218 protein-coding genes and 1 tRNA gene (1 of these 219 only partly in view) are annotated in these 225,393 nt (G+C 67.1%); 96 read left to right on the top strand and 123 right to left on the bottom strand.

Annotation, left to right across the window (positions count from 1 at the left end):
• On the top strand, window positions 1-1,238 hold the 3' portion of the coding sequence (locus ACH0BU_RS07390) for a NupC/NupG family nucleoside CNT transporter (protein ID WP_046408452.1). It extends 97 nt beyond the left edge of the window; only the last 1,238 of its 1,335 coding nucleotides appear in the window; its start codon lies beyond the left edge, outside the window; it ends in the stop codon at window positions 1,236-1,238.
• Window positions 1,239-1,278: 40 nt separating this feature from the next.
• Here the strand turns inward: ACH0BU_RS07390 and ACH0BU_RS07385 are convergent, their stop codons facing one another.
• Window positions 1,279-2,130 (bottom strand): LysR family transcriptional regulator, encoded by an 852-nt coding sequence (locus ACH0BU_RS07385; protein ID WP_296221573.1) that lies wholly within the window; start codon window positions 2,128-2,130, stop codon window positions 1,279-1,281.
• Between the two features lie 135 nt (window positions 2,131-2,265).
• Between ACH0BU_RS07385 and ACH0BU_RS07380 the strand changes: the two genes are divergently transcribed.
• Complete coding sequence (locus ACH0BU_RS07380) at window positions 2,266-2,709, top strand: putative quinol monooxygenase (RefSeq protein ID WP_296221571.1); 444 nt, start codon at window positions 2,266-2,268, stop codon at window positions 2,707-2,709.
• 61 nt (window positions 2,710-2,770) lie between these two features.
• Window positions 2,771-3,106: a TfoX/Sxy family protein gene (locus ACH0BU_RS07375; RefSeq protein ID WP_145120482.1), complete on the top strand. Its 336-nt coding sequence runs from the start codon at window positions 2,771-2,773 to the stop codon at window positions 3,104-3,106.
• A 137-nt stretch (window positions 3,107-3,243) separates the two neighbouring features.
• Here the strand turns inward: ACH0BU_RS07375 and ACH0BU_RS07370 are convergent, their stop codons facing one another.
• The gene (locus tag ACH0BU_RS07370; RefSeq protein WP_296221568.1) at window positions 3,244-4,026 is read right to left on the bottom strand and encodes an SDR family oxidoreductase; all 783 of its coding nucleotides are present in this window, start codon (window positions 4,024-4,026) and stop codon (window positions 3,244-3,246) included.
• Between the two features lie 53 nt (window positions 4,027-4,079).
• On the opposite strand from ACH0BU_RS07370, the gene ACH0BU_RS07365 reads away from it, so the two are divergent.
• Both ACH0BU_RS07365 and ACH0BU_RS07360 read left to right on the top strand, forming a co-directional pair.
• Window positions 4,080-4,865: an ATP-binding cassette domain-containing protein gene (locus tag ACH0BU_RS07365; RefSeq protein WP_500263888.1), complete on the top strand. Its 786-nt coding sequence runs from the start codon at window positions 4,080-4,082 to the stop codon at window positions 4,863-4,865.
• Window positions 4,862-6,394 carry an ABC transporter permease/substrate-binding protein gene (locus ACH0BU_RS07360; RefSeq protein ID WP_500263887.1) on the top strand — a complete coding sequence of 511 codons (1,533 nt, stop codon included), beginning with the start codon at window positions 4,862-4,864 and terminating at the stop codon, window positions 6,392-6,394. The genes ACH0BU_RS07365 and ACH0BU_RS07360 overlap by 4 nt, the downstream gene beginning before the upstream one ends.
• On the opposite strand, the gene ACH0BU_RS07355 is transcribed toward ACH0BU_RS07360, so the two are convergent.
• Entirely contained in the window at window positions 6,391-7,392 is a 1,002-nt protein-coding gene (locus tag ACH0BU_RS07355; RefSeq protein WP_296221562.1) for an NAD(P)H-quinone oxidoreductase, read from the bottom strand. The two genes, ACH0BU_RS07360 and ACH0BU_RS07355, sit on opposite strands and share 4 nt — an antisense overlap.
• Window positions 7,393-7,463: 71 nt before the next feature.
• On the opposite strand from ACH0BU_RS07355, the gene ACH0BU_RS07350 reads away from it, so the two are divergent.
• A complete protein-coding gene (locus ACH0BU_RS07350; RefSeq protein ID WP_046408360.1) occupies window positions 7,464-7,661 on the top strand; it encodes a DUF1192 domain-containing protein in 198 nt (65 codons plus the stop codon).
• A gap of 131 nt (window positions 7,662-7,792) precedes the next feature.
• Window positions 7,793-10,111 (top strand): ATP-dependent Clp protease ATP-binding subunit ClpA, encoded by a 2,319-nt coding sequence (gene clpA / locus ACH0BU_RS07345; RefSeq protein WP_314470792.1) that lies wholly within the window; start codon window positions 7,793-7,795, stop codon window positions 10,109-10,111.
• A 91-nt stretch (window positions 10,112-10,202) separates the two neighbouring features.
• On the opposite strand, the gene ACH0BU_RS07340 is transcribed toward clpA, so the two are convergent.
• Complete coding sequence (locus ACH0BU_RS07340) at window positions 10,203-10,436, bottom strand: hypothetical protein (protein WP_241212575.1); 234 nt, start codon at window positions 10,434-10,436, stop codon at window positions 10,203-10,205.
• A gap of 110 nt (window positions 10,437-10,546) precedes the next feature.
• Here ACH0BU_RS07340 and ACH0BU_RS07335 point away from each other — a divergent pair, with 110 nt between their 5' ends.
• The 3 genes from ACH0BU_RS07335 to ACH0BU_RS07325 all read left to right on the top strand — a co-directional run bounded on the left by ACH0BU_RS07335 (window position 10,547) and on the right by ACH0BU_RS07325 (window position 14,545).
• Window positions 10,547-11,791, top strand: coding sequence for a hypothetical protein (locus ACH0BU_RS07335; RefSeq protein WP_500263886.1), 1,245 nt, complete (start codon window positions 10,547-10,549; stop codon window positions 11,789-11,791).
• A complete protein-coding gene (locus tag ACH0BU_RS07330) occupies window positions 11,706-12,599 on the top strand; it encodes an alpha/beta hydrolase family protein (RefSeq protein WP_296222291.1) in 894 nt (297 codons plus the stop codon). Before ACH0BU_RS07335 ends, ACH0BU_RS07330 begins: the two co-directional genes overlap by 86 nt.
• 122 nt (window positions 12,600-12,721) lie before the next feature.
• Complete coding sequence (locus ACH0BU_RS07325) at window positions 12,722-14,545, top strand: ABCB family ABC transporter ATP-binding protein/permease (RefSeq protein WP_296222290.1); 1,824 nt, start codon at window positions 12,722-12,724, stop codon at window positions 14,543-14,545.
• 32 nt (window positions 14,546-14,577) lie between these two features.
• Here ACH0BU_RS07325 and ACH0BU_RS07320 read toward each other — a convergent pair whose 3' ends face one another.
• Window positions 14,578-14,850 (bottom strand): GNAT family N-acetyltransferase, encoded by a 273-nt coding sequence (locus ACH0BU_RS07320; RefSeq protein WP_046408459.1) that lies wholly within the window; start codon window positions 14,848-14,850, stop codon window positions 14,578-14,580.
• Between the two features lie 100 nt (window positions 14,851-14,950).
• On the opposite strand from ACH0BU_RS07320, the gene recQ reads away from it, so the two are divergent.
• From recQ to ACH0BU_RS07305, 3 genes are all read left to right on the top strand, one after another.
• Window positions 14,951-16,714 (top strand): DNA helicase RecQ, encoded by a 1,764-nt coding sequence (gene recQ, locus ACH0BU_RS07315; RefSeq protein ID WP_314470798.1) that lies wholly within the window; start codon window positions 14,951-14,953, stop codon window positions 16,712-16,714.
• 73 nt (window positions 16,715-16,787) lie between these two features.
• Complete coding sequence (locus tag ACH0BU_RS07310; protein ID WP_046408368.1) at window positions 16,788-17,222, top strand: protein tyrosine phosphatase family protein; 435 nt, start codon at window positions 16,788-16,790, stop codon at window positions 17,220-17,222.
• A gap of 8 nt (window positions 17,223-17,230) precedes the next feature.
• Window positions 17,231-17,614 (top strand): hypothetical protein, encoded by a 384-nt coding sequence (locus ACH0BU_RS07305; protein WP_296220793.1) that lies wholly within the window; start codon window positions 17,231-17,233, stop codon window positions 17,612-17,614.
• Between the two features lie 25 nt (window positions 17,615-17,639).
• Here the strand turns inward: ACH0BU_RS07305 and ACH0BU_RS07300 are convergent, their stop codons facing one another.
• Complete coding sequence (locus ACH0BU_RS07300; RefSeq protein ID WP_314470804.1) at window positions 17,640-18,860, bottom strand: membrane dipeptidase; 1,221 nt, start codon at window positions 18,858-18,860, stop codon at window positions 17,640-17,642.
• A 359-nt stretch (window positions 18,861-19,219) separates the two neighbouring features.
• On the opposite strand from ACH0BU_RS07300, the gene ACH0BU_RS07295 reads away from it, so the two are divergent.
• On the top strand, window positions 19,220-19,426 hold the full coding sequence (locus ACH0BU_RS07295; protein WP_125945220.1) for a hypothetical protein: 207 nt from the start codon (window positions 19,220-19,222) through the stop codon (window positions 19,424-19,426).
• Window positions 19,427-19,468: 42 nt separating this feature from the next.
• Here the strand turns inward: ACH0BU_RS07295 and ACH0BU_RS07290 are convergent, their stop codons facing one another.
• Genes ACH0BU_RS07290 through ACH0BU_RS07275 form a run of 4 tightly spaced genes read right to left on the bottom strand, consistent with a single transcriptional unit; the run spans window position 19,469 to window position 23,622 of the window.
• Complete coding sequence (locus ACH0BU_RS07290) at window positions 19,469-20,569, bottom strand: FAD-dependent oxidoreductase (RefSeq protein WP_241212574.1); 1,101 nt, start codon at window positions 20,567-20,569, stop codon at window positions 19,469-19,471.
• The gene (locus ACH0BU_RS07285; protein WP_296220788.1) at window positions 20,566-20,967 is read right to left on the bottom strand and encodes an acyl-CoA thioesterase; all 402 of its coding nucleotides are present in this window, start codon (window positions 20,965-20,967) and stop codon (window positions 20,566-20,568) included. Before ACH0BU_RS07285 ends, ACH0BU_RS07290 begins: the two co-directional genes overlap by 4 nt.
• Window positions 20,964-21,524 carry a DedA family protein gene (locus tag ACH0BU_RS07280; RefSeq protein ID WP_296220786.1) on the bottom strand — a complete coding sequence of 187 codons (561 nt, stop codon included), beginning with the start codon at window positions 21,522-21,524 and terminating at the stop codon, window positions 20,964-20,966. The genes ACH0BU_RS07285 and ACH0BU_RS07280 overlap by 4 nt, the downstream gene beginning before the upstream one ends.
• Window positions 21,525-21,552: 28 nt before the next feature.
• Window positions 21,553-23,622, bottom strand: coding sequence for a S9 family peptidase (locus ACH0BU_RS07275; RefSeq protein ID WP_500263885.1), 2,070 nt, complete (start codon window positions 23,620-23,622; stop codon window positions 21,553-21,555).
• Window positions 23,623-23,886: 264 nt separating this feature from the next.
• On the opposite strand from ACH0BU_RS07275, the gene ACH0BU_RS07270 reads away from it, so the two are divergent.
• On the top strand, window positions 23,887-24,825 hold the full coding sequence (locus ACH0BU_RS07270; protein ID WP_145120497.1) for a DUF808 domain-containing protein: 939 nt from the start codon (window positions 23,887-23,889) through the stop codon (window positions 24,823-24,825).
• Window positions 24,826-24,853: 28 nt separating this feature from the next.
• Here ACH0BU_RS07270 and ACH0BU_RS07265 read toward each other — a convergent pair whose 3' ends face one another.
• Window positions 24,854-25,771, bottom strand: coding sequence for an ABC transporter ATP-binding protein (locus tag ACH0BU_RS07265; RefSeq protein WP_125945215.1), 918 nt, complete (start codon window positions 25,769-25,771; stop codon window positions 24,854-24,856).
• 82 nt (window positions 25,772-25,853) lie between these two features.
• Here ACH0BU_RS07265 and ACH0BU_RS07260 point away from each other — a divergent pair, with 82 nt between their 5' ends.
• Window positions 25,854-26,084, top strand: a complete 231-nt coding sequence (locus ACH0BU_RS07260) for a zinc-finger domain-containing protein (RefSeq protein WP_046408381.1) — start codon at window positions 25,854-25,856, stop codon at window positions 26,082-26,084.
• A gap of 554 nt (window positions 26,085-26,638) precedes the next feature.
• A complete protein-coding gene (tldD, locus tag ACH0BU_RS07255) occupies window positions 26,639-28,063 on the top strand; it encodes a metalloprotease TldD (protein ID WP_500263884.1) in 1,425 nt (474 codons plus the stop codon).
• 55 nt (window positions 28,064-28,118) lie between these two features.
• Here tldD and ACH0BU_RS07250 read toward each other — a convergent pair whose 3' ends face one another.
• A complete protein-coding gene (locus ACH0BU_RS07250) occupies window positions 28,119-28,445 on the bottom strand; it encodes a pilus assembly protein PilZ (RefSeq protein ID WP_046408383.1) in 327 nt (108 codons plus the stop codon).
• Window positions 28,446-28,468: 23 nt separating this feature from the next.
• Window positions 28,469-28,990, bottom strand: coding sequence for a sterol desaturase family protein (locus tag ACH0BU_RS07245; protein ID WP_296220778.1), 522 nt, complete (start codon window positions 28,988-28,990; stop codon window positions 28,469-28,471).
• 51 nt (window positions 28,991-29,041) lie between these two features.
• On the opposite strand from ACH0BU_RS07245, the gene ACH0BU_RS07240 reads away from it, so the two are divergent.
• The 3 genes from ACH0BU_RS07240 to ACH0BU_RS07230 all read left to right on the top strand — a co-directional run bounded on the left by ACH0BU_RS07240 (window position 29,042) and on the right by ACH0BU_RS07230 (window position 32,022).
• Window positions 29,042-30,631 carry a lysine--tRNA ligase gene (locus ACH0BU_RS07240; protein WP_314470813.1) on the top strand — a complete coding sequence of 530 codons (1,590 nt, stop codon included), beginning with the start codon at window positions 29,042-29,044 and terminating at the stop codon, window positions 30,629-30,631.
• A 75-nt stretch (window positions 30,632-30,706) separates the two neighbouring features.
• Window positions 30,707-31,297 carry an SOS response-associated peptidase family protein gene (locus ACH0BU_RS07235; RefSeq protein ID WP_314470815.1) on the top strand — a complete coding sequence of 197 codons (591 nt, stop codon included), beginning with the start codon at window positions 30,707-30,709 and terminating at the stop codon, window positions 31,295-31,297.
• Between the two features lie 452 nt (window positions 31,298-31,749).
• Window positions 31,750-32,022, top strand: coding sequence for a hypothetical protein (locus tag ACH0BU_RS07230; protein ID WP_145120502.1), 273 nt, complete (start codon window positions 31,750-31,752; stop codon window positions 32,020-32,022).
• An 80-nt stretch (window positions 32,023-32,102) separates the two neighbouring features.
• Here ACH0BU_RS07230 and ACH0BU_RS07225 read toward each other — a convergent pair whose 3' ends face one another.
• Complete coding sequence (locus ACH0BU_RS07225) at window positions 32,103-33,722, bottom strand: cisplatin damage response ATP-dependent DNA ligase (protein WP_314470818.1); 1,620 nt, start codon at window positions 33,720-33,722, stop codon at window positions 32,103-32,105.
• Window positions 33,723-33,798: 76 nt separating this feature from the next.
• Between ACH0BU_RS07225 and ACH0BU_RS07220 the strand changes: the two genes are divergently transcribed.
• The 3 genes from ACH0BU_RS07220 to map are packed head-to-tail and all read left to right on the top strand — an operon-like array spanning window position 33,799 to window position 35,698.
• Window positions 33,799-34,638: a metallophosphoesterase gene (locus tag ACH0BU_RS07220; RefSeq protein WP_296220657.1), complete on the top strand. Its 840-nt coding sequence runs from the start codon at window positions 33,799-33,801 to the stop codon at window positions 34,636-34,638.
• A 52-nt stretch (window positions 34,639-34,690) separates the two neighbouring features.
• Window positions 34,691-34,897: a ParD-like family protein gene (locus ACH0BU_RS07215; RefSeq protein ID WP_125945209.1), complete on the top strand. Its 207-nt coding sequence runs from the start codon at window positions 34,691-34,693 to the stop codon at window positions 34,895-34,897.
• A gap of 24 nt (window positions 34,898-34,921) precedes the next feature.
• Window positions 34,922-35,698, top strand: a complete 777-nt coding sequence (gene map, locus ACH0BU_RS07210) for a type I methionyl aminopeptidase (protein ID WP_296220665.1) — start codon at window positions 34,922-34,924, stop codon at window positions 35,696-35,698.
• Window positions 35,699-35,760: 62 nt separating this feature from the next.
• On the opposite strand, the gene ACH0BU_RS07205 is transcribed toward map, so the two are convergent.
• From ACH0BU_RS07205 to ACH0BU_RS07195, 3 genes are all read right to left on the bottom strand, one after another.
• Window positions 35,761-35,946 (bottom strand): DUF1328 family protein, encoded by a 186-nt coding sequence (locus ACH0BU_RS07205; RefSeq protein ID WP_046408396.1) that lies wholly within the window; start codon window positions 35,944-35,946, stop codon window positions 35,761-35,763.
• Window positions 35,947-35,952: 6 nt separating this feature from the next.
• Window positions 35,953-36,456, bottom strand: a complete 504-nt coding sequence (locus ACH0BU_RS07200) for a Dps family protein (protein ID WP_046408467.1) — start codon at window positions 36,454-36,456, stop codon at window positions 35,953-35,955.
• A 93-nt stretch (window positions 36,457-36,549) separates the two neighbouring features.
• On the bottom strand, window positions 36,550-37,104 hold the full coding sequence (locus tag ACH0BU_RS07195; protein WP_296220653.1) for a TMEM165/GDT1 family protein: 555 nt from the start codon (window positions 37,102-37,104) through the stop codon (window positions 36,550-36,552).
• A gap of 241 nt (window positions 37,105-37,345) precedes the next feature.
• On the opposite strand from ACH0BU_RS07195, the gene rpmG reads away from it, so the two are divergent.
• The gene (rpmG, locus tag ACH0BU_RS07190) at window positions 37,346-37,513 is read left to right on the top strand and encodes a 50S ribosomal protein L33 (RefSeq protein ID WP_007407030.1); all 168 of its coding nucleotides are present in this window, start codon (window positions 37,346-37,348) and stop codon (window positions 37,511-37,513) included.
• 147 nt (window positions 37,514-37,660) lie between these two features.
• Here rpmG and ACH0BU_RS07185 read toward each other — a convergent pair whose 3' ends face one another.
• The 6 genes from ACH0BU_RS07185 to ACH0BU_RS07160 form a co-directional block, all read right to left on the bottom strand.
• Complete coding sequence (locus tag ACH0BU_RS07185) at window positions 37,661-38,368, bottom strand: head GIN domain-containing protein (RefSeq protein WP_296220650.1); 708 nt, start codon at window positions 38,366-38,368, stop codon at window positions 37,661-37,663.
• 39 nt (window positions 38,369-38,407) lie between these two features.
• Window positions 38,408-39,136 carry a head GIN domain-containing protein gene (locus ACH0BU_RS07180; RefSeq protein ID WP_296220647.1) on the bottom strand — a complete coding sequence of 243 codons (729 nt, stop codon included), beginning with the start codon at window positions 39,134-39,136 and terminating at the stop codon, window positions 38,408-38,410.
• Between the two features lie 240 nt (window positions 39,137-39,376).
• Window positions 39,377-39,910 carry a CarD family transcriptional regulator gene (locus ACH0BU_RS07175; protein ID WP_046408403.1) on the bottom strand — a complete coding sequence of 178 codons (534 nt, stop codon included), beginning with the start codon at window positions 39,908-39,910 and terminating at the stop codon, window positions 39,377-39,379.
• Between the two features lie 307 nt (window positions 39,911-40,217).
• Window positions 40,218-40,559, bottom strand: coding sequence for a ferredoxin FdxA (gene fdxA / locus ACH0BU_RS07170; protein ID WP_125945205.1), 342 nt, complete (start codon window positions 40,557-40,559; stop codon window positions 40,218-40,220).
• Window positions 40,560-40,625: 66 nt separating this feature from the next.
• Window positions 40,626-40,913: an RNA-binding S4 domain-containing protein gene (locus ACH0BU_RS07165; protein ID WP_046408406.1), complete on the bottom strand. Its 288-nt coding sequence runs from the start codon at window positions 40,911-40,913 to the stop codon at window positions 40,626-40,628.
• A gap of 22 nt (window positions 40,914-40,935) precedes the next feature.
• A complete protein-coding gene (locus ACH0BU_RS07160; RefSeq protein WP_500263897.1) occupies window positions 40,936-43,398 on the bottom strand; it encodes a helicase-related protein in 2,463 nt (820 codons plus the stop codon).
• Between the two features lie 270 nt (window positions 43,399-43,668).
• Between ACH0BU_RS07160 and ACH0BU_RS07155 the strand changes: the two genes are divergently transcribed.
• The 4 genes from ACH0BU_RS07155 to groL all read left to right on the top strand — a co-directional run bounded on the left by ACH0BU_RS07155 (window position 43,669) and on the right by groL (window position 48,660).
• Window positions 43,669-45,066: a M23 family metallopeptidase gene (locus ACH0BU_RS07155; protein WP_500263883.1), complete on the top strand. Its 1,398-nt coding sequence runs from the start codon at window positions 43,669-43,671 to the stop codon at window positions 45,064-45,066.
• A gap of 73 nt (window positions 45,067-45,139) precedes the next feature.
• Entirely contained in the window at window positions 45,140-46,546 is a 1,407-nt protein-coding gene (locus ACH0BU_RS07150; RefSeq protein ID WP_296220643.1) for an MATE family efflux transporter, read from the top strand.
• Between the two features lie 132 nt (window positions 46,547-46,678).
• Window positions 46,679-46,966: a co-chaperone GroES gene (gene groES, locus ACH0BU_RS07145; RefSeq protein WP_046408410.1), complete on the top strand. Its 288-nt coding sequence runs from the start codon at window positions 46,679-46,681 to the stop codon at window positions 46,964-46,966.
• 56 nt (window positions 46,967-47,022) lie between these two features.
• Window positions 47,023-48,660: a chaperonin GroEL gene (groL, locus tag ACH0BU_RS07140; protein ID WP_046408412.1), complete on the top strand. Its 1,638-nt coding sequence runs from the start codon at window positions 47,023-47,025 to the stop codon at window positions 48,658-48,660.
• 147 nt (window positions 48,661-48,807) lie between these two features.
• Here the strand turns inward: groL and ACH0BU_RS07135 are convergent, their stop codons facing one another.
• Window positions 48,808-49,695, bottom strand: a complete 888-nt coding sequence (locus ACH0BU_RS07135; RefSeq protein WP_500263882.1) for a DMT family transporter — start codon at window positions 49,693-49,695, stop codon at window positions 48,808-48,810.
• A 138-nt stretch (window positions 49,696-49,833) separates the two neighbouring features.
• On the opposite strand from ACH0BU_RS07135, the gene ACH0BU_RS07130 reads away from it, so the two are divergent.
• Window positions 49,834-51,618: an ABC-F family ATP-binding cassette domain-containing protein gene (locus ACH0BU_RS07130; protein WP_296219374.1), complete on the top strand. Its 1,785-nt coding sequence runs from the start codon at window positions 49,834-49,836 to the stop codon at window positions 51,616-51,618.
• Here ACH0BU_RS07130 and ACH0BU_RS07125 read toward each other — a convergent pair.
• The 4 genes from ACH0BU_RS07125 to ACH0BU_RS07110 form a co-directional block, all read right to left on the bottom strand.
• Complete coding sequence (locus ACH0BU_RS07125; protein WP_296219371.1) at window positions 51,615-52,421, bottom strand: ATP-binding protein; 807 nt, start codon at window positions 52,419-52,421, stop codon at window positions 51,615-51,617. The genes ACH0BU_RS07130 and ACH0BU_RS07125 overlap by 4 nt on opposite strands.
• Before the next feature lie 47 nt (window positions 52,422-52,468).
• Window positions 52,469-54,580: a tetratricopeptide repeat protein gene (locus ACH0BU_RS07120; RefSeq protein WP_296219368.1), complete on the bottom strand. Its 2,112-nt coding sequence runs from the start codon at window positions 54,578-54,580 to the stop codon at window positions 52,469-52,471.
• Window positions 54,573-55,901 (bottom strand): sigma-54 interaction domain-containing protein, encoded by a 1,329-nt coding sequence (locus tag ACH0BU_RS07115; RefSeq protein WP_231621883.1) that lies wholly within the window; start codon window positions 55,899-55,901, stop codon window positions 54,573-54,575. Before ACH0BU_RS07115 ends, ACH0BU_RS07120 begins: the two co-directional genes overlap by 8 nt.
• A gap of 74 nt (window positions 55,902-55,975) precedes the next feature.
• A complete protein-coding gene (locus ACH0BU_RS07110) occupies window positions 55,976-57,364 on the bottom strand; it encodes a TIGR03013 family XrtA/PEP-CTERM system glycosyltransferase (protein WP_125945196.1) in 1,389 nt (462 codons plus the stop codon).
• Between the two features lie 196 nt (window positions 57,365-57,560).
• On the opposite strand from ACH0BU_RS07110, the gene ACH0BU_RS07105 reads away from it, so the two are divergent.
• Window positions 57,561-58,607: a mannose-1-phosphate guanylyltransferase/mannose-6-phosphate isomerase gene (locus ACH0BU_RS07105; RefSeq protein WP_296219365.1), complete on the top strand. Its 1,047-nt coding sequence runs from the start codon at window positions 57,561-57,563 to the stop codon at window positions 58,605-58,607.
• A 70-nt stretch (window positions 58,608-58,677) separates the two neighbouring features.
• Here ACH0BU_RS07105 and ACH0BU_RS07100 read toward each other — a convergent pair whose 3' ends face one another.
• From ACH0BU_RS07100 to queF, 6 genes are all read right to left on the bottom strand, one after another.
• Window positions 58,678-59,034 carry a GntR family transcriptional regulator gene (locus ACH0BU_RS07100; protein ID WP_046408419.1) on the bottom strand — a complete coding sequence of 119 codons (357 nt, stop codon included), beginning with the start codon at window positions 59,032-59,034 and terminating at the stop codon, window positions 58,678-58,680.
• A 103-nt stretch (window positions 59,035-59,137) separates the two neighbouring features.
• A complete protein-coding gene (locus ACH0BU_RS07095; protein WP_046408421.1) occupies window positions 59,138-60,424 on the bottom strand; it encodes a homoserine dehydrogenase in 1,287 nt (428 codons plus the stop codon).
• 105 nt (window positions 60,425-60,529) lie between these two features.
• On the bottom strand, window positions 60,530-60,817 hold the full coding sequence (locus ACH0BU_RS07090) for a PspC domain-containing protein (RefSeq protein ID WP_296219362.1): 288 nt from the start codon (window positions 60,815-60,817) through the stop codon (window positions 60,530-60,532).
• Window positions 60,818-61,005: 188 nt separating this feature from the next.
• The gene (locus tag ACH0BU_RS07085; protein ID WP_046408423.1) at window positions 61,006-62,289 is read right to left on the bottom strand and encodes a glycoside hydrolase family 130 protein; all 1,284 of its coding nucleotides are present in this window, start codon (window positions 62,287-62,289) and stop codon (window positions 61,006-61,008) included.
• 55 nt (window positions 62,290-62,344) lie between these two features.
• Window positions 62,345-64,612, bottom strand: coding sequence for a glycosyltransferase family 4 protein (locus ACH0BU_RS07080; protein ID WP_296219358.1), 2,268 nt, complete (start codon window positions 64,610-64,612; stop codon window positions 62,345-62,347).
• Window positions 64,613-64,736: 124 nt separating this feature from the next.
• A complete protein-coding gene (gene queF / locus ACH0BU_RS07075; protein WP_046408426.1) occupies window positions 64,737-65,180 on the bottom strand; it encodes a preQ(1) synthase in 444 nt (147 codons plus the stop codon).
• 105 nt (window positions 65,181-65,285) lie between these two features.
• On the opposite strand from queF, the gene ACH0BU_RS07070 reads away from it, so the two are divergent.
• Window positions 65,286-66,122: a sulfurtransferase gene (locus tag ACH0BU_RS07070; RefSeq protein ID WP_125945192.1), complete on the top strand. Its 837-nt coding sequence runs from the start codon at window positions 65,286-65,288 to the stop codon at window positions 66,120-66,122.
• Entirely contained in the window at window positions 66,080-67,342 is a 1,263-nt protein-coding gene (gene metC, locus ACH0BU_RS07065; RefSeq protein ID WP_296219353.1) for a cystathionine beta-lyase, read from the top strand. Before ACH0BU_RS07070 ends, metC begins: the two co-directional genes overlap by 43 nt.
• A gap of 21 nt (window positions 67,343-67,363) precedes the next feature.
• Here metC and ACH0BU_RS07060 read toward each other — a convergent pair whose 3' ends face one another.
• From ACH0BU_RS07060 to ACH0BU_RS07030, 7 genes are all read right to left on the bottom strand, one after another.
• Window positions 67,364-67,771, bottom strand: coding sequence for a DUF3035 domain-containing protein (locus tag ACH0BU_RS07060; RefSeq protein ID WP_046408429.1), 408 nt, complete (start codon window positions 67,769-67,771; stop codon window positions 67,364-67,366).
• The gene (lspA, locus tag ACH0BU_RS07055; protein ID WP_046408431.1) at window positions 67,764-68,291 is read right to left on the bottom strand and encodes a signal peptidase II; all 528 of its coding nucleotides are present in this window, start codon (window positions 68,289-68,291) and stop codon (window positions 67,764-67,766) included. The genes ACH0BU_RS07060 and lspA overlap by 8 nt, the downstream gene beginning before the upstream one ends.
• Window positions 68,288-71,140, bottom strand: a complete 2,853-nt coding sequence (ileS, locus tag ACH0BU_RS07050) for an isoleucine--tRNA ligase (RefSeq protein ID WP_500263881.1) — start codon at window positions 71,138-71,140, stop codon at window positions 68,288-68,290. The genes lspA and ileS overlap by 4 nt, the downstream gene beginning before the upstream one ends.
• A gap of 32 nt (window positions 71,141-71,172) precedes the next feature.
• Entirely contained in the window at window positions 71,173-72,114 is a 942-nt protein-coding gene (locus ACH0BU_RS07045) for a bifunctional riboflavin kinase/FAD synthetase (RefSeq protein WP_296221700.1), read from the bottom strand.
• A gap of 26 nt (window positions 72,115-72,140) precedes the next feature.
• Window positions 72,141-72,632 carry a dihydrofolate reductase gene (locus tag ACH0BU_RS07040; protein ID WP_245995209.1) on the bottom strand — a complete coding sequence of 164 codons (492 nt, stop codon included), beginning with the start codon at window positions 72,630-72,632 and terminating at the stop codon, window positions 72,141-72,143.
• Window positions 72,622-72,744 carry a hypothetical protein gene (locus ACH0BU_RS07035; RefSeq protein ID WP_269430562.1) on the bottom strand — a complete coding sequence of 41 codons (123 nt, stop codon included), beginning with the start codon at window positions 72,742-72,744 and terminating at the stop codon, window positions 72,622-72,624. The genes ACH0BU_RS07040 and ACH0BU_RS07035 overlap by 11 nt, the downstream gene beginning before the upstream one ends.
• A gap of 66 nt (window positions 72,745-72,810) precedes the next feature.
• Entirely contained in the window at window positions 72,811-73,605 is a 795-nt protein-coding gene (locus ACH0BU_RS07030; RefSeq protein WP_125945187.1) for a thymidylate synthase, read from the bottom strand.
• Between ACH0BU_RS07030 and ACH0BU_RS07025 the strand changes: the two genes are divergently transcribed.
• Window positions 73,597-74,091 (top strand): JAB domain-containing protein, encoded by a 495-nt coding sequence (locus ACH0BU_RS07025; RefSeq protein WP_125945186.1) that lies wholly within the window; start codon window positions 73,597-73,599, stop codon window positions 74,089-74,091. The genes ACH0BU_RS07030 and ACH0BU_RS07025 overlap by 9 nt on opposite strands.
• Here ACH0BU_RS07025 and ACH0BU_RS07020 read toward each other — a convergent pair.
• The 4 genes from ACH0BU_RS07020 to ACH0BU_RS07005 form a co-directional block, all read right to left on the bottom strand.
• Window positions 74,014-74,790: a class I SAM-dependent methyltransferase gene (locus tag ACH0BU_RS07020; protein WP_296221709.1), complete on the bottom strand. Its 777-nt coding sequence runs from the start codon at window positions 74,788-74,790 to the stop codon at window positions 74,014-74,016. The genes ACH0BU_RS07025 and ACH0BU_RS07020 overlap by 78 nt on opposite strands.
• Before the next feature lie 47 nt (window positions 74,791-74,837).
• Entirely contained in the window at window positions 74,838-75,965 is a 1,128-nt protein-coding gene (prfB, locus tag ACH0BU_RS07015) for a peptide chain release factor 2 (protein WP_046408439.1), read from the bottom strand.
• Between the two features lie 116 nt (window positions 75,966-76,081).
• Window positions 76,082-78,592, bottom strand: a complete 2,511-nt coding sequence (locus ACH0BU_RS07010) for a penicillin-binding protein 1A (RefSeq protein ID WP_500263880.1) — start codon at window positions 78,590-78,592, stop codon at window positions 76,082-76,084.
• Between the two features lie 86 nt (window positions 78,593-78,678).
• The gene (locus ACH0BU_RS07005) at window positions 78,679-79,923 is read right to left on the bottom strand and encodes an N-acetylmuramoyl-L-alanine amidase (RefSeq protein WP_046408443.1); all 1,245 of its coding nucleotides are present in this window, start codon (window positions 79,921-79,923) and stop codon (window positions 78,679-78,681) included.
• A gap of 456 nt (window positions 79,924-80,379) precedes the next feature.
• Between ACH0BU_RS07005 and ACH0BU_RS07000 the strand changes: the two genes are divergently transcribed.
• From ACH0BU_RS07000 to ACH0BU_RS06990, 3 genes are all read left to right on the top strand, one after another.
• Complete coding sequence (locus ACH0BU_RS07000) at window positions 80,380-83,127, top strand: Rne/Rng family ribonuclease (protein ID WP_500263879.1); 2,748 nt, start codon at window positions 80,380-80,382, stop codon at window positions 83,125-83,127.
• A gap of 184 nt (window positions 83,128-83,311) precedes the next feature.
• Entirely contained in the window at window positions 83,312-84,622 is a 1,311-nt protein-coding gene (locus ACH0BU_RS06995) for a M48 family metalloprotease (protein WP_046408445.1), read from the top strand.
• Window positions 84,619-85,341 carry a DsbA family protein gene (locus ACH0BU_RS06990; protein WP_296220772.1) on the top strand — a complete coding sequence of 241 codons (723 nt, stop codon included), beginning with the start codon at window positions 84,619-84,621 and terminating at the stop codon, window positions 85,339-85,341. The genes ACH0BU_RS06995 and ACH0BU_RS06990 overlap by 4 nt, the downstream gene beginning before the upstream one ends.
• A 10-nt stretch (window positions 85,342-85,351) precedes the next feature.
• Here the strand turns inward: ACH0BU_RS06990 and ACH0BU_RS06985 are convergent, their stop codons facing one another.
• The 3 genes from ACH0BU_RS06985 to ACH0BU_RS06975 all read right to left on the bottom strand — a co-directional run bounded on the left by ACH0BU_RS06985 (window position 85,352) and on the right by ACH0BU_RS06975 (window position 88,967).
• Window positions 85,352-86,032, bottom strand: a complete 681-nt coding sequence (locus ACH0BU_RS06985; protein ID WP_046408448.1) for an HPP family protein — start codon at window positions 86,030-86,032, stop codon at window positions 85,352-85,354.
• A gap of 5 nt (window positions 86,033-86,037) precedes the next feature.
• Window positions 86,038-87,858 (bottom strand): DUF885 domain-containing protein, encoded by a 1,821-nt coding sequence (locus ACH0BU_RS06980; RefSeq protein ID WP_500263878.1) that lies wholly within the window; start codon window positions 87,856-87,858, stop codon window positions 86,038-86,040.
• A gap of 281 nt (window positions 87,859-88,139) precedes the next feature.
• Window positions 88,140-88,967 carry a cold-shock protein gene (locus ACH0BU_RS06975; RefSeq protein WP_296220769.1) on the bottom strand — a complete coding sequence of 276 codons (828 nt, stop codon included), beginning with the start codon at window positions 88,965-88,967 and terminating at the stop codon, window positions 88,140-88,142.
• Window positions 88,968-89,249: 282 nt separating this feature from the next.
• Between ACH0BU_RS06975 and ACH0BU_RS06970 the strand changes: the two genes are divergently transcribed.
• The 5 genes from ACH0BU_RS06970 to rpoN all read left to right on the top strand — a co-directional run bounded on the left by ACH0BU_RS06970 (window position 89,250) and on the right by rpoN (window position 93,711).
• Window positions 89,250-89,870 (top strand): ribonuclease D, encoded by a 621-nt coding sequence (locus ACH0BU_RS06970; RefSeq protein ID WP_125945180.1) that lies wholly within the window; start codon window positions 89,250-89,252, stop codon window positions 89,868-89,870.
• A 143-nt stretch (window positions 89,871-90,013) separates the two neighbouring features.
• Window positions 90,014-90,652 (top strand): LPS export ABC transporter periplasmic protein LptC, encoded by a 639-nt coding sequence (gene lptC / locus ACH0BU_RS06965; RefSeq protein ID WP_046409156.1) that lies wholly within the window; start codon window positions 90,014-90,016, stop codon window positions 90,650-90,652.
• A 5-nt stretch (window positions 90,653-90,657) separates the two neighbouring features.
• A complete protein-coding gene (locus ACH0BU_RS06960; protein WP_046409127.1) occupies window positions 90,658-91,197 on the top strand; it encodes an LptA/OstA family protein in 540 nt (179 codons plus the stop codon).
• Between the two features lie 144 nt (window positions 91,198-91,341).
• Entirely contained in the window at window positions 91,342-92,118 is a 777-nt protein-coding gene (gene lptB / locus ACH0BU_RS06955; protein WP_046409126.1) for an LPS export ABC transporter ATP-binding protein, read from the top strand.
• Window positions 92,119-92,217: 99 nt separating this feature from the next.
• On the top strand, window positions 92,218-93,711 hold the full coding sequence (gene rpoN / locus ACH0BU_RS06950; protein ID WP_314470868.1) for an RNA polymerase factor sigma-54: 1,494 nt from the start codon (window positions 92,218-92,220) through the stop codon (window positions 93,709-93,711).
• Between the two features lie 25 nt (window positions 93,712-93,736).
• Here the strand turns inward: rpoN and ACH0BU_RS06945 are convergent, their stop codons facing one another.
• From ACH0BU_RS06945 to ACH0BU_RS06920, 6 genes are all read right to left on the bottom strand, one after another.
• On the bottom strand, window positions 93,737-95,551 hold the full coding sequence (locus ACH0BU_RS06945) for an acyclic terpene utilization AtuA family protein (RefSeq protein WP_314470870.1): 1,815 nt from the start codon (window positions 95,549-95,551) through the stop codon (window positions 93,737-93,739).
• 94 nt (window positions 95,552-95,645) lie between these two features.
• The gene (locus tag ACH0BU_RS06940) at window positions 95,646-96,935 is read right to left on the bottom strand and encodes an adenylosuccinate synthase (RefSeq protein ID WP_500263877.1); all 1,290 of its coding nucleotides are present in this window, start codon (window positions 96,933-96,935) and stop codon (window positions 95,646-95,648) included.
• Window positions 96,936-97,045: 110 nt separating this feature from the next.
• Complete coding sequence (locus ACH0BU_RS06935; protein WP_296221819.1) at window positions 97,046-98,143, bottom strand: ATP phosphoribosyltransferase regulatory subunit; 1,098 nt, start codon at window positions 98,141-98,143, stop codon at window positions 97,046-97,048.
• A gap of 63 nt (window positions 98,144-98,206) precedes the next feature.
• Entirely contained in the window at window positions 98,207-98,458 is a 252-nt protein-coding gene (locus ACH0BU_RS06930; RefSeq protein ID WP_125945175.1) for a hypothetical protein, read from the bottom strand.
• Window positions 98,459-98,500: 42 nt separating this feature from the next.
• Window positions 98,501-100,078, bottom strand: a complete 1,578-nt coding sequence (gene serA / locus ACH0BU_RS06925) for a phosphoglycerate dehydrogenase (RefSeq protein ID WP_125945174.1) — start codon at window positions 100,076-100,078, stop codon at window positions 98,501-98,503.
• Between the two features lie 124 nt (window positions 100,079-100,202).
• Window positions 100,203-101,354 (bottom strand): phosphoserine transaminase, encoded by a 1,152-nt coding sequence (locus ACH0BU_RS06920; RefSeq protein ID WP_125945173.1) that lies wholly within the window; start codon window positions 101,352-101,354, stop codon window positions 100,203-100,205.
• 225 nt (window positions 101,355-101,579) lie between these two features.
• Between ACH0BU_RS06920 and ACH0BU_RS06915 the strand changes: the two genes are divergently transcribed.
• Both ACH0BU_RS06915 and ACH0BU_RS06910 read left to right on the top strand, forming a co-directional pair.
• Window positions 101,580-102,227, top strand: a complete 648-nt coding sequence (locus tag ACH0BU_RS06915) for an extensin family protein (protein WP_231621922.1) — start codon at window positions 101,580-101,582, stop codon at window positions 102,225-102,227.
• An 11-nt stretch (window positions 102,228-102,238) separates the two neighbouring features.
• Window positions 102,239-103,120 (top strand): LOG family protein, encoded by an 882-nt coding sequence (locus ACH0BU_RS06910; RefSeq protein WP_046409118.1) that lies wholly within the window; start codon window positions 102,239-102,241, stop codon window positions 103,118-103,120.
• A 17-nt stretch (window positions 103,121-103,137) separates the two neighbouring features.
• Here ACH0BU_RS06910 and ACH0BU_RS06905 read toward each other — a convergent pair whose 3' ends face one another.
• Both ACH0BU_RS06905 and ACH0BU_RS06900 read right to left on the bottom strand, forming a co-directional pair.
• Window positions 103,138-103,422 carry a J domain-containing protein gene (locus ACH0BU_RS06905; protein ID WP_136450481.1) on the bottom strand — a complete coding sequence of 95 codons (285 nt, stop codon included), beginning with the start codon at window positions 103,420-103,422 and terminating at the stop codon, window positions 103,138-103,140.
• The gene (locus ACH0BU_RS06900; RefSeq protein ID WP_301091766.1) at window positions 103,422-104,204 is read right to left on the bottom strand and encodes a division plane positioning ATPase MipZ; all 783 of its coding nucleotides are present in this window, start codon (window positions 104,202-104,204) and stop codon (window positions 103,422-103,424) included. Before ACH0BU_RS06900 ends, ACH0BU_RS06905 begins: the two co-directional genes overlap by 1 nt.
• Window positions 104,205-104,284: 80 nt before the next feature.
• Between ACH0BU_RS06900 and panC the strand changes: the two genes are divergently transcribed.
• Window positions 104,285-105,127, top strand: a complete 843-nt coding sequence (gene panC, locus ACH0BU_RS06895; RefSeq protein ID WP_314470881.1) for a pantoate--beta-alanine ligase — start codon at window positions 104,285-104,287, stop codon at window positions 105,125-105,127.
• Window positions 105,128-105,199: 72 nt separating this feature from the next.
• Window positions 105,200-105,496 carry a sel1 repeat family protein gene (locus ACH0BU_RS06890; RefSeq protein ID WP_125945171.1) on the top strand — a complete coding sequence of 99 codons (297 nt, stop codon included), beginning with the start codon at window positions 105,200-105,202 and terminating at the stop codon, window positions 105,494-105,496.
• Window positions 105,497-105,544: 48 nt separating this feature from the next.
• Here the strand turns inward: ACH0BU_RS06890 and ACH0BU_RS06885 are convergent, their stop codons facing one another.
• Window positions 105,545-105,829 (bottom strand): hypothetical protein, encoded by a 285-nt coding sequence (locus ACH0BU_RS06885; RefSeq protein ID WP_136450479.1) that lies wholly within the window; start codon window positions 105,827-105,829, stop codon window positions 105,545-105,547.
• Window positions 105,829-106,818 carry a glycerophosphodiester phosphodiesterase family protein gene (locus ACH0BU_RS06880; RefSeq protein WP_314470884.1) on the bottom strand — a complete coding sequence of 330 codons (990 nt, stop codon included), beginning with the start codon at window positions 106,816-106,818 and terminating at the stop codon, window positions 105,829-105,831. Before ACH0BU_RS06880 ends, ACH0BU_RS06885 begins: the two co-directional genes overlap by 1 nt.
• A gap of 90 nt (window positions 106,819-106,908) precedes the next feature.
• On the opposite strand from ACH0BU_RS06880, the gene ACH0BU_RS06875 reads away from it, so the two are divergent.
• Genes ACH0BU_RS06875 through ACH0BU_RS06855 form a run of 5 tightly spaced genes read left to right on the top strand, consistent with a single transcriptional unit; the run spans window position 106,909 to window position 112,067 of the window.
• A complete protein-coding gene (locus ACH0BU_RS06875; protein WP_296222566.1) occupies window positions 106,909-107,412 on the top strand; it encodes a 2Fe-2S iron-sulfur cluster-binding protein in 504 nt (167 codons plus the stop codon).
• The gene (locus ACH0BU_RS06870) at window positions 107,409-108,383 is read left to right on the top strand and encodes an FAD binding domain-containing protein (RefSeq protein ID WP_296222557.1); all 975 of its coding nucleotides are present in this window, start codon (window positions 107,409-107,411) and stop codon (window positions 108,381-108,383) included. The genes ACH0BU_RS06875 and ACH0BU_RS06870 overlap by 4 nt, the downstream gene beginning before the upstream one ends.
• Window positions 108,380-110,584, top strand: coding sequence for a molybdopterin cofactor-binding domain-containing protein (locus ACH0BU_RS06865; protein WP_314470886.1), 2,205 nt, complete (start codon window positions 108,380-108,382; stop codon window positions 110,582-110,584). The genes ACH0BU_RS06870 and ACH0BU_RS06865 overlap by 4 nt, the downstream gene beginning before the upstream one ends.
• A 3-nt stretch (window positions 110,585-110,587) precedes the next feature.
• The gene (locus ACH0BU_RS06860; RefSeq protein ID WP_314470887.1) at window positions 110,588-111,511 is read left to right on the top strand and encodes an XdhC family protein; all 924 of its coding nucleotides are present in this window, start codon (window positions 110,588-110,590) and stop codon (window positions 111,509-111,511) included.
• A complete protein-coding gene (locus ACH0BU_RS06855; protein ID WP_296218039.1) occupies window positions 111,498-112,067 on the top strand; it encodes a nucleotidyltransferase family protein in 570 nt (189 codons plus the stop codon). The genes ACH0BU_RS06860 and ACH0BU_RS06855 overlap by 14 nt, the downstream gene beginning before the upstream one ends.
• 120 nt (window positions 112,068-112,187) lie before the next feature.
• Here ACH0BU_RS06855 and grxD read toward each other — a convergent pair whose 3' ends face one another.
• The 6 genes from grxD to ACH0BU_RS06825 all read right to left on the bottom strand — a co-directional run bounded on the left by grxD (window position 112,188) and on the right by ACH0BU_RS06825 (window position 117,131).
• Complete coding sequence (gene grxD / locus ACH0BU_RS06850) at window positions 112,188-112,514, bottom strand: Grx4 family monothiol glutaredoxin (protein ID WP_046409110.1); 327 nt, start codon at window positions 112,512-112,514, stop codon at window positions 112,188-112,190.
• A 30-nt stretch (window positions 112,515-112,544) separates the two neighbouring features.
• Window positions 112,545-112,778, bottom strand: coding sequence for a BolA family protein (locus tag ACH0BU_RS06845; RefSeq protein WP_046409109.1), 234 nt, complete (start codon window positions 112,776-112,778; stop codon window positions 112,545-112,547).
• A 1-nt stretch (window position 112,779) separates the two neighbouring features.
• Entirely contained in the window at window positions 112,780-113,103 is a 324-nt protein-coding gene (locus ACH0BU_RS06840; protein WP_046409108.1) for a DUF1476 domain-containing protein, read from the bottom strand.
• A 70-nt stretch (window positions 113,104-113,173) separates the two neighbouring features.
• Window positions 113,174-115,354, bottom strand: coding sequence for a sodium-translocating pyrophosphatase (locus ACH0BU_RS06835; RefSeq protein WP_296218043.1), 2,181 nt, complete (start codon window positions 115,352-115,354; stop codon window positions 113,174-113,176).
• A 213-nt stretch (window positions 115,355-115,567) separates the two neighbouring features.
• Window positions 115,568-116,458 carry a thiamine-phosphate kinase gene (gene thiL, locus ACH0BU_RS06830; RefSeq protein WP_296218046.1) on the bottom strand — a complete coding sequence of 297 codons (891 nt, stop codon included), beginning with the start codon at window positions 116,456-116,458 and terminating at the stop codon, window positions 115,568-115,570.
• A 37-nt stretch (window positions 116,459-116,495) separates the two neighbouring features.
• Window positions 116,496-117,131, bottom strand: coding sequence for an MBL fold metallo-hydrolase (locus ACH0BU_RS06825; RefSeq protein ID WP_301091880.1), 636 nt, complete (start codon window positions 117,129-117,131; stop codon window positions 116,496-116,498).
• Between the two features lie 176 nt (window positions 117,132-117,307).
• Here ACH0BU_RS06825 and pabB point away from each other — a divergent pair, with 176 nt between their 5' ends.
• The 7 genes from pabB to ACH0BU_RS06790 all read left to right on the top strand — a co-directional run bounded on the left by pabB (window position 117,308) and on the right by ACH0BU_RS06790 (window position 124,704).
• On the top strand, window positions 117,308-119,080 hold the full coding sequence (gene pabB, locus ACH0BU_RS06820) for an aminodeoxychorismate synthase component I (protein ID WP_296218049.1): 1,773 nt from the start codon (window positions 117,308-117,310) through the stop codon (window positions 119,078-119,080).
• Window positions 119,081-119,107: 27 nt separating this feature from the next.
• Window positions 119,108-120,307, top strand: coding sequence for a pyridoxal phosphate-dependent aminotransferase (locus ACH0BU_RS06815; RefSeq protein ID WP_046409105.1), 1,200 nt, complete (start codon window positions 119,108-119,110; stop codon window positions 120,305-120,307).
• Window positions 120,308-120,529: 222 nt separating this feature from the next.
• On the top strand, window positions 120,530-120,664 hold the full coding sequence (locus tag ACH0BU_RS06810; RefSeq protein ID WP_269430566.1) for a hypothetical protein: 135 nt from the start codon (window positions 120,530-120,532) through the stop codon (window positions 120,662-120,664).
• Window positions 120,665-120,789: 125 nt separating this feature from the next.
• The gene (locus tag ACH0BU_RS06805; RefSeq protein WP_136450468.1) at window positions 120,790-121,653 is read left to right on the top strand and encodes a UDP-2,3-diacylglucosamine diphosphatase; all 864 of its coding nucleotides are present in this window, start codon (window positions 120,790-120,792) and stop codon (window positions 121,651-121,653) included.
• A gap of 9 nt (window positions 121,654-121,662) precedes the next feature.
• Window positions 121,663-122,679: a glycosyltransferase family 4 protein gene (locus ACH0BU_RS06800; RefSeq protein ID WP_296218060.1), complete on the top strand. Its 1,017-nt coding sequence runs from the start codon at window positions 121,663-121,665 to the stop codon at window positions 122,677-122,679.
• A 107-nt stretch (window positions 122,680-122,786) separates the two neighbouring features.
• Window positions 122,787-123,464, top strand: coding sequence for a DUF1013 domain-containing protein (locus ACH0BU_RS06795; protein WP_046409102.1), 678 nt, complete (start codon window positions 122,787-122,789; stop codon window positions 123,462-123,464).
• A 151-nt stretch (window positions 123,465-123,615) separates the two neighbouring features.
• Entirely contained in the window at window positions 123,616-124,704 is a 1,089-nt protein-coding gene (locus tag ACH0BU_RS06790) for an MBL fold metallo-hydrolase (RefSeq protein WP_125945158.1), read from the top strand.
• Between the two features lie 10 nt (window positions 124,705-124,714).
• Here ACH0BU_RS06790 and ACH0BU_RS06785 read toward each other — a convergent pair whose 3' ends face one another.
• The 5 genes from ACH0BU_RS06785 to ACH0BU_RS06765 all read right to left on the bottom strand — a co-directional run bounded on the left by ACH0BU_RS06785 (window position 124,715) and on the right by ACH0BU_RS06765 (window position 130,761).
• Window positions 124,715-125,182: a YaiI/YqxD family protein gene (locus tag ACH0BU_RS06785; protein WP_136450466.1), complete on the bottom strand. Its 468-nt coding sequence runs from the start codon at window positions 125,180-125,182 to the stop codon at window positions 124,715-124,717.
• A 43-nt stretch (window positions 125,183-125,225) separates the two neighbouring features.
• A complete protein-coding gene (gene purH / locus ACH0BU_RS06780) occupies window positions 125,226-126,797 on the bottom strand; it encodes a bifunctional phosphoribosylaminoimidazolecarboxamide formyltransferase/IMP cyclohydrolase (protein WP_296218068.1) in 1,572 nt (523 codons plus the stop codon).
• A 158-nt stretch (window positions 126,798-126,955) separates the two neighbouring features.
• Window positions 126,956-128,695, bottom strand: a complete 1,740-nt coding sequence (locus tag ACH0BU_RS06775; RefSeq protein WP_314470901.1) for a heparinase II/III family protein — start codon at window positions 128,693-128,695, stop codon at window positions 126,956-126,958.
• Window positions 128,692-129,354, bottom strand: a complete 663-nt coding sequence (gene rpe, locus ACH0BU_RS06770) for a ribulose-phosphate 3-epimerase (RefSeq protein ID WP_125945154.1) — start codon at window positions 129,352-129,354, stop codon at window positions 128,692-128,694. Before rpe ends, ACH0BU_RS06775 begins: the two co-directional genes overlap by 4 nt.
• 111 nt (window positions 129,355-129,465) lie before the next feature.
• Entirely contained in the window at window positions 129,466-130,761 is a 1,296-nt protein-coding gene (locus ACH0BU_RS06765; RefSeq protein WP_296218073.1) for an RsmB/NOP family class I SAM-dependent RNA methyltransferase, read from the bottom strand.
• Between the two features lie 41 nt (window positions 130,762-130,802).
• On the opposite strand from ACH0BU_RS06765, the gene ACH0BU_RS06760 reads away from it, so the two are divergent.
• Window positions 130,803-130,964, top strand: a complete 162-nt coding sequence (locus ACH0BU_RS06760; protein ID WP_125945152.1) for a DUF1674 domain-containing protein — start codon at window positions 130,803-130,805, stop codon at window positions 130,962-130,964.
• Window positions 130,965-131,048: 84 nt separating this feature from the next.
• Entirely contained in the window at window positions 131,049-132,905 is a 1,857-nt protein-coding gene (locus ACH0BU_RS06755) for an AsmA family protein (protein WP_296218076.1), read from the top strand.
• A 15-nt stretch (window positions 132,906-132,920) separates the two neighbouring features.
• Here ACH0BU_RS06755 and ACH0BU_RS06750 read toward each other — a convergent pair whose 3' ends face one another.
• Together ACH0BU_RS06750 and tsaD are read right to left on the bottom strand one after the other, a co-directional pair.
• On the bottom strand, window positions 132,921-133,892 hold the full coding sequence (locus ACH0BU_RS06750) for an NAD(P)H-dependent glycerol-3-phosphate dehydrogenase (protein ID WP_296218099.1): 972 nt from the start codon (window positions 133,890-133,892) through the stop codon (window positions 132,921-132,923).
• 8 nt (window positions 133,893-133,900) lie between these two features.
• Complete coding sequence (tsaD, locus tag ACH0BU_RS06745) at window positions 133,901-134,926, bottom strand: tRNA (adenosine(37)-N6)-threonylcarbamoyltransferase complex transferase subunit TsaD (protein WP_296218077.1); 1,026 nt, start codon at window positions 134,924-134,926, stop codon at window positions 133,901-133,903.
• 89 nt (window positions 134,927-135,015) lie between these two features.
• Between tsaD and hemC the strand changes: the two genes are divergently transcribed.
• The 4 genes from hemC (at window position 135,016) to ACH0BU_RS06725 (ending at window position 139,074) form a co-directional block, all read left to right on the top strand.
• Entirely contained in the window at window positions 135,016-135,921 is a 906-nt protein-coding gene (gene hemC, locus ACH0BU_RS06740) for a hydroxymethylbilane synthase (protein ID WP_296218078.1), read from the top strand.
• The gene (locus tag ACH0BU_RS06735) at window positions 135,918-136,589 is read left to right on the top strand and encodes a uroporphyrinogen-III synthase (protein WP_125945148.1); all 672 of its coding nucleotides are present in this window, start codon (window positions 135,918-135,920) and stop codon (window positions 136,587-136,589) included. Before hemC ends, ACH0BU_RS06735 begins: the two co-directional genes overlap by 4 nt.
• A 25-nt stretch (window positions 136,590-136,614) precedes the next feature.
• Window positions 136,615-137,556: a hypothetical protein gene (locus tag ACH0BU_RS06730; protein WP_296218080.1), complete on the top strand. Its 942-nt coding sequence runs from the start codon at window positions 136,615-136,617 to the stop codon at window positions 137,554-137,556.
• A gap of 126 nt (window positions 137,557-137,682) precedes the next feature.
• Window positions 137,683-139,074, top strand: a complete 1,392-nt coding sequence (locus ACH0BU_RS06725; RefSeq protein ID WP_500263876.1) for a M20/M25/M40 family metallo-hydrolase — start codon at window positions 137,683-137,685, stop codon at window positions 139,072-139,074.
• Window positions 139,075-139,122: 48 nt separating this feature from the next.
• Here ACH0BU_RS06725 and ACH0BU_RS06720 read toward each other — a convergent pair whose 3' ends face one another.
• The 7 genes from ACH0BU_RS06720 to ACH0BU_RS06690 all read right to left on the bottom strand — a co-directional run bounded on the left by ACH0BU_RS06720 (window position 139,123) and on the right by ACH0BU_RS06690 (window position 148,533).
• The gene (locus tag ACH0BU_RS06720; RefSeq protein ID WP_046409091.1) at window positions 139,123-139,704 is read right to left on the bottom strand and encodes an ABC-type transport auxiliary lipoprotein family protein; all 582 of its coding nucleotides are present in this window, start codon (window positions 139,702-139,704) and stop codon (window positions 139,123-139,125) included.
• A gap of 8 nt (window positions 139,705-139,712) precedes the next feature.
• Window positions 139,713-140,675, bottom strand: coding sequence for an MlaD family protein (locus tag ACH0BU_RS06715; RefSeq protein WP_125945145.1), 963 nt, complete (start codon window positions 140,673-140,675; stop codon window positions 139,713-139,715).
• Window positions 140,675-141,511 (bottom strand): ABC transporter ATP-binding protein, encoded by an 837-nt coding sequence (locus ACH0BU_RS06710; RefSeq protein WP_046409089.1) that lies wholly within the window; start codon window positions 141,509-141,511, stop codon window positions 140,675-140,677. The genes ACH0BU_RS06715 and ACH0BU_RS06710 overlap by 1 nt, the downstream gene beginning before the upstream one ends.
• Window positions 141,511-142,608 carry an ABC transporter permease gene (locus ACH0BU_RS06705; RefSeq protein ID WP_125945144.1) on the bottom strand — a complete coding sequence of 366 codons (1,098 nt, stop codon included), beginning with the start codon at window positions 142,606-142,608 and terminating at the stop codon, window positions 141,511-141,513. Before ACH0BU_RS06705 ends, ACH0BU_RS06710 begins: the two co-directional genes overlap by 1 nt.
• A gap of 140 nt (window positions 142,609-142,748) precedes the next feature.
• Complete coding sequence (locus ACH0BU_RS06700) at window positions 142,749-143,981, bottom strand: DUF445 domain-containing protein (protein WP_245995203.1); 1,233 nt, start codon at window positions 143,979-143,981, stop codon at window positions 142,749-142,751.
• A 102-nt stretch (window positions 143,982-144,083) separates the two neighbouring features.
• Window positions 144,084-147,350, bottom strand: a complete 3,267-nt coding sequence (locus ACH0BU_RS06695; protein ID WP_046409087.1) for an efflux RND transporter permease subunit — start codon at window positions 147,348-147,350, stop codon at window positions 144,084-144,086.
• 4 nt (window positions 147,351-147,354) lie between these two features.
• On the bottom strand, window positions 147,355-148,533 hold the full coding sequence (locus ACH0BU_RS06690; protein WP_136450457.1) for an efflux RND transporter periplasmic adaptor subunit: 1,179 nt from the start codon (window positions 148,531-148,533) through the stop codon (window positions 147,355-147,357).
• A 211-nt stretch (window positions 148,534-148,744) separates the two neighbouring features.
• On the opposite strand from ACH0BU_RS06690, the gene ACH0BU_RS06685 reads away from it, so the two are divergent.
• Window positions 148,745-149,461 carry an SIMPL domain-containing protein gene (locus ACH0BU_RS06685; protein WP_046409085.1) on the top strand — a complete coding sequence of 239 codons (717 nt, stop codon included), beginning with the start codon at window positions 148,745-148,747 and terminating at the stop codon, window positions 149,459-149,461.
• A 126-nt stretch (window positions 149,462-149,587) separates the two neighbouring features.
• Here the strand turns inward: ACH0BU_RS06685 and ACH0BU_RS06680 are convergent, their stop codons facing one another.
• From ACH0BU_RS06680 to ACH0BU_RS06670, 3 genes are all read right to left on the bottom strand, one after another.
• Window positions 149,588-149,845 carry a GlsB/YeaQ/YmgE family stress response membrane protein gene (locus tag ACH0BU_RS06680; RefSeq protein ID WP_046409084.1) on the bottom strand — a complete coding sequence of 86 codons (258 nt, stop codon included), beginning with the start codon at window positions 149,843-149,845 and terminating at the stop codon, window positions 149,588-149,590.
• Between the two features lie 89 nt (window positions 149,846-149,934).
• Complete coding sequence (sciP, locus tag ACH0BU_RS06675) at window positions 149,935-150,234, bottom strand: CtrA inhibitor SciP (RefSeq protein WP_046409083.1); 300 nt, start codon at window positions 150,232-150,234, stop codon at window positions 149,935-149,937.
• Between the two features lie 108 nt (window positions 150,235-150,342).
• Window positions 150,343-150,570 (bottom strand): hypothetical protein, encoded by a 228-nt coding sequence (locus ACH0BU_RS06670; protein WP_046409082.1) that lies wholly within the window; start codon window positions 150,568-150,570, stop codon window positions 150,343-150,345.
• A 109-nt stretch (window positions 150,571-150,679) separates the two neighbouring features.
• Here ACH0BU_RS06670 and mnmA point away from each other — a divergent pair, with 109 nt between their 5' ends.
• Window positions 150,680-151,804, top strand: a complete 1,125-nt coding sequence (gene mnmA / locus ACH0BU_RS06665) for a tRNA 2-thiouridine(34) synthase MnmA (protein ID WP_500263875.1) — start codon at window positions 150,680-150,682, stop codon at window positions 151,802-151,804.
• Between the two features lie 29 nt (window positions 151,805-151,833).
• Here mnmA and ACH0BU_RS06660 read toward each other — a convergent pair whose 3' ends face one another.
• From ACH0BU_RS06660 to pdxH, 3 genes are all read right to left on the bottom strand, one after another.
• Window positions 151,834-152,631 carry a PhzF family phenazine biosynthesis protein gene (locus ACH0BU_RS06660; RefSeq protein WP_125945140.1) on the bottom strand — a complete coding sequence of 266 codons (798 nt, stop codon included), beginning with the start codon at window positions 152,629-152,631 and terminating at the stop codon, window positions 151,834-151,836.
• A gap of 67 nt (window positions 152,632-152,698) precedes the next feature.
• On the bottom strand, window positions 152,699-153,646 hold the full coding sequence (locus ACH0BU_RS06655; RefSeq protein WP_046409079.1) for a cation diffusion facilitator family transporter: 948 nt from the start codon (window positions 153,644-153,646) through the stop codon (window positions 152,699-152,701).
• The gene (pdxH, locus tag ACH0BU_RS06650) at window positions 153,643-154,221 is read right to left on the bottom strand and encodes a pyridoxamine 5'-phosphate oxidase (protein WP_125945138.1); all 579 of its coding nucleotides are present in this window, start codon (window positions 154,219-154,221) and stop codon (window positions 153,643-153,645) included. The genes ACH0BU_RS06655 and pdxH overlap by 4 nt, the downstream gene beginning before the upstream one ends.
• Before the next feature lie 87 nt (window positions 154,222-154,308).
• Between pdxH and ku the strand changes: the two genes are divergently transcribed.
• From ku to ACH0BU_RS06625, 5 genes are all read left to right on the top strand, one after another.
• Window positions 154,309-155,220 (top strand): non-homologous end joining protein Ku, encoded by a 912-nt coding sequence (gene ku / locus ACH0BU_RS06645; RefSeq protein ID WP_136450453.1) that lies wholly within the window; start codon window positions 154,309-154,311, stop codon window positions 155,218-155,220.
• Between the two features lie 33 nt (window positions 155,221-155,253).
• Complete coding sequence (ligD, locus tag ACH0BU_RS06640) at window positions 155,254-157,737, top strand: DNA ligase D (protein ID WP_500263874.1); 2,484 nt, start codon at window positions 155,254-155,256, stop codon at window positions 157,735-157,737.
• 115 nt (window positions 157,738-157,852) lie between these two features.
• Window positions 157,853-160,339 (top strand): circularly permuted type 2 ATP-grasp protein, encoded by a 2,487-nt coding sequence (locus ACH0BU_RS06635; protein ID WP_500263896.1) that lies wholly within the window; start codon window positions 157,853-157,855, stop codon window positions 160,337-160,339.
• Window positions 160,336-161,226, top strand: a complete 891-nt coding sequence (locus ACH0BU_RS06630; protein ID WP_296218091.1) for a transglutaminase family protein — start codon at window positions 160,336-160,338, stop codon at window positions 161,224-161,226. Before ACH0BU_RS06635 ends, ACH0BU_RS06630 begins: the two co-directional genes overlap by 4 nt.
• 84 nt (window positions 161,227-161,310) lie before the next feature.
• A complete protein-coding gene (locus ACH0BU_RS06625; protein ID WP_145120826.1) occupies window positions 161,311-162,504 on the top strand; it encodes a multidrug effflux MFS transporter in 1,194 nt (397 codons plus the stop codon).
• 14 nt (window positions 162,505-162,518) lie between these two features.
• Here ACH0BU_RS06625 and ACH0BU_RS06620 read toward each other — a convergent pair whose 3' ends face one another.
• The 3 genes from ACH0BU_RS06620 to ACH0BU_RS06610 all read right to left on the bottom strand — a co-directional run bounded on the left by ACH0BU_RS06620 (window position 162,519) and on the right by ACH0BU_RS06610 (window position 164,599).
• The gene (locus ACH0BU_RS06620) at window positions 162,519-162,821 is read right to left on the bottom strand and encodes a hypothetical protein (RefSeq protein WP_136450451.1); all 303 of its coding nucleotides are present in this window, start codon (window positions 162,819-162,821) and stop codon (window positions 162,519-162,521) included.
• A 121-nt stretch (window positions 162,822-162,942) separates the two neighbouring features.
• A complete protein-coding gene (locus tag ACH0BU_RS06615; protein ID WP_296218092.1) occupies window positions 162,943-163,590 on the bottom strand; it encodes a peptidylprolyl isomerase in 648 nt (215 codons plus the stop codon).
• 475 nt (window positions 163,591-164,065) lie between these two features.
• Window positions 164,066-164,599: a hypothetical protein gene (locus ACH0BU_RS06610; protein ID WP_296218094.1), complete on the bottom strand. Its 534-nt coding sequence runs from the start codon at window positions 164,597-164,599 to the stop codon at window positions 164,066-164,068.
• A 98-nt stretch (window positions 164,600-164,697) separates the two neighbouring features.
• Here ACH0BU_RS06610 and ACH0BU_RS06605 point away from each other — a divergent pair, with 98 nt between their 5' ends.
• Entirely contained in the window at window positions 164,698-165,072 is a 375-nt protein-coding gene (locus ACH0BU_RS06605) for a PRC-barrel domain-containing protein (protein WP_125945133.1), read from the top strand.
• A gap of 27 nt (window positions 165,073-165,099) precedes the next feature.
• Here the strand turns inward: ACH0BU_RS06605 and uvrB are convergent, their stop codons facing one another.
• Window positions 165,100-167,292 (bottom strand): excinuclease ABC subunit UvrB, encoded by a 2,193-nt coding sequence (uvrB, locus tag ACH0BU_RS06600; RefSeq protein ID WP_314472401.1) that lies wholly within the window; start codon window positions 167,290-167,292, stop codon window positions 165,100-165,102.
• Between the two features lie 353 nt (window positions 167,293-167,645).
• Between uvrB and ACH0BU_RS06595 the strand changes: the two genes are divergently transcribed.
• From ACH0BU_RS06595 to ACH0BU_RS06585, 3 genes are read left to right on the top strand one after another with little or no spacing between them, the layout of a single operon-like run.
• Window positions 167,646-168,467, top strand: coding sequence for a ferredoxin--NADP reductase (locus ACH0BU_RS06595; protein WP_296221404.1), 822 nt, complete (start codon window positions 167,646-167,648; stop codon window positions 168,465-168,467).
• A gap of 57 nt (window positions 168,468-168,524) precedes the next feature.
• A complete protein-coding gene (locus tag ACH0BU_RS06590) occupies window positions 168,525-169,868 on the top strand; it encodes an amidohydrolase (RefSeq protein WP_296221405.1) in 1,344 nt (447 codons plus the stop codon).
• A complete protein-coding gene (locus ACH0BU_RS06585; protein WP_125945130.1) occupies window positions 169,865-170,173 on the top strand; it encodes a hypothetical protein in 309 nt (102 codons plus the stop codon). Before ACH0BU_RS06590 ends, ACH0BU_RS06585 begins: the two co-directional genes overlap by 4 nt.
• 50 nt (window positions 170,174-170,223) lie before the next feature.
• Here the strand turns inward: ACH0BU_RS06585 and ACH0BU_RS06580 are convergent, their stop codons facing one another.
• Window positions 170,224-171,216 (bottom strand): adenosine kinase, encoded by a 993-nt coding sequence (locus tag ACH0BU_RS06580; RefSeq protein WP_125945129.1) that lies wholly within the window; start codon window positions 171,214-171,216, stop codon window positions 170,224-170,226.
• A gap of 97 nt (window positions 171,217-171,313) precedes the next feature.
• On the opposite strand from ACH0BU_RS06580, the gene ACH0BU_RS06575 reads away from it, so the two are divergent.
• The 5 genes from ACH0BU_RS06575 (at window position 171,314) to ACH0BU_RS06555 (ending at window position 176,335) form a co-directional block, all read left to right on the top strand.
• Complete coding sequence (locus tag ACH0BU_RS06575; protein WP_296221406.1) at window positions 171,314-171,982, top strand: EI24 domain-containing protein; 669 nt, start codon at window positions 171,314-171,316, stop codon at window positions 171,980-171,982.
• Window positions 171,979-172,347, top strand: coding sequence for a hypothetical protein (locus ACH0BU_RS06570; RefSeq protein WP_046409064.1), 369 nt, complete (start codon window positions 171,979-171,981; stop codon window positions 172,345-172,347). The genes ACH0BU_RS06575 and ACH0BU_RS06570 overlap by 4 nt, the downstream gene beginning before the upstream one ends.
• Window positions 172,348-172,866: 519 nt before the next feature.
• Window positions 172,867-173,796, top strand: a complete 930-nt coding sequence (locus tag ACH0BU_RS06565; protein WP_296221407.1) for an ABC transporter ATP-binding protein — start codon at window positions 172,867-172,869, stop codon at window positions 173,794-173,796.
• Window positions 173,793-175,058, top strand: coding sequence for an ABC transporter permease (locus ACH0BU_RS06560; RefSeq protein WP_296221408.1), 1,266 nt, complete (start codon window positions 173,793-173,795; stop codon window positions 175,056-175,058). Before ACH0BU_RS06565 ends, ACH0BU_RS06560 begins: the two co-directional genes overlap by 4 nt.
• 35 nt (window positions 175,059-175,093) lie before the next feature.
• The gene (locus ACH0BU_RS06555) at window positions 175,094-176,335 is read left to right on the top strand and encodes a cytochrome P450 (RefSeq protein WP_125945124.1); all 1,242 of its coding nucleotides are present in this window, start codon (window positions 175,094-175,096) and stop codon (window positions 176,333-176,335) included.
• A gap of 296 nt (window positions 176,336-176,631) precedes the next feature.
• On the opposite strand, the gene ftsH is transcribed toward ACH0BU_RS06555, so the two are convergent.
• From ftsH to ACH0BU_RS06495, 12 genes are all read right to left on the bottom strand, one after another.
• Window positions 176,632-178,596, bottom strand: a complete 1,965-nt coding sequence (ftsH, locus tag ACH0BU_RS06550) for an ATP-dependent zinc metalloprotease FtsH (protein WP_046409061.1) — start codon at window positions 178,594-178,596, stop codon at window positions 176,632-176,634.
• Between the two features lie 75 nt (window positions 178,597-178,671).
• Complete coding sequence (gene tilS / locus ACH0BU_RS06545; protein ID WP_125945123.1) at window positions 178,672-179,655, bottom strand: tRNA lysidine(34) synthetase TilS; 984 nt, start codon at window positions 179,653-179,655, stop codon at window positions 178,672-178,674.
• A 4-nt stretch (window positions 179,656-179,659) separates the two neighbouring features.
• Window positions 179,660-180,610, bottom strand: coding sequence for a tetratricopeptide repeat protein (locus ACH0BU_RS06540; RefSeq protein ID WP_296221215.1), 951 nt, complete (start codon window positions 180,608-180,610; stop codon window positions 179,660-179,662).
• Window positions 180,611-180,686: 76 nt separating this feature from the next.
• The gene (locus tag ACH0BU_RS06535; RefSeq protein WP_136450442.1) at window positions 180,687-181,607 is read right to left on the bottom strand and encodes a helix-turn-helix domain-containing protein; all 921 of its coding nucleotides are present in this window, start codon (window positions 181,605-181,607) and stop codon (window positions 180,687-180,689) included.
• A 127-nt stretch (window positions 181,608-181,734) separates the two neighbouring features.
• A complete protein-coding gene (gene ptsP / locus ACH0BU_RS06530; RefSeq protein ID WP_082102930.1) occupies window positions 181,735-184,005 on the bottom strand; it encodes a phosphoenolpyruvate--protein phosphotransferase in 2,271 nt (756 codons plus the stop codon).
• Window positions 184,006-184,074: 69 nt separating this feature from the next.
• Complete coding sequence (locus tag ACH0BU_RS06525) at window positions 184,075-184,383, bottom strand: hypothetical protein (protein WP_145120614.1); 309 nt, start codon at window positions 184,381-184,383, stop codon at window positions 184,075-184,077.
• Window positions 184,384-184,438: 55 nt separating this feature from the next.
• Window positions 184,439-185,461 carry a Holliday junction branch migration DNA helicase RuvB gene (ruvB, locus tag ACH0BU_RS06520; RefSeq protein WP_125945119.1) on the bottom strand — a complete coding sequence of 341 codons (1,023 nt, stop codon included), beginning with the start codon at window positions 185,459-185,461 and terminating at the stop codon, window positions 184,439-184,441.
• Window positions 185,458-186,198 (bottom strand): ParA family protein, encoded by a 741-nt coding sequence (locus tag ACH0BU_RS06515; RefSeq protein ID WP_296221210.1) that lies wholly within the window; start codon window positions 186,196-186,198, stop codon window positions 185,458-185,460. Before ACH0BU_RS06515 ends, ruvB begins: the two co-directional genes overlap by 4 nt.
• Complete coding sequence (ruvA, locus tag ACH0BU_RS06510; RefSeq protein ID WP_046409054.1) at window positions 186,195-186,791, bottom strand: Holliday junction branch migration protein RuvA; 597 nt, start codon at window positions 186,789-186,791, stop codon at window positions 186,195-186,197. Before ruvA ends, ACH0BU_RS06515 begins: the two co-directional genes overlap by 4 nt.
• Window positions 186,792-186,872: 81 nt before the next feature.
• On the bottom strand, window positions 186,873-187,379 hold the full coding sequence (gene ruvC, locus ACH0BU_RS06505; protein WP_125945116.1) for a crossover junction endodeoxyribonuclease RuvC: 507 nt from the start codon (window positions 187,377-187,379) through the stop codon (window positions 186,873-186,875).
• 10 nt (window positions 187,380-187,389) lie between these two features.
• Entirely contained in the window at window positions 187,390-188,133 is a 744-nt protein-coding gene (locus tag ACH0BU_RS06500; protein WP_046409052.1) for a YebC/PmpR family DNA-binding transcriptional regulator, read from the bottom strand.
• Window positions 188,134-188,180: 47 nt separating this feature from the next.
• Complete coding sequence (locus ACH0BU_RS06495) at window positions 188,181-188,717, bottom strand: DUF1003 domain-containing protein (RefSeq protein WP_500263873.1); 537 nt, start codon at window positions 188,715-188,717, stop codon at window positions 188,181-188,183.
• Between the two features lie 108 nt (window positions 188,718-188,825).
• Here ACH0BU_RS06495 and ACH0BU_RS06490 point away from each other — a divergent pair, with 108 nt between their 5' ends.
• The gene (locus ACH0BU_RS06490; protein WP_296222204.1) at window positions 188,826-190,283 is read left to right on the top strand and encodes an AAA family ATPase; all 1,458 of its coding nucleotides are present in this window, start codon (window positions 188,826-188,828) and stop codon (window positions 190,281-190,283) included.
• A gap of 18 nt (window positions 190,284-190,301) precedes the next feature.
• Here ACH0BU_RS06490 and ACH0BU_RS06485 read toward each other — a convergent pair whose 3' ends face one another.
• The 4 genes from ACH0BU_RS06485 to ACH0BU_RS06470 form a co-directional block, all read right to left on the bottom strand.
• On the bottom strand, window positions 190,302-190,724 hold the full coding sequence (locus ACH0BU_RS06485) for a hypothetical protein (RefSeq protein ID WP_296222202.1): 423 nt from the start codon (window positions 190,722-190,724) through the stop codon (window positions 190,302-190,304).
• Window positions 190,725-190,771: 47 nt separating this feature from the next.
• The gene (locus ACH0BU_RS06480; RefSeq protein ID WP_125945112.1) at window positions 190,772-191,038 is read right to left on the bottom strand and encodes a DUF2312 domain-containing protein; all 267 of its coding nucleotides are present in this window, start codon (window positions 191,036-191,038) and stop codon (window positions 190,772-190,774) included.
• 139 nt (window positions 191,039-191,177) lie between these two features.
• Window positions 191,178-192,506 carry a metal-dependent hydrolase family protein gene (locus ACH0BU_RS06475; protein WP_296222200.1) on the bottom strand — a complete coding sequence of 443 codons (1,329 nt, stop codon included), beginning with the start codon at window positions 192,504-192,506 and terminating at the stop codon, window positions 191,178-191,180.
• A gap of 122 nt (window positions 192,507-192,628) precedes the next feature.
• Window positions 192,629-192,919, bottom strand: coding sequence for a DUF1244 domain-containing protein (locus ACH0BU_RS06470; protein ID WP_145120625.1), 291 nt, complete (start codon window positions 192,917-192,919; stop codon window positions 192,629-192,631).
• Window positions 192,920-192,991: 72 nt separating this feature from the next.
• Between ACH0BU_RS06470 and pyk the strand changes: the two genes are divergently transcribed.
• Window positions 192,992-194,446, top strand: coding sequence for a pyruvate kinase (pyk, locus tag ACH0BU_RS06465; RefSeq protein WP_296222198.1), 1,455 nt, complete (start codon window positions 192,992-192,994; stop codon window positions 194,444-194,446).
• A 57-nt stretch (window positions 194,447-194,503) separates the two neighbouring features.
• Here pyk and ACH0BU_RS06460 read toward each other — a convergent pair whose 3' ends face one another.
• Window positions 194,504-195,115, bottom strand: coding sequence for an HAD family hydrolase (locus tag ACH0BU_RS06460; protein ID WP_314472420.1), 612 nt, complete (start codon window positions 195,113-195,115; stop codon window positions 194,504-194,506).
• A gap of 5 nt (window positions 195,116-195,120) precedes the next feature.
• Entirely contained in the window at window positions 195,121-195,246 is a 126-nt protein-coding gene (gene ykgO / locus ACH0BU_RS06455) for a type B 50S ribosomal protein L36 (protein ID WP_003046794.1), read from the bottom strand.
• Between the two features lie 132 nt (window positions 195,247-195,378).
• Between ykgO and ACH0BU_RS06450 the strand changes: the two genes are divergently transcribed.
• The 4 genes from ACH0BU_RS06450 (at window position 195,379) to ACH0BU_RS06435 (ending at window position 198,580) form a co-directional block, all read left to right on the top strand.
• Window positions 195,379-195,978, top strand: coding sequence for a DUF4136 domain-containing protein (locus ACH0BU_RS06450; protein ID WP_296220583.1), 600 nt, complete (start codon window positions 195,379-195,381; stop codon window positions 195,976-195,978).
• Window positions 195,975-197,084 (top strand): M14 family metallopeptidase, encoded by a 1,110-nt coding sequence (locus ACH0BU_RS06445; RefSeq protein ID WP_500263872.1) that lies wholly within the window; start codon window positions 195,975-195,977, stop codon window positions 197,082-197,084. The genes ACH0BU_RS06450 and ACH0BU_RS06445 overlap by 4 nt, the downstream gene beginning before the upstream one ends.
• Complete coding sequence (locus tag ACH0BU_RS06440; RefSeq protein WP_296220582.1) at window positions 197,081-197,539, top strand: GNAT family N-acetyltransferase; 459 nt, start codon at window positions 197,081-197,083, stop codon at window positions 197,537-197,539. Before ACH0BU_RS06445 ends, ACH0BU_RS06440 begins: the two co-directional genes overlap by 4 nt.
• A 141-nt stretch (window positions 197,540-197,680) precedes the next feature.
• A complete protein-coding gene (locus ACH0BU_RS06435; RefSeq protein ID WP_500263871.1) occupies window positions 197,681-198,580 on the top strand; it encodes a MipA/OmpV family protein in 900 nt (299 codons plus the stop codon).
• Between the two features lie 54 nt (window positions 198,581-198,634).
• Here ACH0BU_RS06435 and ACH0BU_RS06430 read toward each other — a convergent pair whose 3' ends face one another.
• Complete coding sequence (locus ACH0BU_RS06430) at window positions 198,635-199,408, bottom strand: TspO-related membrane protein (protein ID WP_296220580.1); 774 nt, start codon at window positions 199,406-199,408, stop codon at window positions 198,635-198,637.
• A gap of 131 nt (window positions 199,409-199,539) precedes the next feature.
• Here ACH0BU_RS06430 and ACH0BU_RS06425 point away from each other — a divergent pair, with 131 nt between their 5' ends.
• The 3 genes from ACH0BU_RS06425 (at window position 199,540) to ACH0BU_RS06415 (ending at window position 201,939) form a co-directional block, all read left to right on the top strand.
• Complete coding sequence (locus tag ACH0BU_RS06425; RefSeq protein ID WP_314472419.1) at window positions 199,540-200,433, top strand: dienelactone hydrolase family protein; 894 nt, start codon at window positions 199,540-199,542, stop codon at window positions 200,431-200,433.
• Window positions 200,434-200,463: 30 nt separating this feature from the next.
• Entirely contained in the window at window positions 200,464-201,069 is a 606-nt protein-coding gene (locus tag ACH0BU_RS06420; protein ID WP_500263870.1) for a glutathione S-transferase family protein, read from the top strand.
• 63 nt (window positions 201,070-201,132) lie between these two features.
• Complete coding sequence (locus tag ACH0BU_RS06415; protein WP_296220577.1) at window positions 201,133-201,939, top strand: energy transducer TonB; 807 nt, start codon at window positions 201,133-201,135, stop codon at window positions 201,937-201,939.
• A 36-nt stretch (window positions 201,940-201,975) separates the two neighbouring features.
• Here the strand turns inward: ACH0BU_RS06415 and ACH0BU_RS06410 are convergent, their stop codons facing one another.
• From ACH0BU_RS06410 to ACH0BU_RS06400, 3 genes are all read right to left on the bottom strand, one after another.
• A complete protein-coding gene (locus ACH0BU_RS06410; protein ID WP_296220576.1) occupies window positions 201,976-202,410 on the bottom strand; it encodes an NUDIX domain-containing protein in 435 nt (144 codons plus the stop codon).
• A gap of 39 nt (window positions 202,411-202,449) precedes the next feature.
• Entirely contained in the window at window positions 202,450-203,847 is a 1,398-nt protein-coding gene (locus ACH0BU_RS06405) for a DEAD/DEAH box helicase (protein WP_296220575.1), read from the bottom strand.
• A 103-nt stretch (window positions 203,848-203,950) separates the two neighbouring features.
• On the bottom strand, window positions 203,951-204,400 hold the full coding sequence (locus ACH0BU_RS06400) for a hypothetical protein (protein ID WP_231621916.1): 450 nt from the start codon (window positions 204,398-204,400) through the stop codon (window positions 203,951-203,953).
• 41 nt (window positions 204,401-204,441) lie between these two features.
• On the opposite strand from ACH0BU_RS06400, the gene ACH0BU_RS06395 reads away from it, so the two are divergent.
• Window positions 204,442-205,914, top strand: coding sequence for an FAD-binding oxidoreductase (locus tag ACH0BU_RS06395; RefSeq protein ID WP_432430973.1), 1,473 nt, complete (start codon window positions 204,442-204,444; stop codon window positions 205,912-205,914).
• Between the two features lie 54 nt (window positions 205,915-205,968).
• Window positions 205,969-206,733, top strand: a complete 765-nt coding sequence (locus ACH0BU_RS06390; protein ID WP_046409035.1) for a SapC family protein — start codon at window positions 205,969-205,971, stop codon at window positions 206,731-206,733.
• A 252-nt stretch (window positions 206,734-206,985) separates the two neighbouring features.
• Here ACH0BU_RS06390 and ACH0BU_RS06385 read toward each other — a convergent pair whose 3' ends face one another.
• Complete coding sequence (locus tag ACH0BU_RS06385) at window positions 206,986-207,819, bottom strand: N-formylglutamate amidohydrolase (protein ID WP_046409034.1); 834 nt, start codon at window positions 207,817-207,819, stop codon at window positions 206,986-206,988.
• 121 nt (window positions 207,820-207,940) lie between these two features.
• Between ACH0BU_RS06385 and cpdR the strand changes: the two genes are divergently transcribed.
• The 4 genes from cpdR (at window position 207,941) to ACH0BU_RS06365 (ending at window position 211,044) form a co-directional block, all read left to right on the top strand.
• Window positions 207,941-208,318 (top strand): cell cycle two-component system response regulator CpdR, encoded by a 378-nt coding sequence (gene cpdR, locus ACH0BU_RS06380; RefSeq protein ID WP_125945097.1) that lies wholly within the window; start codon window positions 207,941-207,943, stop codon window positions 208,316-208,318.
• A 49-nt stretch (window positions 208,319-208,367) separates the two neighbouring features.
• A tRNA-Val gene (locus ACH0BU_RS06375) sits at window positions 208,368-208,442 on the top strand.
• A 280-nt stretch (window positions 208,443-208,722) separates the two neighbouring features.
• On the top strand, window positions 208,723-210,387 hold the full coding sequence (locus ACH0BU_RS06370; RefSeq protein WP_496002125.1) for a catalase: 1,665 nt from the start codon (window positions 208,723-208,725) through the stop codon (window positions 210,385-210,387).
• Window positions 210,388-210,441: 54 nt separating this feature from the next.
• Entirely contained in the window at window positions 210,442-211,044 is a 603-nt protein-coding gene (locus tag ACH0BU_RS06365; RefSeq protein WP_296222638.1) for an ankyrin repeat domain-containing protein, read from the top strand.
• A gap of 26 nt (window positions 211,045-211,070) precedes the next feature.
• Here ACH0BU_RS06365 and ACH0BU_RS06360 read toward each other — a convergent pair whose 3' ends face one another.
• The 4 genes from ACH0BU_RS06360 to sucC form a co-directional block, all read right to left on the bottom strand.
• Window positions 211,071-211,640 carry a septal ring lytic transglycosylase RlpA family protein gene (locus tag ACH0BU_RS06360; RefSeq protein WP_432430972.1) on the bottom strand — a complete coding sequence of 190 codons (570 nt, stop codon included), beginning with the start codon at window positions 211,638-211,640 and terminating at the stop codon, window positions 211,071-211,073.
• A gap of 227 nt (window positions 211,641-211,867) precedes the next feature.
• Window positions 211,868-212,797 (bottom strand): electron transfer flavoprotein subunit alpha/FixB family protein, encoded by a 930-nt coding sequence (locus ACH0BU_RS06355; RefSeq protein WP_046409030.1) that lies wholly within the window; start codon window positions 212,795-212,797, stop codon window positions 211,868-211,870.
• A gap of 76 nt (window positions 212,798-212,873) precedes the next feature.
• Window positions 212,874-213,623, bottom strand: a complete 750-nt coding sequence (locus ACH0BU_RS06350) for an electron transfer flavoprotein subunit beta/FixA family protein (RefSeq protein ID WP_125946175.1) — start codon at window positions 213,621-213,623, stop codon at window positions 212,874-212,876.
• Window positions 213,624-213,739: 116 nt separating this feature from the next.
• The gene (sucC, locus tag ACH0BU_RS06345; RefSeq protein WP_500263869.1) at window positions 213,740-214,939 is read right to left on the bottom strand and encodes an ADP-forming succinate--CoA ligase subunit beta; all 1,200 of its coding nucleotides are present in this window, start codon (window positions 214,937-214,939) and stop codon (window positions 213,740-213,742) included.
• A 255-nt stretch (window positions 214,940-215,194) separates the two neighbouring features.
• On the opposite strand from sucC, the gene ACH0BU_RS06340 reads away from it, so the two are divergent.
• Window positions 215,195-217,900, top strand: a complete 2,706-nt coding sequence (locus tag ACH0BU_RS06340) for an ATP-dependent DNA helicase (RefSeq protein ID WP_296218813.1) — start codon at window positions 215,195-215,197, stop codon at window positions 217,898-217,900.
• Between the two features lie 12 nt (window positions 217,901-217,912).
• Window positions 217,913-218,452, top strand: a complete 540-nt coding sequence (locus tag ACH0BU_RS06335) for a SixA phosphatase family protein (protein WP_296218814.1) — start codon at window positions 217,913-217,915, stop codon at window positions 218,450-218,452.
• A gap of 34 nt (window positions 218,453-218,486) precedes the next feature.
• Here ACH0BU_RS06335 and ACH0BU_RS06330 read toward each other — a convergent pair whose 3' ends face one another.
• From ACH0BU_RS06330 to ACH0BU_RS06300, 7 genes are all read right to left on the bottom strand, one after another.
• Window positions 218,487-220,148, bottom strand: a complete 1,662-nt coding sequence (locus tag ACH0BU_RS06330; protein WP_145120648.1) for an ATP-binding protein — start codon at window positions 220,146-220,148, stop codon at window positions 218,487-218,489.
• 92 nt (window positions 220,149-220,240) lie between these two features.
• Window positions 220,241-220,999: a TIGR02186 family protein gene (locus ACH0BU_RS06325; RefSeq protein ID WP_046409023.1), complete on the bottom strand. Its 759-nt coding sequence runs from the start codon at window positions 220,997-220,999 to the stop codon at window positions 220,241-220,243.
• Window positions 220,996-221,910, bottom strand: coding sequence for a sulfite exporter TauE/SafE family protein (locus tag ACH0BU_RS06320; RefSeq protein ID WP_046409022.1), 915 nt, complete (start codon window positions 221,908-221,910; stop codon window positions 220,996-220,998). The genes ACH0BU_RS06325 and ACH0BU_RS06320 overlap by 4 nt, the downstream gene beginning before the upstream one ends.
• Before the next feature lie 46 nt (window positions 221,911-221,956).
• Window positions 221,957-223,138: a hypothetical protein gene (locus tag ACH0BU_RS06315; RefSeq protein WP_314471908.1), complete on the bottom strand. Its 1,182-nt coding sequence runs from the start codon at window positions 223,136-223,138 to the stop codon at window positions 221,957-221,959.
• Entirely contained in the window at window positions 223,135-223,929 is a 795-nt protein-coding gene (locus ACH0BU_RS06310) for a glycosyltransferase family 2 protein (protein ID WP_500263868.1), read from the bottom strand. Before ACH0BU_RS06310 ends, ACH0BU_RS06315 begins: the two co-directional genes overlap by 4 nt.
• Window positions 223,930-223,942: 13 nt before the next feature.
• Window positions 223,943-224,941: a tyrosine-type recombinase/integrase gene (locus ACH0BU_RS06305; RefSeq protein WP_500263867.1), complete on the bottom strand. Its 999-nt coding sequence runs from the start codon at window positions 224,939-224,941 to the stop codon at window positions 223,943-223,945.
• 67 nt (window positions 224,942-225,008) lie between these two features.
• A complete protein-coding gene (locus ACH0BU_RS06300) occupies window positions 225,009-225,221 on the bottom strand; it encodes a hypothetical protein (RefSeq protein ID WP_500263866.1) in 213 nt (70 codons plus the stop codon).
• Window positions 225,222-225,393 lie beyond the last annotated feature (172 nt).

The following is a 225,393-nucleotide window of genomic DNA, read 5'->3' as shown; positions in this document are numbered from 1 at the left end:
TGCTCAGCGCCTTTGCGCTTCAGGTCGGCATCGCAGTGATGGTGCTCTACGTCGACTGGGGCAAGCGCGTGCTCGCCACCATGTCGGCGGGCGTCTCGAACCTGCTGGGCTATGCCAAGGCGGGCGTCGACTTCCTGTTCGGCCCGCTCGCCTCGCCTGAGATCGGCGGCAACAGCTTCGCGATCGCCGCGCTGCCGGTGATCATCTTCTTCGCCAGCCTCGTTTCGATCCTTTATTATCTCGGCATCATGCAGTTCGTCGTCCGCTGGCTGGGCGGCGCGCTGGAAAAGGTGATCGGCGTCTCCAAGGTGGAAAGCCTGTGCGCGGCGGCCAACGTCTTCGTCGGCCAGTCCGAATCGCCGCTCGTCATCCGCCCCTACCTCGCCGGCCTCACCCCGCCGCAGCTTTTCACCGTGATGACCAGCGGCATGGCCGGCGTCGCGGGCACGATCCTCGCCGCCTATGCCTCGATGGGCATCCGCATCGACTATCTCCTCGCCGCCAGCTTCATGGCCGCGCCGGCCGGCATCCTGATGGCCAAGATCATCATGCCGGACCGCACCGTGCCGCCGGAGGGCGAACTGCCGCTCGGCGACCTGCCCGACGCTGACCGCGAGATCCAGGTCTCCGAGGCACGGCTCGCCGGCGCCAACATCGCCGCGCTCCCGAACGAGCTCGCGCCCGGCGAACCCATGCCGCAGGCGACGCATGACGAGGAGGCACCCGCCAACATCATCATGGCCGCCGCACAGGGCGCACAGACCGGCGTGCGCCTCGCCGTCGCGGTCGGCGCGATGGTGCTGGCGTTCGTCGCGCTGGTTGCGCTCGCCAACGGCATCCTCGGGGGCATCGGCGGCCTGTTCGGCTATCCCGATCTCAGCTTCCAGCAGATCCTCGGCTATGCCTTTGCGCCGGTGATGTTCCTCATCAACGTGCCATGGGACGAGGCACTGCGCGCGGGCGGCATGTTCGGCCAGAAGATCGTGCTGAACGAGTTCGTCGCGTACATCGACCTCGGCCGCCAGGCCGGTGAGCTGTCCGAGCGCACCGTGGCGATCGTCACCTTTGCCTTGTGCGGCTTCGCCAATTTCTCCTCGATCGCGATCCAGATGGCGGTGACCGGCAACCTCGCGCCCAACCAGCGGCCGATGATCGCCAAGCTCGGCATCCGCGCGCTCCTCGCCGGCAGCCTCGCCAACCTCCTCTCCGCCGCCCTCGCCGGCCTGCTAATCGGCTGATCAACGGCGGGGCCGGCCGCCCCGCCCCCAAGCCCCCCGCTCAGCCGTGCGCCTGGCGCCACAGCCAGTCGCGCAAGAGGCACCCCGCGCGGGTCGACGGCCTAAGCGGCTCCAGCAGGAAGAAACTGCGCGCCGATCGCAGCCGGTGCGTGGCCAATCCCGTCAGCCGGCCATCGTTCAGCAGACCCGATACCAACGGCTCGATCCCGATCGCGACGCCGGCACCGCTGACGGCATGCTCGTACAGCAGCAGCGGATCGATCCCTCGGATGCGCGCCGCCGACCTGTCCAAACCAACGCCGCCGAGCCACTCCTGCCAGAATTCCGGCCGGTGATCCGGCCCCAGCAGCACATGGCGCAGAATATCCGCGGGTTGCCTGATCGCGAACGAATGACCCGCGCTCCACACCGGCAAGAGATGGATCGGCAGCAACGGCGCCATCGCCATCTCGGCGTCGGGCGCGAGGCGGATCGCCAGGTCGTACTCACCCCCGTCGAGCCGCTCGAATGTAATCGAGGTGCGAACATCGACATGGATGTCGGGATTGCGCGCGGTGAAATCGGGCAGGCGCGGCAACAGCCATCGTGTGGCCAGCGACGGGATCGTCGTGACCCGCACGATCGCCGGATCCTGCCGCACCTCGGCGGCGGCGACCTCAAGCCGCTCGAGGATGGCGACCGCATGCACCAGGTAGCGTTCGCCAGCATCCGTCAGCACGACACCGCGGGGAAGACGCTCGAACAGGCGGACGCCCAACGCCTTCTCCAGCGCAGCGAGGCGCCGCGACAGCGCCGGCACCGACATCGCCACTCGGGTACTGGCCGCCGCAAGGCTGCCCAGTCGCGCCGCGGCGACGAACGCCTGAAGGGTGCGGGGCGCAGGCAGGTGCATCGCCGACCAAGGTAGCAGCGGCGCAGCCTTGCAAAAAGTGAAAGGTACCGCGCACCTTCGCAATGGTGGCAGACCCGTTCACCGCATAGCTTCAACGGCGACGGACCCGGTCCGGCCACTGTCGGAAGATCGCGCATGACAAGCCCAACGCCACCCTCAGCCCGCCCGGAGGATCCGGCCACCGTTCCCGGTCCCATTCCCCACCACCATCCCATCGCGGACGCCCCGCATCGCGGCGTCATCCTGACCGGCGAGAACGGCGCGGACGGGCACAAGGCCTTCTACATTCACATCGAGGCAAGGCCCGGCAAGGAAGACGCGGTCGTCGATATGCTCCGCGACATCTACGGCTGCGTCCTCGGCGAACCGGGGACCGACCCGTGGTTCGCGGTGCGCTATTCGCCGCAGGTGTTCGGCATCTTCGAGGCATTCCCCACCATCGCGGCCCGCGACGCGCATGTCGCGGGTGGCGGCGGCGACATCTTCCGCGACAATGCCCGCATGAACGACCTCCTCACCCGCCCGGCGCACGTCTATCGCCTCGACGTGCTCCTCAACAAAAGCACCATTGGCGAGTAGAAGCCCGCTGTCAGCGCCCGCGCCCTGTTCCCCGCGATATGGGTCTGTTACGCTGGCTCCGATGGCCACGCAGCACCGCACGATTGAACATCTGCTCGAACAGGCTGCCGGTGCGGGGACGGTCTCGGCCAGGCCGATGTTCGGCGAATACGGCCTCTACCTCGATGGCAAGATGATCGGCACGGTCTGCGACGATCAGCTCTACCTGAAGCCCACCGCATCCGGTCGCCGCCATGCCGCGCCGGTGTCGGAAGCGCCGCCCTATCCGGGCGCCAAGCCGAACTTGCTGATCGAAGCCGATCGATGGGATGACGCCGAATGGCTCGGCGAATTGCTGCGCCTGACCGCCGCTGAACTGCCAACCCCCAAGCCGCGCAAACCGAAGAGGGCGAGCTGAGCGCCCGCCGCCGAGCTACCGCCGGTTTCGTGCCCCGCTGGTCACCCAGCGGACAGCAGCAAGCGCCAGCACGTATCGCAACGCATCGTCCGCCGGTCTGAACGCACGGCGCCCGCTTGCCGCACCCCGTCAGCCCGTCAAAGCGCCCGCCCGCCCCGCATCCGCTTGCGCAGCGATCCCGGCATCCACCGCGACGCGAACGACAGTCGCCGCGCGGTCTTGCCGACCAGCGTGTGGACGCGCCCGCCATGCACCGCTTCCCACGCGGCCTCGGCGACCGTTTCCACCGGCGTGAACTCCAGCCCCGCCTCGACCACCGTCTCGCGCACGCTGCGGTTCGATCCGCCGACCCCGGCCTGCAGCAGCGGCGTGTCGATGAAGCCCGGCATCAGGCTGCGCACGCGAATGTCGTCCGCCGCCCATTCGCCGTCCAGCGCCTCGGTCAGCCCGCGCACCGCGAACTTGGTCGCCGAATAGACCGCCGCCCCCGGCGTGCCATAGATGCCCGCGGCCGACGCGGTGTTGAGCAGGCACGATCCCGGCGTCGCCGCCAGAAACGGATAGGCCATGCGCGCGCCATACAGCACGCCCTTCAGGTTGACGTCGACCGCCCGATCGATCTCCTCCAGTCCCGCCGCGCCGAACGGCCCGCCCACCGCGACCCCGGCATTGTTGAACAGCACGTCCAGCCGCCCGCCACTCAGCTGCGCGAACTCGGCCAGCACTTCCTCCCAATCCTCTGGCGATCGCACGTCCATGACGTGACAGCTGGTGCTCTCCGCCGGCAGCAGCGCCGCCGTCTCCTTCAGCCCCGCGCTGTCGCGATCGGCCAGCCCGACGCGCCATCCCCGATCGGCGAACAATTGCGCCACCGCCCGGCCGATGCCGGAACCCCCGCCGGTGATCAGGATCGCCTTCATCTCTCACCCCTCATGTTTGACGCCGGTGGCGGCATCCCGCATCCTCCCGGCCGATGTCCCTGGACTTATCCGGCCCGGCGGTGGCTTTCCACCGCATCGCGAAACACTACGCCGGGGGGAGCGCAGCGGTCGACGAGGTGACGCTCACCATCGCCGGCGGCAGCTTCGTCGCACTGGTCGGCAGCTCGGGATCGGGCAAATCGACCTTGCTGAAGATGATCAACCGGCTGGTTGAGCCGACCGCCGGCCATGTCACGCTGGGCGACCATGATGTCCGCGATCAGGCCTCGCACCGCCTGCGCCGCGCGATCGGCTATGTGTTCCAGAACGTCGGCCTCTTCCCGCACCTAACCGTGGCGGAGAATATCGCCCTGCCGCTGCGCATCGCCGGCCAGGGTGCGGCGCGCGAGCAGCGCGAGGCGCGCGTGGGCGAGATGCTCGACCTCGTCGATCTGCCGAGCGCGCTCGGCAGCCGGCTGCCCGACGCGCTCTCCGGCGGGCAGCGCCAGCGCGTCGGCGTCGCCCGCGCGCTCGTCACCGGGCCGCAGCTGCTGCTGCTCGACGAACCGTTCGGCGCGCTCGATCCGATCACCCGCAGCGCGCTGGGCGACGCGGTGCAGGCGCTGCACCGCCGGCTCGGCCTCACCACCATCATGGTCACGCATGACATGGCGGAGGCGCTGCTCCTCGCCGATCGAGTCCTGGTGATGGATCACGGCCGGATCATCGCCGACGAAACACCCGCCGCGCTTCTCGCCGGCGGCGGCGGTGAACAGGCGCAGGCGCTGGTCGCCGTCCCCCGCGATCAGGCGCTTCGCCTCGCGGGCCTCGCGCGATGAGCGACGCCTGGGCGCGCGTCCCCGATCTCGCCGCGCAGCACTTCCTGCTCGCGATGACGGCGCTCGCCGCCGGCATCCTCATCGCGGTGCCGCTCGGCTTCTGGTCCGCGCGCCGGCCCACTGCGGCGCGGATCGCGCTGGGTGCCGCCAGCCTCGTCCAGACGATCCCCAGCCTCGCGCTGCTCGCGCTTTTCTATCCCATACTCCTGTGGATCGGCGGCCTGCCCGCGCTCGGCTTCCTCCCCTCGGTTCTGGCGCTCACACTCTACGCCATCCTCCCGATCCTGCGGAACGTCGTCACCGGGCTCCAGGGCCTCGACCCGGCAGTGATCGAGGCTGCGGACGGCATCGGCATGACCGGCTGGCAGAAACGCCGGCTGGTGGAGGCACCGCTGGTCCTGCCGATGGTGATGGCGGGGGTGCGTACCGCCGCGGTGTGGACGATCGGCGCGGCGACCCTTTCCACCACGGTCGGTCAGCCGAGCCTCGGCGACCTCATCTTCGCCGGGCTTCAGACGCAATCCTGGCCGCTGGTGCTGGCGGGGTGCATCGCCTCCGCCGCGCTGGCGCTCGCCACCGACGCGCTGCTCGGCCTGTCCGAATGGGGCATCGCGCATCGCCGCCGCTGGCTGGCGGCCCTGTCGCTCGGGCTGATCGTCGCCGCGACTATCGCCGCCGCCGCGCCTTTGTGGCGCAGCGATCAGGATCGGGTGGTCGTCGGCGCGAAGAACTTCTCCGAACAATTCATCCTCGCCCGGCTGATCGGCGATCGGCTGCGCGACGCGGGCTATGCCGTCGACTATCGCGACGGGCTCGGCTCTGCGGTCGCCTTCGGCGCGCTCAAGAGCGGCGCGATCGACGTCTATGTCGATTATGCCGGCACGATCTGGACCGGTGAGATGAAGCGCAGCGACACCCCGTCGCGCGATCAGCAGGTGCGCGCGATCGGCGACTGGGCACGCCGGCAGCATCAGGTGACGTTGCTCGGCCCGCTCGGCTTCGAAAACGCCTATGCCTTTGCGATGAAGCGGGAGGATGCGGCGCGGCGCGGCATCGCCGACCTGAACGATCTGGCGCGCCAGTCGCCCCGGCTACGGCTCGGCGCCGACCTCGAATTCCTCGACCGCGCCGAATGGGCCGCGATCCGCCGCGCCTATCCGATGCGCTTCGCCGCCGCGACGCCCTACAGCCCGACCTTCATGTATCGCGCGCTGGCCAGCGGCCGGGCGGATGTGATCAGCGCCTTTTCCTCCGACGGCCGGATCGCCGCCGACGATCTGGTCGTGCTGCCCGATCCGCGCGGTGCGATTCCGGGCTATGACGCGATTCTGTTGGTCTCACCGCGCCGCGCCGGCGACGCGCGCTTTGCCGATGCGCTGCGCCCGCTGATCGGCGCGATCACCCCGGCGATGATGCGCGCCGCCAATCACCAGGTCGATCGCGACACGGACAAATCGACCCCCGAAATCGCTGCTGGCCGGCTCGCCGCGCAAATCGGCCGATCTTCTCCGAAGGGCGGCCGGGACTAGCCCATCGTCAGGACGATCTTGCCCACATGATCGCCGGCTTCCATCCGGCGATGCGCGTCCGCCGCCTGTTCCAGCGGGAACGCCTTGTCCATCACCGGCTTCAGCCGCCCCGCCTCGACATGCGGCCAGACGTTGCGCGCCAGCTCGTCCGCGACCATCGCCTTGAACGCATTGTCGCGCGCCCGCAGCGTGGATCCGGTCAGCGTCAGCCGCTTCATCATCACCTCGAAAATTGGGATCGTCGCCTTCGCGCCGCCCTGCACCGCGATCGAGACATGCCGCCCGTCCGGCGCCAAGCACTTGAGATTGCGGGCAACATAGTCGCCGCCCACCATGTCGAGCACCGCGGCACAGCCTGCGCCGCCGGTGATCTCCTTCACCCGCTCGACGAAATCCTCGGTCCTGTAATTGATCGCATGATCCGCCCCCAACGCCTTGGCCGCCGCGACCTTCTCGTCCGATCCGGCGGTGACGATGATGGTGATGCCAAAGATGTTGCACAGCGAAATCGCCATCGTCCCGATGCCGCTCGTGCCCCCATGCACCAGCACCGTATCCCCCTCGGAGGCATAGGCCCGCTCGAACAAATTGGTCCACACGGTGAACAGCGTTTCCGGCATCGCCGCCGCTTCTTCCATCGACAGCAGCTCGGGCACCGGCAGGCACTGGCCGGCGGGCGCCGTCACATAATCGGCATAGCCGCCCCCGGCGACCAGCGCGCAGACCGGCTGCCCGACCATCAGCTGGTGAACCCCCTCGCCCAGCGCGACGACCGTGCCCGACACCTCCAGCCCGAAGATGCTGGGTGCGCCCGGCGGCGGCGGATAGGCGCCCTTGCGCTGCATGACGTCGGGGCGGTTCACCCCGGCCGCGGCGACGCGGATCAGCACTTCGCCCGGCTGCACGGCGGGGACCGGACGCTCCACGATCTGCAGCACCTCTGGCCCACCGGGCGCTTCGGGATCGATCGCCCGCATTGTCGCCGGAATGATGTACATTCGCGTCCCCCCTCATTCGGACTATGCGCGCCTTATTGACTTCGCACCCGCAGCGGTCAACGATGGGGGCTATGGATCTGGATGATATCCTCGGGTCCCGGCCCGACGATCCGCTGACCGCCCTGGTGCGCGAGGATCTCGATCGCCTCTCGGTTGCCGAGCTGGAGGCGCGAATCACGGCGCTGGAGGGCGAAATCGCCCGCAGCCGGCGCAAGATCGAGCTGGCGTCGAACACGCGCGCCTCTGCGGACGCCTTGTTCAAGCGATGACCGGGCGGGCACCCGCCCGGCGCCACGCCACCTGCCGGTCCCTGGCTGCGCTTCTTGATGACGGCCGCCGCAATCACGACATGGTGAGAAAGGGCCAGGCGCCTGCCTGCTGCCCGGTTGGAGTATCCTGAATGCCATCCTTTGCCAGCGCTCTCGAGACCACGCTGCACAAGGCACTCGAGGCCGCGTCGTCCCGGCGCCATGAATATGCCACGCTCGAACACCTGCTGTTCGCGCTCGTCGATGACGAGCATGCCAGCCAGGTGATGGCCGCGTGCGGCGTCGACCTTGGCGAACTCAAGACTACCGTCGCGCATTATCTCGATACCGAGCTTGGCGCGCTGAAGGTCGACCAGCAGACCGATCCCTCTCCCACCAGCGGTTTCCAGCGCGTCGTCCAGCGCGCGATCCTGCACGTCCAGTCCTCCGGTCGCGATGAAGTAACCGGCGCGAACGTGCTGGTCGCCTTGTTCTCCGAACGCGAAAGCTATGCCGTTTATTTCCTGCAACAGCAGGACATGAGCCGCCTCGATGCCGTCAGCTACATCAGCCACGGCGTCGGCAAGGGCGTGTCCGCGCCGGAAGCCGCGACGCCCAAGGGAGCCGAGGACAAGGAAGAGAAGAAGCCAGCCGAGAAGGCCGGCAAGGGTGAAAGCGCGCTCAAGCAGTTCACCGTCGACCTCAATGAAAAGGCGCGTAACGGCAAGGTCGATCCGCTGATCGGTCGCGGCCCGGAGGTCGATCGCACGGTGCAGATCCTGTGCCGCCGGTCGAAGAACAACCCGCTCTATGTGGGCGATCCGGGCGTTGGCAAGACGGCCATTGCGGAAGGCCTCGCGCGCAAGATTGTCGAGGGCGACGTGCCCGACGTGCTGAAGCCCGCCGTCATCTATTCGCTCGACATGGGCGCGCTGCTCGCCGGCACGCGCTATCGCGGCGATTTCGAGGAACGGCTGAAGCAGGTCGTCAATGAGCTCGAGAAGATGCCGCATGCGGTGCTCTTCATCGACGAGATCCACACCGTGATCGGTGCCGGCGCGACCAGCGGCGGCGCGATGGATGCGTCGAACCTGCTGAAGCCGGCGCTGTCGGGCGGCACGATCCGCTGCATCGGCTCCACGACGTACAAGGAGTTCCGCAACCACTTCGAAAAGGATCGCGCGCTGCTGCGCCGGTTCCAGAAGATCGACGTGAACGAGCCGACGATCGAGGATACGATCAAGATCCTCGCCGGCCTGCGCTCGGCGTTCGAGAGCCATCATGACGTCAAATACACGCCCGACGCGATCAAGTCGGCCGTGGAACTGTCGGCGCGTTACATCAACGACCGCAAGCTGCCCGACAAGGCGATCGACGTGATCGACGAAGTCGGGGCGATGCAGATGCTGGTGGCGCCGTCGAAGCGCAAGAAGACGATCACGCCCAAGGAGATCGAGCAGGTCATCGCGACCATGGCCCGCATCCCGCCGAAGAGCGTGTCGACCGACGACAAGAAGGTGCTTGAAACGCTCGAGACGGACCTGAAGCGCGTCGTGTTCGGCCAGAACAAGGCGATCGAGAACCTCGCCTCGGCGATCAAGCTGTCACGCGCTGGCCTGCGCGATCCGGAAAAGCCGATCGGCAATTATCTCTTCACCGGCCCCACCGGCGTCGGCAAGACCGAGGTTGCCAAGCAGCTTGCGACGATCATGGGCATCCCGCTGCAGCGGTTCGACATGTCCGAATATATGGAGCGCCATTCGGTCAGCCGGCTGATCGGTGCCCCTCCGGGCTATGTCGGGTTCGACCAGGGCGGCCTGCTGACCGACGCGGTCGATCAGAACCCACATTGCGTGCTGCTGCTCGACGAGATCGAGAAGGCGCATCCGGACCTGTTCAACATCCTGCTTCAGGTGATGGACAACGGCCGCCTGACCGACCAGCACGGCAAGACGGTCGATTTCCGCAACGTCATCCTGATCATGACGACCAATGCGGGCGCGTCCGACATGGCACGCGAGACGCTGGGCTTCGGCAATCTTTCCCGCGAGGGTGAGGACGAGCAGGCCGTGCAGCGGCTGTTCACGCCGGAATTCCGCAACCGCCTCGATGCCATCGTGCCGTTCAGCTACCTGCCGACCGAAGTGGTCGCGCGCGTGGTGGACAAGTTCATCCTTCAGCTGGAACTCCAGCTGGCGGACCGTGACGTCCACATCAAGCTCGACGACGAGGCGCGCCAGTGGCTCACCACCAAGGGCTATGACAAGCTCTATGGCGCGCGCCCGATGGGCCGCCTGATCCAGGAGAAGATCAAGCAGCCGCTGGCCGAGGAGCTGCTGTTCGGCAAGCTCGTCCATGGCGGCGAGGTCGTGGTGAAGCTGAAGGACAATGCGCTGACGTTCGAGATCGTCGGCGCGGCGCCCAAGAAGCCGAAGCGCAAGGGCGGCAAGGCCAAGGTCGCCGTCGAATAAACCAGAAGGGCGCCGGTCGATCGACCGGCGCCCTTTCTGATTCCATCTATTTCGCAGAACTGACCGGGCGCTAGGCGCCCTAACGGCGCAATCAGCCCTTCGGCTGCCCCTTGTCCTTGGCAACCCACCGGGGTCCGCTCGCGCGGCACGCCGCGCTGATCACCGGGAACATCAGGTCCGTATTACGCGCCAGCGCCGCTGGCGCCGCGGCCTGGCATTGCTGCACGGTGGAATAGCGAACCGGGTCGATCCGCGCCTCTGCGCAGCCGGACTGATCGTCCCCGCAGCCCATGATCGCCAGTACGAAATAGATCGGTTGCATCATCGCCTCCACTCCCTGCTGAAACCCGCAAGGCCTTCAAACTGTTCCGTTTGCGCTTGCCGGTGTCCTATGCGCATGACACAGTCGGCCAATAGCTCAGGGGGAGAATCAACATGCGTATCGCGACAAAATTGCTGTTGGGGGCAACAGGCATCGCACTGGCGGCGGCGGCTGTCGCCGCGGGACCATCAGCCACCCGGACGCAGGTGGCGGCGCCGCTGATCGAGCGCACCAAATTGTTCGGCAATCCGGAGAAGACCGGCGGTCAGCTGTCGCCCGACGGCCGGTGGATCAGCTTCATCGCCCCGCGCGATGGCGTGCTCAACGTCTGGGTCGCCCCGGCTGACAATCCCGCCGCGGCCAAGCCGCTGACCGCGGAGAAGACCCGCCCGATCCGCCAGACCTTCTGGGCACCGGATTCGAGCCAGGTGCTGTTCGTCAACGACAAGGGCGGTGACGAGAATTTCCGGCTCTATGGCGTTCCCGTCGTGGGAGGCGAGGCGCGCGATTACACGCCGTTCGAGAAGGTTCGCGTGATCCCGTACGGCCAAAGCAGGACGATCAAGGACCGCGTCCTCATCGGCCTCAACAATCGCGATCCCCGCTGGCATGATGTCCACAGCCTCGACCTCAAGACCGGCAAGCTGACGCTGGTGATGCAGAACGATGGCTATGCCGGCTTCATGGCCGACGATCAGCTAAACATCCGCATCGGCTCTCGCCCGCGCGCCGATGGCGGCGACGACTGGTTCAGGATCGTGGACGGCAAGGCAGAAGCCACCCCGATCGTCTCTTATGGCCTTGACGATAGCGCGACGACCGGTGCGATCGGCTTCACCACCGATGGCAAGACGATCTACTGGGCGGACTCGCGTGATCGTAACACCGGTGCGCTCATGGCACAGGATGCCAGTGGCAAGATGACGCTGATCGCCGAGGACCCGCGCGTCGATCTCGCCGACGCCCTGTTCAATCCTAAAACCGGCGTGATCGAGGCTTATCGCGCGGATTATCTCAAGAACGAATATGTGCCCGTCGGCGAGGCGGTGAAGGCAGATCTCGCCTTCCTCAAGGCGCAGAACAAGGGTGAGTTCACGATCACCAGCCGCACTGATGCCGACGACAAATGGCTCGTCGCCTTCGATCCGGTGTCCGCCCCCGCCTCCACCTGGGTCTATGATCGCAAGGCAAAGACCCTGAAGCAGCTCTATGTCTCACGCCCGGCGCTGGTCGGCGCTGGTCGGCGCTCCGCTCGTGCCGATGATCCCCACGGTGATCAAGTCGCGCGACGGGCTCGATCTCGTCTCGTACCTGACGCTGCCCAAGGGCGTCGACGCGAACGGCGATGGCAAGGCTGACAAGCCCGTCCCGATGGTGCTGTTCGTCCATGGCGGGCCGTGGGGCCGCGATGGCTATGGCTATAACAGCTATCACCAGTGGCTCGCGAACCGCGGCTATGCGGTGCTCTCGGTCAATTTCCGCGCCTCCACCGGCTTCGGCAAGAAGTTCCTTGCCGCCGGGAACATGGAATGGGGCAAGAAGATGCACGACGACCTGCTCGACGCGGTCGACTGGGCTGTCGCGCAGGGCGTGACGACCAAGGACAAGGTCGCGATCATGGGCGGCTCCTACGGCGGCTATGCGACGCTCGCCGGCCTCGCCTTCACGCCCGATACCTTCGCGTGCGGCGTCGACATCGTCGGCCCGTCGAACCTCAACACCCTGCTCGCCTCGATCCCGGCCTATTGGGAGGCGGGTAAGCAGCAGATGTATCGCCGCATGGGCGATCCGACGACGCCGGAGGGTCAGGCAATCCTCAAGGAACGCTCGCCGCTCTTCGCCGCGGACAAGATCAAGAAGCCGCTGCTGATCGGCCAGGGCGCCAACGATCCGCGCGTCAACGTGCGCGAAAGCGATCAGATCGTCGATGCAATGAAGGCGAAGAACATCCCCGTCACCTATGTCGTCTTCCCGGACGAGGGCCATGGCTTTGCCCGGCCGGTGAACAACATCGCGTTCAACGCGGTGACGGAAAATTTCCTCGCCCCCTGCCTCGGCGGCCGTGCCGAGCCGATCGGCGACGCGCTGCAGGGCTCCACCGCGGAAATCCGCCATGGTGCCAATCATGTGAAGGGTCTTGGCTCCACCCGATCCGCCGCAAGGTAACGCGCCCGGGTCACCGTAGCGTCAGCGCCGTCACCCCGCATCGTCGCGGGGTGACGGCTCCTGCGCATCAACCGCGCGCCACCCCATTGCACGCGCCGCTCCGTGCCCCGACATAAGCAACAATGCCACCCCTCGACCCGACCGGGAACAGCGCCGAGCGTCCGCTCGGCCCGACGCTGCGCCGCTTCCTCCCCTATCTCTGGCCATCCGACGCGCCGGGCATGAAGCTGCGCGTCGCCGGCGCGATGCTGCTCGTCCTCATGTCGAAACTGGTCCAGGTCTATGGCGCGCCCTTCGCGCTTCAGGGCGCGGTGGACGGCATGGCCACGCTGCCCCGCTCGCCGGCGATGCTCGTGGTGCTGCTCGTCGTGGGGTACGCCGCGGCGCGGTTCGGCACCACGCTGTTCGACAATCTGCGCAACACGGTGTTCGAACGTGTCGGGCAGGAGGCGACACGCCGCCTCGCCAGCCAGGTGTTCCGCCACCTCCATGATCTGTCGCTTCGCTTCCATCTCGAACGGCGCACCGGCGCGGTCACCAAGGTCGTCGAACGCGGCACCAAGAGCATCGATACGATGCTCTACTTCCTCCTGTTCAACATCGCGCCCACCATCCTTGAACTGACGCTGGTGCTCGGCATCTTCTGGGTGAAGTTCGGCTGGCCGCTCGTTGCCGGCACCCTGGTGATGGTGGTCGTCTACATCTGTTTCACCCGAAAGGTGACCGACTGGCGCGCCAGCCTGCGCCAGCGGATGAACGATCTCGACACCGGCGCGGTCGCCCACGCGGTCGATTCGCTGCTGAACTTCGAAACGGTGAAATATTTCGGCGCCGAGGATCGGGAGGCCCGCCGCTACGATGCCGCGATGCAGGCCTATGCCACCGCCGCGGTGAAGTCCGAAAACAGCCTCGCCTGGCTCAATATCGGCCAGGCCGCGATCACCAATCTGATGCTCGGCGCTGGCATGGCCTTTGTCGTATGGGGCTGGTCTGACGGCCGCTTCTCCGCCGGCGACGTGGTGCTCGTCTCGACGCTGCTGTCGCAGCTGTTCCGCCCGCTCGACCTCCTCGGCATGGTCTATCGAACGATCCGCCAGGGCGTGATCGACATGGGCGCGATGTTCGATCTGGTCGACACCCCGTCGGAGGTGGTCGATCCCCCTGGCGCCCGCCCGCTCCGCGTCGGCCCGGGGCATCTGCGCTTCGAGGATGTCCGCTTCGGCTATGAGCCCGGGCGCGATATCCTGAAGGGCATCACGCTCGACATTCCGGCCGGCAGCACCGTTGCGGTCGTCGGCCCGTCCGGCGCCGGCAAGTCGACGCTCGCGCGGCTGCTGTATCGCTTCTACGATCTGACCGGCGGCCGCATCACCATCGACGGGCAGGATATCGCCACGGTCACCCAGGCCAGCCTGCGCAGCGCGATCGGCATCGTGCCGCAGGATACGGTGCTGTTCAACGACACGATCGGCTACAACATCGCCTACGGCCGTGAAGGCGCCGACGACGCCGATATCCGCGCCGCCGCGCGCGGGGCGGCGATCGCCGGCTTCATCGAGGCGCAGCCCGGCGGCTATGACACGCGCGTCGGCGAGCGTGGGCTGAAGCTTTCGGGTGGCGAAAAGCAGCGCGTGGCGATCGCCCGCACCCTGCTCAAGAACCCGCCGGTCCTGATCCTCGACGAGGCGACCTCGGCACTCGACAGCCGGACGGAAGCGGACATCATGGCGACGCTGGAGGCGATCGAGCGTGGTCGCACCACCATCGTCATCGCCCACCGCCTTTCGACTGTCGTCCACGCTGACAAGATCGTCGTGCTTGAGGCCGGCCGTGTGACCGAACAGGGCACGCATGACGAATTGCTCCGCGCGGGCGGCACCTATGCCGAACTATGGGCGCGTCAGGCGAGCGAGCGGCAGGCGGCGGAGGTCGAAACCGCCGACTGATCTACTATTGATCTGTTGTCGGGCGCGCCCGATCAGGCGACCAGATCGCGATATTCGGGATGCCGGCGGATGAATGCCGCCACGAACGTGCATTGCGGCACCACCTTCAGCCCCTGGTCGCGCGCGCTGTCCAGCGCGGCGCGGATCAGCTTGGATGCAACGCCCCGCCCCTCGATCTCTGCCGGGACGTGCGTATGGGTAAAGACGATCCGCTCGCCCTCGCGCTGATAGGCGGCCAGCGCGCGATGGCCGCCGACGTCCAGTTCGAATTCCTGTTCGGCACGATTGTCGCGGACCTTGTTCATGCCCCGCATGTAATGCGTCGCGCCGCGGGGTAAACTGCTGCGGATCAAGCGGCGCCATCGCGGTTGCCGCCCCCGCCCGGCACGCGTAGAGCCACGGCGAATGGCCGCCGACCCCGTTTCCGTCCTCCAGAAGCTGTTTGGTTTCCCTGATTTCCGCGGTGTTCAGCGCCACGTGGTCGATCGCGTGCTGGCGGGGCAATCGACGCTTGCCGTGATGCCCACCGGCGCCGGCAAGTCGCTGACCTATCAGCTGCCCGCCACCATGCTCGACGGCACCTGCATCGTCGTCTCCCCGCTCATCGCGCTGATGCACGATCAGCTGCGCGCGGCCGAGGCGGTGGGCATCCGCGCCGCCACCCTCACCAGCGTCGATGAGAACAAGGCGGAGACGCGCGGCCGTTTCCTCGATGGCGATCTCGACCTCCTCTACATCGCGCCCGAACGCGCCTCGACGGCCGATTTCCGCGACCTGCTCGAACGCGGCCGGGTCGCCTTGTTCGCGATCGACGAGGCGCATTGCGTCAGCGAATGGGGCCATGACTTCCGCCCCGATTATCGCCTGCTACGCCCGCTGCTCGATCGCTTCCCCGATGTGCCGCGTCTCGCGCTCACTGCGACGGCGGACGAACATACCCGCGCCGACATCCTCGATCAGCTCGGCATTCCGACAGAGGGGATGATCGTCGCCGGTTTCGACCGGCCCAACATCCGCTATTCGATCTCGCCGCGCGACAATACGACGCGCCAGATCGCCGACGTCATCCGCGACACGCCGGGCCCCGGCATCGTCTATGCCCAGACCCGCGCCGGTACCGAGAAGCTCGCCGCCACGCTGCGTGAGGCGACCGGCCGCCCGGTGCGCGCCTATCACGCCGGGCTTGATCCCGAGATTCGCCGCCGCAATCAGGCCGCCTTCGTCGCGAGCGAGGACATGGTGATCGTCGCCACCGTCGCCTTCGGCATGGGGATCGACAAGCCCGACGTCCGCTTCGTCGCGCATGCCGGCCTGCCCAAGTCGATCGAGGCTTATTATCAGGAAACCGGCCGCGCCGGTCGCGATGGCGATCCGGCGGTCGCCCACCTGTTCTGGGGTGCGGAGGATTTCGCCCGCGCCCGACAGCGCATTGCGGAGGTCGAGCCGCAGCGTCAGTCGGGGGAACGCCAGCGGCTCAACGCGCTCGGCGCCCTCGCCGAGACCGCCGGCTGCCGCCGCCGCATCCTGCTCGCCCATTTCGGCGAGCACCCGCCCGCTGCCTGTGGCAATTGCGACAATTGCCTGTCGCCCCCCAACGCGATGGACGCCACGGAAACCGCGCGCAAATATCTCTCCGCCGTCTTCCGCACCGGCCAAAGCTATGGCGCGACCTATGTCGAGGAAGTGCTGACCGGCAAGTCGTCCGAACGCAGCCTGATGAACGGACATGAAGCGCTGTCGGTGTGGAACATCGTCGACGGTGAGGAGACTGCGCTGCTCAAGCCGGTCGGCCGCGCGCTGCTGCTGCGCGACGCGTTGCGCACCAATCCGCACGGCGGGCTGGAATTCGGCCCCGCCGCCCGCGGGCTGATCAAGGGCGAGGATACGCTCAAACTCGTCATCCCGCCCAAGCGCGCCCGCCGTCGCCGCGGCGATCAGGCCGCCAACCCGGTCAACGACCCGCTGTTCGAGGCGCTGCGCACCTGCCGCCGCGAACTGGCGCAGGAGGCCGGTGTGCCGCCCTATGTGATCTTCCACGATTCGGTCCTGCGCGAGATGGCGGCGACCCGCCCCGCCAGCCTCTCGGCGCTCGGCCGCCTGACCGGCGTGGGACAGCGAAAGCTCGATGCCTATGGAGAACCGTTCCTGCGCGTGATCCGCGAGCATTGAGCCGCTGAAAAAGCCGTGGATAACGCGCCGGCGCTGGTTCTCCCGTGCGCGAAGCTGCGCTATCGCTGCCGACATGCTCGATATCCGCCGCATCGACGACCGCATCTCGGTCGCCCCGCAGATCGCTCCTGAGGACATTCCGGCGATCAAGGCCGCCGGCTTTGCGGCGATCGTCAACAATCGTCCCGATGGCGAGGAGGACGGGCAGCCGACCGGCGACGCGATCCGTGCTGCGGCCGAGGATCAGGGCCTCGCCTATACCGCCATCCCCGTCACCCATGCCGGCTTCTCGATGCCGCAGGTCACCGCGATGATCGACGCGCTCGGCGCCGCCAATGGCCCGGTGCTCGCTTACTGCCGGTCGGGCACCCGGTCGTGCAACCTGTGGGCGCTGGCGCAGGCTGGCCTCGGCGGCGATCCAGACGAACTGACGCAGCAGGCGCGCGGCGCTGGCTATGATCTCTCCGCCCTTCGTCCGCTGATGGACGCGGTCGCGCCACCCAGATGATCTGGGTCATGGCGGGCGCAGCGGGGGCTGCGCTGGCCGGGCTGGGGGCGCTGATCATGTGGCTGCTGCACCGTGGGGGCGGGCAGCGGCTGACCACACCCGACCAGGCGTTGTCCGCATCGGCAGAGCTCCTCGCCGGCTTCGCGCCGGTGTCCGCCGTGCTTGGCGATGACGGGCAGGCCGCGTTGATCGTCGGCGATGGCCGGCGCGTCGCGGTGCTCAAGGTGCGCGGAAAAGGCGCTGCCGCGCGGGAGGTCGAATGGCGCGACGTTCAAGCCACGCGTGAGGGGTTGCGCGTCGCGACGCGCGACTGGCGGCTCGGCACGATCCTGATCCTGGGCGTCGACAATCTCGACGTCCGCCGCCTCGCGCCGCAGCTGCGGGGCCTCTAGGCGGCGGCTCCTTCTCCCTCCCGACTCAGTCGGTCGCGGTCGCGTCGACCGGCTTCATCGCCTTCTGGCTGGCGGCGACCGCCTCCACCCGCTCCATCACGCGCAGCACATTGCCCTGCGCCAGCGCGCCAAGCTCCGCGTCGGTCCAGCCGCGCCGCGCCAGTTCCGCGAACAACCGCGGATAGCCGTCCACCCCGGTCATGTCCGCCGGCGCCGTACCGCCGATCCCGTCATAATCGCCGCCGATGCCGACCGCGCCCTTGCCGGCGACGCGCGCGATATGCTCGACATGGTCGGCGACGTTGGCGGCGGTGACATGCGGCATCGGGTTCGCTGCGTCCCACGCGACCAGCGGCGCCGGCGCCTTGGGCCCGTACACATCGGTCGCCAGACCCTGCGCCTTGCCGAAGTCCGATCGCTTGCGATCCCACGCGCGCCATTCCTCCGAGACGAAGGCCGGGTACACATTGACCATCACGACCCCGCCCGCCTGGCCGATCCGCGCCAGCAGGTTGTCGGGAATGTTACGCGGCACGTCCGCCACAGCGCGCGCGCCCGAGTGCGAGGCGATCACCGGCGCCTTGGCGATGTCCAGCACCGCCGCCATCGTCGCGTCCGACACATGGCTGACGTCGACGATCATGCCGATGCGGTTCATCTCCGCCACGACCGACCGGCCGAAATCGGTCAGCCCGTTGGCGCGCGGCGCATCGGTCGATGAATCCGCCCAGCTCAGGCTCTTGCCATGCGTCAGCGTCATATAGCCGACGCCCAGCTCCTTCATCTGGCGCAGCACGGACAGGCGGCCGTCGATCTGGTGCCCGCCCTCGATCCCGATCATCGAGGCGATCCGCCCCGCCTTCTGCGCCGCCCGCGCCTCGGCCGCGGTGGTGACCAGTGCAAAGGCGTCCGGATTTGCCGCCGCCACCCGGCGTACGATGTCGATCTGCTCCAGCGTCATCTCGACGGCGCGCGGCCCCGTGGTGGCAGCCGGAATCCACACCGACCAGAATTGCCCGCCCACGCCGCCGCGCCGCAACCGCGGGATATCGGTCTGCAAGGGATAGGGCAGCGTGGAGGTATCGCGCATCAGATCGACCTGCTCGACCTTGCCGTCATGCCGATCGCGGATTTCCCAGGCGAGATCGTTGTGCCCGTCGATCACCGGATAGCGCTGCAGCAATCGCGTGATCCGCGCCGGAACCTCGGCCGTTGCGGCGCTGGTCGCGGCCGGTGTGGAGGGCATGGAAGCTGTTGCTGCCTGGGCGACAAACAGAAGGGCAATCAGCGACATGGCATCTCCGGACGTAGCGGGCCGTGCAGGAACCATCCGCCAGCCCGCATGTTGTGGGGTGAGGCCCGGAGAAAACCGGACCGCCTGATGGTCTGCGAAAGCGGCCATTGGTGCAAGTGATAAACCAGCCTCGTCGCATCCCCGCGGCGGGGTTTCCTTGTCTGCAATAACAAGACGGAGAGTAACAGAAGATTACGCTTCAGCAACAAGTGACACAGCTTTCATGCGCTTAACGGTTGATTATTAATGTGGTTGATTTCGCACTCCCGGCAGAAAGGCTATGTCGGAAGTCGGGAGATGGAGTGAGTTTCGTGGACGACGACAAGGAATATTACTACCGCCGCGCCGAGTCGGAGCTCGAAATGGCGCAGCGAACTGAAAACCCCGAAGCGGTGAAGGCTCATTACACTTTGGCCGGCTATTATCTCGACAAGGTGTACAATGATGATGCCGCCGCCATCGTGGCTTCCGGAGAGGCCGCCATCAACACCACCCCGCCGGCCGCTTCGCTAAGCTAGGACGGGTGGGTCACGCGCCGGGCACATCGGCTGCCCGGCTCTTCACGCGCGGCATCGAAATCCCATGAAGAACGCCGCGTGCCGCGCCAGGATAGTGTCGATATCCCCCGGCTGGGGCTCCGCCGCACTTTCCCCATGTTCGAACGTGCCGCCGCAGATGATCCCGTCCGGGCGCGGGAACATATATCCCATCCGGCCGCCGAAAGCGTAATTCACCTCGGGCTGCGGCAGCAGGACGGCCAGCTGCCCGCGCACGGGGATCATCTCCGCATCACCGAACAGCGCGGCCGCGCCCAGCCCCGTGCAATTGAAGATCAACCGCTCTGGCAACCGCGCCAGGTCCGCAGGCGTGGCAAAATCGCGAATGACGATGCGGCCGCCGGCAATCCGCACATCCTGTTCCAGCTTGCGCAGCAACCGACCCGTCTCGGCATACATCGTGTCGAACCGGATGACGTGGCCGCCAACGGGAAAGGGATGCTCCGCCGCATCGAGGTAGCGCAGACCGGGCATGTAGCGCTCCAGCGCGCGTGCCTGCCCCGGCGGGGTGCGCGTCTGCTGATAGGTGGGCACCCAGCGGATGCCGTAATCCTCGCCGACCATGATCTGGAACCGGCGCCAGCTATAGTCCAGCGCCCGGGCATATTGTGCGCGCCATTGGGACGTCACCGCATCGTCCGCGAAATGGCTCGCCGGTTCCCATTGCCCGCCCGCGATATTGGACGTTGTCTCGGGCGGTAGCGCCTTGGTGTAGAGCGTCACCGGATAGCCGGCTTCCTGGCACAGCCGCGCGGTGGTGAGGCCCATGATCCCGGCACCGATCACCGCCACGCCTCCGTGATGGCCGGGCAGCCCCAGATCCACCGCCAGCCGCGATGTGCCCCAGGACAGGGTGATGCCCGCGCCGCCGTGGCCGTAATTGTGCACCACGCGCTTGTCACCCAGCGTGTCTGCGCGGACCACGAACCCGCTCGAACGATAGGGCCTGAGGCCGGCAATGGTGCGGATCACGCGGTCCGGTGCCACCCGGACCGGCGCCAGGCAGGCCGTTGCTGGCGCCGCAATCGGGCGCGTCCGTGTCGTGGCACATCCCGGAAGGATCAGCGGGGCGGCGGCAAGGACCGCGCGGCGATCCAGCGTCACGCCGGCCCGTCGCTTCGGAATGGCGCGGCAACTTCGTCACGTACCCGCAGCAGCCGCCCGCTCGCCCGGTCGAGCAGCGCCCAGGTGGTCACGCCTTCCACCAGCGCCCGGCCGTCGGCGCTGGTGAAACGGAAATGCCGGTTGAACCGCGCGCCCCGCGGCGGCTCGGGCACCCATGTCTCGCCCGTCGCCTGCTGCCCCTCCGCCAGATTGCCGCGATAATCGATCTCGTGCCGGGTCACGACCCACACATGCGCCGCGCGCTGCTCCTCTGGCGCGACCGCCTCCCAATGCGCCACCGCCAGGTCCTGGATCCAGCGCACCCACACGGCATTGTTAACATGGCCCAGCTCGTCGATGTCGGCCGCATCGGCGACAAAGGTATTGGTAAAGGTCATCGCTTTCGCCACCATCGCAGGATCTGGAACAGCACGAATATACCGCCCAGCACCGCCACGCCCATCAGCAGCGTTTCTCGACTGGGCCGCAGTCGCCCGGCCAGTTCCGTCACCGCCTCGCCAAACCAATAGCCTAGCGCCGTGAACAGGCTCGCCCACACCGTCGCGGCGATCGCGTTGATCACCAGGAAGGTCGATGCCGGCACCTGACTGGTCCCGATCGCGATCGGGCTGACGGTTCGAAATCCGTAGAGGAAGCGGAAACCGAAGATGAAACTGGTCGGATAGCGTTCCAGCAGGCGCAGTGCCTTGGCAAAGGCGCGCTTCTGCGTCCAGCGCTGCACCGTCGGACTGTCGCGATAGCGCCGGCCCGCGGCGAAGAAGAACTGGTCCGACAGGAAGGAGCCCGCCGCCGCCCCGACAAAGGCTAACTGCCAGTGCAACAGGCCCTGGTGCGACAGCAGACCACCGGCGAGCACTGCCGTCTCACCTTCGAGCATCGCGCCCAGGAACACCGCGACGGCTCCCCAGTGCGCGATGATCGATTCAAACGTCACGTGCGAACGGCCCCGCGCACCGTGTGGCTCACTCTTCCACCCCCAGCTGCCACAGCACGAAGGCATGTTCCTCCGCCGCCTCGCGAAGGCTTTCGAACCGCCCTGATTTGCCGCCATGCCCCGCGCCCATGTTGGTCTTGAGCAGCAGGATGTTGTTATCGGTCTTGGTCGCGCGCAGCTTGGCGGCCCATTTCGCCGGCTCCCAGTAGGTCACGCGCGGATCGTTGAGCCCGCCGGAAATGAACAGCGGCGGATAATCCTGCGCCCGGACATTGTCATACGGGCTGTAGCTGCGGATCAGCTGGAACGCGGCCGGGTCGGTGATCGGATTGCCCCATTCGGGCCATTCGCCCGGCGTCAGTGGCAGGCTTTCGTCCATCATCGTGTTCAGCACGTCGACGAACGGCACGTCGGCGATCACCGCCCCCCAGAGCTCAGGATCGGAATTGACCACCGCACCCATCAGCTCGCCGCCGGCCGACCGCCCGACGATCGCGATCCGCCCCTCGCTGGTCCACTTCTGCTCGATCAGGCCGCGTGCGACATCGACGAAATCGGTAAAGGTGTTGGTCCGCTTCGCCAGCTTGCCGTCATGGTACCATTGCTGCCCCAGGTCGTCGCCGCCCCGGATATGCGCGATGGCATAGGCGAAGCCGCGATCGAGCAGGCTCAGCCGCCCGGTGGAGAAGCCCGGCGGGATCGCATGGCCGTAGGCACCATAAGCATAAAGGAACAACGGGCGGCTGCCGTCACGCGGGAAATCGGCCGGATAGACAATCGACACCGGCACCTCGGTGCCATCGCGCGCCGTGATGTGCAGCCGCTCGGTGCGATATTCGCCCGCCTCATAACCCGACGGGATCTCCTGCACCTTCAGCACGGTCAGCCCGCGTGTCGCGGTGTCGTAATCGTAGACGGTCCCCGGCGTGACCATCGATTCATAGCCTACGCGCAGCACCGTCTGGTCGTATTCGGGATTGTCCCCCAGCCCGGCGGCATAGCTCGCCTCGGGGAAATCGATCCGCTCCGCCACGGTCGGCGCGTCGTAGCGGTGGATCGCCACCTGATCGAGACCGTCCTCGCGCCCCTCCACCACGAAGAAGTCGCGATAGCATTCGACGCCCGTCATGTAGAAATGGCGGCTCGGTCCGATCAACTCGGTCCATTCGCCCGGGGCGCTGATCGGCGCCGTGACCAGGCGCCACATCGGGTCCACGTCATTGGTGTGGATGAACAGCGTGTCGCCATGCGTGTCGACGTCATATTCCCGCCCCGACTGGCGCGGCGCGACCATGATCGGCTCGGCCAGCGGATTGTCCGCCGGCAGCAGGCGAACCTCGCTCGTCACATGGTCGCCCGTCGCGATCACGATCCAGCGCCGGTCGCTCGTCTCCGCCACGGCGACGCGATAACCCTCGTCATCCTCGTGGTAGAGCTCGACATCCTCGGCCGGATCGTTGCCCAGCCGGTGAAGCCGCGCATTGTCCGTCCGCCACTCCTTGTTGGCGAGGCCGTAGAGGAACGCGCTGTCATCCGCGGTCCACACGATGTCGGACAGCATCCCCGGGATCGTATCGGGCAGCAGCGCGCCCGTGGCCAGATCCTTCACATGGATGGTGAAACGCTCGGACCCATTGTCGTCGATGGCATAGGCCAGCTTCATGCCGTCGTTCGACACGGCGAACGCACCCAGCCGGAAATACTCCTTCCCCGCCGCCAGTGCCGTTTCATCCAGCAGCAGCTCGTCGGCGCTGCCATCGTCGGGCGCACCGACCGGGCGGCGCCACCATTTGCGATACTCCCCGCCCGTCTCGAACGCGGTCCAGTACAGCCAGTCGCCATCCTTCTGCGGCACGGAGGATTCATCCTCCTTGATGCGCGCCTTCATCTCTTCATACAGCCGGTCGACCAGCGGCCGGTGCGGCGCCATCGCCTGCTCGAAATAGGCGTTCTCCGCCTCGAGATAGGCGAGCACGTCCTTGTCGCTGACGTCAGGATAATTGGCATCCTTCAGCCACGCCCAGGGATCTTCGATGGTGACCCCGTGGGCGGTGAAGGAGTGCGGACGAGTGGCGGCGATCGGTGAGGAAATCGTCATGTCGCTTCCTTAACCCGCATCGGGCCGAAGTCGATGCCAACGGGTTGCGATGCAATTTATGCAACCGGTTACATGCAACTTTGCACTTGCGGCGAACCATGCTGCAGTGCACAAGCATCAGGCCTTTCAGGCATCCTCTCCTAAAAACTTTTATGGCCGATCCCTCCGGGGGTCGGCCTTTTTTCTTTGTGCCGCGTTCATCCGCCCCTTGCCGCTGTGCGCGTTCGCCCATAGCGGCAGCTTGGGTTTGAAGGATCAGATCAGATGGCTGGTGGCCTGGTTGCGTTGCTTGATGACATTGCGGCGCTGGCGAAGCTCGCCGCCGCCAGCCTGGACGACGTCGCCGGCGCCTCGGCAAAGGCTGGGACCAAGGCCGTGGGCGTCGTCATCGACGACACCGCGGTCACCCCGCGCTACGTCACCGGGCTCAGCCCCGCGCGCGAACTGCCGATCATCTGGAAGATCGCGCTGGGCTCCATCCGCAACAAGCTGATCCTGCTCCTGCCCGCGGCACTCCTGCTGTCGGCCTTCGCGCCTTGGGCAATCACCCCGATCCTGATGGCGGGCGGCACCTTCCTGTGCTTCGAGGGCGCGGAAAAGGTGATCGAGGCGCTGACCGGCGCGCACCATGGCGACGAAGCCGTCGCGGTGACCGATCCCAAACAGCTGGAGGATCGTCAGGTGTCGGGCGCCATCCGCACCGACCTCATCCTCTCCGGTGAGATCATGGCCATCGCCCTGTCTGAACTGGCCGATCAGACGATCGTCAACCAGGCGATCGCGCTTGCGCTCGTCGGCCTCGCCATCACCGTCGGCGTCTATGGCGTCGTCGCGCTGATCGTGAAGATGGACGACATCGGCCTCGCATTGGCAGAGCGGGAGGGCAGCGGCACGCGCGCGATCGGCCGGGGGCTGGTCTCGGCGATGCCCGTTGTCCTGAAATGGCTCGGCATCATCGGCACGGCGGCGATGCTGTGGGTCGGCGGCCAGATCATCGTCCACGGCCTGCACGAATTTCACCTGACGCCGATCCCCGGCTGGATCGAGCACGCCGCCGAAGCCGCGCGCCACGCCGTTCCCGGTGCCGGGGGCGTCGCCTCCTGGATCGTCAACGCCGCCCTCTCGGCGGTGTTCGGCATCATCGTCGGCGCGATCGTCGCCGGCGTGCTTCACCTCCTGCCCAGGAAGGCCGCCAAGCACTGATAGCGCTGGCGGACCGCGACCCGATCGGTCAGGCCGCGCGGGTCAGGCTCAGGAACACGTCCTCCAGATCAGCTTCGCGCGTCGACACATCGACGATGCCGAATCCCGCACCCTGAACCGCCGCCAGCACCTCACCAGCGTTCACCCGGTCCTTGGAATAGGTGATCTCCAGCGTTCGCTCGCCCTTCAGCACGATCTTCTCGAAACAGGGCGCGCTGGGCACCGCCGTCACGTCGCGCTCCACCGTCACCTCGACCACCTTCTCCTGCGCACGGCTCAGCAACTGGCGGGTCGGCTCGTTGGCGACGACCTGGCCATGGTTGATGATCGCGATCCGATCGCACAATTCCTCGGCTTCCTCGAGGTAATGGGTCGTCAGCACCACCGTCACGCCACCGGCGTTCAATTCGCGCACATAGGCCCATAATTGCTGGCGCAGCTCGATATCGACGCCAGCGGTCGGCTCGTCGAGCACCAGCACCGGCGGCGAATGGACCATGGCCTTGGCCACCATCAGCCGCCGCTTCATGCCCCCCGACAGGGTGCGGGCATAAGCCTTGGCCTTGTCCTCCAGATGCACCGCGCGCAGCAATTCCATCGATCGCCGCTCCCGCTTCGGGATGCCGTACAGCCCGGCCTGGATCTCCAGCGTCTCGAGCGGCGTGAAGAACGGATCGAACAGGATCTCCTGGTTCACGATCCCGATCGACGCCTTGGCGTTGCGCGGCTGCGCATCGATGTCGAAGCCCCAGATCGATGCCGTGCCGCTGGTCTTGTTCACCAGCCCGGCCAGAATGTTGATCAGCGTCGATTTGCCCGCGCCATTTGGCCCCAGCAGGCCAAAGATCGTGCCCTGCGGCACGTCGAAACTGACCCCGTCGAGCGCGCGCTTCCCCCCCTGATAGGTCTTGCAAAGATCCCGTATGGCGATGGCAGCGTCGGTCATGGCGGCGATCGTTACGCCCGCCCGCACGCGAATGCTAGGCAGGTGATTGCTAGCGCGGCGCGGCCTTGCTAACGCGGGCGCCATGTTGCCGCCGCCCCAGATCAGCCGAGTTTCGCACCACCGCGTCGCCTGTGACGGCGCGCATGACGGGATCCCCGCCGCGCTGGGCCACCCGCGCGTGTGGCTGGAAATCTCGGAACTCGGCTATGTCGACTGCGGCTATTGCGATCGCCGCTTCGTGCTGATCGGCGGCCCGGCCGATGGCGTCGACCCGGCCACCCTTCCCGACCACGGCGACGGCGCCGGGCGCTAAGTCGCCTCCTGACGCGACAGCACGCAAACCTGCTCGATCGCGTCACCGCCCCCTCGGGCGCCTGAACATCCCACCACCGGTACGCAGCCGCGGCACTTGCGGCTGCGTCAGATCAGCGGAACGAACAGCCCATTGGCGCCGCACCACCGGGCGTGAGCGCCGACACGCGCCTCCCGGCCATCACGCCAGCGCCTTGACGCGAGTCCTACCGGGCTGACGCCACCCCTTCCTCGATCCGGCAAGTCAGCGCAGCCGCCGAACAGCGCCGTTGCGTCACCTTGGGCCACGCGCGCCTCCAGCCATACCTCGCCAACGCAACCCCAGCTCGTCACCCCGCTGAGGATTGCTAACGCACGCCAATGTTATCCACAGCCAGTCCACAGCTAATCCACACGCTGCCCACACCCTTCCCACGGCCTGTCCACAACCTGCTCACAACTTATCCACAGCTCGCCCACAGATTGTCCGCAGCTTGTTCCGGCCGCCCCCACAGCTTTGCCCACAACTTTATCCACAGCCTTTCCGCGACGCCCCCCGCGCCCTACATTCCCATCATGACCGCTATCGATCCCCGCTCGTTCCTGTACCGCGACTCGCTGGATCCGGAGGCCGCGCTGTCGCTCACCGCGGGCGCTCTCTCGCGCGCCGACGACGGGGAGCTGTTCCTGCAATATCGCAAGTCGGAGGCGTTCGGCTTCGACGACGGCCGGCTCAAGACCGCCAGCTACGACACGCATTCCGGCTTCGGCCTGCGCGCCGTCTCGGGTGAGATGACGGCCTTCGCCCACGCCAGCGAACTGTCCGAGGCAGCGATCAAGCGCGCGGCGGAAACGATGCAGCTGATCGATCCGTCGACCAGCGCGAAGGCGCCGCCGCCCACCGGCACCAACCAGCGGCTCTACACCGATGGCGATCCGCTCGATCTCGTCCCCTTCGCCGACAAGGTGAACCTGTGCCAGACGATCGACGCCGCCGCCCGTGCGCGCGATCCGCGAGTCGCGCAGGTATCGGTCGGCCTGTCAGGCACGTGGAGCGTGGTGGAAATCGTCCGTCCCGACGGCTTCGTCGCTACTGACGTTCGCCCGCTCGTCCGCCTCAACGTCTCGATCGTCGTGGAGCAGAACGGCCGCCGCGAAACCGTCACCTTCGGGATCGGCGGGCGCTATCTCTACGATTCGCTGCTCGATCCGGCGACCTGGAACCGGGCGATTGACGAGGCATTGGCGCAGGCGCTGGTGAACCTTGAATCGGTTGCGGCTCCGGCGGGCGAGTTCACCGTGCTGTTCGGCCCCGGCTGGCCCGGCATCCTCCTGCACGAGGCGATCGGCCACGGGCTTGAGGGCGATTTCAACCGCAAGGGCACCAGCGCCTTCTCGGGCCGCATCGGCGAACAGGTCGCGGCGCGCGGCGTCACCGTGGTCGACGATGGCTCGATCCGCGATCGCCGCGGCTCGCTGACGATCGACGACGAAGGCACGCCGACTCGCGAGACGATCCTGATCGAGGACGGCTTCCTGAAAGGTTACATGCAGGATCGCCTAAACGCGCGCCTGATGGGCGTGGAGGCGACCGGCAACGGCCGCCGCGAAAGCTTCGCGCACGCCCCCATGCCGCGCATGACCAACACCTTCATGAAGGGCGGCAACGACGATCCGGCCGAGCTGCTCTCCCGCGTGAAGAACGGCATCTATGCCAAGTCGTTCGGCGGCGGTCAGGTCGATATCGTCTCGGGGAAGTTCGTCTTCTCCTGCACCGAGGCGTATAAGGTGGAGAACGGCAAGATCGGCGCCCCGATCAAGGGCGCGACGCTGATCGGCGACGGCCCGACCGTGCTGACCAAGGTGCTTGGCGTCGGCAACGACTTCGCGCTCGACGAAGGGATCGGCATGTGCGGCAAGGGCGGGCAGAGCGTGCCGGCCGGCGTTGGTCAGCCAACGCTGCTGGTGGGCGGCCTGACCGTCGGCGGCACCGCCGCCTGACGCGTTCGCGCACGATAACCGCCATGGCGCCCGCGCGCGATGGCGGGGGTCGGGCCTAGCTGTTGCTCAGCGCCACGATGTGATCGAACACCGCCGGGTGCAGCGGCTTGGTGAAGGCGCAGCCGTAGCGATATTTGTCGCGCCACGCGACCACCGCCTCCAGCCCGGCCAGCCCGGGCAGCGTCAGCCACACGGTCGTGCCCGGCCACAGCGTGAAGCTGGTCTGCGCGCGAAAACCGGTGGTGGACAGGTCAACCACCTCGATCTCGAATCGGGTCGTGCCGCGGTCACGCAGATGCGCGCGCATCTTCACCGCCTTGCGCAGCGCGCCGCGGTTTTCATCGCCCTCACCCGGGCCGGGAAGTGGGATGGCGTGGTCCATGGCGCCCTTATCCCCTGCGAAGGTTACTTTTCGGCAAACGTCCGATCCGCACCGGCCGGGGCACGCACCCCTGCCCGCCCGCGCCGTTTCAGCTCGGCCTTCAGATCCTCCGGCTTGGGCGCCACGAGGAAACCGAAGCTGACCGTGCCTTGCTTGGTGTTCACCACATGGTGCAGCCGGTGCGCCTGCACGATCCGCTTCATGTAGCTGGACTTGGGTAGGTAGCGCGTGCGCACCCGCTCATGAACGATGATGTCGTGGAACCCGAAATAGATCGCGCCATAGGCAGCGATCCCCGCGCCGATCCAGGCATAGCCTTCCCACCAGCCGCCCTGCACGCCGCCATAGATCAGCACGATCGAGGGGATGGCGAAGATCGCACCGTACAGGTCGTTCAATTCGAACCGTCCGGTGCGCGGCCGATGGTGGCTTTCGTGCAGGAACCAGCCCGGCCCATGCATCACCCAGCGGTGCATGACATAAGCGAACACCTCCATCCCGGCGACGGTGAGGAAGAACAGGAGAAGGCCGGACCAGATCGACATGCGTTGCCCATATAGCCATCGCGCGCCCGCGTCGCTACGTCGCACCGCGTTATGACAGACGCATACGATCCCGAACGGCGCGCCGCAGCGCTCGAGTCCAAGGCCTGGCCCTATGAGGAAGCGCGAAAGCTTCTGAAGCGCTGGCCCGAAGGCAAGCCGAACGGGGAACCGATGCTGTTCGAAACCGGCTACGGTCCCTCGGGCCTGCCGCACATCGGCACCTTTCAGGAGGTGCTGCGCACCACCATGGTCCGCCGCGCCTATGAGGAAATGACCGGCCGCCCAACCCGGCTGGTGGCGTTCAGCGACGACATGGACGGCCTGCGCAAGGTACCGGACAATGTGCCGAACAAGGAATTGCTGGAGGCGAACCTCGGCAAGCCGCTGTCGCGCGTCCCCGATCCCTTCGGCAAGTTCGACAGCTTCGCCGCGCACAATAACGCCATGCTGCGCGACTTCCTCGATCGCTTCGGCTTCGATTACGAATTCGTCTCGTCGACCGACTATTACACCTCCGGCCGCTTCGACGAGAAGCTGCGCGACGTCCTGCGCAACTATGACAAGATCATGGCCGTCATGCTGCCGACGCTGCGTGCCGAGCGGCAGGCGACCTATTCCCCCGTCCTGCCGATCAGCCCCACGTCCGGCATCGTGCTCCAGGTCCCGGTTGAGGTGGTCGATGCCGAAGCCGGAATCATCCGCTTCGAGGATGAAGGCAAGGTCGTCGAACAGTCGATCCTCGGCGGCAAGGCGAAGCTTCAGTGGAAGCCCGACTGGGGCATGCGCTGGGCCGCGCTCGGCGTCGATTATGAGATGTACGGCAAGGATCTGATCGATTCCGGCATCCTCGGCGGCAAGATCGCGCAGATCCTCGGCGGCCGTAAGCCGGAGGGGCTGATCTACGAGCTGTTCCTCGACGCCAAGGGTGAGAAGATTTCCAAGTCGAAGGGCAATGGCCTCTCGATCGAGGAATGGCTGACCTACGGCCCGGACGAAAGCCTCGCCTTCTACATCTATCGCGAACCCAAGAAGGCGAAGTCGCTTCACCTCGGCCTCATCCCCCGCGCGGTGGACGATTACTGGCAGTTCCGCGCCAATTATCCGGCGCAGGGCTGGAAGGAGAAGCACGGCAACCCGGTCCACCACGTCCACACCGGCAACGTGCCGGCGGCAACGCTCCCGGTCACCTTCGGGCTGCTGCTCAACCTCGTCGGCGTGATGGGCGAAGGCGCCACCAAGGAGCAGGTCTGGGGCTATCTCGGCAATTACCTCGCCGATGCGAACGCCGCCGCGCATCCCGAACTCGATCGGATGATCGGCTATGCCCTCGCCTATCACCGCGACTTCATCGCCCCCACGCTGAAGCGCCGCGCGCCCGAGGGCGTCGAGGTGGCCGCACTCGAGCGGCTCGATGCCGATCTCGCCACGCTGGGCGAGGATGCCTCGGCCGAGGATATTCAGAACGCCGTCTATGAAATCGGCAAGACCGGCGGCTTCGCCGAGCTGCGCGATTGGTTCAAGGCGCTGTACGAAACGCTGCTCGGCTCCAGCCAAGGCCCACGCATGGGCAGCTTCATCAAGCTCTACGGCGTCGCCAACACCCGCCGCCTGATCGCCGAGGCGCTCACCGCGGCCAAGTAACACGGACAGTTGGCGCCAATCTCCCACACAGCGGGAGGTTGGCGCCGGCGCCGCCGATCCGCTACCCTCACGGCCATGTGCAACGAGGCCGCCCGCCGCATCGCCATCGGCGAATTGCGCAACGACTGGGGCGAGACGCGAATCCCGGTCGTCTTCCCCGAAGGTGTGCCCAACATGGCGCCGCTCGACAGCTTCCGCATCACCGATCCGACGATCATCATCCGCGGCGTCAACGGCCGCGCGGACGAGGCGGAATGCGTCACCCGCCGCTGGAGCTGGCCAGGCACCGGCGGCCGCCCGGTGTACAATTTCCGCTCCGACGGGCGCGACCTGCGCTCAGGCCGCTGCCTCATCCCGGTCGACAGCTTCTTCGAATTTACCAAACCCGCGGATCCCAAGGCGAAGCGCAAGGACAAATGGGCCTTTCGCCTCGCCGGCCATGACTGGTTCTGCATCGCCGGCCTGTGGCGCAAGGACGCAAGCGTCGGCGAAGCCTTCACCATGCTCACCTGCGAGCCCGGCCCCGACGTGGCCCCCTATCATTCACGCCAGGTGGTGGTGCTCGGCCGCGACGCCTGGGCGGCATGGCTCGACCCTTCCGTCCCCTCCGCCGATCTGTGCCGGCCGCTCCCCGCCGGCAGCCTCAGCGTCGCGCCCGCGCGATAATTCGCGCTACGTCGCCAGGATCGTCGCCGCCCCGGCCAGGATCATGCCTACCGCCACCCCGCGCTGCCACGACACCCGCTCGCCCAGCGCGAAGATCTCGATTCCCATTGCCGTCACCATCCCCGTCTCGCGCAGCGCGGCGAGCGGCGCGGTCGGCCCAAGCGCAAAGGCGGTCAGCGCCCGCTGGACCGCTCCGGTGAATGGGTGTTAGGTTTTGCTTCCTCGCTCCCTCTCGCAAAAGGTCTAATCATTGGGCTTCTTTGCTTCACTCCTTAAGGTACTTGCCGGAGAGACGATCAACGACGGTTTTGGTCGGCATCGACTGCCAAGAAACTGGTGGAAAGTTGAGGGATTCTTCCCGCTCGCCACCGGGGGCCATCTTGAGATCGTAGGAGAGAGCCACTTCCAAGACACATTTGAGACGGTGGTAGGGGAGCGTTGGCGGGGGGGGAGTGTATTGGCACATCGTCGCTCAGATCTTTTTCATCGACGACAACCCTGCTGATCCGAACGCGGTGGGTGTCATGATTGAGGGTATGCCTGCCGGCTACATTCCACGTGATCAAGCTAATGCAATCCGGACTGCCATTTTGCAGGCGAACCCGGAGCGGCTGCCGATAATATGCAAGGGCGAGATCATCGGCGGCTTTGTTCGAGGGTCAAAACGAGGCAGCTACGGCCTTGTGCTTGATGTTGCCCAGCCGATCCGCCGGAAAGCACGCTAGCAACCCGGGCTTGGATTGGGGCGTGCACACTGGCTCGATTGCGGCGTGCTCTGAACGTGCTGCATCGGCAAGCACGCCGCTCATGTCACCAGCCGCCGCAATCCCGCAAGTGTATCCGCCTCCGCCGCCGGCTTGTCGGTCCTGATCCGCGCGATGCGGGGAAAGCGCATCGCGACGCCCGATTTGTGCCGTTTCGATTCGTGGATCGAATCAAACGCCACTTCCAGCACCAGCGTCTTTTCCACCTCGCGCACCGGGCCGAAGCGGTTGAGCGTGTTGTTGCGCACGAACTTGTCGAGCTGCTTCAGTTCCTCGTCGGTGATCCCGGAATAGGCCTTGCCCACCGGCAGCAGCTCGCCATCCTCGGTCCAGCAGCCAAAGGTATAGTCGCTGTAGAAGGACGATCGCCGCCCATTGCCGCGCTGCGCATACATCATCACGCAATCGGCGGTCAGCGGATCGCGCTTCCATTTGTACCACAGGCCCACGCGCCGCCCGGTGACATAGGGCGAATCGCGCCGCTTCAGCATCACGCCCTCGATCGCCGCGTCGCGCGCGCCGGCGCGGATGCCCTCCAGCGCGGTGAAATCCTCCGCTTCGATCAACGCGGACACGTCGAACCGCTCCGGGTTCAGCCGGCTGGCGAAATCCTCCAGCCGCCCGCGCCGCTCATGCCAGGGCAGCGCGCGCAGATCCTCCTCCCCATCGAGCAGGATATCGTACAGCCGCACGAAGGCCGGCGCTTCCTCCAGCATCTTGGCGGAGACGACCTTGCGCCCCAGCCGCTGCTGCAACGCGTTGAAGCTCGCCGCCCCGCCGCCTTCCTCATCACCCTTGCCGCCCAGTGCGGCGCCCAGTGCGATCCCCTGCGCCTCGCCCTTCACCAGCAATTCGCCGTCCACCGCGCCCGCCTCGGCAAAGGCGCCGGCGACATCGGGAAAGGCGCGGGTCACATCGTCGCCGGTGCGGCTGTACAGCCGCGTCTCGCCTGCGACATGGACGATCTGGACCCGGATGCCGTCCCATTTCCACTCCGCGGCATAATCGGAAAGGTCGACGCGCAGGTCTTCCAGCGGGTGCGCCAGCATGAACGGGCGAAACACCGGCACATTGGCCGGCGTCGGCTGCGCGCCGCGTCCCTCGGCCCAGGCGAACAGGCTTTCGTAGGGCGGGTCGATCCCGTGCCACACCTCCTCGACCGCATCGACGTCGATCGCGAAGGCATCGGCCAGCGCCTGCTTGGCCAGCCGCGCTGACACCCCGACGCGAAGCGCGCCCGTCGCCATCTTCAGCAGCGCGAAACGCTCCTCGGCGTTCAGCTGGTCCAGCATCTGCGCCAGCGCCGCCGGTGCCTGCCCGCGCGGCAGCGTCAGCAACCGTTCGACCACCGCGCCGACCGACAGCGCTTCAGCCGCCATCGGCGTCTCCGGCGTCGGCCACAGCAGCGCCACCGTCTCCGCCGAATCGCCGACATAATCGCGGCTCATCCGGTACAGCACCGGATCGACCCGCTCCTCGATCAGCGCGCGGATCACCGCCGGCTTGACCCCCGGGATGTCGAGGTCGCCGGTCAGCGCGGCCATCGCCCAGCCCCGGTCGGGATCGGGCGTGGTCTTCAGATAATCGCCGATCAGCCTCAGCTTTGCCGTGCGCGACCGGGTGTAGATGAGCGAATCGAGAAGCTGCGCAAAGGCGTGCATGGCCGCTCCAACGCACGGCATCGGCGAACCGCTCCGGCGATGGCCTCGGCGGCGCACTGGCGCTAGCGACACCGGCATGATCCGCAGGCATCCCATCATCGTCGCGCTCCTTCTCCTCCTCGTCGCAGCCGGCGGCGTGCTGGCCGTCCTCGGCTGGCAGGAGGCGCATCGCGATCCGGTGATCCGCCCCGGCTCGATCGCGCTGTCGGGCTGGCCCGCCGGCCACCCGCCGCTCACCATTGCCCTCGCCAGCGATATCCACATCGGCGGCGGCGCGATGGACGGCGACCGCCTCGCCCGCATCGTGGCGCAGATCAACGCCGCCGCCCCCGACCTGATCGTCCTCGCCGGCGACTTCATCGACGGGCATGACGCTGAGACCGCGCGCGACAATGCGCCCGTTCTGACCCAGGCGCTGCGCGGGCTGCGCGCGCCGCTCGGCACGATCGCAGTGCTGGGCAACCACGATCATGACAGCGATCCCGCCAGGATCGCCGCCGCGCTTGCCGCGGCAAACATCGCGGTGCTCGACAATGCCGCCACGCAGCGCGGCCCGCTGGCGATCGGCGTGGTGGGCGACGCCTATAGCGGCAACGACGATCTGCCGGTGACGCTGCGCGCGCTCGCCCGCCTCTCCGGCCCGCGACTGCTCGTCACGCATTCGCCCGACATCGCGCCGGACATGCCAGCCGACATATCGCTGCTGCTCGCCGGGCACACCCATTGCGGCCAGGTCGTGCTGCCGCTCGTCGGCGCGCTGTGGGTCCCCTCGCGCTTCGGCGATCGCTACCGCTGCGGCATCATCCGCGAGGGCGCGCGCAACGTCGTCACCAGCGCCGGGCTCGGCACCAGCCTACTGCCGCTCCGCTACCGCGCCCCGCCGGACGTGTGGCTGCTTCGGCTCGGCGCGAATTGACGATCCATATACGGTTCATATACGCACGGCTCATCACTTTCGAGCGGCCGGCATGGGAATTGTGAAGATCGACGACGCCCTGCACGAGGATGTCCGCCGCGCCAGCGCGGTGATGTGCCGCTCGATCAACGCCCAGGCGGAATTCTGGATGAAGATCGGCATGTTGGCCGAAACCAATCCCACGCTGACCTTCCACGAGATCATCAAGACGCAGCTCGCGGCCGTTCCCGCCGATCTGCCGCGCCTCTCGGTCGCCTGAAAGCCTCCCATGACGAAGAATGGCCTGATCAAGACCCTGGACGAATTGGCGCTGATGCGCATCTCCGGCCGGCTGCTCGCCAGCGTGTTCGAAATGCTTGATCGCCAGGATCTCGCCGGCATGTCGACGCTCGCGGTCAACGATCTCGTCGAACATTTCATCACCGTCGATCTCGCCGCGCGTCCCGCCAGCAAGGGGCAATATGGCTATGGCTATGTGCTGAACTGCTCGCGCAATGAAGTCGTCTGCCACGGCGTGCCGAGCGCTGACGAGATCATCCGCGACGGCGACATCATCAACCTCGACATCACGCTGGAAAAGAACGGCTTCATCGCCGATTCCAGCAAGACCTATATGGTCGGCACCGTCTCTCCCCAGGCGCGCCGCTTGGTGCGCGTCGCGCAGGAGGCGATGTGGCAGGGCATCCGGCAGGTGCGGCCCGGCGCGCACATCGGCGACATCGGCTTCGCGATCGAACGCCATGCCAAGAAGAACGGCTATTCGGTCGTGCGCGACTATTGCGGCCACGGCATCGGGCGGGAAATGCATGAGGAGCCGCAGGTGTTGAATTACGGCCGCCCCGGCACGGGCGCCCGGATGCGCCCGGGCATGGTCTTCACCGTCGAACCGATGATCAACCAGGGCAGCCGGAAGGTTGCGACGCTGGAGGACGAATGGACCGTCGTGACGAGCGGCGGCAAGCTCTCGGCCCAGTTCGAACACACGGTCGCGGTTAGGGAAAACGGGGTCGAGATACTGACCCTGCGCAGCGACGAACAACCGTCGCTCGGGAAAAACTGAGGCAACCGGCCGTACGCGCCGGCGCAGGAGGAATCTTCCGCCCCGCACCGACGCGCATCAGCCTAGTCGATCGCGTCCTTGATGGCCCTGCCGGTCATCAGCGCCAGCACCAGCAGCACGACGAAGATCGCAATCGCGATGAAGAACAGCACCTTGGCGATGCCGACGAAGGCGCCGCCGATCCCGCCAAAGCCCAACGCGCCGAGCACGAGGCCCGCGACAAGGAAGATCAGCGCCCATTTAAGCATCGCGGCTTATCCCCGACCCTTGCGGCTGGCCTCGAACAGGAACCAAGCGCGCTCCTCGGCCTGATCAGTCCATTCGTCGACGATGCCGCTGGTAGCATTGTCCTTCGCTTCCTCTGCCGCTTCCTTGACGGCGCGGAAGCTCTCGACCAGCTTCAGATTGTCGTCGCGCAACTCGGCCAGCATCTCGTCCGCCGGCACGAAATCGCGATCATTGTCGGAAATCGTCTGGCGGCGCGAAATGTCGCCGATCGAGCGCAGCGTGACGTTGCCCGTCTTGCGCACGCGCTCGGCGATCGCGTCAGTCACGCCCAGGATCTGGGCCGCCTGGTCGTCGAGCATCAGGTGATAGTCGCGGAAATGCGGCCCCGACACATGCCAGTGGAAATTCTTGGTCTTCAGGTATAGCGCATAGCAATCTGCCAGCGACGAATTGAGCGCGTCCGCCACCGTGCGCGTGTCGTTGCGCGGCAGGTCGGAGGGGGTTTTCAGGTCAGGCGCGATGTCGGCCACGGTACATACCTCCACAAAGCTGGGATTTCGTTGCGACAACGGCCTGATCGCCGAATCTATCCCTCCCCGTGAAATCCCGGACCGGCGTGCGCGCTACAGCAGCCGCACCGCATTCAGCCCGGCAATCACCCCCGTCACGACCAGCACCAACGCCGAGGCGATGCGGATCGCCGGCTGCGGCAGCGCCAGCCAGCGCCGCTCGCCGATCACCGCCGCTGGCGCCACCACCGAAAGCGCGCCCAGCGTGCCACCGACCGCCGCCAGCCACGGCAGCTCGCTCCGCGCCGCCAGCCCCAGCACGATGAACTGCATCCGGTCACCCACGATCATGATCGCCAGCCCCAGCACGCTGGTCGCCACCGCCCCCAGCCGCCAGCCGCTCAACCGGTCCGGTGAGCGCGATCGCAGCGTCGTGCTCAGCCCCGCCAGCACCAGCGCCAGCGCGAGCAGCAACTGGCGTGCCTCCGGCGTCAGCAGCGGCGCGATCCACAGCGCGGCGACGACGCCCAGCGCATAATTGCCCGCCAGCGCAACCGCGGCGGCGGCGATCACCAGCGCGGGCGATCGGAAACGGTCGGCCAGGATCGCCGCCAGCCACGGCGTCTTGTCCCCCGCCTGGCAGATCGCGCCCAGGACCAGCGCGGCCATCAGCGCATCCACGTTCGTCGTCCCCCGTCTGCCGTCCGATTCGCCACGCGCGCCTTGTGGTGCATGCCGGCGGGCCATTCCATGGTCGCATTCACCGTGGCAGATAGGGGCTGAAGAGGGCGTTAAGCCACGCCGCTGCTTGACTTCGCCCGCCCCATCGGCCATTGCGCCGACCGTTGGAAGCGGCGCGCCCACGCTCGCCGCTCCTTTTTTGTTTGCTACAGAACAGGATTCGCGGGTCATGGCCAAGCCGACCACCGTCAAGATCAAGCTCGTCAGCTCGGCCGATACCGGCTTCTTCTACGTCACCAAGAAGAATCCACGGACCAAGACCGAGAAGCTCAGCTTCAACAAGTACGATCCCGTCGTGCGCAAGCACGTCGAGTTCAAGGAAGCGAAGATCAAGTAAGTCGCGATTCGTCATGCTCCCGGTGGGCATGACGTCAATCGATCGATTGGCCGGCGGCACGCCCGATTGATGGGCGCCGCCGGATGGTACCCCGCTTGCGGGGACCGCCCAGGCCCTGTCACATCAGCGCCTATCCGGCAGCCGCACCTATTTCGCGGCCGGCTTGCCACAGCTCACCGGACCACCTCCAGCGGAGCGTACGGTGCAGGTGGCGTCACCCGCGACGGTGACCTTCCCCAGCCCGGTATTCGTCACCGCTGCGGTATAGCGCGCGCGTGCGCGTGTTTCCCCCGGCCCGGTCAGCAGAACGGTCAGGTCCTTCGTGAGCAGCCCGGACGCGTCGATCGTCCCCGGACCATCGGTGATCAACCGCGCCCGGTTCGCCTGCCCGCCAGCCGTGATCGTCCCCGCGCCGACCAGCGACGCGGCCAGCTGATCCGCGTCCACCCGCGCGGCCTCGACCCTGCCCGACCCGGCGAGCGACAGCTCCACGCGCTGCCCCGCCATGCGGTTCACCGTCACATTCGCGCCGGCACTCACCGCCAGCGAATTCAGCCGCGGCGTGCGCAGCACGATGACGGGGGGCGCGGCATTGTCAGCGCGAAACGTCTCGCCCCATCCGCCAGTACCCAGCCGGACCGACAGGGTCCCGCCATTCACCGTGACGGCGATCCGCTCGATCAGCTGGTGCTCGCCGCTGGCTGTGGCGCCGGGCGACGCGCCGGCCTCGATCCGCACCTCGAACGGCCCGTCGACCCGCACCCGCTCGAAACTGCCGACCGAAAACACCCGCTCCGCCGCCAGGGCGGGTAAGGGGGCCAGCAACAGCGGAAGAGCGAGCGCGCCTGTTCTCATGCGATGAGGTGCCACCAACTCACCGCTGGCTGCAAGCGCTCATCCGCCGCAGCGCACGTCACCCGTACCCATCTTGCTCACCTTGCAGCGCGCCTTGGGCCCCAGATCGACATCGCCCGTGCCCATGATCGACACACTGGCATCGCCATCGATCAGCGCCTGGACATTGCCCGTCCCGGCGATCTTCACCGATGCCCGCGATCCGCGCAGATCCTTGCCGTCGACGTCGCCCGCACCGGCGATCGACACGTCGATTTCTTGCGCCTGCCCCGCGGCGGTGACCGTGCCCGACCCGGCGATCGACAGCTTCAGCGCGTCCACCGTCACCCGGTTCAGGCCCAGCGATCCCGCGCCGGCGATGTCGCCCGTGAAGGCGGCGCCGTCGACGCGGTCGATCGCCACGTCGCCCGCCCCGGCGAGCCGCGCGGCCTCGATCCGCGGCATGGTGACAAAGACCTTCGCCGACCCGGAGCTCCAGCCGATGCCGCCCGTCGTCTTTCGGGAGATCCGCAGCCGGTCGCCCTCGCGGACGATCTTCAGACGCTCCAGAGCGTCGGGATCACCCTCTGCGTGCACCGAAAAGCCGGCACCGACCCGGACGTCGACATCGTCAGGCCCGCGCTGATCGATCTGCGTGAAATCCGTCACGGCATAGGTGCGGCTGGATCCTTCACCCTGCCCGCGAACCCCCGGCATGTCGTCGTCGCCCGACAAGGTGCCGCCACAGGCAGCGGTCGGGATCAGCGCGCCGATCACCAGCCAGCGCATGATCGATCGCCCGCGCGAACGATTGCGCTGCGATTCCGACGCCTCATTGCTATGATCAACTCGGTTCGACGAAAAAAGTAGATCAGATCGCATTATCTCAGCCTGCCCGGTGTATTTGTTAAATAATACACCAGGCAGGAACGAACGCAACGGTCGTTTCACATGCGAAAAGGGCGGCCTTCCGTCGGGAAGACCGCCCTTTTTCGCAAACCGGCCGCAAGCGCGGTCGGTCTGGCCGGATCAGGCCGGAACCTTGTCCTTGTTGTAGATCGCGGCCGCATCGCGGAGGATCTCGAGGATCTTCTCCTGCGCCGCCGGCTCGTCGATCTGCTCCATCGCGGCCAGTTCGCGCGCCAGACGGCTGCACGCACCTTCGAAGATCTGCCGCTCGGAATAGCTCTGCTCGGGCTGATCGTCGGCACGGAACAGGTCGCGGACCACTTCGGCGATCGACACGAGGTCGCCCGAGTTGATCTTCGCTTCATATTCCTGGGCGCGGCGCGACCACATGGTGCGCTTGACCTTGGGCTTGCCCTTCAGCGTCTCCATCGCCTCGCGCATCGTCTTGTCGGACGACAGCTTGCGCATGCCTACGCTTTCCGCCTTGTTGGTCGGAACGCGCAGCGTCATCTTTTCCTTCTCGAAGCGCAGCACGTAGAGCTCGAGCTGCATGCCGGCAATTTCTTGTTTCTGCAGCTCGATTACGCGGCCCACGCCATGCTTGGGATAAACGACATAATCACCGACATCGAAATGCAGCGCCTTGGCAGCCATAGGATCCGGATCCTCCGGGTTGAATCACGCCGAGGCAGAGCTTTGTGCGGACAACCGCCCGTCTGAGCCCGTGCACCATTGACGTGAAGGGTTAGCGACTCCAGCGGACGCGCGAAAACAATGCGCCCGTCACGGACTCATATAGCAGCGTTGCAACAATATTACCAGAGTCGATCGGGCAGCATGGCTGGCATTTCGCCACCATCCCACGATCGACGAGGAACGGCCGCGGCGATATCCGGGATTTCACCTAGCCTGTCGCTCACGGCCGCGGCCGCCGTCAGGCGACCAGATCGGCCGCCGGGGATCAGTCGCCAGCGCCAGGCTCGGGCGAGAAATACTTGTCGTACTTGCCCTCGGCGCCCTTGAACGCGTCGGCATCCGGCGGCGTCTGGTCTTCCTTGCGCGTGACATTGGGCCATTGCGCGGAGAAGGTCGCGTTCAGCTCCAGCCATTGCTCCAGCCCGCTTTCGGTATCGGGCAGGATCGCTTCCGCCGGGCATTCCGGCTCGCACACGCCGCAATCGATGCATTCGCTCGGATTGATGACGAGCATGTTCTCGCCTTCATAGAAGCAATCGACCGGACACACCTCCACGCAATCCATGTACTTGCAACGGATGCATGCGTCGGTGACGACATAGGTCATGGCCGGTTCAACTCCTCCATCGATCAGCAGATCGGGCGCCGCTGCTATGCGCGCTGTCGGCCAGCGTCAATCGTCGTCGCACTTGGGCGGTGCGTTCTCGATCTTTACACCCAGCTCGCGGTAACAGGCCTGCGCCTCTGCTGCTGGCCCGCGACGTAAGGGCAAAGCCTCGATCTGCAAGACGCGAACGCTGCCTGCCTTCACGAATGTCAGCACATTGCCGACCCGCACCGGGGCATGCGCCCGGTCGATGACGCGGCCGTCGATGCGCAGCCGCCCCTGCGCCGCCATGTCCTGCGCGATCTCCCGCGTCTTCGCTAGGCGAACGAACCACAGGTAACGGTCCAGCCGCATCGTGGCCTCGCCACCCGGCGGGTTAGCCAAGGTTCAGGTCCGACAGCACGGCAAATGCATTGTCGCTGCGCGGGCGAACCGCGCGGGCCGGCGGTCGGCCACGCCATGTCCAGCGCCCCTCGGACAGTGCACGAAAGCCCAATTCGGTCCGCAGCCGCGCGATGGTTGCGGGCTCCAACCCCATCGACGTGGCGAGCGCCGGGTCGGGCGTAAACGCGCCCCTCCCCTTGCGCCCTTCATGCGCCGACCTCGCGATCCGCTCGACCAGGTCGATGCGCACCGCCTGCTTTCCCAATGGGCGGAAACCGGTCGACAGAACCGCGCCGGGCGCGCCCCGCATCAGCACGGTCGCCCCGCCCGGCGGGGTGCCCGTCAGCGGCTGCCCCGCGGCGTGAAGCAGCGCGGCGCGCCAGGGAAGCGCGCGCGGCTTCATCATTCGCGGGTCGAACAGGTCCAGCGCGCCGATCGTCACGCCCGCCTTGCGCAGCCGCTGCCGCTCATCCGGGGTAAGCGCCTCCACCGCCGGGCGGATCGGCAGGCGCTGGGTGATGCCGGCGCCGGTCTCGATCGCCCGCGCCACGCTGCGCAGCGCGCCTGTCGCGGCCGCATCACCCGCCATTTCGGCCAGGCGCGCGATCACCGGCAGATGCGCGGCAATCGCATCCTCCACCCATCGCTGGACGCGGGCCGACGCCGCCTTGCGCAGCGGCGCGGCAAGGCAGTTCAGCGCCTCGTCCAGCACGATGGCGGGGCGGGCGAGCGATCGCCCGCGCGCCAGCCGCGCGACCTCATGCCCCTGCCAGCTGATCGTGCCCTTGGAGCCCAACGCAAAGGCGTCGTCCGCAGCACCGATCAGCGCCGCCCCACGCGCATCGCGCTCCTTGGAAAGCTGCTTCTCCGCCGTCGACAGCAACAACCTCTTGTCCGCCGCCCGTGCCTCGGGCGCGACGACGAAGCGGAAACCGTCGAGGCGGCCGATCGAATGGGTGTCGATCGTCACCTCGCCCTCGGCGCCGATTTCGATCGGCAACGCGCCGGCGCCTGCGCCGATCTGCTTAAGCAGCACGCTGGTCCGCTTGTCGACGAAGCGCTGCGTCAGGCTGGCATGCAGCGCGTCCGACAGCCGCTCCTCCACGGCGCTCGTCCGCGCCGCCCAATGGTCGGGATCGGCCAGCCAGCCCTTGCGCTGCGCGATATAGGCCCAGGTGCGGATCGCGGAGACGCGCCCGGCGATCGTCTCGACGTCACCATCGACCCGGTCGAGCCGAGCAACCTCGTCGGCAAACCATTGGTGCGGCAGAAAGCCGGTCGACAGATGGTCGAAGATCCGCGTCACGAAGCGGGCATGCGGCTCGACACCCAGCTTCTGGAAATCCGGGATGCCACACACCGCCCACAGCCGCTCCACCTGCCCGCGCGCCTGCGCCCGGATTTTGGGGTCGGCCGAAAGTCTCCGCAGAACGGCCAGGTCGACCGCCTCCGGGGCCGCACGCAGCCGCTCGTGATCCGGCGGCTCCGACAGCGAGGCCAGCAAATCGTCCACGCTGCGAAGGTCGGGGCGACCGTTGCGCCAGTACAGCCAGTCGAGCGCGGGGAAGCGATGCTCCTCGATCGCCAGCACTTCCTCCGGCAGGAACGCGTCCGGCCCCTCCTCGGTCACCGCCCCAAAGGTGCCGTCCCGCTGGTGCCGCCCGGCGCGCCCTGCGATCTGCGCCATCTCCGAGACGGTCAGCCGCCGCCGCCGCTTGCCGTCGAACTTGTGCAGCCCGGCAAAGGCAACGTGCGCGACATCCATGTTCAGCCCCATGCCGATGGCATCGGTCGCAACAAGGTAATCGACCTCGCCGGCCTGGAACATCGCCACCTGCGCGTTGCGGGTCCGCGGGGACAGCGCCCCCATCACCACCGCCGCCCCGCCGCGCAGCCGCCGCAGCATTTCCGCCACGGCATAGACCTCCTCGGCGCTGAACGCGACAATCGCGGACCGCCGCGGCAATCGGCTGATCTTCTTCGCGCCGGCATAGGAAAGGTCGGAAAAGCGCGGCCGCTCGACGATTTCCGCGCGTGGGATCAGCGACCGGACCACCGGCTTCAGCGCCGCCGATCCCAGGATCATCGTCTCCTCGCGCCCGCGGGCATGAAGCAGCCGGTCGGTGAACACATGGCCGCGCTCAGCGTCCGCCCCCAGCTGCGCCTCGTCCAGCGCCACAAACGCGACGTCGCGGTCGACCGGCATGCTCTCGGCCGTGCACAGGAACCAGCGGGCGTCCTTGGGGACGATCCGCTCCTCACCGGTGATCAGCGCGACGCGTTCCGGCCCCTTCATCGCGACGACGCGGTCATACACCTCGCGCGCCAGCAGCCGCAGCGGAAAGCCGATCATGCCGCTGGAATGCGCCACCATCCGCTCGACCGCGAGGTGTGTCTTGCCGGTGTTCGTCGGCCCGAGAACCGCTGTTACGCGGAGGTTGTCGTGGGAGGACATGGTCCCGGCAACATCGGGCGCAAGCACCTCTGAATCAACCATTCCGTTTCGTCGCGTTCAAGGAACGGGCCGGCGCAGCAGCGACTCGCCTGATCCCGGGTTAATTTGACTTTAGGACCTTGCCCCCACAACGCCTTGGCCTGCGCCGGGGGTGGTCGGCGACATCATGTGCTTGGGGGCGCCTTTCTCCTCGTGTTCTTGCGTGAGCAGCCTGGACTGGAACTGGCCGGCGCCGCAGGCGCCCGTCGCTTCGGACGTGCGACCGCGCCCGTGCGCACGATTCCCTGGCCGGACCGCATCCGCCATACGCTGCATCAGACCGACTGGGCACCTGACCTTGGCGCGCGCATCGGCAGCCGGGAATGGTGGCGCGGGCTGGCCACCTGCGGCAGCCTCATCGCCGCCGCGCTGCTGACGGCGCCGGGCATCCGCCCCGTGCCAGGCACCATCACCAGCCAGATGATCGGCGCGGAGCGCGAAGAGGCCCGCACGCTGTCGATCGCCCCGCTCGGCCTCGGCGCCTCCAGCGGGCGACGCATGGCCGCCAACGATCTCGTTCGCCCCCTGTCGGAAACGCCCGAGCGTCCAACGATCGAGCTATCGGCGTCGATCAGCAACGGCGACAGCTTCGGCGCGGCCTTGCAGCGCGCCGGGGTCGGCCGCGCCGATGCCGCCCGCGCCGCAGCACTCGTCGCCAGTGAGGTCGGGCTGAAGGATCTGAAGCCCGGCACCGTTCTGGACCTGACGCTCGGCCGCCGGCACGACCGGCGCACCGCGCGCCCGCTGGAAAAGCTCGCCTTCCGCGCCCGCTTCGATCTCAACCTCGAGCTGCATCGCCAGGCAGAGGGGCTGACGCTGGAGCGGCATCCGATCGCGATCGACAACACGCCGCTGCGCATCAAGGGCCAGGTCGGCTCCAGCCTCTACCGCTCGGCGCGCGCCGCCGGCGCCCCGGCCAAGCTGGTCGAGGCCTATATCAAGGCGATCGCCGCGCGCACCTCGGTCGGCGCGATCCCCGCCAGCGCCACGTTCGACATCATTGCCGATCACGCCCGCGCGGCGACGGGCGAGGTCCAGGTCGGCCAGCTGCAATATGCCGGCCTCGATCAGGGCCGAAAGAAGCTTCAGCTCGTCCGCTGGGAAGATGGCGACGGCAATGGCGGACAATTCTGGGACGCCAGCGGCCAGGTGAAGCGTCAGGGCTTCATGGGCATGCCGGTCTCCGGCCGGATCTCCTCCACGTTCGGGATGCGGCGCCACCCGCTGCTGGGCTTCCTGCGGATGCACAAGGGCCTTGACCTTGCGGCCCCGCACGGCACGCCGATCTATGCCCCGGTCGCAGGCCGCGTGGTCATGGCGGCGCGCAATCGCGGCTACGGCAATTTCATCAAGCTGGATCACTCCAGCGGCATCTCGAGCGGCTATGGCCACCTCAGCCGCTTTGCCGTGCGCGCAGGCCAGCAAGTGTCGCGCGGCCAGATCATCGGCTATGTTGGGTCGACCGGCATGTCGACCGGCCCGCACCTTCATTGGGAAGTGTGGAAGAACGGCAAGAACGTCAATCCGCGTTCCATTTCACTCTCCAGCGTCGCCACGCTGTCGGGGGAAAAGCTGCGCGCCTTCAAGAAAAAGACCGCACAACTCCTGTCGGCACCCATTGCAAACTAAATGATTATCGCTGACGTGCACTGCCGCCCGCTGCCTTTCACTTGACCGAAAAGCGGCCTAACGCGCGATCATCATGGAGATCGCCGCCAATCCTCCGCTGACCGAGACTCGCCCCGCCAGCGATCGTGCGGAAATGTCGGCGCTGGTCCGGCTTGCCGGGCCGCTGGTCGGTGCGAACCTTCTGCAGATGGCGGTCAGCGCGGTCGACGTGATCTTCGTCGCACGTCTCGGCACCCTCGATCTCGCCGCCGCCACCCTTGGCGTCTTTCTCTTCAACCTGTGCATGTACGCGCTGATCGGCCTGACCAGCGCCGCCGCGCCCCTGATCGCGGCCGAACTCGGCCGTCGCCGCCACGCGGTGCGTGAGGTGCGGCGCAGCGTGCGCATGGCGTTCTGGGTCGGTGCCGCCGGCTGCGTGCCCGTCATCCTCCTCCTCGCCCATGGTGAAACGGTGCTGCTGCTGTTCGGCCAGGATCCAGAGGTGTCGCGTCGCGCCGGCAGCTTCCTCGACATCATCCTGCTGGCCATTCCCGCCGGCGTCGCCGCTGGCGTGATGCGCACCGCTGCCGCCGCGCTCGGCCGGCCCGGCTGGGCCTTTGTGGTCACCGGGCTGGCGCTTGGCGTCAGCATCCTCGCCAATTGGATGCTGGTGTTCGGCAACCTCGGCGCGCCGGCGCTTGGCCTCGAAGGATCTGCCTGGGCCAGCGTCATCAGCCTTGTCGCGATGGCGCTGGCCTATGTCGCCATCCTTTTCTTCGACCCGCGGCTGCGGCGCTATCGCCTGTTCGGTCGCTGGTGGGTCACCGAATGGTCGCGCTTCCGCGAGATCGTCCGCCTTGGCGTACCGATCATGCTGACCTGGACCTTTGAAGGCGCGCTGTTCGGCGGGGCGGCGATCCTGATGGGCCTGATCGGCGTCGATTCCGTCGCGGCCCATGCGGTCGCGCTGAACATCGCCGCGATCGCGTTCCAGGTACCGTTCGGCATCGCGCAGGCCGCGACCATTCGCGTCGGCATGGCCTATGGCGCGGCAGACGCCGCATGGATCGCGCGTGCCGGCCGCGTCGCGCTCATTCTTGGCATCGGCTTCATGGGCCTTACCGCGGCGGCAATCTGGCTCACCCCCCGGCTGTTCGTCAGCGCCTATATCGACGTCGACGCGCCGCAGAACGCGGCGGTGGTCGCGCTGGCGGTGAAGTTCCTGGCGGTGGCCGCCATGTTCCAGCTGGTCGACGGCGCGCAGGCCGTGGCCGCCGGCGTGCTGCGCGGGCTGCAGGATACGCGCGTGCCGATGATCATCGCGCTGTTCGGCTATTGGGTGATCGGCTTCGGCACCTCAGGGCTGCTGGGCTTCTACTTCGGCCTGGCGGGCGTCGGCGTGTGGCTTGGCCTGGCCGTCGGGTTGCTCGTCGTTTCGATCCTCCTGATGTGGCGCTGGCACGCCCGCGCACGCCTTGGCCTGCTGCCACGCACGGTCTGACGGATAGTTCCAAAAAATTGTGATCGGCCCCGTTGACGGTGCCTGGGCTCGTCCACATATCCCCCCGGCTGGCACTCGCATCAGGGGAGTGCCAACGAACTGTCATACTCCGCTCAAAGAGAGGGAATCCGCATGAACTTCCGTCCGCTGCACGACCGCGTGCTCGTGCGCCGCGTCGAGGCCGAGGAAAAGACCGCTGGCGGCATCATCATTCCGGACACCGCCAAGGAAAAGCCGCAGGAGGGCGAAGTCGTCGCCGCCGGTGCTGGCGCCAAGGCCGAGGATGGCAAGGTTACCCCGCTCGACGTCAAGGCCGGTGATCGCGTCCTGTTCGGCAAGTGGTCGGGCACCGAGGTCCGCGTCAACGGCGAAGACCTGCTGATCATGAAGGAATCGGACATCCTCGGCATCATCGCCTGAGCGATCGTTCGTACCTGCACTTCTCTCAACATTCGTTCATTTGAAAGGGTAGCCACATGGCAGCCAAGGACGTGAAATTCGGCCGCGACGCACGCGAGCGCATCCTCAAGGGTGTCGACATCCTCGCCGACGCGGTGAAGGTGACGCTCGGCCCGAAGGGTCGCAACGTCGTCATCGACAAGAGCTTCGGCGCGCCCCGCATCACCAAGGACGGTGTGTCGGTCGCCAAGGAAATCGAGCTCAAGGACAAGTTCGAGAACATGGGCGCCCAGATGGTGCGCGAAGTGGCCTCGAAGACCAACGACATCGCCGGTGACGGCACCACCACCGCGACCGTTCTCGCCCAGGCGATCGTCCGCGAGGGCATGAAGTCGGTTGCAGCCGGCATGAACCCGATGGACCTGAAGCGCGGCATCGACCTCGCCGTCCACAAGGTCGTCGACGACATCAAGGCGCGCTCCAAGCCCGTCTCGGGTTCGCAGGAAGTTGCCCAGGTCGGCATCATCTCCGCGAACGGCGACCGTGAAGTCGGCGAGAAGATCGCCGAGGCCATGGAGAAGGTCGGCAAGGAAGGCGTGATCACCGTCGAAGAGGCGAAGGGTCTCGAATTCGAGCTCGACGTCGTCGAGGGTATGCAGTTCGACCGCGGCTATCTGTCGCCGTACTTCATCACCAACCCGGAAAAGATGCAGGTCGAACTGAACGACCCGTACATCCTGATCCACGAGAAGAAGCTGTCGAACCTGCAGTCGATGCTTCCGATCCTCGAGGCGGTTGTGCAGTCGGGCCGTCCGCTCCTCATCATCGCCGAGGACATCGAGGGCGAGGCTCTGGCCACGCTCGTCGTCAACAAGCTGCGCGGCGGCCTGAAGGTCGCAGCGGTCAAGGCACCGGGCTTCGGCGATCGTCGCAAGGCGATGCTCGAGGATATCGCGATCCTCACCAAGGGCGAAGTCGTCTCCGAGGATCTCGGCATCAAGCTCGAGACCGTCACGCTCGGCATGCTCGGCACCGCCAAGCGCGTCACGATCGACAAGGACAACACCACCATCGTCGATGGCGCCGGTGATGCCGAAGCGATCAAGGGCCGCACCGAGGCGATCCGTCAGCAGATCGAAGTCACCACGTCCGACTACGACCGTGAGAAGCTCCAGGAGCGTCTCGCGAAGCTCGCTGGCGGCGTTGCCGTGATCAAGGTCGGCGGTGCGACCGAGGTCGAGGTGAAGGAGCGCAAGGACCGTGTTGACGACGCGCTGCACGCAACCCGCGCTGCCGTCGAAGAGGGCATCGTTCCGGGCGGCGGCACGGCGCTGCTGTACGCGACCAAGGCACTCGAAGGCCTGAAGGGCGACAATGACGATCAGACGCGCGGCGTCGACATCGTTCGCAAGTCGCTCACCGCGCTGGTGCGTCAGATCGCGCAGAACGCTGGCCAGGACGGCGCCGTCGTCTCGGGCAAGCTGCTCGACCAGAGCGACACCGCGTTCGGCTTCAACGCTGCGACCGACACCTACGAGAACCTGGTTGCGGCCGGCGTGATCGACCCGACCAAGGTCGTTCGTACCGCGCTTCAGAACGCCGCATCGGTGGCGGGTCTCCTCATCACCACCGAGGCGACCGTTTCCGAGCTGCCGGAAGACAAGCCCGCAATGCCGGCAATGCCGGGCGGCGGCATGGGCGGCATGGACTTCTGATTTCGGACCGGGGCGGCACCCGCCGCCCCGGGCACGACATCGGATCCGCAGCGGCCCCGCCGCTGCCACCCGACCAAAAAGAAAGGGCCGGAGCGCACCAGCGTCCCGGCCCTTTTCTTATCCGCACCCCTGCGAGCGGCAGGTTCCTCAGGCCTGCTCCCGCTCCGCCAGCAACTGCGTCGCCTTCTTCGATCGCAGCGCCACCACCAGCACCCCCGCCAGCGCGAGCATCGCCCCGGCGATCATCCGCATGTCCAGCTTGTCCCCGGTCAGCGCGACTCCGAAGGCAATGGTGAACAGCGGCGTCATCAGCGTCAGCGGCGTCAGCAAATTGGCTTCATAACGGCGGATCAGCCCGTAATAGCTGGTGTGTCCCAGCACCGACACGACCAACGCGGCAAACAGCACCGCGCCGACGAACGGCCAGCCGACCGCAACGGCGCTCGTCCATTGCCCCTCCTCGAACACGGCTGACGCCACCGCCAGCGGCAGGAAGGAAACCAGCCCCACCCACGCTTGGAAGCGCAGCGGCGCCACGTCCTCCACCTGCTTCATCAGCACCGCGCCCAGCGATCCGGTGAACGCCGCGCCGACGACGAACCACAGCCCGGCGGAGAGATCGATCCCGTCCGGATTCCACACCACCAGCAGCACGCCCGCCAGCGTCAGCGCGATGCCCAGCCCGCGGCGCCAGTGGATTCGCTCACCCAGCATCACGATCGACAGCAATGTCGTGAACGGCACGCCGATCTGGATCACCACCGCTGCGGCACTTGGCGACGCGGTCTGCAGCCCGATGAACAGCAAAGCGAAGTTGCCCGCCCCCATCAGGATCCCGATCACCACGATCCGCCAGCGCGGCCGCGGCATCGGCAGCAGCCATGGCAGGGTCGCCGCGATCACCACCAGGAAGCGGATCGCCGCAAAGAACAAGGGCGGTACCGCCCAATTCCCGACCACGATCTTGCTCAATACATTGCTGTATCCCCAGACCAGACAGATGAGGACGAGGAGCAGGAAATCGCGGATCTTCATGTCGCCCCCGTGGCAGAGGCACGCGGCGGACGCCAGACAGCCCAGCTTTTGCGTGCAATACCTCCAGCCATCATAACTATGCCCGCGCGGCCATTGCGCGCTTGGCGCATCGCCCCCGGCCCCCTATCTGCCGCCCTCATGGCAGCCCCTATTCTCGCGTACGAAGACCTTGGCCTCATCCAGGGCGCCGGCTGGTTGTTCCGCCACCTCAATTTCTATGTCGGGCCGCGTGATCGGCTGGCGCTGATCGGCCGCAACGGCGCCGGCAAGACGACGCTGCTGAAGCTCATCGCCGGCACGATCGACAGCGACGAGGGCCGCCGCACCATCGTGCCGGGCACCCGCGTCGTCCTGCTCGAACAGGATCCGAACCTCGCCGGCTTCGCCACGCTCGCCGACTACGTCCTGTCAGGCGACGACGCCCCTCAGCATTTCGAGGCGGATGCGATCGCCGACCAGCTCGGCATCGATCTCTCGCGCGAGGCCGCCACCGCCTCGGGCGGCGAGCGCCGCCGCGCCGCCATCGTCCGCGCGCTGGCGCAGGATCCCGACGTGCTGCTGCTCGACGAGCCGACCAACCATCTCGACATCGGCGCGATCGAATGGCTGGAGGAATGGCTGAACCGCTACCGCGGCGCCTTCGTCGTCATCAGCCACGATCGTACCTTCCTCACCCGCCTGACCAAGCAGACGCTATGGCTCGACCGCGGCAATCTGCGCCGTGCCGAGGTCGGCTTCGGCGGCTTCGACGCCTGGACCGAACAGGTCTATGCCGAGGAACAGCGCGCCGCCGAACGGCTCGACGCCCGGCTGAAGCTGGAGGAACATTGGCTGCTGCGTGGCGTCACCGGCCGCCGCCGCCGTAACCAGGGCCGCCTGACCAAATTGAAGGAAATGCGCGCCGCGCGCGCCGCGATGATCGGCCCGCAGGGCGCCGCCGCCCTCGCCATGGGGCATGATGACAACAAGACCAAGGTCGTCATCGACGCGGAGCATGTCACCAAGGAATATGACGGCCGCACGATCATCCGCGACTTCACCTTCCGGGTGACGCGCGGTGACCGCATCGGCATCGTCGGCCGCAACGGCGCAGGCAAGACCACGCTGCTGCGCCTCCTCACGGGCGAGCTTGCTCCTGACAGCGGCACCGTGAAGCTCGCCAAGACGCTCGACGGCATCATCATCGATCAGCAGCGCAAGCTGATGGCGCCGGAGAAGACGGTGCGCGAGGTGCTGGCCGACGGCGGCGACTGGATCGACGTCCTCGGCACCAAGAAGCACATCCACGGCTATCTCAAGGAATTCCTGTTCGATCCGAGCCTCGCCGAGGCGAAGATCGCCTCGCTGTCGGGCGGCGAACGCTCGCGCCTGCTGCTCGCGCGCGAATTCGCCCGCCACTCGAACCTCCTCGTCCTTGACGAGCCGACCAACGATCTCGACCTCGAAACGCTCGATCTCTTGCAGGAGGTGATCGGCGACTATGACGGCACGGTGCTGATCGTCAGCCACGACCGCGACTTCCTCGATCGCACCGTCACGGTCACGCTCGGCCTCGACGGCTCGGGCAAGGTCGATATCGTCGCCGGCGGCTATGAGGATTGGGAGCGCCAGCGCGCCGTCCGTACCGAGCCCGCGCGCAAGGCCGCGGCGAAATCCGCGCCCGCACCGGCCGCACCGCCGCCAGCCCGCACCAAGCTCAGCTACAAGGACCAGCGCGATTTCGATCAGCTGCCGGCGCGCATCGAGGCGCTTGATGCCGCGATCGCGCGCGACGAGGCGCTGCTCGCCGATCCCGCGCTCTACACCCGCGATCCTGCCCGCTTCGATGCGCTCATGAAGGCCATCGCCGCCGCCCGTGATGAAAAGGACGCGGCCGAGATGCGCTGGCTCGAACTCGCCGAGATGGTCGAGGGGCTGGCCTAGACCGACTTCCCCGCGCGCCCGGCAAGGTCGACCACATATTGCCAGGCGACGCGGCCCGACCGGCTGCCGCGTTTCGTTGCCCACAAAAGCGCATCCTGCGGCTCGAACGGCAGGTCGTAGCGCTCGGCATAGCCACGCACGATCTCGAGATAGAGCGGCTGGTCGACCACGTGAAAACCAAGGCTCAGGCCGAAGCGATCGGCCAGCGCCAGGTGATCGTCCACCGCATCACGCGGGTTGATGGCGCTTTCCTGTTCGTGGATGTCGCGCGGGATCAGGTGGCGCCGGTTCGACGTGACGACCAGCCGCGCGTTCGCCGGCCGCGCCTCCGCCCCGCCCTCCAGCAACGATCGCAACGTGCGCGCATCCGCCGCAGCATCGAAGCCCAGATCGTCGAGGAAAAGGACGAAGGCACGCGGCACGCCAGCGATCGCGTCGAACAGCTGCGGCAGGCTGTCGAGCCGGTCGGCCGCCACCTCGACGATCGCCAGCGCCCCGCCGGCGCCTTGCACCGCGCCAACCACCGATTTCACCAGTGCCGACTTGCCCGTGCCGCGCGCGCCCCACAGCAGCACGTCCTGCGCCGCATGGCCGGCCGCCAGTCGTTCCAGGTTCGTCAGCAGCGCATCCTTCTGCGCCTCCACCCCGTGCAGCAGGTCAAGCGACAGTGGGGCAAAGGCCCTTGCCGCCACCAACACGTTCTGGCGCCACACATAGGCAGGATGCGCCAGCGGATCGGCACCGGCCGGCGGCGCGGGCGCCAACCGCTCCAGCGCAGCGGCAATGCGGGCAAGGTCGTCCATCTGCCCGCTGCTACGATCGCCGCGTTGGCGGCGCAATGCCGCGTCGCTCAGCCGCTGATCGCCCGCAGCAGCGCCTGCGCCGCGGCGCGCTGCGAAAAGCGGGCGTCTCCGAGCAGCTGCCGCAGCAGCCGCTGCGCCGCCGCCTTGTCGCCCGCCTCCGCCAGCACCTGCGCCTGATGCCAGCGAACCTCCGGCGCATCGGGTGCCAGCGCCACCGCCTTGGCCAACAATTGCCCCGCCCCCTCCAGGTCGCCGGTCTCGTACAGCGCCCAGCCATAGGCATCGGCAACGCCGGGATTCATCGGCAACAAGGCGTAGGCGCGCCGGGCAAAGGATAATCCGGTCCTTGGGTCGCCCGCCTCGGTAAGGGCCCGCGCCAGTTGCGCCAGGACGAACGCGTCGCGTTGCGCGCCCGCACCGCGCAGCGTCTCCAGCGTGGCGGCGGCCGACTCCCACTCACCGCTTGCCACCTGCAGGTTCGCCAGCAGGCGATAGGCCGGCAGCGCCTGCGGATTTTGCGACAGGTACAAGGTCAGCGCCGCCGCGCCGTCACGCAGCCGGCCGGTGCGCGCGGTCGCCTCCGACAGGCGGAGCAAGACCGGGCCGTCGAACCTCAGGTCAGCGGCCAGTCGGTACCGCTCCATTGCCGCCGCCCATTGGTTCGTCGCGGCGCGGGCGTCCCCCGCCAGCGATTGGGCGTCGGCCGCACCCGGCGACACATTGGCCACCGCCTCCGCCGCGCGCACTGCCGCGCCGGGGTCGCCCTCCTCCAGCAGGCTGCGCACATATGTCACCGCCAAGGCGGGGTCTTCAGGCTCGCGCGCCACCGCCGCCGCCGCCGCAGCCACCCCTGTATCGCTCGCGAACGGCGCCGGTTCGCCGATCGTCGGGCGGCTCGCACGATCCAGGTAGCGAGCGGCCCAGTCACGTTCCCCGTTCGCCTCGAAGGCTCTGGCGACCAGCATCAATGTGTAGCTGTCCGCATCCGCGCGCAGCGCCATCGGCCGCAGGATATCAAGCGCACCGCGCACGTCACCGGAACGCAACAACGAGGCGCCGAGCAGGCGCCGCGCGACAAGGTTCATCGGCTGCCGGCCGACGATCTCCCGAAAACTGACGACGGCCTGCTCATACGCACCATCGGCATACGCCAGCAGCCCCGCCAGCATGACCACCCCGGGCACCTCGACGCCGGCATCGCCGATCTTCGACAGCATGGCGCGCGCCAGGTCACGCTTGCCCGCCCGCGCGGCAAGCACCGCCTGCAGGTACAGGGCCGGGACGTTGCCGGGCCGCGCTGCCAGCGCCTTCCTGCTCGCGTCGAGCATGATGGCGTAGCGCCCGGCGTCTCCGGCCGTGGCGGCATATTCGATCAGTGCCGGATAATAATAAGCGTCGGCCTCCAGCGCGCGGGCAAACCACGGCAGGGCCGCCACAAGGCCATATCGGCTGCGGATCACTTGCCCGGCCGTCACGATCGCGCTCAGGTTCGATGGATCGATCGTCAACGCCGCCCGGGCCGCCGCCTCGGCGCCAAGGATATCGCCCGCATCCATGCGCAGGCGGGCCAGATCGCCAAGTGCCTTGCTGTCGCGCGGATTGGCCCGGGTGATGGCGGTCAGCAGCGCGCTTGCCGCGGCGGGATCGCCATTGGCGGCCAGTGCGCGGGCGCGAACCCGCTGTCCGTCTGCCGCGAACGCTCCCGCGACCCGGCCCGCGGTTGCCAACGCGCGATCGGCATCCCCCTGCAGCAGATAGGCTTCCGCAAACAGATGCCTCACCTGCCCGGCGGGCATTCCGGCCGAAACTGCGCGGCTGAACGCGGCCTCTGCGGCCGCCCCGCTTTCCATCAGCAGGTCGACCTGGCCGAGCAGCACGTTGGAACGGGCTTGCTCGCTTCCGGTCACCGCGATGAGCGCGTGGTTTCGCGCCGCGCTGTAATTGCCGCGCTTGAGGGCCGCGATGCCGTCCGCATAGGCGCGCGCCGGATCGGGGGCACTCGCCCGCCGGGCAAGCATGACAAGCCCGCCCAGCACCAGCGCCGCAAGCAGCAGCACCGCGACCACGCGACGCGAGACAACACGTACGCGGCTTCGCGTGCCCGTCGACCTGCGCCGCCGCCGGCGCAGCATGGGATAGCGTGCGCTCACTTCATGCATGCAGGTCGTAGCTCTTCAGCAGGTCATACAATGTCGGGCGGCTGACGCCCAGCAGCCTCGCGGTTTGCGAGATGTTGCCTTCGGTACGTGCCAGCGCCCGGCGGATGGCACCGCGATCGGCTGCCTCGCGCGCAGCGCGCAGGCTGGTCGGCCGCTCGGCCCCTTTGACCAGGTCCAGGTCCGCCGACGTGATCAGACGCGCGTCAGCCATGATGATGGCACGTTTGATCCGGTTCTCAAGCTCGCGCACATTGCCCGGCCAGTCATGGGCATCGATCGCCGCAATGGCGTCGGCGGCGAGCCCGCGTACCGCTGGATTCATCACGGGCGCGAACTTTGCCACGAAATGCCGCGCGAGCAACAGGGCATCGCCCGGCCGCTTCGCCAGCGGCGGGATCGCCACGACGATCTGTGCCAGCCGATAATATAAATCCTCCCGGAACTGGCCGTCGGCGACCATCTGGTCGATGTCGCGGTGGGTGGCGCAAACGATCCGCGTGTCGACCAGGATAGGGCGCCGTCCGCCGATCCGCTCGATCGCATGTTCCTGAAGGAAGCGGAGCAGCTTGACCTGCAACGGCAGCGGCACATCGCCAATCTCGTCCAGGAACAGCGTCCCGCCCGCCGCCTGCTCGATCTTACCCGGCATCGTACGGATCGCGCCGGTGAACGCACCCTTTTCGTGGCCGAAGAGCTCGCTTTCCAGCAACGTGTCGGGAATCGCGGCGCAGTTGATCGCGACAAAGGCACCCTCGGCACGCGGCGAGGCGGCATGGAGGTGCAGCGCCAGCAATTCCTTCCCCGTGCCGCTCGCACCCGACAGCAGAACCGACACGTCGGTGCGTGCGATACGGCTCACCGTCCTCAGTACCTGCGTCATTTCGGGGGCAGCAGTGATCACACCGCTGTCACCACCAGCCTCCTCTCCCCCGCCCGCTCCGGCGGACGCCGCCGCGTGAAGCGCGTGAACATCAAACGCACGCGCGACGATCTGGCGAAGCGCCTGCGGATCAATCGGCAGATAGCACACGTCCCACGCTCCGGCCGCGACCGCCGCCTGCGCGGCCGCGTACGACCCGGCCCGGCAGATCACGATGACCTTCAACGTCGGACGCGCTTGAAGAAGCGCGGCGATCAACTCGGGATCGCCAGCGTCATCACCAGCCTCCAGCATCGCGCCGTCGATGACCGCGACGCCGGTCGGCGTCGTCGCTACCAGCTCGACCGAACACGCACCCGTCGTCCCAAGGTGAACTGGCCAGGATGCGAGCGCGCCGATCACCGGCTCGAACCCCGCGGGGTCCGCGGTGGCGCACAACAATGCTGGCCGATTCTTACCCGCAGACGCACTCGCTGAGGCCGAATTATCCGCTGCGGCGGCCGAGATGCGGCCGCTCACCGGGCGCCCGACGGCCAGAGGACGACCCGCAAGGTTTGGAGCAGGATCAGCAGATCGAGGAAGGGGGAGTAATTCTTGGCGTAATAAAGGTCATATTCCAGCTTATGCCGCGCATCCTCGATCGAGGCACCATAGGGATAGTTGATCTGCGCCCAGCCCGTGATCCCCGGTTTCACCATGTGACGCTCGGCATAATAAGGCAGCTGCTGTTCCAGTTCGGCGACGAACTGCGGGCGCTCCGGGCGCGGGCCGACGAAGCTCATCTCGCCCTTCAGCACGCTCCAGCATTGCGGCAATTCGTCGATCCGCACCTTGCGGATGAAGCGGCCGATGCGCGTCACCCGCGGATCGCGCTCCTGCGCCCAGACCGCGGTACCGGCGGCTTCGGCATCCTGCCGCATCGAGCGCAGCTTCGGGATGTCAAAGGGCTCATTGTACAGGCCGACCCGACGCTGACGATAGAAGGCCGGACCGCGGCTCTCGAGCCGGATGGCCAGCGCGGTCACTAGGATAAGCGGCCCCGCGATCAGCAACAGCAGCGAACTCACCACAATGTCGAACGCGCGCTTGGCGACGCCGGACAACATGCGCCCGGACGAGAAGCCGTCGGAAAAGATCAGCCAGGACGGGTTGAGGCTGGCCAGATCGATCCGACCGGTCTCGCGCTCGAGAAAGGTGGAATAGTCGCTGACGTGCACGCCCGTCGTCTTGACCCGCAGCAGATCCTTGAGCGGGAGCGCCTTCCGCCGTTCCTCGATGGCAAGAACCACTTCCGTCGCGCGTCGCTCGACCACAAACGCCGCAAGGTTCGCGATATCGGCGCGCGGCACGGCATCTTCCACCTCCCGCGCCCCCTCGCTCATCGCAACCACGCCGGCAATGACGAAGCTGGCGCCATTTGCCTGTTCCAGCTGTCGCAAGCGCGCCGCGCGTGATCCGGCGCCCAGCACGATGATCCGGCGGCGGAATCGCTCGCCGCCCAGGATGCGCAGAAAAAGCAGCCGCGCCGCGACCAGGCCGGCGATGGAGAACAGCATGGCGTAGAACAGGCTCGACCGCCAGAAGCTGACCGAGGGCATGAAGAAATAGAGCAAGCTGAGGAAAATCACGCCGACGCACACGGCCACGATCAGCCGCATGACCGCCTGCCGGACGGAGACAAGGACGTCGGCATGATAAGCGCCGACCGCCACCATCGCCGCGAACAAGGGGATCGCGAAAGCGAAAAGCGCTGGCACGCGCGTGGTCACGGCACCTGGCAGCATGTCCAGCTGCGCCGTCCGCACCAGCCAGCCGAGTTCGGCCGCGAACAGCAGGATGACGAAGTCGATCAGGCCGACCAGCGCCACCGCATTGGGCACATAATGTTTGAAAATCCTGATCATGCCCGCGCTCGCCGATCGGTGTAAGGAAATCCGACAGGATCGTGTCGCAGCAAATGACAAAGAAAGGCTGAATACGGAAGCGCGTGGATCGATTTCCCCGGATGTGCATTGAAGCGCAGGGGAAGCTTCCGCTTACCGTTCGTCTGCCGCGCCCCTGACCGGCGGACCATCACCATCTGCAAAGGAAACAGCGCGCATGTCGCCAATCGTTCCCGTGATCCTGTCTGGCGGATCGGGCACGCGCTTATGGCCGATGTCCACGTCGGACCGTCCCAAGCAGATGCTGCCCCTGACCGCCGATCAGACCATGCTGCAGCTGACGGCACTGCGCGCGGTCGGTGATCGGTTCGCCTGCCCGATCGTGGTGGCGAACGTTCGCCACCTCGACATGATCGACAGTCAGTTGAGCGCCATCGGGTGCCGCCCGGAGTCGGTCATTCTTGAACCGCTCGGTCGAAACACTGCTCCTGCGATCGCGCTCGCCGCTCTATGCGCCAGCGATAGCGCCGCGCCGCTGCTGGTCATGCCGTCGGACCATGTGATCCACGACGTCTCCGCCTTCCATGCCGCGATCGAGGCGGCACGCCCGATGGTTGAGGAGGGCTGGCTGGTCACTTTCGGCATCACCCCCGATGCGCCGGAAACGGGCTATGGCTATATCAAGGTTGGCACCCCCGTCGCGGAAGGAGTGCACCGCGTCGACCGGTTCGTGGAGAAGCCGCCGCGCGACGTCGCAGAAGCGATGCTCGCCTCGGGCGACCATGTGTGGAACGGCGGCATTTTCCTGTTCCGGGCCGACGCCTATCTTGATGCGCTCGCCCGTTTCGAACCGGCCATGCTGGATGCTGTCCGTCGCTCGCTGGCCGAGGGGGAACGATCCGGCCCGCATATCCGACCGGCCGCCCAGGCCTTTGCGGACGCGCCCAACCAGTCGATCGACTATGCCGTGATGGAAAAATCCGACCAGGTCGCAGTCGTGCCCGTCACCATGGGATGGAACGACGTCGGCAGTTGGGACGCGCTGCATGCGATCAGCACATGCGACGAGGCGGGAAATGCGATCCGCGGCGAGGTGATCGCGCTCGATTCGACCAACTGCATGGTGCGCACCGACGGTGCCCGCATTGCGATGGTCGGCGTCAAGGACCTGATCGTCGTGGCCTCGGGCAACGACATCCTGATCCTGCCGCGCGGCCGCAGCCAGGAAGTGAAATCGCTGCTGGAGGCGATGCAGAACCGATGACGATGGAGGGTGCCGGCGGCTGTCCGGCACCTATGACTTGGCCGCTTTACCCGTCACGAGGCGCGCGCGCTCAGACCTCCTGATCGGCCAGCAGTGCGGCGGGGTCGAGATCCAGCAACTCGATATAGGCGCGGATCCGCGGCCATTGCTGGGTGACGAACATGTCGCGCTCGGCCACGCGCAGCCGATCCGCCGCCCCCGGCAGCACGAACATACCGACTCCGCGCCGAACCTCGACATAGCCGGCGTCCTGGAACGACTGATAGGCCTTGGCCACCGTCAGCGGGTTCGCGCCATGTTCGGCGGCAAGCGCTCGAACCGACGGCAATTGATCCCCGGCCCGATAATCGCCGCGCAGGATCGCGGCGGCGATCGTGCCACGCAGTCGAATATAGACCGGGCTGTCTTCGTTGCTCAGCGCTGTCATGCTGCCTTAATACAGCAAAAGAGCAGACAGATCGAGCCTTAACCGACGCGATCCGGGTGAACGCACCGTCAGCCTGTCCCGCTTTACCCGCCAACGGCGTGGATCAATCGAGAATGTGCATCCACAAGGGCTCACCGGCGAGGCTCTGCGAACCCCGTAGGCGCTCCAGCGCCGCTTCGATGTGCGCATCAGGCGCTTCATGCGTCACGATCACGACCAGCGCGGTGCCTTCAACCGGCACGGCGCGCTGAATCAGGCTCTCGATCGAGACACCGGCATCTCGCATCGCCGCGGCAATTTCCGCCAGCACGCCGACCCGATCAGCCACCGCGAAGCGCAGATAGGCGCGTCCACGTTGCGCCCCCGCGGCTGCGGGCGCGACTTCGGCCAGCGCGGCGACCGGCATCGCATACGGCGGGCCGGCCTCGCCGCGCGCAATGTCGATCAGGTCAGCGACGACGGCGCTCGCCGTCGGGCCGTCGCCCGCGCCGGCACCCTGGAACAACAGGCGACCGACGAAATTGCCCTCTGCAACGACGGCGTTGGTCGAACCGGTGACATGCGCCAGCGGATGGGCGTGCGGGACGAGATGCGCATGGACACGCTGGAACAGGCCGCTCGCATCGGCCTGCGCCATGCCGACCAGCCGAACCCGATAGCCAAGCGCCTCGGCCTCCGCGACATCCGCCGCGGTGACGTTTCGGATGCCGCCGATCGCAACATCGGCGAACGCAGGCCGGGTGCCAAAGGCGATGGTAGAGAGGATCGACAATTTGTGCGCGGCATCGACGCCATCGATGTCGAAGGACGGATCGGATTCGGCAAAGCCGAGCGCCTGGGCCTCGGCCAGCACGTCGCCAAAGTCGCGTCCTTCCGATTCCATCTTGCTCAGGATGAAATTGCAGGTGCCGTTGAGGATGCCATAGACGCGCGACACCGCATTGGCGGCCATCCCCTCGCGCAGCCCCTTGATGACGGGGATCCCGCCCGCCACCGCGGCCTCGAACTTCAACGGAACGCGCGCGGCCTCCGCCATCTCCGCCAGTTCGGCACCGTGATGCGCAAGCATCGCCTTGTTCGCGGTCACGAACCCCTTGCCACCGCCAAGCGTCGCGCGGGCGAGCGCCAGTGCCGGGCCATCGGCCCCGCCGACCAGTTCGACCACCACATCCGCGTCGCAGCGGGCAAGCGCGGTGGTATCGTCCACCCACTCATAGCCGCTGACATCAACACCGCGGTCCTTGGTGCGGTCACGGGCGGACACGGCAACGATCTCGATCGGCCGGCCCGCGCGCCGCGCGATCAACTCGCGATTGGTCTCCAGCACCCGGATCACCCCGCCACCGACGGTCCCCAATCCTGCCAAAGCCACTCGCAACGCTGTCGTCATGACTACCCCTTTCCTCAAGCCGGTCGGCCTAAGCGGTCAGGGCGGGCGTGTCGACTATCACGAGCAGCAGCGCAGCCCGAGCTTCCTCGGCCGCGCCACCCGCGATCAGGCAGCCTTGGCGAACAGCTGCTCATCCTCCAGCGCCGCCTGGTCCTGCGCGATCACCGGCATGTGCGAAGCGACATCGGACCGCGGCCGCACCAGGATGCGCGAGATCAACACCCCGGCGCCCAGAACGAAGTAGAGGGTGACGATCGCAACCGGCTGAAGCACGAACGAAGCGCCCAGCGCCAGTCGCAACCACAAGGGGTTGAAGCCGAAATCCTCTCCCACCGCATTGCAGATGCCCAGCAGATTGTCCTTGGGGGCTGCGCGCGAAGAAACGTCGGTCATCATGTCTGCTCCGGTAAGATGCAGGCGAACCGCCTGTTACCGGACGCATTGCAGCCACCGTGCCAATTACCGGACACAAGCAAATACAATGACTTAGGCCTGGACAGACGATAACAGGACGCCAGGAAGCAGGATTATCCGCCAATTCGTGGCAAAGCGCGCCGACCCTGCGGCAAGCAGTCGCCAACTCACATCAGCGACAGCAGCTTCTCGATCTCGACGAAGGCGAAGCCGACCGAACTGTCGGCGATGCCATAGGGGATGAACAGCTTGTCGCCATGGCGCATCGCCCCACAGGTGTAGACGACATTGGGCACATAGCCCTCGCGATCCTGATCGGCAGCCGCCAGGATCGGCTCGCGCGTGCGCCCGATCACCTTGGATGGATCGTTCTTGTCGAGCAGCGCGGCGCCGATCGAATATTTGCGCATCGCGCCCACACCATGGGTGAGCAGGAGCCATCCTTCGTCGACCTCGATCGGCGGACCGCAATTGCCGATCTGCACGAGTTCCCAAGGATAGACCGGCGTCAGGATCAGCTCGCCATCGTCCCAGTGATCGAGCCGGTCCGAGCGCAGCAGGTACAGGTTCTCACCGTCCTGACGCCCGATCGACAGATATTCGCCGTTCACCGTGCGCGGGAACAGCGCGATTCCCTTGTTGCGCGCCGCACTCCCGGTCATCGGCACCAGATCGAAGGCGCGAAAATCGCGTGTGCGCATCAGCTCCGACTGAATTCTCGCGCCATTATAGGCGGTATAGGTGCCGAGCCACTCCTGCGATCCATCCTCATGGGTGAAATGCACCAGCCGCAGGTCCTCGAGTCCCTTCGACTGTGCCTCGGTAATCGGGAAGATCACCGTACCGGACAGCGTCGAGTCGCGATCACGGTGCACGGTCACGGGGCCACTCGGCATCTCCGGCCCATCGATGCCATAGGCATCCGCGGCCGTGGCAAAGGGCGGCTCGGGCGCCAGGATCAGCTCATTCTCGTCCGTGATGATGCCTTCGCGGAAGGCGACGGAGGAAATATGCCCCTCCCCCACTGCGCGAAGGCTCATCAGGATGCGCTGCGACCCTTCGGGCATGCCCGACTGGTCGTAATGTGGAACGGCGCTGGGGTTCATCAGCGCCGCGGCCGCATAGCTGTATTCGTGGCAGAAATAGGCACCGATCAACTGCCGCTTTTCGTCGCCAAGCGCGCTGTCGTCGATCCCGTGGGTCTCCGCAATCTCGCGATAGCGGGTCAGGAACACGCGCCGCGTCTGCCAGTGACGCGCCTCGAAATCGCGCAGGACAAGGCTCAATTGCTCGCTCGCCTCGACCGCTGACATCGCCAGCACTTCGTCGATCATGCGCTGCGCACGGCTTTGCCCCTGCCCGTTCAGGGCAGTGCTCGAAATATGAAACGGGCGTACCACGACGCGAGACGGATCGGCGTGCAGCCGGAGCCGGTGATTGTACAAGTCCAAGAGAAAAAGGCCTCGCGTTGCGGTCCGTTGGTCGACGCCGTGGAAAAGCGGTGACTTAAGCGACGGCGCGGCCCGTCCCTGCCACGCTTGGGGCCACCTTTGAAAGCCCCGAAATCGCGCAGCTGGACAATTGCAGCGCGAGGATCGACTCGGCACCCTGATTGCGGTTGAGCCCGGTCGGCATCAGGCCGTCGAAACAACCGCCGTCATGGACCGACGCCAGCGGCAGATCGAGGTCGTTGAGACCAAGGTACCAGCCATAGGCGCGCTCCGCCTCGATCCGCCATTTCTCGTCACGCGTCGCGCTATACGCCGCGCAACAGGCCTCGATCGTCGCCTGCGCCTCCAGCGGCTGCTGGTCGAACGGCAACGGCGCCTCATAGGCGCGCCCGAAACTCTCCGATCCCACCGCGCGGAAGCGCCCTTCCGGGCTCTTCTGCTGCGAGATGATCCAGTCGAGCGTCTCGAGGCCGGTCTCCACCACCTCCGGACGGCCCAGCGCCTTGCCCGCGCGGATCAAAGCTTCGGGCAGGCGGGCGTTGTCATACGCCAGCACCACTTCGAACCACACCCAGTCCGGGCGGCGCGCCGTGTCGAGCAGCGCCATATGCTCGTCAGGGAAGCGCGACAGGATCGCATGTGCCAGTTGGTGTCCGGGCGACGCCTCCAACATCGCCGCCGCGCCCAGCATCGCAAACGATTGCGCGCGCGGGCTGCCCAGATCGAATGCCAGGCTCGCGGTCATGTCGAACATCATCGTCGCCCAGTCGCGATGCTTGCGCGTGCGCGCGTCGCGCGCCGTGACCCCCAGAGCCCACAGCGCGCGACCGTTCGAATCCTCCGAACCGGTCTCCTCACACCAGGTCCGGTCGAAGTTCATGAAATTGCGGAAGCGCCGCTTCTCCGGGTTCCAGGCATATTGGACGAAGGAGGCATAGACGGTCGTCCATTTGTCGCGCGTCGCGTCGTCCAGCGTGTCGATCGCGCTCATCAGGATCAGCGCGCGGGCATTGTCGTCGATGCAATAACCGTGGCGGCGATCAGGCACCGAATAGATCGAATGCTGCAGCATCCCGGTCGAATCGCTCATCCGTTCCACCGCCGCGATGTCGGGGGCGAGCGGATTGATCGGCGCGGGCGCACCGATCCGCTGCGGTCGACCGTCGATGATGCTCGCGATCTCGCTCATGGCGCGCTCCGCCAGCCGCGACCACGTCATGGTGCGGCCACGCTCATAGGCGCGCTGCGACAGACGGGTGCGATTACGCTCGCTGCCGAGGAGGTTGTTGATCTCGCGCGCGAACGCACCGACGTCGCGGAAATCGACCAGCACGCCATGCCCATCACCCAGGATCTCGGTCGCGTGCACATAGGGAGTGGAGATCACCGCCTTGCCGACGCCTACGGCGTAGGAAAGCGTTCCGCTCGTGATCTGCGCCGGGTTCAGATAGGGCGTGACGTAGAGGTCGGCCGCCTGGAGATAGTCGATCAGCTCGTCATGTTCGACAAAGGCGTCGATGAAGGCGACATTGTCGCCGACACCCTTCTCCGACGCCAGAGCACGTAGCGAATCACGGTATCGCTCGCCCTCATGCGCGACAAGGTTCGGGTGCGTGGCGCCCAGCACCACGTACATCGCGTCGGGATGCTGGCCGACCACCTCCGGCATCGCCTCAATGACTGTCTCGATCCCCTTGCCCGGCGCCAGCAGGCCAAAGGTCAGGATGATCTTGCGCCCTTCCCAGCCGAAGCGCGGCTTGAAGCTGTCGGGGTCGGCAAATTCGCGGTCGGGCACGCCATGCGGGATCATCACGATCGAACGCGGATTGGCGCCATAGACCCGAGTGAGGATGTCCACGCCGCGCTCCGCCATCACGATCACCTTGGAGGCGCGCCGCAGCAGCCCCTCCATCACCGACCGCTCGTCCGCGCTGGGCTTCTCCAGCACGGTATGAAGCGTCACGATCAACGGCAAGGTGGTGCGGTCGAGCAGCGCGAGGATGTGCTCACCCGCTGCACCGCCATAGATGCCATATTCGTGCTGGACCCAGATCGCCTGCGCGCCCGATTCCTCGATCTTGCGCGCCGTCTCCAGATAGGCGGACCGATCCTGCTGCGGGATCGTCCCCGTCACCGCGGCCGGATAATCGTACCGGCCGACATGATCATCCATCGCATAGACGTCCACGGAAAGATCCGGGAACCGGCTGATCATCGCATTGTAGGTATCGGTAGTGAAGGTCGCCAATCCGCATTTGCGCGGCAGGAAATTACCGATGAGGGCAATGCGCTTGATGCCGTCGAGTGCGACCGCCTGATTCATCTCACTTGCCTTCGCTGGTAGAAAGACGCCCTGTTCACAAAGCGTTCAACCCGCAACAACGGGCGAACCGCAGCTTGGTTGCGTTTTATGCTGCGGTGCAAGATGCGGAAGCTACCAATACCGTTCAGCCGCGCCCGCGGTACGATGGGACCCCCTGATCCGGCACCCACAGCCCGGCCGGCGGGGCGGCGGTCTGCCAGAAAACATCGATCGGGATCCCGCCGCGTGGATACCAGTAACCGCCGATGCGCAGCCATACCGGGTTCATCTCGGCGACCAGCCGCTCGCCGATGCCAACGGTGCAATCCTCGTGAAAGGCCGCGTGATTGCGGAAGCTGCCGAGAAACAGCTTCAGCGACTTCGACTCGACGATCGTCTCGCCCGGCACATAATCGATCACCAAATGCGCGAAGTCCGGCTGTGCCGTCACCGGGCAGAGCGAAGTGAACTCCGGCGCCACGAAGCGGATCAGGTAATTGCGGCCGGGACGCGGGTTGGGAACATAGTCGAGCACCGCTTCTTCCGGAGCCTGGGGGAGCGGGGTGGCCTTGCCGAGATGGAGTGTCATGCGCCGCGAGATAGTGGCACCCGCGCGGCGGCGCCAGTTCCGGGGCATCGCTGCACCGCCACCGGCTGTTTCGACTTCGCACGGCCCGCTCGCTAAGGGAACGCCATGGACGCACTGGTTTCAACCGAATGGCTCGCCGCCGCAATCGCTGACCCCGACGTTAGGATCGCAGATTGCACGTGGTTCCTACCCACCGAAGATCGCGATGCCGCCGCGGAATATGCGCAGGCGCACATCCCCGGCGCGGTCTTCCTCGACCTCGCCGAGATCGTCGATACCGACGCCGCCGCCCCCATGATGCTGCCGCCGCGCGAGAAATTCGTCAGCCGGCTCTCGCGGCTCGGCATCGGCGATGGCACGCGGATCATCCTGTACGATCAGTCGCCGCACCACACGGCGGCGCGCGGCTGGGCGATGCTGCGCAGCTTCGGGATCACCGACGTGGCGCTCCTCGACGGTGGCCTCGCCAAGTGGCGCGCGGAGGGGCGGCCGGTGATCAGCGAGGCCGCCCCGCCCAAGGCACGCCACCTGACCCCGCCGACGCAGGGCGCGCTGATCCGCACGCTCGCCGACATGAAGGATATCGTGGCGAACGGCAGCGAACAGATCCTCGATGCCCGCTCGCCCAGCCGCTTTGCCGGCGCGGAACCGGAACCGCGCCCGGGCGTGACGCCGGGGCACATCCCGGGATCGATCAACCTTCCCTACACGCGCTTCTTCAACGACGACGGCACGTGGAAGCGCGGCGCCGAGCTCGCGCAGATCTTCGCCGATGACGGCATCGATCTCGACCGGCCGACCGTCGCGACCTGCGGATCGGGGGTCACCGCCTCGGTGATCGCCTTCGCCGGACACCTGCTTGGCCGCGAGATCGCCGTCTATGACGGCAGCTGGGCGGAATGGGGCGCCGATCCGACGACGCCGAAGGAAACCGGCCAGTGAGCGCCGATCGCTTGGACGACGATCACGAGGGCAACCACAAACCGATCGGCGATGCCACCCGCGTCGTAACTGCCGGCCGACGGCCGGAATGGACGCAGGGCGTGGTCAATCCGCCGGTTTGGCGCGCGTCGACTCACCTCTACGATACGGTGGGCGATCTGCGCGCCGCCGGCGGGCGCGACACGCACCACCGCCTGTTCTACGGGCGGCGCGGCGCGCCGACACAATGGAGTCTGGCGGAGGCGCTGACCGAACTGGAACCGGGGGCGGAGGCAACGTTCCTCTATCCCTCCGGCGTAGCGGCGATCGCGGCGGCGCTCCTGTCGGTGCTCTCGCCCGGCGACGAACTGCTGCTCACCGATTCGGCCTATGATCCCACGCGGTCGATGGCGACCGGCCTGCTGAAGCGTTTCGGCATCAGCACGCGCTTCTACGATCCACTGATCGGTGCCGGGATCGCCGACCTTATCGGTGAGCGCACGCGGGCGATCTTCATGGAAAGCCCAGGCAGCCTCACCTTCGAGGTGCAGGACGTACCCGCCATCGTCGCTGCCGCCAGGGCGCGCGGCGTCACCACATTGCTCGACAACACCTGGGCCACGCCGCTGCATTTCCGCGCGATTGAACAGGGCGTCGACCTGTCGATCCTCGCCTGCACCAAATATGTGGTTGGCCATTCCGACGTGATGCTGGGCAGCGTCACCGCGACCGCGCCGCACTGGCGAAAGCTGCGCGAGACGAGCTTCCAATTGGGCCAGGTGGTCAGCCCCGACGATGCCTGGCTCGGCTCACGCGGGCTGCGCACCATGGCCGTGCGCCTCGCCCATCATCAGGCCAGCGCGCTGAAGATCGCGCAATGGCTGGAGGGCCGGCCGGAGGTCGACCGCGTGCTGCACCCGGCGCGGCCGTCGTGCCCGGGGCACGGCATCTTCACGCGCGATTTTCGCGGGTCTAGCGGCCTGTTCTCGTTCGTGCTCGCCGGCGGCGACGAAGCGGCACGCGCCGCGCTGATCGACGGCCTGCGGCATTTCGGGATCGGCTATTCGTGGGGCGGGTTCGAGAGCCTGGCGATCCCGGTCGACCCGGGCAATTATCGCACGGCGACACGGCCGGACTTCGCCGGCCCCCTCGTGCGGCTGCAGATCGGGCTGGAGGACAGCGACGATCTGATCGCCGACCTCGCGGCCGGCCTGGAGCGATTCGCCGCCGTCCGGGGCTGACCCGGACAGCGGCGCTATCGCTCAGCGGGGCGCGTTCGCGCGCGCGTCCTGCCCGTCGCCTTCCGGCGCGGCGATGATGTCGCGGGTCGTCTGCCCCTTGTCGACGACGTTGGTCTCGGGATCACCTGCGGAGGACCGGATCCCCGCCTCGGCCGAATCGTCACCTGCTGCCCGGATGACCGCCGTCTCGCCCGCGCTGCGCGGTGCGTTGCCGAACAGCGCCTCCAGCGTCTGCGCCTGCGCGGCGGTGGCAGACTGGACGCGCGCCGCACCCGGCGTCGGCGGCACCAGCGCGAAATCGGGCGGGATGATCAGCGAGGGCTGACGCGCCACCGCGAATTCGTCGGGACGGTCGCGATTGAGCCCGTTGCTCGCGCATCCGGCCAGCAGCACCGCAAGGCCAGCGCCCATGACAATCGACTTACGCATTCACATTCTCCGAAGCCATCTTGTCAGGCTTTGCCGTGGGCTTATCGCGGATCAGCAGCGCGCGCACCAGCAGAATGAGCACGCCGATGGTGATGGCCGCATCCGCCACGTTGAACACCAGGAACGGCCGCCACTCGCCGAAATGCAGGTCGGCGAAGTCCACGACATAGCCGAACCGCACCCGGTCGACGATATTGCCGAGCGCGCCGCCCAGCACGAGGCCAAGCGCGAGCTTGTCCGCCGCCTTCTCCTCGCGCCACATCCAGAAGGTGACGGCACCGGCGATCGCCGCGGTCATCACCACAAGCCCCCAGCGCGCCAGTTCGCTCTCCGCGCGCAGCAGCCCCAGGCTCACGCCCATGTTCTGTACGAAGCGAAGATCGAAAAAGGACACGATCTCGCGCGATGCACCCAGGAAGTTGATGCCGAGCGGCCCGGTCACCACCCATTTGATCAGCTGGTCGAGCACGAACACCGCCGCCGCGAGCACCAGGCCGGCAACAGGCACGCTGCGCTTCACGCCGGCACCTCGTCGCTCACCACATCGGCGCAGCGCGCGCACAGCGCATTGTCCTCGACAAGCTCGGGCAGCAGTCGCCAGCAGCGCCCGCATTTGTGATAATCGGTCCGGCTCACCGTCACCTCATCGCCCGGCGATACCTTCGCCACGATGAACGCCTCGGCCAGCTGGTCGACCGGCAGCGGCGTGTCGGTGACGGTCACGTCCGCTTCCAGGCTGGAGCGAACGATCTTCTCGCGGCGCAGCGGCTCGATCGCCTCGGTCACCCGCTCGCGCAGGCGCCGCACCTCGAGCCAGCGCGCACTGACGTCCTCGCCCGCTTCCGCCGGCAGCTCGGGCCAGTCGAGGAAGTGCACCGAGCTATCCTCGCTCGGGAAGCGCGATTGCCACACTTCCTCGGCGGTGAAGACCAGTACCGGCGCCGCCCAGCGCACCATCGCGTGGAACAGCACGTCGAGCATCGTCCGATACGCCCGGCGCTTCACGTCGTCCGGGGCGTCGCAATAAAGCGAATCCTTGCGGATATCGAAGAAGAAGGCCGACAGGTCCTCGTTGGCGAAATCGCTCAGCAGGCGGACGTAGCCGTTGAAGTCGTAATCGGCGATCGCGCGCTTGAGCTGCTGGTCCAGCGCATGGACGAGGTGGAGCATATAGCGCTCCAGCTCGGGCCATTCCGCGACCGGCAGCTTCTCCGCCTCGTCGAACCCGTCGAGCGCGCCGAGCAGGTAGCGGAAAGTGTTGCGCAGCTTGCGATACTGGTCCGCGACACCGGCCAGGATCTCCTTGCCGATGCGGTGATCCTCGGTGAAATCGACCGACAGCGCCCACAGCCGAAGGATGTCCGCGCCATAATCGCGCATCAGATCAAGCGGGTTGATCGTGTTGCCGAGGCTCTTGGACATTTTCATGCCCTTGGCGTCCATCGTGAAGCCGTGCGTCAGCACCGCATCGTACGGCGCCCGCCCGCGCGTGCCGCAGCTTTCCAGCAGCGAGGACTGGAACCAGCCGCGATGCTGGTCCGACCCCTCAAGATACAGGTCCGCCGGCCATGACAATTCCGGCCAGCGCCCGCTTTCCAGCACGAAGGCATGGGTGCAGCCCGAATCGAACCACACGTCGAGAATGTCGGTGACCCGCTCGTAATCTGCCGGATCAAGCCCCTCGCCAAGGAAGCCAGCCGTCGCCTCGTCGGTCCAGGCATCGACGCCCTTCTCGCGGAAGGCTTCGACGATGCGCGCGTTCACCGCCGGATCGACCAGCAATTCGCCCGTCGCACGATGCACGAACAGCGCGATCGGCACGCCCCAGGCGCGCTGCCGGCTGATCACCCAGTCCGGCCGCCCCTCGACCATCGCGCCGATGCGGTTGCGCCCCTTCTCGGGCACGAAGCGAGTCGCGGCGATCGCGGCCACCGCCTTCTGCCGCAGCGTGTCGCCACCCTCGATCGGCTTGTCGACGGCGATGAACCATTGCGGCGTGCAGCGGAAGATCACCTTCGCCTTGGAGCGCCACGAATGCGGATAGCTGTGCTTGAAATCGTCGCTCGCTGCGACCAGTGCGCCGGCTTCACGCAGGTCGGCGCAGATCGGGCCATCGCTGGCGACGAACTTCTTGTTGATGACGCTGCCCTGCCCGCCGAGCCACAGCCAGTCGGAACGGTACATGCCGCCGGCATCCACCGCGAAGACCGGATCGATGCCATGCGCCTTGCACAGCTCAAAATCGTCCTCGCCATGGTCAGGCGCCATGTGGACGAGGCCTGTGCCCGCATCGGTGGTGACGAAATCGCCCGGCAGGAACGGACGCGGTTTGGCGAAGAAGCCGCCCAGTTCATGCATCGGGTGCCGCGCGACCGCGCCCGCCAGCTTCTCGCCGCTGAACGCCGCCAGCACCGTCACCGTGCCCGCCGCATCGCCGATCTTCACCACCACCGGATGGCCGATCCGCGCGCCGAAGCTTTCCAGCAGATCGCGCGCCACCAACAGCGTGCGCGGCCCCTCGACCATGTCGTCGAAGCGGGCGAGGACGTATTCGACCTCCGGACCGTAGGCGAGCGCCTGGTTCACCGGGATCGTCCACGGCGTCGTGGTCCAGATCACCGCATGGGCGCCGACCAGCTCCGGCGCGTTCGGCGCCTCGGTGATTTCGAACGCGACGTCGATCTGCGTCGACACCACGTCCTCATATTCGACCTCGGCCTCGGCCAGCGCGGTCTTCTCGACCGGGCTCCACATCACCGGCTTTGCGCCGCGATACAGCTGCCCCGTCTCGGCGAACTTCATCAGCTCGGACACGATGGTCGCCTCGGCGGCGAAGTCCATCGTCAGATACGGCTTGTCCCAGTCGCCGTTGACGCCCAGCCGCTTCAGCTGCTCGCGCTGCGTATCGACCCATTTCTGGGCATAGGCGCGGCATTCGGCGCGGAATTCCGCCGGCGGCACCTCGTCCTTGTTCAGCTTCTTCTTGCGATATTCTTCCTCGACCTTCCACTCGATCGGCAGGCCGTGGCAATCCCAGCCGGGAACGTAGGGCGCGTTCTTCCCCAGCAACGTCTGGGTGCGCACCACCATGTCCTTCAGGATATGGTTCAGCGCATGGCCGATGTGCATGTCGCCATTGGCATAGGGCGGGCCGTCGTGAAGGATGAACTTCTCACAGTCGGCGCGCTGGTCGCGCAGCCGCTGGTACAGGCCCAGCCGCTGCCACCGCTCGAGAATCGCGGGCTCCTTCTGCGGCAGGCCCGCCTTCATTGGAAAGTCGGTCTTCGGCAGGAAGACAGTGTCGCGCCAATCCTTGGGATCGGCAGTCGGTGCGGAGGGTGTATCGTCGGCCATGGGTGCCGCGCGCATTACGGCTTTACCTCCCCTCCCTGCAAGGAGGGTTAGCGCGCGAGCAATTCCCGCGCCCGGTCGCAGTCCGCCGCCATCTGCGCCTTGAGCGCCTCAAGCGAGTCGAATTTCGCCTCCGGCCGCAGATAGTCGATCAGCGCGACGTCGATCGTCTGGCCGTACAGGTCGCCGGAAAAATCGAAGAGGTACGGCTCCAGCAGCTCCTTGGGCGGATCGAAGCTCGGCCGAATCCCCAGATTGGCCGCGCCATCGACCACGCGCCCATCCTCCAGCGTCACGCGCACCGCATAGATGCCGTACGCCGGGCGCAGGTAATTGCCGAGATCGACATTGGCGGTGGGATAGCCGATCTCGCGCCCCAGCTTGTCGCCATGGCGCACCTCGCCGCGGATCGTGAAGGGCCGCGTCAGCAGGCGGGCGGCATCGTGCGGCCGCCCTTCGCGAAGCGCGGTGCGGATGCTGGTGGACGACACCTTCTCGCCATCCAGCGTCACTGCCCCGACGGTATCGGTCGAAAAGCCGAGCTCCTGCCCCAGCGTCGCCAGCAGGCCGACATCGCCCGAGCGCCCCTTGCCAAAGGTGAAATCGGCGCCGGTCACCACGCCCCCTGCCCCGATCTGCTCGAGCAGGCGCGAGCGAACGAACGCCTCGGCCGATTCCGCCGCCAGCGCCGCGTCAAAGGTGAAGACGAGCAGCGCATCGGCCCCGGCCTGCTGCATCAGCTCGGCCCGCTGCTCCAGCGTGGTCAGCCGGAACCAGGGCGTATCGGGCTTGAAGAACCGCATCGGATGCGGATCGAACGTCGCGACCAGTGCGCGGCGCCCCTCGGCACGCGCACGCTCGACCGCGCGGCCCACCACCGCCTGATGACCCAGGTGAAAGCCGTCGAAATTGCCCAGCGCCACGATCGCGCCGCGCAATGCCTCGGGCAACGCCTCGCGCGCGTCCAGCCTGATGGGTCCCTGCCGCTCCATTGCAGCGGCGCATAGCGGCACGTGCTTCAGCGCACCAGTGTCACGAAGCTGTAGGCGGGACGATCACCGTCCGCCGGGTGATCCTCGCGGAATATCTCCCGCCACCCGGTGAAGGGCGGGACGATCGTATCGCCATCGGGCGTGGCATGAACCTCGGTCAATTCGACCCGCTCGGCCCGGTCGGCGAACAGTGCGAACACATCCGCCCCGCCGATCACCGCCGCATCGCCCCCGGCGAGCGCCAGCGCCTCCTCCGGGCTGTGCGCGACCTCCGCCCCTGCCGCCTGCCAGGCGCGATCGCGGGTCAGGACGATGTGGCGGCGGCCGGGCAGCGGCGCGGGAAAGCTCTCGAACGTCTTGCGTCCCATGATCATCGGCCGCCCCATCGTCTGCGCCTTGAACCGCTTCAGGTCCGCCGGCAGATGCCACGGCAGCGCGCCATCACGGCCGATGACGCCATTGGCCGCCCGCGCCAGATGCAGCGACAAGGTGACCGGCACGGTCATGCTAGCGGGCATGGCCCTGCGCCGGCGCCGGGTCGGCAGCGTTCGACGGTGCCGGCGGGCTGCCAAGTTGCAGCAGCAGGGCCGCCAGGGTCGCCGTGCTGATGGTAATGAGATATTCGCGCATCCTGACCTCCCAAGCCTTCGACTACGCTTGTAGTCGATATCGCTGAACCGGAGGTGAATTGCAAGGTCATACCGCGACCGGCGCCTTGATATGCGCCTGTGCTTCGTAGCCGTGAAGCACGAAGTCCTCATATTCATATTGGTCGATCGCTGGCGGTTTGCGCAGGATTTCGAGCCGCGGCAGCGCGGTCGGCTCGCGCGTCAGCTGAAGCCGCGCCTGATCGAGGTGGTTGGCGTACAGGTGGCAATCGCCCCCGGTCCAGATGAACTCGCCCGGCTCCAGCCCGCATTGCTGCGCCAGCATGTGCGTCAGCAGCGCGTAGCTCGCGATGTTGAATGGCACGCCAAGGAAGATGTCCGCCGACCGCTGGTACAGCTGCAGCGACAATCGCCCGTTCGCAACATGGGTCTGGAACAGGCAATGGCACGGCGCCAGCGCCATGGCGTGAAGGTCGCCCGGGTTCCACGCGGTCACGATCTGGCGGCGCGAGGCGGGGTTGGTGCGGATGTCCTCGATCAGCCCCTTGATCTGGTCGATGTGCCGCCCGTCGGCCGTCACCCAGTCGCGCCATTGCTTGCCATAGACCGGGCCGAGATCGCCATTCTCGTCGGCCCATTCGTCCCAGATGCTGACCTTGCGATCCTGCAGCCAGCGCACGTTGGTGTCGCCGCGCAGGAACCACAACAGCTCGATGATGATCGATCGCAGGTGCAGCTTCTTGGTGGTCAGCACCGGAAAGCCCCTGGCCAGATCGAAGCGCATCTGATGACCAAAGACGCTGAGCGTCCCCGTGCCCGTTCGGTCCATCTGCTCCGCGCCCGAATCGAGCACGCGGGCCATGAGGTCTAGGTATTGGCGCATGACAGCGGCCTACATCCCCGCAACGACGGTTGGAAGCATCGCACGATCGTTACGGGATTGCACCGGAACGGAGACATGGCCTTGCGCCATGCTCTGCACGCTCCAGAAACGAAGGAGATGCAAAATCTCGACCCTGCCACGGTGCAGCACCTTCAAAGCCTGGCAGGGGCGCGGCACGAATCGGTGGCGTTCGTCTTTCTCAGCACCGCCGGGGCAACCCTGGGGCTCCAGCATGTGTCCTCACGCGAAATGGCCTCGGTCGAGGTGCCGCTTCGCTCGGTGGTCGGCGTCGCGCTCGCCATGGGCGCGCGGGAGATCGTGATGGCGCACAATCACCCCTCGGGCGATCCGGAGCCGACGGCGGAGGATTTCCGCACCACCCGCCGCGTCGCGGACGTGCTGAGCAGCCTAGGGATTCGGCTGGTCGACCATCTCGTGCTGGCTGGCGACGCCATGGTCAGCTTTCGCGCCCGCGGCCTTTTGTGACGGCGACAGGCGGCACGACCTGATATCCTTCGGCTCGGGCCGCGCGCCAACCGCGCGGAAGGTGGAGAAATAGCCACCGGCCGAGGCCATCGGCGTCATCGTCACCATCTGATACCCGACCGCGGCGAATTCGCAGCGAAGCAGGGCGGGCGGAGTGCCGTGATTGGCGGTGGGGCGGTCCGCATCCACCACCGCCACCAGACCGCCGGGGCGAAGCGCCGGGCGCATCCGCCAGAGGAACTCATACGGCTCCGCGATCTCATGATACATGTGCACCATGAAGATACGGTCGAAGCTGTTTTCCGGCAGCTTCGGGTCCGCCCCCTCGCCCAGCTTGACGCTGACATTGTCCAGCCGCTCGCGCGCCACGCGCTCCGCCAGCATGTCGCGCACCGCGGGAATCACGTCCTGCGCCAGAACGCGGCCGTCCTCACCCACCTTCTGCGCCAGGCGGATGGTGTAATAGCCTTCGCCAGCGCCAATGTCGGCGACGGTCATGCCCGGCTTGATCGCAGCCTTGGCCATCACCGCCCCCGCCTCGTTCAACCGGTCGCGCGCCTCCTCGTTCGACCAGCGCGACGAGACGATCGTCGCCACCGGCCGGTCGGCGACCGGGAACGGACCGGGCTCCTTGGGGTCCTTGCGGATCAGCGGCTCGCCACCGTCGCACGCCGCCAGCAACAGCAGCGCGAGCGCCATCGCGCCCCCGCGGCGCCGGAAGGTGGGAGACGGGGCGTCGGTCACGCTCAGTCGACGTCCTCCACCTCGACCGCCTCACCCGTCACGCGCTGCGCCAGCGCCGCCGCCATGAAATCGTCGAGATCACCGTCGAGCACGTCGCCCGGCGAGGTAGAGGTCGTGCCGGTGCGCAGGTCCTTCACCAGCTGATACGGCTGCAGCACATAGGACCGGATCTGGTGGCCCCAGCCGATGTCGGTCTTCGCCGCATTGACCGTATTGGCCTCTTCCTCGCGCTTGCGCAGCTCATGCTCGTACAGGCGGGCACGCAGCTGATTATACGCCTCCGCCTTGTTCTTGTGCTGCGACCGCTGGTTCTGGCAGGCGACCACGATGCCGGTGGGCAAGTGGGTGATACGCACCGCCGAATCGGTCGTGTTGATGTGCTGCCCGCCCGCGCCCGACGCACGATAAGTGTCGATACGCAGCTCGCTGTCGTTGATCTCGATATCGATCGAATCGTCGATCACCGGATAGACCCACACGCTCGAGAAACTGGTGTGGCGACGCGCGGAGCTGTCATACGGGCTGATGCGTACGAGGCGGTGAACACCGCTCTCGACCTTGGCATAGCCATAGGCGTTCTCGCCCTTCACCAGCAGCGTCGCTGACTTGATCCCCGCCTGTTCGCCGGCGTGATAGTCGATCAGCTCGACCTTGTAGCCGTGCCGCTCTGCCCAGCGCGTGTACATGCGCTGCAGCATCTCGGCCCAGTCCTGGCTTTCGGTGCCGCCGGCGCCGGCGTTGATCTCGATATAGGTGTCGTTCGCGTCGGCCTCGCCTGACAGCAGCGCCTTCACCTTGTCCTTCTGCGCACGTTCGGCGAGCTGCGCGAGTGCGGTAGTGCCCTCGGACGCCATCTCCTCGTCGCCCTCGGCCTCGGCCATCTCGATCAGCTCGGCGGTATCGCTCAGCTCGCGCTCGATGGTGCGCGTCGCGGTGATCGACTCGTCCAGCCGGCGGCGTTCGCGCATCACGTCCTGCGCAGCCTTGGGGTCGTTCCACAGCGTCGGATCCTCGACCCGCGCATTGAGTTCGTCGAGGCGCCTGAGCGCACGATCCCAGTCGAGGCTGCGCCGCAGCAGGGCGAGCGCCTCGTTGATCGTCGCTACATGGGCCTGCGCTTCGGCGCGCATGGTGATTCTCCAATCATCCGTCAGACCAGCGGGGTGCGGGAATCCAGCGATATGGCGCGGTCGGCCACTGAATTCCCGTGGTGCGGGGATGACGATCTAAATAACAAAGCGGCGACTTAGTAGATGCCGCCCTCTCGCTGCAAGAAGTCGCTGTCACTGGCCTGCTTCTTCGCCTCGGCGGTCGCGGACGCGCTGACGGCAGGCGCGCCCCCGGTACGGCGCACCGCACGGCGGCCTTCCGCCTGCGGCTTGAACGCTTCCCAGATCACCGCCGGCTTGGGATCGTTGCCGCTCGGCCAGGCGCCAAACACCGGGCGTCCGCTCGCGCGATCGACGCGCACCATGCGAATGCCCTGCGGCGCGCGGAACGGCAGCACCTCCATCCCCTCATAGGCCTTGGTGGCCCATTGCTTGAAGATCGGCGCCGCCAGCGTGCCGCCCTGGGCATAACCGCCCAGGTTCACCGGCGAATCGTAACCGATGTACACGCCCGCCACCATTTGCGGCGTGCCGCCGATGAACCACACGTCCTTCGGCCCGGAATTGGTGCCGGTCTTGCCGAAGATCGGGCGGTTCAGGTCGCGCAATGTCGTCGCGGTGCCGCGCTGGATCACGCCCTCGGCAATGTGCACCATCTGGAACGCCGACATGGCGTCGAGTACCTGCTTGCCGCGCGCGATCGGCCGCGGCATCGGCTTGCCGTCCCAATCGGGCATGTTGCACCGGTCGCAGGCGCGCCAATTCTCCGGCCAGATCACCTGGCCGCGACGGTTCTGCACGAAATCGATCAACGTCGGGGAATGCCAGCGCCCCTGGTTGGCCAGCACGCCATAAGCGTTGACCATCTTCATGACGGTCGTCTCGCCAGCGCCCAGCGCATAGGAAAGATACGGCTGATAGTCGCCGATATCCATCGCCTTCATCAGCCGCACGACGTTCGCCATGCCAGTCTGCGCCGCGGCGCGCACCGTCATCAGGTTGCGCGACTGCTCCACGCCCCAGCGCATCGTCCGCGGACCCGCGCCGCGCGAATTGCCGAAGTTGCGGAAGCATTTCTGGCCCAGCCGCGCGCCCTGATCCACGCAGAACGGCCCATCGACGATGATCGAGGCCGGCGTCATGCCATGCTCCAGCGCGGCGGCGTAAACGATCGGCTTGATGGTCGAACCCGGCTGGCGCATCGCCTGCGTGGCGCGATTGAACGATTGGAGCGACGCGTCGAACCCGCCCTGCATCGCCAGGATACGGCCCGACTGCGGCTCCTGCACCACGAACCCGCCCGAAATCTTGGGCACCGAGCGCAACGCGAACTGCCCGCCCTGCGGCGCCACCGCGATGATGTCGCCCGGCTCCAGCGTGCCGAACGCCGGCGTTGCCTGGCCACGCACCGGCATCTGCGCTGCCGCGCGCGGCAGCACGCCCTCCGTCCCGTTGGCAAAGCCGATTCGGGCAGCGGATGCGTCGCGCGAGATGATGATCGCCGGCCGCCAGTCATTATAGTCGAGCGTGACGTTGGTATTGAGCAGCGCCGACTGCCAGCGGTCGCCCTTGATCTCGACCTTGCGCAGCGGCCCGGAGAAACCCCGGCCACGATCATAGCGCAGCAGGCCGTCGCGCAATGCCTGCGCCGCCGCTTCCTGCACCCCGCGGTCCATCGACGTGCGCACCCACAGGCCGCCCGAATAGACGCTGTTGGCCCCGTCGCGGGCGGTTTCGCCGAACTTGTCGATCAGCTCGCGGCGCACCTCCTCGACGAAATAGCCGCCGACCCGCTCGAACTTGGGCACCCGCGTGACGATCGCGCCGATCGGCTGCGCCTGCGCCTCCGCACGCTGCGCCGCGGTGATGAAGCCGTTGCGCTCCATCTCGCCCAGCGCCCAGTTGCGGCGGCTGATCGCCCGCTCGGTATCGCGGATCGGATCGTAATTCGCCGGCCCCTTCGGCAGGATGGCTAGGTACGCCATCTGCGCGAGGTTCAGCTGGTCCAGCTCCTTGTCGAAATAGGCATGGCTCGCCGCCTCGACGCCATAAGCGTTCCGACCCAGGAAGATCTGGTTCAGGTACAATTCCAGGATCTGCGGCTTGGTCAGCGTATCCTCGATACGCCACGCCAGGATCGCCTCACGGATCTTGCGCGTGGGCGAATATTCGTTGCCGATCAGCAGGTTCTTCGCGACCTGCTGGGTGATGGTCGAACCGCCCCGCGCGCGCTGGCCACTGCCCAGCTTCGACACATAGTCGATCACCGCGCCGGCAAGGCCGGGATAATCGACGCCATGATGCTCGAAGAAGGTCTTGTCCTCGGCCGCCAAGAAAGCGTTCACGAGCATCTTGGGATATTCGTTGAACGACAATTCAACCCGGCGTTCGCGGGCATAGGAATAGATTGGCGAGCCGTCGATCGCGCGCACGTTGGTCGGCAGCGGCGGCTCATAGGTCCGCAATTGCTCCACCGACGGCAGGTCGCGGGTGATGAACCACCAGCCGCCGCCCGCGAGGAGCAGCCCGATCGCGGCAAGCACCGCCAGCGCCTTGAACCAGCGCCGCCGCCACAGGTCGGACAGGGTCTGGCGAAAGCCGGGCCCACGACGTGCCAGCTTGATCGGTTCGGGAGAGTCAGACGCCATACGCAGCGCCGGTGTTTAGGCAGCGGCCATGCGGCTGGCAACAAGGCCGCGGAAAACTACGACAATGCGGGCGCCTGCGACGGTGATCAGCGCGCCGCCGTCTGCGTCATGCGCCGCGCGAAATACACCTCCACCGCGCGCCGCACGCTCTGCGCCACCCGCTCGCGCCCCTCGCGGCTGTCGAGGAAGGCGGCGTCCTGCGCGTTGGAGATATAGCCCGTCTCGAACAGCACCGACGGCATGTCCGGCGCCTTCAGCACCAGCAGCGATGCCATGCGATGGAAATTCTGCTTGGTCGGGATCAACGGCTTGGCCTCGCGCCCCAGCAACCGGGCAAAGCCGGCCGATGCGTTCATCGTCTCGCGCTGCGTCAGGTCGATCAGGATCGACGAGACGTCGGAATCCTCGTCCAGATTGACGCCGGCGATGATGTCCGCCTTGTTCTCGCGCGCGGCCAGCCGCGCCGCTTCCTTGTCGGACGCGACGTCAGACAGCGTATAGGCGGTCGCGCCGGTCGCCTCGACATTGCCCGCGCTGTCGCAATGCACCGAAATGAACAGATCCGCGCCCAGCCGCCGCGCGATGCCGAACCGCTCGCGATGCAGGATATAGCGGTCGTCATCCCGCGTCAGCGCGACCCGCACCCGCCCCGAATCGAGCAGTTCGTCGCGGATCGCCTTGGCGATCTTCAGCGTCAGGTCCTTCTCGCGCAGCCCCGTTTCCGGGTTGATCGCGCCCGGATCATTGCCGCCATGTCCCGCGTCGATCACCACCAGCGGGCGGCTGTCATCGCCCTGCACCCGCGGCAGCACGGCCTTCTTTGCCTTCGGAACGGGAACGCTGACCTTGTACTTGGGCCGCGATTCTCCCCAGCCGAACGGCAGGAAGCTCAGCGGAGAGGCCGCGCTCGCCGCGGTGAAGCGCCGCCCGTCGACCTCGCGCAGCGACAGTTCCAGCTTGCGCCCCTCGTCGTCGAACGACCCCTTGGTCACGATCATCGGCTGCGCCAGATCCAGCACCACGCGCGCGCCATCCGCGCCGCGCCACCCCTGCCGGACCGCCGTCACCGCGCCATTGCCGCGGCTCGGCCCGCCCGGCCGCGCGCCATCAATATCGATCGCGATCCGCTGCGGTCCATCCAGAATGAAACTAGAGGCGCCACGCACCGCTTCGTCAAAGCGGATGGTGATCCGGTCGTCGCCGACCTCGACACGCTCCACCCGTGCCGCCCACGCGGGCAGGGCCGGCAACAGGCCGGCAAATAACGCGAACAACACCGACATACCTCGTACATGCCGTGCCGGCCGCTTCTCGGTCCAGCGAAAAGCCATGGTACGCAAACCCTTCTTCCCTGTCGGGTCGGGATAATCGCCGCTTCTCAAGGCACCGTTTCATACCACGGTTAACGCCGCGTTCGGCAAGTTATTGCCGACCGGTCGGCAATCTTGTTCCGGTTGCCGAAGGATGACTTAGTTGCTACCTCCTGAATTGATCGGCGTGCGGTCGCCTATTGCGCCCGCCTCCGACCCACCGCCCAGCCGGCATTCGCGCCGGTGCGGGCCATCAGGTTGACGTTTGCATGTTGCATATCCCCGCACCGCAGTTCCGACCGGCCTTCGCCGGCGGCGCGGGCGTGGAAGCGGTCCAGGGCGTGTCGCCCGGCCATGCGCGGCAGACGAAGGCACAGTCCACCACCATCCGCGTGCCCGGCCAGACTGCGCCGGCACCGATTCATCATCGCGCGCCCCCGCCGTCCGGCGGCGTGAGGCGCGCGTGGAGACGTACTAATGACCATGCGCATGCTGATCGACGCACGCCACCGGGAGGAAACCCGCGTGGCCGTCGTCAAGGGAAATCGCATCGAAGAATTTGATTTCGAGAGTGCCGAGCGCAAGCAGCTCAAGGGGAATATCTATCTTGCCAAGGTGACGCGCGTTGAGCCGTCGCTGCAGGCAGCGTTCGTCGATTACGGCGGCAACCGCCACGGCTTCCTCGCCTTCTCCGAAATCCATCCCGATTATTACCAGATCCCCAAGGAGGATCGCGAGGCGCTGCTGCGCGAGGAGGCGGAGCATGCCGCCGAGGAAGCGAAGCTGCGCGCCGAGCAGGAAGCGGCCGAGGATGAAGACGGCGACATCCATGACGATGTCGACGATGCGCATGGCGACGACGCCGGCGATCTCGACGCCGTTGAGGGCGAGGAGGGCGAAGGCGCCCCGGCCCCGACCACCGGCATCAACGACGATCAGGTCGAGGCGCTGCGCCAGCGTCGCATGAACCTGCGCCGCCGCTACAAGATTCAGGACGTGATCCGCCGCCGCCAGGTGCTGCTGGTCCAGGTCGTGAAGGAAGAGCGCGGCAACAAGGGCGCGGCGCTGACCACCTATCTGTCGCTCGCCGGCCGCTATTGCGTGCTGATGCCCAACACGTCGCACGGCGGCGGCATCAGCCGGAAGATCAGCAATTCGTCCGATCGCAAGCGCCTGAAGTCGATCATGGCCGAGCTCGAGCTGCCGCCCTCGATGGGCTGCATCGTGCGCACCGCGGGCCTCAGCCGCACCCGCACCGAGATCAAGCGCGACTTCGATTACCTCGCCCGCCTGTGGGACGGGATCCGCGAAAAGACGCTGACCAGCGCGGCGCCGGCGCTCATCTATGGCGACAGCGATCTCATCAAGCGCGCGATCCGCGACATCTACAACAAGGACATCGACGAGGTCATCGTCGAGGGCAACGACGGCTATCGCCAGGCGAAGGAATTCATGCGCCTGCTGATGCCCAGCCACGCGAAGCGGGTGAGGCATTACAGCGATCCCATCCCGCTGTTCCAGCGCTGCCATGTCGAGGATCAGCTCGCCGCCATGTACCACCCGGTGGTGCAGCTGAAGTCGGGCGGTTACCTCGTCATCAACCCGACCGAGGCTTTGGTCTCGATCGACATCAACTCCGGCCGGTCGACGCGCGAGCATAATATCGAGCAGACGGCGACCGCGACGAACCTTGAGGCGGCGCAGGAAATCGCCCGCCAGCTGCGCTTGCGCGACATGGCCGGCCTCGTCGTCATCGACTTCATCGACATGGACAACAATTCCAATGTCCGGAAGGTCGAGAAGGCGATGAAGGAGGCGCTGAAGAACGATCGCGCCCGCATCCAGGTCGGCCGCATCTCCAGCTTCGGCCTGATGGAAATGAGCCGCCAGCGCCTGCGCACCGGCGTGCTCGAAGCGTCCACCCGCCCCTGCCCGCATTGCGAAGGCACCGGCCTCGTCCGCACCGCCTCGTCGGCCGGCCTCAGCGCGCTTCGCCTGATCGAGGACGAGGCCGCGCGCGGCCGCGGCTCGATCCTGACGCTGCGCGCCAGCGTCGAGGCGGCGGTGTACGTGCTCAACCGCAAGCGCGCCGACATTGCCGAGATCGAGGATCGCTACGGCGTGACGGTCGAGATCCTGCCCGACGGCGAGCAGGAAGGCGCCCGCATGGAGGTCATCGCCTCCGGCCCGCCGCCGGCCTATGCGCCCAAGTTCGATCCCCCCGTCGAGGAAATCGAGGAGGATATCCCCGAGGAGATCGAGGAAGAGGAAGACGAGGTGCTCGTCGAGGACGAGGCGCCGCGCTCCTCGGAAGATCGTGGCGATGAACCGCGCGAGGGTGGTCGCAAGCGCCGCCGCCGCCGTGGTCGCCGCGGCCGCTCGGGTGGCGAAGGCAGCGAACATGCCGAGGGCGCCGACGAGGCGATCGAGGTGCCTGCCTCCAACGCCGACCTTGCCGAAGACGAGCCGGTCGAGGCGGATGACGAGGGCGAGGCCTTCGAGGCAGCCGCTGAGACGTCGCACGATGGCGAGGGCGAGGGTGGACGCCGCCGCCGCAACCGTCGTGGACGTCGCCGTCGCCGTGAGAATGGTGATGGCCAGCATGCCGGTGCCGAAAACGGCGACCAGCAGGACGCCGCGTCGGTCGAGGCTCCGGTAGCGACCGAGGAAGCACCGGAAGAGGCGCCCGCCGTCGTCGAGGCAGCGCCGGTCGCGGTCGAGCCTGAGCAGCCGGTCGCCGAAGCCGCGCCCAAGACGCGCCGTCGTCCGCGCGCAAAGAAGGCCATCGAGGCACCGGTCGAGGCCGCACCGGCCGCGGAAGACGCCGCACCGATCCCGACCCCGGGCATCGAGGCGATCGCGCCGGCCGCCGAAGAGGCCGCTCCCGCGGAAGAGGCACCGGCCAAGCCGAAGCGTACGCGCCGCAAGAAGGCCGATGCCGCGGCACCAGCCGCCGACGCTGCCGAAGCGGCACCGCCCGAGGCCCCGGCTGCCGAAGAGGCGCCGGCCAAGCCGAAGCGCACCCGCCGCAAGAAGGCCGACGTGCCGGTGGTGGACGTGCCCTCCGCCGATCTGCCGCCGCCGCAGGCGACCGAGGAAGCCGCCGTTCCGGGCAGCGGCCCGGATGGCGCAGCGCCGGCCGACGAGGCTGCCGAGGGAAACGAAGAGGCCGCCGCAGAGGCGACGCCGCGGCGTGGCTGGTGGCAGCGCACCTTCGGCGCATGACGATCGGGTGAGGACAGTGATGCGCCGGGCTTCAGCGATGGTTCAGACGCCATCGGCATGGGTCCGGCGCATGGCTGTTCCTACCCAGCAACAGGCTGCGGGCGGCGACGCGACCGCACGTCGCGCTCCCGCCCCGCGCCGCCTGTCTGCCCTTCGGCTCGCCGCCGCTGCCACGCTTGCCTGCATGGTGCTGGCACAGCCGGCTCAGGCGCAGTCGATCCTGCGCGACGCCGAAACCGAATCGCTCCTGCATGACATGACGGCGCCGCTGGTCACCGCCGCGGGCCTGTCGCCGAGCGACGTTCGCGTCGTCCTGGTCAATGACGATTCGATCAACGCCTTCGTTGCCGGGGGCCAGATCGTCTATGTCCACTCCGGCACGCTGCAGGCGGCAAAGACTGCCAACGAAGTGCAGGGCGTCATCGCGCACGAACTGGGCCACATCACCGGCGGGCACGTCACGCTCGCCGGCCGCGGCTATCAGGAAGCGACCGGCATCACGATCCTGTCGATGGTGCTCGGCCTCGCGGCAATGGCGGCGGGCGCGGGCGAGGCCGGCGCCGGGCTCCTCGCCGCTGGCCAGCAGGCCGCCGTCGGCAAATACCTGTCCTTCTCGCGCCAGCAGGAAGCGTCCACCGACGCCGCCGGCGTCAAATACCTCAACGGCGCCGGCATCAGCGGCAAGGGGTATCTCAACTTCTTCAAGACGATGCAGCAGCTCGAATATCGCTACGGCATCACGCGCAAGGTTGAGTATATGCTCAGCCACCCCGTCTCGTCGGAGCGTATCGCCGCCATCTCCGAATCGCTGCAGGCGTCACCCGCCTGGAACAAGCCGCTCAACCAGGATTGGGAGGAACGGTTCAAGCGGGTGCAGGCAAAGCTCGACGGCTATCTCCTGCCGCCCGCCCAGGCGCTGCAGAAATATCCGGAGAGCAACCAGACCATCTACGCGCATTATGCGCGCGCCTATGCCTATCATCGCGGCGGCTTCCCCGAGAAGGCTGATGCGGAGGCGGATGCACTGGTGCAGGCAAAGCCGACCGATCCCTATTTCCTCGAGATCAAGGGCCAAATCCTGCTCGAGGCGGGCAAGCCGACCGAGGCGCTGGCCCCGCTGCGCGCCGCCACCGAAGGCTCGCGCACCAATCCGCTGATCGCCACCACCTTCGGCCACGCGCTGATCGCGACCGAGGACAAGGCCAATTACGACGAGGCGAAGAAGGTGCTGCGCATCGCGGTCGCGCGCGACGATCAGAACCCTTTCGCCTGGCAGCAGCTCGGCACCGTCTATGACCGCATGGGCGATCCCGCCCGCGCCGCCCTCGCCACCGCCGAACGCGCCAGCATGATGGGCGACGCCCGGACGGCCGCGATCAGCGCCGGCTATGCGATGGGCGGCATTCCCCAGAACACGCCGGACTGGATCCGGGCACAGGATATCTCGATGACTTCTCAGCACGCACTCGAAGACGGCAAGAAGAAGCGTCGATGAACCGCCTTCAATTGCTGCTTCTCGTGGTGCTCGGCGCCGCTTTCGGCGCTGGCGGCATGTGGCTCGCCGAACGGGCTGTTCCCGGCGAACTCTCCGGCGCTGACCGCAGCCGGGTCGAACAGATCGTGCGCGACTATGTGCTCGCCAACCCGGAAATCATCCCCCAGGCCATGCAGCGCCTGCAGGAACGCGAAGGCGAAAAGGCGATCGCGGCCGATCGCTCGCGCATCGAGACGCCGTACAAGGGCGCCGTGATGGGCAATCCCGATGGCGACGTCACCCTGGTCGAATTCTTCGACTACAATTGCGGTTACTGCCGCGCGAGCCTTCCGATCATCGAACAATTGATTGAACGCGACCCGAAGGTGCGGGTCGTTTTCCGCGAGCTTCCCATTCTGGCCGAAGAAAGCCGGGATGCGGCCAGAGCATCGCTGGCGGCGGCCGCACAGGGCCGGTTCGTGCCGTTCCACAATGCACTTTACGCCGCCGGGCCGGTCACCGCCGACAGCATCGCCGCGGCGGCACGCACGGCCGGCGTCGATCTCGGCAAGATCCCGGACGACGCCGATACCGAGATCGCCGGCAACATCGGCCTTGCGACAAAGCTCGGCATTTCCGGCACCCCGGCCTGGGTGGTGGGCGACCGCGTCCTGTCCGGAGCGCTGCCGCTCGACCGCCTGCAGGACGCCGTCGCCGCGGCCCGCGCGCGCGGAAAATAGCCGAAGCGGCCTACCGCGTGCGGCGCTGTTGCGGCGCTGCTCGCCGGACGGCGGCATGATGGACCGCCCGCTGCACCAGAAACGTCAGATCCTCGCGATCGATGTCATAGGTTTCGCTCAGATCCTCGAGCGCGCGGTCGACATCCTCCCGGTCCGGCGCGCCATGCTGGACGACCGCCGGCGGCCGGTGCGGGTAGGAATGACCGGAAAAACGGTGAAAGGCGACGGCCGCCAGCGTCAGCAGCACGGCGTTCAGCCCCACCGGCACCACCGCGAACCAGTATCCGGTGGACAGCACCACGGGGCCACCCACCACCGCCGTCAGGGCGGCCGCGCCGCCAGGCGGGTGTAGGCAGCGGCACAGCGACATGATCAGGATCGCGCCGCCCACCGCCACCCCGGCGGCCAGCGCCACATCGGGGATCAGCTTGGCCGCCGTGACGCCGACGAACGCTGAGATGGTGTTGCCGCCAATCACCGGCCATGGCTGCGCCAGCGGGCTCGCCGGGACCGCGAACACCAGCACCGCTGCCGCCCCCATCGGGGCAACCAGCCAGGGGCTCAGGCCGACCGGGTGAAGCAGCGCAAGCGCCAGCGCCCCGGTCAGCCCGATGCCGATCACGCCGCCGGCGCTCGCCACCAAACGGTCGCGCAATGTCCCGCCGGCAAGGATTGCGTGGAAGATCGCCATGCCGGTCAGCGCTGGCTGGCGATCCAGTCGGCGACTTTGCGCTCCAACACCGGCATGGGCAGCGCGCCGGTATCCAGCAGCGTCGCGTGGAAGCCGCGCGGGTCGAACTTCGCACCCAGCTTCTGCTTCGCGTCCGCCTTCAGCCGCAACATCGTCAGCTGCCCGATCTTGTACGCAAGCGCCTGTCCGGGGATGGCGATGTACCGCTCGACCTCTGCCGTCGCGTCGCTCTCCGGCATCGGCGAATTGTCGATCATGTAGCGGATCGCCTGCTCGCGCGTCCAACCCTTGGCGTGGATGCCGGTATCGACCACCAGCCGCATCGCGCGCAGCATCTCGTCGTTTAGCCCGCCCATCCGCTGGTAGGGATCGGTCTCGACGCCCAGTTCGGGATAGAGCGTCTCGGCATAGAGGCCCCAGCCCTCAACAAAGGCCGTGTTGCCACCAAAGCGCATGAAGGCGGGAAGGCTCTCGTTTTCCTGGGCCAGGCTGATCTGGAAATGGTGACCGGGGACCGCCTCGTGCAGGTACAGCGTCTCCATGCCCCAGAGATAACGGTTCGCCAGATCATAAGTGTTGTAATAGAAGATGCCCGGACGCGAACCGTCGGGCGTCCCCGACTGGTAGGAGCCGGCGGCGGCGGTCTTCTCGCGGAAAGCCGGCACCGGCCGGATGTCGAGCGGCGTTTCCGGGATCAGCGCGAACTGCTCGCGCACCCGCGCGTCAACCTTCTTGCCGATCTCGGCATAGCCCGCCGCGATCTCTTCCGCCGACTTGGGCTGGAAGCGCGCATCGGTCCTCAGATGCTGGAAGAATTGCGGAAGGCTGCCCTGAAAACCGGCGCGGTCCTTCTGCTTTTCCATCTCCGCCAGGATCCGCGCCACTTCGCGCAGGCCCAGCTGATGCACCTCCTCCGCCTTCAGCGGCAGGGTCGTGTTGCTCTCGATCAGATAGTCATAATAAGCGGCGCCACCGGGCAATGCAGAGGTGCCGATCGTGTCGCGCGCCTTGGGCAGATATTCCTGCTGCAGGAACGCGCGCAGGCGCTGATGGGCCGGGTTCAGCACGTCGCGCACTTGCTTGGCATAAGCCGCCGTCAGCCGCGTACGATCCGCCGCGCGCACCGCATCGGGGAACTTGGTCACCGGCTCGTAGAACAAGGATTCCTCGACCGACGGCGCGAGCAGATTGTCGAGCTGCCCGATCACATTCTGCACCACCAGGCGCGGCGGCATGATGCCCTGCGCCATGCCCTCGCGGGCACGCACGATCATGCGATCAACCAACGCCGCATATTGCGCGTTGCGCTTCAGATTGTTGTCGTAATCCTCGGTCGTCTTGAACGGAGCAGCCCCCTGACCCGAGGCGAACTCCGGGTAGAAGGTCTGAAAGCCGCGAAAGTGGTTGATCGGCAGGACGTCGCTGATCCGGCGCAAGGCAGGATCAAACGCCTTCAGGTCACGCGCGCGATCGCTCTCGAAAACGTCGTAGGCGATGCGGTCGACGGTACCCAGCTTGGAACGGTCAATCTTCCGCAGCGCGTTCAGATCGTCGACCAGCGCCTGGCGTTCAGCCTCGTCATAGGCGCGGGTGTAATAGTCGCCGAGGCGGTTGGCGTAGCGCAGGTCGCCGCGCGAGATTGCTTCGATCGGGTTGCGACGCAACGCCGCCTCGTTGCTCTCCTCGAACAGGCGGCGCAGCTTTGCACCTTCCGCCGCCTGTGCAGCGGGGGGCGCAGCAGCCCGCGGGGCCGCGGCGGGGCTGGTCTGAGCGATGGCGAGCGTGGGAATAGCGACAGACAGCAGAAGCGGGAGGACGAGGCGCAACAGACGACCTTTCGATGGGGCTGCGCGTCACCTAGAGCCTGTCCCCCCACCGCGGCAATGGTCGCGGGTCATACAATCGCTCGCATCGCCGGATCCGGGGATCGCCTCCCGATTCTCGGGGGAAGATATGGCGGGACCCAGGCAGAACGACCCGCTCGTCGCTCCACTCATCCGGAGCGCCATCTGAGTCGTACGCCGCACCGAGGGGGAAGGCGCAAACGAAAATGGGCCGCCCGGTTGCCCCGGACGGCCCTTCCCTCTCCTATGGCAGAAGCGGGGTGTTAGCTCGACGTCGACAGGTTGACCGCTGCATACTTGCCGCGACGATCAACTTCGATCTCGAACGACAGGCGATCGCCCTCGTTCAGGCTCGACATGCCGGCACGCTCGACAGCAGAGATGTGCACGAAGGCATCCGGCTGGCCATCATCGCGCTGGATGAAACCGAAGCCCTTCATCGCGTTGAAGAACTTGACCGTTCCGGTCGCCTTCTCGCCCGTCAGCTGACGCTGCGGGGCGCCAGCACCGCCGGCACGCGGCGCGCGCTCGGCACCGAAGCCGCCCTCGCGCGGTGCGCGCTCGGTCACCGGCATCGGCTCGCCCTCGATCTTGAGGTCGGTCGCCGAGATGCGGCCGCCACGATCGACGAGGGTGAAGCCAAGCGGCTGACCTTCGGCAAGGCCCGTCAGGCCGGCCTGCTCGACCGCGGAGATGTGAACGAAGACGTCTTCGCCGCCGTCATCGCGGACCACGAAGCCAAAGCCCTTCTGCGCGTTGAAGAACTTGACCACGCCGGTACCCTCGCCGACGACCTGCGGCGGCATGCGGTTACCACCGCCAAAGCCGCCACCGCCGCCGCCGCGGAAACCACCGCCGCCGCCGCCGCCGAAGCCGCCGCCGCCGAAGCCGCCACCGCCGCCACGGAAGCCACCGCCGCCGCCACCGAAGCCGCCGCGATCACCACCGAAACCACCACGGTCGCCGCCGAAACCGCCGCCGCCAAAACCACCGCCACCGAAGTCGCCGCCGAAATCGCCGCCGCCGAAGTCATCGCGCTTGTCGCGCCCGCGTCCGCCACGATTGCCGCGGCCACCTTTGTCGTAACCCATAAACCCTGTTCGTCTTCCCGCTCCGCCCGCAAAATCGTTCAAGATCCGCGCGATGGACGGCCGGCGCGGAGCTCCGTGACGCGAAAGCTGATGCGCCACGAGACTCGTCATAGCGCATCCGCGCACCTACCGCGAATAGAATCGTCACCAAAAACAAGTATTACGCTGCGATCATTGCGCAACTGTCGCGTTGAAGGCACAGCCCGTCGCTGGATTTTCTGCAGAATGTGAGCGCTACGGTGTGTTGTTGAGCCTTTTGGCGCGCCGCGCTAGGGCATCACGATGGCCGTATATTTTCATGAAGAAGACCTGCCGGGCGATGTGTTCGTTCCGGGTGCCCCGCTTGCCGTCGACACCGAAACCATGGGGCTCATCACGCCGCGTGACCGGTTGTGCCTGGTGCAGATTTCCGACGGCACCGGCGATGAGCATCTGGTGCGGTTCAACCCCGGGTCCGATTATGCCGCCCCCCATCTGCGGGCGGCGCTCGCCGATCCGGCGCGGCTCAAGCTCTACCATTTCGGCCGTTTCGATATCGCGGCGATCCGCCACTACATGGGGATTGTCGCGGCCCCGGTCTATTGCACCAAGATCGCCTCGCGCCTGGTGCGCACCTACACCGACCGGCATGGCCTGAAGGAGCTGGTTCGCGAATTGCTGGGGCAGGACATTTCCAAGCAGCAGCAATCGTCCGACTGGGGCGGTCCCGACCTGAACGACGCGCAGCGTGAATATGCCGCCTCGGACGTGCGCTACCTCCATCGCCTGCGCGAGGAACTGGATCGGCGACTCGCCCGCGAGGGTCGCACGGCGCTGGCGCAGGCTTGCTTCGACTTCCTGCCGCACCGTGCCGAGCTTGATCTCGCCGGCTGGCCGGAAACCGACATCTTCGCCCATGCCTGAGCCACACCCCGCTTGTGATGGCGGCGCGGCGCCTGAGCGCGCCGTGTTGGCACGAAGCAAGGCGGGACTGCGGCTTTTTGGGCGCTCGTCGCGTTTGATGCCCGCCGGGCGACCGGCGACGGGCAAGGGGAATGGCGTCACGCATGTCTGAAATAGCCATCCGGGAACGCTCCAGGCGGCAGCGCTGGGCGGCACCGGGCAGCCGGCACGATCGGTTGATCTCGGTGATGTACTGGCTGCTGCCCGTACTGATCGGCGTTCTGGCGGCCTTTCTGGTGATGGCCCCGCTGACGCGCGCTGGGGACGTGTCGTTCGTTCTGGACAAGAACAAGGTGGAGGTCGCCAAGGAGCGGCTGAAGATCCAGAAGGCGCAATATCGCGGCTCCGACGCCAAGGGCCAGCCCTTCACGCTCGACGCCGGCTCGGCGGTGCAGCGCAGCTCGGCTGAACCGGTGGTCCAGCTTAACGAACTGATCGCGCGCATCCGGCTGGAGGATGGCCCGGCATCGCTGACCGCTCCCAGCGGCCGCTACGACATGGAAAGCGAGCGGGTGAATGTGGACGGGCCGATCGCCTTTCGCGGACCCAACAACTACACGCTCGACACCCAGGATGCCGAGGTTGACCTGAAAACCCGCAAGCTGCGCTCGCGCGACGCGGTGACCGGCACGGTATCGCAGGGAACGTTCAGCGCGGACCGGCTCGATGCCGATCTGGAGGCGCGAACCGTCACGTTGCGCGGCAATGCCCGCTTGCGCGTGAACCCGCGAGGGGCGAGATAGCGCGCATGACACGTCCGGTCCTTCTCGCCCTTTGCCTGGCAACCGCTCCGCTGGCGACCACGGCCGGTGCTCAGACGCGGCACAATACCAATGCGCCGATCGACTTCGCGGCGGACACGATCGAGCTTCAGGATCGCGCCAACCGCGCGGTACTGCTGGGCAATGTGTCGGTTCGCCAGGCCGAAATGTCGCTGAGCGCGGCGCGAATGACGGTGAACTACACCGGCCAGATCGTGGACGGGAACCCGCAGGTATCGCGGCTGGACGCATCGGGCGGGGTCGTCGTGCGTCGCCCTGATCAGACGGCGCGCAGCCAGTTCGCCGTGTATGACCTGAACCGTCGCGTCATCACCATGATCGGCGGCGTCTCGCTGACGCAGGGCGCCAATACCGTGAACGGCGGCCGCCTGACGATCAACCTCGACACCGGCCGCGCGGTGATGGACGGATCGTCGGTTCGCGGGGGCGGCAGCGGCTCGGGCAATGTCACGACGGCGCCGTCGGGTCGCGTCACCGGCACCTTCTCCGTTCCGAAGCGGAACTGACCGGGAGCAACCCGCCGCGATCGGGGGTTTCCCTCTGCGCGTGCATTATGCATCATCACTGATGAATGTTTCTGATGCATGATTCCTGCCAGTTGCCATTCGACTGACGAGGCACTGGAACGATTGGCGAGGCAAGAACAGGCGATGGACGAGGTCACGACACTCGAAGAGGTGGAAGCAGTCCACGAGGCGCCGATTTCCGACGGCCTGCAGGTCGTCTCGATCGCGAAATCCTATGACAAGCGCACGGTGCTGCGCGACGTGTCGGTGTCGGTCGGGCGCGGCGAAGTGGTCGGCCTGCTCGGCCCCAATGGCGCGGGCAAGACGACGTGCTTCTATTCGGTGATGGGGCTGGTGAAGCCGGATGCGGGCCGCATCATGCTGGATGGTGAGGATATCACCGGTCTGCCGATGTACCGGCGGGCGATCCTGGGCCTCGGTTACCTGCCGCAGGAAACGTCGATCTTTCGCGGCCTGACGATCGAGAAGAACATCCTGACCGTGCTCGAACTGAACGAGCCGGATGCCACCGCGCGCCAGCAGAAGCTCGACCGGCTGCTCGACGAATTCGGCCTCACCCGGCTGCGTGATGCGCCGGCCATGGCGCTGTCCGGCGGTGAGCGGCGCCGGGCGGAAATCGCCCGGGCACTGGCCGCCGACCCCTCGATCATCCTGCTCGACGAACCCTTCGCCGGCATCGACCCGCTGTCGATCGCCGACATCCGCGCGCTGGTGAAACAGCTCAAGAGCCGCGGGATCGGCGTGCTCATCACCGATCACAATGTGCGTGAGACGCTCGAAATCGTCGACCGCGGCTACATCATCTACGACGGCCGGGTGCTGTTCTCCGGCGCCCCTGCGGATCTGGTCGCCGATCCCAATGTTCGCCGCCTCTATCTGGGCGAAGAATTCTCGCTCTGAGCCGATGCTGACCGTCCCTCTCCTCGCAGTCCCGGGTTCTGCCCGGACCGCGCGTGGCCAGGGTAGCTTTGGGCGTGCCTGCGGCGGCGCCGCCACGAGATGAGCCTCGCGCCGCGCCTCGACCTGCGTCAGTCGCAATCACTGGTGATGACGCCGCAGCTGCAGCAGGCAATCAAGCTGCTGACGCTGTCGAACCTCGAGATCGAAGGCGTCATCGTCGAGGAGCTGGAGAAGAACCCGCTGCTGGAGGCGCTGCCCGCGGCGGACGATGCGCCGGTGCCGGAGCGTGAGCCCGAAGCGCCCCGCGACGAGCCGGCGCCGGCTGACGAACTCGTCCTCTCGGGCGAAGCGGCTGGCGAGGCACTCGACGTCGACATCGTGGCAGAGCGATTCGACGACAGCCCGCTCGATAGCATGACCGGCGATCGCGCGGCGGGGGACGGCCTCGGCCTCACCGGCGCGACGGGCGGCAGCCTGGAGGACGGGCCTGACCTCGATGCCCTTGCCGCCGGGGATCGATCGCTCACCGAACACCTGCTGTATCAGGCAGGCGAGGTGCTTGGCGGCGGCGACCTGTTCGTGGCCCAGCATCTGATCGATCTGATCGACGAGGCGGGTTACCTGACGACCGAACTCGCCGACGTGGCCAGCCGCCTGGGCGTGCCGCTGGAGGCTGTTGAGCGCCTGTTGAGGGTCATCCACACCTTCGACCCCACGGGCGTCGGCGCCCGAAACCTCGCCGAATGCATCGCGCTGCAGGCGCGAGAGGCCGACCGCTACGATCCCGCGATGGCGCGCCTGATCGACAACCTCGATCTCGTCGCGCGCGGCGATCTCGCCCGGCTGAAGCGGATCTGCGAGGTCGATGACGAGGACATGGCCGACATGATCCGCGAGCTGCGCGGCTATGATCCGAAGCCCGGGCTCCGCTTCGGCGGGGAGCCGATGCAGGCGGTGACGCCCGACCTCCACGTGCGCCGCACACGGGGCGGCTGGATCGTGGAGCTCGACAGCGCCACCCTGCCGCGCGTGCTGGTCAACCGGCGATACCATGCAGAGCTGTCGTCGGGTCCGCAGGACAAGGCCTCCAAGGCGTGGCTCGGCGACATGCTGGCCAGCGCCAACTGGCTGGTGAAGGCGCTGGACCAGCGGCAGAAGACGATCATCCGCGTCGCGACCGAGATCGTGCGCCAGCAGGAAGCGTTCTTCCTGAAAGGCGTCGCGCATCTTCGCCCGCTGACGCTGCGGCAGGTCGCCGACGCGATCGAAATGCATGAATCGACTGTCAGCCGGGTGACGTCGAACAAATATCTCAGCTGCGCGCGCGGGCTGTTCGAGCTCAAATACTTCTTCACCTCGGCGATCCAGTCCGCCGACGGCGGCGATGCCGTGTCCGCCGAAGCGGTGAAAAGCGCGATCCGCGGCCTCATCGCCAATGAAGGCGCCAAGATCCTCAGCGACGATACGATCGTCGAGCTGCTCAACGCCAAGGGCTTCGATATCGCCCGCCGCACCGTCGCCAAATATCGCGAGGCAATGGGGATCGGCAGCTCGGTGCAGCGGCGGCGCCAGCGGGCGCTCAGCGGCGGCTGAGCACCCTGGGGCCGCCGCCGCTCGCTCAGCCGACCAGTCGCCGCGGCACCTTCACCTTCATGTCCAGCAATTGCTGCGCCTTGCCCTTGGCCAGCGCATCGAGCCGCAGGCTGGCGAACTGCCCCCCGCCCAGCGACTGGATGCAATGCAGGTTGATCGCATTCATCCCCGGCAGCTCGTACCGGCGAACCTCGGGATGGCTCGCCCCTTCGAACTCATGCGCGAAGAACGCCTGCACCGCGTCCTCGGTCAGCCCGGCGCGGATCCACGGCAGATATTCCGGCCGCCGCGCGATCACGCCGACGTTGAACGCATTGCCCTTGTCGCCCGAGCGGGCCCAGGCAAGGTCGATCAGCTGAACCTCGACCATCTCCTCGTCAGCGCCAATCGCCGGCGCCTCATCATCCACCTGCGGCCGCGCGATCATCGCCGGATCGAACGGCGTCGCCGGCGCCGGGTTGGCAACGGTGATCGTCTCCCCGCCCAGCGACACGCTGGCGTTCACCGACGCTCCATCGACCAGGAACGAAAACACCTGCGCCACCGGCGAGATCGTCGGCCGGGCGCCGAACCACCCGGTCGAACCCACGCTCATCGACGTGGTGGGCGAATCAAACTCACGCATCATGATGCCGAGCGCCTCGGCATCCTCATGCTCCGCCCCGATCCGCGCGATCACCTCGCGCGTCGCGGACAGCGCCGGATTGGCCTGCGCGCCATAGCTCGCCTCGGTCCCCAGCAATTCGACCCGCGTATCGCGCAGCGGCGGCAGGTTGCGCCCGCGCAGCATCTCGCCAACGCGGGTCAGCACCGCTTGTGCCTGCGCCTGCGCCTTCTTCGCCGCGTCGCGCCCGACCACCGGCATGATGCCGATAAAGCGATGCCCGTTCTCAAACGTGACGCAGGTCTTGAGCTTGCCGGTCGGCGGATAACCCCTGGCGTTGGACACGCGCACGCGGTGCTCGCCCTCTTCGGTGACGCTCAGCTGCGAGAAATCGCACACCACGTCGGGCAGCGCATAGGCCTGCGGATCGCCCACTTCGTACAGGATCTGCTCGGCAACGGCGGCTGCCGAGACGAGCCCGCCCGTCCCCTCCGGCTTGGTGACGATGAAATCGCCGTTCTCATGGCACTCGATCACCGGATAGCCGATGTGCGCCCAGTCGAGCACTTTCTCCCAGTCGGTGAACAGCCCGCCGGTCGCCTGCGCGCCGCATTCGATCACATGTCCCGCCAGCGATCCCGCCGACAGCCGATCGTGATCGTCCGGCCCCCAGCCGAATTCATGCATCAGCGGGCCGAGTGTCAGCGCGCTGTCGACCACGCGCCCGGTGATGACCACCTCCGCACCCGCCGCCAGCGCCGCCGCGATCGGCCCCCCGCCAAGATAGGCGTTGGCGGTCCACACCTTCTTCGGATCGGGAAAGGGCGCGTCGTTGAACATCTCGACCACGCCGCCCGCGGCGAAGTCGGGAACTCGCCCGATCAGGTCATCGCCGGTGACGATTGCGGTCCGGAAGGAAAGCCCGGCTTCCGCGGCAAGCTCCTCCATCCGCGCGCGGCAGGCCTGCGGGTTCACGCCACCCGCGTTCGTCACGATGCGGACGCCCTGTGCCTTGAACTCGCGCAGATTGTCCTTCCACACCCATTCGGTGAAATCGCGCGCATAGCCCTGGTCCGGGCGCACCTGCTTCAACTGGCCCAGCGGCGCCATTGTGGCTTCCGCCAGATAGTCGAGGATCATGTAATCGAGCTTGCCGCCTGCCAGCAATTGCGGCGCCGCGACCGAACTGTCCCCGAGGAATCCGCCCGCACCGCCGATCCTGACCACCTTGGCCATCTCACTCTCCCGCTTGTTTTGCGGAGAGCCGTAACGGAAAGCGGCACGCAGGCAAACCGCCCCTCCCCGCATTGCGCAGGGAGGGTGGTGTCACTCAGTCGGCGAACGGATCGCGGACCAGGATCGTGTCCTCACGCTCCGGGCTGGTCGACACCAGCGTGACCGGGCAGTTGATCAGCTCCTCGACACGGCGAATGTATTTGATCGCCTGCGCCGGCAGGTCGGCCCAGCTGCGTGCGCCGGCCGTCGACTGCGACCAGCCTTCCATCGTCTCGTAGATCGGCTCGACCGCGGCCTGATCGGCCGCGTGCGACGGGAAATAAACCAGCGTCTCGCCGCGCAAGCGATAGCCGGTGCAGATCGAGATCGTCTCGAACCCGTCGAGCACGTCCAGCTTGGTCAGCGCGATGCCGGTGATGCCGCTGACCGCTGCGGACTGGCGCACCAGCACCGCGTCGAACCAGCCGCAACGGCGCTTGCGTCCGGTGACGGTGCCGAACTCATGCCCGCGCGTTCCCAGCCGCTCGCCGGTCTCATTGTCGAGCTCGGTCGGGAACGGGCCGGAGCCGACACGCGTGGTGTACGCCTTGGCGATACCCAGCACGAAGCCGACCGCACCCGGCCCGAGGCCGGAGCCGCCCGCCGCGGTGCCCGCGATCGTGTTGGACGAGGTGACGAACGGATAGGTGCCGTGATCGATGTCGAGCAGCACGCCCTGCGCGCCTTCGAACAGGATGCGCCGGCCGGCGGCGCGTGCCTCGTTCAGGTCACGCCACACCGGCTTGGCGAAGGACAGGACGAAGTCCGCAATCTCGCGCAGGTCGGTCAGCAACCGCTCGCGATCGATCGGCGGCTCGCCGAATCCGGCGCGCAGCGCGTCGTGATGCGCCGTCAGGCGGTCGAGTTGCGGATCGAGATCGTCGAGATGCGCGAGGTCACACACGCGCAGCGCGCGGCGGCCGACCTTGTCCTCATACGCGGGGCCAATGCCGCGGCGGGTGGTACCGATCTTGCCGGCGCCGCTCGCATCCTCGCGCAGCCCGTCGAGATCGCGGTGGAACGGCAGGATCAACGCGCAGGTATCGGCGATGCGCAGCGTGTCGGGCGACACCATCACGCCCTGCCCCGACAGTTTCTCGACCTCGGCCTTCAGCGCCCAGGGATCGAGCACCACGCCATTGCCGATCACCGATGGCGTGCCACGCACGATACCCGACGGCAGCAGTGACAGCTTGTAGACGTTTTCGCCCACGACCAATGTGTGGCCGGCATTGTGGCCGCCCTGGAAGCGGACGACCATGTCGGCACGCTCGGCCAGCCAGTCGACGATCTTGCCCTTGCCCTCGTCACCCCATTGGGCGCCGATCACCGCAACATTCGCCATGGATACAATACTCCCCCTGCCGGGATGATCCTGGCCGCCCTTCGACAGGACTCGGCGACCAGAAGGGTCCATAAATGCGCCGCGCCGGTAGCCGTGGCGCGACGCCGCTGTCAACCAGCCAACGGCCGGGCCTCACCATCAACGAACAGGTGGGTGCACAGTTGCGCTTCGGGCGTGTCACCGGCGGCAAGCGCGGCAACCGTCGCCCAGCCGGCAGAACGCATCGCGGCGCCATCCGCTTCCGACGTGCCGAGCGGCAGGAACAATCGCCGGCGCTTGCCCGCGCTATCGCCAGCGATCGATGCGGCGAACAGCGAGAAGCCGGTCGCCGCCTCCTCCGCGCCATCCTCATGCATCAGCGTGTAGGTACCGCCCCGCCCGACCTCGCGCGTCGCCCCTTGCGCGAACAGCGAGAAACCAAGCCAGGTCTGATATTCGAAGCCATGCCGCTCGGTCGGATCCAGCGTCAGCGTGGCGCGGCCGCCAAGCGCCCTCGAAATCGCCTCCAGCCCGTCGAGTCGCGATGACAGGACGCCAGCACTGTCGAACGCCCGCAGCCGCGCAATCGCCGCGTCGAACGGCCCCGCCGCCTCGATCAGCGGCAGATATTCCGGCGCCAGCGCCGCGACGGCGCCCGCATCCTTGGCATCCAGCCGGTCGCGCAACTGCTCGACATCGCTGACCGGCAGCGGACCGGACGACAGCGTCTCGACCAGGTCGGGCAAGGTGAAGTCGACCGACACGCCGGTCGCGCCCGCCGCCGCCAGTGCCTCGACTGCCACCGTCACGACCTCGCGCGCGGCGGCGACCGAATCGAGGCCGATCAGCTCGCACCCGATCTGCCGCGCCTCGCGATCGGGCTGCAATGCCCCGCCGCGCAGCTTCAGCACCGACCCGGCATAGCTCAGCCGCACCGGGCGCGGGTGGTGCGCCATGCGCGTCGCCGCGATCCGCGCGACCTGCGCCGTGATGTCGGGGCGGATCGCCATCGTGCGCTGGCTGACCGGATCGACGAAGCGAACCGCATCGGCGAGGCCGCCGTCCTTCAGGCGCGAGGCGAGGCTATCGGCAAATTCCGCCAGCGGCGAGTCGACCCGCTCATAGCCATAGGAATGGGCGACCGCGAGCACGCGCGATTCGACCGCCGCCGACGCATCGGCATGCGGCGGCAGGCGATCGCGAAACCCCTCGGGGAGCAGCGTCGTCATCTTACGCGCTCGCCCCGATCAGATCGGCGCACGGGAAAGGAGCAGTCGACAGCACCACGGCGATCATCTGAAAGGCACCTCGTTCAAATTCATCATCCTGCGCAGCGCACCGCCGCGCGATGACGCGAAAGCATGGCCGCCCGACCAAAGCGATCGGGCGACGTCGCGCGCCTCGTTGCCCGCACGGGTGCCGCCGTCAACCTCGATGATGCGCGCGCCTGTATTGGGCGCCCGCGGGGGGCCGAAAAACCGATCCGGCCGCGACACCAGGTGCCGCGGCCGGATCATCGCCGAAATGATGCCAGGCGCGGCCATTCTTCTCCGGAAGAAGGCCGCGCTGGCTCCGGGCAAAAGGGCTTAGAAGCGAAGCCCCATCGCGGTCTTCACCCCCGGCAGCGCCTTCACGGTCGCCAGCAGTTCCGCCGTCACCGGCTGGTCCACCGACAACAGCAGCACCGCCTCGCCACCCGCCTGACGGCGGCCGAGATGGAAGGTGCCGATGTTCACCCCGGCCTCGCCCAGCGTGGTGCCCAGACGGCCGATGAATCCCGGTGCGTCCTCGTTCACGACGTACAGCATCGCGCCGGTCAGATCGGCCTCGACCTTGATGCCGAACAGCTCGACGAGGCGCGCGGCCTGATCGCCGAACAAAGTGCCCGCGACCGAACGCTCGCCATCCGCGGTGCGGACCGAGACGCGAAGCAGCGTGTGGTAATCGCCCTCACGCTCGGTGCGGATCTCGCGCACTTCCATGCCCCGCTCGCGCGCGAGCAGCGGCGCGTTGACCATGTTCACCGTGTCGGTCTGCGTGCCGAGGAAGCCCTTCAGCACCGCGCTGGTCAGCGGCTTCGGGTTCAGCTCCGCCGCGGCGCCTTCCATGTGGATCGAGATGCGATCGATCGCGCCATGCGCCAGCTGGCCGACGAGGCTGCCGAGCTTTTCGGCAAGGCTCATGTAGGGCTTCAGCTTGGGCGCTTCCTCGGCCGTCAGGCTGGGCATGTTGAGCGCGTTGGTGACGCCGCCCGACACGAGATAGTCCGCCATCTGCTCGGCCACCTGAATGGCGACGTTCACCTGCGCTTCGGTGGTCGACGCGCCGAGGTGCGGCGTGGAGATGAAGTTCGGCGTGCCGAACAGCGGGCTTTCCTTCGCCGGCTCAGTGACGAACACGTCGAGCGCCGCGCCGCCGATATGGCCGCTGTCGAGGCCCTGCTTCAGCGCCGCCTCGTCGATCAGGCCACCGCGCGCGCAGTTGATGATCCGCACGCCCTTCTTGGTCTTGGCGAGATTCTCGGCCGACAGGATGTTGCGCGTCTGATCGGTCAGCGGCGTGTGCAGCGTGATGAAGTCGGCACGCGCCAGCAGCTCGTCCAGCGTGACCTTCTGCACGCCAAGCTCGATCGCACGCTCTTCGGTCAGGAACGGATCGTAGGCGACGACCTTCATCTTCAGCCCGAGCGCGCGATCGGCGACGATCGAGCCGATGTTGCCCGCGCCGATCAGCCCCAGCGTCTTGCCGGTGACCTCGACGCCCATGAAACGGTTCTTCTCCCACTTGCCCGCCTGGGTCGAGCGATCCGCCTCCGGCAGATCACGCGCCAGCGCGAACATGAGGGCAATGGCGTGCTCGGCAGTGGTGATCGAATTGCCAAACGGGGTGTTCATCACCACCACGCCCTTGGCGCTGGCCGCGGGGATGTCGACATTGTCGACGCCGATTCCGGCGCGGCCCACAACCTTCAGGTTGGTCGCCGCCTCGAGGATGTCCTTCGTGACCTTGGTCGAGCTGCGGATCGCCAGACCATCATATTGGCCGATCATCGCCTTCAGCTCGTCCGGCGTCTTGCCGGTGATCTCGTCCACTTCCACGCCGCGCTCGCGAAAGATCTGCGCGGCCTTGGGATCCATTTTGTCGCTGATAAGAACCTTGGGCATGGGATAGTCCTTTGCCTGCACCGTCGCCCCGGCCTGAAGCCGGGGCCCCGCCATCTGCGGCGCTACGGTGAGAAGAAGCGTGACCCCGGATCAAGCCCGGGGTAACGCAAGGGAGTGGGTGGTCTCAGGCCGCCTTGGCCGTCGCGTAGGCCCAGTCGAGCCACGGGCCGAGCGCGACAATGTCCGCGGTGTCGACCGTGGCGCCGCACCAGATGCGCAGGCCCGGAGGGGCATCGCGATAGCCGCCGATGTCATAAGCGGCGCCCTCTGCCTCGAGCAGCGAGACCATCTTCTTGATCACCGCTTCCTCGGCATCGACCGTCAGGCAGACGCTCGTGGTCGAGCGCGAGGCTGGCTCGGCCGCGAGGTGCCCGAGCCAGTCGCGCGCGGCAACAATCTCGTCGAGCGCCTTGGCGTTCGCATCGGATCGCGCGATGAGGCCGTTCTCGCCCAGCGACTTTGCCCATTCGAGAGAGAAGATCGCGTCTTCAACCGCCAGCATCGAGGGGGTGTTGATTGTCTCGCCCTTGAACACGCCCTCGGCGAGCTTGCCCTTCGAAACGAGGCGGAACACCTTGGGCAGCGGCCAGGCCGGCGTGTAGGTTTCAAGCCGCTCGACCGCGCGCGGGCCAAGGATCAGCACGCCATGCGCGCCTTCGCCGCCCAGCACCTTCTGCCAGGAGAAGGTGGCGACATCGATCTTGTCCCACGGCAGGTCGTACGCGAACACGCCGCTGGTCGCGTCGGCGAAGGACAGGCCCTCGCGATCGTCAGCGATCCAGTCGCCGTTCGGCACGCGAACGCCGCTGGTGGTGCCGTTCCAGGTGAACAGCACGTCGTTCGACCAATCGACCTGGCCGAGATCCGGCAGCTGGCCGTAATCGGCGCGGATGACGGTGGGGTCGATCTTCAGCTGCTTGACGGCGTCCGTCACCCAGCCTTCGCCGAAGCTCTCCCAGGCAAGCGCGGTGACGGGGCGGGCGCCCAGCATCGTCCACATCGCCATTTCGAAGGCACCGGTGTCGGAGCCCGGAACGATGCCGATGCGGTGCGTGTCAGGCAGCTTCAGCAGCTCGCGCATCAGATCGATGCAATATTGAAGGCGCTGCTTGCCGATCTTGGAGCGGTGCGAACGACCGAGCGTGGCATCGGCCAGCTTGGCGGCATCCCAGCCCGGCGGCTTTGCGCAGGGGCCCGAGGAAAAATAGGGTCGCGCCGGTTTCGTGGCGGGTTTCGCAGGCGCAATGGTGGCGTCGGCGAGCGTCGTATCAGTCATGTCTGACTCTCCTTACAGAGAGCACGCGCGGCGTTGGGACCGCGTGGCCCGCCGACGGCTCTAGTGAACCGGGGACAACGTGGCAACCGCGATAAAGTGCGATCGACTCGCTTCGTCCTCTGCTACCCACCATTCAACCTGCGCGCCCCAACCACCGCTTTTCCTGAGCGACAAAACCGGCAAGAAAAGAGCGGCGCGTCAAACAGTTCATCGCGATCGGGGGAAGTGTTGCGTACCTTCATCATGCTCGCGCTGGCGGCGAGCCTCGCCGCGTGCGGCCGCTCGGAGCCGCCGGCGCGGTCCGATCGGCGCACCCCCGCGCCGCGAATCGAGGGGCCATCGTCACGCGAAACCGCGCAATGCCACCGCGACCTGCGCGAGATCGGCGTTGCTTATGAACCGCTGCCCGATCGCCAGTTCGGGCCCGGCTGCGGCGTAATCGGCACAGTGAAGCTGCTCGACATCGGCGTGCCGACAACAAACCTTGGCGCCGTGCGATGCGGCGCGGCGCGCACCTATGCGCGGTGGGCGCGCAATGCCGTTGCGCCCGCGGCTTACCAGATACTGGGCAGCGAACTGGCAAAGATCGAAAGCATGGGCACATACAATTGCCGCAACGTTGCCGGCACCGGTCGCCGCTCCGGCCATTCGGTCGCCAATGCGATCGACATCGGCGGTTTCGTTCTGAAGGACGGGCGGCGGATTACCGTGCTCAACGACTGGAACTCGCCCGATCCTGCCATCCGCCAGTTCATGCGCACGATCACTGCGTCCGCCTGCCGCCGGTTCGGCACGGTGCTTGGCCCAAACTATAACAGCGCCCATCGCAACCACTTCCATCTGGAGGACGACAAGGCCAATTTCTGTCGTTAAAGGCCGACGAAATGACAGAAACCCGCGTACCGAGCCGCACCTTTCCCCGTGCGCGCCAGGATGCCGAGTCGGCCAAGACCGGCATCTCCACCCCCCAGACCGAAAACCCGGCTTACCGCCTCGCCTTCCAGGACATGGACTTCCTGCTGCGCGAGGATCTGCGGCCGGTGCGTTTTCAGCTGGAGCTTTTGAAACCCGAACTGCTGCTGGAAGAGGCCCATATCGGGTCCACGTTCGTGGTGTACGGCTCCGCACGCATCCCCGAGCCGGAAAAGGCGCAGGCGATGCTGGAGATGGCCGATCCCGAGCATCGCCACATCGCCGAGCGACTAGTCGCCAAGTCCAAATATTACGACATGGCGCGCGAGCTCGCCCGACTCGCCAGCAACTTCCCGCGCGACGAACAGGGCAAGCGGCACTTCGTCGTGTGCTCGGGCGGCGGTCCGTCGATCATGGAAGCCGCGAACCGCGGCGCGGCGGACGTTCACGCCGAATCAATCGGCCTGAACATCGTCCTGCCGCACGAACAGGCGCCCAATCCCTATGTGACGCCGTCACTGTCGATGCAGTTCCACTATTTCGCGCTGCGCAAGATGCACTTCCTGCTGCGCGCGCGTGCCTTGGCCGCCTTCCCGGGGGGCTTTGGCACCTTCGACGAACTGTTCGAGCTGCTGACCCTGATCCAGACCGGAAAGGTCGCGCCCATCCCCGTGCTGCTGTTCGGCCGCGAATTCTGGGAGCGCGTGGTGAACTTCGACGCACTGGTAGAGGAAGGCGTGATCTCCGAACGTGATCTGGGCATCTTCACCTATGTCGAAAGCGCGGCCGAGGGCTGGGCGGTCGTCCAGCGCTTCTACCAGGAGCGGGCGGACAAGGAAGCAACCGCCGCCTGACGGCGCGGGCTGATCGATCAGCCCGCGCGCTGCAACAACAGGTCGCGCGCGGCATTCAGCGCGCGCGCCTGTTCGGGCGAGCCACCACGATCGGGATGCGCTTCCGCCATCAGACGGCGATGCGCCGCGCGGATCGTTGCCTCATCCGCCTGTCGGTCCACCCCCAGCAAGCGTCGCGCCGCCACTGCATCCCCCGGCTCAGCCATCACCACCCGCCGCTTGACCGACTTTCCGCCCCAACCATTCTTCCACAATCGCCACCCGGCATAAGCGACCAGCAGCGCCAAGATGAGCTTCAGCATCACGCGACGAGCGGCGTGGCGGGTTCAGGCAGCGACAATCCCGACATCATCTCGCGCAGTTCCTGCCGCGCGGCGACATGGCCCAGCCCCATGCCGCCAAAATCCTTGGTATCCAGCATCGTCAGCCCCGACGGGAACAACTCGCGATAGATCACACGCTCGCCAAGGCCAGGGATGATGCGAAAGCCGACCCGCTTCGCCAACTGGTCGAGTGCTTCGGACACGCGCCGCATGTTACGCGCCTCGATATGCTGCAAGCGGTTGCGCAGCACGACCCAGTCGATCGTTGACCCGTCGGCCTTCGCCCGCGCCTTGCGCGCATCCCAGATCAGTTCGGAGTAGAAGCTCGGCCGCGTGACCTTGAACGTCTCGGGATGGACTTGCCCGATCAGATCGAAATCGACGAAGCTGTCGTTCATCGGTGTCACCAGCGTGTCTGCCCGCGTCGCGGCGGCACGTGCATATGGATCGTCACGTCCCGGTGTATCGATCACCAGAAAGTCGCTGTCGCGCAGCATGTCCTCGTACGCTTCCTCGAAATCCTCGTGCGCCGTCCGATAGCGCGGGATCATCAGCGCCGATCCGGTGCGACGAACCGTCTCGGCCCGGTTGTCGAGATAGCGTCCCATGGTGCGCTGGCGATGATCGAGATCAAGGCAGGTGACGCGCGCGCCCCGCACGGACAACGCAATCGCTACGTGAACGGCGGTGGTCGACTTGCCCGTCCCGCCCTTCTCGTTAGCGAACACGATCACGTGAGTATTGTCGGAACCGGTCGGCAAATCGTCGCATCCTTTGTTGATCGCGTCCACCGATCCCCATAGATGCCCGCCCGTTCCGTTTCGAGTGGAGTTTCATCGGCGTGCAGACTGTCCGTGACCTGAACGAGCTGCGCGCCGCAATCGCCGCCTTCCGTGCAGAGGGTGCGCGCATCGCGCTCGTGCCTACCATGGGGGCGCTTCACGCCGGGCATATCGCATTGATTGACGCGGCAAAGCGGGCCGGGACCAAGGTTGTTGCCTCGATCTTCGTCAACCCGACGCAATTTGGCCCGAACGAGGATCTGGCGCGCTATCCCCGGCGCGAGGCCGCCGATTCGCGGATGCTGGTAGAGGCGGGCTGCGACCTGCTGTGGCTGCCGACCGTCGAAACCATGTACCCGGACGGCTTTGCGTCGACCGTCAGCGTCGCAGGCGTGAGCGAGACGCTGGACGGCGCGTCACGCCCCGGACATTTCGACGGCGTCGCGACGGTGGTGACGAAGCTGTTCAACCAGGTTTCGCCGGACGCCGCCTTCTTCGGCGAAAAGGACTACCAGCAATTGCAGGTGATCCGCCGGATGGTGAGCGATCTCGACTTCACGATCGACATCGTGGGCGTGCCGACGCAGCGCGATGATGACGGCCTGGCCCTGTCGTCGCGCAACATCTACCTCGACGAGGAAGAACGCGCCAAGGCGGTGGCCCTGCCCCGCGCGCTCGGCGTCGCCGCCCGCGCGATCGCCCGCGGCATCCCCGCAGAGGAAGCAGCAGCAGAAGCGCAGACGAGCCTCGTCGCAGCCGGGTTCACCGTCGATTATGTCACTTTGGTCGACGCTGAGACGCTGGCCGCCAACCCGGGCGCTGATCGCCCCCGCCGCCTGCTCGCCGCCGCCCGGATGGGACAGACCAGGCTGATCGACAACATTGCTGTCACGCTCGACTGAGCGCGTTAACCATTTTGATACACGAATCGCGCCAATGTCGCCGCATGGGGACATGAACATGGGGCGAGGGAAATGGGTAACAGTCTCGAAAGTGCGCGTTTTCTGATCAACAGCCGGCTCAGCGATGCGCTGCGCGGCGATGATGATGCCTGCTACGATTTGGGCGTTGCCTATTCCACCGGCACCAACGGCGCGGAATACGACCTGATCGAAGCCCACAAATGGTTCAATCTGGCCGCCGTCGCCGGACACGTCGCGGCCCAGGCAGCCCGCGCCGAAATCGCCGATGACATGCCGGCCCGCGACATAGCGGTGGCCCAGCGCGCGGCCCGTGCGATCATCGCCCAGGCGCAGCGCCGCGCCGCCTAGCGCCGTCGCTTCAGGGGCGCGCGTAGCACCTGCGGACCTGCCGCTCGCTCAGCGATCCCGGCCGGCGACGAAGCCGTCATAGGGACCGCACGTTTCCGGATCCTTGCGGCAGCGCTTCTGCCACTCGCGCCGCTCCTTGCCTTCGCGCGCTTCGGCCTTGCGCATCTTGCGGCCGTAATTGCGGTCGGCCTCCTCCTGACTCGTGGTGGACCAGTCGACCACCTTCCCGGCTGCCTTGAACGGCGCCGTCACGACGCTCGCGGCTGTGCGAACGCAGCCGCCAGTGGCGAGCGGGATGATCGCGGCCGCCGCGATCAGAATTGTTTTACGCATCACTTCACTCCCCGCGCCTGATCGCGCACCTTTACGCCTGTTGCGGGAAAATCGGTGAAGAATCCGTCGATACCAAGGCGAAGCGCTGCCGAAATCTCGGCGGCCAAGTCACCGTGGCCGCGCGGGTTGATCCCTTGTCGATAGGGGACGGGAAGGAAGTAATTCTCCGCGCGGTACGTCCAGGGATGGACGCGCAGGCCGGCTGCATGGGCGTCGCTGACCAGCCTGGTCGGCGCTGAGCCATCCCAAAGCATCGCCTTGTTAGGCCCAATGCCCCACGCGTAGCCCGCTACCGCATTCAACCCGGCCGACGTCATCATCGCGGCATAGCTTGGCGCGGCGCCATCCGCCGGCCCGCCCTTCCCATCGACCAGCTGGATCAGCCGCACACTCGTCATGCCCTTCAGCCGCTCGAGGTTCGCGACCTCGAACGACTGGATGAACACTGGCGCATCGGCGCTGTCCCATCCGGCACGGCGCAGCGCCTCCACCAGCGGAGCGTCCGTCCCCTTGCCGATCGATGCGAAATAGGTCGGATGCTTCGTCTCGGGGTAGATCCCCACGCCGTGCTTCTTGGCCAGCGCGATCACCTCGTCGAAGGTCGGGATCGTCTCCGTGCCGTCATAGTCCCGGTTGCCCGGTCGCATCAGCGGCAGCCGCTCCTTGGCGCGCAATGTCTTCAGCTCCGCGACCGTGAAATCCTCGGTGAACCAGCCGGTCAGTTCCTTGCCGTCGATCGTCTTGGTCGTGCGGCGATCGGCGAATTCCGGATGGTCCGCGACGTCGGTCGTCTCGCTGATCTCATTCTCGTGGCGCGCCACCAGCACACCATCGCTGGTCGGCACCAGATCGGGCTCGATCACATCCGCACCTTGCGCGATCGCGAGTTGATAGGCGGCAATCGTGTGCTCCGGGCGCTCTCCGGAAGCACCGCGATGAGCAATCACAATCGGTGACGACAAGGAAGGAACGAAAGTCATCGGCTCCATTTGCGACGTGGATCCACAAGCTGCCAGCGCCATAACAAGAATTATCGGGATATACTTGGATCGTCTCGGCGAGTGGCGCATAGTATCGCCATGCGCTTCACCATCAACGGCAGCAAGCGCGAGGCCGATCCCGACATCCGCGCCTCGCTCCTCGACGTCCTCCGCGAGGAGTTTGCCCTGACGGGCACCAAGAAGGGCTGCGATCATGGCCAGTGCGGTGCCTGCACAGTGCTGGTCAACGGGCGGCGGATCAATGCGTGTCTCACGTTGGCCGTGATGCACCAGGATGATGACATCCTGACGATCGAGGGGCTCGGCAGCGCCGATGCACTTCATCCGATGCAGGCGGCGTTCGTCCGCCATGACGGCTATCAATGCGGCTATTGCACGCCGGGGCAGATCTGCTCGGCGGTCGGCATGCTGGATGAAGTGGCCAGAGGCTGGCCCAGCCATGCCACCGACGATCTTTCCGCCCCGGCGCTGGATGATGCGGAGATCAGCGAGCGGATGAGCGGCAACATCTGCCGCTGCTCCGCCTATCCCAACATCGTCGATGCCATCCGCGACGTACATGCGCAGGAGCAGGAGGCGTGAAGACCTTCGACTACACCCGCGCGGAGAGCCCCGAAGCCGCCGTTCGCGCCGGCGGCCGCTTCATCGCTGGCGGCACCAATTTGCTCGACCTGATGAAGCTGCAGGTGGAAACGCCGGAAAGGCTGGTCGACATCAGCCGGCTCGATCTGAATACGATCGAGGAACAGGACGGCGGCCTGCTGATCGGCGCATTGGTGCCGAACAGCGATCTTGCCGCCGACCCGCGCGTCATCGCCCTGTATCCGGCGCTCAGCCGCGCGCTGCTTGCCGGCGCCTCGGGCCAGCTCCGCAACAAGGCGACCACTGGCGGCAACCTCCTCCAGCGCACCCGCTGCTATTTCTTCTACGACACCCACGCCGCGTGCAACAAACGCGACCCCGGCAGAGGCTGCGATGCGATCGACGGGTTCAACCGAATCCACGCGATCCTCGGCACCAGCGACCAGTGTATCGCTACCCACCCTGGCGACATGCCCGTCGCGATGCGGGCGCTCGACGCGACCGTCGTCACGCTGAAGCCCGACGGCGATCGCCGCCGCATCCCGCTCGGCGATTTCTACTGCCTGCCCGGCGACACGCCGCATATCGAGACGGTGCTGGAACCGGGCGAACTCATCACCCACATCGCTCTTCCCGCCCCGCCCCCCGGCGCGCGGCAGCTTTACCGCAAGGTACGTGACCGCGCCTCCTATGCTTTCGCGCTGGTCTCGGTCGCCGGGGTCGTCGCGGTGGAGAACGGCACGATTACCCATGCGGCGCTCGCCTTAGGTGGCCTTGCACACCAGCCATGGCGCGATCCCGCGGTGGAGGCTGCGCTGATGGGAAAGCCGGCCGAACAAGCCACCTTCGATGCCGCCGCCGACGCGCTGCTCACCGGCGCCCGCGGCTTCGGCCACAATGATTTCAAGATCCCGCTCACCCGGCGCGTGCTCGTCACCGCGCTGCGTGACCTTACCGGGGAGCCGGCATGAACGATCTCGCGATGGACGCGCCCTATCGTCCCGCCGCCCTCGACCGCGCGCAGCAGGGCCTGCTCGGCAAGCCGATCGACCGCTACGAAGCACGCGAAAAGGTCAGCGGCGCGGCGCCCTATGCCTTCGAGCAGGCACCGGAAAACACCGCCTACCTCGCCGTCGTGCAGTCCAGCATCGGCCGCGGCCGGGTGACCGGCGTGGATGCGACCGAGGCAGAGGCTGCGCCCGGCGTGATCGCGGTCATCCATGGCGATCCGCGCATGCCGACCGGTGAGGGCAACTCGCGCGCCATGTCCGCGATCGGCAAGGACGAGGTGTTCCACTACGGCCAGGGCGTCGCCATCGTCGTTGCAGAGACGCAGGAGGCGGCCCGCGCCGCCGCCCGCCTCGTGGCCGTCAGCTACGAGGAATCGCCCGGCCGCTTCGACGCCGCCGACGTGGAGGTCCAGCAGGATCACAAGCTCGGCTTCCTTCCGCCGGTGAACCGCGGCGATCTCGACGCGGCGCTCGCCGCTGCCGAGGTGGTGATCGACCGCACCTATACGACCCCGATCCACTTCCCCGCCGCGCTCGAGCCGCATGCTACCACCGCCTGGTGGGAGGGCGACAAACTCATCGTCCGCTCCAGCAATCAGGTGATCGGCGCGGCCAAGTCCACGATCGCCACCGCGCTTGGCATCGACGCTGATCGCGTCCGCGTCGTCGCACCCTATGTCGGTGGCGGGTTCGGCGGGAAGACCGGCGTCGGCCCGGAGGTGATCTTCGCCGCCATCGCCGCGGAGAAAATCGGCCGCCCCGTGAAGGTCGCGCTCAGCCGTCGACAGACCGCCTATATGGTCCATCATCGCTCACCGACGACGCAGCGGCTGCGCATCGGCGCTGATCATGAGGGACGGATCAGCGCGATCGGCCATGAAAGCGTCGCCTATCAGAATGACGACAGCGCCTTTCTGGAGCCGGTGCCGTTCGGCACGTTGCCGCTCTACGCCGGCGAGGCACGCCGTTTCCGCACCGATCTTGCCCGGATCGACTTGCCCGCAACGGGCGCGGTGCGCGCGCCGGGCGAGGCGATCGGCACCTTCGCGGTCGAATGCGCGATGGACGAACTGGCCGAGGCGCTTGGCCTGGACCCGATCGAGCTGCGCCGTCGCAACGAGCCGCCCCGCGATCCCACCACCGGCAAGCGCTTCTCCACCCGCCGCCTGCTCGATTGCTACGAGGAGGGCGCGCGCCGTTTCGGCTGGGATCGGCGCGAGGCGACGCCCGGGAGCCGGCGCGAGGGCGAATGGCTCATCGGCATGGGCATGGCCGCGGCACTGCGCGGCAATTTCACCGTCAATGCCGAGGCCGAGGTGATCCTTGGCGATGACGGCCGCGCCACCGTGCGTACCGACATGACCGATATCGGCACCGGCACCTACACGGTCCTTGCGCAGACGGTCGGCGACATGCTCGGTCTGCCGATCGAGGCGATCGACGTCGTGATCGGCGACAGCGATCTGCCGCCAAGCGCCGGCTCCGGCGGCTCGTTCGGCGCGGGCAGCGCCTGCGCCGCCGCCGCGCTCGCCTGCGAGGACATTCTGGCCGAGCTCGGCCGCCGCATGAATGCGGCGCCGGAGGACATGCGCCTCAAGGACGGCGTCGTCGCCGCCGGCACCCGTACCAGTCCGCTTGCCGATCTCGTCCGTGGCTCGCCGATCGCCGCCAAGGGCAAGACCTCGCCCGGCAAAGAATCGCAGGCGACCAGCCAGGCAAGTCACGGCGCGCAATTCGCCGAAGTCGCGGTCAACGCCGTCACCGGCGAGGTGCGCGTGCGCCGGATGCTCGGCGTGTTCGATATCGGCCGCGTGCTCAACGTAAAGACCGCGAAGAACCAGATCGTTGGGGGCATGGTCTGGGGCCTTGCCTATGCGCTGAGCGAAGATGGCGTGGTCGACACCCGCAACGGTCGCTTCGTGAACCCCGATTTCGGCGAATATCACGTCGCCGTGAATGCCGACGTGCCGCAGATCGAAGCGTATTTCATCGAGGAAATCGACGATTCCGCCAATCCGGTCGGCGCGAAGGGCGTCGGCGAGCTCGGCATCGCCGGCTCGGGCGCCGCGATCGTCAACGCGATCCACAATGCCACCGGCGTGCGCATCTACGACATGCCCGTGACGCTCGACAAACTTCTCCCTCATCTCCCACCGGTGTGATCCATGGCCGATAACGACAGCGTCCTCTCCGCGGCTCAATCGTGGAAGGGCGCCCGCATGGCGCTCGCCACGGTCGTCTCCACCTGGGGTTCAGCCCCCCGCCCCCGCGGCAGCCACATGCTGGTGCATGAGGACGGCCGCTTCGAAGGTTCAGTCTCCGGCGGCTGCGTCGAAGGCGACATCCTCGACACCGCAGCGCAGGTGATTGCCGGCGCGCCGTTTGCGGTGAAGAAATACGGCGTCGCCGACGCCAGCGCGTGGGAAGTCGGCCTGCCGTGCGGCGGCGAGATCAGCGTGATGGTGCAACCGGTCTCGGCAGAGGGGTTCGACCCCGAACTGTTCGACCGCATCATCGAGGCCCGCGCGGACGGCGAGTCGCTCACCGTCACCACCGACCTTTCGACCGGCCACAGCGACCTGCGCCCTGTCGAAACGGGCGAGATCTTCGCCAACCGCTACGATCCGCCCCGCCGGCTGATCGTTGTCGGCGCAGTGCAGATTGCCCAGTCGCTCGTCGGCCTCGCCCGCACGCTAGGGATCGAGACGGTAGTGGTCGACCCGCGCGGCCGCTTCCTCACCGAGGAACGCTTCCCCGATACGGCGCTCGACGATCGCTGGCCCGACGAGGCCGTCGAGGCATACAAGCCCGGGCCCTCGACAGCAGTGGTAACGCTCAGCCACGATACCAAAATCGACGACCCGGCGCTTGTCGCCGCACTCGCCGCCAATACCGGCTATGTCGGCGCGCTCGGCAGCCGCAAGAGCCACGCCGCGCGGCTGCAGCGGCTCGCGGAGGCCGGTGTCTCGGCCGATGATCTGGCGCGAATCGACGGTCCCGTCGGGCTCGATATCGGCGCGATCGGGCCGGCCGAAATCGCCCTCTCCATCGCCGGCGCGATGGTGAAGGCCTTCCATGATCGCGGCTGAGGACACCGCGCTCCTCCTGCTCGCAGCGGGCCAGTCGCGGCGCTTCGGTGCTGGTCCGAGCAAGCTAGACGCCGTGCTGGAGGGGCGACCGCTGGGTATCCATGTCGTGGAGACGCTAGCGGTTCTTCCCTTTCACGCCCGGCTCGCCGTCGTCAGGTGGAGCCTCATCGATTATGCCAGCCACGGCTATGCCACGATCGTGAATGACGATCCGGTGGGTGACATGGCGTCATCGCTGCGATTGGGCGTGCGGCGTGCCGCCGAAGTGAAGCCGCAGGCGCTGCTCGTCGTGCTGTCCGATATGCCCCGCGTCACCGCCGGTCACATCCAGCGACTACTGGCGGCGGCGGATGGACCCTCGGCTATCGTCGCCTCCACGGATGGCGACGCTCCACGCCCACCGGCCGTGTTCGGTTGCGCCCTTCTCCCACTGTTGGAACGCCTCTCCGGTGATAGTGGCGCCCGCGACATCATTCGCCGCGGGAAGCACGTTCATGCACCCGCGGAAGAGCTGGTGGACATCGATACGCTGGAACAATTGCGCTCACTGGCCTGATCGCCGGAGCAGCGCTGGGGCAGGAACGGCCAGCCAGGCGCGCGCCAGGATCGAGCCAGTCGCACGTTCCAGCCGGAAGGGAGCACATTAGTACCGCGCACCCTTCCGGTGGATAATCAATCAGGCAGCCTTGGGCCCGTCCTTGATCAGCTCGGCCAGCTCACCGCTCTCGTACATTTCCATCATGATGTCCGATCCACCGACGAACTCGCCGTTGACGTACAGCTGCGGGATCGTGGGCCAGTCCGAATAGGCCTTGATGCCCTGCCGGATCGCCTGATCCTGCAACACGTCGACGCTCTCGAAATCGGCGTTCAGATGCTGGAGGATAGCCACCGCCCGGCTGGAAAAGCCGCACTGCGGAAACAGCGGCGTGCCCTTCATGAACAGCACCACGGGGTTGTTCTTCACCACCGCGTCGATGCGGGCGTTGGTATCGTCAGTCATTCTTTGTCCTTCGCGTGAAGCGGCTGGCCGTTATTTCGGCACGCCCGTCGTCAACTGCAAGGCGTGTAGTACCCCGCCCATGCGACCACCCAGCGCGGCATAGACCGCCTGATGCTGCTTCACCCGCGACATGCCGGCGAAGGACGCCGCGGTCACCCGCGCGGCATAATGATCGCCGTCGCCGGCCAGATCGGTGATCTCGACCTCGGCATCGGGAATCCCCTCGCGGATCAACGCCGCGATTTCGTCCGCCGCCATGGGCACGTTATTGTGCTTCCATCAGCTGGCGGCGCGCCTCGACGGTCTGCTTGTCGAGCGCCTCACGCACCTCGGCCTCGCCGATGTCGACGCCAGCTGCGGTCAGATCCCCGACCAGCTTGCGGATCACGTCACCATCGCCCGCTTCCTCCAGGTCGGCGTGCACCACCGTCTTGGCATAAGCGTCCGCTTCCTCGGGCGTCAGCTTCATCAACCCGGCCGCCCACTGGCCAAGCAGGCGATTGCGCCGGGCGATGATGCGGAAGGCAAGGTCCTCGTCGCGCGCGAACTTGGTCTCGAAGGCGCGCTCGCGATCGTCGAATGTGGTCATGGCTGCTGCGTTGCTCCTATTTCAACCCGGGATAGGCAGCGCAGCGGCCCGACGCAATATTGCTGCTGCCTCAGCCGCCGCCGGCCAGCGCCGCCAGCAACAGCAATGCCACGATGTTGGTGATCTTGATCATCGGATTGACCGCCGGACCGGCGGTATCCTTGTACGGGTCACCCACGGTGTCGCCGGTCACGGCCGCCTTGTGCGCCTCCGATCCCTTGCCGCCGTAATTGCCGTCCTCGATATATTTCTTGGCATTGTCCCACGCGCCGCCGCCGCTGGTCATCGACAGCGCGACAAACAGGCCGGAGACGATCACGCCCAGCAGCATCGCGCCAAGCGCGGCGAATCCCGACGCCTGGCCATCCACCGCGGTCACCACGAAATACAGCACGATCGGCGACAATACCGGCAGCAGCGACGGTATGATCATCTCGCGGATCGCCGCGCGGGTGACCAGATCGACGGTGCGGCCGTAATTGGGCCGGCTCGTCCCCTCCATGATCCCGGGATTGTTGCGGAACTGGTCGCGCACTTCCTCGACCACCGCACCTGCCGCCCGGCCGACCGCGGTCATACCGAACGCCCCGAACAGATACGGCAGCAGCGCGCCGAGCAGCAGCCCGACGATGACGTACGGGTTGGACAGGCTGAAATCGACCGCGATGTCGGGAAAATAGGTCTGCAGGTCAGTGGTATAGGCGCCGAACAACACCAGCGCAGCCAGCCCGGCAGACCCGATGGCATAGCCCTTGGTCACCGCCTTGGTCGTATTGCCGACCGCGTCCAGCGCGTCCGTCTTGTGGCGAACCTCGTCCTCCAGGCCGGCCATCTCCGCGATACCGCCGGCATTGTCCGTCACCGGGCCATAAGCATCCAGCGCGACGACCATCCCGGCCAGCGCCAGCATCGAAGTGGCGGCAAAGGCGATGCCGATCACGCCTGCGAGCTTGTACGTCGCCACCACCGCGATCACGATCACCAGCGTCGGCAGCGCGGTCGCCTCCAGGCTGATCGCCAGCCCCTGGATGACGTTGGTGCCATGGCCGGTCTCGCTCGCCTTGGCGATCGACTTGACGGGGCGGTAATTGGTGCCCGTGTAATATTCCGTGATCCACACGATCAGGCCCGTCACCGCCAGGCCGATCAACATGCACCAGAACAGGTCCATGCCGGTGAATGCGTCCGCCGCCGGCGCGCCAGTGACCTCTGTCACGGTAAGATCGCCCGCCCCGCTGACGATCGTGTCGCTGGTCGCCTCAAGGAAGCCAGCGGCGCCAATCGGCACGTTCAGGTCGCCGAGCGTCAGCTGTGTGGCGACATAGATCGCCGGAATGGCGAGCAGCGCGGAGGTCCAGAACCCCTTGTACAGCGCGCCCATGATCGACCCCTTCGATCCCAGCCGCACCATGTAGGTGCCGATAATCGAGGTGATGATGCACACGCCGCCGACGATCAGCGGCAGGCTCATCAGGTTCATCAGTTCGGCGGGCGATGCCTGGATCAGCAGCGCGATCGAGATCATCGTCACGCCCAGCGTCACGACATAGGTTTCGAACAGGTCCGCGGCCATGCCCGCGCAATCGCCGACATTGTCGCCCACATTGTCGGCGATCACCGCCGGGTTGCGGGGGTCGTCCTCGGGGATGCCCGCCTCGACCTTGCCGACCAGATCGGCGCCGACGTCAGCGGCCTTGGTGAAGATGCCGCCGCCGAGCCGCGCAAAGATGGAAATGAGCGATGCGCCGAACGCCAGTGCGGTCAGCGCCTCGATGATCACGCGCGCGTTGGGCGCGTAGCCGCCCGGCCCGGTCAGATACCAGAAGAATCCCGCAATCGCGAGCAATCCCAGCCCCGCCACCAGCATCCCGGTGACCGCGCCGGAGCGGAACGCCATCGTCAATCCGCCCTGCAGCGTGCCCCGCGCAGCCTCTGCCGTACGAACGTTGGCGCGCACCGAGATATTCATGCCGACATAGCCGGCAACGCCCGACAGCACTGCGCCGATCAGGAACCCGACCGTCGAGAGGACGCCCAGGGTCGCAAAGATGATGACGGCGACGACCACGCCGACGATGGCAATCGTGGTATATTGGCGGCCAAGATAGGCCTTCGCCCCTTCCTGAATGGCGGCGGCGATGTCCTGCATCCGTTCATTGCCCGGAGAGGCTCGTAGGACTTGCTGGCTGGTGACGATGCCATAGACCACGGCCAGCAGGCCGCAGAGGATGGCGATATAGACCGTGGTCATCGCGTTCCTTCCCCTAACGTGGCCGATCGGCCCCGCCCCCGGGCGGTAACCGCCGGCCTCCTATGCTTATCGTTCTTGTATGACGGAGCGTAACCGTGCGGCAGGAAAGTGCAAGGCACCAATAATGGCCGGTTTTCGGGCAATCAGAGCGGCGTCCTGCCCGCAATGATGACTGATGATTTCCCGTCTTGACTGACGCTGGACTTTGATCGGTCAGGCGCGATGCTCGAAGCCGAGCCGCGGCGGCAGGGCAACAACCTCTCCGTTCTGGGTCAGGACCAGTCCCTTGCCCGCAGCAAAGCTGCCGATGCACGTCGCGATGCTGGTCGGCGCAACTTCCGGCGGCAGCGCGCACAAAAGCTGATAGTCATCCCCCGCCGTCGCCGCCGCCAGCACATCGTCACCGGCATAGCTGCGATAGGCGGTGGACAGCGGAACGCGATCGAGCGCGATGGTCAGGGCCAGCCCGCTCGCCGCCGCCATGCGCCAGCCGTCGATCAACAGCCCGTCGGACACGTCCATCATCGCATGCGCCAGCGGGGCGAGCGTCCGCCCTTCCGCAAGCCGCGGGCGCGGCCGGCGATAGGCGGCAATCAGCGCATCCGGGCCATCCCCCCGCTGGGCCGCCTTCAACCCCGCGCCCGCATCGCCGATCGTGCCCGTCACCCACAAACGGTCACCCGCCTTTGCGCCCGATCGCGCCGGGACCGCATCGGCCCGACCAAAAGCCGTCACCGTCAGCACGCGCGCCGCACCTTCGGGCAGCCCAACCGTGTCGCCGCCCAGCAATGGGCAGCCCAGCGCCGACAGGCAGGCGTTCAGTCCCGCAAGGAACGCCCGGTCCCAGCCGGTATCCGACAGCGGGTAATTCAACAGGATTCCGACCGGCTCCGCCCCCTTGGCGGCCAGATCCGACAAATTCACCGCCACCAGCTTCCACGCCACATCGCCAGGCGGATCGTCGGGCAGGAAGTGGACCCCCGCGATCATCGTGTCGGTGGTGATGACGAGGTCGCCCAGCCGTGCCACGTCGTCGCTCAGCCCCTGCGCCCCCTCATGCAGCGGCAGGCGGCGCAACGCGGCGATGAATTCGGCTTCCATCATGTCCTGGTCTCAAGCGCCGCCGGGCGGCCCAGCCGGGTCACGCCTCCAGCGCGCTGTCGCTCACGAACATGTTCCACTGCCGCTCATGCGCGAAGGTGGAAGGCTTGCCGTGCCCGGGGATGAACGCGGTCTCGCTGCCCAGCGGCCAGAGCTTGGTGACGATCGAGTTGATCAGCGTCTTGTGATTGCCCTGCGGCAGATCGGTACGGCCGACCGAGCCCTGGAACAGCACGTCGCCAACCTGCGCGAACTTGGACGGCGCGTGGTGGAAAATCACGTGCCCCGCAGTGTGCCCCGGCGTGTGATAGACGTCGAGCGTCAGTTCGCCCACCGTCACCGTGTCGCCATCCTCCAGCCAGCGATCCGGCTCGAACGGGACGCCGCGGATGCCCCAGTTGCGGCCATCGTCACCCAGCCGCGCCAGCCAGAAGCGGTCCTCCTCCTGCGGCCCCTCGATCGGCACGCCAAGCTCCTCGGCCAGCGGCTTCGCCTCGCCGGCATGGTCGATATGGCCATGGGTCAGCAGGATCTTCTCCGCCGTCACGCCAGCCTGCGCCAGCGCTGCCTTGATCTTGGGCAGGTCGCCACCCGGATCGATCACCGCCGCCTTCTTCGTCTTGGTGCACCAGATGATCGTGCAATTCTGCTCGATCGGCGTCACCGGGACGATCATCGCGCGCAGCGCTGGTTCGGTGGTCGCATCGGTCACGGGCATTTCCTCGAAAACTTGCGCTGGATGAGCGGCGCACATTGCTAGCCCGCAGATCGCCCTCACGGCAAGGCAGCAGCGTTGGCGCGGCGCACCAAGCGGGGTTGCCGCCATGGGCGGGGACGGGCATGGCGCCTTGTATGTCCCTCGCCGCACCCTTCGTGCTGCTCGACGATGCCCGGCCCGGTGGCGCGCCCGCACGCCTGTATCGCGATCCGGTGGCGATCATCGAAGCACATTCGGTGGATCAACTGGCGCCCGCGCTGACCAGCGTTCGCGAAGGCATCGCGGCGGGCCATCACGCGGCGGGCTTCATTGCCTATGAGGGCGGCGCCGCGCTGGAGCCGCATGTCGGGACGCTTCCCGCACCGGCCACCCCGCTCCTGTGGTTCGGCCTGTTCGCGGCGGTGGAGGAGCTATGCGCCCCCCACACGATCCTGCCCGCCCCGGACGGCGCATGGATCGGCGCGCTGGAACCCGCCATCTCGCGCGACGAATATGATGCGGCGCTGCGACAGGTGCTGGACCTGATCACCGCCGGCGACATCTATCAGGCGAACCTCACGTTCCGGGCGCGGGTGCCCTTTGCGGGCGATCCACTGGCGCTCTACGCCGCGGTGCGCACCCGCGCTGCTGCCGGATGGGGCGCGATCGTCGCCACCGGCGATCATCTGCTGCTCTCCTTCTCCCCGGAATTGTTCTTCCGCCTAGAAGGAGACACGCTCACCTGCCGGCCGATGAAGGGCACCGCGCGCCGCGATCCTGACCCCTCCCGCGACGACGACATCGCCGATGCGCTGGCCAGCGACGAGAAGCAGCGCGCGGAAAACCTGATGATCGTCGATCTGATGCGCAACGACCTGTCACGGGTCGCCGCCGCCGGCAGCGTTAAGGTACCTGCGCTCTTTGCGGTGGAGCGATATCCGACGGTTCATCAGATGACCTCCACCGTCACCGCACGGCTCGCCCCCGGGCGCGACGCGATCGACGTGCTGTCGGCCCTTTTCCCCTGCGGTTCGATCACCGGCGCCCCGAAGGTTCGGGCCATGCAGGTGCTTCGCGAGATCGAACATGCGCCGCGCGGCATCTATACCGGCTCGATCGGGGCGATCGATTCCGGCGGCGACGCGCAGTTCAATGTCGCCATCCGCACGCTGGAGATCGCCGCGGGTGCGGATCACGCGACGCTTGGCCTTGGCGGCGGGATCGTCGCTGACAGCCGCGCTGACAGCGAGTGGGACGAGGCACTGGCCAAGGGCGCGTTCCTGACGCACGGCCAGCGAACCCCCGACCTGATCGAGACGATGCGCTTCGATCCCGATGCGGGCATCCTGCTCGTCGAGCGGCATCTGGCGCGTATGAAGGCCAGCGCCGCCCGCCTCGGCTTCGTCTTCGACCGGCATGACGCCCGCAATGAACTGCAGGCGGCGACCTTCCGGTTGCGGGCACCTGCTCGCATCCGGCTGTTGCTGAGCCACAGCGGCCGGATCACGATCGAGGTCGCGCCTGCTCCGCCCCCGATCCCCCGAACATTGCACGTGGCGCTGGCACCCTTGCCGGTCGTCCCATCCGACTATCGGCTCCGCCACAAGACCAGCAGTAGACGCTTCTATGACGAGGCACGCCGCCGCGCCGGCGCTGACGAGGTGGTGTTCGTCGATCCGGACGGGTTCCTGACGGAAGGCAGCTTCACCAGCGTCTTCGTGGAACGTGATGGGCTGCTGCTCACGCCGCCGCTGGCGCGTGGCCTTCTTCCCGGGGTGCTGCGCGCCGAGCTGATCGACATCGGCCGCGCGGTCGAACACGAACTGACCGCTGATGATCTCGCGGCGGGCTTTCATGTCGGAAATGCGCTGCGCGGCCTCATGTCCGCGTTCGTGACAGTTGCGGAGCCGGGAGACGCCTCGCTATAGGCCGCGGCGCTTAAAGGAGCCGCCCCCATGAAGACGTCCGCCGCGCTCGATCGCATCAGCCCATCGCCCACGCTGGCGATCACCACCAAGGTGCAGGAGCTGAAGCGTGCCGGTATCGACGTCATCGGTCTGGGTGCCGGCGAGCCGGATTTCGACACGCCCGATTTCGTCAAGGAAGCGGCGATCGAGGCAATCCGCCGTGGCCAGACGAAATACACCAATGTCGACGGCACGCCCGAGCTGAAGGATGCGATCGTCGCCAAGTTCAAGCGCGACAACGGGCTCGACTACACCCCCGCCCAGATTAGCGTGAACGTCGGCGGCAAGCACACCTTGTTCAACGCCATGGTCGCGACCGTCGGCGAGGGGGACGAGGTGATTGTGCCGGCGCCCTATTGGGTCAGCTATCCCGATGTCGTGCAGTTCGCCGGCGGCACGCCGATCGTCGTCGCAGCGGGCCCGGAACATGGCTACAAGCTGACCCCGGCGATGCTGGAGGCCGCGATCACGCCGCGTACCAAGTGGCTGATCCTCAATTCGCCGTCCAACCCGACCGGCGCCGCCTATACCGCGGCCGAACTGAAGGCGCTGGGCGAGGTGCTGGAACGCCACCCCCACGTCTGGATCTTCGCCGACGATATGTACGAGCATATCGTTTATGACGATTTCCAGTTCGCCACGATCGCTCAGGTCTGCCCGTCGCTCTACGATCGCACGCTGACGGTGAACGGCTGTTCCAAGGCCTATGCCATGACCGGCTGGCGCATCGGCTTCGCTGGCGGCGCGCAATGGCTGATCAAGGCGATGGCGAAGCTCCAGTCGCAGTCGACCAGCAACCCCTGCTCGATCGCCCAGGCCGCGGCCGCGGCGGCGCTGAATGGCGACCAATCCTTCCTTGCGGAGCGCAATGCCGCCTTCAAGGCGCGCCGCGATCTCGTCGTCGGCATGCTGAACGACACGCCGGGCATCACCTGCCCGACGCCCGAAGGCGCATTCTACGTCTATCCCGAGGTCTCCGGCCTCATCGGCAAGACGACGCCCAAGGGGCAGAAGATCGAAACCGACAGCGATTTCGTCGGCTATCTCCTGGAGGAAGCGCGGGTCGCCGCAGTGCAGGGCGTGGCGTTCGGCCTCTCCCCGGCGATGCGCATCAGCTACGCGACCAGCGAGGAGATCCTTCGCGAGGCGTGCACCCGGATCCAGCAGGCGTGCGCCGCGCTGCGCTAGCAGCAATCTCGCGTCGACCAGCTTCAACAATCCGGCTCGGTCGGCGCACGAACGGACGTAAAAAAGGTTCCCGTAGGGAAACAGTTCCTTTCCTTGTTGACCATACAAGGGCAAGGGCCGCGTCCCTACATGCAAAACACGTGATGAACGGGGGCACCAGCCCCGGTTCAGGCGGTCGTGGCTACCACTGCGACGAACAGAAACGAGATACAGAGTACGCTTATGACCCGCCTCCTCAAGTCCAGCTTCCTGTGGCAGTTCGCCGGCGGGTTCCTGCTCGGTGCGGTCGGCCTGTTCACGCTCACGCCGACGACCGATCCGGTGACGGGCGCGCCGGTGGTCGAACAGGTTCGCTGATACGCTGACGACGGCCGTTACCCGGCCGTCACACGCCTGATACGAAGCTGCTATCAAAGCGTCATCGATCGGTGATCTGCCCGTAACCTGCCGCGGTTAGAGCTGCATGGCAGGGAGGGCCCGCCATGCCGACGACCGTCACGCTCGCCGACGTCACCGACCTTGCGGATTTCGCCAATTCGCGCCCCCATCTTCCCGAACGCGCCGTCGAACGGACGCGCTATCGCACCATCTGGATCAGCGATGTCCATCTCGGCACCCGCGGGTGCAATGCCGGGATGCTCATCGACTTCCTCGACCATGTCGACAGCGACACCATGTATCTGGTGGGCGATATCGTCGATGGCTGGCGGCTGCGGCGGAAATTCTACTGGCCGGCAGCGCACAGCGATGTCGTATGGCGACTGCTGAAACGCGCTGGGCGGGGGACGCGGATGATCTTCATCCCCGGCAATCATGATGAGGCGTTTCGCCAGTTCTGCGGCCTCGACTTCGGCGGCATCGCGATCCGCCGCAACGCTATTCACGTCACCGCCGACGGCCGTCGCCTGCTGGTGCTCCATGGCGACGAATTCGACGCGATCACTCTTGCGCATCGCTGGCTCGCCCATGTCGGCGACACTGCCTACAGCCTGCTAATGCTGGCCAATCGCGCGGTGAACGCCTTCCGTCGCCGCTTCGGGCTTCCTTATTGGTCGCTCAGCAAACATGCCAAGGCGCGCGTCAAGAACGCGGTCGCCTTCATTTCCCGCTTCGAGGAGATTGTCGCCGAGGCCGCCGGCGCGCGCGGGGTCGACGGCGTGGTCTGCGGCCATATCCACACCGCCGAGATGCGCACGATCGGCGACATCGCTTATTTCAACGATGGCGACTGGGTGGAAAGCGCCACGGCGCTGGTCGAGCATGTCGACGGGCGGATGGAGATCGTCCACTGGGCCGAGGTAATGGCCCGGCGCGAGGCGGCGGCCGTCCTCGCCATCGCAGCCTGAGCGCGCATCATGAAGATCGCGATCGTCACCGATGCCTGGGCGCCGCAGGTGAATGGCGTTGTGCGCACCCTCCAGTCGCTGGTCGGCGAGCTGACCACGATGGGCCACCATCCTTTGGTCATCGCGCCCGATGGCTTTCGCTCATTCCCCTGCCCCACCTATCCGGAGATCCGGCTGGCGGTGGCCAGCTCTCGCGCAGTGGGCAGCCGCATCGCCGCCTTCGGAGCGGAGGCGATCCATATCGCGACCGAAGGGCCACTCGGCTTCGCCGCACGCCGCTGGTGCCTCGACCGCGGCGTTCCGTTCACCACCGCCTATCACACGCAATTCCCGGATTATGTCGCCGCGCGCACCGGGTTGAGCCCGGCGTGGATCTGGCACCTTGTTCGCCGCTTCCACCAGCGCGCCGACGCCGTCCTTGTCTCGACCCCCACCATCCAGCACATGCTGGCCTCACACGGCATCTCGCACACGCTGCCCTGGGGCCGCGGCGTCGCGCGCGAGTTCACGCCGAACGGCGCTACGGACCGACACCTCGCCGCCCTGCCCCGCCCGGTCCTGCTGTACGTCGGCCGTGTCGCGATCGAAAAGAATGTCGCCGCCTTCCTCGCCGCCCCGCATCCGGGCAGCAAGGTGGTGGTCGGCGACGGCCCCGCCCTTCCCGACCTTCGCCACCGTTTCCCCAACGCACATTTCCTCGGCCCCCGCTTCGGCGAAGCGCTCGCCGCCTGCTATCGCACCGCCGACGTTCTGGTGTTCCCCAGCCGGACCGACACTTTCGGGTTGGTGATGATCGAGGCGCTGGCATGCGGGACGCCGGTGGCCGCCTATCCGGTGCCCGGCCCGATCGACGTCCTCTCCTCCGCCAGCGGCGTGATGGACGATGACCTCACCCGCGCGATCGCCGGCGCGCTGACGCTCGATCGGGCACGATGCGCGGCCGAAGGCAGGCGCCACAGCTGGCGCGCAAGCGCCGAGCAATTCCTGGCGGCACTCGTCCCGATCGCACTTCCGCGCGCCGCATAATGCGACGGCGCTTGCCCTGACGGCACGGGCACATTAAGTCACCACAGGTTAGGCGGCCGCTCCGGTAAGGGGCGGCCCTATTTGTTTATACCGAAAGGCTTTCCCGCATGGCCCAGCCGCTCATGCCCCACGCGACCGCTTCATGGCTCGTCGACAACACGTCGCTGACGTTCGAGCAGATCGCGGAATTCTGCGGTTTGCACGTGCTCGAAGTGCAGGCGATCGCTGACGATACCGCGGCGACCAAGCTGACCGGGCGCGATCCGGTGCGCGCACACGAACTGACCCAGGACGAGATCGAGAAGGGCCAGGCCAATCCCGACTATCGCCTGAAGATGACCAAGGGGCCGGAGCAGGTCCGCCGGACCAAGGGGCCGCGCTACACCCCTGTGTCGAAGCGTCAGGACAAGCCGGACGGTATCGCCTGGATCATCCGCAACCATCCGGAGATCACCGACGGGGCGATCTCCAACCTGATCGGCACCACGCGCACCACGATTGCCGCGATCCGCGACCGGACACACTGGAACATTGGCAACATCACGCCGAAGGACCCGGTGACGCTCGGCCTGACCACGCAGCGTGAGCTGGACGCCGCCGTGGCCAAGGCCGCCAAGACCGCCGGCGTCGAGGCGCAGCCGACCGACACCCGCCTCGACGGCGACCGTGAGGCGCTGATCGAGCAGTTGCGCGCCGAACGCGAGCAGGCATCGCGCGGTGCCGAAATGGCCGGCGACGAGGATGGCGTGTCGAAGTCGTTCTTCGAGGATCCGTTCCGCCGCTGATCCGCCGCCGTCACGGGCGGATGGCTGGTCCGCCACCGGCTGGCATGAACATTACAAGGGGCGCGGTTCCGGATGCCGGGATCGCGCCCTTTGCGCATCCAGGCGCAAATTCTCTCGACGTAACGAATGTTATGCTGATAGCGTCATCGCCATGGCGACGGCAATTCAACGCACGCTGATCGGGGATGAGGGGCTGACGCCCACCAGCTGGGCCGGTCTTACCTTTCCCTTCGGTGATCGCGGGCCGCAGCCCGGCGAACTGCTCACCCTGATGGACGGTATCCGCTGGTGGCGCGTGCCGATGTCGGGGCCGCTGAAACATGTGAACGGCCTGATCCTTGATGACGGCCCCGAACTGCTCGCGATCGACACCGGAACCGCCAGCCCCCGCTCAACCGAGGCATGGCGCACCATCCTGGAGGGGCCGCTCGCGGGCCAGCGAATCGGCAAGATCATGTGCACGCACATGCACCCCGATCACGTTGGCCTCGCCGGCTGGCTGTCGCGCCGGTTCGATGATGCCGACATCGTGATGACCCGCACCGAATGGCTGATGGTGCGTATGCTGGCGGGGGATTCGCGTCCCGAGGTACCCGAGGAGCAGCTCGCCTTCTGGCGCGGCGCTGGCTGGAACGAGGAACAGGTCGCGCATGGCGCCGGCCGTGGCTGGTCCAATTTCGGCAAGGCGATCGCGCGCATGCCGCTCACCTATACCCGCATCCAGGACGGCGAGGTGCTGCAGATCGGTGGCAGCGACTGGCATGTCATCACCGGCAACGGCCACAGCCCCGAACATGCCTGCCTGGTCGATTACGACCGCCGCGTCCTCGTCGCTGGCGATCAGGTGCTGCCGAAAATAAGCTCCAACATCTCGGTCCACGTCAGCCAGAGCAATGACGACCCGCTCGGCGACTGGCTGCGCTCGATCGAGAAGTTTCGCACCTTGCCGGAGGATCTTCTGGTCCTCCCCGGTCATGGCGACCCGTTCTACGGCCTGCACACCCGGCTCGACGCGCTGCGCGACGAACATATCGACCGGCTGGATGCGATCATCGACCTGATGGGCAGCGGCGCGGTGCGTGCGGTGGATTGCTTCAAGGTGCTGTTCCGCCGCCCGATCGGGCTCGACGTGATCGGCATGGCGACCGGCGAATCGCTCGCCCACCTCCGCCGGCTGGAGGTCGAGGGTCGCGCCGTGCGCGAGGAGAGCGGCGGCACCTGGTGGTACAGCCGCCGCTGATCGCTGGCTGCTACGCGCGCCGCGCCCGCAGCAGCTTGCCGAGCGCCTGATCCAGCGCCGACAGAAAGCGCGATCGGTCCTCCTTGCTGAACGGCGGCGGGCCGCCGATCCTGTCGCCACCCGCGCGCAGATCGGCCATGATCGCGCGCACCGCCACGGCATTGCCGATCGAGCTGGTGGTGAAGGGCTTCCCCGCGGGCGAGATCACCGTCGCGCCCAGCTTCAGGCACCGGTCGGCCAACAGGATGTCAGCCGTCACGACCACCGTTGCGTCGCTCGCATGGGCGACGATCCAGTCGTCCGCCGCGTCAAAGCCATCGTTGACAACCACGCGCGCGATCAGCGGATGCTGCGGCACGCGCAGGTGCGCGTTGCTGACGATGGTGACCGGCACGTTCAGCCGATAGGCGACGCGATAGACCTCCTCCTTCACGGGACAGGCATCCGCATCGACCAGGATCGCGACCGCGGACGCCATCAGCGGCCCACGGTCCACGATCCGTCCGTCACCGCGATCAGGCTCAATGGCGGAAATGCCGCATGCCGGTGAAGATCATCGCCAACCCGGCCTCGTCAGCCGCGGCGATCACCTCGGCATCGCGGATCGATCCGCCCGGCTGGATCACTGCGGTCGCACCGGCTTCCACTGCCGCGAGCAGACCGTCAGCAAAGGGGAAGAATGCGTCGGAGGCGACGGCCGAGCCGATCGTCCGCGGCGCTGCCCAGCCGGCCTTGTCGGCGGCGTCCTTTGCCTTCCAGGCCGCGATCCGCGCCGACTCCAGTCGGTTCATCTGCCCCGCGCCGACACCCGCGGTGCTGCCCTCCTTGGCATAAACGATCGCGTTGGATTTCACATGCTTGGCGACCGTCCAGGCAAACCGGCAGTCGGCCAGTTCCTGTGCGGTGGGCTGACGCTTGGTCACGACCTTCAGCATGTCGTCAGACAAGACGCCATTGTCGCGCGTCTGCACTAGCCAGCCACCAGCGATCGTCTTGGCGGTCAGCCCCCCGCGCGCCGGATCGGGCAGCGTCCCCGTCAGCAGCAGGCGCAGGTTCTTCTTCGCCGCGAACAGCGCAATCGCTTCCTCGTCGGCGTCGGGCGCCACTACCACTTCGGTGAAGATGCCGGTGATCGCCTTCGCCGTCGCCGCGTCCAGCGTGCGGTTCAGCGCGATGATCCCGCCAAATGCCGACACCGTGTCGCAAGCAAATGCCGCTTCATAGGCATCTGCCAACGTCGTCCCCGTCGCCACGCCGCACGGATTGGCGTGCTTCACGATCACGCAGGTCGGATCGGCGTCGCGGAACTCGCTGACCAGTTCCAGCGCCGCATCGGCATCGTTGAGGTTGTTGTAGCTCAGCTCCTTGCCCTGCACCTGCCGCGCCTGGCCGATGCCCGGCGTGCTCGGGCCGGCGGGACGATAGAAGGCCGCCTGCTGGTGCGGGTTCTCGCCATAGCGAAGCACGGTGGGCGCCTCGAGCGTGAAGGGTAGGGTCGCGGGAAACTGGTCCTTCTGGTCCTCCAGCCCGAACCACCGGGCGATCATCGAATCATAGGTGGCAGTCGCGGCGAACGCCTTGGCCGCCAGCCGCTTGCGCTCCTCCAGCGTCGTCTCGCCGCGCCCGACGATGGCATAGTCCGCCGGATCGGTGACGATCGCGACATAGGCATGGTTCTTCGCTGCCGAGCGCACCATGCTGGGGCCGCCGATGTCGATATTCTCGATCACCTCGGGCCGGTCGGCGCCCTTCGCCACCGTCTGCGCGAACGGATACAGGTTCACCACGACCAGATCGATCGCGCCAATCCCATGCTCCTCCATCGCGGCGGCATGTGCGGCATCATCGCGCACCGCCAGCAACCCGCCATGAACCATCGGGTGAAGCGTCTTCACGCGCCCGTCCATCATTTCCGGGAAGCCGGTCAGGTCGGACACGTCGCGCACCGTCAGTCCGGCATCGCGAAGCGCCTTTGCCGTGCCGCCGGTGGACACCAGTTCCACCCCCTTTTCGGCGAGCGTTCGGGCGAGATCGACGATCCCCGTCTTGTCGGACACGGACAGAAGGGCGCGGCGGATGGGGATGGCGGTCATGACACTCTTTCCGCTCCTCCCCGATCGGGAGGAGCAAGGGGTGGGTGGGTGACGGATCGCGCGCGAGTCGCTGATCGTCACGATGCGACGTGCAGCCCCCTAGCGGTGCCGGCGCGCGCCCCCAAGCCCTCGTGCGCCGCCGCGGCGGAAGAAATCGCCTATCGCGCGCGTTTGAGCACCCAGCCGACGGTCGCGCCGCCCGCTTCGGCCATGCCGCTCACGACCAGCTGCTGAGTTGTTACCGGGCGACCATCACCATCGATCCACAGGCTGTCGTCGATCGCCAGCGATCCGCCCCGCGTTCGGAATTGCCACATCGCGCCGCCCGGCACGCGCAGCACCGCCCCCATGCCGTCCGCCGTCGGCGACGCCTCCACCCCGCGGCCCAGGTGAAAGCGGATGGCGAACGGCTTTGGCCCCATCGGGCGCCGCCGCCCCTTGGGCAGCAGGACGTCATCGCCGCGCAGTTCCTTGCCATCCTCGGTCAGCACCAACTGCCGCCGGTGGACGAAGCCGTGGCGACGGACATAGCCGTCGTGGCTCGCCTCGATCCGACTCGCATTTTCCGATTCCTGCCGGCTCAGCTCGACCTCGCCGACCCCCCGACCCAGCGTGCCGTCCGCGTGAATCGCGGTTGAGTTGGTATCGGCCAGCGTCAGCGTCGAATGCGCGGCGGTGGTGCGCAGCGCGGAGACCAACGCCTTGGGCAGCCCGGACATGGCCGCATTCGCGCCGCCGCAGTTGACGATGATCCGCGCCGGCCCATCGGAAAGTTCGAACGCCAGCGTGGAGGCGCAGCCGCCTTCCACGACCCTCGCGACCGGCGGTGGCGCTGCATCGACCAGCACCACGGCCGTGCCGGCGACCAGCCGCTGATATCCCCAGTCGCGTGGCTGCCGCAGCGGCCGGGTGCGTACGCCGCTCGCCTCGATAACCTGCGCCACCCGCTCGGCCGGCACCGGCCCGCCGCTCTGCCAGCTTGCGAGACCCCGGTCGGCGTGACACACGGCCAACAGCGCCGGCACCATGCGCGCAAGCGTACCCTGGATGCCCTCGGGCAATTCGAGCCGGCGGGTGATGTACGTCTCGCGCAGCATCGCCAGGAGGCCGATCATGTCCAGCAGCGCTTCGGGCGAGCGGCTGACCGCACCGCCATCCTCGAACACCGCGCCCGCCAGCGCGCGCATCAGCCCCGCCTCGCCAAAGCTGCGGCGCGGATCCCCGCCCGGGATCAGCAACCCCGCAGCAATCACCCCGCACCACGCCGCCACCCGCGCCGGCCCGATCGGCGCCTTGTCCGCGCTGGTGTCGAGGTGCCGCGCACCGCGCGCCAGCGCGTTCAGCACCTTGGATCGGTAGACCAGATCGGTCGACGACAGGATCAGCGGGGCATGCGCGGTCCAGAACAGGATGCGCCGCCCCCACAGCTCGGGCCGCCACGCCAGCGCCGTCACCCGCTCACCATGTGCGGCAAGCCACCGCGACATCAGATCCTCGGCGATCGGTGCCCCTTGCGCCCGCGTCGCCACGCTGGACAGGTCGCGCAGCCAGCCGAAACTGTGAAGATAATCGGCAAAGGGCGCCGAAGGCTGAAAGGTGCGCAGGTTCAGCCCTGCAATGTCATGCCGTTCACCGCGGAAGGCCAGTTGCCCCGCGAGCAGCGACTCCCCGCGCGCGATGTCGCCGAACAGGGGATCGTCGGGCACCGCGATCAGCTTCAGCGGATAACGGCCCTTCAGCCGCAGCCCGTGAATCGGCGTCCGCCAGGTCAGGCGATGAAAACGGTCGGTTAGCCGTTCGGCGAGCGACAGCCCCTTGTCGCCGCCGACACGGACCAGCCGCTTGCCTTCGTCTATTCCGCCCGGGACGGCTGCAGGATCGCGGGCGCCTTGGCTCATGCGCCTCGCAGGGCTCGGATATTGGCGGCATAGGCCTCAGGCCCGCCACGGAACGTCGCAGTCCCCGCCACCAGCGCGTCGGCGCCAGCGTCGATCGCCAGCGGCGCAGTGCGCTGATCGATACCCCCGTCGACCTGCAGATCGATGTCACGCCCGCTCGCATCGATCATCTTGCGGATCGCCGCGATCTTGCGCAGCTGGCTGTCGATGAAGCTCTGACCGCCGAAGCCCGGGTTCACGCTCATCACCAGTACCAGGTCGACCATGTCGATCAGGTAATCCAGCATCTTGGCCGGAGTACCGGGGTTGAGCACCACGCCCGCCCGCTTGCCCAGCGACTTGATGTGCTGAAGCGACCGGTGGATGTGCGGTCCAGCCTCAGGATGAACGGTGATCGTGTCCGCCCCGGCCTCGGCAAAGGCATCGAGATAGGCGTCGATCGGCGAGATCATCAGATGCACGTCGAACGGCTTGTCGGTGTGCGGGCGAAGCGCCTTCACCACCGCCGGCCCGATCGTGATGTTGGGCACGAAATGCCCGTCCATCACATCGATGTGGATCCAGTCGGCGCCCGCCGCATCGATCGCGCGAACCTCCTCGCCCAGCTTGGCAAAGTCAGCGGAGAGGATCGAAGGCGCGATACGGACAGGCTTGGTCATGGAACTCACTGTGGATCGGCCCGCGCCCGCCGGCTTCGCTGCACGCGTGCAGGAACCCGGATCAGCGCGAACGAATGGACGTGTCGCTCAGATGCTTAACGTGCGATTTGATCAGGCGGAAGCACGCACGAGCCGGACGATGAAAAACCCGTCGCACCCGCCCGCATCTTCCAGCGTCCCCGGCAGCGTGCGGAGATAGCCGCCGCTCTGCGCCGCGAACCCGTGGGGCAATTCACCCGGCTGTGGCGGCTCGAGGGCATAATCGGGATGCTCAGCCAGAAACCGCTCCAGCTGCGCCTCGCCCTCCTCCGGCTCCAGCGAACAAGTGGCATAGACCAGCCGCCCGCCCGGCCGCACCCATGCGGCGGCGCGATCGAACAATTGCGCCTGCAGCGCGGCCATGTCGGCGATGATGCCAGCATGGGCGCGATACAATACGTCGGGATGCCGCCGAAAAATGCCCGTCGCGCTGCACGGCGCATCGAGCAGCAGGGCATCAACCGGTTCGCTCGGCGCCCAATCCATCGCGTCGGCGATCACGACCGTCGCCGGCTGCTTGGTCCGCGCCAAATTCTCGTGGAGGCGCGCGGCGCGCGACGGCGATATTTCCAGCGCCGTCACGACCCAACCGGCCGTCGCCAGCTGCATCGTCTTTCCCCCCGGCGCGGCGCACAGGTCGAGCGCGCGGCCCGGCCCCCGCCCGATCAACCGCGCGGGAAGCGAGGCGGCCACGTCCTGCACCCACCAGGTGCCTTCTGCGAACCCCGGCAATTGCGCCACCGGCGCCGCATGGCGCAGCCGCCGATGGTCGGTTGCCAGACTGTCCCCCTCGGGCGCCAGCGCATCAGGAGCGGCCAGCGTCAGGTCCAGCGGCGGCGGCACCGCGATGGCGCGGGCGGCGGCTGCCACCACGTCCTCACCCCATGATTCACGCCAGCGCGCCGCGATCTCCGGCGGCAACGCGGGAACATCCGGCAGGGTCGCACCCCCGCGTGTCAGTGCCCCAAACACACCATGGACCAGCTTGCGCGGCCCGCCATCGACCAGCGGCAGCACCGTGGCGATCGCGGCGTGCGGCGGGGTGCCCAGCGCCAGCGTCTGCACCAGCGCGATGCGCAGTGCGGAACGCGCCTTGGCATCTTCGGGGAGCACCTGGCGGGTCGCCGAATCGATCAGCGAATCAAGGTCGGGCAGGCGGCGCAGCGTCTCGGCCGCAATCGCATGAGCGAGGCCGCGATCCGGCCCCTCCAGTCCGCGCGTCGCCTGCGGCAGGGCCGCCTCCAGCGGTTCACCCCGCCGCAACACCGCATCGAGCAGGCGGAGCGCGGCGCGGCGCGGCGCGGTGCCGGGCGGATCCGCCGGGCGACGATGATGGACAGGCGGGCGGGGCTTGGCGGAAGAAGACATCGCGCCCATGTGGCGGGTGAACGCCGTAACCGGAAGAGCCCATGTCCAATCGACCACCTCATGTGAAGCCGCCGGCCTATCTTTCGCCGAACAAGCCGGTGCCCGAGCCCGCGCCGATGGAGCGCCCGCCCGAGGATCCACTCGGCCGCGATCCGGTGCGCTATGGCGACTGGGAGAAGAAGGGCATCGCCGTCGATTTCTGACCCACCCTGACGGCGCAGACAGGTGACGTAACGTCATTCCTTTCGTGACCGGAACGAAGTTTGGGTCGGCGCGTCTCAGCCTCGATGCCCACCTTTCTTTCCCGGCGCCGTGTCCGCGTCATCCTTGCTACCGCGGGCGCGCTTCTCCTGTGCGCGCTCCTCGCGCTGGCGATCTTCCCCTGGGGCATGCTGAAAGGCGCCGCGGAAAGCCGGCTGACCCAGCGTTTCGGTCGCCCCGTGACCATCGGGACGATGGAGCGGGTCGACCCCGTCGGCTTCGCCACTATTGTCCGCCTTCGCGACGTGCGGATCCCTGGCCCGGCCTGGTCCGCCCCGCGTGACCTCGCAAAGATCGGCCGGATCGACGTTGGCTTCAACGCACTGTCGCTTCTGCTCGGACGATTGTCGCCGCACACGATCGACATCTCGGGCGCACAGATCAATCTCGTTCGAACCCGCGATGGGCGGGAGAATTGGCGGCAGGACAAGAGCGCTGATCGCCAGTCGGGCAACAGCAGCCTCGATCGCCTGACGGTCGCAAATTCCCGGCTCCGCTATGACGATGCGAAGCAGGATCGCCGCTTCGACATGGCCTTTGCCTCCGATGCAGGCGCCGGCTTGCGGCTGCAGGGATCCGGTACCGTGCGCGGCGCGCCCGTGACACTTGCCGCCCGGGCGCCCGCTCTGTCGGACCGGGACGGGGGGCGCTGGCCGTTCGAGGCGCGGATCACCGGCGAGGCGCTGTCGATGCACACCCGCGGCACCATGGCCGCGCCCTTCGACACCGATCGCATGACGCTCGACGTCACGGCGCGCGCGAATGACCTGAAACTCATCGATGCGATCATCGAGGCGGGATTGTTCCAGACCCAGCCAGTGACGCTGTCGGCACATGTGCGCCGCGAACCCACACGATGGTTGATCGACCGGCTCGACGGCCGGATCGGTCGGTCCGACCTGTCGGGGAAGCTGACGGTCGACAAGGTGGACGGCCGCACGAAGCTGTCGGGCACCTTTGTCTCCCGCCAACTCGACTTCGACGATTTCGCTTCCGACGAGGGGCTGCGCCGCGCCGCCGCGAAAAAGCGCGCGATTGGCCCCCGCATCGTTCCCGACACCCGCGTCAACCTTGCAAAGGTCGGCAAGACGGACGGCACCATTTCCTTTCGCGTCGGCAACATCGTCAGCCGGCAGGGTCCATCGTCGCTGAAGACCCTCGCCGGCACGCTGGCGCTCGACAACCGCAAGCTCTCGGTGGCGCCCCTCACGATCGGGCTCAGCCAGGGCAGGATCACGGGCAGCGCGGTCGTCGATCAGTCGGATGGTGCGCCTGAGCCGCTCGTCCGGCTCGATCTTCGCCTCCTCGACAGCAGCATTCCGGCGCTCGGCGGCGGTGGCGGTTCGGTAACGGGCCGGGTCGACGCGCGCGCCGTCCTTGCCGGCCGCGGCAGCACGATCCGCGAAGCGGTCGGCAAATCCTCCGGCCGGATCGGCGTGGTCGCCCGCAACGGCGCCCTGCCCGCGGAGATCGCCGCCGCGCTCGGCTTTGACGCGGGGCGCGCGCTGCTCGCCGGTGAGAAGGATCGCGCTGCCCTGCGCTGCGTAGTGGTCGGCATCGCCTTGCGCGGCGGGCGCGGAACGGTCGGGCCGTTTGTTATCGACACCTCGCAAAGCCGGCTCGATGGCGCAGGCACCGTCACCTTCCCCGGCGAAACGCTCGCGGTTCGGCTGACCGGCGCGCCCAAGCAGGACGCCGTGCTGCGCCTTCCCGGGTCGGCCACACTCTCCGGCACGATCAGCGAACCTGATGTTCAGGTGCCCAAGGAGGTCAAATCGGTCGGCAACGTCTTCAAGGCGATCGGCCGTGCAATCACCGGAAAGCAGGGTCCGACCGCGACCGACGCCGACTGCGCGGCGCTTTCCGCGCGCGTCCTGCGGTGATCGTCGCCGCGCGCGTTACGCCTCGTCGCGACGCGGGCGGGCCAGGAGACTGCTGATCACCTCGCTGGCGGGCGCGCCCTGCAACAGGTGGCACACCGCATCGGTGATCGGCATGTCGACGCCCGCCTCTGCTGCAGCCTCGGCCAGCACCGGCGCGGTGAAGGCACCCTCTGCCACCGTGCGCCGGTCCGCCAGCAGGTCGGTCGCCGACCGTCCCTGCCCCAGCCCCACGCCAAGCGAGAAGTTACGGCTGCTGGTCGACGAACAGGTCAGTACCAGGTCGCCCAGCCCCGACAGGCCAGCCAGCGTCTCCGCTCGCGCGCGGCGCGCCAATCCGAAGCGGGTCATTTCGGCAAAGCCGCGCGCGATCAGCGCCGCGCGTGCATTCTGGCCGAGCCCTGCTCCTTCCACCACGCCGCAGGCGATCGCCAGCACGTTCTTCACCGCCCCGCCAATCTCGGCGCCGATCACGTCGCTGGAGGCGTAGGGACGGAAGGTCGGACTGGCGAGCCGCTCGGCCAGCCGCACCTGCAGCGCCGGATCGGCACAGGCCAGCGTCACCGCCGTCGGCAGCCCCGCCGCGACTTCATGGGCAAAGGTGGGGCCGGACAGGACCGCGATGGGCGCGCCGGGGTGCGCGGCCTGGGCGACCTCGCCCACCAGACGCCGCGATCCCGCCTCGATCCCCTTGGCGCACAGCACCAGCGGCGTGTCCTTGCTGGGCAGCAAGTTCAGTACCGCGCCGACATGCTGCGCCGGCGCGACCACCAGCAGCGCGTCACGATCCGCGAGGTCGTCCAGCGCTCTGGTGGCGCGGATCGCTGGCGACAGCGGGACGCCGGGCAGGAACATGCTGTTCTCGTGGCGGTCGTTGATCGTAGCGACCACCTCCTCCTCGCGCGCCCACAGCAGCACCTCGCCGCCACGCGCGGCGACCTGCGCCAGCGCGGTGCCCCAGGCGCCGCCGCCGATCACGCCGATCCGCATGTCGCGGCTCATGCCTTCACCCCCGCACCGCGCACCGCCTCGGCGGTTGGATCAAGTGGCCAGCGCGCCCGCGCCGGTGTGTCGAGCGGATCGACCAGCCCGGCGGCGAACCGCTCCGCCCCGGCCCAGGCGATCATCGCGGCATTGTCGGTACACAGCCACAGCGGCGGTGCCACGAAACGCAGGCCATGTGCGTCGGCAAGCGACGACAAAGCACTGCGCACCGCATTGTTGGCCGCGACACCGCCGGCGACCACCAGCGCCGTTGCGCCCGGCGCACGGTCGATCGCACGCGCTGTCCGGTCGATCAGGCAATCCACCACCGCCGCCTGGAACGATGCCGCGACATCCTCCGGGCGGTAATCGCCGGCGATCCGCGCCACCGCGGCCTTCAGCCCGGCGAACGAGAAGTGCGGCTCCGGGGACCGGAACAAGGGCCGGGGCAGTGGCACCGCTGTCGGATCACCCATCTGCGCCGCGCGCTCCACTGCCGGCCCGCCCGGAAAGCCAAGGCCCAGCACCTTTGCCGTCTTGTCGAACGCCTCGCCCGCCGCATCGTCGATCGTCGTTGCCAGCCGGCGGTATCGGTTCACCCCCTCTACCAGCAACAACTGACAATGCCCGCCCGACACCAGCAGCAGCAGGTAGGGCAAGGCAAGGTCGGGATCGGCCAGACGCGGGCTGAGCGCGTGCCCCTCCAGATGGTTCACCGCGATCAGCGGCTTGCCGACCGCATGGGCAATCGCCTTGCCCGTGACCAGCCCCACCATCACGCCGCCGATCAACCCCGGACCGGCCGTGGCCGCGACCGCATCAATATCGGCCAAAGACACTCCGGAATCGGCCAAAGCAGCCTCGATAAGCGGCTCCAGCGCCTCGACATGCGCCCGGGCGGCGATCTCCGGCACGACCCCGCCATAGGGCCGATGCGCCGCTTCCTGCCCCGCCAGTCGATGCGCCAGCACGCGGCGATCACCCGTCACCAGCGCCGCCGCCGTTTCGTCGCACGAGGATTCCAGACCAAGGATCAGCATGCCCGGCTCATATCCGCTCGACCCACGCTTGTCGAAGGGCGCCCACGTCCGATAGAGCGGACGCGATATCTGCAGGATAGAAGAGACCGGTGGCTCAGCGTTTCAGACTCGGCACCCGCGGTTCGCCGCTGGCCCTGACCCAGGCAGGCTTGGTGCGCGACGCCTTGATGGCCGCCCACGGCTGGGACGATGTCGACATTGTCGTCGTGAGTACCACCGGTGACCGCGTGCAGGATCGCGCGCTGGCCGAGATTGGCGGCAAGGCCTTGTGGACCAAGGAGCTCGATCGTGCCCTCCTCGCCGGCGAGGTGGATGCCTGCGTCCACTCGATGAAGGACGTGGAAACCATTCGACCGGCCGAAATCGCTATCGCCGCGATGTTGCCCCGCGCGGACGTTCGCGACCGCCTGATCGGCGTCGACACGATCGACGCGCTGCCGCACGGCGCCGTGGTGGGGACCAGTTCGCCGCGCCGCCGCGCGCAGCTCCTGCGCCACCGGCCGGACCTCGAAATCGTGCTGTTCCGCGGCAATATCGATACGCGGCTGGGCAAGCTCGCCACCGGAGAGGTTGCCGCCACGCTCCTCGCCGCGGCCGGTCTGGAGCGGCTTGGCCGGCACGACACGGGCGTTGCGATCGAGACGCACGTCATGCTGCCCGCCCCGGCGCAGGGCGCGATCGGGATCGAGACGCTGGCCGACAGCCCCGCCCTGGCGCTGGTTCATGCCATCGACTGTCCCACCACCAGCATCTGCATCCACACCGAACGTGCGCTGCTGGCGGCGCTGGACGCCTCCTGTCACTCGCCGGTGGGCGCGCTTGCCCGGCGCGAGGGCGACGGCATCACCCTGGCGGCGGAGCTGCTGACGGAGGATGGGTCGGAGCATGTCACCGGCGTCATCGCGGGCGAGGATGGCCCCACGCTTGGCCGCGAACTGGCGGCCGACCTGCTCGCCCGTGCGCCCGCTTCGGTCCGACATCTGTTCGGGGGATGACACGTCCTATCGCCGTCCTGCGGCCGGAACCGGGAAACAGCGCGACCGCTGACCGGATCGCGAAGGCGGGTTTCACTGCGCTTCGACTCCCGATCTTCACCATCTCGGCTGTTCCCTGGGCGCCGCCGCCCGCGACCGATTTCGACGCGGTGCTCCTGACCAGCGCCAACGCGGTTCGTCAGGCCGGACCAGAGCTCCACACCTTTTCCTCGCTCCCGCTCGTCACCGTCGGACGTGGCACCGCCGATGCGGCGGAGGCAGCCGGCCTCACGCCGCAGATGGTGGGCAGTTCGGACGGGAGGGAAGCGCTCGCTCTCGCCAAGGGACGCGGCTGGCACCGGCTGGTGCGCCTCACCGGCCGCGCGCATATCCATCTGCCGGGCGTCACCGACATCGTCGTCTACACCAGCGACCCTCTCCATCCTGCAGAGGATCAACTACGCGCGCTCGCCGACAGCATCGTCCTCCTTCACTCACCCCGCGCGGCACGCCATTTCGCCGGCCTCATCGCCGGCGCGCACATCGCCCGGCGCTCCATCCGGCTGGCGGCGCTCAGCCAGGCGGTGGCGGACGCGGCCGGCGGGGGATGGCAGCGCATCAGTGTTGCGCCCCTCCCCAGCGACCCGGCTTTGCTCGAAACCGCCATGACGCTCGCGATTGACCGGTGAGCGTCGGGCGGGGATAAGCCGCGGCATGGACGAAAACGCGCCGCTCGCTCCTGCTCCGCGCCGGTCACGAGTTGGCCTGCTCACGGTGTTTGTGATCCTGGCTCTGGTTGTCGGGCTCGCGCTGATCTTCCTGTCGATGCGGGATGGTACCAGCTGGTGGCAGCGCCAGGCCAAAGCACCGACCGCCGTGGACAAGGCCGTCACGACAAAGGACGTCATCGCAGCCACGCCGCCGGCGCCCGCCGCGGTGGATCCGGCCACCCTCGCTGCTCGCGAAAGCGCGCTTGCCGCTCAGCTGGCGGCGCTGGAGGCGAGGACGGCAAGCCTCAGCATGGATGTCACCCAGTCGCAGGACCGCGCCGGCCGTGCCGAGGCGATCCTCATCGCCTTCGCTGCCCGCCGCGCGATCGAAAAGGGCGCAGCCCTTGGCTATCTGGAGGATCAGCTGCGACAACGCTTCGGCGAAACCCAGCAAAAGGCGGTGAATACGGTGATTGAGGCTGGTCGCGATCCCGTCACGCGCGAGGGACTGCGCCAGGCATTGGATGCCAACCGTTCGATGCTGCTCAATCCCGGCGCGGACGGCTGGTTCGCCGGCTTCATGGACGAACTGCGGCGCCTCGTCGTCCTGCATGATGCCAACACGCCGTCGCCCCTGCCCGCGGATCGCCTCGCGCGTGCCCAGCGCCTGCTGGATGCCGGCCAGGTGGAGCCCGCGGTTGAGGAAGTGTCCCGACTGCCCGGCGGGACTCAGGCGGCAAACTGGAGCGCGGCGGCACGACGCTACATTGCGGCGCGCCAGGCGCTCGACACGCTGGAAACCGAGGCGATCGTCGGCACGATCCCGAGCAGCGCGCCGACGGCTGCCGCTGCCCTCGTCCCCGCTGTACCACAGGTGACGGGCGATGCGGCCCCGGCCACGGGCGATCTGGGGAACGATCAGGCCGAACCCGCGCCGCGTCCCTGATCACCGCGCCTTATGGCGCCATGCCGTTCGACCATCGATTGGCACGTTGCGCACCAGCGGCTTCGCTGTAACCTCCCGGTTCAGATAACGACAAAAGGGAGTGGGATGCGCGGCATTTGGAAAGCCATGACGGTCGCCGCCGCAGGAATGGCGCTCGCGCCATTGGCAGCGGCAGCACAGAACCGGGCGGACGAGCGAGCGTTCTTCGATCTCTACAAGCAATTGGTCGAAACCAACACGGTCGTTGGCGAGGGAAGCTGCACCCGGGCCGCGCAACAGATCGCCACCCGGCTCAAATCAGCCGGCTACACCGATGCACAGGTTACCCTTTTCTCGACGCCGGAGCATTCGGAGGACGGTGGCGTTGTCGCCATCCTCCCCGGCACCGATGCGTCCGCCGACGCCATGCTTCTCCTGGGGCACATCGACGTCGTCGCCGCCAAGCGCGAGGATTGGGCGCGCGACCCGTTCAAGCTGATCGAGGAAGACGGCTTTTATTATGGCCGCGGTACGGTCGACGACAAGGGCATGTCGGCGATCTGGGCAGACAGTATGATCCGCTTCAAGCAGGAGGGCTTCAAACCCAGGCGCACGATCAAGCTCGCGCTCACCTGCGGTGAAGAAACCACCTATGCCTTCAATGGCGCACAATGGCTCGCCAACAACAAACCGGACCTGGTTCGCGCGGCATTCGTGCTGAACGAGGGCGGCGGCGGCCGGCTGGACGCACAGGGAAAGCGACAGGCGCTCGCGATCCAGGTGGGGGAGAAGGCCGCGCAGAATTTCACCTTCACCAGCACCAACCCTGGCGGGCACAGCTCCGCGCCGACGCCCGACAACGCCATCTACGAACTGGCCGACGCCGTGAAGCGGGTGCAGGGCTACGAATTCCCGATCAAGTTCACCGACACGACGCGCGCGTTCTTCACCGCCAGCGCCCAGGCGCTGCCACCGGAAACAGGCGCGGCGATCAAGCGGCTGCTGGCCAACCCAGCCGACAAGCGGGCGGACGCGGTCGTCAGTCGCGACAAGGTCCTTCACTCGACCCTGCGCACGACCTGCGTCGCCACGCTGGTCAACGCCGGCCATGCGGAAAACGCGCTCCCGCAGCGCGCCACCGCCAACATCAACTGCCGGATCTTCCCGGGCGAGACCGTCGAGAGCACATTGGCAAAGCTGACCGAGTTGGCAGGGCCGAAGGTGACGGTGACGGCCAATCAGCCGGTGCGCCCGATTGCCGTGCCGCCGCCGCTCGACCCGCGCATCATGGGCGCTGTGCAAACACTCGCGGCGAAGCATTTTCCGGGGACGCCGGTCGTCCCGATGATGTCGACGGGTGCGACCGACGCGGTGTTCTTCGGCGTGCTGAAGATGCCGGTCTATGGCGTTCCCGGCATCTTCCTCGAACCTGACCTCAACGGCACGCACGGATTGAACGAGCGCATCCGGGTGACGGCGCTGTACGAAGGCCGGGACTACCTTCACGATCTGGCTAAGGCCTTGGCCACCCAAGGCTGACCCTTGGCGCCCCGCCAGCCCAACGTCGGGCGGCGGGGCACATTCGGTTTAGCGTCCGACCCAGTCGGCGACCTGCACCGCCACCTGATTGGCCGCCTGATTGAGCGCGACCGCAACCGGTGCCGCTTCAATCGCGGCCACCGGGACGCGCACTTCGAAGCGCTGCTTTTCCAGCGCGCCGCCCTCGTCACGGACGAGTGCCGCGTCGAAGGTCACGACCGCGGCGGAAGCGCCCGCATCGACGCCGAAGGTCCGCAATTCGCCCGACAACCGGGCGCCCGGACTTCCCATCGCCTGCGCCCCCGACAGGACGACGCGGCCGGTCCGCGCAGCAACGGTGTCGGACACCACGCGCGCGAACTGCCGCGCCGGCAACTCGACCCACTGCGCATCCCTGACATAGGCCACGTCGGTCAGGTTCGACTGCACCGGAATGCGGTTGGTCGCCAGTTCCTGCGGCACGACTGGCACCTGGATGGTCACCGTGCGGGCGCCCGCCGACGATTGCTCACGCCCGACGGGGACCTGTTCCGTCGAGGACAGGGTAAGAAGTGCCTTGGGCGGCTTTTCGCCAAAGCTGATGCAGCCGGCGAGCGGCAGGGCAGCAAGACCGATCAGAAGCTTCTTCATGTGCGTCCTCACTTGCCCTTGTAGTCCGGCAGCTTTCGCGGGCCAACCAAGGCCGCTGCCCCCTGTTGATCGACCTTTTCCGCGACCGATGCGAGCGCCGCCGACATCTGCCGCAGATCCAGAACCAGCTGGTTGACCTCCGGAATGGTCTGCTTGGAGAAGGTTTGCAGGCCGGGTCGCGCATCCTGGATCGCGGAGTTCAGCGTTTCGGTGCTCTGCCGCGCGGAGCGGATCGTCTCGTTCAGATTGGCCAGCGTCGGCTTCACGTCCTCGGCCAAAATGCCGTTCGTCGTGGCCGCCAGGTTGCCGATCTGCTCCGCTGCCGTGCCGGCCTGGGCCACCGCGATACGCGTCTGCGCCAGCGTTGCAGCGATCTCCGGTCCGCGATCAGCCAAGGCGTCCGTCAAGCGGTTGGTATTCTCAAGGATGCCGGCGATTGACGCCTGATTACGGTCCGTCAGCAGCCCGGTCAGCCGCTCGGTTAGGGTCGACAGTCGTTCGAGCAGCTGCGGCGCAGAATTCAGGATCGCGCCAAGACCGCCGGTCCGCGTCGGAATGACCGGCACGCCATAGGGACATACGCTGCCGGGATCGCGCTCCGGACAGACGATCGGCGGGGCACCTTTGCGTGCACCGTCCAGGCTGATCGTGCTCGTACCGGTGAAGCTGCCCTGGATGGTGGCGGCGGTACCCTGCAGGATCGGCGTATCCTGGCTCACCTCAATCCGCACGCGTACGAACTGCGGATCATTGCGCCACAGTTGGATCGACTTCACCTGCCCAGACGGCACGCCCGAATAGGTCACCTGCGATCCGCGGGCGAGCCCGTCGACCGACTGCTTGAAGAAGATGTCGTATTCCTTCTGCTTGGTGCCGCCCAGACGCGCGATCCACACGGTGAACAGCGCCAGCACGGCAAGCAGGATCAGCACGACGGCGCCGACCAGGACGTGGTTGGAACGGGTTTCCATCAATCAGCCCCTGAATCTGCTGCTGCCCCGGCGGTCGATCGTTCCGACCTTTCCCGTTGCGCCTCTTGTGTTGCCACTGCCGCCCGGCCGCGCGGTCCGCGAAAATACTCCTGGATCCACGGATGATCGAGTGCCAGCAGTTCGTCGATCGTGCCGACCGCAATCACGCGCTTGTCCGCGAGCACCGCCACCCGATCACAGATGGCATACAACGTGTCGAGGTCATGCGTGATCAGGAAGACGGTCAGTCCCAGCGTACGCTGCAAAGATTTGGTCAACTCATCGAACGCCGCCGCGCCGATCGGATCGAGCCCCGCCGTCGGCTCGTCGAGGAACAGCAATTCGGGGTCCATCGCCAGCGCACGGGCTAGTCCGGCGCGCTTCCTCATGCCGCCCGACAATTCAGCCGGAAACTTCGGGCCCGCATCATTGGGCAGGCCAGTCATGATCACCTTATAGGATGCGATCTCGTCGAGCAGCGACAGGCTGAGCGACGGATAGAATTCGCGCAACGGCACCTGGACGTTCTCGGCCACGGTCAACGTCGAGAACAGCGCCCCCCCTTGGAACAGCACCCCCCACCGTTTGCGAATCTCAAGCGCATCGGTCTCCGCACGGCCGAGCGTGGGTTCGCCGAACACCGTCACCTCGCCTGCGATCGGCTGCTGCAAGCCGATGATCGATCGCATCAGCACCGATTTGCCCGTGCCCGACCCACCGACGACCCCCAGGATCTCGCCCTGACGCACATCCAGATCGAGATTCTCGTGCACGACCTGGTCGCCGAAGGCATTCTTCAGGCCACGGACTTCGATGATGTTTTCCGGCTCTGCCATCAGATCCAGCCGATCCGCTCGAAGAAGACCGCAAAGAAGGCGTCGAGAACAATGACGAGGAAGATTGCCTGGACGACCGCTGCGGTCGTGCGCATGCCGACCTGCTCCGCATCACCCTTCACCTGCATCCCCTGGAAACAGCCGGCGATGGCGATGATCGCGCCAAACACGGGTGCCTTCACCAGGCCGACGTAGAGGTCAGTGATCGGCACCACTTCACGCAGCCGGGCGACAAAGGTCACCGGCGGGATATCAAGCTGCCACCAGCAAAGCAGTCCACCGCCAATGATCGCGACGAGCGAGGCGTAGAAGCCGAGGAGTGGCATCATCACCACCGCCGCGATCGTTCGCGGCACCACCAGCGCCTCCATCGGGGACACGCCGATCGTCCGCATCGCGTCGACTTCCTCAGTCAACTTCATCGTACCGATCTGCGCGGCAAAGGCAGAACCGGAGCGCCCGGCAACCATGATCGCGGTCATCAGCACACCCAGCTCGCGCAAGGTGATCCGTCCGATCAGGTTGATCGTCAGCACCTCGGCACCGAATTGCCGCAACTGCACCGCGCCCTGCTGCGCAATGACGATGCCGATCAGGAAGCTCATCAGGCCGATGATGCCGAGCGCCGACACCCCGACCACCTCGAAACGCTGCACCGTCGCATTGAAGCGGAAGCGCTGCGGATGGCGGATGACCGACGCCAGGGCCGCCAGCGTCGCGCCCATGAAGCCAAGCAAGCCGACCAACGTGCGTCCCGCGGTGACGGTCGCCTCGCCCACTTCGCCGAGAACGCGGTTGAAGGAGCTGACATGCTGCTGCCGCGTCGGAACAGGCTGATCGGCATTGACCACCTGATCGAAGAGGGCACGCTGTTCTTGGCGCAGCCCCTCGATGTTGGCACCGGTACGCTGCGCGAAGCGGTGGATGACCCATGCACCGATCGTATCGATCCTCGACACGTCGGACAGGTCGATCACCGATACCGCGCCGCTGTAATCATCCAGCCGCGTCGGGAGATCACCAAGGCGAGCCAGCACCAGATCGCCAGTGAAGCGCATCGCTCCGCTATCGTCGCTGAAGTCGGCCAGTGCGCGCATTCCCACCCTTTGCGGGAAACCCCGCACCTCGGCAAGATGAACGTACGGAGCGGCGGCTTGTTGCATGGATGCTGGCACAGCGGCGTGGCCGCACGGCGATCACGCCATCTCCAGAACTTCTATAGCTCGCCTGCTCCTGCTCAGAGCGCGACGTCGACCGTATGGATCAGCAGGCCGACCATGCCACCCACCAGCGTGCCGTTGATGCGGATGAACTGAAGGTCCTTGCCCACCGCATGTTCCAGCCGCTGGGTAATCGTCTGCGCGTCCCAGCCGCGAACCGTTTCAGACACGAGGCCGACGATAACGTCGCCATAATCGGCGGCCGTGCCAACCGCGACGCGGCGCACATAGCGGTTCAGCGTACGGCGCAGGCGTACGTCGCGCTCCAACGTCTCGCCCAACTGCCGCAGCATGTCCCCCATCCCGCCGGACAGCAGCCGTTCGGGATCGCGAGCGGCGCGGAGCATGGCCTGGCGTGCCTGTTCCCACAGGCCGTTGATCCAGTTCTGCATGGCCGGGTTTTCCAGCAGCGCCAGCTTCAGTGCCTCGACCCGCTCGCGCATCTCGGGCTTGTGCTGGAGATCGCGGGCAAGCGTCGCCAGGCCTTCCTCGGCCTTTGCGCGAAGGGGATGGTCGGGCTGCTCCGCCATGTCGACCAGCATCTTGTCGAGACCGTCGATGATCTTGTTGGCAATGGTTTCGTCGAGCCCGGTCCAGCGCAGGATGGAACCGGCCCGCTCGTGCACCATGTTGCGGACGACCTGCTGGTTCGAATCGAGCACCCGCGCCGCCCAGCGCACGATGCCGTCGATGATCGGCTGGTGCCGGTTCTCGGCCATGGCTGCTTCCAGCGCGCGACCGATCAGCGGCGCCAGATCGATCCGCCGTATCTGCTCCACCATGGCGCCGCGCACCATCCCGCCAAGCCGCTCCTGATCAAGCGCTTGCAGTGCCTCCACCACCAGGCGCGACGCGCCGCGCGTCACGCGCTTGCTGCCGGACGACGGGTTCGCCAGCCAGCGCGCGGCGACGCCTGCCACGTCCATGCGTCGCATGCGGCGGGCGACGACGACGGGAATGAGGAAATAGTCACGCAGGAACACGGCGAGCTGGTCGCCGATCCGATCCTTGTTGCGCGGGATGATCGCGGTGTGTGGGATTGGCAGGCCAAGCGGATGGCGGAAGAGCGCAGTCACCGCGAACCAGTCGGCAAGACCACCCACCATCGCCGCCTCGGCAAAGGCGCGGACAAACCCCCAGGCGGGCGCGCTGTCCTGCAACCGGCCAGCGACGAAGAACGTCACCGCCATCACGACCAGCATCCCGGTGGCGATCACGCGCATGCGGACCAGCCCCGGGGGTGCAGACATTCGCAAGGGGCGCCTCAGCGCGACCGGCATCATGCCCCGATCAATCCCCCAAGCGGGGGATTGTTCAAGCCTTCTTTCTCGAAGTTGACGCTTATGATGGGGTCATTCGGCCGGAACGTCGCCGTCGCGGAAGCCGATGCGGCCGTGCGGGGCGGGCAGGACGCCGCTGGGGCCCTGGTGGTCGATCACCGTCGAACCATCGTCGCCGGGACGATAGGTCAGCAGCTTGCGACCGAGCCATGGGCCAATGCGGCGTTCGATCCCGATCGACAGGCTGAAGGCAGCCGGCACGATCAGCAGCGTCAGCAACGTCGAGACGATGAGGCCGCCGATCACGACAATGCCCATCGGCGCGCGCCATGCCCCGTCGCCGGTGAGCGCCAGCGCGGTCGGCACCATGCCCGCGACCATCGCCACCGTGGTCATTACGATCGGCTGCGCGCGTTTGTGCCCGGCGTCGACCACCGCGTCATAAATCGGCACGCCGGCGTGCATTTCCTCCAGCGCGAAATCGATCAGGAGGATCGAGTTCTTCGCCACGATGCCGAGCAGCATCAGGAGCCCGATGAACACCGGCATCGACAACGGGTTGCCGGTGATGATCAGCGCGATGACGCCGCCCAGCGGCGCGAGCAGCAGCGAGCCCATATTGACCAGCGGCGGCAGCAGCCGGCGATACAGCAGCACCAGCACCGAGAAGACGAGGAACACCCCCGCGATCACCGCGATCACGAAGTTGATCAGCATCTCCATCTGCCACTTGGCCTGGCCGACGCTCATCTTCTGCACGCCGAGCGGCAGGTTCTTCATGATCGGCAGCGCGTTGACCTGCTGCATCGCGTTGGACAGCACCAGCCCCGGGGCCAGATCGGCGCCGATCGTCAGCTGTCGCTGCTGATTGAGGCGGTTGATCTTGGTCGGGCCGGAGCCAAAGCCGATCTCCGCCACCACTGACAGCGGCACCGATCCGCCGTTCTGCGTCGGCACCGGGAGGTTGCGGATCGTCGCCATGCGCGTGCGCGACGACTGATCCAGCGCCACCCGGATCGGGATCTGCCGGTCGTTGAGCGAGAAGCGCGCGCTGTTCTGGTCGATGTCACCCAAGGTCGCGATGCGGATCGCGTTGGACAGCGCACTGGTCGTGACGCCAAGGTCCGCCGCGAGATCAAGCCGCGGCTTGATGACGATTTCCGGCCGGTTGAGGTCGCCCGCAATGCGCGGCGCGAGAAATCCGGGGATCTTCGCCATCTCGCGCACGATCTTGTCGGCGGTTTCGCGCAGCAGCACCGGATCGTCGCTGCCCAGCGTCACCGACACGTCGCGGTTGTTGTCGCCCCAGCCGAACTGCGACTGGAAGTTGACGCGCGCATCCGGGATCTTGGCGAGTTCCGGCGCAAGCTGCCGTTCGAACTCGGTCGACGTCTTCTCGCGCCGATGGCTGAGGTCGCCGCCGAACAGCGCGCCGATCCGTTCGTTGAGGCTCGGCTTGTCCTTGAACTGCACGGTGACGCGGCCAGTGCCGACGAAGGCGCGGGTGTAGATCGTCTCCGCCTCTGGCTGCTGACGCAGCAGGTCATAGACCTTGTCGACCACCTGCTGCGTCTGCGCCAGCGTGGAGCCGGGAGGCATGGTGATCGTGACGGTCGAGCGTTCCTGATCGATCGACGGCTGGAACTGCATCGGCAGGCTAGCAAAACCGACAATGGTCAGCAGGAAGGCGAGCACGCCGATGCCGATCGTCCAGACGCGGTGATCGCGGAAATAGCCGGTCACGCGGCTGAACCCGCCGCGCGCGCGGATCGCCATCGACTTGCCGGGGTCGAGCGTCCAGCGAAGGACGTTCATGTAGATGTCCATCATCCGCCCCTCGCCATGCGCTTCGGGGCCGGCGGACTTCAGGAAATAGGCCGCGATCATCGGCGTGATCATGCGCGCGACCGCAAGGCTCATCAGCACCGCGACGACGACGGTGAGGCCGAAGTTCTTGAAGAACTGCCCCGACACGCCCGGCATCAGGCCGACCGGCAGGAACACCGCGACGATCGACATGGTGGTGGCGAGCACCGCCAGGCCGATCTCGTCCGCCGCGTCGATCGACGCCTGATAGGCGGATTTGCCCATGCGCATGTGGCGAACGATGTTCTCGATCTCCACGATCGCATCGTCAACCAGCACGCCGGCAACGAGGCTGAGCGCGAGCAGCGTCATCTGGTTCAGCGTGAACCCCATCAGGTCCATGAACCAGAAGGCGGGGATCGCGGAGAGCGGGATGGCGAGCGCCGATATGAACGTCGCGCGCTTGTCACGCAGGAACAGGAACACGATGAACACGGCGAGCACCGCGCCCTCGATCATCGCGTGAATCGCGCTCTCATATTGCTCGATCGCATATTTGGAGCCGTCGATCCGCAGCTGGAATTTCACCTGCGGATTGCGCTTCTCCAGCTCGGCGAGCTTCTTCTGCGCCTCCTTGAAGACGCTGACTTCCGAATAGCCCTTGGCCCGCTTGAAATCGAAGGTGATGACCGGTCGACCGTCGACGCCGGCGGCGGATCGCTGCTCGGCATAAAGGTCGCGCACCGTCGCCACCGCGCTCAGCTTGATCGTGCGGCCGTTGCCGGCGATGATCTGCGTCTGGCCCAGTTCATAGGCGTCGCGCGCATTACCCAGCACGCGCACCGACTGTTCGGCGCCGGCGATCTCCGCACGGCCGCCGGCGGCATTCAGGTTCACCTGCCGCAGCTGCTGATTGATCTGCGTGGCGGTGAGGCCGTAGGCGGCAAGCTTCGCCGGATCGAGGATCACGCGGATCTCGCGATCGACGCCGCCGTTACGTTCGACCGAGCCCATGCCCTCGACGCCGAGCAGCTCCTTGGTCACCGTATTGTCGATGTACCAGCTCAGCTGCTCGATCGTCATGTCGGTGCCGATCGCCGAATAGCTGCCCAGATCATTGTCGTTGATCTTCACACGGCTGATCTGCGGCTCCAGGATGCCTTCGGGCAGGTTGGAGCGGATCTGCGTGACGGCATCGCGCACTTCGTTCACCGCGCGGTCGACCGGCGTGCCGATGTCCAGCTGGATCATCGTCGTCGAATTGCCTTCGGAGACAAAGGACTGGATTTCGTCCACGCCCTCGATCGTCCGCACCGCGGCCTCGATCCGCTGCGTGACCTGCGTTTCCAGCTCACTCGGCGCGGCGCCCGGCTGCGTGATTTCCACCGCGACCGCGGGGAAATCGATGTCCGGTTCGCGGTTGATGTCCATCCGGATGAAGCTGACGATGCCGGCGACCGTCAGGATCACGAACAGGACGATGACCGGAACCGGGTTTCGGATCGACCAGGCCGAGATATTGCGGAAACTCATGCCGTCACACTCCGGGCTTGCCGAGCACCGGTGCGATTTTCTGCCCCGGGTTCAGGAACGCACCTGCCGAGACGACCACCTTTTCCGTGCCGTCGAGACCTGATGCAATCGCAACCGAATCGTCGTTCACCGTGCCCAGCCGCACGTCGCGGCGCTGCACCACATTGTCCTTGTCGGCGATATAGACGTAATTGCCCTTCTCGTCGCTAAGAACCGCCGATTGCGGAAGCTCGGGCACGCTGGCGGTGCCGCCGACGATCGTGGCGGAGGCGAAACCGCCGGGGCGAAGCGCGGGATCATAGCGAAGCGCAACGCGGGCGATGCCCTGGCGCGTCTGCGGATCGATGACAGGCGAAACCTGCCACACCTCGCCATCGAACTTCGTCTCGCTGCCCACCGGGGTCACGCTGACGCGTGCGCCCGGGCGCAGCTTGACGAGATCATCCTCGGCGAGCTGCGCGCGCATTTCCATCTCGCCCCCCTTGGCCATGCGGAACAGCGTGCCCGAGGCGGAGCTGATGATCTGCCCCGGCTCGACCTGGCGCGTCAGCACGAGGCCGGCGGCGGGTGCCCGGATATCGAGGCGATTGTTGCGCGCGCGCTGTTCGGAAGCGGCGGCGTTGGCAACCTTGAGCCGCGCGGCGGCGGCATCGCGGGTGGCGATGCGGCGCTGAACGTCGGCCTGGCTGATGAACCCGCGGCCAACCAGTTGCTCGGCGCGATCAAGCTCCGCCTGGGCGAGCGTCAGATCAGCCTTGGCCACGTTGACCTGCGCGGCGAGGCTGGCGGCGGTCTGCGTCTGCACTGACCGGTCGACCGTGGCGAGCACCTGGCCGGCCCGCACCCACTGGCCCGGTTCGACCAGAACGGCGGTCACCATGCCGCCTTCGCCAGCGACACCGACCGGCATCTCGCGGCGCGCGGCCAGCGTGCCGGTGGCAGTGACCGCGCGATCGACCGATGCACGGCCCGGCACGATGACCGTGACGCGCGGCGCCTGATCGGCGGCGGAGGAGGCCGAAGGCGCAGGATCGCCCGAGCGCGTCAGCAACATCGCCGCGGCCACGATCGCCAGTACCGCCACCACGGCCACGATGATGAGCCGCCGACGCCGGCGGCCATCATCCGTCGGACCTTCGATCAACACGGTCTCGCCACTCACACTACCGGTATCGTGATTCATGCACCCTACATCCCGCTCCGGCGACGTCAGACGGCCGTTCGCTACCTTGCCGGCAGTGTATTATATGAATAAGTCACCGGCCTCAAGTACCGGCTTGCCCCGATTGGCGCCATGGCAGATTAGGTGCTCCACCACAAGCCAGCCTCGTTCAGCTTGCGTTGTCGAAGCGTTGTCCAGGAACGACCAACCGATTGTCCGGAGTTAAACATTCATGCGCATTCTTTTCGCTTCGCTGATGCTGGCCACCGCCGCCACCCCCGCCCTGGCCCAGAATGTGGTGGGCGGGCCGGTGCTGCCGGACGGGACGCTGCTCGACGTCGTCGCGACTGGCGACATTACCCGCGTACCGGACGTTGCGACGCTGCGCGCGGGCGTCGTGACGCAGGCGGCGACCGCGAGCGAGGCGTCGGCGCAGAATGCCAGCCAGATGGCGCGCGTCATCGCCGCGCTCCGCGCCGCGGGAATTGCCGAGCGCGACATCGCGACCGCCAGCATCGGCCTGTCGCCGCAATATCGCTATGGCGAGAACCAGCCGCCGGTGATCACCGGCTATCAGGCGACCAACACCGTGTCGGTGAAGTTTCGTGACATCGCCAAGAGCGGACGGGTGCTCGACGCCCTGGTGAAGGCGGGCGCCAACCAGATCGACGGGCCGCAATTGTCGATCGACAAGCCGGCGGCGGCGCTCGACGAGGCGCGGGTGAATGCGGTCCGGCAGGCACAAGCGCGCGCGCAGCTCTATGCGCAGGCTGCAGGGCTTCGCGTCGACCGGATCGTGTCGATCAACGAGCAGGGCGAAAATCGCGGCGACCAGCCCCGCCCGCCGGTCCTCTACGCCCGCGCGGCCAAGGCGGATGCGCAGACCGAGATGCTGCCGGGCGAGACCGAAGTCAGCGTCACCATCGCGGTGCGTTTCCTGCTGAAATGAGCAAATGCCGCCCCGCAGCGGCGCGGGGCGGCATCAGGCTTTCCCAAGGGCCGGAAAGTACCGGCCAAGAAAAGGGCCGCCCGAGTGATCGGGCGGCCCTTTTATCATGGTCCTGGTAGCGCGGGCTTAACGCACGCTGCCACGACGGACGAGGTTGACGATCGCCAGCAGGACAACCGCACCCAGCAGCGACACCAGGAACGACGTCAGCGTCAGCGGCGAATTGTTGATCGAACCACCCGAAATGATCAGACCACCGATGAACGCGCCAACGATGCCGACGACGATATTCAGGAAAATGCCCTGCTGTGCATCGGTCCGCATGATGATGCTGGCGAGCCAGCCGATCACACCGCCGACGATCAACCAGAGAATGATACCCATAACTAACTCCCCTGCGTTAACGGCCCGAACGGCCGGGCTGGGGAAAATACTCTTGACAGCCAAACTTTGTTCCGATCACGTAACTCAGTTCAGAAGTTCTGCTGGCGCTCATAGAGCGATTTGTAGTGCTGGATGCGCGTGACGCGCAGCCCGGGCATGCCCGACCGGTCGATCGCACGCTGCCAGCTGGCGAATTCCTCCACCGTCAGGCCGTAGCGATTGCACACCTCGTCAACCGTCAGCAGACCGCCGTTCACCGCCGCGACGACCTCCGCCTTGCGACGCACGACCCAGCGGGTGGTGGTCGGCGGCGGCAGCGTTTCGAGGGTCAATGGCTCGCCGAGCGGGCCGATGACCCGGGCGGGACGGATCTTCTGGTTCTCAATCATGACTCAACCTCGGTTGTGGGGACCGCGAGGCCCCCTTTCCACCTGACATTGCACAGCGTGACGAACGCGAACCGGCGTACTCTAGCCACCGATCGGTAAACGGGATGTTCAATCGTCCTTCCATTGCATCATTGCTTTGGCCACGGGACCGTTGAACGCACCGTCCACCGGCGCGAAAAGCGGCGAATCGAGCCGCACCCGCGCCGAACGGGCGTAGATGGTCGCGGTGGGCGACGCCGCCTGTCGCGCCGTCATCTCCACCAGCAATACCGCCAGGTCGCTGGGGAGCTCGACCAGCGGTGCGCGGCGGTCGAACAGGGCAAAACTCAGGTCCACGCTACGCCTGGCTCCTCATGCGTCCTACGGGACACCCCTGCTACGCGCCGCAGATGAAGGGTCCGTAAAGGATGCCACCATCCTGGTGCGCGTTCACCATCCAATTCGGATGTGCTATGGCGCGCACGTGACTGATATCGGTGATTTCCAGCTGGACGGCGGCGCCGCCGGCCGCCGCATCGTCGTTGCCATGTCGGGCGGGGTGGACAGCTCCGTCGTCGCCGCGCTGGCCAAGGCGAGCGGGGCGGAGACGATCGGCGTGACGCTGCAATTGTACGACCATGGCGAGGCGACCGCCCGCCCCGGCGCCTGCTGTGCTGGGCGCGACATTCGTGATGCGCGCGCGGTGTGCGACAGCCTGGGCATCGCGCATTATGTGTTCGACCACGAAAGCAGCTTCCGCAGCCGGGTGGTCGACCGCTTTGCCGACGAATATCTCGCGGGCCGAACGCCGATCCCCTGCGTCCAGTGCAACATGGGACCCAAATTCACCGACCTGTTCGCGCTGGCGCGTGATCTGGGGGCGGACTGCCTCGCCACCGGCCATTATGTCCGCCGAATGATGGGCAGCGCGGGCGCCGAGCTGCACCGCGCGATCGATCCCGCGCGCGACCAGAGCTATTTCCTGTTCGCCACCACCCGCCAGCAGCTCGATTTCCTTCGCTTCCCGCTGGGCGGCATGCCCAAGAACCAGGTGCGCGCGATTGCCGCCGAGATGGGGCTGGGCGTCGCGGGCAAGCCCGACAGCCAGGACATCTGCTTCGTCCCCGACGGTGACTACGCCGGGCTGGTCAAGAAACTGCGCCCCGCCGCCGTGGACGGCGGCGAGATCGTCGACCTCGAAGGACGCGCGCTCGGCCGGCACGAGGGGATCATTCATTACACCGTCGGCCAGCGCCGGGGGCTCGACATCGGCGGCCAGCCCGAGCCGCTGTACGTCATCCGGCTGGAGCCCGAGGCGCGGCGCGTCGTCGTCGGCCCGCGCGCGGCGCTGGCGGTGGCCGCCGCGCGGCTCGCCGATCTCAACATCCTCGGACCTCTGAACGGCCCGCTGACCGCCAAGGTGCGATCGATGGCCAAGCCGGTGCCCGCGCGCCTCGACGGCGACATGCTGCTGTTCGACGCGCCCGAATATGGCGTCGCGCCGGGCCAGGCGGCGGTGCTGTACGATGGCGACCGGGTGCTCGGCGGCGGCTGGATCGCGAGCACCCAGGCCGCCGCGCTGGCGGCCTGACGGCAGGCACCGACGCGCGCAACCGCCGATCAGGGCAGCAGATACGTCCCCTCGATCACGGTGACGCACTCGCCGGTCAGCAGGATGCGGTCCCCAGCAACCCGGCAGCCGATCCGGCCACCACGCGCGCTCGCCTGAAACGCGCTGAAGGTGTCGCGGCCAAGCACATCGGCCCAGTAAGGCGCCATCACCGCATGGGCGGAGCCGGTCACCGGATCCTCGGGAATGTCGTAGAAGTCGGTGAAGACGCGGCTGACGATATCCGCGCTCTCACCGCGCGCGGCGACGATATGGACGATCGGCCCCAAAGCCTTGATCGCGCGACCATCGGGCGCGGCGGCGCGCACCGCTGCCTCATCGGCGACGATCACCAACGCATAGCCCTTGTCATGCCACAGCGTCTCCACCGCCTCGACGCCCAGTGCGGCGACGATCGCGTCCAGCGGCTTTGGCTTGGGCCGCCACGCGGGCAGCGCCATCTCATAACCCGCGCCGCGCCGCGCGACCTCCAGCATCCCGGCCTGCCGGGTGGCGAAGCGCACGCGATCGATCGTGGTGTCGGAGGACAGGACGAAATGCCCGCTGGCCAGCGTCGCATGCCCACATAGCGCCACCTCGGCGGCAGGCGTAAACCAGCGCAGTTCAAAATCCGCCGCATCGTTCGCCGGCGCTGGCACGATGAAGGCCGTTTCGGACAGGTTGTTCTCCGACGCGATCGCCTGAAGCAACGTGTCGTCGGGCCAGGCCGAAAGCGGCAGCACGGCGGCGGGATTGCCGACGAACGGCGCGTCGGCGAAGGCGTCGATCTGCGCGAACGGGATCCTCATAATGTCCTTTCGTGAAGCGGCCGGGATGCCGCCGGTGCGGCTGCGAACGCCGGATCAGCGGCGAGGTTCAGATACGCTTGCCGAACCAATGCGGCGTCACGTCCGCCTCGACCAGTGGATTGTCGGTATCGACATGCCCCTCCGGATCGAGATGGATCAGCACCTCCACGCGCGGAAACACGTCGCGCAGCCGGCGTTCGACATTCTCCACGATGTCGTGCGCGGCGGCGACGGTCAGCGTGCGATCCACCTCCATGTGGAATTGCGCGAAATCATGCGCGCCGGCCCGCCGGGTGCGGAAATCATGGATGCCGCGGATGCCGGGTTGGCGCGCGGCAACCTCGATAAAGGCGGCGCGCTGATCTTCCGGCCATTCCTTGTCCATCAGCATGTCGATCGCCTGGCTCGACGCCTTGAACGCGCCCCATGCGAGCCACATCGCGATGGCGATGCCGAAGATAGGATCGGCGCCGGGCACGCTGGCGAACTGATCGAGCACCAGCGCCGCGATCACCGCCACGTTGAGCAGGACGTCCGACTGGTAATGGACATTGTCGGCGAGGATCGCGACCGATCCGGTGCGCCGGATGACGCTGCGTTGATAGGCGAGCAGCGCAAAGGTCGCGACGATCGCCGCCACCGACACGCCGATGCCCAGCGTCGCGTCCTGATTGACCTGCGGATTGGTCAGCCGCTCGATCGCGCGCCATGCGATGCCGATCGCCGAGGCAGTGATCAGCACCACCTGGAACAATGCCGCCAGCGCCTCCGCCTTGCCATGGCCGAAACGGTGATCGTGGTCCGCCGGCTCCGCCGCCACCTTGACTCCGTAAAGGGTGACGAGGCTCGCCAGCAGGTCGAGCGCGGTATCGGCCAGCGAGCCGAGCATCGCGACCGATCCGGTGTGCCACGCGGCAAAGCCCTTCAGCGCCAGCAGGAACGCTGCCGTCGCGACGCTCGCCAGGGCGGCGCGCATCGCAAGCGGGATGATCCGGCGGCGTTCGTCGTTGGTCATGGGTAGAGCAAGCCTTCCGTCCACCCCGCTTCTTCACGCGTGAACAATCGACGCTCATGTAGGCGATGCGCGCGATCCTGCCAGAACTCGATGCGATCGGGCACTACGCGATACCCGCCCCAATGCGGCGGGCGCGGCACGTCGCTACCTTCGAACCGGAATTGCATCGCCTCGAACCGCCCCTCGAAGATCGAGCGGGCGGCGAGCGGACGGGATTGTTCGGACGCCCAGGCGCCCAGCTGCGAGTCGCGGCTACGCGAGGCGAAATAGGCGTCGCTCTCGGCGTCGCTCACCCGTTCCACCACGCCCTCGATGCGGATTTGCCGGCGCAGCGACTTCCAGTGGAACAGCAGCGCAGCCTGCATATTCTCCTTCAGGTCGTGCGCCTTGCGGCTCTCGCGATTGGTGTAGAACACGAAGCCATCGGGGCCGTGCCCCTTCAGCAGCACCATGCGCGCGGCAGGCCGCCCGCTGGCATCCGCAGTCGCCAGCGCCATCGCGTTGGGATCATTGGGTTCGCTTTCCTGCGCCTCGGCAAACCAGGCGTCGAACAGGCCGAAGGGATCGGTGGACATGGTGGCTGCCATAGCACCGGCGATGCGGCGGAACGACTCCCCGCGCCGCGAATTGAATCGGCCTCGCAACGATGAAGGCGGACGATCATGGCGGCACGGGCATATTGGCAAGGGCAGATACGCCTCGCGCTCGTCTCCATCCCGGTGGAAATCTATTCGGCCGTCAAATCGGGCGCGAGCGTCAGCTTTCGTCAGATCCATGAGCCGACCGGCAAGCCGATCAAATATGAAAAGGTGGCCGAGGGCGTCGGGCCGGTCGATGCCGACGACATCATGAAGGGCTATCAGATCGACAAGGGCGAATATGTCCTGCTCGATCAGGACGAGATCGATTCGGTGAAGCTGGAATCGAAGAAGACGCTGGAGCTGACCCAGTTCGTCGACGCGAGCGACATCGACGTCCTGTATTATGAGAAGCCCTATTTCGTCGTGCCGGCGGACGACCTGGCGGAGGAAGCGTTCATCGTGCTGCGCGAGGCGTTGCGGCGGACCAAGAAGGTCGGGCTGGGGCAGCTGGCGATGCGCGGGCGCGAATATGTCGTCAGCCTGAAGCCGTGCGGGCGCGGCATGGTGCTGGAAACCTTGCGCTATGCCGATGAGGTGAACCGGGCGCAGGGCTATTTCCGCGACATTCCCGATGCCAAGCCGGACGAGGAACTGCTCGAACTGGCCGAGGCGCTGATCGAAAAGAAGAGCGCCGCCTTCGACCCCAAGGAGTTCCACGATCGCTATGTCGATGCGCTGAGGGACCTGATCGAGCGCAAGCGCAAGCAGAAGGGCAATCGCAAGATCATCGAGGAGAAGGATGACGGTGGCGGGCGGTCCGCCTCCAACGTCGTCGACCTGATGGCCGCGCTGAAGAAATCGATGGAAAAATCCGGCGGTGCTGGCGCGGCGACCAAGAGCACGCCCGCCAAGAAGCCCGCTGCGAAGGCCGCGTCGCGCACCACGCCGGCGAAGAAGACGGCCAGCAAGCCGGCGGCGCGCAAACGTGCCTGACCTCATCCTCATGCCGCCGATGGGGGTCACGCCATGAGCAGCGATCCCCTCGCCCTCTACAATGCCAAGCGCGACTTCGCGAAGACGGCCGAGCCCGCCGGCACGTTGGCGCCGGGCAATGGCAACAGCTTCATCGTGCAGAAGCATGATGCGACGCGGCTGCATTGGGATTTCCGGCTCGAACTCGACGGGGTGCTGAAAAGCTGGGCGGTGACGCGCGGGCCGAGCCTTGATCCGAACGAGAAAAGGCTGGCGGTCAGGACCGAGGATCACCCGCTCAGCTATGCGACGTTCGAGGGCACGATCCCCAAGGGCGAATATGGCGGCGGCACGGTGATGCTGTGGGATCGCGGCACCTGGTCGGTGATCAAGGGCAAGTCGCCCAAGGACCTAGAGAAAGGCCACCTTCATTTCGTGCTCGATGGCGAGCGGATGAAGGGCGAGTGGCTGCTGATCCGGCTGAAGTCCAGGGGCAAGGAAAAGCGCGAGAACTGGCTGCTGCGCAAGATCGATGATGGCTTCGCCGGCGGCACGGACACGTTGGTCGAAACCGCGCTGACCAGCGTCACCACTGGCCGGACCATGCAGGAGATCGCCGAGGGTAAGAAACCGAAGAAGGTCGAAAAGACCCGAGCGAAGAAGAAGGCGCCTGCGTCACGCGGGCGCAGCACGAGCAAAGGCAAGGCGAAAGGCGCACCGCCGGCATTCTCCCCGCCGCAATTGTGCACGCTGGTGGACAGCGTGCCCGACGGGTCTGCGTGGATGCATGAGGTGAAATACGACGGCTATCGCGCGGTGATCGCGGTCGGCGGCGGCACCGCAAAGGTCTATACCCGCAACGGGCTGGACTGGACCGACAAGTTCCAGGCGATTGCTGACGCCGCGGCGGCGCTGCCGGTCGACAGCGCGCTGCTGGACGGCGAGATCGTCGCCTTCAAGGACGGGCGGCCCGATTTCTCCACGCTGAAGAACGCGATCTCCTCCGCGGGCGACATGACCTTCTTCGCCTTCGACCTCATCGAACTGGATGGCGAGGATCTGCGCCCGCTCACCAATCTCCAGCGCAAGGAACGGCTGCGGCCGATCATCACCGCCTCCGACCGGCTGCAGTTCAGCGAACATGTCATGGGATCGGGTGAAAAACTGTTCGAGACGATGTGCGCCGAGGGGCTGGAGGGGATCGTCTCCAAACAGGCCGACGCGCCCTATCGCGGGCAGCGCACCAAGGCGTGGGTGAAGGTCAAGTGCACGCGGCGGCAGGAATTCGTGATCGTCGGCTGGACCACGTCCGACAAGGCGCGCGGCTTCCGCTCGCTGCTGCTCGGCGTGCATGAGGACGGCAAGCTGCGCTATGCGGGCAAGGTCGGCACGGGGTTCTCCAACGACCTGATGATCGAGCTGAGCGAGAAGCTCGCAAAGCTGGAGCGCAAGACGCCGACCGTCGAGGTGCCCAAGAATCTTGGCCGCGCCGCGGTGAAGGGCGCGCATTGGGTGACGCCCAAGCTGGTCGCCGAAATCGCCTTCACCGAGACCACGCCGGACAAGCTGCTGCGCCACTCGAGCTTCCTCGGGCTGCGCGGTGACAAGGATGCCAACGACGTGGTGATCGAGCAGCCGCAGGCGCCGCCCGCCGCTTCGCCGACAGCGTTTCCGGCGACCAGCATCAAGGTCAGCAGCCGCGATCGGCTGATTTTTCCCGAATCGGAAGTCACCAAGGGCGATCTGGCCGATTATTATGCTGAGGTGGCCGGAATCATGCTGCCCTGGGCCGGTCGGCGGCCGATCAGCCTCGTTCGATGCCCGCAGGGACGCGCCCGAAAATGCTTCTTCCAGAAGCATGACGCGGGATCGTTCGGCGATCACGTCCATCAGGTGCCGATCACGGGGAAAGACGGATCGACCGAAAATTACCTCTGGGTCGACGATGCCGACGGGCTGGTCGCCTGCGTGCAGATGGGCACGATCGAATTCCACGGCTGGGGATCGACGGTCGACCATCTGGAGCAGCCCGACCGGCTGGTGTTCGACCTCGACCCCGACGAGGGCCTCGATTTTGGCGACACCAAGAAGGCGGCCGAGCATCTGAAAAACCAGCTCGCCGAGCTTGGCCTCACCAGCTTCCCGATGCTGTCCGGGGGCAAGGGGGTGCATGTCGTCGTGCCGCTCACCCCCGATGCCGAATGGCCGGCGGTGAAGAGCTTTGCCGATCGCTTCGCCCGTGCGCTGGCGCAGGCCGAGCCGGACCGCTTTGTCGCGACGATGAGCAAGGCGAAACGCAAGGGCCGGATCTTCATCGACTGGCTGAGGAACCAGCGGGGCGCCACGGCGATCATGCCCTATGCGGCGCGTGCACGTCCCGGCGCCCCCGTTGCAGCGCCGGTTTCCTGGACCGAATTGCGCGACATTGACAGCGCCGCGCGCTGGCATGTCACGGACGCGGCTGAACTGATCGAACGCGCGGGCAGCCGTGCGCTTGCCGGATGGGGGGTGGCCGAGCAGACATTGCCGGACCTGTGACGCCGTGGGCCGTTCCGCCCGCGCGCTCCCATCCGATCCCGCCCTTCCCCGCAGCACCGATTTCATATTGCGCCGCGACAAGGCCCCGCTAGGGTCCGCGCCGCGCAGGAGCCCCATCGTCTTGGCGACACAGCCCGCCCTTTTTGATCCCTATACCAACGCGCGTCGCTGGATCGACGATTACCGCGCGCATGTCGCCAGCGGCGGCGATGTGCTGTGCGGCGGCGACGAGACTCCGTGGCTGGCGATGTTCGAGGAGCTGGCGGCGCTGGTCGGCAATGACCTGGCGCACGCCCGCGAACGCGTGCAGCGCCATGCCGCCGACATCGGCACGGGATTTCGCGTGACCGGCGAGAACGAGGAGCGCCCCTGGCCCCTGTCCCCGGTCCCGCTGCTGATCGAGGGCGACGAATGGGCCGCGATCGAACGCGGGATCGTGCAACGTGCCGACCTGTTCGAGACCATCCTTGCTGATCTGTACGGGGAGGCAAAGCTGGTCGCCCGCGGGCTGGTCCCCGCCGCGCTGGTGGCAGGCAGCCCGTTCTTCCTGCGCCCGCTCGTCGGCCTGCCGCCACCGGGCGGCCACCAGCTTCACTTCATGGCCGTGGACCTGGGCCGCGGGCCGACCGGCGAATGGCGCGTGCTGGCCGATCATCTTCGCACGCCATCGGGTGCGGGCTATGCGCTGGAAAACCGCCTGGCGGTCAGCCGCACGCTCGGCGGCCTCCAGGCGCGGCTCAATGTCGCGCGCCATGCGCCCTTCTTTGCCGCATTTCGCGACGGCCTCGCCGCATCGTGCAACCGCACCGATCCCCGCATCGGCCTGCTGACCCCGGGAAACTACACCGTCAGCTATCCCGAGCAGGCACATCTTGCGCGCTACCTCGGCCTGCTGCTGGTGGAGGGCGCTGACCTCGCCGCGCTGGAGGACAAGGTCTATGTCCGCACCATCGGCGGGCTGAAGAGGATCGACGCTCTGTGGCGCCGGCTCGACGCACGCTTCCTCGACCCGCTCGCCTTCGACACTCACTCGCAGATCGGGGTGCCCGGCCTGATCGACGCTTATGCCGCCGGCAATGTCGTGCTGGCGAACGCACCCGGTGTCGGGGTGCTGGAGGCGCCCGCCTGGCACGCATTCCTGCCGCAATTGTGCCTTCGCCTGACCGGCGCCAGCCTCAGCCTGCCCAATATCGCGACCTGGTGGTGCGGCCAGCCGTCGGAATGCGCGCGGGTGGAGGAGGATCTCGACAATCTGCTCATCGCGCCCGCCTTTGGCGGCGGGACGCTGGGCTTGCCCACCGACAGCGCCGTCGCGGGAAGCGATCTCGATGCCGCACAACGAACGGCGCTGCGCGCCGATCTGGCGCGTCGGCCGCAGGATTATGTCGGGCAGGAGATCGTCCGGCTTTCCACCATGCCGGTCGTCGCCGGTGACACCCTGGTATCACGCCCCTTCACGCTGCGTGTCTTTGCCGCGCGCGGCCCGGACGGCCGCTGGGTCGTGCTGCCGGGCGGCTTCGCCCGCATCGCCGAGCATCCCGATCCGCGCGCGGCGGTGATGGGCGAGGGCATCTGGTCGGCCGATGTCGTGGTACACGGGAACACGCCGGTCGATCCCGTGTCGCTGCTGCCGCCAACCGACACCCAGCATATTCGCCGCAATCCCGGCACCCTGCCGAGCCGCGTGGCGGACAATTTCTTCTGGCTGGGCCGGTATCTGGAACGCGGCGAGGCGCTGCTGGCGGTGATCCGCGTGATGCTGGGCAATTCGATCGACGCCGATGGCGGCGCGGCGCTGAGCAGCGACACGATCGGGCGGCTGGCAGGATTGATCGCCAGCACCGGCGCCGCGCCGCGCCCGTCCAGCCACAAGCGGGCGGACCTGACCCAGATGGCGCGGCATGCGATGGAATCGGTCGGCCAGGGCTGGCAATCGGTCGCGGAGATCAACCTGCACGCACGGCGGATCGGCAACAATTCGCGTGACCGGTTGTCGGCGGATATGGTGCGGCTGCTTGACGCGCCCTTCCCCACCCATCGCGGGACGCTGGATCGCGCGGGCTCGCTTCAGCGGCGCTACGCGGCGATCGCCGGCCTGTCGGCGGAACATATGAGCCGCACCGCGGCCTGGCGGTTCCACGATCTCGGTCGGCGGATCGAGCGCGCACTGGCCATGGTCCGCGCTCTCCTGACCTTTGGCCTCGCGGGATCCTCGCTCGATGATCTGTCGACCTTGCTCGACCTCGCCGACAGCCAGATCAGCTATCGCCAGCGCTATCTGACCGGCCTCGCACGCGTGCCGGTGGTCGATCTGGTCGCGCTCGACACGGGCAACCCGCGCTCGCTCGCCTTTCAGGTGGAGCGCATCTGGGAGCATCTTTGTGCGTTGCCGGTGCTGAACGACGACGGCATGGCGGAGGAGCAGCAGCAACAGGCAACCGAGCTGAAGGCGATCGTATCGAGCGCCCGCGCCGGAACGCTCGACGGCAAGATGCTGAGCGAGCTGGAGGCGCGGCTGATCGGCCTCTCCAACGAGATTGCCCGGCGCTATTTCCTGCAAGGGGCGGAGCCGCTGCGCGCCGGCGGGCTGACGCTGGCATGATCTACGACATCACCCACGTCACCCGGTTCGACTATGGTGCGCCGGTGCGGTTTGCGCGCTGCAATCTGCGGCTCGAGCCGATCGACTGGCCGGGACAAAGGCTGGAATCGTACATGCTGCGCGTCACGCCATCGGGCCGGAGCACCCCGGCACGGGCAGAGGCGGGGCTCGCCAACGTGACGCGCCTCACGATCGACGTGCCGGTCCAGCGGCTGACGATCGAGAGCTGCGCACGCATGACGGTGGACCGTCCGGTGCCGATGCCGGCGCCGGGCGATCCGACGCTGGGCGAGATTGCCGCAATGGCGCGCGACAGCCGCGACCTGTCACCCGCGGGGCCGCCAAGCTATCTCTTCCCCTCCCCGCTGATCCCACTCGATCGCCAGATCGCCGATTATTGCGCGCCCGATCTCGATCCCTCGCGCAACGCGCTGGAGGCGGGCATTGCGTTGGCGCAGCGGATCCAGCGCGAGTTCGAATTTGATCCCGCGGCGACGCTGGTCGACACGCCGCCACACGAGGCGTTCCTGAAGCGGCGCGGCGTATGTCAGGATTTCGCGCAGATCATGATCACCGGCCTGCGCGCGGCGGGCCTGCCGGCAGCCTATGCCTCAGGCTATATCCGCACGCTGCCACCGCCTGGGCAGGAGCGGCTGGTGGGCGCGGATGCGACGCATGCCTGGGTGCTGTTATGGTGCGGCCCGGTGCGTGGCTGGATCGGTGTCGACCCAACCAACGGCATCTGGATGGCCAGCGACCATATCATCACCGCGGTCGGCCGCGATTATGCCGAAATCGCCCCTGTCGACGGTGTCGTGCTGGGATCGGGGGCGCAGAAGATGGAGGTTTCCGTCGACGTTGCCCCATTGGCTGAAGGCGAGGAATAGCGCCTCGCCCGCCATCCACCGCTTGTCCTCCTGCCGTACCTTCCCGATAGGCCCTGCATGAACACCCACCCTGCTCCCGCCGGCATGCATCCGCGCGAATTCGTGGCCTTTGTCGCCGCGGTGATGGCAGTCAACGCATTCGGCGTCGACCTGATGCTGCCGGCGCTCGCCGACATCGGCCGTGACCTGTCGATCATGGAAGCGAACCATCGGCAGTGGATCATCACCGTCTATATGGTGGGATTCGGCGCGGGGCAGCTGGTCTATGGCCCGCTCGCGGACCGGTATGGCCGGCGGCCGATCCTGCTGGTGACGCTGGCGGGATTCACCGCCGCGAGCATCTTTGCCGCCAGTTCGACAACCTTTGCCGCCCTGCTCTTCGCGCGGCTGCTGCAGGGGTTGATGTCCGCCTCCACCCGCGTGCTGGCGGTCGCCATCGTGCGCGACGGATCGTCCGGGCGGCAGATGGCGCGCACCATGTCAGTTGCGCAGATGATCTTCTTCCTGGTGCCGATCCTGGCGCCGACGCTGGGACAGTTGCTGCTCGCCTTCGGGCCATGGCGCTTCATCTTCTACGTGCTGGGCGGCTTTGCGGCGTTCGTCCTGGCGTGGAGCGCGGTGCGTCTGCCCGAGACGCTGCCCATTGCGCGGCGGCGGGCGATCTCGATGGAGGCGCTGCGCGGCAGCTATCATCTGACGCTCACCAATCGCTATTCGCTGGGCTATGCAATTGCCGCCTCACTCACCTTTGGCGGCATCATCGCCTTCGTGTCGCTGTCGCAACAGATCTTCGTCGACGAGTTTGACGCGGGCGATCGCTTCACCATGTTGTTCGCGCTGTGCGCCTGCGCCATGGGTGCGGCCTCCTTCCTCAACAGCCGGCTGGTGGAGCGGCTGGGCACGCGGCTCATCTCGCAAAGCGCAGTGCTGGCGCTGATCGCGCTTTCGATCGTCCATGTCGCCGTGGTGCTCGCGGGGTGGGAGACGCTGGCCAGCTATGTCTTCTTCCAGGCGCTCAGCATGACCTGCATCGGCCTGTGCGGCGCCAATTTCGGCGCCATGGCGATGGAGCCGGTAGGACATATCGCCGGCACCGCGTCGTCGCTGCAGGGCTTCATCACCAGCATTGGCGCGGTGATCGTGGGGACGCTGATCGGCCAGTCCTATGCGGGCACCACCACGCCGCTGGCGATCGGCTATTTGTGCATCGGCCTGATCGTGCTGGGCATCATCTGGGTCGTGGAGGAAGGGCAGCTGTTCCGCGCCCGCATGTCATAGCGGGTGAGGCGCGATCAGGCATCCTCGCGGCGGCGCGCGTAGAGGGGCGCGGCAAGCGCATGGATCAGCTGGTCCTCGGCAGGATTGCGGTTCCCGCTGGTAATGAAGAACAGCTGCTGCTCGCGTGCCGGGCCGCTGTCCACATCATGCGCGTCATCAATGAGGGGATCGGCCTCCTCATAGCGCGGACGAGGCGGAGGAACGAAGGCGGTTACGGGGTCCGCTTCCTCGTAGCAAAGCCCCAAGGGGCGCTGCGAACCGGCCGTGCCGTAGCGGAAGGACGTAACCGATCCGGCCATATGATCGCCGTACTGCATGACGATTGCTAGGTCAGTGTCACTGCCATAGCAACGTCAAAGTACCGTTATATCGTCCAGCTTGCGACGAGTGGAGTGGCGCGCTGTCCTGACCCTACTTCTGCCCCTGCCGCGTGGGCGCCTAGCCGTCCCTGCGCCCTTCCAGCACCCATGGCCGGGGCCGGCCAGTCGGCTTCGCGTTGCCGTCGAGCCGCACCGCGCGCTTCACGTAGATCGGCTTCATCAACAGCGTGCCATTCATGCCCCCGCCCGTCGGCTGCGCCAGGATCTTCTTCACCACCACTTGCCCGGCGACGACGCGGCCGAAGGCGGCATAGCCGGGATTGTCGGGCTTCCAGTCCATCCAGGGCATGGCCCCGACCGAGATGAACCAATTGCCGTTGGCCGAACCCGGCGGGCCGCGCCGCGCCATCGAGATGGTCATGTCGAGATGCTTGATCCCGGTCTTCTTGGTCGATTCATGCGGAATCATGTCGAGGAAGCGGCGCGCATCGGTGCGGATGCCCGACTGGATGAAGCCGAACTGCGGCGCCTTCTTGTTGCGTGCGACACGGTAGAAGCTGACGCCATCGAAACGGCCGTCATCGACATATTTCATGAAATTCGCGGTGGTCTCCGGCGCCCGCTTTGCGTCCAGCGCCAGCGTGATCGGCCCGAACGCCGTTTCCAGCCGCACCCGCACATAGCCGGGGGTCGCGCGGTCGGCGCGCTGCGCCGCAGCGGGGAAGGCCAGGCCGAGGCCGAGAAGCAGGAGAAGGAGAGCACGCATCGATACGCCGTGTAGCGGCCAAGCGTGGGAAGCTCCACCGTTGGTGCGTCTCCGCGCGGCATGGCGGTCGCCCGGCGCGGCGTCCTGCACGTTTACAGGCACCTTGCGGAAGCGTCAGATATGAGAAGAGGTTGCCGGGCACCCTTTCGGACAACCCGACAACCCCTAAACATGGTCAGCGGCCGGAGAGCTCCAGCCCGGGAGACCATGCGGGCCTCTGAATGCTACGGCGTCCGACGTTGGTTGGAGGGGGATACCTCCCGTCGAAGCGTCACAGGATCAGAAGCGCGTCCCCCGAACGAACTGAACCGACCCCATTGCTGAACCATGAGACATCGGATCACCTCCTTTCGCTGGTTGATAACGAGCGTGACCTTGTCAGCCACATCCGCAATCTGAATCCTTTATCGACCAGAAACAAGACTTGTTTTCAGTGCCGCTTCGCACGATCCTTCGCGCCCCGCCGCGGATCGGATCAACCCCGGCAATCCTCGATCACGCGGCCGACTTCGGCATAGGGCGGAACCACCAGCGTCCGCGCGCCCGGCTGCTCGATCGCGACCCGCCCGCGGCTGAACGCCATGGCATCCAGCAACGGCTCGCGCGCGGTGAACACCGCCTGCGCAGAGGGGGCGGAGCCGGTCGACACCTGGACCGGAACGGCGCGGGTCGTGCTGCTGGTGCGGATCGTCATCGCGCCCGGCAGCGCGCCGGGCCGCGACAGGACGAGGCGGCGACCCGCCAGGTCACAGCGCAGCGACAACAGGGGCGCGCCGTTGCCCGGCCCGAACACCGCGCGCGTGCCGCCGCTTTCGCGGGCATAGCGCCAGGTTCCGGGCGTCAAGGGCCAATCCTGCCAGTCGGCCGCCAGCGGCGCCGGCTTGGGCGGCTGCGGCGGCGCTGGCGCGGTGACCGGAGGCGGTGGCGGCGGGGGAGCATCGGCCGGCGGGGCGACGCAGGCCGCCATGCTGATCGGGAGAAGAAGGGCGGCGGCAGGCAGAAGGCGCATGGCCCACCCTAGCGCGCACCGGCGCCCCGGCTCAACCGGAACCGCCGCGCGGGACCATCGGTTCAGCGAAACACCATCCGCCCGACCGGGAGACAATGATGAGCACCGCCGACACGCCGACCACTCTTGCCCTGATCGAAGCGACGCTCGTCTCCACCGTAAAGGTCGAAAGTCGCGACGGTGACAAGATCGGGACGGTGCAGTCGTTCCTGACCCACAAGGTCAGCGGGCGCGTGACCCATGCGGTGCTGAGCCTCGGCGGGTTCCTGGGCATGGGGAAAAGCTATTATGCCCTGCCCTTCTCGCTGTTGAGCTTTGATCCTGTCCGCGACCTGTATGTGGTCACGATCGACCGCCGCATGCTCGAAGGCGGGCCGAGCTGGGCCAGCAATGCACCGCATTTCGACCAGGCCTATGCCGATCGCGTCGCCGGCTATTACGGGGTGAGCGGCGAGGACCTGACGCTTCGATAGGGCTTTGCCGGCGGCGGCAGGCGCGCCCTACCGCCGCTTCGCCATCCTGATCGCCTGCTGCTTGCCGAAGCGCGTCTTGCGCGTGCCCGGCTTGCCCTCGTTGCTGCGGCCCATCAGCGGCGCCTTGTGCTCCTGCACCGGCAGGCCAAGCTCCTCCTGCTCCAGCGCGCGGATCTCATCGCGCAGGCGGCCGGCTTCCTCGAACTCCAAGTCGGACGCGGCCTTGCGCATCTTCTTCTCGAGTTCCTCGATATAGGCGCGCAGATTGTGTCCCACCATGTGCGGCCGCTGCTCGTCGCCGGTGTCGATCAGCACGCTGTCCTGGTTCGACACATGCGCGATGATATCGCCGATGTTGCGCTTGATCGTGGTCGGCGTGATGCCGTGCTCGCGGTTATACGCTTCCTGCTTCTCGCGGCGACGCGCCGTCTCGTTCATCGCCCGCTCCATCGAGCCGGTGATGCGATCGGCGTAGAGGATCACCCGCCCGTCGACGTTGCGCGCCGCGCGCCCGATCGTCTGGATCAGCGACGTCTCGGAACGCAGGAAGCCTTCCTTGTCCGCATCCATGATGCACACGAGGCCACATTCAGGGATGTCGAGCCCCTCGCGCAGCAGGTTGATGCCGATCAGCACGTCATAGACGCCAAGGCGAAGGTCACGGATCAGCTCGATACGCTCCAGCGTCTCGACGTCGGAGTGCATGTAGCGGACCTTCACGCCCGCCTCGTGCATATACTCGGTCAGATCCTCCGCCATCCGCTTGGTCAGCGTGGTGACGAGGGTGCGATAGCCGAGCTCCGCGGTCTTGCGGCATTCGACGATGCAATCCTGCACCTGCTCCTCGACCGGGCGGATCTCGACCGGCGGATCGATGAGGCCGGTGGGGCGAATGACCTGTTCGGCAAAGACGCCGCCGGTCTGCTCCATCTCCCAGTGGCCGGGTGTCGCCGAGACGCTGACCGTCTGCGGGCGCATCGCATCCCATTCGTTGAAGCGCAGCGGGCGGTTGTCGATGCAGCTCGGCAGGCGGAAGCCATATTCGGCAAGCGTGATCTTTCGCCGATGGTCACCGCGCGCCATCGCGCCGATCTGCGGCACCGTCTGATGGCTCTCGTCGACGAACAGCAATGCGTTTTCGGGCAGATATTCGAACAAGGTGGGCGGCGGCTCGCCCGGCAGGCGCCCGGTGAGGAATCGGCTGTAATTCTCGATCCCGTTGCAGCTGCCGGTCGCGGCGATCATCTCGAGGTCGAAATTGGTGCGCTGCTCCAGCCGCTGATGCTCCAGCAGCTTGCCCTCCGCCTCCAGCTCCTTCAGCCGCTCCGCCAGTTCGTGGCGGATCGCCTCGGTCGCCTGCTTCATCGTCGGCCCGGGGGTCACATAGTGCGAGTTCGCATAGACGCGCACCGAGTTCATGCTCGCCGCCTTCTTGCCGGTCAGCGGGTCGAACTCGACGATCTCCTCGATGTCATCACCGAAGAAGCTGATCCGCCACGCCGCATCCTCGAGGTGGCTGGGGAAGATTTCCAGATTGTCGCCCTTCACGCGGAAATTGCCGCGCTGGAACGCTGCATCGTTGCGCTTGTACTGAAGCGCGACGAGCTTCCGCACGATCTCGCGCTGGTCGACCGTCTGGCCCTTCTTCAGGTCAAAGATCATCGCCGAGTAGGTTTCGACCGATCCAATACCGTAAAGGCAGGAGACGGAGGCGACGATCAGTACGTCGTCCCGCTCCAGCAGCGATCGGGTGGCCGAATGGCGCATCCGGTCGATCGCCTCGTTCACCGAGCTTTCCTTCTCGATGTACGTGTCGGACCGGGGGACATACGCCTCGGGCTGATAATAATCGTAGTAGCTGACGAAATATTCGACCGCATTCTCGGGGAAGAAGCTCTTGAACTCCCCATAGAGCTGCGCCGCCAGGATCTTGTTCGGCGCGAGGATCAGCGCGGGGCGCTGCAATTCCTCGATCACCTTCGCCATGGTGAAGGTCTTGCCTGATCCGGTGACGCCCAGCAGCACCTGATCCTTCTCGCCCGCCAGCGCGGCACCGACGAGCTCGCGGATCGCGGTCGGCTGGTCACCTGCGGGCTGGTAATCGGACACCAGCTTGAACGGCTTGCCGCCCTCCACCTTGTCCGGGCGCTGCGGCCGATGGGGAACGAAATTCTCGCCGGTTTCGGGTTCAGCAAGCGAGGTACGGATCTGGATCGCCATTGCGGCAATATGGGGGCGCAGGGTGCGGCGCGGAAGAGCAATGCTGCTGCTGTCGTGCCGGCGGGCGCGTTGCACTCCGACCGTGCTTCACCTACTTGAGCGGTCGTTGGCGCGCCCCGGGCAGAAGTGTCTGAGGCTGCGCAGGATCGTCAGGCGCTGACCATGGCTCGCCCCCTGCATGATGCAGGGGCCGTGCGCGTGGCCGGCTTTTCGTGCCGTCAGCTTTTCTTGCTTGCGGCGGGGGCGCAGGACGACGACGTTGTTGGTAACCCGAGTGGCGGTCAGGTGTTGAAGACTGCCGATGTTTGGATGGCGCCGCCAGTCGCACCAGGCGCCATCAAGGAGCGAGATCGTTGACCGTACTTGCAGAACCGAAGTTGATTCCCGACCACAAGGCCTTCCTGACGGTCAACGTGAAATGGGTGCGCCACTGGAACGAGCATCTGTTCAGCTTCGCGGTGGATCGCCCGTCGTCGCTGCGCTTCCGCTCGGGCGAATTCATCATGATCGGCCTGCCCGGCGAGGATGATTCGGCCAAGCCGATCATGCGCGCTTATTCGATCGCCAGCCCGTCCTATGCCGATGAACTCGAATTCCTGTCGATCAAGGTGCAGGAGGGCCCGCTGACCGGCCGGCTGCAGATGATCCAGCCGGGCGACCAGCTGTATATGGGCAAGAAGCCGACCGGCACGCTGGTCTGCGACGCGCTGCTGGGTGGCGAGCGGCTGTGGCTGCTGTCGACCGGGACCGGTCTTGCCCCGTTCCTGAGCCTCGCGCGCGACCCGGAAGTGTACGAGCGCTTCAACCAGGTGATCGTCGTCCACGGCGTGCGCCGGGTGAACGACCTGGCGTTCCGCGAAGAGCTGGGCGCGCGGCTGGCGGACGATCCGTTGGTCGGCGACCAGGCAGCGGAGCAATTCCACTATATCCCCACCGTCACGCGTGAGGAATTCGAGACCAAGGGCCGGATCACCGATCTGATCGCCGACGGTCGCCTGTTTGCGCCGCCGGTGACCGGCCCGGCGAAGTTCGATCCGGAAACCGACCGCGTCATGCTATGCGGATCGACGGCAATGATCCGCGAGACGGCGCAGATGCTGGAACAGCTCGGCATGACCGAGGGGTCGAACGCCAATCCCGGCCAGTTCGTGATCGAACGCGCCTTCGTCGACTAAACGCGCTTCACCCCCGCGGCGCGGCGGCTATGCTGCAGGCGACAAGAGGGGAATAGAATGCGCCGTTTGATTGTTGCCGCACTGCTTTGCGCCGTCGCCACGCCCGTGGCGGCGGCGCCCGATTATCAGGCCCAGATCAAGGCCGATTACGACCGCGACCTCGGCAAATTGTGGGACCAGTTCCATCGCAATCCCGAACTGTCGTTCCGCGAGACCAAGACGGCGGCCGCGATCGCGGCGGAGCTGCGCAAGATCGCGGGCATGCAGGTGACCGAGAAGGTCGGCCAGACCGGCGTGGTCGGCGTGCTGAAGAACGGGCCCGGCCCGGTGGTGCTTCTCCGCGCGGACATGGATGGCCTGCCGGTGCAGGAAAAGTCTGGGCTGCCCAATGCCTCCACCGTGCGCCAGATCGGCGTCGACGGCGTCGAGGTGCCGGTGATGCACGCCTGCGGACATGACACCCATATCGTCGGCCTGATCGCCACCGCGCGCCGCCTCGCCGCGATGACCGATCGCTGGAAGGGCACGGTGGTGTTCGTCGCGCAGCCGGCCGAGGAGCGGATCGCTGGCGCCAAGGCGATGGTGGCCGACGGCCTCTACACCCGCTTCCCCAAGCCCGATTACGCGCTGGCCTATCACGTCGATGCCAGCATGGAGACGGGCAAGATCGCGGCCAGCGAGACGATCCAATATTCCTCGTCCGATTCGATCGACATCGTCGTGCCCGGGGTCGGCGCGCATGGCGCCAGCCCCAATACCGGCAAGGACCCGGTCTATATGGCGTCGCAGATCGTGATCGCGCTGCAGGGGCTGGTCAGCCGCGAACGGGCGCCGCTGCTCCCCGGCGTCATCACCGTGGGTTCGTTCCACGCCGGGCTGAAGCACAATATCATCAGCGACGAGGCGAAGCTGCAGGTCACCGTGCGCGCCAATGACGAGGCGACGCGCGCGCAACTGGTCAACGGGATCAAGCGGATCGCGCGCGGCGTTGGCATCATGAACGGCATGCCGGAGGACAAGATGCCCGTGGTGACCCAGATCGAGGGAACGCCCACCACGATCAACGACACGCCGCTCGCCCGCCGGCTGAACGCGGTGATGGTCGACACGCTGGGCGCCGCCAACGTCGTGCCGTTCCAGCAGATGGGCATGGGGGCAGAGGATTTTGCCTATTTCGTCCAGCCCGATACCGGCGTGAAGGGCTATTACATCGCGGTCGGCGGCACGCCGCGCGCGGCGCTAGAGGCCGCGCGCAACGGCGGACCGGCCGTCGCGTCACACCATTCGCCGCTGTTCAAGATCACGCCCGAACCGGTGGTGGTGACCGGCGCGACTGCGATGACGGCGGCGGTGCTCGATCTGCTGAAGCCGGGCGCAACGGCAGCGGGAGCGGCGCAATGAAGCGCGCCGCCCTGCTTCTGCTGGCGCTGGGCGGGTGCGAAGTTGCACCTGATCGGGGAGAGGTGGAGCGCGTGCGCGCGGGTACCGAAGCGGTGCGCCAGCAGTTGCGCGAGCCGGAAAGCGCGCAGTTCAAAGGCGTCATCGCGCATGGCGACGCGGTCTGCGGCGAAGTGAACGCCAGCGTCGGCATGGGCCGCACCGGCTATGAACGGTTTATCGTCAAGGCGGGCAAGGTGACGCTCGCCTCGCAGCTGCGCACCGATGCTGACATGGACGCCCGCTGGAAGGCGGATTGCGGCGGGTAAGGGGATGACGGGGGATCAGGCCGGATACGCTGGCCTGATCCCCGTAACGGTCAGGCGTCTGCGGCCAGCGCCTTCAGGTCGGCGAGCGGACGCGCGCCGAAATGGCTGATCACTTCCGCGGCGCAGATCGCCCCCAGGCGAAGCGAACGCTCCAGATCCCAGCCCTGCGCCTGACCATGCAGGAAGCCGGCGGCGAACAGATCGCCCGCGCCGGTCGTGTCGACCACCTTGTCGACCGGTGCTGCCGGTACGTGGACGCGTTGGTCGCCGGTTATGGCGCAGGCGCCCTCCTCGCTCATCGTCACGACCAGCAGCGGCACCTTGTCCTTGACCGCAGCGATCGCGCCTTCGGTGTCGGCCGCCTGGGTCAGCGCGACGATTTCCGCCTCATTGGCGAAGAGTACGTCGATCAACCCGGCGTTGATCAGCTCGTGGAAGGCATCGCGGTGACGATCGATGACGAATTCCGCCGACAGCGTGAAGGCCACCTTGCGCCCGGCGGCACGCGCGATGTCGATCGCCTCGCGCATCGCGGCGCGCGGCTCTTCCGGATCCCAGAGGTAGCCTTCGAGGTAGAGATATTGCGCGTTGGCGATCAGATCGCGGTCCAGCGCCTCGGCCGGCAGATAGTGCGATGCGCCAAGGAACGTGTTCATCGTGCGCTGCCCATCAGGCGTCACGAAGATCATGCAGCGACCGGTCGTCGGGCTGCCGGGGCGCGCATTGGTATCGAAACGGATGCCAGCGGCGCGAATGTCGTGCGCGAAGACCGCGCCCAACTGGTCATCGGCAACCTGGCCGATGAAGGCGCACTTGCCGCCAAGTGCGGCCATGCCGGCGATGGTATTCGCCGCGGAGCCGCCGGACACTTCCTGTCCCGGACCCATCTTGGCGTATAGCGCGTCAGCGTCCTCAGGAGAGAAGACGAGCGCCATCGCCCCCTTCGTCATGCCGTTCTCGGCGACAAAGGCGTCGGTGGAGGGAGACAGGATGTCGACGATCGCATTACCGATCGCGACGACGTCATAGGCAGGCTGGGTCAAAAGCAGGGACTCCGATCCCGATAAGATGAGGGTTGCGCGCGGCCGTAGATGGCAGGTCCGCCTTGCGCAACCGCACGGGTGCGCGCATTCGGCAGGGATGTTCACGGCGCTTGCCCTCAGCCTGGCCCAGCTCGGTGACCGGGCGATCCTGTCCGTCCTGCGCAAGAGCCTGCTGCTGACGCTTGCCGTCTTCATCCTGCTGGGGGGCGCCATCTGGTGGGGGGTGAACCGCCTGCTGGACGGCTGGACCTACAACGGGTCGCTGGCCGCCGCCGCGGCGCTGATCGTCAGCGTGCTCGCGCTGTGGCTCACCTTCCGGGCGGTCGCGATCGCGATCGTCGGACTGTATGCCGATACGATCGTCGCGGCAGTGGAAAGCCGCCATTACCCGCGTGCGCTGGCGACGGCGCGTGACGTGCCGATGGCCCAGTCGGTGCGCATGGGCCTTGGCTCCGCGGCGCGCTTCGTCGGCGTGAACCTTCTGCTGCTGCCCGCTTATCTGGCGCTGATGGTCACGGGCATCGGCACGGCGGCGTTGTTCCTTGCCGTGAACGCCTGGCTGTTGGGCCGCGACCTCGGCGACATGGTCGCCGTCCGGCACCTGTCGCCGGCGGAACTGCCGCAATGGCGCCTCCGCACGATGGCGCGCCGCTTTCTCCTCGGGCTTGCAGTGACTGGGCTGTTCCTCGTCCCCGTGCTCAACATCCTGGCGCCCGTGCTGGGCGCCGCCATGGCCACTCATTACTATCACCGGAGCCGTCGATGATCCGCCTTGCCGCTTCTCCCATCCTGCTGCTGCTCGTCGCGGGCTGCGCCACGACGGGGAGCGGGGCGCCGGAACGCGCGGCACCGGTGCCGATCCCCTATAGCGGTGTTGGCCTGGAACGGGTGATCGGCCAAAACGCCAACGGGCTCGTGCGGCTGTTCGGCCAGCCGGACGCCGATGTTCGCGAAGGCAATGCGCGCAAGCTGCAATTCCACAGCGGTATCTGCGTGCTCGATACGTATCTCTATCCCAAAGGGTCGGGCGAGCCGCGCGTCACCTATGTCGATGCACGCCAGCCCGATGGCCGCACGATCGACCGGGCGAGCTGCGTCTCGGCGCTGACCCGGCGGGTGGGCGGCAAGTAAGCGCCTGCCTGCCTGGTGCCCCGTCCATCCGCCAGCAGGCGACCAACCCGCTATGACCTGTTGTTTTGCGAAGTAGAGGCATAGGACATCGCCTCCGCCGTGCCAGTTCCCGGCTTCAGACTGAACCATTCCTGATGTTCGATGGCGACGAGGAAAAGAAGAATTGCCACGCCGAAACACATAAAGAACAACGACGACCACACCGGCTCACCGATTGAACTTACAAGTCGCTTACGCTGTCGGCTCATGTATCCAGGCTCCTCTGTTTCGGAGCAGCATATAGGGACGCGTTTGTTTCGCCGCGTCTGCAGAATGTAATCTATGTTTTCTGCACTGCGGCAAGGTGAAGCTGGTCAACGCCGGGCCGTGCGAATGGCTCCCGCCCTGCCCGGATCAAATCGCCTGTATTTTCCGCGGACCAATTGCTAGCGATGCCGGCAGCGGATCGGCCGGTTCTCGGCCGCTCCTCCCCTGATCATGACGGACGATCGTTCGTTCTTACGGGCAGAACCGGTGGACGTGACCAGCAACCAGGATTTCGTCATCGTCGCCGAGAGGCTGGTCAAACGCTTCGGGAACCGGCGGGTCGTCGATGGCGTGTCGCTCGTCGTGCCACGCGGCATGATCTATGGCGTGCTAGGCCCCAACGGCGCCGGGAAGACCACCACCCTGCGGATGCTGCTGGGCATCATCGAGCCGGAGGAGGGCAGCCGAACGCTGCTCGGGTATTCCCATCCGCGCGATGCCAGCGACCGCGTCGGCTATCTTCCCGAGGAGCGCGGCCTGTACCCGGCGATGAAGGCACGCGAGGCGATCGCCTTCATGGGCGCCTTGCGCGGCCTTCCCTGGCATGAGGGTCGCGCCCGCGCCGGCGTGCTGCTCGAACAGGTCGGGCTCGGCCAGGCGGCCAATGAGAAGATCCGCAAATTGTCGAAGGGCATGGCGCAGCTCGTCCAGCTGCTGGGATCGATCGTCCACCAGCCTGACCTCCTGGTGCTGGACGAGCCCTTTTCCGGTCTTGATCCCGTCAACCAGGAACGGCTGGAAACGCTGATCCTGGCGGAGCGTGACCGCGGTGCCACAATCCTGTTCTCGACCCATGTCATGGCGCATGCGCAGCGCTTGTGCGACCGGCTGGCGATCATCGCCGGTGGCCAGCGCCGGTTCGAGGGGACGGTCGGTGAGGCGCGCGCGATGCTGCCGCAGCAGGTGCTGTACGAACCCCATTTCCCCAACGAGGGCATCGCGGCACAATTGCCACCCGGCGCCCAGCGGGAAGGCAATGCGTGGCGGTTCGAACTGCCACCCGAAGGGATCGAGACGCTGCTGAAGCGGCTGATCGACGCTGGCTACGGCATTTCCGGGCTGTCGATCGAGCGGCCCGGGCTGCACGAGGCATTCGTTCGCATCGTCGGCGAGGCGGCCGCCGATCCGGAGCGCGTGGCATGACCGGCCGATCATCCTCCTTCCGCCGGCGGCTGCGCCAGACGCTGACGATCGCTCGCCGCGATTTCACCGCCACCGTCTTCACGCCGATCTTCCTGTTGTTCCTGCTCGCCCCCGTGATCATGGGATCGTTCGGCGCCATTGGCGGGCTGGGCGCGGCATCGGTGTCGGCCGGCGCTGCGGAGAAGGAACGGCTGGTGATCCTCGCCGACCCGCGTGACACCGCCGCGCTGCTCGCCGCCGACCGGGAACTGCGACGCCTGTCACCGCCCGAGGTCGCACCGCCGCCGGTCGACCTGCGGGCAGCGAGCAGCGATGCCCGGGCTCAGGCGCGCGCGGCGCTCGAAACACGCGATGTCGACGTACTGGCGGTGATGTACGGCCCGCTCGCGACGCCGGAGATCATCTATGGCCAGAGCCGCCGATCTGCCCGCTATCTCGCGCTCTTGGCAGATCAGGCGGTGCGTCTTGATCGTACCGGGATCGATCCGCTCAGTCGGGCCACCTTCTCCCGCGTGACGCGCGACGCACCGACCGTGGGATCGCGCAGCACATCGGCGTTCTTCGCCGTGTTCGGCATCTTCTTCCTGACGCTCTTCCTGTCCGGGCAGGTCGTCGGCACCATGGCGGAAGAGCGCAACAACAAGGTGATCGAGGTGCTGGCCGCGGCGGTGCCGCTTGAAAGCGTGTTCCTGGGCAAGCTGCTCGGCATGTTCGGGGTCGCGGTGCTGTTCGTCGGTTTCTGGGGGCTGGTGGTCAGCCAGATCGGCGCCGTGCTGCCGCCTGAACTGAACGTCGCCGATCTGACGCCGGCGGTGGGCTTCCGCACTTTTGCCCTGTTGTTCGCGGCCTATTTCACCACCGCCTATCTGCTGCTCGGCTCGGTTTTCCTCGGGATCGGCGCACAGGCATCGACGATGCGCGAAATCCAGATGCTGTCCCTGCCGATCACCGTGCTTCAGGTCGGGATGTTCGCTCTTGCCTCGGCCGCGGCGTCCAATCCGGGCAGCTGGGTGGCCCAGCTCGCCGAGATCCTGCCGCTCTCCTCCCCCTTCGCGATGGCGGGGCGAGCTGCGAACTCGCCCGATCTGTGGCCGCATGTCGCGGCGCTCGCGTGGCAATTGCTGTGGGTGGCGATCTTCATCATCGTCGGCGCGCGACTGTTCCGGCGCGGCGTGCTGCAGTCCGGTAGCCCGGCCGGCGCGTGGAAGAAGCTGTTTCGCCGCACCCCGGCCGCAGCCCCTATTGACAGTTCTGTCAGTTAGGTCTTCTCTCTACCGATAAATGCGGGAGAGAGATGATGGCGACGCTTGCGAGAAGCGCGGCGGAGACGGTCGATCCGTTCGATGTGAGCCGGCCTGAGCTGTACCGGGACGATACATGGCGGGCGCCCTTCGCCAAGCTGCGCGCCGAGGCGCCGGTTCATTATGTGCCGGATTCGGAGTTCGGCGCTTACTGGTCGGTGTCGACCTACAAGCCGATCGTCGAGGTCGAGTCGCTGCCCGACCTTTATTCGTCGGAAGCCGGCGGCATCACCATCGCAAATTTCGACGCCGATGATCCCAATGCCGTCCGCATGCCGATGTTCATCGCGCGCGATCGGCCGGTGCACACCGCGCAGCGGCGCACCGTAGCGCCCGCCTTCACCCCGTCAGAAATGACGCGCATGGCCGCCGACATCCGCCATCGCACCGAAGAGGTGCTCGATCGGCTGCCGTGGGGCGAGGAATTCGACTGGGTCGACACGGTGTCGATCGAACTGACCACCGGAATGCTCGCCATCCTGTTCGATTTTCCCTGGGAGGATCGACGCAAGCTCACCTTCTGGTCCGACTGGGCGGGCGATATCGAGATCATCAAGAATGACGAGCTGCGCCAGCAGCGGCTGATGCACATGTATGAATGCGGCAGCTATTTCCGCCGCCTGTGGAACGAGCGGGTCGACAAGCCGCTGCAGCCCGACCTCATCAGTATGATGATCCATTCCGATGCGATGCGAGAGATGGACGACAATGAGTTTATCGGGAACCTGATCCTGCTGATCGTCGGCGGGAACGACACGACCCGCAACACCATGTCGGGGCTTGCCTATGGCCTCGACAAATATCCCGACCAGCGCGCCAAGCTGGAAGCTGATCCGTCGCTAATTCCCAATGCGGTCAGTGAGCTGATCCGTTGGCAGACGCCGCTGGCGCACATGCGGCGCACCGCGACGCGCGACACCGAACTGATGGGCCAGCAGATCAAGGCCGGCGACAAGCTCGCGCTCTGGTACATCTCGGGCAACCGCGACGAGAGCGTGTTCGGCGAGGATGCCGATGCGCTGGTGGTGGATCGCCCCAATGCGCGGCGCCACCTCGCCTTTGGTCACGGCATCCACCGCTGCGTGGGCGCGCGGCTCGCCGAACTGCAGATCGGCATCCTGCTGGAGGAAATGGCCAAGCGGCGGATGCGCGTGAACGTGACCGGCGCGCCGGAGCGTGTCTCGGCTTGCTTCGTCCACGGCTATCGCCGCCTGCCGGTCGAGTTGAGCAAATACTGACGTGAGGGGCGCGGCGGGGCAGGAGGCCCGCGCCGCGCTGCTGCGGAAAGAGGCGCGAACACGCTGCCGCAGCGCGCGCACGTCGCTTGGATCGCCGCCAAGATGCGCCACGCGGGAGAACCCGACGTTGCTGCTCCAGAAGATGAAGACGTCAGCCTAAGAGTTCAGTTCGGCGCTGATCGCGCTCCGGGTTCAGCTTCGCGATTCCCCATACGACAAAGGCCGGGCGATCGCCCGGCCTTTGATCTTTTGGCATGTTCGTTCGGACAGCCGCTCTACGGCTGCCGCCACGGCGGTCAGGCGCCCGCGGGCGACGGATTGCCGAACGGACCCTGCGGACGACGCGTTTTGGGGATCGACGTGCCCACTGCCGGCAACGATGACGTCTTGGGCTGCTCCGTGCGACCGATGCCCTCGCCCGAGATCAGCTTCTTGATCTCGTCACCCGACAGCGTCTCATATTCGAGCAGCGCACCCGCCAGCAGGTGAAGCTGGTCGATATGCTCGGTCAGCACGGTCTTGGCCCGCGTCAGGCCGCCTTCGACGATCGTCTTGATTTCGTGATCGATCAGTTGCGCCGTCTCGTTCGACATGTGCGTCGGCTGCGAGGAGGAATAGCCAAGGAAGCTCTCACCCTCGGGCTGCGCATAATCGACCGGGCCGACCTTGTCCGACATGCCCCATTTCGTGACCATGTCGCGCGCCAGGCCTGTCGCATATTGGATGTCGCCAGACGCCCCCGACGAGACCTTGTCATAGCCGAAGATGATCTCCTCGGCGACGCGGCCTCCCATTGCCACCGCCAGGTTCGCGTACATCTTGTCGCGGTGGTAGCTGTAGCTGTCACGTTCCGGCAGGCGCATCACCATGCCCAGCGCGCGGCCGCGCGGGATGATCGTCGCCTTGTGGATCGGATCGGACGCCGGCTCATGCAGCGCAACGATCGCGTGACCGGCCTCATGATAGGCGGTCATCCGCTTCTCGTCCTCGGTCATCACCATGGACCGCCGCTCGGCGCCCATCATGACCTTGTCCTTGGCCTCCTCGAACTCGGCCATCGCGACAAGGCGCTTCGACTTGCGCGCCGCCATCAGCGCCGCTTCGTTGACGAGGTTGGCGAGATCCGCGCCCGAGAAGCCCGGCGTGCCGCGGGCGATGGTGCGTGCGTCGACGTCGGGCGCCAGCGGCACCTTCTTCATATGCACTTCGAGGATCTTCACGCGGCCCTCGATGTCTGGTCGCGGCACCACGACCTGGCGGTCGAAGCGGCCCGGACGCAGCAGCGCAGGGTCGAGCACGTCGGGGCGGTTGGTCGCCGCGATGATGATGATGCCCTCGTTCGCCTCGAAGCCATCCATCTCGACCAGCAGCTGGTTCAGCGTCTGCTCGCGCTCGTCGTTGCCGTTGCCAAGGCCCGCGCCACGATGACGGCCGACCGCGTCGATCTCGTCGATGAAGACGATGCACGGCGCGCTCTTCTTGGCCTGTTCGAACATGTCGCGCACGCGGCTCGCGCCGACGCCGACGAACATCTCGACGAAGTCCGAGCCGGAAATGGTGAAGAACGGAACGCCAGCCTCACCCGCGATAGCGCGAGCGAGCAGCGTCTTGCCGGTGCCGGGCGAGCCGACCAGCAGCGCGCCCTTCGGAATCTTGCCGCCAAGGCGGGCGAACTTCGACGGATCCTTCAGGAACTCGACGATTTCCTCCAGCTCCTCGCGCGCCTCGTCGATGCCCGCGACGTCGGCAAAGGTGACCTTGCCCTCCTTCTGCGTCAGCATCTTCGCGCGGCTCTTGCCGAAGCCCATCGCGCCACCCGCGCCGCCACCCTTCTGCATCTGGCGCACCACGAAGAAGGCGATGCCCAGGAACAGCAGGAACGGCAGCGCCTGAACCAGCATATACTGCCAGATCGAGGGGCCTTCGTCGCGCTTGCCCGAAATCTCGACGCCTGCCTTGCGCAGGCGATCGGTCAGCTGCGGATCGGAAACCGGGTCGGTACGGAATTTCTCGCCGCTCGACAGCGTCCCCGATATCTGGTCGCGCGAGATGGTCACGTCCTTGACCGTCCCTTCGTCAACCTTGTCGAGGAATGCCGAATAGGCGATCGCATTGCCCGTCGCGGTGCTCGTCCGACCATCGAACATGGTCACGACGATCGCCAGCGACAGCAGGATGCCGACCCAGATCAGCAGACTCTTCATCCAGGGATTGGGGCCATTGCCGCCATTGTCACCTGACTGCTTGTCGTTGTCGTTCATGCCGTACCTTTCACGGCCTGCAATGTAGGCTGCGCGAGGTTAATGGCAATGGAACGGACCGCAGAATTCAATCACTCAGACTGATCGACGCGGGGGTGCCGGGCGGAAGTGCCAGCTGCCCCGCCGGATGCCCACGACCACGCCGCCATGCGTGGCGCGCCGGCCGCTCTCGAGCGCGTCGAGCAGCGGCTCTACATTGGCCGCGTCGTCAAACGCCGGCGTGGTAATTCCCGCCGCAGCCCGCACCACGATGATCGCCCGCCGCGCGAGCCGGCGCAGCGTGTCGCGCGGCAATCCCTGAGGGTTCAGCGTCACGCCCTCGTCGCGGATCTCGGCCCGGCCGCGCCAGAACAGCGCGGCGATCTCCGCCAGCTCACGCTCGGCCTCCCCCACTGCCGCCGCGGTGCGCGCGAGCGCTGGCGGATCGAGCCATTCGTTGCGGTCGAGCAACTGGCGAAAGCGGGTACGATCGTGCCTGAGGTCGTGATTGGCCGGATCGTCGATGAACGGCAGCCCCGCCCGCCGCACGGTGGCACGCAACGCGGCACGCCGCCACGACAGCAAGGGTCGCACCACCGCTGCCCCGCTGATCGTCGTCGCCGGGCGGATGGCGGCAAGCCCCGTCACGCCCGACCCGCGCGAGGCGCGCATCAGGAACGTTTCGGCCTGGTCATCGGCATGATGGGCGGTGGCGATCGCCATCGCGTGGCGACGCTCCGCCCAGGCCGCAAGCGCCTCATAGCGGCCCTCACGCGCGCGGGCCTGGACGCTCGCCCCCTCGATCGGCGCGCTCACCGCCAGGATGTCGTGCGGCACGCGCAATGTGGCCGCCTCCCGCCCGACCATCCGCGCTTCCTCCGCCGCCTCCGGCCGCAAGCCGTGGTCGACGGTCGCCGCGACGACCGCGTCGGGGAAGGCAAGCGCCGCCAGTACCAAGAGCGCCATGCTGTCCGGCCCGCCGGACACCGCCACGCCGATCGGACGATCGCGGCTCGGCGCCTCGCGGGTGAGCGCGATCAGATCCTGGCGAAGCCGGACGACTTCGGGATGGTCGGCCACGAGACTACTTGCACTTGGCGGAAGTGCGCGCGCGCGCGACGTTGTCCTTCATCCCCTGTCCGATCTTGTCGCCATAGACGTCGGTCAGCTCGTTATACACCTTGCACGCGTCTGCCGGCTTGTTGAGCTTCAGCAGCGCCTGCCCCAGATAATAGAGGCTCTCGGGCGCGCGCTCCCCATCGGGATATTTCTTGTAATTGTCGTAGAAGGCGATCGACGCGAGGCTCGGCTTGCCATCGTCAAGATAGGATCGGCCCAGCAGGTTCTGGGCATAGCTGGCGCGGCGGGACTTGGGATAAGTCGCGACCACCTTCTTCAGCTGATCAGCCGCCTCGGGATAGCGCTTCGCCGCCCACAGACGGTAGCCATAGATGTATTCGTCCTCGTCCGCCTTGCCCGTCGACGGCTTCTCGATCCCGCCCGCCGCGGCGGCCGCCGGTTTGCTGGCCGCGGGGGTGCCGGCGACCTGCCCCTCCAGGCTGCCACCGCCACGCGCCTGATTGCTCACTCCGCCTGCCGGGGCGGCTGCCCGCGGCGGCGGCGGAACCACCGGCCCGCCCGTGCCGGTGCTATCGAGCCCCGCATCGCCCGCGCCGCTGTCCAGCCGCGCATCAGTCGTCCGCTTATAGGCGGCGAACTGGTCTTCGAGCTGGCGCATGCGATATTGCGTCTGCTCGATCTGCCCGGTCATCGTCGCGAGCTGCTGTTCCAGCGAGGACACGCGCTGGGTCAGATCCAGCACTGCGCTGGAGGCGGGTGCGCCGATCTCCTCGGGTGCCGACTGCGGCGCGCGCACCTGCGGCTCGAGATACGCGCCTGCCCCGCCCGGGAACACCTTGCGCTGCACCGCGCGCATTTCGCTCTCGAGCTTGCCGACCCGGCCCTCGAGGCCGGACTGCGCCGCGACCGGCGTCGCCGCGGCCGACATCAACGCGACAATGAGGAACCTACGCATCAGTCCATGCCCCCGGAAACAGGTTAATATCGCGCTATAACTATACACGCCTGCCTGTCGCCAGCCTTAAGGCCGATCAGTTTGCGGGAGCGCTGGTCCCTGCGCCAGTCTCCGCACCAGCCGCCCCAGCCGCTGACGTGGCGAACGCGGGCGGAACGGCGGTGCTGGTGCGCGCGCCGACGACTGCCGGAGGTGAAGCGGGCGATGCCACCGGTGCCGGCGCACCTTCCCCGCCCATCCGGGCGGTTAGGGCCGCCGCGCCGACCGGCACGTCCTTGATCGGCCGCGCGCCGCTGCCCAGCGGGGGCAATGCGGAGCCGTTCAGCGTCACCTGCAATTTGTCGGGGCGACCGACGTTGATCTTCGGATCATTGGCGTCCGCAGGCACGTCATAGCGCTCGCCCGGCTTCATCGTGCCAAGGTACAGCGTCTTGTCGGCCGCATCATAGACGCGCAGCCACACCTCGTCGGTCGCCACCAGCGAGACCTGGTCGGCACGGCGCGCCGCTTGCGTGGGCTGCGCGGCCGGAACGGCGACCGCGACCGAGGGCGCCGCTTCCGGCGCGTCGTCGCCACCGCGGAACAGCCCGCTCGCAAACCACAGCACTGCAAGCACCGCGACGGCCAGCGCCAATCCGGCCGCCACCACCACCAGCCCGCGGCTGGGCACGCGCGCCGGATCGGCGATCTCATAGGGCTGATATTGCGGCGTTGTGCGCGGTGCTTTCAGCGCCTCGACGCGCACGTCGCGGGCCAGCGCCACCTCATCCTCGCCCACCGCGCGGGCGTAGGCGCGCACGAAGCCGACCGCATAGGTCGGCGACGGCAGCGCGCCGTAGTTCGAGGCCTCGATCGCCTCCAGGTGGCGCAGCGGCACACGGGTGCGCGCGCCAATCTCCGCCAGTGACATGCCTTGCTGCTCGCGGGCCGCGCGCAGCCTATCACCAACAGGTTGCGGGAAGAGCGTCGCGTTATCGCCGCGCTCGGCCTCAGTCATTCGCTTCTCCGCTTCGGGCGGACTGCCCCGTCCGTCCCCGCCCGCACGTCTCACAGAGCGCGATACCTGTGTCAATCGAGCCACACGTCTTTTGATCGGCGCTGGCGCTCCGTTCAGCGCCCTTCGCTCACCCCAGCTCGACGCCGTTGGCCTCGGCCCATTGCGTCAGCGCGGCGCGAAGATCGTGCGGCGGCGCCGCCAGCAGCCGCGTCATCTCGGCCGTCACGGCCGCGCGATCGAGCGTGCGGACCATTGCCTTGATCGGGCCGACCGCTGCCGGGGTGATCGAGAAACGATCGATCCCGATCCCGATCAGCGCCATCGCCTCCAGCGGTCGCCCGCCCATCTCGCCGCACACCGCGACCGGAACCCCGGCAATGCGCGACGGCTCAAGGACCGAGCCGATGAAGCGGAGGATGGAGGCGGAAAGCCAGTCATATCGCTCCGCCAGCTTGGGATTGGCGCGGTCGGCAGCGAACAGGAACTGCGTCAGATCGTTGGTGCCGATCGACAGGAAATCGACCTGCGGCAACAACAGGTCGAGTTGATAAGCGAGGCTCGGCACCTCAAGCATCGCGCCGTAGCGCACCTCATTGGGCAGCCGGCGATGGCGCGAGGCAACCCAGGCGCGCTGCTGCTCGAACAGCGCGCGCGCCTCGGCGAACTCCCACGCCTCGCTGACCATCGGGAACATGACGTTGAGCGTGCGCCCCGCCGCCGCTTCCAGCAGCGCACGCGCCTGCGCCTTCATCAGCCCGTTGCGCTCCAGCGCCAGGCGAAGCGCGCGCCAGCCCATGGCGGGATTTTCCTCCTCGCCGTCATGCTGGATCAGATAAGGCAGCGCCTTGTCGCCGCCGATGTCGACCGTGCGGAAGACCACCGGGCGCTCGTCCGCCACGTCCAGCACCTCGCGGTACAATCGCTGCTGGCGTTCGCGCTGCGGCAGGGTGGCGGAGACGAGGAACTGGAATTCGGTGCGGAACAGCCCGATCCCGTCCGCGCCTGTCACATCCAGCGCGCCCACGTCGTCGCGCAGCCCGGCGTTGACCATGACGGTCACGCGATGGCCATCCCTGGTGGTGGGCGCCACGTCGCGCAGCGCGGCATAGGCCGCGCGCCGCTTCTGCCGCAGCGCCAGCTTGGCGTCGAACGCTTCCTCCATCGCGCTCGACGGGCGCACCACGACCGACCCCTCGTTGACGTCGAGCAGCAGCAGGTCGCCCTCGGAAATCTGCCGCCGCACCTCGCGCACCCGGCCCAGCACTGGGACGCCCATTGCACGCGCGACGATCGTGACGTGCGCCGTCAGCGATCCTTCTTCCAGGATCACGCCCTTCAATCGGCGGCGATCATATTCAAGCAGCTCGGCCGGACCCAGGTTGCGCGCGATCAGGATCGCATCCTGCCGCAGCCCGAGCTGCGCCGCCGTTCCCATCTGGCCCGACACGATGCGCAGCAGCCGGTTCGACAGGTCCTCCAGGTCGTGCATCCGGTCCGCCAGCAGCGGATCGTCAATCTGTCGCATGCGCTGGCGGGTGCGCTGCTGCACGCGCTCGATCGCCGCTTCGGCAGTCAGGCCGCTGTCGATCGCCTCGTTGATGCGCCGCGACCAGCCCTCGTCATAGGCGAACATCTTGTAGGTCTCGAGCACCTCCTCATGTTCGCCCCCGCCGCCAAATTCGGCCTCGCGGGTCATCTTGTCGATCTGCTCGCGCATCTTGTCGAACGCGGCATAGACCCGGTGCCGCTCCGCCTCGACGTCCTCGGCGACCGTGTGCTCGATGTGGATGCGCGGCTGGTGGAACACGGCGTAGCCAGCGCCCATTCCCTCGACCAGCTTCTGTCCGGTCAGCCGGATGCTCGCGGTGGAGGATTGCGGCCGGTCGCGCACACCGGCGGGGTCGATCAGCCCTGCGTTCGCGATCAACTCGCTCAGCACCATCGCCACTGTCTGCAGCGCCTCGATCTCAACATCGGCATAGCGGCGCGGCTCCGCATGCTGCACCGCCAGAACGCCGACCGAGCGCTCGCGCCGGATGATCGGCACGCCGGCGAAACTGTGGAAGCGATCCTCCCCGGTCTCCGGCTTGTAGGCGAAATCCGGGTGGCTTGCCGCCTCGTCGAGGTTCAGCACCTCGCTGTTCTGCGCGATGGTGCCGACCAGGCCCTCGCCCAACGCCAGCTTGGTCACATGAACTGCATCAGGCGACAGGCCGCGCGTCGCGAACAGCTCCAGCACGCCTTCGCGCAGGAGGTAGATCGAACAGACTTCGCTGTTCAGCGCCTCGCCGATAATGTCGACGACCTGGTTCAGCTTGGCTTGCGCGTTGGACCGCGCCGCCATCACGTCGTGGAGATTGACGAGGATCTCGCGGGCGGAAGCGGCGGCAGAAAGCATGATAAAGGGGCTAGCAGGCGACACGGCCGGGTGCCACGCAACATTTGTTGCGTGGCACCGCAGCAAACATCAGTTCTTCCGCTTCTTTTTCTTGGGCTCCGGCGCACTGTCACGCGGGAACAGCACCGCCGCGACGCCGATCGCGATCGCACCGATGCCGGCGGTCGCGCCGGCGATCTTGCCCAGCGACCAGCGACGCTTCGCCGGCGCGGCCCATTCGTCGCTGCCCGCCGCCTTCGGGGCGGCGGGCTTCGCGGATTCAGGCTTGCCCGACTCCTGCTTGGCGCTCGGCGCTTCGGGCGTCGTCGGCGTGTGCGGCGGCTCCTGGATCGGGAACGGGGACTGGTTGCCTGGCGGTACCGGCGGCGTGTGGGTCATCGTGGTCCTCTTGCTGTTGAACGAACAAACGCTGCGGTCGACCGACGGCTCCCGTTCAGTCGAACAAACCGTCCTGGCTGCCCGCAGGCGGGTTGAGCCCTAGGTGTTTCCAGCCGCCCGCGTTCAGCACCCGGCCTCGCGCCGTCCGAGCGACGAGGCCAAGCTGGATCAAATACGGCTCGATCACTTCCTCAATCGTGTCGCGCGGCTCGGACAGGCCCGCCGCCAGCGTCTCCACGCCGACCGGGCCGCCGCGATAAATGTCCGCGATCATCGTCAGGTAGCGGCGGTCCATCGCGTCGAGACCCAAGCTGTCGACCTCCAGCCGGTTCAACGCGCGATCGGCCGCGACCGCATCAACCTCGACCACGCCCGCGACATTGGCGAAATCGCGCACCCGGCGCAGCAAGCGCCCGGAGATACGCGGTGTCCCGCGCGATCGGCGCGCAATCTCGGCTGCGCCGTCTGGTGCGATATGCAGATCCAGCAGCGCAGCCGCCCGCGTCACCACCCTGGTCAGTTCCTCCACCGTATAGAATTGCAGTCGGATCGGGATGCCGAACCGGTCGCGCAGCGGCGTCGTCAGCAGCCCCTGCCGCGTCGTCGCGCCCACCAGCGTGAATCGCGGCAGATCAATCCGGACGCTGCGCGCCGACGGCCCCTCCCCGATCATCAGGTCGAGTGCGCGGTCCTCCATCGCCGGATACAGCACTTCCTCGACCGCCGGTTGCAGCCGGTGGATCTCGTCGATGAACAACACGTCGCCATCCTCGAGATTGGTGAGCAGCGCGGCAAGATCGCCCGACTTGGCGATCACCGGGCCCGACGTCGCGCGGAAACCCACCCCCATCTCGCGCGCAACGATCTGCGCCAGCGTCGTTTTGCCCAGCCCGGGCGGACCGAAGAACAGCACATGGTCCAGCGCGTCGCCGCGCGATTTCGCCGCTTCGATGAACACGCGCAGATTGTCGCGCGCCGCCGCCTGGCCGACAAATTCGTCCAGCCGCTTGGGGCGCAGCGCCGCATCGGCATCCTCGACGCGGCGCGTGGGCGTGATCAGGCGATCGCTATCGGTCATCGGATCTCCGATAGCGTAGTTTCGATCCGGCGCCACAAGTCCGATATTGCTTCCACGCCAGCGGAGCCGCGCGGGGCGTAGGCACCCAGCGGCGCGCGGCGCACGCTCATCGCCTCGAACGCGCTGGTCATCGGAAAGACCGGCCAGTCGGGATGCTGCTGCAAGGCCTCACGGTGAAGCGCGCGCCGCCGGTCGACCATCGAGAATACCGGCGCCAGCGTCACCTTCGGGCCCTTCTTGCGCGTGACGTGCGCCGCGATGGTGTCGAGCGCGCGCTGCGACAGCGCGGAGGGGATGACCGGCACCACCACCAGATCGGCCGCGCGCATCACCTGATCCGACGTGTCGGTCAGGCCCGGGGGGCAATCGATGATGATCCGGTCGTAATCACCCGCCAGATCCTCGACGAGGCGGGTCAGCCGGCGCTTCTTGTCGATGGCGTGAAAGGCAAGGTCGAGCGTGCGCAGCGAGGCATCGGCCGGCAGCAGGTCGAGCCGGTCAAGGGCGGTCGGCCGGATCAGCCGGCGCGGATCGATCTCGCGGCGGATCGCAGCACCGGCCTCGCGCCCTCCCCCGTCATGCCCGAGGATCCAGGTCGCCGCGGCCTGGCCATCGAGATCCCAGAGCAAGGTGCGCCGCGCGGACAGCGTCGCCGCCGCCCAGGCCAGGTTCACCGCCAGCGTCGTTTTGCCAACGCCGCCCTTCAGGCTGTAGACCGCGACCGCGCGGCCGCTCACTTCGCCGCCTTGCGCAGCGCCAGCCGGACGAGCGCGTCCAGCGTGGCGCCCGCACCCAGCTCCTCTTCTGCTGCGGTCACCGCCGCGCTTGCCTCAACCGGGCGAAAGCCGAGGTTGAGCAGCGCCGACACCGCATCCGCCGCCGCACCGACCGGCATCGCCTGCGCGGCCGCCGCCGGGCCCAGAACGATCCCGCCCGCCTTGTCCTTCAGCTCGCGCACGATCCGCTCGGCCAGCTTAGGCCCGACGCCATTGGCGCGTGCCACCATCGCCTTGTCCTGCGCCGCGATTGCCCGGTTGAGCTCGGCCGGCTCGAGCGCCGACAGGATCGCCAGCGCGACGCGTGCGCCCACGCCCTGCACACCCGTGAGCAGGCGAAACCAGTCGCGCTCCTCGGCGCTGGCAAAGCCGACCAGCCGCTGGAAATCCTCGCCCACCAGCATTTCGGTATGGATGAGAACCGCTTCGCCGACCGGCCCTAGCGCCGCGAGCGTGCGCGACGACGCACCGACCAGATAGCCGACGCCATTGACCTCGATCACGGCCGCGTCCGCACTCGTGCTGGCGAGAATACCCTTGAGGTAGGCGATCACCGATGCTGGTCCGTCATGTTGCCCGAACCGTAGCGCCTCGACGACGACGGGCCAACTCCCGGCGCTCGCAATGCGAAGGTGTCAGCCGCCGGTTTGCAGCCGCCGCATCATCCCTGCCGCGCTCGCGCGATGGTGCGCGTGGCAGATCGCCACCGCCAGCGCGTCGGCGGCGTCCGGGCCCGCGACTTTCGCGCCGGGCAGCAACACCCCGATCATAGCCTGGATCTGGCGCTTTTCCGCGCCGCCGGTGCCGACCACCGCCTTTTTGACCGTGGACGGGTGATATTCACCGATGTCGAGCCCCGCGCCGGCTGCGGCAAGCAGCACCACGCCGCGCGCCTGCCCCAGCTTCAGCGTCGATTGGGCATTGGTGTTGCCCAGCACTTCTTCCGCCGCCGCGCTGTCCGGCCGCTCGGTGCGGATGACGTCGATCAGCGCGGCATAGAGGTTCGCCAGCCGGCGCGGCAGCGGCATGGAGGGGTCGGTGCGGATCTGCCCGTTGGCAACGTGCCGCAGCCGGTTCCCTTCCGCCGCGATCACCCCCCAGCCGGTGGTGCCGAGGCCGGGGTCGAGGCCGAGGATGATCATTGCCGGGCCATCAGCCCAGCTTCGCCATCACCTCGTCGGACACTTCGTAATTGCCCCACACCTGCTGGACGTCGTCATCATCGTCGAGCGCATCGATCAGCTTGAACAGCGTGGCGGCGTCATTCTCGTCCACCGACACCATCGTTTGCGGCCGCCACGCGAGCTTCGCGCTCTCCGCTTCACCCAGCACCGGCTCGAGCGCCTTGACGACTTCGTGAAGGTCGCCCTGCGCGGTCCAGATCTCGTGGCCGTCCTCGCTCGACGTCACGTCCTCGGCGCCCGCTTCCAGCGCCGCCTCGAACACCTTGTCCGCGTCGCCCGCGCTTGCCGGATAGTTGATCAGGCCCATGCGATCGAAACCATGGCTGACGGAGCCCGACGCGCCAAGGTTGCCGCCGTTCTTGCTCACCGCGGTGCGTACATTGGTGGCGGTGCGATTGCGGTTGTCGCTCAGTGCCTCGATGATCAGGCTGACGCCGCCGGGACCGAAGCCCTCGTAACGGATTTCTTCGTAATTCTCCGCGTCGCTGCGGCTCGCCTTGTCGATCGCCCGCTGGATATTGTCCTTGGGCATCGACTGCGCCTTGGCGGCGTTCACCGCGGCGCGCAGGCGTGGATTCATATCCGGATCCGGCAGTCCCATCTTTGCCGCGACGGTGATTTCGCGGGAAAGCTTCGAGAACATGCCCGAACGCTTCTTATCCTGTGCACCCTTGCGGTGCATGATGTTCTTGAACTTGGAATGACCTGCCATGTGCGCGCCTCTAGCGAAGGTTGGGCGCCCTGCTCAAGCCGCTCTGCTCATCGGCCGGTGCAATTCCGTTCGATCAGTGCCTCGAGCCGGGTCAGCCGGGCGATCACATCCTGGTCCATCTTGCGATGGAGGCGCAGGATTTCGAGCTCCGCGCGAAGGTTCGTCTCGTAATTCAGGGCGGCGGTCAGCCGGTCCTTCGCCGCCTGCCGGTTCTGGCTCATCATGATCACCGGCGCCTGCACCGCAGCGAGCGTCGAAAGCATCAGGTTGAGAAAAATATAGGGATAGGGATCGAAGACCAGCCCCATCCGCCCCAGCACATTGCTGTTGAGCACCATCCAACCCAGCAGCACCAGGCTGAAGACGATGATGAAGCCCCAGGAGCCGCCGACCTCGGCGACTCGGTCCGCCAGTCGCTCGCCAAAGGTCGCCTGCTCGTCCGCCACGTCGGACGCGTCGCGCACCCCGGTCGTGCCCGACGCGATCGCCGACAGGACGCGCTGCTCTTCCTCTTCCAGCGCCGCCACCGGCTTGCCCAACAGATGCCGCGCCAGCTGGTCCAGATCCGCCCTGTGCTCCTGCATTCCCTGCTCCTGGGCCTGCTTCCGGCTATCCGCCGATCGTCCCCTGCAATATCCGCAATCGGCGCAAACGTCTTGCCCCCGACGGTCGGTTTCGGCCAAACGCACGCCATGACGATAGCGGTGGACATGGGCGCCGATGCCTCGGGCGCGCCGGTCCTGATCGACCTAGAGGAATTGCTGGCCACCCGATTGCTTGTTCAGGGCAATTCCGGGTCGGGAAAGTCGCACCTGCTGCGCCGCCTGCTGGAGCGGTCGGCCGGGCAGGTGCAGCAGGTGGTGATCGATCCGGAGGGCGATTTCGTCACGCTTGGCCCCGCGTATGGCCATGTCGTGATCGAGGCGGCGGACTATGCCGAGCGGGAAATCGCGCGAATCGCCGGGCGCCTGCGCGAACATCGCGCCTCCGTCGTGCTCAGCCTTGAGGGGCTGGAGGCGGAGGGGCAGATGCGCTGCGCCGCCACCTTCCTGTCGGCGATGTTCGATGCCCCGCGTGAACATTGGTACCCCGCGCTGGTCGTGGTGGACGAGGCGCAGCTGTTCGCCCCCACCACCGGCGGCGAAGTGGCGGAGGAGGTGCGCCGCGCGTCACTCTCGGCGATGACGAACCTCATGTGCCGCGGCCGAAAGCGCGGCCTCGCCGGGGTTATCGCGACCCAGCGACTCGCCAAGCTGGCCAAGAACGTCGCGGCCGAAGCGTCGAACTTCCTGATGGGCCGCACCTTCCTCGATATCGACATGGCGCGCGCAGCCGACCTGCTGGGCATGGAGCGCCGCCAGGCGGACTCGATCCGCGATCTTCCGCGCGGCACGTTCCTCGCGCTCGGCCCCGCGGTCTGCCGCCGTCCCAAGACGGTGAAGATCGGCGCGGTGGAAACCAGCGCGCGCAGCGGCAGTCCGAAGCTGACACCGCTCCCCTCCGCCCCGCCGGCGGACCTTCAGGAGCTGATCTTCGCCGAACCCGAGCCGGAGGCGGCGCCCCAGCTGCCGATGGCGTTCGAGGCCCGCCCGCGCCGCGTGCCGGCGGAGGAGATCATCGCCGACATGGCGCGCCCCGCCCCGTTGCCGCCCGAGCCGGAGCGCAGCGAGGAGGAAGTCGCGGCGATCATCGCCGATGTGCTGCGCGCGATCGTCGAGGATGCCGATGCCGCGGGCCGCCCGGCGTCGGTCTTGTTCCAGGATTTCCAGGTCCGCTGCCGGATGCAGGGCCTGTCGCGATCGGGCATCGACCTGGGCGATTTCTCCCGTCGCCTGTCGTGCGCGCGCGCCGGCATCTTCGACATCGCCGATCCCGAATGGGCGGAGGTGATCGCGCTCGCCGGCACGCTGCAGGACGAGATGGTCGGGCCATTCCTGCTTGTCGCCAAGGCGGCGCGTGAGGGCGCGCCCTGCCCCAGCGATGCCGCCTTGGCGGAGACGTACGGCACATCATCGCTCGGCCGCGTGCGGCGGCTGATGGGCTATATCGAAAGCCGCGACCTCATCGTCACCCGCACCGATCTGTCGGGCAAGCGATCGATCACGATCGCGCGGCTCGGCTGGACGACGGCGCCGGCGGAGGCTGCCTAGCCTTCGTTCGGGGGGCGGTCAGCGTTCCTCGCAGCGGATGCGGTTCTTGGCCATGCTGACTTCGGCCTGCTCGCCAGGCGCCGCGTCGGTGGTAACGGCATGCTCGCCCACCGTCATCTCGAATCTCGACGGGCCGCTGATCCTGCAGGCCACTCGCCCCGCGCTCAGCTTGCACGCATCGGCGAAGCGCGCAGGGTCGCCGATTGCAGCGGGGTCGTCGGGCGGGCTCAGCTGCATGCCGACCATCGTCGACCCGCCGAACAGCGCCACGCCCAAGCCCTTCAGCGCACGCGCCTCATAGGCGGGCTTGCCGTTCGGCTGGCTGGCCAGCTTCATCCCATGCTGCGCCGCCATGCGGGCGCAAAAGCCCGCCGCAGGGTCAACGGCCGGTGCCGCTGCGGCAGGCAGCAGAAGCGACAGGACAAGAATGATGGTCTTCATGCCGGCCGCCTCAGCCCAATTTTTGTGACGTTCACGAGCCGGGCGGCTCAGAGCATGCCGAGCGCCTGCATGTACGTCTCGAGGATCATTTCCTCTTCCTGATATTCCTCGCGCTTCTTCTTGCGGATCGACATGATCTTCTTGATCGCCTTGGGGTCGTATCCGCGGCTCTTCGCCTCGGCGAACACGTCCTTGATGTCGTCGGCGATGCCCTTTTTCTCTTCTTCGAGCCGCTCGGCGCGCTCAATCAGCAGGCGCAGCTCGTCCGCCGCCACCTGACCGCCGCCCATGCCCTCGCCGCGTTCTTCAGCCATCTTGAAAACCCCATAAGTGAAGCACCGCCGCTTCACGCGCGAATCGCGGGTGGGGCGGCGGCGCAATTGCCGGACTATCGGTTGCGGCGGCGGCTCCTATGGGATGCCGCCGCCCCAATCAAATCGAAATCGGCGAACTTCAGTCGGCGAGCGGCTTGGCGACTGCCCCCTTGCGCATGACGAAGCGGACACGCTCCAGCTGGCGCACGTCGGACAGCGGCGATGCGTCGACGGCGATGATATCGGCCTGCTTGCCCGGCTCGATCGTGCCGATCACATTGCCCTGACCCAGCACTTCGGCGGCCGTGACGGTCGCGCTGCGGATCGCGTCGGCGGGGGTCATGCCGACCTTTTCCACCAGCAGCGCGAATTCCTGCGCATTGTCGCCATGTTTGGAGACGCCGCTGTCGGTGCCGAAGGCGAACTTCACGCCTGCCTTGTACGCCCGGCGGTGGCTTTCCTGCATCGCAGCGGCAGCGGCCTCGGCCTTGGGGATGGTCGCGGGCGGCAGTGCACCGGCACGCGCCTGCGCCACGGCAGCAACCGGGGCGATCTCGGTCGGAACCAGATAAGCGCCCGCCTTCTTGAACGCGGCGATCGCCTCGTCGTCGATGAAGCTGCCGTGCTCGATCGAATCGACGCCCGCCGCCAGCGCCGCCTTGGTACCCTCGGCGGCATGGCTGTGCGCCGCCACCTTGCGGCCCAGATTGTGCGCGGTGTCGACGATCGCCTTCATTTCCTCCGGCGTGAAGGCGCGGCCAAGCCCGCCCGACACGTTGGAGAGGACGCCGCCGGTCGCAGTGATCTTGATCACCTGCGCGCCGAGCCCGATCTGCCGCCGCGTCGCGCGTACGCAATCCGACGGCCCGTCACAGGTATTCTCAACCGTCTCTTTCACCGCATGGGCGAACGGTTCGGCCAGCCCATTGAGCGGATCGCCATGCCCGCCGGTGACCGAGATCGCGGTACCCGCATTAACGATCGTCGGGCCGACCACGTCGCCGCGATCCACCGCATCGCGCAGCGCACGGATGCTGCGCGGCTCGCCGCCCAGGTCGCGTACAGTGGTGAAGCCGGCGTTCAGCGTCGCCTTGGCGTTACCCGCGCCATACAGCACGTCGTCGGCGCCTTCGGTGTTGAGCGCGGTCAGGCGTGCGCGCATCGGATCGCCGCCGATGCCGATCAGGTGGACGTGAAGGTCGATCAACCCCGGCAGCACGAACTTGTCGTTCAGCGCCACCAGCTTCGCGCCACCCTCCGGCGGGACGAAGCCGTCACGCACCTCGACGATCTTGCCATCGCGCACGATGATCGTGCTGTTGCCGCGCGGCGCCTGGCCCGGCCGGTCGAGCAAAGCGCCGGCGTGGATATAGGTCACCGCGGGGGCGGCCGCGGGTGCCGGCGCGGTCTGCGCAATGGCCGGCACGCTGACGGCCGCCAGCAACGCGGTCGCGATCATCTTCTTCATCGTTCCCCTACCCCCCTCGGCGCCGCTTCACGCGCGGCGCATTGTTTGACGCCGCCGGCGGTAGAAGAAACAACCCGTGCCCGACAAGCGCGCAAAGGCAGGAAAGTTGCGCAAACCGCCCGTCAGGCGTTCTTCGCGACGCTTTCTTCCATGCGGCGCAACTGTTCGGGGGTCGCCTCCTGCTGATGCTCGGCCTTCCACTGCGCATAGGGCATGCCGTAGATTGCGGTGCGCGCTTCCTCCTTCGGCAGCCCGCCCGCCTCGCCGACCCAGTCGGACAGGCAATTGCGGCAGAAACCGGCCAGCCCCATCAGCTCGACATTCTGCGCATCGCTCCGATGCCGCAGATGGCGTACCAGCCGGCGGAATGCGGCAGCGGCGGCGGCATCGTCGATCGTGTCGATCGGGTCCATTGTCTTCTCCACAGTTGATCGCGACGAGATAAGGGCTAGGGCATCGCGCGGCAAAGCGGAGTAACCGTTTACATGACACGATCGATCATTCGTCGCAGCCGGCAGGTCCGCGTGCTCGCGACGCTCGGCCCGGCGAGCAACACGCCCGACATGATTGCGAAGCTGTTCCTCGCGGGTGCCGACGCCTTTCGCGTCAACATGAGCCACGGGGACCAGGCATCCAAGGTGGAGGTGATCCAGGCGATCCGCGCGCTGGAGAAACGCTATGGCCGCCCCACGACGATCCTTGCCGACCTGCAGGGTCCCAAGCTGCGCGTCGGCCGCTTCGCCGCCGGCCGTGTCGAACTGGCGCATGGCGCCACCTTCGTGCTCGACCGCGATCCCACGCCGGGCGACGCGTCCCGCGTCGAACTGCCGCACCGGGAAATCTTTGCCGCCGTCGAACCGGGCGCGCGCCTGCTCCTCGACGACGGGAAGCTCGTCCTGCGCGTCATCGATCACGAGCCGGACCGCATCATCACCAATGTCGAGGTCGGCGGCACGCTCAGCAACAACAAGGGGCTGAATGTACCCGACGTGGTGCTGCCGATGGCGGCGCTGACCGACAAGGACCGATCCGACCTCGCCTTCGCGATTGACCAGCACGTCGACTGGATCGCGCTGTCGTTCGTTCAGCGGCCGGAGGATCTGGCCGAGGCGCGCAAGCTGATCGGCGGCAAGGCCGCGCTGATGGCCAAGATCGAAAAGCCCGCCGCGATCGACCGGCTGGAGGAGATTGTCGAGCTGTGCGACGGTGTGATGGTCGCGCGCGGTGACCTCGGCGTCGAACTGCCGCCCCAGGCCGTTCCGCCGCTTCAGAAGCGAATCGTCGAGACCGCCCGCCGGCTCGGTCGCCCGGTGGTGGTCGCGACGCAGATGCTGGAATCGATGATCAAGTCGCCCTCCCCGACCCGCGCCGAGGTCTCGGACGTCGCAACCGCGGTGTACGACGGCGCGGATGCGATCATGCTGTCGGCGGAAAGCGCCGCGGGTGACTGGCCGGTCGAATCGGTGGCGATGATGGATGCCATCGGCACGTCCGTCGAACGCGATCCCATGCATGGCGATCGGGTGCGCTTCACCGAAACCCGTCCCGATCCGACCACCGCGGACGCCCTGGCGGAAGCGGCCAAGAACATCGCCACCACGGTGTCGGCAAAGGCGATCATCTGCTTCACCACCTCCGGCTCCACCGCCCGCCGCGTGGCGCGAGAGCGGCCGTCGATCCCGCTGCTGGTGCTGACCCCGCAGATGGAAACCGCGCGTCGCCTGGGCATGTTGTGGGGCGCCCACGCCGTCCACACGCGCGACGTCGATTCGTTCGAGGAGATGGTGGCCAAGTCGAAGCGAATGGCGCTGCGCCACGGCCTTGCTGCCGCGGGCGACCGGGTCATCATCATGGCCGGCGTTCCGTTCCGCACACCGGGCGCCACCAACGTGCTTCACGTCGTCAGCATCATCGGCGACGAACTGCACAGCCACAAATGACCGGAGCCGGCGCGCAGGCGGCGCGCCGGTTACCAGCACTTGGCGATCGCGGCGTGACTAGGGAAGCAGCCCCTGGCGCTTCAGTTCGGCGCGCAGCGTCGCGGTGTCGGTAAACAGCACGCCATGCATCCCGACGGCCGCCGCGGCATCGACATTGTCCTGTCGGTCGTCAACGAACAACGCCTCGTCCGGCTTCAGCCCGAACCGATTCAGCGCCAGATGGTAGATCGCCGGGTCGGGCTTCACCAGCTTCTCCGTGCCGGATACGACGATGTCGCGGAACCGGTCGAACATCGCCGCCTCCCGTTCACGGAAGGGCGCGAAGAATTCGTCGCTGAAATTGGTGATCGCGAACAGCGGCACGCCCGCTTCGTCCAGCGCGGCGACCAGTCCCGGCATGCCGTCGATCGGCCCGGGGATCTGCTCCGAAAAGCGCGGTCCCCATTGCGCGATCAGATCGGCATGATCCGGGAATTGCGCGCACAGCTCCGCAGACGTCTCGGCGAACGGGCGGCCGGCGTCATGCTGGAAATGCCACTCCTTGGAGCAGACATCACGCAGAAATACGTCCAGCGCCTCATCATCGGTGATGAGGCGCCGGTAGAGGACCTTGGGGTCCCAATCGTACAGGACGTTGCCGATGTCGAAGACAACGGCAATCGGCCGCATTCGAATCAGCCCTGGCGGGCCTTGAAGCGGCGATTCGTCTTGTTGATGACATAGGTCCGGCCGCGACGACGGATGACGCGGTTGTCGCGGTGGCGGTCCTTGAGCGACTTCAGGCTGTTGCGGATCTTCATGGCGGATTCGCTTCTATAAATGGGCGTGTCTGGAAAGCGTGGCCGCCTAGTGCCTGGCCCCTTGCAAGTCAAGCCGGAGCCGGGGATCACGCGATGCGTTGTAGCAGCGTAACGACAGTGGGGAGAACGCAAATGCGCAAGATCATGATCGCCGCGGGGCTCGCCGCGGCCCTCTCCGGCTGTGCCACCGGGCCGACTCGCTTTCCGGTCCAGGCCACGCGCTATCATTTCGACGCCATGACCGATCGCGGCACGATCGCGGTCGAGCCGCTGACCGGCAGCGGCACCGCCAGCATCGAGTACAAGACCTATGCCGCCGCGGTGCAGACTGAATTGCTGCGCCTCGGTTTCACCGCCCCGCCCCCCGGCCAGACGCCGCAATTCCTTGCCACGGTGTCGTTCAGCCGCGCTCCGGGCATGCTGCCCCCGCGCCGCTCGCCGGTGTCGATCGGGCTGGGGGGCGGCGGCATCAGCGGCGGGCGCGGCGGCGGCGTCGGCCTTGGCGGCGGGGTCAGCTTCCCGGTCGGCGGCAGCGGCGCGCGCGAAGGCGTGGTGACCGAATTGTCGGTACGTATCCGCCGCGGCCCCGATGCCGTGTGGGAGGGGCAGGCCCAGTCGCTGACCGACCTCACCTCCCCTGATGCCGACACCCCGGCGATTGCCGCCCGGCTGGCCCGCGCGCTCTTCTCCGGCTTTCCCGGCGACAGCGGGCGCACTATCGAGGTGCCATGACCCTCAGCATCAACGCCGCCTTCGACAGCGGCAACATTCGTCTCGTTGGGATTCAGGGCGATCGTGTCGATCTGGAGATCGTCCGTGACGCCGAGTCCGATTTCTACCAGTGGTTCTATTTCCGCGTCGCCGGAGCGGCCGGACGCCGCCTGACGTTCCGCATCCTGAACGCGGGCGGCTCCGCCTATCCGTTCGGCTGGCCCGGTTACCGCGCGCGCGCCTCGACCGATCGGCAGGCGTGGCGCACGGTCGACACGCGCTATGCCGATGGCGTGCTGGATTTTGACTGGACCGGCGACGCACAGGTCGTCTGGTTCGCGTATTTCGCGCCCTACACGATGGAACGGCACGCCGATCTGGTCGCGCGCATCGCCGCGCGGCCCGGCGTCACCCATCGCGAGCTGGGCGTCACGCTGGACGGCCAGGCAATCGACTATTTCCGCCTCGGCACCGGCAAGACGCAGGTCTGGCTCTATGCCCGCCAGCATCCCGGCGAATCGATGGCCGAATATTGGATGGACGGCGCGCTCGACTGGCTGACCAGCCCGGCGGCGGCGCGGCTGCTGTCGGCTGCGACGGTGCATGTCGTGCCCAACATGAACCCGGACGGCACGCGCCGCGGCCATCTGCGCACCAATGCAGCCGGGGTGAACCTCAACCGCGAATGGCACACCCCGACGCTGGAGCGCAGCCCGGAGGTCTATCATGTCCTCGCCGCGATGGACGAAACGGGCGTCGATTTCGCGATGGACGTGCACGGCGACGAAGCGATCGCCGCCAATTTCATCGCCGGGTTCGAAGGCATCCCGTCGCTCAAGCCCGAACAGGGTGATGCCTTCGTCGAATTCGGCCGGCGCCTGGCGGCGCACACGCCCGATTTCCAGACCGAGCTTGGCTATGAGCGCGCCCAGCCCGGCCGCGCCAATCTCTCGATGTCCACCAACCAGCTCGCCGAGCGGTTCGGCGCGGTCAGCATCACGCTGGAAATGCCCTTCAAGGATCACGACGCCAACCCCGATCCCGAGTTCGCCTGGTCGCCCGAGCGGTCGGCACGCCTCGGCGTGGCGTGCCTCGAGGTGCTGGACGAAATGATCGCCGGGCGATGATGGAGTTGCGCGAGGGCGGGCTGGACGATCCGCGCGTCCTCGCGCTGGTGGCGCATCATCAGGCGGAGGCGCACGCCTCGACGCCGTCGGAAAACGCCCATGCGATGAACGTCGACGGCCTGCGTCATCCCCACATCAGCTTCTGGGGATTGTGGGAGGGCGAGGATCTGCTCGGCATTGCCGCCCTGCGCGCGCTGGCCAGCGATCATGGCGAGATCAAGTCGATGCGGACCGCGCCGGTCCACCTGCGTCGCGGCGTTGGGCGCACGCTGCTGACGCACCTGATCACGCTCGCCCGCACCCGTGGGTACACACGCGTCAGCCTGGAAACCGGCACCGCGCCGATGTTCGACGCCGCCAACCGCCTGTACGAGGCCGCCGGCTTTACCGATGGCCCGCCCTTCGGCGGCTATCCCGAAAGCCCGCACAACCGCTTCATGACCCTGTCGCTATAGCCATGCTGCCGCCTGACCCGGCCCGGCGGTGGATAAGCCATTGTCTTTGCATCGCGATCATTTAGTTTGCGCACAACTTACCGAGGCCGTTCGTACCGCCTGCTTACCGGCGCGGGCGCTCGGCCAGCGAGAGGATTGCTGATGCGCTCATTCCCCGCCGCCGCGGCGCTTGCCCTTGGCGCCACCGCCTTTGCTCTTCCCGCGGTCGTTCAGGCCCAGGCGCCGGTGCAGACACCACCCATCGTCGAGGCGCCGCCGCTGAACACGCCGCCGGGCGGCCCACCCCCCGGCCGGCCGCCTGCCCTGCCCGGCGCCGACGGCTGGAGCATAACGATCGGCGTCGCCCCGGTGCTCAGCCCCGTCTGGCAGGGCTCGCGCGACACGGCGCTGTCGCTCTTCCCGGACCTCCGCTTCAACTACAAGGACGTGATCTTCGCCTCGATCCCCGAGGGACTGGGCTGGAATGCGATCAACACCGACGGCTGGCGCGCTGGCCCGCTGGCCAAGATCCGCTTCGGTCGCGACGAGGAACGCGGCGGATCGCCCTTCCTCATCACCGGCGGCAGCGACGCCCTGCTGGGCCTTGGCGACGTGAGCGCGGCGGCCGAAGTCGGCGCCTTTGCCGAAAAGCGCGTCGGTCCGTGGCGCGGCCGGCTGGAGGCACGACGCGGCTTTGGCGGGCACGAAGGCGTGCTCGTCGACGGCTCGATCGCCTATCAGGCACGCCTCGGCCGCACGAGCATCAGCTTCGGCCCGCGCGCGACGGTCGCCAGCGCGGATTACATGCGCACCTATTTCGGGATCGATCCGGCGCAGTCGCAGCGTTCCGGCCTGGCGCCCTATCGGCCGGGTGGCGGGCTCTTGTTGTTCGGCGTCGGCAGCTCGGTCGTCCACCCGCTCGATCGGCGCAGCGTGCTGACGCTGTTCAGCGGCCTCGACCGGCTCGGCGGCGAACCCGGCGATTCCCCGCTGGTGCGCGAGCGCGGGCGGCGGATGCAGTTCACGCTAGGGCTTGGTTACGGCTTCCGCTTCGGACTGTGATGAGCGGCCTGTGATGAGCGGCCTGTGATGAGCCTCCCGTGACGAGGGCGGCGATCAGCGGGCGCGCCGTGCGCCCGCGATCGCCCCGCCGATGATCAGGACGGCCGCCACCGCGACACCGCCGGCCACCAGCGAGGATTGCTGCCCGCCAGCGGCAAAGATCGCCGCCAGCGCCCACAGGAACACCGCGGCATAGGGCAGGTTGCCGCGCCCGCGCACCAGCGCCGTCGCGCCGATTGCGCCCGCCACCACTACGATGATCGCGCCGATCACCGATGCCGATTCGCCTGCTTCGACTCCATGGTAGCGCAGCGCGGCGGCGATGTTCACGGTCGTCGCCACCGTCAGCCACGCGGCCAGCGCGCACAGCGGCAGATACGCCAGCCAGCGCTCACCCGTGGTCAGCTGCCGGGCAGAGGACAATGTGCGATAGCAGACCAGGAGACACAAAAGCGTCGCGCCGATGATCACCACCGAAATCGCGCTCAGGCCGAACACCTGCGTATAGGCCGCCCAGAGCGCATTGCCGAGGAACGCGCCCGCCGCCGGCCAGCGCAGCCGCTCGATCAGCGGATTGTTTCGCTGCGCCGGCAGCGCCTGGTAAATCGCGAACAGCGTCGACCCGGTATAGAGCGCACCCCAGATCGAGAACGCCCAGCCCGCTGGCGTGATGATCGTTCGCACCGAATCCGATTGCGATCCGATCGGCTCGCCAATGCCGAGCGCCGGCATCACCGGTGTCAGGATCTGCAGCGCGGCGGCGATCAGGACGGCGATCACGGCCGTGTTGACGGTGCTTCCGGCACCGGGATGAGAACGGGTAGCCATGTCGCCGTAACGATCCCGGCCCAAACTCGTTGCACGTCCGATTCGATGACGCCCGGCGCGCGCTCGCCTCGACTGCCGCTTCCCGCTAGCCTGCGGCGTCGCGCCTACCGGCGCCGATTCGGGGGAAAGCCATGACCGATCCGTCCCTTCGCGACCGCGCCGTCCAGCTCTATGACGCCTTCACCCATGAGCATCGCGATCGGCGCACCTTGCTGCGCCAGATGACCGCGCTGGCCGGCTCCGCCGTCGCGGCCGAGGCGCTGATTGCCGGCATCGCCGCCTCACCCGCGGCCGCAACGATCATCGACCCGGCCGATCCGCGCCTGCTGACCGAGATGCGCATGGGGACGCAGGCTGACAAGCCGGCCCGAGCCTATGTCGCCATGCTGAAGGACCCAGCCACCGGAAGGCCTGCCGCGGCGAAGCGCGGCGTGGTTCTGGTGATTCATGAAAATCGCGGGCTCACGCCGCACATCCAGGATGTCACCCGCCGGCTCGCGCTTGACGGCTTCCTCGGCGTCGCGCCCGATCTGCTCGCGCCGCAGGGCGGAACGCCCGCTGATGAGGACAAGGCGCGCGAGATGATCGGCACGGTCGATTATGATCTGGCGCTGGCGCAGGCGCGCGGCTTTGCCGATGAGCTGCGCACCCTGCCGCAATCGACGGGCAAGGTCGGCATGATCGGCTTTTGCTGGGGCGGCGCGTTCGTCAACCGCATGGCGCTGGCCGGGGGGATCGACGCCGGCGTCTCTTACTACGGCCCCGCCCCAGCCCCGGCCGAGGCGGCGCGCGTCACCATCCCGCTGATGTTCCATTATGCGGAAAAGGACACCCGTGTCGCGCAGACCGGCGATCCCTGGGTTGCGGCGCTGAAGGCAGCGGGCAAGCCGGTACAGGCCTTCACCTATCCCGGCGTCGATCACGCCTTCAATAACGACACCTCCGCCGCGCGCTACGACAAGGCGGCGGCCGATCTCGCCTGGCAGCGCAGCACCGCCTTTCTCCACCGCTATCTGGATCGCTGACGCCCGCCAATCTCACGGGGAGCAGACACGATGGCCGATGATCTGATCTTCTACACCAATCCCATGTCGCGCGGGCGCATCGCCCGCTGGATGCTGGAGGAGGTCGGCACACCCTATGCGGTGCGGCTGGTCGACTGGGGGGACAAGCCCGCCGATTTCCTCGCCGCCAATCCGATGGGAAAGGTGCCGACGCTCGTTCACCACGGCCGCGTGGTCAGCGAGGCGGCGGCGATCATCGCCTATCTCGCCGACAGCTTCCCCGCCGCCGGCCTTGCCCCCACGGCGGAGGAACGGGCCGATTATTACCGCTGGCTATTCTTCGCCGCTGGCCCGCTGGAGGCAGCCAGCACCAATCTCGCCATGGGCGTGGTCCCCACACCGCAGCAGCAGGTCATGCTCGGCTATGGCAGCATCGACCGGGTGGTGAGCGCGCTGCGCACCGCCGTCGGCGCGCATGATTATATCGCCGGCGATCGCTTCACCGCCGCCGATGTCTATGTCGGCAGCCATATCGACTGGGGGCGGCAGACCGGGGCGCTGCCTGATGACCCCGCGTTCACCCGCTACCTCGATCGGGTAATGGCGCGTCCCGCCGCAATCCGCGCGCGGGCGCTCGACGATGCGCTCGCGGCATAGATCGCGCCGCACTCCGGCGACTGAGCCAGCAGCCGTTCAGCGATCCCGTGCGTTGTGCCGCGCATGGCCTATGGCACGATCGATCGGCAGCGGCTGACGCGGGAGCGCGTGATTGGCGCGGGCGCCGCGATCATCGTGCAACTCGCGCTCGGCTATGCGCTGATCACTGGCCTCGCCGTGTCGTTCCCGACAGCCGTCGAGAATGGGCTGAAGCTGTTCACCGCCGAACCGACGCCGCCACCACCACCGCCGCCACCTGTGCCCCCGCCGCCGCGCCCGACGGTCGCCCGTCCGGAGGGCCGCGCCTCCGCGCCCAACCTGCGCAGCCGCGCCGCACCCGTCGCTGCCCCGACGCCGATCGTCGTGACACCCCCGCCGCCGCCGCCCGTGGTCGCCGCCCCGCGGCCCTATGTGGCCAATGATTTCATGTCCGGCTCGGCCGACGTGCGTGGCCCTGGCACGGGGGCCGGGGGCAGCGGCGACGGATTTGGCAGCGGCGGGGCGGGCGATGGCGATGGCAGCGGCGGCGGATCGCCGGAAACCGCGCCCCGCTTCCTGCGCGGCCGGATGAGTACGTCCGACCTGCCGGAGGCGCTGTTCGTCTCGGGGTTCAATGGCACAGTCGGGGTGCGCTACCTCGTCACCACCGACGGGCGCGTGCGCGACTGTGTGGTCACCCGGTCCAGCGGCAACGCCACCGTTGATGCGATCACGTGCCGCCTGATCCGCGAGCGCTTCCGCTTCCGCCCCTCGCTCGATGGTGACGGGCGCCCGGTGAACGCCTGGATCGTCGAAAACCATAGCTGGGAGGTGGAGGCGGACACGGTCGAGGAGACGGAGACCATCCGCCGCCGGCGCCTGCGCTGGTAGCCGGGAAGTGGTCGGCCTGGTGTTCGCGCGACGCTACTACCAGCGGCCGACGCCATGCGCCCCTGCGCGATGCTCGTCGATCCGCCGCCGCGTCGCCGGGGAGGTACCGTCGGGCAGCGCATCGAGCGCAAACCAGCCTGCCTCCGCAATCTCGCGCCGGTCCGCCGCACGCAGCGCCGCGGGGTCATCCACCACGCAGCGATAGACGACGACATGATCGTCCTTCGCTTCGCCGCGGTTGTGATACACTCCTAGCAGCCCCGCGATGGTGACCGCGCGCAGCCCGACTTCCTCGATCAGCTCGCGTCGGATCGCCGCATCGGCGCTCTCTCCGCGATCGACCCCGCCGCCAGGCAGATACCATCCGTCGATATAATGATGGCGGACCAGCGCCACGCGTCCGGCAGGGTCAAGCACCAGCGCGCGAACGCCAAAGGTTCGCGGGCGGACGATCCGTGCGTAAAGTCGCATGGCGCGTCCGGCAGCCCGGTAGCGCCAGGCCACCATCGGTCAGGAGCCGAGCGACACGCTCAGGAAGGCCGGAACCGGGCCGTTCCACCCCGTATCCGCTCCGGCATCGCTGTCGATCCGGCTGTCCTGACGCTGCGGCTGCGCCCGGCGGCTGCGCTCGGGCGCGCGCTCCTGCTCGCGCTCCTGCTCGCGCGGCGGCTGCGGCGCGCGCGCGACGGGCGCTTCCGCCTTGCGCTCTGGCACCGGCCGTTCGTAGCGCCGGCGATCGCTGCCCTGGCGCCGCGCACGCGGCGGGCGGCCCTGCTCCTCGGCCTCCACCACGACGGTGCGACGCTGGATCTTCTGGCCGGTAAGCTTCTCGATATTCTCGATATTCTCGGCGTCGTCCGGGCCAACGAGCGTATAGGCAATTCCCGTCGCCCCACCGCGCCCGGTGCGCCCGATACGGTGGACGTAGTCGTCCGGATGCCAGGGCGCGTCGAAGTTGAAGACGTGGCTGACACCCTTGATGTCCAGCCCGCGGGCCGCGACGTCGGAGGCGACCAGGATATTGATATCGCCGGCCTTGAACCGCTCCAGCTCCGCGATCCGCGCCGGCTGTTCCATGTCGCCATGGATTTCGCCCGCCGCAAAACCGTGTTTCTTCAGGCTCTTGTTCAGCTCCCGCACGGTCGTCTTGCGGTTGCAGAAGATGATCGCGGTGGTCACGGCCTCTTCACGCAGCAACTGGCGAAGCACCGCCCTTTTCTCGAACGCCGCGCCCTTCACCGGCACCACCCATTGGGTGATGTTGATGTTGGTGCTCGCCGGCCGGGCGACCTCGATCGTCTTGGGATTGCTGAGGAACTTGTCCGCCAGCTTCTTGATCGGCGGCGGCATCGTTGCCGAAAACAGCAACGTCTGGCGCTGCTTGGGCAATTTGGTGCAGATTTCCTCGATATCGGGGATGAACCCCATGTCGAGCATCCGGTCCGCCTCGTCGATCACCAGCATGCTGCAGCCGGTGAGCAGGATCTTGCCGCGGCTGAACAGGTCCATCAAACGGCCCGGCGTCGCGATCAGCACGTCGACGCCGCGTTCCAGCGCCTTGACCTGGTCGCCCATCTGCACGCCGCCGATCAGCAGCGCCATCGATAGCTTGTGATACTTGCCGTAGATTTCGAAATTCTCGGCGACCTGCGCGGCCAGCTCGCGCGTCGGCTCCAGGATCAGGCTGCGCGGCATCAGCGCGCGCGCGCGGCCATGTGCCAGAATGTCGATCATCGGCAGCACGAACGACGCGGTCTTACCGGTGCCGGTCTGCGCAATCCCGATGATGTCGCGCATCATCAACACGCTGGGGATGGCGGACGCCTGGATCGGAGTCGGGTCGGTATAGCCCGTATCGCCGACGGCGCGGAGGAGTTCTTCTGACAAGCCGAGGTCGGCGAAGCTCATGGCAATCCTGAAAAGAAGGCGCGTCGATGCTGCCCTTTTATCGTGCGGGCGAGACGCGATTGTGCCTTCGATGTCAAGGTAGAGCGGTGCGCAAGGCCGCTTTTTAGGACGGATTCTTCGGGATGAGCAGCCGAAAGCGACTTATTTCACACTGTCGGCCCGATCGGGTGCGCAACACGTCGCGCCGGGCGCAGAACTTTCCGTCCTTGGAACGCTTCAGGTAGAAGCCGCCGTAGAAATTCAGTGTCGGGCAATCACGGTCGAGCTTGGCGCGCAGCCGGCGCCCGTCGGTGACGATCAGGTCGATGTCGCCGTCCGGGGAGATGCTGGCGCTCGCCAGCCGGTCCATCGGCACGCATTTGGGCGCCTTCTTCTCCTCCCAGGTGACCGGCGCGGCGCGCTGCGCCCGCGACGGCCCGGGCAGCCGCGGGATGCGAATGATGATCCGCTCGCGAGTCGACAGCTGCGCATAGCGCTCGTCCGCCGGCCCGGCAGCGATTGCCAGGGGCGCAGCCATGAGCAGCGGAAGCATGGGGCAGGCGCGGATCAGCATGGATAGGCCCCCGTCGCTGCCCATCGAAGTTTGAACCCTTGATGAATTCGCGCGATGAAGCGGCGATGACCCCGCGCCAGACCCGCCTCATACAATCGCTCGCCGATACCCTGCCCGATCGCGCGATCGTCACTGATCGTACCGATATCGCACCGTGGGAAACCGACTGGCGGCAGCGGTGGCACGGCACGGCGCCGATCCTGTTTGCGCCTGACAGCGTGGCGCAGGTGCAGGCGATCGTCGCCGCGGCGGGCCGTGAGCGGGTGCCGTTGGTGCCGCAGGGCGGCAACACCTCGATGGTGGGCGGCGCCACCCCGCCCGCAGATGGCACCGCGGCGATCCTGTCGCTGCGGCGCCTCAACCGGATTCGCTCGATCGACGCCGATGCCGGGCTGGCGATCGTCGAGGCTGGCGTGATCCTCGCTGATCTCCATGCCGCGGCAGCAGCGGTGGGTCGTCGCTTCCCGCTGACCCTCGGCAGCCGCGGCTCCGCGACGATCGGCGGCTTGGTCTCCACCAACGCCGGGGGTACCCAGGTGCTGCGCTGGGGCACGATGCGCGGGCTTGTGGCCGGGGTGGAGGCGGTGCTGGCGGATGGCAGTCTTTATGACGGTCTCGCTGCGTTGAAAAAGGACAATCGTGGCTATGATCCGAACCAGCTGCTGATCGGCGCCGAGGGCACGCTCGGCATCGTCACCGCCGCAACGCTTCGCCTTGCCCCGGCAATTGCCAGCCGGGCGGTCGGCTGGATCGGCCTTGCCAGCCCCGACGACGCGCTGCGCCTTTTGCGGCGCTTCCAGGCGGCGGGCGATCTGGTCGAAAGCTTCGAGCTCTTGCCTGCCGAATCCCTTGCGGCAGTACTGGCGCATGTTCCCGGTGCCCGCGCGCCGCTTGCCGGCGAGCATCGCTGGCACGTGCTGGTGGAAGCGGTAATCAGCGATCCCGACGCCCCCTCGCCTGCGCAGTTCATCGAGCGCGTGCTGGTCCAGGCGATCGCCGAGAACATGGTCGAGGATGCGACCATCGCCGTGAACGAGGCGCAGGCGGAGGCATTCTGGCGCATCCGCGATTCCATCTCGGACGCCGAACGCGCCACCGGGCCAGCCGCGCAGCACGACATATCGGTGCCGGTGGAGGCCATGCCCCGCTTCCTGATCGAGGCGGCGGCGGCGTGCGAAGCGCGCTTCCCCGGCACCCGCGCCAGCGGTTTCGGCCACCTGGGCGACGGCAACGTCCATTTCCACGTCCGTGCGCCACGGGGCGCCGATCGCGCAACATGGCTGGCCGAGGAAGCACCCGTCGTCACCCGCTTCGTCGACGATCTCGTGGTCGCGGCGGGCGGCTCGATCTCCGCCGAACATGGTATCGGCCAGATGAAGCTTGCCGAACTGGAACGCCTGTCGCCGCCGCCGCGCATGGCGATGCTGCGCGCGATCAAGCAGGCGCTTGATCCGCATGGCATCTTCAACCCGGGCAAACTGGTGGCGCTTGCGCCCGGCGCGGTGGCCGAATAGGGGCCGAAATCGAGCTTTTTGGGTCGTACCCGCACCCGCATCTGGAGAGTAATCATGGCCAGCGCGCCGCAGCAGCTTCCGCTTTTCTACAACGGCCTCGAGCCGCTTTCGAGCGACCTGCATGCCGACTACAAGATCCGCCCGGCCGCGACCGCGCCGTTCCTGACGACGCAGCACGCCATCCCGGTGACGGTCGATGAATTCGCGCTGGTGCAGCGTTACATGCCGATCGTCTTTTCCGCCGGCGAGGATTCGATCCCGATCGCGCTGATGGGCCTGAACGAGGGCGTGAACGTGTTCGTCGATGCCGACGGCAAGCTGATCGACAACACCTTCTACGTCCCCGCCTACATCCGCCGCTATCCCTATCTCCTCGCCCGCCTGCGTCCCGACGCGGAGGAGCTGTCGCTCTGCTTCGACCCGACGTCGGACACGATCGGCCAGTTCGATGAGGGCGAGCCGCTGTTCGAGAACGGCCAGCCGAGCGACGTGACCAAGAACATCCTGGCCTTCAACGAGCAGTTCGAACAGGCCGGCGCCCGCACCGCCCAGTTCATGAACGAGCTGCGCGAATCCGAACTGCTGATGGACGGTGAAGTCTCGATCCAGCAGGAAGGGTTCGAGCAGCCGTTCGTGTATCGCGGCTTCCAGATGGTCAACGAAGAGAAGCTGCAGGGCCTGCGCGGCGACCAGCTGCGCAAGATGGTGCAGAGCGGGATGCTGCCGCTGCTGTATGCGCACCTGTTCTCGCTGTCGCTGATGCGCGAAGTGTTCGCGCGCCAGGTACAGATGGGCAAGATGCCGCAGCCGACGCTCTGACCGCGCTCGCGGCAAGCCTCCAATGAACCGGACGGGCGCGGGGACAATCCTGCGCCCGTTTGTCGTTGGGGCGCGGGCATCGCGCGACACCTTTTGCCGTATCAGCCAGGGTTCTTGAAACCGATTGCCGGTCTCTTATGTTATAAAGGTACGGTTTCCGTGTCCCCCCTTTCGCGGAACCGTATGGCACACCTTCTGGTGTGTCTCCTCCCTGAACCTTGGCCACCTCGGGCACCGCCCGGGGTGGTTTTTTTATTCGGCGGCGAGCCGCTCGGGCCCAGCGATCGCCTCATCGGCCAGCGCGTCGAGGATTTCGCGGACTAGCTGCACGATACGCCCGTGTCCCGGCCCCGCGCCGTCCATCCGGCTGTCGAGGTATAAGGAGCGATCGATCTCCAGCTGGATGGCGTGAATGCCCTGCTCGGGCGCGCCGTGCCGCTCCAGGATATATCCGCCGGCGTAAGGGACGTTGAGCGCCTGCGGCAGGTGCCCCGCTGCCACCGCCGCCTCCACCCGGTTCACGAAACGGCTGTCCGCCGATCGGCCGAAGCGGTCCCCGATCACGATCCGCGTCCGGCTGCCACGGATCGGCGGCATGGAATGAAGGTCCAGCAACACCGCCACGCCAAAACGCGCACGCGCGGCAGCCAACGCCGCCGCCAGCGCCGCGTGATAGGGACGATGCGCCGCGTTGATCCGCGCGATCACGTCGTCGGCGCTCAGCCGCTTGCGCCACAATTCCCCCGCCGCGGTGGTGCGCCGCGGCACCAGCCCCAGCCCGCTGCGTACCTTGGCGCTCAGGTGGCCGGTACGTGCGCCATCGTCGAGCATCGGGTCGCGATCATCCTCCGCCCGGTTCAGGTCGATCCACGCGCGCGCCGCCTGCTGGATCAGCGTCGTCTCGCCGCCACGCGCGGCCATCGCCACCGAATCGATCAGCCGGTCTTCCAGCATCGTCAGCGCCGCGAACGGCACCCGCAGCGAATCGCGCACGCCCTCGGGATAGCAGCGCCCCGCGTGCGGCACCGACAGCACGACCGGGCTGGCGGGCGGCACGTCACCGTATGAGATGAAGCACGCGTCCATCGCTCGCCAACCTATGGGCAGGCGGCACGTCTCGCAATGCGGGCACACAGCGATCAACGGGCGTCTGGAAAATATTAAGCGATCTTCCCATAAGCTGCCGGTTGAGCACAGGAACCCACGAATGATCCGAATTTTGCTGGCCGAGGACGACCAGGTCATGCGCGAATATCTGGCGCGTGCGCTGGAAAAGTCCGGATATGCGGTCACCGCGGTGGACCGCGGCACGGCCGCGCTGCCGCTCATCGAGGAGGAGGAGTTCGACCTTCTCCTCACCGATATCGTCATGCCTGAAATGGATGGCATCGAACTGGCGCAGAAAGCCGGGGAGATCCGCCCCAAGCTGCGCGTCATGTTCATCACCGGCTTCGCCGCCGTCACGCTGAAGGCTGGCCAGGCAATGCCGCAGGCCCGTGTCCTCTCAAAGCCGTTCCACCTGCGCGATCTCGTGATGGAGGTCGATCGCATGTTCGAAGTGGGAGAATTTCAGGGTTTGAGCTGAACAGGGGTTGCGCACCCCCGGCAGCCCGGCTAATGGCGCCGCTCCCCGTGGGCGTGTAGCTCAGTGGTAGAGCACTGTGTTGACATCGCAGGGGTCGCAAGTTCAATCCTTGCCACGCCCACCATAAAAAGCCCTGCCAGGCGATCCGCTTGGCAGGGCTTTTTTGATTTTCCCATTTTTGCCTCATTCAACAGGCTCGCCGGGTCGCGCATCAGCGCGCCTCAACAGCATCCGACGGCACCGAGCCGGTGGGACCGCCTAGGCTTCATCATCAGATTGTTCGATTTGTGTAAGCGGGCAATCTCGTTTCGTGGCGGAATCGACTGCTCTTAGTGGGACGTGACCCGGCAGAGACCGGAACCCACCTCGCCGCGCGGCGCCGCGGCACAACAAAGAGATATGTGATGAACGCCAGCTTGAAGGCGCGCGCGCTCCGCGCGGCCGCGTTGCTCCTCGGAGGGGTCGCGCTCCCTCTTCCCGCCATTGCACAGTCGGTGAGCGATGCCGATGCGTCGGCCGCCGCGCGGATGCAGACCGGCCCGGCACCGGTGGCCCCGGGCGCTGCACCGCCGCGCGTCGACCTCTCGCGCGGCCCCGCCATGCAGTTCACGCGCGACAATGGCGCGCCGATCGGCGAGAATCGTCATTCCAAGGCCGCCGGCGATTTCGGCCCGGTCCTGCTGGAAGACGCGCACCTCATCGAAAAGCTTGCCCGTTTCGATCGTGAGCGCGTGCCCGAGCGCGTCGTTCATGCCCGCGGCACTGGTGCCCATGGCGTGTTCAAGGCGACCGCGGACATTTCCGACCTGACCAAGGCATCGCTCTTCGCGCAGGGCAAGGAAACGCCGGTGTTCGTCCGCTTCTCCACCGTGATCCACGGCAAGGACAGTCCTGAATTCGCCCGCGACCCGCATGGCTTCGCGACGAAATTCTACACCGATCAGGGCAATTGGGACCTGGTGGGCAACAACCTGCCCATCTTCTTCATCCGCGATGCGATCCAGTTCCCGGACATGATCCATTCGCTGAAGCCCGATCCCGTGCTCAACAAGCAGGATCCCAACCGCTTCTTCGACTTCTTCTCGGCCACGCCCGAGGCGACCAACATGATCACCCAGGTCTTCTCCAACCTGGGCACGCCCGCCTCGTACCGCACGATGGACGGCAATGGCGTGCACGCGTTCAAGCTGGTCAATGCGAAGGGCGAGACGGTTTTCGCCAAGTTCCGCTGGATCAGCCGCCAGGGCGTCCACAATTACAAGGCGGACGACGCGGTAAAGGCCGGCTTCAACTATCTGACCGATGATCTTTATGCGGAAATCGCCAAGGGCAATTTTCCGAGCTGGGATCTGATGATCCAGATCATGCCCGAAAGCGAGTTTGCCAAGCTCGACTATAATCCCTTCGACGACACCAAGGAGTGGCTGGGCGTGCCGTTCCGCAAGATCGGCGAGATGACGCTCAACAAGGTGCCGGACAATTTCTTCGAATGGACCGAACAGTCCGCCTTTGCCCCCTCCAACATGGTCCCGGGGATCGAGCCCTCGCCCGATCGCATGCTTCAGGGCCGCCTGTTCTCCTATGCCGATACGCAGCGCTATCGCGTTGGCGCGAATGTCATGTCGCTGCCGGTCAATCGCCCGCGCGTGGCGGTCGTGAACAACAACCAGGATGGGCAGCTCAATGCGTCAGGCCGTGACAGCAGCGTCAATTATTTCCCGGCGGCCGCAGCGCCCAAGGAAACGGCCGACACGTTCCGCAACTCGACCTACACGGTGAATGCGGTGGTGGATTCGCGGCCGATCGCGAAGACCAACAACTTCAAGCAGGCCGGCATCTTCTACCGTTCGCTGCCGGCCGCGGAAAAGGCCGACCTGATCCGCAACCTTGCCGCCGATCTCGGGCAGGTGCGCTCGGACCGTACCCGCACGATCATGGTGAGCTATTTCTACCAGGCCGACCCGGACTACGGCACGCGCATGGCGAAGGCCGTCAACGTGCCGCTCGCCGAGGTGAAGCGCGCGGTCGCCGAATATCAGGCGGCCAACCCCGAACAGCCCACCAACTAACACCCTCCGGGCCGCCTGCCACGGCGGGCGGCCCCTTTCTTTCGGAACACCAATATGATTTCGCTGATCGCGGCTGCGCTACTGGCGGGGACCACCCCGCAGGGCGCCGCCTCCTCGCCGCCCGCTCCCGCCGCTGCGCTTCCCTCCCCGGAACGCCGACAGGAATTGCTGTTCGAGGCCGCACGGCTCGGCCGCACCGATCTGATCGCCCCGCTGATCACCGCCGGTGCAGACGCCAATGCCCGCGATCGCCGCGGGTTCACGCCCGTGATCCTCGCCGCTTACGCCGGGCATCGCGACACGCTCGACGCCCTGCTCGCCGCCGGCGCCGACGCCTGCCTGGCTGACGCGGGCCAGGGGAATACCGCGCTGATGGGCGTCGCCTTCAAGGGTGAGGATGCGATCGCCGAGCGCCTGCTCGCTGCCGGCTGCGACGTGAATGCGCGCAACAAGGCCGGACAGACCGCGCTGATGATGGCCGCGCTGTTCAATCGCACCCGCCAGATCGAGCTGCTGCTCGCCGCTGGCGCCGATGCCGCGCTGGCCGACGCGTCAGGCCGAACCGCTGCAGAGGTCGCACGCGCGCAGGGCAATGATATGGTTACCAAGCGGCTCGCCAGTCCGGCGGCGCGCGAAGCAGCCCCCAAAAGGCCCTGAGCGGCCACGCGGTTCGCCTGCGCGCTTCAGGGCGCCTGAACCAGCCCCTGCCGCACGCCGGCGGCCAATTGCGCGCGCAGATTGGCCAGTGCCTGATCCGACACGCGCTCGCGCTCCCGCGCCGGCTTCCCGCGACGAAGCCGCTTGCGGTCCTTCTCCGGCGGGTCGACGATCCGCACGCGCACCGGGATGATACCGGCCCGTTTCGCGCCCAGTTGCTCGGCCGCCCCACGCGACAGGTCGATCACCCGCCCCCGGGCGAAGGGGCCACGGTCGTTGACGCGCACGACGATCGTTCGCCCCGTCTCCAGCGACGTCACCTCGACATAACTTGGCAGCGGCAGGGTCGGGTGCGCCGCCGTCACCCATTTGGGGCGAAACCGCTCGCCCAGCGCGACCCGGTTTCCGCTTTCCGAGCCGTACCAGCTGGCATAGCCCAGAACGTCGAAGTTCGGATCAGGCGCCGGCGTATAGGTCACGCCACGCACCGTATAAGGCTTGCCGATCCTGACGGGCGTGTCGCTGACCGGACGGAATTTCTGCGAGGCGCAGGCGGACAGGGCAAGCGCCAGAACGGCGACCAGCGGCAGGCGCATCACGCTTCTATCTAATCCACCCATTGCGATCGGCTTAGACGACGCGGCCCAGCCTCTGCAATGCAGCGGTGACGTGTGTTTGGGGAAGATCGCGCCGCAAATGAGCGGCGATTGGCTGCCATCCTGCGACAGAGCGCACGCACATGGCGTCTTGGCAGCAGCAGCGGCGACGCTCATCAGAGCGCCGCCGGCCGTGGCGCGATCCGCTGGACCGCGCCGGTACGGGATCAGAGCTTCTCGGTGAGCTCCGGGACAACCTTGAACAGGTCGCCGACGAGGCCGATGTCCGCGACCTGGAAGATCGGGGCATCCTCGTCCTTGTTGATGGCGATGATGGTCTTGGAATCCTTCATGCCAGCAAGGTGCTGAATCGCGCCGGAGATGCCAACCGCGATATAGACTTCCGGGGCGACGATCTTGCCGGTCTGCCCGACCTGATAGTCGTTCGGCACGAAGCCGGCGTCGACCGCCGCGCGGCTGGCGCCGACGCCGGCACCCAGCTTGTCGGCCAGCGGCTCGATCAGCGCGCTGAAGTTCTCGCCGTTCTGCAGCGCGCGGCCACCGGAGACGATGATCTTCGCGCTGGCCAGCTCCGGACGCGCGCTCTTGGCGATTTCCGAGCTCTCGTAGGTCGACAGGCCCTGATCGCCGGTCGAGGCGACTGCTTCGACGGCGGCCGAACCACCCTCTGCCGCTGCCTTCTCGAACGCCGTGGTACGGACGGTCAGCACCTTCTTGGCATCCGACGTCTGCACCGTCGCGATCGCGTTACCGGCGTAGATCGGACGCGTGAACGTGTCCTCGCTCTCGACCGACAGCACTTCGGAGATCTGCATCACGTCCAGCAACGCAGCGACGCGCGGCGCGATGTTCTTGGCCGACGTGGTGGCCGGCGCGACGAACGCGTCGTGATGGCCCATCAGCTCGACGACCAGCGGCGCGACGTTCTCGGCCAGCGCATGCGCATAGGCGTCGTCGTCAGCGACGTGGACCTTGCCCACGCCGGCGATCTTGGCGGCTTCCTGCGCCACGCCATCGACGCCCTTGCCGGCGACCAGCAGGTGAACTTCACCCAGCTTCGACGCGGCGGTCACCGCGGCGAGCGTGGCATCCTTGACGGTCGAACCGTCATGCTCGACCCAAACCAGAGTCTTCATCTTGAACCTCTTTCCTCTCCCCGTCGGGGCCGCGTCCACGCGGCGCCCTGAACGGGATCAGTGACCGGCGGTGCGCTTACTTCGCGACGCCCATCGCCTTGAGCTTCATCACCAGCTCGTCGACGTCAGCGACCTTGATGCCGGCCTGGCGCTTGCCCGGCTCGACGACCTTCAGCGTCTTGACGCGCGGCGCGGTGTCGACGCCGTAATCGGCGGCGGTCTTGGTCGCGAGCGGCTTCGACTTCGCCTTCATGATGTTCGGCAGCGAGGCGTAGCGCGGCTCGTTCAGGCGAAGATCGGTGGTGACGATCGCCGGCAGCTTGAACGAATCGGTCTCGAGACCGCCGTCCACTTCGCGCGTGACCTTGACGGTCTCGCCCTCGACTTCGACCTTGGACGCGAACGTGCCCTGGCCCCAGCCGAGCAGGCCGGCAAGCATCTGACCGGTCTGATTGTTGTCGTCGTCGATCGCCTGCTTGCCCAGGATGATGAGCTGCGGCTGTTCCTCGGCGGCAACCGCCTTCAGGATCTTCGCGACGGCGAGCGGCTCGACCTTGTCGTCCGAGGTGACGAGAATCGCGCGATCCGCACCCATGGCGAGCGCGGTACGCAGCGTTTCCTGCGCCTTCGCCTCACCGATCGACACGACCACGATCTCGGTCGCCACGCCCTTTTCCTTCAGGCGGATGGCTTCCTCGACCGCGATCTCGTCGAACGGGTTCATGCTCATCTTGACGTTGGCCAGATCGACCCCCGTCCCGTCCGCCTTCACGCGGGGCTTTACGTTATAGTCAAGCACGCGCTTGACCGGCACCAGAACCTTCATTCCACTCTCCCAAGCGTCACCCCGGCAAGCGCCGCGGTCTCCCGGTTGTGTCGCGCTCCACGTCGGGGAGATGCCGGCCGAAGCCGGCATGACGATGGAGAACGATCAGTCGAAACTTACGCCGCCTTCTTCACCTCGGCGACGATCTTCTGCGCGGCATCGCCCAGGTCGTTCGCAGGAACGATCGCGAGGCCGGAATTCGCGAGGATTTCCTTGCCCTTCTCGACATTGGTACCCTCGAGCCGAACGACAAGCGGTACCGACAGATTAACTTCCTTCGCCGCGGCAACGATGCCCTCGGCGATGATGTCGCACTTCATGATGCCACCGAAGATGTTGACGAGGATGCCCTTCACGTTCGGATCGGCAAGGATGATCTTGAACGCCGCGGTCACCTTCTCCTTCGACGCGCCGCCGCCGACGTCGAGGAAGTTCGCCGGGAACATGCCGTTCAGCTTGATGATGTCCATCGTCGCCATGGCAAGGCCCGCGCCGTTGACCATGCAGCCGATGTCGCCATCGAGCTTGATGTAGGCGAGGTCGTACTTCGACGCTTCCAGCTCGGCCGGATCTTCCTCGGTCTCGTCGCGCAGCTCGGCCAGGTCCTTGTGACGGAACATGGCGTTGCCGTCGAACCCGACCTTGGCGTCGAGCACCATCAGCTTGTTGTCGTCGGTCACCGCGAGCGGGTTGATCTCGATCTGCGATGCGTCGGTGCCGAGGAAGGCGTCATATACCTTGCTCGCGAGGCTCTGCGCCTGCTTGGCGAGATCGCCGGTAAGGCCCAGCGCATGCGCGACGGCGCGGCCGTGGTGCGGCTGGAAACCCGTTGCCGGATCGACGGCGAAGGTGTGGATCTTCTCCGGCGTGTCGTGCGCAACGGTCTCGATGTCCATGCCACCTTCGGTCGATACGACGAAGGCGACGCGGCCGGTGGCGCGATCGACCAGCACGGCGAGGTAGAATTCCTTGGCGATGTCGACGCCGTCGGTGACGTACAGGCAGTTGACCTGCTTGCCGGCATCACCCGTCTGGATCGTCACCAGCGTGTTGCCGAGCATCTCGGTCGCGGCGTGGCGAACCTCGTCCTCGGTCTTGGCGAGGCGGACACCACCCTTGGCCTCAGCCGGCAGTTCCTTGAACTTGCCCTTGCCGCGGCCGCCGGCGTGGATCTGCGCCTTCACGACATAAAGCGGCCCGGGCAGCTTCTTGGAGGCTTCCACTGCTTCCTCGACGGTCATCGCCGCATAGCCCGCGGGAACGGGCACGCCGAACTTCGCCAGCAGTTCCTTGGCCTGATATTCGTGGATGTTCATGCCGGAGCTCGCCTTACAAAACCGAAAACAGGCAGCCTTAAGCACAGCGGCGGTCGGGAATCCAGCCTTGATAGGTCGTGTGTGCCGATCAACCGACGAGAGCACAGCCTCACTGATGCTAAAAGTTCGCAATAGCGGAATTGCGATCAGGCAAGGGTGCTGTGGCGATGATCAGCATCGATCCGGCGAGGCGCGCGGCAACCCGCCGACGAAGAACACTGGAACAGGTTTTCCGTTTGTTCTAACGCTGGCGGCGTGATCGCTCTTCCCTATCCGGCGCTGCACGCGAGCCATACGGGCATCTGGATCGCGAGCGACGACGGCGTGCGCGGCGTGTCGCGCGGCGAGGCGATCCGTGCCGCCGCCGATACGCCGATGATCGTGATGAACGCGCCGCTGGTCGGGCAGCGGCTGGGCTATGCCGATCTGTCGGGTCTCGACATCCTAGAGCTGTTCGCCTTTCTGCGGCCGGCACGCTTCATGGTGCCGACGCCCAAGGGACTGGCGACCGTCACCGGCCTCGACGTCCCGGCGAGCGACAGCGACATCGCGCCCTTCCTGCGCACTGCCGCCCTGCGGCTGCTGGAAATAACCGATGGCGACTGGCCCGAGCGGGAAGGCGCCTGGGCGGCGGCGCAGACACTGGCGCGGCTGCGCTGGTCCTGGGGACCGCTGCTCGCCAGCCGCTTGCGCAAGCCGGCGCGGGACGAACCCTGGCTCTTCTCGCGGCTGCCGGAATGGGAGGAAAGCGCACCGCGCCCTGCGCCCCGTGCGATCAGCCTGGACGCCGATACGACTCAGCGCACGCTGACGACGCTGGTCGGCGCCGCCGCCGAACCGCGCCAGGGCCAGCGTGATTTCGCCGCCGCGGCGGCGCACGCCTTCTCACCGCGCGTGGGGCGCGACAGCCCCAATCTGGTGCTGGCGGAGGCCGGCACCGGGATCGGCAAGACCCTGGGCTATCTGGCGCCGGCCAGCCTCTGGTCACGCACTGCCGGCGGCGCTGTGTGGGTGTCCACCTATACCAAGGCGCTGCAACGGCAGCTCGGCCACGAAACGCAGCGCGTCTATCCCGATGAGGCGGAGCGGCGCGCGCGGGTCGTCACGCGCAAGGGGCGGGAAAATTATCTCTGCCTGCTCAATCTGGAGGATGCGCTGCAGGGCGGCTTCACCGGGCGCGCGGCGGTGCTGGCGCAACTGGTCGCGCGCTGGGCCGCCTATACCGCCGATGGCGACATGATGGGCGGCGACCTTCCCGGCTGGCTGACCACCCTGTTCCGGCGCAACGGCTCGGTCGCACTCACCGACCGGCGTGGTGAGTGCATCTACGCCGGCTGTCCGCATTATCGGAAATGCTTCATCGAGCGCGCCGCCCGCGCCTCCGCCGATGCCGACATCGTGATCGCCAACCATGCGCTGGTGATGGTCAATGCGGCGCGCGGGCGCGAAACGGCCACACGCCCCAGCCGCTATGTGTTCGATGAGGGGCATCACCTGTTCGATGCCGCGGATTCGATGTTCGCCACCGCGCTCACCGGCCAAGAGACGATCGAGCTGCGCCGCTGGATCATCGGCCCCGAGGCCGGCAGCCGCGGACGCCGACGGGGCCTGGCCGCGCGCCTCTCCGATGTCGCCAGCTACGATGAGGCAGGCGCACAGGCGATGGCCGACGCGGTGAAGGCCGCGCATGGCCTTGCCGCCGACGGCTGGCTGCAACGCATCATTGAGGGCGCGCCGTTCGGCCCGATCGAGGCGCTGCTGGCCAGCGTACGGGCGCTCACCTTCGCCCGCGCAGAGGGCCCCGATGACGCGGGCTATGGGCTCGAAACCGAACTGGCCGAACCCTCGCCCGAGCTGATCGAGGCCGCCGCCCATGCCGCGGAGGCACTCGATGCGCTCTACCGCCCCCTCGTCGTGCTCGGAAAGCGGCTGGAGGCGGTGCTGAACGATGCGCCCGACTGGCTCGACGGCCAGGCCCGCGCCCGGGTGGAGGGCGCCATCGCCTCGCTTGGCTGGCGCGCGGAAAGTGTCTCGGCGTGGCTCGCCCTCATCGCCCGCGTCGGCGCGCCGGCCAGCCCCGACTTCGTCGACTGGCTCGCCGTCGACCGGGTCGAGGGGCGCGAATATGACATCGGGCTTCACCGCCGCTGGCTCGACCCCACCCGCCCCTTTGCCGAGATCGTGCTGAAGCCGGCGCATGGCGCGCTGGTCACCTCCGCCACGCTGACCGCCGGCGGCACGTGGGAAACGGCGGAGGCCCGCGTCGGCGCGCCGCATCTCACCGGCGCGGCGGCACGGTTCGAGGCGGCGAGCCCGTTCGATTATGCCGGCAACGCCGAAGTCATCATCGTCACCGATGTGAAGCGCGGCGACGTACCGGCGCTCAGCAACGCTTACGCCCGGCTGATCGAGGCGGCGGGCGGCGGGACGCTGGGGCTGTTCACCGCGATCCGCCGGCTGCGCGGCGTGCATGCGCGGATCGCCGACCGCCTCGCTCGCGCTGGCCTTCCGCTCCTCGCGCAACATGTCGATCCGATCGATACCGGCACGCTCGTCGATATCTTCCGCGACGATCCGCACGCCTCGCTGCTGGGCACCGACGCGCTGCGCGACGGCGTCGACGTGCCCGGCCATTCGCTGCGCATGGTCGTGATGGAGGGCGTTCCCTGGCCCCAGCCCACCGTGCTCCACGCCGCGCGCCGGCTGGCCGGCGGCGGCAGCGCCTATGACGACCGCATCGTGCGCGCCCGTCTGGCGCAGGCGTTCGGCCGGCTGATCCGTTCCCGCGATGATCGCGGCGTCTTCGTGCTGCTGTCGGCGGCGACGCCGTCGCGGCTGCTCGACTCCTTCCCCCCCGGTGTCCCGATTTCGCGCGTCCCGCTCGACGAGGCGGTGGCGCGAGTCGCATCGCGGCTTTCCTCGCGCGCCGGCTTGGGGCATGAGGCGGCTCCCGCGGCCTAACGGAGACGAGCCTTGAAGACGCTGACGCTGTTGCGCCACGCCAAATCGGGCTGGGACGATCCGGTGACGCGTGATTTCGATCGCCCGCTCAACGACAAGGGGCGCAAGGCCGCGCGCGTCATGGGGCGCCAGCTGCGCACACTGGGCGAAGAGTTCGACCGCGTCCTCGCCTCGCCCGCGCGCCGCGTCGTGGAAACCATCGCCGAAGTCGCAGTGGGCTATGAGGCGCCGATCGAACCGGTGTGGGACAAACGGCTCTACCTCGCCTCGGCGGCCACCCTGCTCGAGATTGCGCGCGAGGCGCCAGACGATTGCAACCGCCTGCTGATGATCGGGCACAATCCGGGGCTGGAGGATTTCGCGCTGTTCCTCGCCGGCGACGGCACGCCCGAATTGATGTCGGCGCTGGACGAGAAATACCCGACGGCGACGCTGGCGCAGATCACCTTCGACGTTGATCGCTGGGCCGATGTCGTACGCGGCGGCGGTACGCTCACGCGTTTCATCCGCCCGCGTGACCTCGACCCGACGCTCGGCCCCGACGACCATTAAGCCTGGGCTGACGCCGCGCCGTCAGCACCCGGGCCTAACGGCCCTGCGCGCGCCACTTCTGGATCGTGCGCTCGATGATCTCGCTCTCATGGCCGACATCGCGCCACAGGCGGGAGAAGACCGGATCGGCCGACGCCGGCCGTTTCCCTTCCTCCAGCCGGTCGAACCGCACCCGGATCGGGATCGCCACGCCCTCCCCGCTGATGATACATTCCTGATTGCGCAGCGCGGGGATCGAATCGAGGAAACCGCGCGCGCCCTCTGGCATCGCCGCGCGCACGAACGACTGATCCCGATCGTTGTTTAGGCGCATGGCCAGGATCGTGCCGCACTGCGACAGCACCCCCTCCGCCAAGTCCGACGGCCGCTGCGTGATCAGCCCCAGCGACACGCCGTATTTGCGCCCTTCCTTGGCGATCCGGCTCAGGATCCGGCCGACCGAGGACCCGTCCTCATCGCGCGGGATATAGCGGTGCGCCTCCTCGCAGATCAGCAGGATCGGGCGCTGCGGCTCGTTGCGCGACCAGATCGCAAAATCGAACACCATCCGGCTAAGCACCGCGACGACCACCGACGTGATCTCGCTCGGCACGCCCGAGACGTCGATGATCGAGATCGGCTTGCCATCACCCGGCAGGCGGAACACCCGCTGGATGAAGCTGCTCATCGTGTCCGCGACCAGCATGCCGGAGAACATGAAGCCATAGCGCGGATCGGCCTTGATCTCGTCGATCTTGCTCTTCAGCCGAAGATAGGGTGCCGTGTTGGACGCCTTGTCCATCTTCCCCATCTCATGCTGGATGAGGGTGGTGAGGTCGCTCAGCAGATAGGGCACCGGCGCATCGACGGTCAGCTTGGGGATTTCGGCCCCGACCCGGCTCTTGGCGCGCGCGGCGAGCAGGCATTTGGCAAGGATGTCGGCATCCACCTGCCGCTCGGCGCCCTCGGTGGTCAGGAACACCTCGCAATGTTCCTCGAAGTTCATCAGCCAGTACGGCATCTGAAGGTTCGACACATCGTAGATCGCGCCATTGTGGCGGAACGCGGCGGCATATTCGCCGTGCGGGTCGACCATCACGATATGGCCCTGCGGCGCCATTTCGCAGATCCGGTGGAGGATCAGCGCGGCGGCCGTCGACTTGCCGGTGCCGGTCGAACCCAGCAGCGCGAAATGCTTGCCGAGCATGGCATCGACATACAGCGCGCCGCGCACGTCGCTGGTCGGATAGACGTTGCCGACCTCGATATGCGCGCGTCCTTCCGCGGCATAGACCTGGCGAAGATCGTCGGAGGAGATCGGGTAAACATCCGCGCCGGGTGTGGGATAGCGCGTCACGCCGCGGCGGAACTGGTACAATTTGCCAGTCAGCTTCTCCTCATCTCCCTCGCCGAGGAAGTCGACGGCGGCAACGATGCGGCCGGTCTCGTAATCGTCGAGCCGCAGGGTGCGAACATTGGCGATCAGCCAATTGTGCCCCACCCGCACCTTGATCTGCCCGCCGACCTGCCCGCCACTGGCAACCACCGGATCGGCATGGGCGCCAAGCGCCGCCAGCGCCGCCGGATCGAACACCACCTGGCTCGATGCGCCGCCGATCTCGGTGACGAAGCCGATCGGGTCCAGGCCGGCCGGCGCGCACGCCCCCGCCGCGGCAATCGCCGCGTCGAACACGTGACGTGCAGGTAGTTCACTCATGCGGCATTTCCACGCCTTTTCCCATCCGGGCGGGTCTACGGAACAAGGGTAAACAGAGCGTGAGCGATATATTGCGGCGCGGCGCCAGCCACTTACACCCGCTGCGCGATCCGCCCCGCGCCCCAGCCCAACAGAACCGACAGTGCCACCGCCGCCAACCCATAGACAAAAGCATGGCGATCGGCGGCGCGCGCAACGAACCGCTCGAACCCGGTCTTCTCCACCGTGATGTCGCGCACCGCCGCGGCCAGCACCTTGCCGTCGCGGATCAAAAAGGTCTCAGCGGTAAATTGTCCCACCGGCACGCGCGCCGGAATCCTGACGCGCGTGCGGTACAACACGCCCTCGGTGATCTCCACCGCGCCGGGCGCCTCGTAATACAGGCCCGCGCGGCGACGCAGGTCGACCAGCCCGCGCGCGAACCGGTCCTGCACCGGCGGCGGCGCGGAGGATGCCGGCGATAATTGCAGGCTGTCGAGCCCCAGTTCGTAGATCGCGCGCGTGCGATCATCGACGATCTGGCTGACGGGGCGGGACGAGGCGACCGCGTAGAAGCTCGGCGCCGAGCGATACCGCAGCGCCTCCGCATTGACCCACACGCCGGCAAGCTTCTCCTTCTCGCGCACGGTGATCGATTGCACCGGGCCCTTCACCACCACCACCAGGTCGGTGGGATGCTTGTCGTCGGGCAGCCGGCCGCCCGGATAGAGGATGGCACCGAACAGCAGCAATTCTGCGCCGGTGAAGCTGTAGGCGATACGGATCTCTCGCTGCGACACGTCGGGTACCAGCACCGGCTTGGCCTGCGCCATCAGCAGCGGCGCGGCCAGGATCAGCGCGGCGCGCTTCACAACAGCTCGACCGAATAGATCTCGTCCGGCCGCCAGCCGAGACCGATCGCGATTCGGCCCGCCACCAGCAACACCATCAACGCCAGCGCAAGGCGCAGATATTCGGGCCGCGCACGCGCCGCGAAATGTGCACCGACCTGCGCGCCGACGACCGATCCGATCAGCAGCAGGCCAGCGAGCACGATGTCAACCGCCTTGGTCGTCATGGCGTGGACCATGGTCGCGGCGGCGGTGACGAACAGGATCTGGAACAGCGACGTGCCCACCACGACCTGAGTCGCCATGCCGAGGAGGTAGATCATTGCCGGCACCAGCACGAAACCGCCGCCGACGCCCAGCAAAATGGTGAGGATGCCGGTCCCGAACCCCAGCAACAGCGGGGCGAGCGGCGAAATATACAGGCCCGAACGGTAGAATCGCATGCGGAACGGCAGCGACGCGACCAGCGGATGGTGCCGCCGCCGGCGCGCCGGGGCCGCGCGCCGGCCACGGCTGACGGCGATCGCCTCCAGCGATTCCTTCAGCATCAGCCCGCCGATGGAAACGAGCAGCAGGACATAGGTGATGGCAATGGCGGTATCGATCTGCCCGCTCGCTTGCAGCAGGCGGAACAGCCAGGCGCCGAACAGCGATCCCAATATGCCCCCGACGACCATCACGCCGCCCATCTGCACGTCCACGCCGCCGCGCCGGAAATAGGCCGACACGCCCGACACGCTCGCCCCCGTCACCTGGCTCGCGGCAGAGGCGGCGGCAACGGTCGGCGGGATGCCGTAGACGATCAGCAACGGCGTGGTGAGGAAACCGCCGCCAACCCCGAACATGCCCGATAGCAGACCCACACCCGCGCCCAGCGCGATGATCACGAGCGCGTTGACCGACAGGTTCGCGATCGGGAGGTACAGATCCATGCCACCGTCGATATGCCGATCGGCCGCGGCGGGGAAGCGCCAGCGGTCAGAAATCGGTGCCGATGGTCAGTGCCGGACCGGAAGACGGCGTTGCGCGGCCCGCCAGCCGCTGCCGCCATTCGAGCGACAACCGCAACGATCGGCCCGCGACGGGCAAAGCGGTCGACAGCCACGGCCCGGCGTCGACGCGAGACGCCCCGCGCTGCGCCGCACCCCATGCACCCAGCCCCAGGTCGATCCGCGCCGGGCCCAGCCGCGCCAGCGGGTAGCTGATCCGCATCGCCCCATCGACATAGCCCTCGATCCCGTCGCGCGCGATCCCGCCGCCCTGCGCATAGCCGTCCAGCATCAGCCACGAAGTCAGCGGCAACGGGCCAAAGCCGCCGACCAGCCCCAGCGCCGGGCCGCCCCGTGCGCGATCGATGCCGATGCGCTGCTCGGCGACGACATGCACCGGCAGCGACGTCGGCCGCCAGTCGAGCCCAATCGCGGCCTCGCTCTGCCGGCTTTCCAGCGCCCCCGAGAACCGCCCGGCGATCGACAGTCGCCGCGCGGCATCGATGGCGTAGGTCAGCCGCGCCCCCGCCTGGCTTCCGCCGAGCTGCGGGACGAACGGCGCCGCATCGCCCGGCCGCAGGATCGCCCAGGCACTGCCACCAAATCGCGACGGGCCCTGCGCCGCCGGCAACGGCGCACCGGCCGCGACGCTGGCTTGGCTCGCGGGCGGCGGGACGGCATGGGTGGAGTGACCTCCCGGACTAGGCGGCACCAATCTTGGCCGCTCCCACTCTCCCGCCGCGGGCGACGATTGCCGCGGCAGATCGTATGAAAAAGCGAGCGTCTCGACCGCCCTGACCCGCATGTCGGCCGACGGCACGTAGCGCGGCCGGACCTCGTCCGCCGGCGTCAATCGCACCGGGGCGCCCGCACCCGACATGTCGGGCAATGCCCGCGACGTCGCCGCGATCGACATGGCCGGGGGCGCCGCCACAATGACTCGCGCCGGTTCGGCCGGTGGCCGGGCCGCCACCTCCTGCGGCCGCGCAAACGGCGCCGCGATGATCGCCAGGATGCGCGGCGCCATCGCCGGCTCTGCCCTGGCCGCCACCGCCCGGGTTTCGGCCGCGAGTGCAACATCACCAGGCCACAATTGCAATGCCCGCAGGCCGATCCACACCCCCAGCAGGCCGACCAGAAAGCGCAGCGGGCGCCCGGTCCGGGCCGTCATGCCGGCAGCTCCTCAGGGAAGACATGCACCGTCTTGTCCCAACGCGGGGGCGACCCGCTCAGCATCCGCACATATTGGGCGGCGGCGCGAATCGCGGCGAGCATCGATATGACGTTGCCGACAATCGCCCGGGGCACCGCCCACAGCGCCTCGTGCCAGTCATAGGCCCGGCCGGTGGACGCCACGCGCCAGCCGAGACGCCAGATCAGCAACAGGAGATTGACGGTGAGCAGCAGGCGCATGCCCTCGCTGATGTCTGGCAGCGGCAAGCCCAGGATGGTATGCGCCAGTGCCGCCGCGCCCCAGCCCACGATCGCCAGATAGGCGGCGGCCAGGACGATCACCGCCAGCGGGCCACGCCGGTCGCGCATCCGCATCCAGTGATCGGCAAGGTGGGGCACGCGCGCCCAGCCGATCCGATCCCAGCCGGCGAGCGCGATGCCGGTCATCCACCGACCCTTCTGGCGAACCGCCGCCTCCACCGTCGCCGGGAAGAAGGCGCGCACCGCGACCAGCCGTCCCGCCCAGTCCTCGACCCGCGCAAAGCACGGCCGGTAGCCAAGCGCCGTCGCGCGCAGCCCCAACTCATAATCCTCGGTCAGGCTGTCCTCATCGAACGGCGCCCCATAAGCGTCTTCCATCGCTGCCAGCACCGCGACCGAGATGGCGCAGCCCACGCCGGACAGCGGCAACCCCGCCCCCAATGCCGCGCGCAGCGCCATGTGGCGGCCATGCGATTCGGCAAACTCGTCGGCATAATGGCCCGTTATGGGCCGTCCGATATTCGCCAATGTTCACAAGCATTTATCCCTTCGGTTTTCCTTTGGTCGTGAAGTTTTCCCGTTCGCGGTTTGTCTTGCCGGCCCAGCGGTCGAGGATCGCGACCTTGGCCAAGCCTGATTGCGAGCGGCCTTTGCCGTAGTGCTCCAGCATCCGAAGCGACTTGTGGCCGGTCACTGCTGCCACCTCGGCCGGGTTGCACCCAGCATTGAACAGCTCATTGGTGGCGTTCTTGCGCAGGCCATGAGGGGTGAAGCCATCGACCCCGTGCTCGACGTTGAATAGCCGGCACCAACGGTTGAACAGTTGCGCCGTGAGAGGCGCGCCCTGCGAGTTGCTAAGAATGAACAGGTGATCGGACGCGCGCGGATGAGCTGCCAGCGCCGCCGCCAGATCGGGGTGCAACGGGATCTCAAGCGGGGTGCCGGTCTTCTGTTGCTTCACCCGGGCCACGCCGCCTTGCACCGCGTTCCACGTCATCGCGCACACGTCACCGGGACGTTGGCCCGTGTAGAGCGCCAGCGTGATTGCCATGCGGAATTGCGGGTCTTCGTGCTCCAGCGCCACGGCAAGCAGGTCGGCGGGCCAGGGCTTGCGATCGTTGTGCTTGTTGAACTGGTCGATGCCAGCGGTCCAATCTTCCAGCGAGCGGTTCCGCTTCTTTCCGAACTTGTAGAGCGTGCGCAGGATAGACAGCATCATGTCCGCCGCAGACGGCGTGTCGCTGTTGGCATCCATCACGCGCACCTGAATGTCTTCAGGCGTCATCTCGACCAGAGGCGCGTCACCATAGGCCGCGACCAGGCGGGCAAGGTAGCGATCGAACGTGCGTTGTGAGTTAGGCTTAAGGTCCGTGTACGCTGCGGACTTGACGTAGGTGGCAGCGAGCGCGCCGAACGTCCCTTCGCGCTTGTGCTCCACCAGCCGCGCATTGACGCGCTGGAAGTGCGCCAGCTTGCGCAGGAACGCGTCAGCGTCAGTGTAGGGATCGGGAAGCGCGATCCACGACGCGCCAGGCTGCACGCGGGTCCAATACCAATAACGCTTGCCCTTGGCGGTCTTGGTACGAACGCCAGGCCACAGGGAGCGCTTAGACACGTGCCGGCGCCCTTTCCTGCCATTTGGAAGTCTTACGCGCGCCCGCCTTGATGGCGTCGATCGCCGCGTCGAGGTCGCCCACGTCCCAAGCGTCGGCGCCGTTGAGTTCAAATGGCGGTGGCATGATGCCGGCCGATACGTCCCGCAGGAAGTCGCGCGCTGTCCCATAGCCCGCGTATGCGGCGGCGATGCTCGCTCGCTGCACACGGGGCCAATTAGGAAGGGCGCGCGATGTCAATCGGCGTCCAAAAAGGACCCCCTATCGGCGTCCAAAAGGGACCCCCTTCGTCGAGCAGCGTTACGGGTATGACGGGTGCACCGTTCGCGCTGGTTGCGGCGTAGGGCGGGCGTAGCCCGACCGGAGGCGCAACCAGCGC

Origin of the sequence: Sphingomonas olei (assembly GCF_045369765.1) — a bacterium.
Lineage (GTDB): Bacteria > Pseudomonadota > Alphaproteobacteria > Sphingomonadales > Sphingomonadaceae > Sphingomonas > Sphingomonas panaciterrae.
Note: the sequence above shows the minus strand (reverse complement) of the source record. Positions and strands in the feature narration are given on the sequence as shown.

Bases quoted from the DNA above. Each gene is read 5' to 3' on its own strand.
- ACH0BU_RS06330 (WP_145120648.1), bottom strand. From the start codon at position 220,148: ATGAGTGAACTACCTGCACGTCACGTGTTCGACGCGGCGATTGCCGCG.
- purH (WP_296218068.1), bottom strand. From the start codon at position 126,797: ATGACCGCCATCCCCATCCGCCGCGCCCTTCTGTCCGTGTCCGACAAG.
- ACH0BU_RS07175 (WP_046408403.1), bottom strand. From the start codon at position 39,910: ATGGCTGCCAAGGCGCTGCATTTCGATGTCGGTGATTATGTCGTTTAT.
- ACH0BU_RS06930 (WP_125945175.1), bottom strand. From the start codon at position 98,458: ATGGCCGCGCCTGGCATCATTTCGGCGATGATCCGGCCGCGGCACCTG.
- ACH0BU_RS06560 (WP_296221408.1), top strand. From the start codon at position 173,793: ATGACCGGCCGATCATCCTCCTTCCGCCGGCGGCTGCGCCAGACGCTG.
- ligD (WP_500263874.1), top strand. From the start codon at position 155,254: ATGAGCAGCGATCCCCTCGCCCTCTACAATGCCAAGCGCGACTTCGCG.
- ACH0BU_RS07100 (WP_046408419.1), bottom strand. From the start codon at position 59,034: ATGACAGCGCTGAGCAACGAAGACAGCCCGGTCTATATTCGACTGCGT.
- ACH0BU_RS06865 (WP_314470886.1), top strand. From the start codon at position 108,380: ATGAACGATCTCGCGATGGACGCGCCCTATCGTCCCGCCGCCCTCGAC.
- ACH0BU_RS06370 (WP_496002125.1), top strand. From the start codon at position 208,723: ATGAACGCCAGCTTGAAGGCGCGCGCGCTCCGCGCGGCCGCGTTGCTC.
- ACH0BU_RS06575 (WP_296221406.1), top strand. From the start codon at position 171,314: ATGTTCACGGCGCTTGCCCTCAGCCTGGCCCAGCTCGGTGACCGGGCG.
- ACH0BU_RS06715 (WP_125945145.1), bottom strand. From the start codon at position 140,675: ATGGAAACCCGTTCCAACCACGTCCTGGTCGGCGCCGTCGTGCTGATC.
- ACH0BU_RS06460 (WP_314472420.1), bottom strand. From the start codon at position 195,115: ATGCGGCCGATTGCCGTTGTCTTCGACATCGGCAACGTCCTGTACGAT.
- ACH0BU_RS06795 (WP_046409102.1), top strand. From the start codon at position 122,787: ATGGCCCAGCCGCTCATGCCCCACGCGACCGCTTCATGGCTCGTCGAC.
- ACH0BU_RS07335 (WP_500263886.1), top strand. From the start codon at position 10,547: ATGCGTATCGCGACAAAATTGCTGTTGGGGGCAACAGGCATCGCACTG.
- ACH0BU_RS06945 (WP_314470870.1), bottom strand. From the start codon at position 95,551: ATGGCCAAGGTGGTCAGGATCGGCGGTGCGGGCGGATTCCTCGGGGAC.
- ACH0BU_RS06410 (WP_296220576.1), bottom strand. From the start codon at position 202,410: ATGCGACTTTACGCACGGATCGTCCGCCCGCGAACCTTTGGCGTTCGC.
- ACH0BU_RS06685 (WP_046409085.1), top strand. From the start codon at position 148,745: ATGCGCATTCTTTTCGCTTCGCTGATGCTGGCCACCGCCGCCACCCCC.
- tsaD (WP_296218077.1), bottom strand. From the start codon at position 134,926: ATGCTGATCCTTGGTCTGGAATCCTCGTGCGACGAAACGGCGGCGGCG.
- ACH0BU_RS06680 (WP_046409084.1), bottom strand. From the start codon at position 149,845: ATGGGTATCATTCTCTGGTTGATCGTCGGCGGTGTGATCGGCTGGCTC.
- ACH0BU_RS06475 (WP_296222200.1), bottom strand. From the start codon at position 192,506: ATGAAGAAGATGATCGCGACCGCGTTGCTGGCGGCCGTCAGCGTGCCG.
- ACH0BU_RS06625 (WP_145120826.1), top strand. From the start codon at position 161,311: ATGCATCCGCGCGAATTCGTGGCCTTTGTCGCCGCGGTGATGGCAGTC.
- ACH0BU_RS06365 (WP_296222638.1), top strand. From the start codon at position 210,442: ATGATTTCGCTGATCGCGGCTGCGCTACTGGCGGGGACCACCCCGCAG.
- ruvB (WP_125945119.1), bottom strand. From the start codon at position 185,461: ATGACCGATAGCGATCGCCTGATCACGCCCACGCGCCGCGTCGAGGAT.
- ACH0BU_RS06425 (WP_314472419.1), top strand. From the start codon at position 199,540: ATGACCGATCCGTCCCTTCGCGACCGCGCCGTCCAGCTCTATGACGCC.
- ACH0BU_RS06825 (WP_301091880.1), bottom strand. From the start codon at position 117,131: ATGATCGTCCCGGTGACGCCGATCGAGCAGAATTGCACGATCATCTGG.
- clpA (WP_314470792.1), top strand. From the start codon at position 7,793: ATGCCATCCTTTGCCAGCGCTCTCGAGACCACGCTGCACAAGGCACTC.
- ACH0BU_RS06385 (WP_046409034.1), bottom strand. From the start codon at position 207,819: ATGGACGCGTGCTTCATCTCATACGGTGACGTGCCGCCCGCCAGCCCG.
- ACH0BU_RS06970 (WP_125945180.1), top strand. From the start codon at position 89,250: ATGGCCGTATATTTTCATGAAGAAGACCTGCCGGGCGATGTGTTCGTT.
- ACH0BU_RS07225 (WP_314470818.1), bottom strand. From the start codon at position 33,722: ATGCACGCCTTTGCGCAGCTTCTCGATTCGCTCATCTACACCCGGTCG.
- ACH0BU_RS06690 (WP_136450457.1), bottom strand. From the start codon at position 148,533: ATGAATCACGATACCGGTAGTGTGAGTGGCGAGACCGTGTTGATCGAA.
- mnmA (WP_500263875.1), top strand. From the start codon at position 150,680: ATGTGCTATGGCGCGCACGTGACTGATATCGGTGATTTCCAGCTGGAC.
- ACH0BU_RS06800 (WP_296218060.1), top strand. From the start codon at position 121,663: ATGAAGATCGCGATCGTCACCGATGCCTGGGCGCCGCAGGTGAATGGC.
- ACH0BU_RS06350 (WP_125946175.1), bottom strand. From the start codon at position 213,623: ATGAAGGTTCTGGTGCCGGTCAAGCGCGTGCTTGACTATAACGTAAAG.
- ACH0BU_RS06445 (WP_500263872.1), top strand. From the start codon at position 195,975: ATGACCCTCAGCATCAACGCCGCCTTCGACAGCGGCAACATTCGTCTC.
- ACH0BU_RS07365 (WP_500263888.1), top strand. From the start codon at position 4,080: ATGTCCCTGGACTTATCCGGCCCGGCGGTGGCTTTCCACCGCATCGCG.
- fdxA (WP_125945205.1), bottom strand. From the start codon at position 40,559: ATGACCTATGTCGTCACCGACGCATGCATCCGTTGCAAGTACATGGAT.
- ftsH (WP_046409061.1), bottom strand. From the start codon at position 178,596: ATGAACGACAACGACAAGCAGTCAGGTGACAATGGCGGCAATGGCCCC.
- ACH0BU_RS06885 (WP_136450479.1), bottom strand. From the start codon at position 105,829: ATGCGTAAAACAATTCTGATCGCGGCGGCCGCGATCATCCCGCTCGCC.
- sucC (WP_500263869.1), bottom strand. From the start codon at position 214,939: ATGAACATCCACGAATATCAGGCCAAGGAACTGCTGGCGAAGTTCGGC.
- ACH0BU_RS06810 (WP_269430566.1), top strand. From the start codon at position 120,530: ATGACCCGCCTCCTCAAGTCCAGCTTCCTGTGGCAGTTCGCCGGCGGG.
- ACH0BU_RS06725 (WP_500263876.1), top strand. From the start codon at position 137,683: ATGACGGTCGCCGCCGCAGGAATGGCGCTCGCGCCATTGGCAGCGGCA.
- ACH0BU_RS07160 (WP_500263897.1), bottom strand. From the start codon at position 43,398: ATGTCCTCCCACGACAACCTCCGCGTAACAGCGGTTCTCGGGCCGACG.
- ACH0BU_RS07020 (WP_296221709.1), bottom strand. From the start codon at position 74,790: ATGGCGCTCGCGCTGCTGTTGCTGGCGGCGTGCGACGGTGGCGAGCCG.
- ACH0BU_RS07120 (WP_296219368.1), bottom strand. From the start codon at position 54,580: ATGCATGAAGTGAGCGCACGCTATCCCATGCTGCGCCGGCGGCGGCGC.
- metC (WP_296219353.1), top strand. From the start codon at position 66,080: ATGGGGCGCCGATCCGACGACGCCGAAGGAAACCGGCCAGTGAGCGCC.
- ACH0BU_RS06890 (WP_125945171.1), top strand. From the start codon at position 105,200: ATGGGTAACAGTCTCGAAAGTGCGCGTTTTCTGATCAACAGCCGGCTC.
- ACH0BU_RS07245 (WP_296220778.1), bottom strand. From the start codon at position 28,990: ATGTCGATCTGGTCCGGCCTTCTCCTGTTCTTCCTCACCGTCGCCGGG.
- ACH0BU_RS07130 (WP_296219374.1), top strand. From the start codon at position 49,834: ATGGCAGCCCCTATTCTCGCGTACGAAGACCTTGGCCTCATCCAGGGC.
- ACH0BU_RS06720 (WP_046409091.1), bottom strand. From the start codon at position 139,704: ATGAAGAAGCTTCTGATCGGTCTTGCTGCCCTGCCGCTCGCCGGCTGC.
- ACH0BU_RS06540 (WP_296221215.1), bottom strand. From the start codon at position 180,610: ATGCGTAGGTTCCTCATTGTCGCGTTGATGTCGGCCGCGGCGACGCCG.
- ACH0BU_RS06315 (WP_314471908.1), bottom strand. From the start codon at position 223,138: ATGACGGCCCGGACCGGGCGCCCGCTGCGCTTTCTGGTCGGCCTGCTG.
- ACH0BU_RS06620 (WP_136450451.1), bottom strand. From the start codon at position 162,821: ATGCAGTACGGCGATCATATGGCCGGATCGGTTACGTCCTTCCGCTAC.
- ACH0BU_RS07270 (WP_145120497.1), top strand. From the start codon at position 23,887: ATGGCTGGTGGCCTGGTTGCGTTGCTTGATGACATTGCGGCGCTGGCG.
- ACH0BU_RS06755 (WP_296218076.1), top strand. From the start codon at position 131,049: ATGCCCACCTTTCTTTCCCGGCGCCGTGTCCGCGTCATCCTTGCTACC.
- ACH0BU_RS07385 (WP_296221573.1), bottom strand. From the start codon at position 2,130: ATGCACCTGCCTGCGCCCCGCACCCTTCAGGCGTTCGTCGCCGCGGCG.
- ACH0BU_RS06835 (WP_296218043.1), bottom strand. From the start codon at position 115,354: ATGACCACGGTCTATATCGCCATCCTCTGCGGCCTGCTGGCCGTGGTC.
- ACH0BU_RS06490 (WP_296222204.1), top strand. From the start codon at position 188,826: ATGACGATAGCGGTGGACATGGGCGCCGATGCCTCGGGCGCGCCGGTC.
- ACH0BU_RS07150 (WP_296220643.1), top strand. From the start codon at position 45,140: ATGGAGATCGCCGCCAATCCTCCGCTGACCGAGACTCGCCCCGCCAGC.
- tldD (WP_500263884.1), top strand. From the start codon at position 26,639: ATGACCGCTATCGATCCCCGCTCGTTCCTGTACCGCGACTCGCTGGAT.
- ACH0BU_RS07045 (WP_296221700.1), bottom strand. From the start codon at position 72,114: ATGGAGCGGCAGGGACCCATCAGGCTGGACGCGCGCGAGGCGTTGCCC.
- rpmG (WP_007407030.1), top strand. From the start codon at position 37,346: ATGGCCAAGCCGACCACCGTCAAGATCAAGCTCGTCAGCTCGGCCGAT.
- ileS (WP_500263881.1), bottom strand. From the start codon at position 71,140: ATGCGCGCGGCACCCATGGCCGACGATACACCCTCCGCACCGACTGCC.
- ACH0BU_RS07180 (WP_296220647.1), bottom strand. From the start codon at position 39,136: ATGCGCTGGCTGGTGATCGGCGCGCTGATCCCGACCGCTGCCTGTGGC.
- ACH0BU_RS06500 (WP_046409052.1), bottom strand. From the start codon at position 188,133: ATGGCAGGTCATTCCAAGTTCAAGAACATCATGCACCGCAAGGGTGCA.
- ACH0BU_RS06730 (WP_296218080.1), top strand. From the start codon at position 136,615: ATGGACGAAAACGCGCCGCTCGCTCCTGCTCCGCGCCGGTCACGAGTT.
- ACH0BU_RS07095 (WP_046408421.1), bottom strand. From the start codon at position 60,424: ATGACGACAGCGTTGCGAGTGGCTTTGGCAGGATTGGGGACCGTCGGT.
- ku (WP_136450453.1), top strand. From the start codon at position 154,309: ATGGCGGCACGGGCATATTGGCAAGGGCAGATACGCCTCGCGCTCGTC.
- ACH0BU_RS06655 (WP_046409079.1), bottom strand. From the start codon at position 153,646: ATGACCAACGACGAACGCCGCCGGATCATCCCGCTTGCGATGCGCGCC.
- ACH0BU_RS06935 (WP_296221819.1), bottom strand. From the start codon at position 98,143: ATGACGACGCTGCTCCCCGAGGGGTTTCGCGATCGCCTGCCGCCGCAT.
- ACH0BU_RS07205 (WP_046408396.1), bottom strand. From the start codon at position 35,946: ATGCTTAAATGGGCGCTGATCTTCCTTGTCGCGGGCCTCGTGCTCGGC.
- ACH0BU_RS06430 (WP_296220580.1), bottom strand. From the start codon at position 199,408: ATGGCTACCCGTTCTCATCCCGGTGCCGGAAGCACCGTCAACACGGCC.
- groL (WP_046408412.1), top strand. From the start codon at position 47,023: ATGGCAGCCAAGGACGTGAAATTCGGCCGCGACGCACGCGAGCGCATC.
- ACH0BU_RS07305 (WP_296220793.1), top strand. From the start codon at position 17,231: ATGGCGGGCGCAGCGGGGGCTGCGCTGGCCGGGCTGGGGGCGCTGATC.
- ACH0BU_RS06320 (WP_046409022.1), bottom strand. From the start codon at position 221,910: ATGGATCTGTACCTCCCGATCGCGAACCTGTCGGTCAACGCGCTCGTG.
- ACH0BU_RS06875 (WP_296222566.1), top strand. From the start codon at position 106,909: ATGCGCTTCACCATCAACGGCAGCAAGCGCGAGGCCGATCCCGACATC.
- ACH0BU_RS07360 (WP_500263887.1), top strand. From the start codon at position 4,862: ATGAGCGACGCCTGGGCGCGCGTCCCCGATCTCGCCGCGCAGCACTTC.
- ACH0BU_RS07240 (WP_314470813.1), top strand. From the start codon at position 29,042: ATGACAGACGCATACGATCCCGAACGGCGCGCCGCAGCGCTCGAGTCC.
- ACH0BU_RS06760 (WP_125945152.1), top strand. From the start codon at position 130,803: ATGTCCAATCGACCACCTCATGTGAAGCCGCCGGCCTATCTTTCGCCG.
- ACH0BU_RS07325 (WP_296222290.1), top strand. From the start codon at position 12,722: ATGCCACCCCTCGACCCGACCGGGAACAGCGCCGAGCGTCCGCTCGGC.
- ACH0BU_RS06585 (WP_125945130.1), top strand. From the start codon at position 169,865: ATGAAGCGCGCCGCCCTGCTTCTGCTGGCGCTGGGCGGGTGCGAAGTT.
- ACH0BU_RS07300 (WP_314470804.1), bottom strand. From the start codon at position 18,860: ATGCCCTCCACACCGGCCGCGACCAGCGCCGCAACGGCCGAGGTTCCG.
- ACH0BU_RS06525 (WP_145120614.1), bottom strand. From the start codon at position 184,383: ATGACCCACACGCCGCCGGTACCGCCAGGCAACCAGTCCCCGTTCCCG.
- ACH0BU_RS06805 (WP_136450468.1), top strand. From the start codon at position 120,790: ATGCCGACGACCGTCACGCTCGCCGACGTCACCGACCTTGCGGATTTC.
- lptC (WP_046409156.1), top strand. From the start codon at position 90,014: ATGTCTGAAATAGCCATCCGGGAACGCTCCAGGCGGCAGCGCTGGGCG.
- ACH0BU_RS06785 (WP_136450466.1), bottom strand. From the start codon at position 125,182: ATGGCGTCCGCGGTCGCGATCCTGGTCGATGCGGATGCCTGTCCCGTG.
- pyk (WP_296222198.1), top strand. From the start codon at position 192,992: ATGACACGATCGATCATTCGTCGCAGCCGGCAGGTCCGCGTGCTCGCG.
- ACH0BU_RS06975 (WP_296220769.1), bottom strand. From the start codon at position 88,967: ATGGGTTACGACAAAGGTGGCCGCGGCAATCGTGGCGGACGCGGGCGC.
- rpe (WP_125945154.1), bottom strand. From the start codon at position 129,354: ATGACCAAGCCTGTCCGTATCGCGCCTTCGATCCTCTCCGCTGACTTT.
- ACH0BU_RS06920 (WP_125945173.1), bottom strand. From the start codon at position 101,354: ATGACTGATACGACGCTCGCCGACGCCACCATTGCGCCTGCGAAACCC.
- ACH0BU_RS07080 (WP_296219358.1), bottom strand. From the start codon at position 64,612: ATGAATCAGGCGGTCGCACTCGACGGCATCAAGCGCATTGCCCTCATC.
- ACH0BU_RS06615 (WP_296218092.1), bottom strand. From the start codon at position 163,590: ATGCGTGCTCTCCTTCTCCTGCTTCTCGGCCTCGGCCTGGCCTTCCCC.
- ACH0BU_RS07260 (WP_046408381.1), top strand. From the start codon at position 25,854: ATGTTGCCGCCGCCCCAGATCAGCCGAGTTTCGCACCACCGCGTCGCC.
- ACH0BU_RS06590 (WP_296221405.1), top strand. From the start codon at position 168,525: ATGCGCCGTTTGATTGTTGCCGCACTGCTTTGCGCCGTCGCCACGCCC.
- ACH0BU_RS06765 (WP_296218073.1), bottom strand. From the start codon at position 130,761: ATGTCTTCTTCCGCCAAGCCCCGCCCGCCTGTCCATCATCGTCGCCCG.
- ACH0BU_RS07250 (WP_046408383.1), bottom strand. From the start codon at position 28,445: ATGGACCACGCCATCCCACTTCCCGGCCCGGGTGAGGGCGATGAAAAC.
- grxD (WP_046409110.1), bottom strand. From the start codon at position 112,514: ATGACTGACGATACCAACGCCCGCATCGACGCGGTGGTGAAGAACAAC.
- ACH0BU_RS06815 (WP_046409105.1), top strand. From the start codon at position 119,108: ATGAAGACGTCCGCCGCGCTCGATCGCATCAGCCCATCGCCCACGCTG.
- ACH0BU_RS06570 (WP_046409064.1), top strand. From the start codon at position 171,979: ATGATCCGCCTTGCCGCTTCTCCCATCCTGCTGCTGCTCGTCGCGGGC.
- ACH0BU_RS07285 (WP_296220788.1), bottom strand. From the start codon at position 20,967: ATGACCTTTACCAATACCTTTGTCGCCGATGCGGCCGACATCGACGAG.
- ACH0BU_RS06420 (WP_500263870.1), top strand. From the start codon at position 200,464: ATGGCCGATGATCTGATCTTCTACACCAATCCCATGTCGCGCGGGCGC.
- cpdR (WP_125945097.1), top strand. From the start codon at position 207,941: ATGATCCGAATTTTGCTGGCCGAGGACGACCAGGTCATGCGCGAATAT.
- ACH0BU_RS06705 (WP_125945144.1), bottom strand. From the start codon at position 142,608: ATGCGCGCACTGGCCGACTTCAGCGACGATAGCGGAGCGATGCGCTTC.
- ACH0BU_RS06985 (WP_046408448.1), bottom strand. From the start codon at position 86,032: ATGGCGATCTTCCACGCAATCCTTGCCGGCGGGACATTGCGCGACCGT.
- ACH0BU_RS07275 (WP_500263885.1), bottom strand. From the start codon at position 23,622: ATGACGATTTCCTCACCGATCGCCGCCACTCGTCCGCACTCCTTCACC.
- recQ (WP_314470798.1), top strand. From the start codon at position 14,951: ATGGCCGCCGACCCCGTTTCCGTCCTCCAGAAGCTGTTTGGTTTCCCT.
- lptB (WP_046409126.1), top strand. From the start codon at position 91,342: ATGGACGAGGTCACGACACTCGAAGAGGTGGAAGCAGTCCACGAGGCG.
- ACH0BU_RS06400 (WP_231621916.1), bottom strand. From the start codon at position 204,400: ATGCTGATCCGCGCCTGCCCCATGCTTCCGCTGCTCATGGCTGCGCCC.
- ACH0BU_RS06880 (WP_314470884.1), bottom strand. From the start codon at position 106,818: ATGGAGCCGATGACTTTCGTTCCTTCCTTGTCGTCACCGATTGTGATT.
- pabB (WP_296218049.1), top strand. From the start codon at position 117,308: ATGTCCCTCGCCGCACCCTTCGTGCTGCTCGACGATGCCCGGCCCGGT.
- ACH0BU_RS07060 (WP_046408429.1), bottom strand. From the start codon at position 67,771: ATGCGTAAGTCGATTGTCATGGGCGCTGGCCTTGCGGTGCTGCTGGCC.
- ACH0BU_RS07215 (WP_125945209.1), top strand. From the start codon at position 34,691: ATGGGAATTGTGAAGATCGACGACGCCCTGCACGAGGATGTCCGCCGC.
- ACH0BU_RS07030 (WP_125945187.1), bottom strand. From the start codon at position 73,605: ATGCGCCAATACCTAGACCTCATGGCCCGCGTGCTCGATTCGGGCGCG.
- ACH0BU_RS06910 (WP_046409118.1), top strand. From the start codon at position 102,239: ATGACAGAAACCCGCGTACCGAGCCGCACCTTTCCCCGTGCGCGCCAG.
- ACH0BU_RS06940 (WP_500263877.1), bottom strand. From the start codon at position 96,935: ATGGCGAATGTTGCGGTGATCGGCGCCCAATGGGGTGACGAGGGCAAG.
- ACH0BU_RS07220 (WP_296220657.1), top strand. From the start codon at position 33,799: ATGATCCGCAGGCATCCCATCATCGTCGCGCTCCTTCTCCTCCTCGTC.
- ACH0BU_RS07010 (WP_500263880.1), bottom strand. From the start codon at position 78,592: ATGGCGTCTGACTCTCCCGAACCGATCAAGCTGGCACGTCGTGGGCCC.
- ACH0BU_RS06485 (WP_296222202.1), bottom strand. From the start codon at position 190,724: ATGAAGACCATCATTCTTGTCCTGTCGCTTCTGCTGCCTGCCGCAGCG.
- sciP (WP_046409083.1), bottom strand. From the start codon at position 150,234: ATGATTGAGAACCAGAAGATCCGTCCCGCCCGGGTCATCGGCCCGCTC.
- ACH0BU_RS06440 (WP_296220582.1), top strand. From the start codon at position 197,081: ATGATGGAGTTGCGCGAGGGCGGGCTGGACGATCCGCGCGTCCTCGCG.
- ACH0BU_RS06630 (WP_296218091.1), top strand. From the start codon at position 160,336: ATGATCTACGACATCACCCACGTCACCCGGTTCGACTATGGTGCGCCG.
- ACH0BU_RS07000 (WP_500263879.1), top strand. From the start codon at position 80,380: ATGACCATGCGCATGCTGATCGACGCACGCCACCGGGAGGAAACCCGC.
- ACH0BU_RS07040 (WP_245995209.1), bottom strand. From the start codon at position 72,632: ATGCCCGCTAGCATGACCGTGCCGGTCACCTTGTCGCTGCATCTGGCG.
- ACH0BU_RS06735 (WP_125945148.1), top strand. From the start codon at position 135,918: ATGACACGTCCTATCGCCGTCCTGCGGCCGGAACCGGGAAACAGCGCG.
- ACH0BU_RS06750 (WP_296218099.1), bottom strand. From the start codon at position 133,892: ATGCGGATCGGCGTGATCGGCGGCGGCGCCTGGGGCACCGCGCTGGCG.
- rpoN (WP_314470868.1), top strand. From the start codon at position 92,218: ATGAGCCTCGCGCCGCGCCTCGACCTGCGTCAGTCGCAATCACTGGTG.
- ACH0BU_RS06535 (WP_136450442.1), bottom strand. From the start codon at position 181,607: ATGACTGAGGCCGAGCGCGGCGATAACGCGACGCTCTTCCCGCAACCT.
- ACH0BU_RS06905 (WP_136450481.1), bottom strand. From the start codon at position 103,422: ATGCTGAAGCTCATCTTGGCGCTGCTGGTCGCTTATGCCGGGTGGCGA.
- ACH0BU_RS06435 (WP_500263871.1), top strand. From the start codon at position 197,681: ATGCGCTCATTCCCCGCCGCCGCGGCGCTTGCCCTTGGCGCCACCGCC.
- ACH0BU_RS07125 (WP_296219371.1), bottom strand. From the start codon at position 52,421: ATGGACGACCTTGCCCGCATTGCCGCTGCGCTGGAGCGGTTGGCGCCC.
- prfB (WP_046408439.1), bottom strand. From the start codon at position 75,965: ATGCGCGCCGAAGCGCAGGCCCATGTAGCGACGATCAACGAGGCGCTC.
- ACH0BU_RS07355 (WP_296221562.1), bottom strand. From the start codon at position 7,392: ATGTACATCATTCCGGCGACAATGCGGGCGATCGATCCCGAAGCGCCC.
- ACH0BU_RS06960 (WP_046409127.1), top strand. From the start codon at position 90,658: ATGACACGTCCGGTCCTTCTCGCCCTTTGCCTGGCAACCGCTCCGCTG.
- ACH0BU_RS07135 (WP_500263882.1), bottom strand. From the start codon at position 49,695: ATGAAGATCCGCGATTTCCTGCTCCTCGTCCTCATCTGTCTGGTCTGG.
- ACH0BU_RS07110 (WP_125945196.1), bottom strand. From the start codon at position 57,364: ATGATCAGGATTTTCAAACATTATGTGCCCAATGCGGTGGCGCTGGTC.
- ACH0BU_RS06775 (WP_314470901.1), bottom strand. From the start codon at position 128,695: ATGAGCCAAGGCGCCCGCGATCCTGCAGCCGTCCCGGGCGGAATAGAC.
- ACH0BU_RS07070 (WP_125945192.1), top strand. From the start codon at position 65,286: ATGGACGCACTGGTTTCAACCGAATGGCTCGCCGCCGCAATCGCTGAC.
- ykgO (WP_003046794.1), bottom strand. From the start codon at position 195,246: ATGAAGATCCGCAACAGCCTGAAGTCGCTCAAGGACCGCCACCGCGAC.
- ACH0BU_RS07380 (WP_296221571.1), top strand. From the start codon at position 2,266: ATGACAAGCCCAACGCCACCCTCAGCCCGCCCGGAGGATCCGGCCACC.
- ACH0BU_RS06555 (WP_125945124.1), top strand. From the start codon at position 175,094: ATGGCGACGCTTGCGAGAAGCGCGGCGGAGACGGTCGATCCGTTCGAT.
- ACH0BU_RS06605 (WP_125945133.1), top strand. From the start codon at position 164,698: ATGAGCACCGCCGACACGCCGACCACTCTTGCCCTGATCGAAGCGACG.
- ACH0BU_RS07310 (WP_046408368.1), top strand. From the start codon at position 16,788: ATGCTCGATATCCGCCGCATCGACGACCGCATCTCGGTCGCCCCGCAG.
- ACH0BU_RS06405 (WP_296220575.1), bottom strand. From the start codon at position 203,847: ATGAGCTTCGCCGACCTCGGCTTGTCAGAAGAACTCCTCCGCGCCGTC.
- ACH0BU_RS07370 (WP_296221568.1), bottom strand. From the start codon at position 4,026: ATGAAGGCGATCCTGATCACCGGCGGGGGTTCCGGCATCGGCCGGGCG.
- ACH0BU_RS06470 (WP_145120625.1), bottom strand. From the start codon at position 192,919: ATGGACCCGATCGACACGATCGACGATGCCGCCGCCGCTGCCGCATTC.
- uvrB (WP_314472401.1), bottom strand. From the start codon at position 167,292: ATGGCGATCCAGATCCGTACCTCGCTTGCTGAACCCGAAACCGGCGAG.
- ACH0BU_RS06415 (WP_296220577.1), top strand. From the start codon at position 201,133: ATGGCCTATGGCACGATCGATCGGCAGCGGCTGACGCGGGAGCGCGTG.
- serA (WP_125945174.1), bottom strand. From the start codon at position 100,078: ATGCCCAAGGTTCTTATCAGCGACAAAATGGATCCCAAGGCCGCGCAG.
- ACH0BU_RS06995 (WP_046408445.1), top strand. From the start codon at position 83,312: ATGGTGCTGGCACAGCCGGCTCAGGCGCAGTCGATCCTGCGCGACGCC.
- ACH0BU_RS06395 (WP_432430973.1), top strand. From the start codon at position 204,442: ATGAATTCGCGCGATGAAGCGGCGATGACCCCGCGCCAGACCCGCCTC.
- ACH0BU_RS06840 (WP_046409108.1), bottom strand. From the start codon at position 113,103: ATGACCACATTCGACGATCGCGAGCGCGCCTTCGAGACCAAGTTCGCG.
- groES (WP_046408410.1), top strand. From the start codon at position 46,679: ATGAACTTCCGTCCGCTGCACGACCGCGTGCTCGTGCGCCGCGTCGAG.
- ACH0BU_RS07165 (WP_046408406.1), bottom strand. From the start codon at position 40,913: ATGCGGCTGGACCGTTACCTGTGGTTCGTTCGCCTAGCGAAGACGCGG.
- ACH0BU_RS07235 (WP_314470815.1), top strand. From the start codon at position 30,707: ATGTGCAACGAGGCCGCCCGCCGCATCGCCATCGGCGAATTGCGCAAC.
- ACH0BU_RS06695 (WP_046409087.1), bottom strand. From the start codon at position 147,350: ATGAGTTTCCGCAATATCTCGGCCTGGTCGATCCGAAACCCGGTTCCG.
- ACH0BU_RS06660 (WP_125945140.1), bottom strand. From the start codon at position 152,631: ATGAGGATCCCGTTCGCGCAGATCGACGCCTTCGCCGACGCGCCGTTC.
- ACH0BU_RS06855 (WP_296218039.1), top strand. From the start codon at position 111,498: ATGATCGCGGCTGAGGACACCGCGCTCCTCCTGCTCGCAGCGGGCCAG.
- ptsP (WP_082102930.1), bottom strand. From the start codon at position 184,005: ATGCTTTCTGCCGCCGCTTCCGCCCGCGAGATCCTCGTCAATCTCCAC.
- ACH0BU_RS07005 (WP_046408443.1), bottom strand. From the start codon at position 79,923: ATGGCTTTTCGCTGGACCGAGAAGCGGCCGGCACGGCATGTACGAGGT.
- queF (WP_046408426.1), bottom strand. From the start codon at position 65,180: ATGACACTCCATCTCGGCAAGGCCACCCCGCTCCCCCAGGCTCCGGAA.
- ACH0BU_RS06390 (WP_046409035.1), top strand. From the start codon at position 205,969: ATGGCCAGCGCGCCGCAGCAGCTTCCGCTTTTCTACAACGGCCTCGAG.
- ACH0BU_RS07195 (WP_296220653.1), bottom strand. From the start codon at position 37,104: ATGGCCGCGCTGGTCCTGGGCGCGATCTGCCAGGCGGGGGACAAGACG.
- ACH0BU_RS07185 (WP_296220650.1), bottom strand. From the start codon at position 38,368: ATGAGAACAGGCGCGCTCGCTCTTCCGCTGTTGCTGGCCCCCTTACCC.
- ACH0BU_RS07350 (WP_046408360.1), top strand. From the start codon at position 7,464: ATGGATCTGGATGATATCCTCGGGTCCCGGCCCGACGATCCGCTGACC.
- ACH0BU_RS06360 (WP_432430972.1), bottom strand. From the start codon at position 211,640: ATGCGCCTGCCGCTGGTCGCCGTTCTGGCGCTTGCCCTGTCCGCCTGC.
- ACH0BU_RS06990 (WP_296220772.1), top strand. From the start codon at position 84,619: ATGAACCGCCTTCAATTGCTGCTTCTCGTGGTGCTCGGCGCCGCTTTC.
- ACH0BU_RS07320 (WP_046408459.1), bottom strand. From the start codon at position 14,850: ATGAACAAGGTCCGCGACAATCGTGCCGAACAGGAATTCGAACTGGAC.
- pdxH (WP_125945138.1), bottom strand. From the start codon at position 154,221: ATGTCCACCGATCCCTTCGGCCTGTTCGACGCCTGGTTTGCCGAGGCG.
- ACH0BU_RS06610 (WP_296218094.1), bottom strand. From the start codon at position 164,599: ATGCGCCTTCTGCCTGCCGCCGCCCTTCTTCTCCCGATCAGCATGGCG.
- ruvC (WP_125945116.1), bottom strand. From the start codon at position 187,379: ATGATCATCCTCGGCCTCGACCCCGGCCTCGGCACCACCGGCTGGGGG.
- ACH0BU_RS06790 (WP_125945158.1), top strand. From the start codon at position 123,616: ATGGCGACGGCAATTCAACGCACGCTGATCGGGGATGAGGGGCTGACG.
- ACH0BU_RS07090 (WP_296219362.1), bottom strand. From the start codon at position 60,817: ATGACCGACGTTTCTTCGCGCGCAGCCCCCAAGGACAATCTGCTGGGC.
- thiL (WP_296218046.1), bottom strand. From the start codon at position 116,458: ATGATGGAAGCCGAATTCATCGCCGCGTTGCGCCGCCTGCCGCTGCAT.
- ACH0BU_RS07375 (WP_145120482.1), top strand. From the start codon at position 2,771: ATGGCCACGCAGCACCGCACGATTGAACATCTGCTCGAACAGGCTGCC.
- ACH0BU_RS07035 (WP_269430562.1), bottom strand. From the start codon at position 72,744: ATGCGCGAATATCTCATTACCATCAGCACGGCGACCCTGGCGGCCCTG.
- ACH0BU_RS06450 (WP_296220583.1), top strand. From the start codon at position 195,379: ATGCGCAAGATCATGATCGCCGCGGGGCTCGCCGCGGCCCTCTCCGGC.
- ACH0BU_RS06480 (WP_125945112.1), bottom strand. From the start codon at position 191,038: ATGGCTGAAGAACGCGGCGAGGGCATGGGCGGCGGTCAGGTGGCGGCG.
- ACH0BU_RS07105 (WP_296219365.1), top strand. From the start codon at position 57,561: ATGTCGCCAATCGTTCCCGTGATCCTGTCTGGCGGATCGGGCACGCGC.
- ACH0BU_RS06710 (WP_046409089.1), bottom strand. From the start codon at position 141,511: ATGGCAGAGCCGGAAAACATCATCGAAGTCCGTGGCCTGAAGAATGCC.
- ACH0BU_RS06860 (WP_314470887.1), top strand. From the start codon at position 110,588: ATGGCCGATAACGACAGCGTCCTCTCCGCGGCTCAATCGTGGAAGGGC.
- ACH0BU_RS07265 (WP_125945215.1), bottom strand. From the start codon at position 25,771: ATGACCGACGCTGCCATCGCCATACGGGATCTTTGCAAGACCTATCAG.
- ACH0BU_RS07340 (WP_241212575.1), bottom strand. From the start codon at position 10,436: ATGATGCAACCGATCTATTTCGTACTGGCGATCATGGGCTGCGGGGAC.
- ACH0BU_RS06495 (WP_500263873.1), bottom strand. From the start codon at position 188,717: ATGCAGGAGCACAGGGCGGATCTGGACCAGCTGGCGCGGCATCTGTTG.
- ACH0BU_RS06355 (WP_046409030.1), bottom strand. From the start codon at position 212,797: ATGAAGACTCTGGTTTGGGTCGAGCATGACGGTTCGACCGTCAAGGAT.
- ACH0BU_RS06700 (WP_245995203.1), bottom strand. From the start codon at position 143,981: ATGTCTGCACCCCCGGGGCTGGTCCGCATGCGCGTGATCGCCACCGGG.